This window comes from Pseudomonas fluorescens Q2-87, assembly GCF_000281895.1.
GTDB classification, from domain to species: domain Bacteria; phylum Pseudomonadota; class Gammaproteobacteria; order Pseudomonadales; family Pseudomonadaceae; genus Aquipseudomonas; species Aquipseudomonas fluorescens_S.
In genome coordinates, this window is the sequence record NZ_CM001558.1 from 4,851,849 (window position 1) to 5,079,116 (window position 227,268).

Below are 227,268 nucleotides of genomic sequence, written 5' to 3' on the forward strand. Positions count from 1 at the left end.
ACGCAGCAATTGGTTGTACTTGGAAACGCGGTCGGAACGGCACAGCGAACCGGTCTTGATCTGGCCCGCTGCGGTGCCCACGGCCAGATCGGCAATGGTCGAGTCTTCGGTTTCGCCGGAGCGGTGGGAGATCACGGCGGTGTAACCGGCCGCCTTGGCCATCTGGATGGCTTCCAGGGTTTCGGTCAGGGTGCCGATCTGGTTGAACTTGATCAGGATCGAGTTGGCGATCTTCTTGTCGATGCCTTCTTTCAGGATCTTGGTGTTGGTCACGAACAGGTCGTCGCCCACCAGCTGGGTTTTCTCGCCGATCTTGTCGGTGAGGATTTTCCAGCCAGCCCAGTCGGACTCGTCCAGGCCGTCTTCGATGGAGATGATCGGATAGCGTTCGGTCAGGCCCTTGAGGTAGTCGGCGAAACCTTCGGCGGTGAACACCTGGCCTTCGCCGGACAGGTTGTACTTGCCGTCTTCGTAGAATTCGCTGGCGGCGCAGTCCAGGGCCAGGGTCACGTCGGTGCCCAGCGTGTAGCCAGCGTTGGCCACGGCTTCGGAGATGACTTTCAGCGCGTCTTCGTTGGATGCCAGGTTCGGTGCGAAACCGCCTTCGTCACCAACCGCGGTGCTCAGGCCACGGGCCTTCAACACGGCTTTGAGGTGATGGAAAATCTCGGTGCCCATGCGCAGGCCTTCGGAGAAGCTCTTGGCGCCCACCGGCTGCACCATGAACTCCTGGATATCAACGTTGTTATCAGCGTGCTCGCCACCGTTGATGATGTTCATCATCGGCACCGGCATCGAGTACACGCCCGGCGTACCGTTGAGGTTGGCGATGTGCGCGTACAGCGGCAGGTCCTGGTCCTGGGCAGCGGCCTTGGCAGCGGCCAGGGACACGGCGAGGATGGCGTTGGCGCCCAGGGTGGCTTTGTTCTCGGTACCGTCGAGCTTGATCATTGCGTGATCGAGGGCCTTCTGGTCGGCAGGATCCTTGCCCAGCAACAGGTCGCGGATCGGGCCGTTGATGTTGGCGACGGCCTTGAGCACGCCCTTGCCCAGGTAACGGCTCTTGTCGCCATCACGCAGCTCCAGCGCTTCGCGCGAGCCAGTGGAAGCACCGGACGGCGCGCAGGCGCTGCCGATGATGCCGTTGTCGAGAAGCACGTCCGCTTCAACAGTGGGGTTGCCACGGGAGTCGAGAACTTCACGACCTTTGATGTCGACGATTTTTGCCATTGTTGTAAACACTCCAAAGTTGACGAAAACGACGCAGCGAGAGGAAATCTTTTACCGTCGGCGGGTAGAAAGCGGCGGGCAGGCTTGCCGACGACAACGCCCGGCCCGCAGGCCAGAGCGTTAATCGAGCGGTACTTTACCGGAGAAAACCGCCTTAGGCGGTTTCTATCGTCGGAAAACCCTTGACCAGCTCGTCCAACGCCTTGAGCTGAGACAGGAAAGGTTCCAGCTTGTTCAAGCGCAGGGCGCAAGGACCGTCGCACTTGGCGTTGTCCGGGTCCGGGTGAGCCTCGAGGAACAGGCCGGCCAGGGACTGGCTGATGCCGGCCTTGGCCAGGTCGGTCACCTGGGCGCGACGACCGCCGGCGGAGTCGGAACGACCACCCGGCATTTGCAGCGCATGCGTCACGTCGAAGAACACCGGGTATTGGAACTGCTTCATGATGCCGAAGCCGAGCATGTCCACGACGAGGTTGTTGTAGCCGAAGCTCGAACCACGTTCGCAGAGGATCAACTGGTCATTGCCGGCCTCTTCGCACTTGCTCAGGATGTGTTTCATTTCCTGGGGGGCAAGGAACTGGGCTTTCTTGATGTTGATCACCGCGCCGGTCTTGGCCATCGCCACCACCAGGTCGGTCTGGCGCGACAGGAAGGCCGGCAGCTGGATGATGTCGCAGACCTCGGCGACGACCGCGGCCTGGGCAGGCTCGTGGACGTCGGTGATGATCGGCACGCCAAAGGCTTGCTTGATGTCCTGGAAGATCCGCATGCCTTCTTCCAGGCCCGGGCCACGGTAGGAGGTCACGGACGAGCGGTTGGCCTTGTCGAAGCTGGCCTTGAAGACATAAGGGATACCCAGTTTCTGGGTAACCTTCACGTACTCTTCGCAGACCTGCATCGCCATGTCGCGGCTTTCCAGCACGTTCATGCCGCCGAACAGCACCATGGGCTTGTCGTTGGCAATCTCGATGTCGCCGACGCGAATGATCTTCTGGGCCATCGTCTTATGCCTTTTTCTGGTGTTGAGCCAAAGCGGCCTTCACGAAACCGCTGAACAACGGATGACCGTCCCGTGGCGTCGAGGTGAACTCGGGGTGGAACTGGCAGGCGACGAACCATGGGTGGTCCGGGGACTCGACCACTTCCACCAGCGCGCCGTCACCGGAACGACCGGAGATTTTCAGGCCGGCCTCGATCAGTTGTGGCAGCAGGTTGTTGTTCACTTCGTAGCGATGGCGATGACGCTCGACAATCACATCCTTGGCGTAGCAGTCGTGCACCTTGGAGCCGGCTTCGAGCAGGCATTCCTGGGCACCGAGGCGCATGGTGCCACCCAGGTCGGAGCTTTCGGTCCGCACTTCCACGGCGCCGGTGGCATCTTCCCACTCGGTGATCAGGCCCACGACCGGGTGGCCGCTGGCGCGGTCGAACTCGGTGGAGTTCGCGTCTTTCCAGCCCAGCACGTTACGGGCGAACTCGATGACCGCCACTTGCATGCCCAGGCAGATACCCAGGTAAGGAACCTTGTTTTCGCGAGCGTATTGCACCGCAGTGATCTTGCCTTCTACGCCCCGCAGACCGAAACCACCCGGCACGAGGATCGCATCGGCGCCTTCGAGCAGGCCGGTGCCCTGGTTCTCGATGTCTTCGGAATCGATGTAGCGCAGGTTGACCTTGGTGCGGTTGCTGATGCCGGCGTGACTCATCGCCTCGATCAGCGACTTGTAGGCATCCAGCAGTTCCATGTACTTGCCGACCATGGCGATGGTGACTTCGTGTTCCGGGTTCAGCTTGGCATCGACCACGGCGTCCCATTCGGACAGGTCGGCGCCGGCACACTGCAGGCCGAAGCGCTCGACGACGAAATCGTCCAGGCCTTGGGAATGCAGGATGCCCGGGATCTTGTAGATAGTGTCGGCGTCTTCCAGGCCGATCACCGCGCGCTCTTCAACGTTGGTGAACTGGGCGATCTTGCGGCGCGAAGAGATGTCGATCGGGTGATCGGAGCGGCAGATCAGTACGTCAGGCTGCAGGCCGATGGAACGCAATTCCTTGACCGAGTGCTGGGTAGGCTTGGTCTTGGTTTCGCCGGCGGTGGCGATGTACGGCACCAGGGTCAGGTGCATCAGCATCGCGCGCTTGGCGCCGATCTCGAAACGCAACTGGCGGATGGCTTCGAGGAACGGCTGGGACTCGATATCGCCCACGGTACCGCCGATCTCGACCATCGCCACGTCGGCATCGCCCGCACCCTTGATGATGCGGCGCTTGATCTCGTCGGTGATATGGGGGATGACCTGGATGGTCGCGCCCAGATAATCACCGCGACGTTCCTTGCGCAGCACGTGCTCGTAGACACGGCCGGTGGTGAAGTTGTTGTTCTGGGTCATGGTCGTGCGGATGAACCGCTCGTAGTGGCCCAGGTCCAGGTCAGTCTCGGCGCCGTCGTGGGTGACGAACACTTCACCGTGCTGGAACGGGCTCATGGTGCCCGGGTCAACGTTGATGTACGGGTCCAGCTTGAGCATGGTGACCTTAAGTCCCCGCGCCTCCAGGATGGCCGCCAATGAAGCCGAGGCAATGCCTTTCCCCAATGAAGAAACAACACCGCCCGTGACGAATATGTAGCGCGTCATGAAAAACCCTAGAAGTCTGCGTTAAAGCGGTCCGAGCCGCCGGGGAAAGCGAAGGAAGGCCGAAGCCCCCGATCACCTGCATTAATCACAGTGCACCTTTCAAAAAAACCGCCGCGTTGGGACAGACCGGAAGTGAAGTCACCGGTACGTTGCTCGCTACACATTTTTTGGAATCGCCCAGCAAAGACTGCTTGGTAATCGGCAACTCCTGCAATTCAGGCGAATCCACAGAAGTTGTATCAAGAAGGGAGCGTAGTCTACCGGAAAGCCCCTTTCAGCTCAAACCCCGATCTTGGCTTCCTGGCTGCCAGATCAATTTCCAACTGCCATCAGCCGGTGCATCGAGCCCGCCCACGTTGGCCGCCGCCAGCAAACGTTCACCTTGATACAGCAGCGGCAATCGCCCGCGAACGAACGCCGGCACCCCGCTTTCGTTGAACAAACGCTTGAGATCACGATGTCCGCGCCCCGCCAACGCCATCACTTCACCGCCTTGACGATAGCGCACGCAAAGAGCTCCCGCAGGCGCCTTGCCGCTTAGCATTACCCGACCATTGTCCGGCAAGCGCAACGGTACCGAGGGATCGGCCCACGCGACGGGGCCCGAAACCGAACGCAGCCAGTGGTCGGATAACCACCAAACGCGCCCGCCGGCCCGGTGCAGTTCACCAGCGGCCAGGCGCCAGATCGGGTGGGCTTCACTCGCCGCGTCGCGCAGCGAGTCCCAGCCGGACCAATGGTCGCTGTCGGGCAGTGTTGTCCTCGACGCCAGCCAATGGCTCAAGGCATTGCGCTGGCGAGCCGGCGACAAAGCCTGCAACGGCGCCAGCTCCAGCGAAGGCAAGCCAAGCCAGTCGAACGGGCCCGTGGTAGCGGCGTGAGCCAGGTCTATTACTGCCAGGTCATCGAGCAGGCCTTGGGCTTCAACCATATGGGCGGCGCTGCGTGCCAGGGTTGCCGAGGCCTTGGGCCAGTGCCCGACCACTAAGGGCAAGACCTGCTGGCGCAGGTAGTTGCGTGCGTACCGGTGATCGTCATTGGAAGGGTCCTCGATCCAGCTCAAGCCCTGCTGCGCCGCGTAGGTTTCCAGCTCCGCACGTGACACGTCGAGCAATGGACGAAGCAAATGGCCTTGGCCCAGGGGACGCTGCCTCGGCATCGCCGCCAACCCTCGCACCCCTGCCCCGCGCAGCAAACGAAACAACAGGGTTTCAGCCTGGTCGTCGCGGTGCTGGGCAGTGAGCAGCACTTCATTGCCGTGGATCGCGGCCAGGAAAGCCCCGTAACGCGCCTCCCTGGCAGCCCGCTCGACACTGGCGCCAGACTGGACCTCGACATGAATCACTTGCAACGGCACCCCAAGGGCGTCGCAGACCGAACGGCAATGGGCCGGCCACGTATCGGCCACAGCCTGGAGGCCATGGTGCACATGGATTGCACTGAGTGTTGGCAGGGAATGGTTTTTTGAGAGGGACGCGAGCAGGTGCAGCAGGACGGTGGAATCGAGGCCGCCGGAGAAAGCGATGTGCCAGGTGGCGGCGTTGCGCCAGGGAATGAGTTGGGTAAGCAGGCGGCTTGGCAGATCGTTGCTTGCGTTCATGGGTTTCAGCCTTGGCACAAATCAAATGTGGGAGCGGGCTTGCTCGCGAAGGCAGTGAATCAGTCAACACGGGGGTTGAATGTTAAACCGCTTTCGCGAGCAAGCCCGCTCCCACATTGGCTCCCCACAACTGCTGGAGACTTGGTCAGATCAGAGACCGTAGCTCATCAAACGCTCGTAGCGACGGGTCAGCAGCGCGTCGTTGTCGAACTTCTTCAGCATCGCCAGTTGCGAACCCAGCTCGGCACGAATCAGCGCCGCCGCCGCAGCCGGATCACGGTGAGCGCCGCCCACGGGTTCGTTGATTACTTTGTCGACGATGCCCAGGCCCTTGAGGCGCTCGGCGGTGATGCCCATGGCTTCAGCGGCATCCGGTGCTTTCTCGGCGGTTTTCCACAGGATCGATGCACAGCCTTCCGGCGAGATCACTGCATAAGTGGAATATTGCAGCATGTTCAACTGATCGCAGACACCAATGGCCAGTGCGCCGCCAGAACCGCCTTCACCAATCACGGTAGCGATGATCGGGGTTTTCAGGCGAGCCATGACGCGCAGGTTCCAGGCAATTGCCTCGCTCTGGTTACGCTCTTCGGCATCGATGCCCGGATAGGCACCCGGTGTGTCGATGAAGGTCAGGATCGGCATCTTGAAGCGTTCGGCCATTTCCATCAGGCGGCACGCCTTGCGATAACCTTCGGGACGCGGCATGCCGAAATTGCGGCGCACCTTCTCGCGCACTTCGCGGCCTTTCTGGTGGCCGATCACCATGACTGGCTGGTCGTCCAGACGGGCGACGCCGCCGACGATCGCGGCGTCATCGGAGAAGTGACGGTCGCCGTGCAGCTCATCGAACTCGGTGAAAATGTGTTCGATGTAGTCCAGCGTGTAGGGACGACGTGGGTGACGCGCCAAACGCGCGATCTGCCAGCTGGTCAGCTTGCCGAAGATGTCTTCGGTCAGCGTGCGGCTTTTGTCCTGCAGACGAGAGATTTCATCGCCGATATTCAGCGAATTGTCATTACCGACCAAGCGCAACTCTTCGATCTTGGCTTGCAGGTCGGCGATCGGCTGTTCGAAATCTAGAAAATTCGGGTTCATAGGCGTCCGTCTTGGGTCGACGTCCAAGAGAGCTTGGGCCGGCCGGTTGTCTATTCGCGCCTACCTTAAGGGAGAGGCGCGTTCAGGTCGAGATTAAAAATTCAGGTCGAGATCAGGGGCAATCCGGTTTCAACAGTGGCCCCTGGCCGTCAACGGTATTGGAGGAAGACGTTGTCTTTGCCGAACTGGTCACGCAAGGCTTGAATCAACGCATCCGCCGGATCGATCCGCCAGCCTTCGCCAAACTGCAGCACAGCCTTGGCGTCGGGGCGCAGGTACTCCATGGTGATCGGGCAAGCGCCGCGATGACGCTTGAACAATTCGCCCAACCAGCGTAGCTGATCGCCCTTGAGATCCTGGGTTTGCAGCTTCAGGCGCAGGCTTTCGGCGAGGTTGGTACGGGCATCCTCCATGCTCATCACCCGCTTGACCCGCAGCCGCAGGCCACCGGAAAAATCATCGTTGCTGACCTCGCCTTCCACCACCACCATCGCGTCTGTCTGTAACAGCGACTGTGCCGAATGGAACGCCTCGGCGAACAATGACGCCTCGATGCGCCCGGAGCGGTCGTCGAGGGTGATGAACCCCATCTTGTCGCCCTTTTTGTTCTTCATTACCCGCAAGGCGATGATCATACCGGCGACGGTCTGGGTGTCACGAGCGGGCTTGAGGTCGATGATGCGCTGGCGGGCGAACCGGCGGATTTCGCCTTCGTATTCGTCGATCGGGTGCCCGGTGAGGTACAGCCCCAAGGTGTCCTTCTCGCCCTTGAGGCGTTCCTTGAGGGTCAGTTCCTTGGCCTTGCGATGGTTGGCGTAGACATCGGCATCCTCTTCGACGAACAGCCCGCCGAACAGGTCGGCGTGGCCGCTGTCGTGGGTGCGGGCCGTCTGTTCGGCGGCCTTGATCGCTTCTTCCATCGCCGCCAGCAACACCGCGCGGTTGCGGTCGATATTGGCCTGGTAGGCCTTGGGCTCATCCTGGAAGTAAGGGCCCAGGCGGTCCAGCGCGCCGCTGCGGATCAGACCGTCGAGGGTGCGTTTGTTGATGCGCTTGAGGTCGACCCGCGCGCAAAAATCGAACAGGTCCTTGAATGGCCCGTCCTGGCGCGCTTCGGTGATGGCCTCCACCGGCCCTTCGCCCACGCCCTTGATCGCGCCCAGGCCATAAATGATCCGGCCCTCGTCGTTCACCGTGAACTTGAACTCCGAAGCGTTCACGTCTGGCGCGTCGAGGCGCAGCTTCATGGTCCGCACTTCTTCGATCAAGGTCACGACCTTGTCGGTGTTGTGCATGTCCGCCGAAAGTACGGCGGCCATGAATGGCGCCGGGTAATGCGCCTTCAGCCACGCGGTCTGGTACGAGACCAGGCCATAGGCCGCCGAGTGGGATTTGTTGAAGCCGTAGCCGGCGAACTTTTCCACCAGGTCGAAAATGTTACCGGCCAGGTCAGGGTCAATGCCGTTGGTCGCGCAACCTTCAATGAAACCGCCGCGCTGCTTGGCCATTTCCTCGGGCTTTTTCTTACCCATCGCCCGCCGCAGCATGTCCGCGCCGCCAAGGGTATAACCGGCCATGACCTGGGCAATCTGCATCACCTGTTCCTGATACAGGATGATGCCATAGGTCGGTGCCAGCACCGGTTTCAAGCCTTCGTACTGATAATCCGAGTGCGGGTACGCCAGCTCGGCACGACCGTGCTTACGGTTGATGAAGTCATCCACCATGCCTGACTGCAACGGGCCCGGACGGAACAGGGCCACCAGTGCGATGAGGTCTTCGAGGCAGTCGGGCTTGAGCTTCTTGATCAGCTCCTTCATGCCCCGGGATTCAAGCTGGAACACTGCCGTGGTTTCGGCTTTCTGCAACAGGCTGTAGGTCGGCTTGTCGTCCAGCGGGATGAAGGCGATGTCCAGGGGTTCTTCGCCAACCTTGGCCCGATCGCGGTTGATGGTTTTCAGCGCCCAGTCGATGATCGTCAGGGTCCGCAAGCCGAGGAAGTCGAACTTCACCAGGCCCGCTGCCTCGACGTCATCCTTGTCGAACTGGGTCACCAGACCGTCGCCTGCCTCATCGCAATAGATTGGCGAGAAGTCCGTCAACTTGGTCGGTGCGATCACCACGCCACCGGCGTGCTTGCCGACGTTACGCACCACGCCTTCGAGCTTGCGGGCCATCTCCCAGATCTCGGCGGCTTCTTCATCGACCTTGATGAAGTCTCGCAGGATTTCTTCCTGTTCGTAGGCCTTTTCCAGGGTCATGCCGACTTCGAACGGGATCATCTTCGACAGACGATCCGCCAGGCCGTACGACTTGCCCTGCACCCGGGCCACGTCGCGCACCACAGCCTTGGCGGCCATGGAACCGAAGGTGATGATCTGGCTCACCGCGTTGCGACCGTACTTCTCGGCCACGTAGTCGATCACCCGGTCGCGACCGTCCATGCAGAAGTCGACGTCGAAGTCGGGCATGGATACCCGTTCCGGGTTGAGGAAACGTTCGAACAGCAGGTCATATTCCAACGGGTCGAGGTCGGTGATCTTCTGCACGTAGGCCACCAGCGACCCGGCGCCCGATCCACGCCCCGGGCCCACCGGCACGCCGTTGCTCTTGGCCCACTGGATGAAGTCCATCACGATCAGGAAGTAACCGGGGAAGCCCATCTGGATGATGATATCCAGCTCGAAATTCAGCCGATCGACATAGACCTGGCGCTTGGCTTCGTAATCTTCGGTCGTGTCCTTGGGCAGCAGGACGCTGAGGCGCTCCTCCAGGCCATCGAAGGACACCTTGCGGAAATATTCGTCGATGGTCATGCCATCGGGGATCGGGAAGTTGGGCAGGAAGTGCTTGCCCAGCTTCACTTCGATGTTGCAGCGCTTGGCGATCTCGACGGTGTTTTCCAGCGCCTCGGGCAGGTCGCTGAACAACTCGGCCATTTCCTCAGCGCTCTTGAGGTACTGCTGGTCGCTGTAATTCTTCGAACGACGCGGATCGTCGAGAGCGCGGCCCTCGCCAATGCAGACGCGGGTCTCGTGGGCCTCGAAGTCCTCCTGCTTGATGAAACGCACATCGTTGGTCGCCACCAGCGGCGCGCCGATCTTGTCGGCCAGGGCCACGGCGGCATGCAGGTGTTCTTCGTCGTTGGGGCGATTGGTGCGCTGGACCTCGATATAGAAGCGGTCCGGGAATACCGCCATCCAGTCACGGGCCAGCACCTCGGCTTCCTCGGCATTGTCACTGAGCAAGGCCTGGCCGATTTCGCCCTCCTTGGCCGCCGACAGCATGATCAGGCCTTCGCTGGCCTCGGCCACCCATTCGCGCTCGATGATGATCGAGCCGTTGCGCTGGCCCTCGATAAAACCACGGGAAATCAGCTCGGTGAGGTTGCGGTAACCCACGGCGTTCATCGCCAACAGGCTGATACGACTCAACGGCGCGTCCGGGTCCTTGTTCGACAGCCACAGGTCGGCGCCGCAGATCGGCTTGATCCCCGCGCCCATGGCAGCCTTGTAGAACTTGACCAGCGAACACATGTTGTTCTGGTCGGTGACCGCCACGGCCGGCATGTTCATGCCCACCAGGGTCTTGACCAGGGGCTTGATCCGCACCAGACCGTCGACCAGGGAATATTCAGTGTGCAGGCGTAGATGAACGAATGAAGCCGGCATAGTGATCCTGCGTTAAGTCATGAAAACAACAAGGCCCGGATTGTACCGGGCCTTGGGTAAAACATCAGCCTGCAACCCATGCCGTTCATTTGGATGATTGCATCCGTGGCGAGGGAGCTTGCTCCCGCTTGGGTGCGAAGCGCCCATAAGAAAGGGCTGCTGCGCAGCCCAGCGGGAGCAAGCTCCCTCGCCACGGTGAATCAGGTGAACCTTCAGCTTACGATCAAACCATCACGAGCTTCGTAGGCCAGCCGCACCGGGGCGAACGAGCGGCGGTGGATCGGCGTTGGGCCCAGGCGTGCCAGGGCTTCCAGATGAACGGGGGTCGGGTAGCCTTTGTGGCTGCCGATGCCGTAGCCCGGGTAGATCAACTCAAAGGCCGTCATTTCCCGGTCACGGCTGACCTTGGCCAGGATCGATGCCGCTGCGATGGCCGGCACCTTGCCGTCCCCCTGGATGACCGCCTCGGCACGCATCGACAGCTTCGGACAACGATTGCCATCGATCATCGCCAGTTTCGGCGTGATGTGCAGTCCCTGGACAGCCCGCTGCATGGCGAGCATGGTGGCGTGGAGGATATTCAGCTCGTCGATTTCTTCGACTTCGGCCCGGGCGATGCACCAGCTCAGGGCTTTCTCGCAGATTTCATCGTAGAGTTTTTCACGGCGGGCTTCAGTGAGCTTCTTCGAATCGTTCAGACCCAGGATTGGCCGGTTCGGGTCGAGAATCACCGCTGCCGTCACCACCGCGCCGCACAAAGGGCCGCGCCCCACTTCATCGACACCGGCTACCAGCTCTTGCACTTCGGCGACCAGGTTGAAGTCCAAACCCATCTGCAGCTTTCCGTTACTCATGGTTTTGCGCCAATCAGGGTCAGTACCGCATCCGCAGCCTGGTTTGAGGCATCGCGACGCAAGGTACGGTGGATTTCGTCGAAGCCCCGGGTCTGCTCCTGACCGCCGTCGATCAAGGGTGCAAGCGTGCTGGCCAGCGCCTCGGCCGTCGCATCGTCCTGCAGCAATTCAGGCACCAGCATGCGTTGGGCCAACAGGTTCGGCAAGGACACGTAGGGGCTCTTGACCATGCGCTTGAGAATCCAGAACGTCAGCGGCGCCAGGCGATAGGCAACCACCATCGGGCGTTTATACAGCAGCGCTTCAAGGGTAGCAGTGCCGGAGGCAATCAACACGGCATCACAGGCCGCCAACGCGTCATGGGAACGGCCATCGAGCAACGTGACCGGCAGATCGCGACCAACCAGTAGCGTCTCAAGTTGCGCCCGACGCTGCGGGCTGGCGCACGGCAGGACAAAACGCACGCCGGGACGCATCGTCAGAAGGCGCTGCGCCGCGTCGAAAAACAAGCCGCCCAGGCGACTCACTTCGCCGCCTCGGCTACCGGGCATCAGCGCCACCAGCGGGCCTTCGGGTAGGCCCAGCGCCTGGCGCGCCGCGGCGCGGTCAGCTTCCAGGGGAATGGTATCGGCCAGGGTGTGGCCGACAAACCGCACCGGCACGCCCTTCGCCTCGTAGAAGCGGGCTTCGAACGGCAGCAGCGTCAGCATCAGGTCGCAGCCTTCGCGGATCTTCAGCACCCGCTTCTGCCGCCAGGCCCACACCGACGGGCTGACGTAATGCACGGTCTTGATCCCGCCCTGACGCAACTTGAGTTCGATATTGAGGGTGAAATCCGGCGCGTCGATGCCGATGAACACATCCGGCTTCTCGTGGATCAGCGTCTCGATCAGCTTCTTGCGTCGAGCCAGCAGCTCGCGCAGGCGACCGAGCACTTCCACCAGCCCCATCACCGAAAGGCGCTCCATGGGGAAATAGGAAGTCAGCCCCTCGGCTTGCATCAATGGCCCACCGACTCCGATGAACTCGACCGCAGGATGCCGGGCCTTGAGCGCCCGCATGAGACCTGCGCCCAGAATGTCACCGGAAGCCTCTCCCGCCACCAGTGCAATACGCAAATTAGCCATGGTTAGCGAGTGATGCCGCGAGTCGAAGACTGGATAGAGTCGCGGAAGATGGCGACTTCCGGATGCTGCGCCGACGCCTCGGCCAATTCGGCAAGCGCCTGCTCGACCGTCAGGCCCTGGCGATACACGACCTTGTAGGCGCGACGCAACGCCGTGATGGCCTCTTCGCTGAAACCGCGACGGCGCATGCCTTCGAAGTTCATGCTGCGGGCTTCGGCGGGGTTGCCGAACACCGTGACGTAGGCCGGCACATCCTTGCCAATGGCGGTCCCCATGCCAGAGAAGCTGTGGGCGCCGATATGGCAATACTGGTGCACCAGGGTAAAACCGGACAGGATCGCCCAGTCATCCACATGCACATGGCCGGCCAACGCGGTGTTGTTGACCAGGATGCAGTGGTTACCGATAACACTGTCGTGGCCGATGTGCGCATAAGCCATGATCAGGTTGTGGTCGCCCAGGGTCGTTTCGCTGCGATCCTGAACGGTGCCACGGTGAATCGTCACGCCTTCGCGAATCACGTTGTGATCGCCAATGACCAGGCGGGTTTCTTCACCTTTGTATTTGAGATCGGGCGTGTCCTCGCCTACCGAGGAAAACTGGTAGATGCGATTGTGACGGCCGATCCGGGTCGGTCCCTTGAGCACTACGTGGGGACCGATCACCGTACCCTCGCCGATTTCCACACCTGCGCCGATGATCGACCACGGGCCGACCTCGACATCGGCGGCCAGGACGGCCGTCGGATCGATGATTGCGCGAGGGTCGATCAAACTCATAGTTTGCGTTCCGCACAGATGATTTCAGCGGAGCAGACCGGCTTGCCGTCGACCGAAGCCTGGCATTCGAACTTCCAGATCTGGCGCTTGCAACTGATGAACTTGGCTTCGAGGATCAATTGATCGCCCGGAGTGACCGGCTGGCGGAAGCGCAGCTTGTCGGAGCCAACAAAGTAATAGAGCGTGCCGTCGGCAGGCTTCACGTCCAGCATTTTGAAACCAAGGATCCCGGCAGCCTGAGCCATCGCTTCGATGATCAATACGCCCGGCATGATCGGATGCGCAGGGAAGTGACCATTGAAGAACGGTTCGTTGATGCTGACATTCTTGTAGGCGCGAATGCGCTTGCCTTCAACGTCAAGGTCCACCACCCGGTCCACCAGCAGGAACGGGTAACGGTGAGGCAGGTATTCGCGAATCTCGTTGATGTCCATCATTTCGGGGGGAAGCCTATGTAAAGATTGGGAGCGCACGAGTGACGCGCACTCCGCTAGCAAATCAAGATGCCCTAACGGCTGTGCACACTTGATATGGAAATGGTATCAGCCATCTGATGAAGCATTACCGCCAGGGGTCACGTCCCCTACACGCTTTTCCACCTGCTTGAGGCGCCGCGCAATGTCGTCGAGCTGACGGATACGCGCCGCGCTCTTGCGCCATTCGGCTGCCGGCTGCATCGCCGTACCGGACGAATAAGCACCCGGCTCGGTAATCGAGTGAGTCACCATGGTCATCCCGGTCAGGAATACGTTGTCACAGATATCGATATGCCCCACCAGCCCCACGCCACCGGCGAGCATGCAATGCTTGCCGATCTTGGTGCTGCCGGAAATCCCCACGCAAGCGGCCATGGCGGTGTGGTCACCGACCTGGACGTTGTGGGCGATCTGGATCTGATTGTCGAGCTTGACGCCATTGCCAATGACCGTGTCGGCCAGGGCGCCACGGTCGATGGCAGTATTGACGCCAACCTCCACGTCATCGCCCAAGGTGACGCCGCCGATCTGGGCAATCTTTTGCCAGATGCCTTTCTCGTTGGCAAAACCAAACCCTTCACCGCCCAGTACCGCGCCGGATTGAATCACTACGCGCTTGCCGATGCGTACATCGTGATAGAGCGTGACACGCGGCGCCAACCAGCCACCTTCACCGATCTCGCAACGCGCGCCAATGACGCAATGAGCGCCCAGCGTGACACCGGCACCGATACGGGCCGCGCTTTCGATGACCACGAACGGACCGACGCTCGCCGTGGGGTCGACCACCGCATCCGCCGCAATCACGGCGCTGGGATGAATACCGGCAACCGCCTTGGGCTTGGGGTCGAACAGGTGGGAGATCCGTGCGTACGCCAGGTACGGATCGGGCACGATCAAGGCGTCGCCGACAAACCCTTCGGCATCGGCAGCCTTGAGCAACAGCGCGGCAGCCCGGCTATCGGCCAGGTATTTGCGGTATTGGGGATTTGCCAGAAAGCTCAACTGAGCTGGGCCAGCCTCTTGCAAAGTGGCTAGCCCAGTGATTGCCTTCTCCGGGTCGCCACGCAGGGTGGCGCCGAGGAACTCGGCCAATTGGCCGAGCTTGATGGTCGCTGTCATGGATTACTTCAGCTGATTCATGCGCTCGATCACCTGGCGCGTGATGTCGTACTGCGGCTTGACATCGATGACTGCGCCACGCTCGAACACCAGGTCAAAACCACCTTTCTTGATGACTTCTTCCACGGCGCTGTCGAGTTTCGGCTTGAGCTGCTTGAGCATTTCACGGTCGGCAACGGCTTTGGCTTCGTTCAGCTCCTTGGACTGGAACTGGAAGTCACGGGCCTTTTGCTTGAATTCAAGCTCCAGACGCTCGCGCTCGCCCTGGGCCATCTTGTCCCCACCGGCGACCAGACGGTCCTGGATACCCTTGGCGCTGCTCTCCAGGCCCTTGAGCTTGGTCAGTTGCGGGCCGAATTTTTTCTCGGCATCCACGGCGTACTTCTTCGCCGCGTCGGACTCCAGCAAGGCCATCTGGTAGTTCAGCACGGCGATCTTCATGTCGGCAAAAGCCGGACCTGCGACCAGTACGGTCGCCAGGAGAACCAATTGAGTCAACTTACGCACGATGTACTCCTACAAAATCCATTGTCGTTATCTTGGGGCAGACAGTTAGAACGTCTGGCCGAGGGAGAATTGGAACACTTGGGTTTCAGCGTCATCCGGTTTCTTGATCGGCATCGCCAGCGCGAAGCTCAAAGGGCCCAGCGCGGTGACCCAGGTCACGCCCACACCCACGGAACTGGCCATGTTGCTGAGGCTGATGTCGTTGCATTTGGCGTTGGACTTGGAGCCGTTGACGTTGGTGGTGTCATCGCAACTGGAGTCGAAGACGTTACCCACGTCCCAGAATACCGATGTGCGCAGGGAGCGTTGATCCTTGACGAACGGCATCGGGAACAGAACTTCCAGACCGCCCTGGATCAGGACGTTACCACCAAATGGCAGCGGATCCTGGTCCGGGTCCGCAACTGTACCTGCGTTACCAGTGGCCGCCGCACCGCGGCTCGGCGTACTGCGTGGACCCAAGGTGCTGTCCTTGAAGCCACGCACCGAGTTGAAACCACCCGCGTAATAGTTCTCGTAGAACGGCAGGCCGTCAGTCGAGCCGTAGCCGTCACCATAACCCAGCTCGGTGTGCATGCGCAGGGTATAGGTGTCGGTCAGCGGCTGGAACAACTGGCCGCGATAATCAAGCTTGAAGAACGACAGGTCGCTGCCAGGCGTAGTGGTTTCGAATACCAGGCTCTGGGAATGACCACGCGTTGCCAGGACACCCTTGTTCAGGGTCGACTCGGACCAACCGGCGGATGCCTTGAAGTTCAGGTAGCTGTCGCCTTCCTTGTTTACGAAGTCGAAGATCTCGTCAACGGTGTAGCGACCGGTGTTGATCTTGTCCTGCTGGGCGGTAAGGCCGAAGGTCAGGCGCGAGGTCTCGCTGATCGGATAGCCGACGTTGGCGCCGACACCGTAGCTGTCCACCGCATAGCTGGAAATATCGGAATCGAGCTCGTCATAGTCGGTGGTGCGATAGAAGGCGTTATAGCCCAGGCTCACACCGTCAGCGGTCCAGTAGGGGTCCACGAAGCCGAAGTTATAGCGAGTCTGGTATTCACTGCGGGTCAAGCCGATGCTGACCTTGTTACCGGTACCCAGGAAGTTGTTCTGGGTGATCGAGCCACCGAGGATCAGGCCGGCGCTCTGGGCGAAACCGACGCTGGCGGTGATCGAGCCGGAAGCCTGCTCTTCGACGCTGTAGTTCACATCGACCTGGTCATCGACGCCCGGCACCGCCGGTGTCTCGACGTTGACTTCCTTGAAGAAGCCCAGGCGCTCCAGACGGGTCTTGGATTGGTCGATCAGGTAGGTCGAAGCCCAGCCGCCTTCCATCTGGCGCATTTCACGGCGCAGCACTTCGTCCTCGGACTTGGTGTTGCCACGGAAGTTGATACGGTTGACGTAGGCACGCTTGCCCGGGTCCACGGCGAAGGTGATGTCGACGGTGTGGTCGTCATCGTGCGGCTGTGGCACGCCGTTGACGTTGGCGAAGGTGTAGCCCTCGTTACCCAGGCGACGTGTGATCAGCTCGGAGGTGGTGGTCATCAGCTTGCGCGAGAACACCTGACCCTTCTGCACCAGCAACAGCGACTTGACCTGGTCTTCAGGGACCTTCAGGTCACCGCTGAGCTTCACGTCGCGAACGGTGTACTTCTCGCCTTCGTTGACGTTGACGGTGATGTAGACGTGCTTCTTGTCCGGGGTGATGGACACCTGGGTCGAAGCGATGTCCATGTTGATATAGCCACGGTCCAGGTAGTAGGAACGCAGGCGCTCCAGGTCACCGGACAGCTTTTCACGGGCGTACTTGTCGTCGTTCTTGAAGAATGACAGCCAGTTGGTGGTCTTGAGTTCGAACAGGTCGATCAGGTCTTCGTCGGGGAAAACCGTGTTGCCCACCACGTTGATGTGCTGGATCGCCGCCACGGTGCCTTCGTTGATGTTGACCTTCAGGCCGACACGGTTGCGCGGCTGCGGGACCACCTCGGTGTCCACAGTGGCCGAGTAGCGGCCCTGGGCCACGTACTGGCGTTGCAGTTCGTTACGCACACCTTCGAGGGTTGCACGCTGGAAGATCTCGCCCTCGGCCAGGCCCGATTGCTTGAGGCCTTTCATCAGGTCTTCAGTGGAGATCGCCTTGTTGCCTTCGATTTCGATACTGGCGACCGACGGGCGCTCGACTACCGTGATGACCAGGACATTGCCGTCACGGCCCAGCTGGATATCTTGAAAGAAGCCGGTTTTGAACAGCGCACGAGTGGATTCCACCAGGCGCCGATCATCCGCCTGCTCGCCGACGTTCAGCGGCAAGGCGCCAAAGACGCTACCTGCGGATACCCGCTGGAGGCCATTGACACGAATATCAGAGATAGTGAAGGACTCGGCGTGAACTTCGGCGATCATCAATACGGTGAGAACCGCAGTTAGCAGCAGACGTTTCATGAAGTCCTTTCTTATTCCAACTGGCAATAAACAAACTGCCGCAAAATGCGGCAGATTCGCAATTCAGCGAAGCGTTACAGTCGACCCAGATCGTTGACGAGGGCAAGCAACATGACCCCGACCACCAAGCTGATACCGATCTGTATCCCCCAACCTTGCACCCGATCCGACAAGGGACGACCACGCGCCCACTCGATCAGATAAAACAGCAGATGCCCCCCATCCAGTACAGGAATGGGCAGCAAATTCAGAACTCCCAGGCTAATGCTCAGATAAGCAAGGAAATTCAGGAAATCAGCGACGCCCGACTGGGCAGAAGCGCCCGCCACTTTAGCAATGGTTATCGGTCCACTCAAGTTTTTTACCGAGAGCTCGCCGAACAACATTTTCTTCAGTGAGTCGAGGGTCAGTACACTCATGGTCCAAGTGCGCCGCGCACCCTCGCCAATCGCCGCCACAGGGCCGAAACTGACCTCGCGGATCATTTCCGGCGGCCAGTCGACAGCCTTGACGCCTGCGCCCAGGTAACCTGTCGGCGCCTTGCTCTCGCCACGGGCCGCCAGGGTGACCGGGACCTCGATTGGAGCACTGTCACGCTCGACGCGCAGCACAATTTTGGTATCAGGACGTACACGTACCGAATCGACCACCTGTTGCCAGTCGCCGATCGGCTGGCCGTCGAGTGCGAGCAACCGGTCGCCGGTCTTCAGGCCGGCAGCCTGGGCCGGGCCTTTCGGATCGAGCTCGGCGAGTATCGGCGGCAGTGCCGGGCGCCATGGGCGAATCCCCAGGGAACGGATCGGGTCCGGCTCGTCGGCGCCCTTGAGCCAGTTATCCAGCATCAGTTCCCGCGGCGAATCGATGGTGGAACCTTGCTCGCGGACCATCAGCTGCAACGAACCACTCTCGCCCAGGCGACGCACCAGTTGCAGATTGACTGCCGCCCAACCTGAAGTCGGCTCGCCGTCGATCGCAACGATTTCCTGCCCCGCCCCCAGCCCGGCCCGGGCGGCGACGCTGCCAGCTTCCACGCCGCCGATGACCGGTCGCACCTGCTCGCTGCCCAGCATGGCCAAGGCCCAGAAAAAACCATGGCCAGCAAGAAGTTGGCGATCGGCCCCGCCGCCACGATGGCAATACGCTGACGGACGCTCTTGCGGTTGAAGGATTGATCGAGCTGATCGACCGGCACTTCCCCCTCGCGCTCATCGAGCATCTTCACGTAGCCACCCAACGGGATCGCCGCCACGACGAACTCGGTGCCCTTTTTGTCGTGCCAGCGCAGCAAGGGCATGCCAAAGCCTACGGAGAAACGCAGGACCTTGACGCCACAACGGCGTGCGACCCAGAAATGACCGAATTCGTGAAATGTGACCAGCACCCCCAATGCCACCAGGGTGCCGACAATCATATAGAGAGCGCTCATCAGTTTTCTCCGCAATCCTGTCCAGGGCGACCCTGGCTAACGTATCGCAGCTTCAACGCCCGTGGCGTCGCAGCCATTGACCCGCCAACTCACGGGCCTTGGCGTCCGCCGTAAATACCGCATCGAGGTCATCGACCGAAACCACGGCTTCGAGATTCAAGACTTCCTCGATGATACTCGCGATCTCAAGGTAACGGACACGCCCATCGAGAAACGCTGCAACGGCCACTTCATTGGCCGCGTTGAGCATGGCTGGCGCGCTGTTGCCCGCCTCGGCCGCCTGTCGCGCCAGACGCAGGCACGGGAAGCGCTGTTCATCAGGCGCCTGGAAATCCAGGCGAGCGATGGCGAAGAGGTCCAGCGGCGCAACGCCCGAGTCGATCCGCTCCGGCCAGGCCAGTGCGTTGGCGATCGGGGTGCGCATGTCGGGATTGCCCAACTGAGCCAACACCGAGCCGTCGATATAGTCCACCAGTGAGTGAATCACGCTCTGGGGGTGAATCACCACCTCAACCTGGGAAGGCTTGGCATCGAACAGCCAGCAAGCCTCGATCAACTCCAGGCCCTTGTTCATCATGCTGGCCGAGTCCACGGAAATCTTGCGCCCCATGGACCAGTTGGGGTGCGCGCACGCCTGTTCGGGCGTCACGTGCATCAATTCTTCCAGCGGTGTCTGCCGGAACGGGCCACCAGAAGCGGTCAGCAGGATCCGCCGTACGCCGACGGCGCCCAGACCACGGGCAAAATCCTGCGGCATGCATTGAAAAATCGCGTTGTGCTCGCTGTCGATGGGCAGCAGCACCGAGCCGCTCTTGCGCACCGCCTGCATGAACAGGGCGCCGGACATCACCAGCGCCTCTTTATTGGCCAGCAGGATCTTCTTGCCAGCCTCCACTGCCGCCAGTGTCGGCCGCAAACCCGCTGCCCCTACGATCGCCGCCATGACCGCATCGACTTCAGGAGCCGAGGCCACTTGGCACAGGCCTTCTTCACCCACCAGCACGCGCGTGTCCAGGCCCGCCGCCCGCAGGTCATCCTGCAACGCCCGCGCCACACTGGCTTCGGGCACCACGGCGAACTGCGGCGTATGGCGTATGCACAACGCCAGCAACTCACTCAGGCGTGTGAAGCCACTGAGCGCGAATACTTGATAGCGCTCCGGATGGCGGCCAATGACGTCGAGCGTGCTGAGACCGACCGAACCGGTCGCACCCAGCACGGTAATCTGTTGGGCGCGACTCACGATGCCGCCATCCACAGCAGCACGGCGAAGATCGGGATCGCAGCGGTAAGGCTGTCGATACGGTCCAGCACCCCGCCGTGACCCGGCAACAGGTTACTGCTGTCCTTGATCCCGGATTGACGTTTGAACATGCTTTCGGTCAGATCGCCAACCACGGAGACAAATACGATGAGGGCGGCGCCAATCAGGCCCATCAGCAACTGCGCGACCGTCCAGTCCCGCACGAAGCCGACCACCGTCGTGATCACCAGGCTCAACACCAGGCCACCGTAGACCCCTTCCCAGCTTTTGCCCGGGCTGACTTTCGGCGCCAGCTTGCGCTTGCCAAAGGCGCGTCCGGAAAAATAAGCCCCGACGTCGGCGCCCCAGACCAGCACCATCACGGCCATGATCTGCCAGTTGCCCAGCGGGCCCTGCTTGATCCAGATGAGCCCCTGCCAGGCCGGCAGGAGAATCAACAGGCCAATCACCAGCTTGGTCGCGGTATTGGCCCAATGATGGGCGGTGCGCGGATAGGTCAGCACGAGGAAAGTCGCCGTAGCCCACCAGAGCACCGCGGCACCCAGCACCCAAGGCGCGAGGCCGGGCAGCACGTACATGATGAACAGCATGGCCGCCACGACCGCTGCGTAGGCCACGCGCGCCGACTGCGCAGGAAAACCCGCCAGCCGCGCCCACTCCCACGCCCCCAAGGTCACGACCAGACCGATGAACAGCGCGAAACTGGCGCCCTCGAGCAAGAAGAACCCGCCCAAGGCGATGGGTAACAGGATCAGGGCGGTGATGATTCGTTGTTTGAGCATTAAACCCGGGCTCCAGCTTCGATCTGCTCGCTCGTTTTACCGAAGCGACGCTGACGGGAAGCGAAATCGGCCAGTGCGGTACGCATGGCTTCGTGTTTGAAGTCCGGCCAGAACAGGTCGGAGAAGTACAGCTCGGCGTAAGCCAGCTGCCAGAGCAGGAAATTGCTGATGCGATGATCACCACCGGTGCGGATGCACAGGTCCGGCAACGGCAGGTCGCCGGTGGCCAGGCAGGTCTGCAACAGTTCAGGCGTAATGTCTTCCGGCCGAAGGTGCCCGGCCTGGACTTCCCGCGCCAGCCGCTGGGCAGCCTGGGCGATATCCCACTGGCCACCGTAGTTAGCGGCGATCTGCAGTACAAACCGATCGGCGCCAGCCGTAGCGGTTTCGGCTTCACGCATCGCAGCCTGCAGTTCCGGATGGAAACGCGAGCGATCACCGATGATACGCAGGCTGATCTTGTTTTCATCCAGGCGCTTGGCTTCACGCCGCAGCGCCTTGAGGAACAGGTCCATCAAGGCACTGACCTCATCGGCCGGACGCTGCCAGTTTTCGCTGGAAAAGGCGAACAGGGTCAGCACCTCGACCCCGGCCTCGGCGCATACCTCGATGACAGCACGAACCGCATCGACGCCCGCCTTGTGCCCGGCGACGCCGGGCATAAAGCGTTTCTTGGCCCAGCGGTTATTGCCGTCCATGATGATCGCCACGTGGCGCGGCACCGCGAACGGCACGGCCTGCTTGGTCTTATCCATTAAAACGAGACCCTTATACGGCCATCAGGTCTTTTTCTTTCTGCGCCAGATCCGCGTCGATCTTAGCCACGTACTTCTTGGTCAAATCGTCGATTTCGCCTGTCGCGCGACGCTCTTCGTCTTCACTGATTTCCTTTTCCTTGACCAGGTCCTTGAGCTGGCTGTTGGCGTCACGACGGATGTTGCGCACGGCAACGCGGGCGTCTTCAGCGACATCGCGGGCCTGCTTGGTGAAACCGCGACGGGTTTCTTCAGTCAGGGCCGGCATGGAGATCAGCAGCAATTCACCCAGGTTGGTCGGGTTCAGGTTCAGGCCGGCACTGCCGATCGCCTTGTCCACCGCGCCCAGCATGTTGCGCTCAAAGGCCACGACCTGCAGGGTACGGGCATCCTTGACGGTGATGTTGGCCACCTGCTTGATCGGGGTGTCGGAGCCGTAGTACGGCACCATCACGCCTTCAAGGATGCTTGGGTGAGCCTGGCCGGTACGAATGCGACCGAAGTTGTGCGCCAGGGACTCCAGGGATTTCTGCATGCGCTGTTCAGCGTCTTTCTTGATTTCGTTGATCATTGTTGCGCTTCCTCGATCAGTGTTCCTTCGGCGCCGCCATGGACGATATTCAGCAGGGCACCGGGCTTGTTCATGTTAAAGACGCGCAGCGGCATCTTGTGGTCGCGGCACAGGCAGATAGCCGTCAGGTCCATGACACCCAGCTTGCGATCCAGTACTTCATCGTAGGTCAGATGATCGAACTTCTCGGCATGTGGGTCCTTGAACGGGTCGGCTGTATAGACGCCATCGACCTTGGTTGCCTTGAGCACGACATCGGCATCGATCTCGATCGCTCGCAGGCAGGCGGCAGAATCCGTGGTGAAGAACGGATTACCGGTGCCGGCGGCAAAAATCACCACTTCCTTGGCGTTGAGGTGGCGCATGGCTTTGCGGCGATCGTAGTGATCGGTCACGCCAACCATGGAAATGGCCGACATGACGATGGCCGAGATATTGGCACGCTCCAGCGCATCGCGCATAGCCAGGGCATTCATCACAGTGGCCAGCATGCCCATGTGGTCGCCTGTGACCCGATCCATGCCGGCCGCGCTCAGCGCTGCGCCGCGGAACAGGTTGCCGCCGCCGATGACCAGGCCGACCTGCACGCCGATCCCGACCAGTTGGCCGACTTCCAGCGCCATGCGATCCAGCACTTTCGGATCGATCCCGAACTCTTCCGAGCCCATCAGGGCCTCGCCGCTAAGCTTGAGTAGAATGCGTTTATAGCGAGCCTGATAACCACTGCCCTGCTGAGCCATTGCGAATCTCTCCTGCGGCGTATTTTCGAAAATTCTTCAAGGCTGTTTTACAGCCTGCGTTCACTCTAGCTTGACGCTGACACAGCGCCATCGGAACACGGCTTTGTAAGCCAGTTCCGACAGGAAACCAATATAAATCGGCATCCCCATCCAAAAAGAGGCTGCGCGCGTTAAGCGGGCAGCCTCTTCTGGGCGACAGTTGTGAAAACTGTCTTATTGCTTGCTGGCAGCCAGCTGAGCAGCCACTTCTTCAGCGAAGTTGTCTACTGGCTTCTCGATGCCTTCGCCGACTTTGAAGTAGGTGAAGGAAACGATTTCGGCGCCTGCTTTCTTGGCCAGCTCACCGACCTTGACTTCAGGGTTCTTGACGAACGCCTGCTCTACCAGGCTGGCTTCAGCCAGGAACTTGGTGATGCGACCGGCAACCATTTTTTCAACGATTTCGGCTGGCTTGCCTTTGATCTTGTCTTCGTTGAGTTGCATGAACACGGCTTTCTCGCGTTCGATGGCGTCAGCGGAAACTTCCGACGGCAGCAGGAACTCAGGGTTGCTGGCTGCGACGTGCATGGCGATGTCCTTGGCCAGCTCGACGTTGCCGCCTTTGAGGGCTACGACGACACCGATCTTGTTGCCGTGCAGGTAAGAACCGACAACGTCACCTTCGATGCGAACCAGGCGACGAATGTTGACGTTCTCGCCTACTTTGGCAACCAGGGCTTCACGAGCCGATTCCTGAGCGGCGATCAGCGGAGCTGCATCGGTCAGTTTGTCGGCGAATGCTTTTTCAACGCTGGCAGCAACGAACGCCTTGAAGTCGTCTTGCAGGGCCAGGAAGTCAGTCTGCGAGTTGACTTCAATGATAACGGCAGCCTTGCCGTCTTCCTTGATGCCGATCGCGCCTTCAGCGGCAATGTTGCCAGCTTTCTTGGCAGCCTTGATGGCGCCCGAGGCACGCATGTCATCAATGGCTTTCTCGATGTCGCCGCCAGCCTTGGTCAAGGCTTTCTTGCAATCCATCATGCCTTCGCCGGTACGCTCGCGCAGTTCTTTGACCAACGCTGCAGTAATCTCTGCCATTTCAAAATCCTCTTGGATAGGTTTTCAACCATTCCACCCGATCGAACGGGCGATCAATTCTTCCTGAAAGCCACTGCTTATAGGCCGTTTCACGTTACAACCGGTCGATGAAGAACAGGCAACCGTGTCGGCGGCAAATGGTTTTCGAGGTGGCAAAAAGGGGGCCAAGCCCCCTTTTTGCTTACTGAGTCAACGCCAGGGCGTCAGTTACTCAGCGGCTGCTGCCGGAGCTTCTTCAGCGAAAACTTCGGTGCCGCCATTAACATTGTTGCGACCACGGATCACAGCATCAGCCATCGAACCCATGTACAGCTGGATGGCGCGAATGGCGTCATCGTTGCCTGGGATGATGTAGTCAACGCCTTCAGGGCTGCTGTTGGTGTCGACAACGCCGATGACCGGGATACCCAGCTTGTTGGCTTCGGTGATCGCGATGCGCTCGTGGTCAACGTCGATCACGAACAGTGCGTCAGGCAGACCGCCCATGTCCTTGATACCGCCCAGGGAGCGGTCCAGCTTCTCAAGGTCACGAGTGCGCATCAGCGCTTCTTTCTTGGTCAGCTTGGCGAAAGTACCGTCTTCGGCCTGGACTTCAAGGTCACGCAGACGCTTGATGGAAGCGCGAATGGTCTTGAAGTTGGTCAGCATGCCGCCCAACCAGCGGTGATCGACGTACGGCGAACCGCAACGTGCTGCTTCTTCAGCAACGATCTTACCAGCGGAACGCTTGGTGCCGACGAACAGAATCTTGTTTTTGCCCTGGGCCAGGCGCTCTACGAAGGTCAGTGCTTCGTTGAACATCGGCAGGGTTTTTTCAAGGTTGATGATGTGAATCTTGTTACGCGCGCCGAAAATGTACTTGCCCATTTTCGGGTTCCAGTAACGGGTCTGGTGACCGAAGTGCACACCGGCCTTCAGCATATCGCGCATGTTGACTTGGGACATGATAGTTCCTTGATAAGTCGGGTTTGGCCTCCACGTATCCCAATGACCAACCAGCGGCAAATAAAGCCGAAGGCACCCAGGTCATCGTGTCGACACGTGTGTGGATTTAAGCTTGCGGGGTCATCCCCGGAAAGCGGCGCATTTTATACCACAGCAAGGGCAAAAACGGAACACGGATTCTGAAATCCCGGTGAAGCCCCCCTTCCACAGCCCTTTCATGGGCCATGGACGCACCGCCTTATAGAGAGAAGCGATGCAGACGGGCGCGGATTTGCGCTGATCGTCTGTTAGAATCGCCTCTTTCAGGGCCGCCCGGATCAGTCTCCGCCGCCCATTACGTTTTGAACAGCGCCGTCAGGCGCAGAGAGAGCCTGTATGACCGTTACCCTCAAGACTCCCGAGGACATCGCCAAAATGCGTGTCGCCGGCAAACTCGCCGCCGATGTGCTGGAGATGATCGCCGACTACGTCAAGCCGGGTGTGACCACCGAAGAGCTGGACCGTATCTGCCATGACTACATCGTCAACGAGCAGAAGGCCATCCCGGCTCCGCTCAACTACAAAGGCTTCCCGAAGTCGATCTGCACCTCGATCAACCACGTGGTCTGCCACGGCATCCCCAACGAAAAACCGTTGAAGGATGGCGACACCCTGAACATCGACGTCACCGTCATCAAGGACGGCTACCACGGCGACACCAGCCGCATGTTCCATGTCGGCAACGTGCCGGAGTGGGCCCAGCGCCTGTCGAAAGTCACCCAGGAATGCATGTACATGGCCATCGAACTGGTGAAGCCGGGCTGCCGCCTGGGTGACATCGGCGAAGTGATCCAGAAGCACGCGCAGAAGAACGGCTTCTCGGTGGTGCGCGAGTTCTGCGGCCACGGCATTGGCAAGGTGTTCCACGAAGAACCGCAGATCCTGCACTACGGCCGTGCCGGCACCGGCATGGAGTTGCAGGCGGGCATGACCTTCACCATCGAGCCGATGATCAACCAGGGCCGCGCCGACACCAAGGTGCTGGGCGACGGTTGGACCGCCATCACCAAGGATCGCAAGCTGTCGGCCCAGTGGGAGCACACCTTGCTGGTGACCGAGACGGGGTACGAGATCTTCACCCTGCGCAGCGATGACACCATCGCTCGCGTTTCCGCCTGACCCAATACACAGCCTATAGATAGAAAGGAAAGCCATTCGATGCCGCAGGTGGATCCCGAACTCTTCGACCGCGGCCAGTTCCAGGCTGAACTGGCCCTGAAGGCAAGCCCCATCTCGGCGTTCAAGAAAGCGATCCGCCAGGCCCGCGAAGTGCTCGACCAGCGCTTTCGCGATGGGCGGGATATCCGTCGGCTGATCGAGGACCGTGCCTGGTTCGTCGACAACATCCTGCAAAAGGCCTGGGAGCAGTTCAACTGGAGCGAGGACGCCGACATCGCCCTGGTGGCGGTGGGCGGCTACGGACGCGGTGAATTGCACCCCTATTCCGACATTGATCTGTTGATCCTGCTGGACAGCGCCGACCATGAGGTCTTTCGCGATTCCATCGAGCGGTTCCTGACGCTGCTGTGGGACATCGGCCTGGAAGTCGGCCAGAGCGTACGCTCGGTGCAGGAATGCGCCGACGAGGCCCGCGCCGACCTGACGGTGATCACCAACCTGATGGAGAGCCGCACCATCGCCGGCCCCGAGCGCCTGCGCCAGCGCATGCTCGACGTCACCAGCACGGCGCACATGTGGCCGAGCAAGGATTTTTCCTGGCCAAGCACGCCGAGCAGAAGGCCCGTCACCACAAGTACAACGACACCGAATACAACCTGGAACCCAACGTCAAGGGCTCGCCGGGCGGCTTGCGGGACATCCAGACGATCCTCTGGGTAGCCCGTCGCCAGTACGGCACGCTGAACCTGCGAGCCCTGGCCGGCGAGGGTTTCCTGGTGGAAAGCGAAAACGCCTTGCTGGCTTCGTCCCAGGAATTTTTGTGGAAGGTTCGCTACGCCCTGCACATGCTCGCCGGACGCTCCGAAGACCGCCTGTTGTTCGATCACCAGCGCTCTATCGCCGGCCTGCTGGGCTTCGAGGGCCAGGACGCCAAGCAGTCCATCGAAAACTTCATGCAGCAGTACTATCGGGTGGTGATGAGCATTGCCCAGCTCAGCGAGCTGATCATCCAGCACTTCGAGGAAGTCATCCTCGCCCCAGAAGACGAAGAGCCGCCGCAGCCGATCAATTCACGCTTCCAACTGCATGACGGGTACATCGAGGCGCGCAACGCCAATGTCTTCCGTCGCACACCCTTCGCCATGCTCGAGATTTTCGTGCTCATGGCCCAGCAGCCGGAAATCAAGGGGGTGCGCGCCGACACCATTCGTCTGCTGCGGGAAAACCGGCATCTGATCGATGAAGACTTCCGCCACGACATCCGCAACACCAGCCTGTTCATCGAGCTGTTCAAGTGCAGGATCGGCGTGCACCGCAATCTGCGGCGGATGAACCGCTACGGCATTCTTGGGCGCTATCTGCCGGAGTTCGGGTTCATCGTCGGCCAGATGCAGCACGACCTGTTCCACATCTATACGGTCGATGCCCATACCCTGAACCTGATCAAGCACCTGCGTAAGTTGCAATACACCCAGGTGTCGGAGAAATTCCCGCTGGCCAGCAAGCTCATGGGCAAGCTGCCCAAACCTGAGCTGATCTATATGGCGGGGCTGTACCACGACATTGGCAAGGGCCGTCAGGGCGATCACTCCGAAATCGGTGCAGTGGATGCCGAGGCGTTCTGCCAGCGCCATCAACTGCCGGTATGGGACAGTCGGTTAATCGTGTGGCTGGTGCAGAACCACTTGGTGATGTCCACCACTGCCCAGCGCAAGGACCTGTCCGACCCGCAGGTGATCCACGATTTCGCCCAAACTGTCGGCGATGAAACCCGCCTGGATTATCTCTACGTGCTGACCGTGGCCGACATCAACGCCACCAACCCGAGCCTGTGGAATTCCTGGCGCGCCAGCCTGTTGCGCCAGCTCTACACCGAGACCAAGCGTGCCCTGCGCCGCGGCCTGGAAAACCCAGTGGACCGCGAAGAACAGATCCGTCGTACCCAAAGCGCAGCCCTGGACATCCTGGTACGCGGCGGCACCGACCCGGACGACGTCGAGCAGCTCTGGTCGCAACTGGGCGATGACTATTTCCTGCGCCACACCGCCGGCGACGTGGCCTGGCACAGCGACGCGATCCTGCAGCAACCGGCCGATGGCGGGCCACTGGTGTTGATCAAGGAAACCACCCAGCGCGAGTTCGAAGGTGGCACGCAGATCTTCATCTATGCCCCGGACCAGCACGACTTCTTCGCCGTGACCGTGGCGGCGATGGACCAGCTCAACCTCAACATCCACGACGCCCGGGTCATCACGTCCAGCAGCCAGTTCACCCTCGACACCTACATCGTGCTCGACACCGACGGCGACTCGATTGGCGACAATCCGGCGCGGGTCAAGCAGATCCGCGATGGCCTCACCGAAGCGCTGCGCAACCCGGCGGACTACCCGACCATCATCCAGCGACGGGTGCCGCGCCAACTCAAGCACTTCGCGTTTGCTCCCCTGGTGACGATCCACAACGACGCCCAGCGCCAGGTCACGGTGCTGGAGCTCAGCGCCCCGGATCGCCCGGGCCTGTTGGCGCGGATCGGCCATATATTCCTGGAGTTCGACCTGTCACTGCAAAACGCCAAGATCGCCACCCTTGGCGAGCGAGTGGAGGACGTGTTCTTCATCACCGACGCCCACAACCAGCCGTTGTCCGATCCGCAGCTGTGCAGCCGCCTGCAGGAAGCGATCGTGCGGCATTTGAGCGTCAACCAGGAACCGGATGCTCACATGACACGCATCAGCATCTAAACGAACAACACTCCCTGTGGGATTGCCGCACCGCCGCTCCCACATTGAACGAGGCCCCCGATGAACAACGCTCTGAACCAGTTGCAGCCCTACCCGTTCGAAAAGCTCCGCGCCCTGCTCGGCACCGTCACGCCCAACCCGGACAAACGCGCCATCGCCCTGTCCATCGGCGAGCCCAAGCACCGCTCGCCCAGCTTCGTCGCCGAAGCCCTGGCCAGCAACCTGGAAAAAATGGCCGTGTACCCGACCACCCTCGGTATCCCGGAGTTGCGCGAAGCCATCACCGGCTGGTGCGAGCGTCGCTTCAATGTGCCGAACGGCTGGCTCGACCCGGCGCGCCATGTGCTGCCGGTCAATGGCACCCGTGAAGCCCTCTTCGCCTTCACCCAGACCGTGGTCAACCGTGGCGACGATGCGCTGGTGGTCAGCCCGAACCCGTTCTATCAAATCTACGAAGGCGCGGCGTTCCTGGCCGGGGCCAAGCCGCACTACCTGCCATGCCTGGACGAAAACGGCTTCAATCCGGATTTCGATGCGGTATCGCCAGACATCTGGAAACGCTGCCAGATCCTGTTTCTGTGCTCTCCAGGCAATCCGACCGGCGCCTTGATTCCGGTGGATGTGCTGAAAAAACTCATCGCCCTGGCCGACGAGCATGACTTCGTCATTGCCTCAGACGAGTGCTACAGCGAACTTTACTTCGACGAACAGACTCCGCCGCCAGGCCTGCTCACCGCCTGCGTCGAACTTGGTCGCAAGGATTTCAAGCGCTGCGTGGTGTTCCACAGCCTGTCCAAACGCTCCAACCTGCCAGGCCTGCGCTCCGGTTTCGTGGCCGGCGATGCAGACATCCTCAAGGGCTTTTTGCTGTATCGCACCTACCACGGCTGCGCGATGCCGGTTCAGACCCAACTGGCGAGCATCGCGGCCTGGAACGACGAAGTGCATGTACGGGCCAACCGCGCGCTGTACCGGGAAAAATTCGACGCCGTGCTGGAAATCCTCAGCCCGGTGCTGGACGTGCAAAGGCCCGATGGCAGCTTCTATCTGTGGCCGAATGTGGCGGGCGATGATGCGGCGTTCTGCCGAGACCTGTTCGAACAGGAACACGTGACGGTCGTGCCGGGCTCCTACCTGTCCCGCGATGTGGACGGCGTCAACCCGGGGGCCGGGCGTGTGCGCATGGCGCTGGTTGCACCATTGGCTGAATGCGTGGAAGCAGCGGAACGGATTCGCGCGTTCATCCAGCGTCGGGGTTGATAGCTGTAACGGACTGAAGTGGACCGCTGTTGTGGCGAGGGAGCTTGCTCCCGCTGGGCTGCGCAGCGGCCCCAACAGCAACATCCGTACCGGCCACCACCTCCCCTGTACAAATCCTCAGTAATACCCAGGTTGAGCAGTGCACCTATTTCGGTACACCTCATTCATAATGGATACCGCGCCATTATGATGAGGTACGGCATGAACAAGCACATTGGATCTAATTTTGACGACTTCCTCGCCGAGCAAGGCATCGCCGAAGAAGTTTCCGCCGCTGCGCTCAAACGTGTTATTGCCTGGCAGATTGCCGAAGCCATGAAGCTTCAGAAAGTGACCAAAAAGGCCTTGGCACAACGGATGCACACCAGTCGCACTGCTGTTGATCGTGCGCTCGACCAGAACGATGCGGGAATGACGCTGGCAACGCTTGCCAGCGCAGCCCGTGCGCTGGGTCAGAGAGTGGAAGTGCGGCTGGTTCCTGAGCATGAAGGGGCTCACGCATAAGCTGTCGTGGCGAGGGAGCTTGCTCCCGCTGGGCTGCGCAGCGGCCCCAAAGCAGTCAACTCAATTTGCCTGACACACCGGGCTGTCAGGTTTTAGGGCCGCTTCGCGCCCCAGCGGGAGCAAGCTCCCTCGCCACAGGGGTTTGGCGTCGACCACCCTATGTGTGAGCGACACAGAACCACTGTGGGAGCTTGCTCGCGATGAGGCCGGCACTTATTGCATCAAGTCCGAAGCTCTACCCGATCCAAGGCCTTGGTCGCCAACAACGCCCCCAACTCAATCATCTGCGCCACTCCCAACGCCACATGCCGCCGCGAGCCGTCCAGATCAAACGCCAGGTCACTGAGCATCGCATTGGCCGAAGCGAGGGTTTCGCTGAGGTTGGCCAACAGGGCTTCGGTATCGACGCTGTCCGACACGATGAACAGCTGCGTCGAGGGCTTGGGTTCTGACTCGCTGTCGCCAGGCTTGAGGTAATGATCCAACGCACGATCAGCGGCTTCTTGCAGCTTTTCGGGGGCGTAGTCGCCGTAGGGGAAAGTTGATGCTGGCTTTGGAGGATTCGGAGTTTCTTTGATCATGTGATGCTCCTTGGGTTTGGGAGCTGCCACAAAGTCTTCTCACGGACTGGAGAGTGGCAGCTGTACGCGGGGTGAGAATCCGAGTCAAACCCACAAAACCCGGCCATGTCGAAGCATGCCCGCGCACAGCCGCCATAACACGAAGCATGGACGAAACGCGCCTGCACTTTATATGGCGGGCGCTTATGCGCATAGTGGGTGTTCGGATTCTCACGTCCGGTCGCTGAATTGGCAGCGACATCCAAAGGCTAGAGCCCTCGCTTCCGACGGACAACCTTAAAAACTTGTCGGAAACTTCGGTGCGTCTGACAGACCGCGATCGCCTGCTCAGACAAGAAAAGAAATAAAACGTACTGAGATAAGCGAAGCCATTGATTTCATTGGCTTAGTACACCGACCCATCCCATGCAACGCTGTTTCAAGCGTTCAAGCTGGCTTGAGTTCACTATCGCCGGTAGCCATAGTCGATCCCGTCACCAGCGAGAGCTGGCAGGAGTCTGGGTCCCTCTCGGGGTTGACCCAGCGGCGCAGAAAGGGCGAAGCAAGCTCAACTGCGTGTCGATTGAAGCCGCCTTCGGGCGGCTTTGCTTTTTATGAGGTTAAGGATGTGTAGTGGCCTAATGAAACCGCAAACTCCATCCCTCTAGACTTATCATTGGAGATGAAATCGTTCGAATCCGGGGATCTGCACGCAAAGCGCCTAGACCGCTTCTGCGACAGTCCGAATAGAAAGTCAAAATGACCGACCGAATTGCCCAAGCTGCCCGTACAGCAAATTGGGTCATGGACTGATATTCAATTGCCATGGCGGCCATGGTTTTCTCCAAGAAATAGAAAACCGCCCGGAGGCGGTTGTGGTGATCGAAAAAATCAAAGCGAGCTGGGCCTGATATCCAATCCAGTCTGCGAGTCTCCGCCAATTCGGAATCGCTTCACCTGGCCTTTCAGGCTTGCCGATTGCTCTTTCAACATATCTGTCCAGCTGCACATGCCGCCGCCTTGCCTATCTATGCCGAGCCCGACGGGTGACCGCCGATGGACAGAAAGAATTTCGCCACCTCACCGGTATCGATTCGTGCAGCAAACTTTCCGTCGATATGGATAGCGACATAGCAGCCGCCACCCAGGAACCCCGTGTCTCGGGTCACGACTACGGTTCCGTATGCCTCTTTCGGATTTGCGGAGAAGGCAACGATTCGGTTTTTCGGAACCGGCCTCGCTTCGCCTGGAGAAACTGGCGACGTAGAACACCCCGCCAGCAAAGCAATAGCTACCGCGCCTACGAACAATCTCATGGGGTCACCCCTATGGAAGATGAACCCAAGATATCGGAACAGAGTGCCCGGCAGGACTGCAAGCTGTTGCTTGTGAATGCTTGCAAAAGTCCCACCATGGGACTACATTCTCACCCATGAGAATTATCGCCATCAGTCATCTGAAAGCCTTTTGGGAGAACTACCCAGATTCCGAACAGCAGCTTAAGGCTTGGCTTGACGATGCCAAAAAAGCCACTTGGACCAACCCAAACGACATCAAGGCGCAATACGGTAACGCAAGCATTCTCAAGAGTCGCCGCGTGGTGTTCAACATCAAGGGTAACGACTACCGCCTGGTGGTCGCCATTGCCTACCGCTTCGGCGCTGTGTACATCAAGTTTGTCGGCACTCATCGTCGGTACGATGAGATCGACGCAAACATCGTGGAAATGGAGTAATCATCATGAAAATTCGCCCAATCCGCACCGATGAAGAATACCGGGTAGCTCTCAAAGAGATCTCTCCCCTGTTTGAGAATGAGCCTGAACCTGGCACCCCGGAAGGCGATGCTTTCGAAGTCATGATCACTCTGATCGAGGCCTACGAAACCAAGAACTTCCCGGTTGATTTGCCTGACCCAATTGAAGCCATCAAGTTTCGCATGGATCAATCCGGACTCACCGCGGCCGATCTGGCTCCCGCTATCGGAAAAACGAACCGCGTATACGAGGTGCTCAACCGTAAACGCTCGTTAACTCTGCCCATGATCTGGAAGCTTCACGATATGTTCGGCATCCCCGCAGAAAGCCTGATAAAGCCAGTAAAAGCTGCCTGATGCTAGCCCGGTCCGCCGGGCTTTTTCAAACCAGCAAGGACAAGAAATGACCTCAGTCGAAGAGAAAGACATATCAGAGTGTTCGTAAAGCACATCGGACTTGAGAAATCGGTTCCTGGGCGTTACAGCTTGTTGCTGGCCGCAAATCTTTAGGGAGACGCCCTCTCCGGCACGCAAAACCACGCCAAGATTGTTCGCGAAAATTGAACTCCTTGAGCAGGGAGAGCTAGGGCAGAAGTGACCGACATCCGGAGCGGCAGGACCGCAGAGATCTCTGTCGAGCCCAAGCACCTTGCCTCGGCCCGGAGCATGAAAAGGATTCTTCTAGATCGGTGCATGTTCTATAAGGCACCGCGTGCGGAACACGATCAGATGCTGCTCAAGATTTTAGATCCGTCGGCTGAAGCAATCCAAAAATAGCAGCACAGGATAGCCCACCATTCGTATTTGACTTTACCCATCGCAAGGGATGTTCATAGAGTTTGTGATCGACCCCAGACTCTTCGGGCGATGAGGCCGATATTATTTACCCAACCCCAAATTCGCCTCCGCCAGATCCAACTCCCCCAGCACCTCACGCAACACATCATCCCCAATCTGGTGATGACGGCTAAGACGATACAACTCCAGCCGCTGCGCCCGAAAAGCCTTCAAACGCAGCCGGCGCTCCAGCAGATCCATATCGAATGCCAGCGCCTGGGCTTCGGCGGAGTCGTTGAATATCTCCAACTGATGCCGATACTCGGACATCAGCCGCGCCTTGACCTCGGTCGCCAGCGCGGCCTTGGCCGCATCCGGCGGGCTGACGGCTTCGGCCGGTTCTTCCACTTCCAGCGCGCGGATCGCCGCTTCGGCGGTTTTTCGCCAGGCATCGCGTACTTCGTTGCGACGTTTGTCATCGGGGCTTTTCTCGATTCCGCGCAGCAATATCGGCAAGGCGATACACGCCGCTATCAACGACAGCAAGATGACGCCGGCGGCAATGAAGATAAGCAAGTCTCGCTCGGGAAACGCCTCGCCCGCCCCCAACAGCAACGGAACTGACAGCACACCCGCCAATGTCACCGCACCGCGTACCCCACCGAACGTGAGCAACCAGCAAGAGCGCGCCGTGGGCACCAGCGTCAATTCGCCCTTGCCACGCCAGTGGCGCAACAGCCCCGACAGGCGCCAGATGCTTTGCACCCAGACAAACCGCAGCACCAGTAACACAAGGAAAATCGCCAGTACGTCGAGACAGCGGTAGAACAATGTCGGCCACAGGGTGGCTTCATGGCTGGTCACCGCTTTGATGATGTCGGGCAACTGCAAGCCCAGCAGCAGGAAGATCAAGCCATTGAAGGCAAACTCCAGCAGCGACCAGACGCTGCGATTGAGTAACCGCGTGCCGGTCTGGCGCGGCAGCAGGTCGAGCCAGCTCTGCATCATCCCCGCCGCCACCGCCGAGAGAATGCCCGAGGCGCCCAAGCGTTCAGCCAGCACATAGGCAGCAAACGGCAGCAACAACATGAAAACCACGTGGGTGGCCGGATCGTCCCAGCCCCGGGCAATCATCCAGGCCCGCAAGCGGCCTACCAGCCAACTCAGGGCCACGCCGACCAGCAGGCCGCCGACCGCCACCAGGACGAAAGTCAGGCTCGCGCTGGTTAGGGAAAACACGCCGGTGATAGCCGCCGCCAAGGCAAACTTGAAGGTCACCAGGCCCGACGCATCGTTCATCAGCGCCTCGCCCTGGAGCATGTGCATCAGCGGCCCGGGCAGGCGATCCCGGGCAATCGCCGACACTGCCACAGCGTCGGTGGGTGACAGCACCGCAGCCAGGGCGAAAGCGACCGGCAGCGGGATACTCGGCAGCAGCCAATGAATGAAGTACCCGGCGCCCACCACCGTGAACAACACCAGCCCCACCGCCAACGTCAGGATCGGCCCGCGCAGGCGCCACAACTCGCGTTTGGGCATGCGCCAACCATCGGAGAACAGCAGCGGCGGCAGGAACAGAAACAGGAACAACTCGGGATCAAGCGCTACATGCAGCCCCAGCGAGGGCCAGGCCAGCACGGCGCCGGCGCCGATCTGCACCAGGGGCAACGGCAGCGGGATCAACCGTCCGATCAGGCGCGACACGCCCACCAGCATCAACAGGATCAGGACGGTATAGGCGCTTTGCATAACGGACTTCCAATGACAGCCATACACATCTACGGCAACAGCTGGCCGGTGAAGTGCCATATTAACTGCCGAGGTGAACCGCTGCCTTTGCACGTTGGTCGCACCTCTGCGGCGTCAACGCGAAGTCGCCTCTTGGTCGCTCCCAACCGCCACTCGGCAGGAGCGACCGACGACTATCCGAAGCTAAACAGCTCGCTCAGCGGCATTGAGGGTGGAGCGGCCCGAGACAACATCGACGCCGTCACCGTCATTGTCGTTATCTTCCCCGATCTGTTCGGCCGTCGACACTTCCACCAAGGGCAACATTCCCTGCAACTCATCCGGATGAGCGGGCCCGGCGGATAGCCTGTCCAACGCGGCAGAGGTCTTGTCCGCCAACGGCTGGGTCATCACTGCCGTTGTCACCCAGGCGGCGAGCACGGGGGCCATCGTAGCCGTAACCGTCGCCTTGCCAGCCGCCGCAACCCCCGCCGGCGAAATCCCGGCGTTCCTGGCTGCGTTGACAGCGGCGGTCTGGGCCATGCCGATCGCAGTAATACCGCCGGCCAACGCTCCGAGACCACTGACCAAGCCAGTCGGCGTAACCAAGGCTTGCAGCGATTTGCTGCCATCGCGCATCGCGTCCAGCGGCAGGCTGCCAACCCGCTTCGCAATGCCCATCGCAGCACTCCCTACGCCATAGTTCTTGAGGTCCTTGAAACGCTGATGCCAGTCTTGACGCCCCAACAGGTATTCCGGGCCAATCCGGTGTTTCGACTTATCGATAGAATGTTGCAGGTCATAGGCGGCCATGCCGGAAAGCGGAGAACCGACGGCAGCTATCACAGAGTCCACCTTGCTGCCCGTTTGCGCATCGACGGTCTTTGTCACGACGGGTTGGATGACCGTACGCAACACGTTTCGCGCAGAGAAGGTCTGGAAAGTCAGGCTGCCTTCGATAGCCTGGGTCGTCAGGCTCGGCTTCACCGCCTGGGCGGCTTCTTGCATGACCGGCTCCAGATCGGCATTTTCGGCCACCAGCCACTGGGTGTCGCTGGTGGCGCGCTTGATCAGGCCGTTGCCGACCGTGTCGGCGGCGCTGCTGACCAGGCCGGCAATCGCTGACAACGCCAACGGCGCGGTAATCGAGCCATTGCCGGTCACCGCCGGGGCGAAGTCCAGCGCGATGGACGCCGCGCCGAAGGGAACCGAACGAAGGAATCCAACAGTGTCATGGGACGCGCGATCCAGCCGCGAGCCTTTGGTCAGCACGGCATCGACGCTTTCCGCGGTTTCCCCGTCATTGGCCAAGGTACGCGAACGATCGTCGATCAGTGCTTCGAAGGCCTCGCGATTGGCACCGTTCATATGCGGCTCGAATACCCGGGTGAGCTGGGCCTTGATTGCACCCGTCCGATTTGCCAGGTCCTGTTCAGCCGTGACAGGGCCGATCGGGACGGATGCAGCGGTCCCGGTGGTCGATGTCGTTGAAAGGGGCGGGAGTGTTTCTTCAGTCTGATTCGTCAGTGGATGGGGCGATGTCAGGGAGATGGAATCCATGGGCGGCTCTCTTGTGCGCAAAAGTGCTGGGTTTACCTGTGCTGTGTGGTCACCTCTTGCCTATCGGTTCCGCTTCGTCCTTTGCGTCGCGACAGTCAAGGCACTGAAAGGAACGACGTGGCATAATCGTCCGCTGATTTTCAGGACGATACCGGGAACGTTTTGGGGGAGCATTCATGCCCAAGGAAAACAAGCATCTACAGCTTTTCGGCATCAAAGCCTGCGATACGATGAAAAAAGCGCGTACCTGGCTCGATGAGCACGCGGTGCGCTATGACTTTCACGACTACAAGAGCGCCGGCATCGACCGTGAGCACCTGACCCAATGGTGCAACGAGCATGGCTGGCAAGTGGTGTTGAACCGTGCCGGTACGACCTTTCGCAAGCTCGACGACGAACGCAAAGCCGATCTCGACCAGACGAAAGCCATCGAACTGATGCTCGCCCAACCCTCGATGATCAAGCGCCCGGTGCTCGATCTCGGTGACAGAACCCTGATTGGCTTCAAGCCAGATATTTATGCGGCAGAGATCAAGTAAGCCTGCCCAGTCCATTTTGTAGAGGTAATTTCATGTCCACTACCCTGTTCAGCCTGGCCTTCGGCGTCGGCACTCAAAACCGTCAAGGCGCCTGGCTGGAAGTGTTCTACGCACAGCCGCTGCTCAATCCATCGGCCGATATCGTTGCCGCCATTGCGCCGATCCTTGGCTACAGCGAAGGCAACCAAGCCATCACCTTCACCACCGCCCAGGCCTCGCAACTGGCAGAAGTGCTCAAGGGCGTCGATGCCGCGCAAGCCGCACTGCTGACCCGCCTGGCCGAAAGTCATAAGCCGCTGGTCGCCACGCTGCTGGCCGAAGATGCGCAACTGAGCTCCACCCCTGAGGCTTACCTCAAGCTGCACCTGTTGTCCCATCGCCTGGTCAAGCCCCATGGCCTGAACCTGGCCGGCATTTTCCCTCTGCTGCCGAACGTAGCCTGGACCAGCCAAGGCGCGATCGACCTGGGCGAACTGGCCGAGCACCAGCTCGAAGCCCGTCTGCGCGGCGAGTTGCTGGAGGTGTTCTCGGTGGATAAATTCCCGAAAATGACCGACTACGTGGTCCCGGCTGGCGTGCGGATCGCCGATGCCGCGCGGATCCGCCTGGGCGCCTACGTGGGTGAAGGCACCACGGTCATGCACGAAGGTTTCGTCAACTTCAACGCCGGTACCGAAGGCCCGGGCATGATCGAAGGCCGCGTCTCGGCTGGCGTGTTCGTCGGCAAGGGGTCGGACTTGGGCGGCGGCTGCTCGACCATGGGCACCCTGTCGGGCGGCGGCAACATCGTGATCAAGGTCGGCGAAGGCTGCCTGATCGGCGCCAACGCCGGCATCGGTATTCCGTTGGGCGACCGCAACACCGTGGAGTCGGGCCTGTACGTAACCGCCGGCACCAAGGTCAAGCTGCTGGACGAGAACAACCAACTGGTCAAAGTGGTCAAGGCCCGCGACCTGGCCGGCCAGCCGGACCTGCTGTTCCGCCGCAACTCCGAGACCGGCGCGGTGGAATGCAAGACGCATAAATCGGCCATCGAGCTGAACGAAGCACTGCACGCGCACAACTAAGCCGCTTCACCCAACACCTGTGGGAGCGGGCTTGCTCGCGAAGGCGCCTTCAAGGCCGCCGAAAGGCTTCGCGAGCAAGCCCGCTCCCACAGGGTCCGGCGTCATTCCAGCAGGGCCCGAAAGCATGTTGATCCAATCCCCCTGGCGCGCCGATTTCCCGGCCATCGCCGCCCTGCATCGGCAAGGCCAGACCTACCTGGACAATGCCGCCACGACCCAAAAGCCCCAAGCCCTGCTGGACGCCCTGGCGCATTACTACGCCAATGGCGCGGCCAACGTGCACCGTGCGCAGCATCTACCGGGCGCCCACGCGACCCAGGCATTCGAAGACAGTCGCCTTAAGGTGTCGCAATGGCTCAACGCTGGGGACAGCGGGCAGATCGTCTTCACTCATGGCGCGACGTCTGCGCTGAATCTCCTGGCCTACGGCCTGGAACACCTATTCAACCCGGGCGATGAAATCGTCATCAGCGCCCTGGAACACCACGCCAACCTGCTGCCATGGCAACAATTGGCCGAACGCCGCGCGTTGACGCTGGTGGTGTTGCCGCTGGATGCCGACGGGGTGATCGACCTGGGCGCCGCCGCCGAGCTGATCGGCACGCGCACGCGCTTGCTGGCGGTGAGCCAGTTGTCCAATGTGCTCGGCGCCTGGCAACCATTGCCGGCGTTGCTGGCAATGGCCAAGGCCCAAGGCGCGTTGACAGTCGTCGACGGCGCCCAGGGCGTGGTCCACGGCCGTCACGACGTGCAGGCCCTGGGCTGTGACTTCTATGTATTTTCCAGCCATAAACTCTACGGCCCCGACGGATTGGGCGCTTTGTTTGGTCGCACCGAAGCGCTTCGCCAACTACGGCATTGGCAATTTGGCGGCGAGATGGTGCAACTGGCGGATTATCACAGCGCTACCTTCCGCCCGGCACCGCTCGGTTTCGAAGCAGGCACGCCCCCCATCGCCAGCGTAATCGGCCTGGGCGCCACCTTGGACTACCTGTCCGGCCTCGACCCGCAAGCGATCATCGACCACGAAGCGGCGCTGCACGACTATCTGCTCCACGGCCTGCTGGCGCGCAACGGCGTCCGCCTGGTGGGCAATCCGCGCCTGGCACTGGTCAGCTTCGTGGTCGAAGGCGTGCACAACGCCGACCTGGCCCACTTGCTGACCGAGCAAGGCGTTGCCGTGCGCGCCGGGCATCATTGCGCTATGCCGCTGTTCAAGCATTTGCAACTGTCCGGAGCAATCCGAGTGTCGCTGGCGCTGTACAACGATTCCGCCGACCTCGAACGTTTCTTCGGCGCCCTGGACCAGGCCTTGGAGATGCTCCGATGAACCTGCCGGCCGATGCTGCCACGGCGTTGCAGATTTTCCAAGACGCCTCAGGCTGGGAACAACGCGCACGGCTGCTGATGCAATGGGGCGAACGTTTGCCGCCGTTGAGCGACGCAGACAAATGCGACGCCAACCTCGTCCACGGTTGTGAAAGCCAGGTGTGGTTGGTGGGGCGATTGCACGATGGGCATTGGCAGTTTTGCGCCAGCAGCGATGCGCGGTTGATCCGCGGGTTGGTGGCGTTGCTGCTGGCGCGGGTCAATGGGCTGTCAGTCGAAGAGCTGCAACAGGTGGACTTGCCGGGCTGGTTCAATGCGTTGGGGCTGTCGCGGCAATTGTCGCCTTCGCGCAGCAACGGCTTGAATGCGGTGTTGCAGCGGATGCGTGAGCTGGCGCGATAACGGTGGCGAGGGAGCTTGCTCCCGCTCGGCTGCGAAGCAGCCGCCCTGGGGCCAGCATGATTGACTCCGACAAATGGGGGCCGCTTCGCAGCCCAGCGGGAGCAAGCTCCCTCGCCACCAAAAGCCGTTACTACCCGGGCTTGACCCTGTCCGCCGGCCGCCGCACACCCGCCACGATCTTATCCACAGCCTTGGTCGCCGCGACCATGCCGAATGTCGCCGTGACCATCATCACCGCGCCAAACCCACCCGCGCAGTCGAGCTTCACGCCGTCGCCAACAAAACTCTTCTGCAAGCAGATGCTGCCGTCCGGTTTCGGGTAGCGCAGTTGCTCGGTGGAAAATACACAGGGCACGCTGTAGTGACGGGTCACGGTGCGGGAGAAACCGTAGTCGCGACGCAAGGTGGAGCGCACCTTCGAAGCCAGCGGATCGTTGAAGGTACGGTTCAAGTCGCAGACCTGGATCAACGTCGGATCAATCTGCCCGCCCGCGCCCCCGGTGGTGATGATCTGGATTTTGCGGCGCTTGCACCAGGCAATCAGCGCAGCCTTGGCGTTGACGCTGTCGATGCAGTCAATCACGCAGTCGATGTTCGGCGTGATGTATTCGGCCATGGTGTCGCGCGTGACGAAATCGGCCACCGCGTGAACGGTACAGTCGGGGTTGATCCCGCGCAGCCGCTCGGCCATGACGTCGACCTTGGGCTTGCCAACGGTGCTGTCCAGGGCATGCAACTGACGGTTGGCGTTGCTGACACAGACATCGTCCAGGTCGAACAGCGAAATCTCGCCCACGCCACAACGGGCGATGGCTTCCGCGGCCCAGGAACCGACGCCGCCCACGCCGACAATCGCCACGTGGGCCGCCCGCAGGCGTTCCAGGCCTTCAATGCCATACAAACGGGCGATGCCGGCAAACCGTGGATCTTCTGAACTCATGACCATTACCCCAAAAACCGGCGCACATTATAGGGCTTTGTCGCGGCAAATTAAGCAAAACCTCGGTGGGAGCGAGCTCGCTCCCACAGGTTTTGTGTCACACACTGTCGGCATAGTGGGGCCCATGGTGGTCGTTTTGCTATAAGATAACCGCCATTTTGTGAGCCTTGGCCAAATACAATCGAACGGCCGAACTCAGGACCTGTGGGAGCGGGCTTGCTCGCGAAGCTTTTAGCGTCACTGCTGACGCCTTCGCGGGCAAGCCCGCTCCCACAGAGATCCGTGTCTCCTTTCCATGTTTCCGGAGTTTTCCATGACGGCCCACGCCGACCTCTCGCCGACCCTGCAACTCGCCTGCGACCTGATCCGCCGTCCGTCCGTGACGCCGGTGGATGCCGATTGCCAGAAATTGATGATGCAGCGCCTGGGCAATGCCGGCTTCAAGCTCGAACCGATGCGCATCGAGGATGTGGATAACTTCTGGGCCAGCCATGGCAAGCATGACGGCCCGGTGCTGTGCTTCGCCGGGCACACCGACGTGGTGCCGACCGGTCCGGTGCAGGCCTGGCAGCTCGACCCGTTCGATGCGGTCATCGACGAGCAGGGTATGCTGTGCGGTCGTGGCGCGGCGGACATGAAAGGCAGCCTCGCGGCAATGATCGTGGCGGCCGAACGTTTCGTCGCCGACTACCCGGACCACAAGGGCTCGCTGACCTTCCTGATCACCAGCGACGAAGAAGGCCCGGCCCATCATGGCACCAAGGCCGTGGTCGAACGCCTCAAGGCCCGCCAGGAACGACTGGACTGGTGCATCGTCGGCGAACCGTCGAGCACCACGCTGGTGGGAGACGTGGTCAAGAATGGCCGTCGTGGTTCCCTCGGTGCGAAACTGACGGTGCGCGGCAAGCAAGGCCATGTGGCTTATCCACATCTTGCCAAGAACCCGATCCACCTGGCCGCGCCAGCCTTGGCCGAACTGGCCGCCGAGCATTGGGACCATGGCAACGATTTCTTCCCGCCCACCAGTTTCCAGATTTCCAACCTCAACGCCGGCACCGGCGCGACCAACGTGATCCCCGGTGACCTGGTGGCGGTGTTCAACTTCCGCTTCTCCACCGAGTCCACCGTCGAAGGCCTGCAGCAGCGCGTCGCCGCTATCCTCGACAAGCACCAGTTGGACTGGCACATCGACTGGGCGCTGTCCGGCCTGCCGTTCCTCACCGAGCCGGGCGCGTTGTTGGACGCGGTGTCGTCGAGCATCAAGGACGTCACCGGTCGCGAGACCAAAGCGTCCACCAGCGGTGGCACTTCCGACGGCCGCTTCATCGCCACCATGGGCACCCAAGTGGTGGAGTTGGGGCCGGTCAACGCGACCATCCACCAGGTCGACGAGCGGGTGCTGGCGGCCGATCTCGATGTGCTGACCGAGATCTACTACAAGACGCTGATCAAGTTGCTCGCCTGATGCTCGCCTGCCCGATCTGCAGTGAACCGCTGAACGCCGTGGACAACGGCGTGGTGTGCCCGGCCGGGCACCGCTTCGACCGTGCGCGGCAGGGTTACCTGAACCTGCTGCCGGTGCAGCACAAGAACAGCCGTGACCCCGGCGACAACCAGGCGATGGTCGAAGCTCGTCGCGACTTTCTCAACGCTGGGCATTACGCCCCCGTTGCCCGACGCCTGGCCGAACTGGCCGCCGAACGCGCGCCGGGACGTTGGCTGGACATCGGCTGCGGCGAGGGTTACTACACCGCGCAGATCGCTGAAGCGCTACCCGATGCCGACGGCTATGCCTTGGACATTTCCCGCGAGGCGGTCAAGCGTGCCTGCAAACGTAACCCGCAACTGACCTGGTTGATCGCCAGCATGGCCCGCGTCCCGCTGGCGGACGGTTGCTGCCAGTTCCTGGCGAGTGTATTCAGCCCACTGGACTGGCAAGAGGCCAAGCGCCTGCTCAGCCCCGGCGGCGGTTTGATGAAGGTCGGCCCGACCGCGGGGCACCTGATGGAGCTGCGCGAACGCCTGTACGACGAAGTGCGCGAGTACACCGACGACAAGCACCTGGCCCTGGTACCGTCGGGCATGGTCCTGGATCACAGCGAAACCCTCGAATTCAAGCTGACGCTCGCCAGTGGCCAGGACCGTGCCAACCTCTTGGCCATGACGCCCCACGGCTGGCGCGCCAGTGCCGAACGCCGCGCCAATGTGATCGAGCAGGCCGAGCCGTTCGAAGTCACCGTGTCGATGCGCTACGATTATTTCGTTCTTCAATAACCTTTTGTTTCCGGCCCCCGGCAACCGCTTGGGGGCGCGTTAAATCCGCGAATGGATTTTTCAAGACCGCAGCGAGGACATCCATGCGCCAACCCGATATCGAGATTTACCTCAAGGACGCCGACGTAGACCACAAGGCCATCGCCGCCTGGCTCGGCCAGGCGCTGGGCCCGTGCAGCGAATGGGTACAGAAAGGCCAGACCTACAAGTGCAAGGCCGGCACCGTCCCGGTGACCTGGCTGCCCAAGGCCGTGGGCAAGTGGAACAGCCTGTACCTGGAAAGCGACCAGACCCCATGGGACGACGACATCGCCTGCGCCCGCGCCGCCTTCGCCGCACTGAATGTCGAAGTGCGTTGCGCGCCTGGCTCATGGGTGGAGGAAGAAGGTGAGGAATCGGCGGATCGCTGGATTCGCATCAGTGCCGATGGGGAAGAAGAGATTACCTGGAAGACTGCGTAACGGCTGGATGGGCCTGTTGCGATTGGCAACCTAGAAGCAGATCGCATTGTTAAACAAATCCCAATGTGGGAGCGGGCTTGCTCGCGAATTCTGTGTGTCAGGCAATAGCCTTGAGTCTGATACACCGCATTCGCGAGCAAGCCCGCTCCCACAGGATTTAATGTGACGGCAAGCGCGGGTTACAACCCCACCACATCCTCAGCCTGCAAGCCCTTCTGCCCTTCGACGACCGCGTATTCGACCTGCTGGCCCTCGGTCAGCGAGCGGTGGCCTTCACCACGGATCGCGCGGTAATGCACGAACACGTCCGCCCCGCCTTCGCGCTGAATGAAGCCATAGCCCTTGGCGTCGTTGAACCACTTCACGTTTCCGGTTTCGCGTGCTGCCATGATGTTCACTCCCGTTCTTGTCTTTTTTCTGAGTCGGCTTTTCGATGGAAAGCCGTACGAACTTGCGCCGCCAACTAGCCGTCCATCGGGACGCCCGGGCAGTAACCTGCCGAGTATATGACAGACACAAAAAGTCTCAACTGACTTTACTTCGGCGCTTTTTTGCCGATTTTCGACGAATCCGGCACACTACCGACCGCTCAACCCCATTCACTCATGCAGAAGCCGTATGACCCGCTCCCCGTTCCGCCGTCTAGTGTTTGGCACCCTGCGCCGACTGTTGTACCTCTGGGTTCGCTCCGAGACGATCAACCAGTCGTCCTTTACCCTCAACCTCGACCGCAGCCGTCCGGTGTTCTACGTCCTGCAAGACCCTTCGCTCACTGACCTGGCGGTGCTCGACACCGAATGCACCAAGGCCGGCCTGCCCCGGCCGGTGCTGCCGGTCTCGGTGGGTAACCTGCTGGAACCTGCAGCGTTCTTCTACCTGACGCCAGCGCCGGACTGGCTCGGGCGCCAAGACAAACGTGGCGCGCCGCCTACCCTGACGCGACTGGTCGATGTCCTGAGCCACGACGCGGCCGAAGACGCCCAGATCATCCCTGTCAGCGTGTTCTGGGGGCAATCGCCCGACAGCGAATCGAGCCCGTGGAAACTGTTGTTCGCCGACAGCTGGGCCGTCACCGGACGCCTGCGCCGCCTGTTGAGCATCATGATCCTGGGACGCAAGACCCGCGTGCAGTTCTCCGCGCCCATTCATTTGCGCGAGCTGATCGAACACGACAAGGGCCACGAACGCACCGTGCGCATGGCCCAGCGGATCCTGCGGGTGCATTTCCGCAACTTGAAGGCGGCGGTCATCGGTCCCGACATTTCCCACCGGCGCAACCTGGTCAAGGGCCTGCTGAACCAGCCGCTGGTCAAGCAGGCGATTCTCGACGAGGCCGAGCGGGAAAAAATCTCCCCGGAAAAAGCCAAGGCCCAAGCCCTGCGCTACGGCAACGAAATCGCCTCGGACTACACCTACACCGCGATCCGTTTCCTGGAAGTGGTGCTGAGCTGGTTCTGGAACAAAATCTACGACGGCATCAAGGTCAACCACATCGAAGGCGTGCAGAACGTCGCCCAGGGCCACGAAGTCATCTACGTGCCCTGCCACCGCAGCCACATCGACTACCTGCTGCTGTCGTACCTGCTGTTTCGCAACGGCCTGACCCCACCGCACATCGCCGCCGGCATCAACCTCAACATGCCAGTGATTGGCGGCCTGCTTCGCCGTGGCGGGGCGTTCTTCATGCGCCGCACCTTCAAGGGCAACCCGCTCTATACCGCTGTGTTCAACGAATACCTGCATACCTTGTTCACCAAGGGTTTTCCGGTGGAGTACTTCGTCGAGGGCGGTCGCTCGCGCACCGGGCGGATGCTGCAACCCAAGACCGGCATGCTCGCCATCACCCTGCGCAGCTTCCTGCGCTCCTCGCGCATGCCCATCGTCTTCGTGCCGGTCTACATCGGCTACGAACGGGTATTGGAAGGCCGCACCTACCTCGGCGAGCTACGCGGCGCCAGCAAGAAGAAAGAATCGATTTTCGACATCTTCAAAGTCATCGGTGCCCTCAAGCAGCGCTTCGGCCAAGTGGCGGTGAACTTCGGCGAACCGATCAAACTGGCGGAGTTCCTCGACGGCGAACAGCCCGACTGGCGCCAACAGGAATTGGGCCCGCAGTTCAAGCCGGCCTGGCTCAACGCGACCACTCACCGCCTCGGCGAGCGCGTGGCCCGGCACCTGAACGAAGCCGCAGCCATCAACCCGGTCAACCTCGTGGCCCTGGCGCTGCTGTCCACCAGCCGCCTGGCCCTGGACGACCGTGCCATGGCCCGCGTACTGGACCTGTACCTGGCGCTGCTGCGCAAAGTACCGTACTCGCCCCACACCACCCTGCCCGAAGGCGATGGCCAGGCGTTGATCGAGCACGTCAAGGGCATGGACCTGCTCTCGGAGCAGAGCGATGCCCTGGGCAAGATCCTGTATCTGGACGAACAGAATGCGGTGTTGATGACTTACTACCGCAACAACGTGCTGCACATCTTTGCCCTGCCTGCGTTGCTTGCCAGCTTCTTCCAGAGCAGTTCGCGCATGAGCCGCGAACAGATCCTGCGCTACACCCGCGCCTTGTACCCGTACCTGCAATCGGAGCTGTTCATCCGTTGGTCGCTGGAAGAACTCGACGGCGTGGTCGATCAATGGCTCGAGGCGTTCGTCGAACAAGGCCTGCTGCGCTTCGAGAAAGACCTGTACCTGCGCCCAGCACCGAGCTCGCGGCATTTCGTGCTGCTGACGCTGCTGTCCAAGAGCATCGCCCAGACTTTGCAGCGCTTCTACATGACCGTCTCGCTGCTGCTCAACAGCGGCCAGAACAGCGTCAGCGCCGAAGAGCTGGAAGACCTTTGCACCGTCATGGCCCAGCGCCTGTCGATCCTGCATGGCCTGAATGCCCCGGAATTCTTCGACAAGAGCCTGTTCCGCCATTTCATCCAGACTATGCTGGACCTTGACGTACTGCGCCGCGACGAAGCCGGCAAGCTCGGTTATCACGAGCTGCTGGGCGAACTGGCCGAAGGCGCGGCCAAGCGGGTGCTGCCGGCGGAGATTCGCCTGTCGATCCGCCAAGTGGCGTTGCACCGCAGTGAAGATGCAGCGGATCAGGTAGCTGCGCTGCCGCAGGACTGATTCCCCAGGCGCCAGGTTGTCTCTGGCGCCCTCAATATGGAAATGCCCCCATGAAAAAACTCCTTCTCATTACCGCCGCCACGCTCCTGAGCGCCTGCTCCAGCGCGCCGCTGGCGGGCAAGAACAGCCTCGACGGCGAAGTGTTCTACCTGCAACGCATCGCCTTGCCACCCACCGCCATTTTGAGCGTAAGCCTGCAGGACGTGTCCCTGGCCGACGCCCCCGCCGTGGTCCTCGATGAGCAGAGCGGCCCGGTCAAAGGCCAGGTCCCGCTGCCGTTCCACCTCAGCTATGATCCCGCCCAGGTCAAGCCCGGCCATCGCTATGCGGTGAGCGCCCGCATCGAAGCCGACGGCCAATTGATATTCGTCTCCACCGAACAACATGCCGTGCAACTCGACGGTAAAGATCCACAGCCGCTGAAAATCCGCGTCAACGCCGCGCGTTGACCCCCTGCCTATTTTCCTGAAGGACACCGTCATGCTCCGCTCAACTCTCCGTTTCACCGGCCTGTGCGCGGGCCTGCTGATCTGCGCCAACGCCATGGCCCTGTCCCTGGGGGATCTTTCCCAGGGCGACGCCACGGGCGGCCTCAAGGACGCACTGACCCAAGGCGCCCAGATCGCGGTCAAGCAATTGGGCAAGCCAGGCGGTTTCAACAACAACCCTGAGGTGAAGATCGAACTGCCCGGCAAGCTCGGCAAAGTCGCCAGCAAAATGAAAGCCTTCGGCATGGGGGATCAGGTCGATCAATTGGAAACCAGCATGAACCAGGCTGCTGAAGCCGCCGTGGTGCAAGCCCAGCCGATCCTGGTCAATGCCGTGAAGAACATGAGCGTGGACGATGCCAAGGGCATCTTGAGCGGCGGTAACGACTCAGCCACCCAATACTTGAACAAGAGCAGCCGCGAGCAGATCCGCACCAAGTTCCTGCCCATCGTCAAGCAAGCCACCGACAAGGTCGGCCTGGCCCAGAAATACAACGCTTTCGCCGGCCAGGCCGCAACCTTCGGCGTGCTGGATGCAAAAAGCGCCAACATCGAAAGCTATGTGACCGAACAGGCGCTGGACGGCTTGTTCAAGATGATCGCCGAGCAGGAAGCCACCATCCGCAAGAACCCGGCGGCTGCGGCGACCAGTTTGGCGAAGAAGGTGTTTGGTACTCTTTAAGATTCAGCAAAAATCACTGTGGCGAGGGGATTTATCCCCTCACCACAGGTCCGGTGTACGTCTGTTGATCAGGTCTTCTTGACCCTGAACCACGCCGCATACAACGCCGGTAAAAACAGCAGCGTCAACGCCGTCGCCACGATCAGCCCGCCCATGATCGCCACGGCCATCGGGCCGAAGAACAGGCTGCGCGACAGCGGGATCATCGCCAGCACCGCTGCCAGGGCAGTGAGCACGATCGGCCGGAAGCGGCGCACCGTCGCTTCGATGATCGCCTGCCAGGGCGCGAGCCCCGCCTTGATGTCCTGTTCGATCTGGTCCACCAGGATCACCGAGTTGCGCATGATCATCCCCGACAAGGCGATGGTGCCCAACATGGCGACGAACCCGAACGGCTGGCGGAACACCAGCAGGAACACCGTGACGCCGATCAACCCGAGGGGCGCCGTGAGGAAAACCATGGCCGTGCGCGAGAAGCTGCGCAGCTGCAGCATCAGCAACGTCAGCACCACCACGATGAAAAGCGGTACACCGGCGTTCACCGATTTCTGGCCCCGGGCCGAATCCTCCACCGTGCCGCCCACTTCCAGGAGATAACCGTCCGGCAATTCGGCGCGAATCGACTCCAGCGTCGGGAAAATCTGCTGCACCAAGGTGGCCGGTTGTTCCTTGCCGTAGATGTCCGCGCGCACGGTCACGCTGGGTAAGCGATTGCGGTGCCAGATCACGCCCTCTTCGAAGCCGTACTCCAGCGTCGCGATCTGTGACAGCGCAACACTCGTGCCGCTGTCGGTGGGCACCGCCAGGCTCGGCAGCAGCGACAATTCGGTACGCTCATGCACCGTGCCGCGCAACAGGATCTCGATCAGCTCGTTGTCTTCCCGGTATTGGCTGACACTGGAACCGGTGAGGGAACTGCGCAGGAAGCTCGCCAGATTCGCGGTGCTGACACCCAAGGCCCGGGCGCGCTCCTGATCGACGTTCAGGTACACCACCTTGCTCGGCTCTTCCCAGTCCAGATGCACATTGACCACGTAGGGATTTTCGCGAACTTTCGTCGCCACTTTTCGCGCCAGGTCCCGGACTTTTTCGATGTGTTCACCCGTGACCCGAAATTGCACCGGATAACCCACCGGCGGACCGTTTTCCAGGCGTGTGACCCGCGAGCGCAGGGTCGGGAATTGTTCGTTCAGGGTTGTGATCAGCCAACTGCGCAGGGGCTCGCGGTCTTCGATGGTCTTGGCGAGCACCACGAACTGGGCAAAGCTCGACGCCGGCAGTTGCTGATCCAGCGGCAGGTAGAAGCGCGGCGAACCGGTGCCGACGTAAGCCACATAATTGTCGATACCCAAATGGTCCTTGAGCAGCGCTTCCAGGCGTTTGACCTGCTCGGCGGTGTTGGTCAGGGAGGCGCCTTCCTGCAGCTTCAGGTCGACCATCAACTCCAGCCGTCCCGATGCCGGGAAAAATTGCTGCGGCACAAAACGGAACAGCACAACCGAGCCCACGAACAACAGCACGGTCAAGGTGATGACGGTTTTGCGCCGACGCACGCACCATTCCACCGACCGCCGGACACGCTGATAGAACGGTGTGCCGTAAGGATCGGGCTGACCATCGACAGTGCCATGTTTGGCCGCGTGAATTTTCGCCAGGTCCGGCAGGAATTTTTCCCCAAGGTACGGCACGAACACCACGGCGGCCACCCAGGACGCCAACAGCGCCAGGGTCACGACCTGGAAAATCGAGCGGGTGTACTCGCCAGTGCCTGACTGCGCGGTGGCGATCGGCAGGAACCCCGCTGCGGTGATCAACGTACCGGTGAGCATCGGGAACGCCGTGCTGGTCCAGGCGAAGCTGGCCGCCTTGATCCGGTCAAAGCCCTGCTCCATCTTGATCGCCATCATCTCCACGGCAATGATCGCGTCGTCCACCAACAGCCCCAGCGCCAATACCAGCGCGCCCAGGGAAATCTTGTGCAGGCCGATGCCCAGGTAGTACATCGCGGCGAAAGTCATCGCCAACACCAGCGGGATCGCCAGAGCCACCACCATGCCGGTGCGCAACCCCAGGGAGAAAAAGCTCACCAGCAGTACAATCGTCAGCGCCTCCACCAGCACCTGGACGAATTCACCAACGCCGGTCTTCACCGCTGCCGGCTGGTCCGAAACCTTGCGCAATTGCATGCCGGCCGGCAGGTTGTTCTGGATCCTCGAAAACTCAGCCTCCAGCGCCTTGCCCAGGACCAGAATATCGCCGCCCTCCTTCATCGCCACGGCCAGGCCGATGGCGTCTTCCCCCATGAAGCGCATGCGCGGCGCCGGCGGGTCATTGAAACCGCGACGCACCTGCGCCAGATCGCTGATACGGAACGTACGGTCGGCGACACGGATCGGGAAATTGCGAATTTCTTCAACGGTCTGGAAATTTCCCGACACGCGCAGTTGCAATCGTTCGCTGCCGGTTTCGAAGAATCCTGCGGTCGAGACGGCGTTCTGCTCCTCGAGGGCTTGCTGGACCGCCGCCAGGGGCAACCCCAGTGTTGCCAGCTTCACGTTCGACAGCTCGATCCAGATCTTCTCGTCCTGCAGGCCGATCAGCTCGACCTTGCCCACGTCCTTGACCCGTTGCAGCTGGATCTGGATGCGGTCGGCGTAGTCCTTGAGCACCGCGTAGTCGAAGCCCTCACCGGACAGCGCGTAGATATTGCCGAAGGTGGTGCCGAATTCATCGTTGAAGAACGGGCCCTGGATACCCGGCGGCAGGGTGTGGCGAATGTCGCTGATTTTCTTGCGGATCTGGTACCACAACTCGGGAATCTGCACTGAATGCAATGAATCGCGGGCGACGAAGGTCACCTGGGACTCGCCGGGCCGGGAGAACGAGACGATTCTTTCGTAATCGCCAGTCTCCATCAGTTTCTTTTCAATGCGTTCGGTCACCTGCCGGGAAACTTCCTCGGCCGTGGCCCCCGGCCAATTGGTGCGAATGACCATGGCCTTGAACGTGAACGGTGGGTCTTCGCTCTGGCCAAGCTTGGTGTAGGAAAGCGCACCGACGATGGCCAGCAACAGCATCAGGAACAGTACGATCTGGCGATTGCGCAGCGCCCATTCAGAAAGATTGAAACCCATCGGGGATTACTCCTTGGCCGTCAGGTTGACCACGCGGTTGGAGCGATCCACCGGCCGCACATGCTGGCCGTCGAGCAACACATGGACGCCGGCGGCCACGACCCAGTCTTCAGGGCTGAGGCCTTCGAGCACCGGAACAGTCTTTTCGCCAAAGGCGCCGACCCGGACCGGGACTTTCTTGAGGGTATTGTTGGCGCTGACCACCCAGACGTAAGTGACGCCGTTTTCAGCCGTCAGGGCCGATAACGGCACCGACAGCGGGATCTTGTCGGCGGTCTGGATGAACACCCGGGCGCTCTGGCCCAGCTCTGCCGGCACACTGCCGGCGGTGAACGCCACACGTGCAGCGAAGGTGCGGGACCTGGGGTCGGCGGCCGGCGAGAGTTCACGAATGCGGCCGCTGAAACGCTGGTCAGGCTGGCTCCACAGTTCGACCGAGACTGGCTGGCCGATCTTGAACCGTCCGAAACTCTGTTCCGGCAGGCTGATCAGTACTTCACGCTCGCCGTCGGTGGCCAGGGTGAAGACGGTTTGACCGGCCGACACCACTTGCCCGACTTCAACCGAGCGCCTGGCGACCACGCCATCCTGAGGGGCGCGCAACACCGAATAGCTGGCCTGGTTGCTGGCGACGTCGAACTCGGCCTTGATCTGCTTGAGCCGCGCGGCACCGGAGCGATAGAGATTCTCGGCATTGTCGTACTGGGAGCGGCTGACCATCTGCCGATCCATCAATGTTTTATAGCGGTCACGCTCGGCACGCACCAGGCTCAGGTTGGCCTCGGCGGCGGCCACCTGGGCGCGGGTCGCTTCCAGTTGCAGGCGCACATCCTCGGGATCGAGCTCGGCCAAGGGCTGATTGGCCTTGACCCGCTGGCCCTCCTCCACCAGCCGTCGGCTCACCTTGCCGCCTATGCGAAAGGCCAGGTCGGGTTCGAAACGTGCCCGCACTTCGCCGGGATAACTGTCCATCGCTTGGGCCGAAGGCTCGGGTTTCACCACCAGCGCGGGGCGCACTGCGACGGGCACCGGCTCGTCATGACCACACGCAGACAATAAAAAGCCAGGCTGACTGGCAAGGCGAGGGGCAAGGCATAGCGGAACATGGCGAGTGACCTTTCGCTAATGGTGCTTGGAATAATTATACTGACGGGTATGTTATTAATAGCAAACTCACCAGTCCAGTATTAAAGCGAAGAAATGTCGAACAATCGTTCCCCCCACAGCGGTCCTGGCCGGCCAAAGGACCTGGCCAAACGCCAGGCCATTCTCGACGCAGCAAAACGCCTGTTCGTAAGCATGGGTTACGCCAGCACCAGCATGGATGCCGTCGCCACCGAGGCGGGGGTTTCCAAATTGACGGTGTACAGCCATTTCACCGACAAGGAGACGCTGTTCTCCGCTGCCGTGATCGCCAAATGCGAAGAACAGGTACCGCCGCTTTTTTTCGAATGGCCCGAGGGCGTGCCGATCGAACGCGTGTTGCTGAACATTGCCCGTGGCTTTAATCAATTGGTCAGCAGTGAAGAATCGGTGAACCTGCATCGGGTGATCATTGCCCTGGGCAGCCAGGATCCGAAACTCTCGACGATCTTCTTCGAAGCCGGTCCGCAGCGGATGCTCTCAGGCATGGAGCGGTTGCTGGTCAAGGTCAACCAGAGCGGTGCGCTGAGCATCGACAAGCCCCGCAACGCCGCCGAGCATTTCTTTTGCCTGATCAAGGGGGCGGCGAACTTTCGCCTGCTGTATGGCTGCGGCGCAGCATTGGAGCCCGAAGCGGCGGAGGCTCATGTGCAGGAAGTGGTGGGGTTGTTTGTGCGGGCTTATCGGCCTTAGGCCAGCCGTCATTTATTCGCTGACTGGCAGGGCCCCATCGCGAGCAGGCTCGCTCCCACAGGGGCACCATCGATCCAGTGTGGGAGCGAGCCTGCTCGCGATGAAGGCAACACGGTCTCAGGGCTTGAGCGCTTTCTTGGGATAGATATCGTAGCGACTGGATTTGCCATCGAGCCCATGACTGGGCTTGGGCCCTTCGATGCAAGGAGCCTTGCGCGGGCGCTTGACCACCACCCGGTGAGTCGCCAGGGCCAGGGCGGCGGCGAGTAGCGCCGGGGCGTCCGGGTCATCGCCTACCAGCGGACGGAACAGGCGCATTTCCTTCTTCACCAGAGCGGTTTTCTCACGATGGGGGAACATCGGGTCCAGGTAGATCACTTGGGGCGGCTCACCTTCCCAGTTGCGCATCACGTCGATGGAATTGCCCTTGAGCAAACGCATGCGGGCCACGATCGGTGCGACATCGAAATCCTCCGCCCCGCGGGCCAGGCCATCCTCCAACAGCGCGCCGATCAGCGGCTGGCGTTCGATCAGGCTCATTTCACAACCCAGACTGGCGAGTACGAATGCATCCTTGCCCAACCCGGCCGTGGCGTCCAACACCCGTGGACGCACGCCTTGGGCGACACCCACCGCCTTGGCGATCATTTGGCCACTGCCGCCACCGTACAATCGACGATGGGCCGCACCGCCCTCGACGAAGTCCACCCGCACCGGGCCTGGCGCGTCCGGCCCGAGTTGCTGCAATTGCAGCCCCTGCTCGCCGACCTGCAAGGCAAATTCGCCATCGTCCACTTGCAAGGGCAAGCCAAGGCGCTCGGCCCACTGCTCGGCCTGGGGCTGGAAGGCCGGGGCCAGGGCCTCGACATGGATGCGGCAAGCCGCAGGTTGCTCACTCATGGAAGTTGTTCATTCATGGAAACATGCTCAAAAAATTAAGGATCGGCAAGAACGGCCGATAACAACGGTGAACGGCATTTTGCCAGAGCTGAGCGTCGACCGAGAAAAATGTCAGACATTCAATCCCCATCGATAGGCGTGATCTCCCCTTACGGCGATTACAGCCTGCGCAATACCCAAGCGCTGAGCGGCGTCAGTCACCTGTGGCAGGATTTTTTTGCCCGGGCCCTGGCCGATCAACTGGGTGATGCCGCACCGGTGCCAGGCAGCTACCAGCCAGCCCCCCTCGATGAGAATGTTGAACCGACCCTCGGCGCTGAACTGCTGGATCACATCGTCAGCCAGCGCACCTGTGAAGTGACCGAAACGCCGGTCGCACCGCCTGAGCCGCTGTTCCTGCCCATCGCCGAATTCGAACTGGACCTGCTGGACAAGCCCTTCCCGCCTTTCCCGGCGCAAGAAATCGCTGCCCAGCAAAAGCAGCAGACGTTCGAGAGCAACTGGGTTCGCCCCATCGTCCTCGCCGCCGGCCAACCGCTGCCAGAGCCCGGCCCGGCGCCGCAGCCGCGCCCATTGCACCTGCCGATTGCCGAGTTCGAACTCGATCTGCTGGACAAGCCATTCCCGCCCTTCCCGGAAGAAGAATTGGTGGAACAGCAGAAACAATTGGATTTCGACACCCGCTGGGCACGTCCGATCGTGCTGCAGAACCTGCGCATCGCCGCCTGATTCTCAACGACAGATCCACCAGGGCCCCACATCCAGATGAAAATGGTTGCGGTGCGCCGCGTTGTAATCCGGGCTCAAGACCACACTGAACATGTCACAGGCACCGTCGCGGGCCTGCCGTAGAAAGCGCGCATCGGCATTGTCCTTGGGCCAGTCCCTGAGGACGCTGATCGTGCGGCCGTCAGCCAGGCGAAAGCCGGCGATATCCAGTGCGCTGGCCGTGGCGTGCTGGCTGCGTGCCCCGGTCTCACGACCGTACATGTTGCGACAGGCGAAACTGCCGAGGTGATCGACCCGCGTGACTTTCTGGCCATAGACCGCCGCTGCCGCCGGCTGTAGCGCATGACGCTCGAACAGCGCGAACGCCACGGCCAGTGGGCAACTGGCGAGGAAACTGCTGCTGAGCGCCACTTCACCGCCCTGCACCCTCACTGCATTGTTCAGCGGGCAATCGGCCTCGGGGCTGCTGTCCGCCTGGCGAGCGGTCCGAAGCCCCGAGGTGGCGAGGGCCTGATCGCACAGCTGCGGGTCGTTGCGCAAGGCCATCAGCTTGTAGCGGGTCAGCAGGTTCGGAGGAACGTTAACGTCCAGGGGCGCCCAAGGGTTCCACTGGGGTGGCAGCGACAGCCAGCCGCGCCACACACTAAACACCGCCAGGCCCATGATTGACACCAGGACCGCCAAACCTTTCAAAAACCGCACGGCAGGGCCTCGGGCATCAACCCTTGAACAACTGGTTGGCCTGCTTGAACGGCATCGAGCGGCGCGTAAAAGTGAACGTGCCCTGCTGCTGGATCTCCTCGGCGGCGCGGAAGAACTCGCCATACGCAGCCAGGGCCAGGGCCGACCCGACACTGATGCGCTTGACGCCCAACTCGCTCAACTGCGCGACCGTCAGGTCCAGCGCCCCGGACATCAGCACGTTCACTGGCTTGGGCGCCACGGCTCGCACCACCGCGAGCACTTGCTCGGCCGAGCTCAGGCCAGGGGCATAGAGCACATCGGCGCCGGCATCGGCGAACGCCTTGAGGCGGCGAATCGTGTCATCCAGGTCGGGCTTGCCGTGCAGGAAATTTTCCGCCCGAGCGGTCAGCAAGAAGGGATACGGCAGGCTGCGCACAGCTTCAGCGGCGGCCTTGACCCGCGCCACGGCGTGGTCGAAGCAATAGATCGGGCTGTCTTCACGCCCCGTGGCGTCTTCGATCGAACCGCCCACCGCGCCGGCCTGCGCCGCCCGAAGGAGGTTGCGGGCGCAATCCTCGGGCGCATCGGCGAAACCGTTTTCCAAGTCCACCGCCACCGGCAGGTCAGTGGCCGCCACTATCGCCCGGACATTGGCCAAGGTGTCTTCCAGGCCCAATGCACCATCGGGTCGCGCCAGGGAAAAAGCATGACCGGCGCTGGTGGTTGCCAGGGCTTCGAAGCCGAGGCTGGCGAGCATCTTGGCGGAACCGGCATCCCACGGGTTGGGAATCACAAACGCCCCTTCACGCTCGTGCAGGGCCTTGAACGCCTGGGCTCGACGGGTTTGCGCATCCATGTAGTTCGCTCCTGAACAGAGAAGGTATTGGCCTCAGAGCAAACCCAGTTGCTCGGCGGCGGGCTCTCTGTATAGCTCAGGCAGGGCCGGCAAGCCAGGCAATCGGCTCATCAACAGGCGGTGAAAGTGCTGTGCGAGTTTTGCCGCCAGCAGGTTGTCGGCGGTGTGCAGGAAAATGTATGGCGTGCGCCCTTCTTCAATCCACCCGGCGATTTTTTCCACCCAGGGCTTCAGGAATGGCTCATTGGCCTCCAGCACCGGGTGACCGATGAAGCGTACCTGCGGGCATTGGGTGAAGGCCGTCGGCCGGGGCGGCACCCGCGGCTTTTTCGATTGTGCATGAAGCACAGCAGGGGCAGTCGAGGTGCAGCTGAACAACGCCCGAGGATCGAGGCAAATGCGCTCGACGCCGCGGTCGAGCAACAAGCGATTGAGGCGCCGTTCGGCATCGCCTTTGGCAAAGAATTCATCGTGTCGCACTTCCACGGCCAGCGGCCGCTCAAAGGCGTCGATGAAACCGGCCAGCTCCGCCAGTCGATGAGGCATGAAGGCCTTGGGTAACTGCAGCCAGAATGGCGAAACCCGTTCACCCAAAGGGCGGAGCAATTGCACGAAGGTTTCGGTCGCCGTCAGGTGCTCGCGCAAGTCGCCACTGTGGCTGATGTCGCCGGGCAACTTGGCGGTGAAGCGAAAATGTTCGGGCATGGTTTCGGCCCAGCGCTGCACGACGGCCGCAGAAGGGCTCGCGTAGAAAGTCGTATTGCCTTCCACGGCATTGAATACTTGGGAATATAGATTGAGGAAATCGGTGCTTTTCGCGTCCTGGGGATACAGGTAATCGCGCCAGGCGTTTTCGCTCCAGGACGGGCAACCCAGGTAGTACGGCAATACCACCATCAGATATAGAGGTCGAGACCCAGCACTTCCATATCCCAATCGACGAAGCCAGCGGTGCTCAGGTAGCTGGCCAGGGCCGTGGCCACGCTGCGGCTCATGGAACGGTGATAGAGCATGTCTTGCTGACGGGCGGGAAGATTGCTCAGGCGTTGCGCGGAAGCTTTGGCGGCACGGGCGGCCAGTTGCTCCTCGGACGGGGTTTCCAGTTCGCCATCGATATCATCGAAAGACTCGGGCTCGGCGACTTTGCCTGCACGAGGCTTGCGCTTGATGGGGTAGGACTGGGATGAAACGCCGTCTATACGCATAACAGAATGCTCGGTATCAATGATGGCAATTTAGCGGCACTTTCGCAGCCGCGCAAATGCGCAAGTGATAACTAGAACACAGAAAGTCGAAAAGGTTTAAGAACAGGGGGAAAAAGTGACGACTGGTGATTTTTGACGTGACTTTGGGGTGGGAAAATGACTTTTGAATGGGGTGACTCTAAAGCACCTGAAAGTTGCAGGTAACTCTGTGGCGAGGGAGCTTGCTCCCGCTGGGGTGCGCAGCACCCCTCCCGACGTAGTTCAGTCGGTCACCCAGCGAGCGCTGCGCACTCGAGCGGGAGCAAGCTCCCTCGCCACAACGCTGCCCGCTTGGGAATGCGGTCAACCCTGGGTCTACCGTTCGGATTTCGGGGTCGCGACTTTGTCCCGCAGGTACACCGGTTGTGCATCATCGGCCGGGATGGCTTCGCCGCGTTCCCAGGCGAAGCGTGCCAGGGCCAGTAGGTCTTCGGCGTGGGGCAGCGCAGTGGCGTCCTGCCCGCTGAGGTGGACGGCGATGCGCTCGCCGTAGCCCCAACCGGTACCGGCGCCGAACCAGTCGCCGTCGGCTTCGCCCGGTAACGCCGCGGCTTCGGGTGGCAGCACCGCTTCGGCGCCGACCAGGCGCATCTCGCCATCAGTCTCGCGGTAGCAACCCCAGTACACCTCGTCCATACGCGCATCGATGGCTGCCGCGACTTGGCGGGCGCCGTGTTCGCGCAACGCTCGCTGTGCCAGTACCGCGAGGTTGGACACCGGCAACACTGGGCGTTCCAGCGCGAACGCCAGGCCCTGCACCACACCAATGGCGATACGCACGCCAGTGAATGCTCCCGGACCACGACCGAAGGCAATCGCGTCCACCGCCTGCAAAGTAGTGCCGGCGTCACTGAGCAGTTGTTGGATCATCGGCAAGAGCTTCTGGGCATGCAGCCGCGGGATCACCTCGTAATGGCTCGTGACCTTGCCGTCGTGCAGCAAGGCAACGGAGCAAGCTTCAGTCGCAGTGTCCAGGGCCAGCAAGGTGCTCATCGATGTGTCCGTAAATCAGGTGGGAAAAAAGTGCGCCAGTATAAACAACTACGGCCCGCAAGCGGGCCGTAGTTGACGCAACTGATCAGACTTTTCAGCTCAGCGCTTGAAGCACCTTGCCGGTGATCGCTTCAACCGAACCGACGCCAGCGATGTGGCTGTACTTCGGCTTGCCCTGGGTCTTGGCGGAAAGCTTCTGGTAGAAGTCCACCAGCGGCTTGGTCTGGGAATGGTAGACCGACAGGCGATGGCGCACGGTTTCTTCGGTGTCGTCCTTGCGCTGCACCAGGTCTTCACCGGTGACGTCGTCCTTGCCCGCGGTTTTCGGCGGATTGTAGATAGTGTGGTAGACACGACCGGACGGCTCGTGGACACGACGACCGGCGATACGCTGGACGATCTCTTCGTCGTCGACGGCGATCTCGACCACATGATCGAGCTCCACGCCAGCTTCTACCAAGGCTTCGGCCTGGGGAATGGTGCGTGGGAAACCGTCGAACAGAAAGCCGTTGACGCAATCGGCTTGAGCGATGCGGTCCTTGACCAGGGCGATGATCAGGTCATCCGATACCAGGCCACCGGCATCCATGATGCCCTTGGCCTTGACGCCCAGCTCGGTGCCGGCCTTGACCGCGGCACGCAGCATGTCGCCCGTGGAGATTTGCGGGATGCCGAATTTTTCGGTGATGAACTTTGCCTGAGTACCTTTACCGGCCCCGGGAGCTCCCAGCAGAATGACGCGCATCGATGTGCTCCTCAATTTTTTTATGTAAACGCTCGGATTCGCCTCGTGGGGCCAATCTCGGAAAACAGGATCGTGACCGCCCAAACGGCCAAAGGCTGATCAAGATACACAGCAGGCCCGACCCACACAAGCCGCCGAAAGTCGGAGGAACCCGCGCCCGACGCGACCTTTGGCGTAGGTGGCGAGAGTCGCAACCGGGCAACAAACTGTCGCCTGGCCGACCTGTTCCCGCCCCTTGCCGGGTAACGCCCGGGCTAGGGGGCGAGCCGTTTCGGTGCGCTGCCTGACCTTAGCCGGTGTTGCGCAAACCGGCGGCAATCCCTGCCACAGACACCAGCAGCGCCTGTTCCACGGGGCTGCCCTGGCCCACTTCCTGTTGCCGCGAGCGTGCCAACAGTTCGGCCTGCAACAGGTGGAGCGGGTCAAGGTAGGTGTTGCGCAAGCGGATGAATTCCAGCGTATCCGGGCTATGTGCCAGTAGCTGCGACTGAGCGGTCAAGCCAAGGACGACGGAGCAGGCCTGCGACAATAGGTCGCGTAAATGCGCACCCAAAGGCAGCAACCCGGGTTCCACCAGACGTTCGTCGTAGGAACGCGCAATATCCGCGTCAGCCTTGGCCAGGACCATTTCCAGCATGTCGATGCGGGTGCGGAAGAACGGCCATTGCTCGCGCATCTGCCCCAGCAACTCGCCTTCGCCGCGCTCCAGGGCCTTGCCCAGGGCGGTTTCCCAGCCGAGCCAGGCCGGTAGCATCAGGCGGGTCTGGGTCCAGCCGAAGATCCATGGGATCGCCCGCAAACTTTCGATACCGCCGGCCCGACGCTTGGCCGGACGGCTGCCCAGGGGCAGGCGCCCCAACTCCTGCTCCGGTGTCGACTGGCGAAAATACTCGACGAACTGCGGGTTCTCGCGCACCACCGCCCGGTAGGCCTTGACGCCGTCGGCGGCCAGCTCGTCCATCAGGTGCCGCCATTGGGGCGTGGGAGGTGGCGGTGGCAACAGCGTCGCTTCCAGCACCGCGGCGAGATAGAGATTGAGGTTCTGTTCAGCGATGTCCGGCAAGCCGAATTTGAAACGAATCATTTCCCCCTGTTCCGTGGTGCGGAAACGCCCGGCTACCGAACCGGGTGGCTGGGACAGGATCGCCGCGTGCGCCGGACCGCCGCCACGCCCCACGGTGCCACCGCGACCGTGGAACAACAACAGCTCCACTTGCTGCTCGCGGCAGATGTCCACCAGCCGTTCCTGAGCCCGATATTGCGCCCAGGCCGCCGCTGTGGTCCCGGCGTCCTTGGCCGAATCGGAATAGCCGATCATCACTTCCTGGGGCCCCTGCAGCCGCGAGCGATAGCCCGGCAGCAGCAACAGCCGCTCGATCACCGGCCCGGCGTTGTCCAGGTCCGCCAGGGTTTCGAACAACGGCACCACCCGCATCGGCCGCAGCACGCCGGATTCTTTCAACAGCAGCTGCACCGCCAGGACATCGGAAGCCGCGCCGGCCATGGAAATCACATAGGAGCCAAGGGACGCCGCCGGCGCCGCCGCGACTTCCCGGCACGTCGCAAGCACTTCCGCGGTATCGGCCGAGGGCTTGAAGTGGGCCGGCAACAGCGGACGCCGGTTGTTCAGTTCCTCCAGCAGGAACTTGATGCGCTGCTCCTCGTTCCAGTCCTCGTAGCGGCCCAGGCCCAGGTAGTCGGTGATTTCCGTCATGGCGGCAGTGTGCCGCGTGGAATCCTGGCGCACATCGAGGCGCACCAGGAACAACCCAAAGGTCACCGCCCGGCGCAGGCAGTCAAGCAACGGCCCATCGGCGATCACGCCCATGCCGCATTCGTGCAGGGAGTGGTAGCACAGCTCCAGGGGCGCCAGCAGCTCGCGGTTTTGCTGCAACACCTCGGCCGTGGCAGGCGTAGTGGCCTTCAAGGATTGCTGCGCCCAGTTGCGGGTGGCGCGCAGGCGTTCGCGCAATTGCTTGAGCACCGCGCGATAAGGTTCGGCGCTGTCGCCGGCCTGGGCACGCAAGGCTTCGCTGGCGTTTTGCATGGACAGATCGGCGGCCAGGTGGTCGACGTCGCGCAAATACAGGTCCGCAGCCATCCACCGCGCCAGCAGCAGCACTTCCCGGGTCACCGCCGCCGTGACATTCGGATTGCCGTCGCGGTCGCCGCCCATCCATGAGGCAAAGCGGATCGGCGCGGCCTCCAGCGGCAGGCGCAGCCCGGTGGCGGCGTGCAGGGCCTGGTCGGCCTTGCGCAAGTAATTGGGAATGGCCTGCCATAGCGAATGCTCGATCACGGCGAATCCCCACTTGGCCTCGTCCACGGGGGTCGGCCGGGTGCGGCGGATTTCCTCGGTGTGCCAGGCTTCGGCGATCAGCCGTTGCAGGCGCTGCTGGATCTGAGCGCGCTCGGCACTGGTCAGGTCGCGGTGATCCTGGGCCGCCAATTGCGCGGCGATGGCGTCGTACTTCTGGATCAGCGTGCGGCGCGCCACTTCCGTCGGGTGGGCGGTGAGGACCAGTTCGATTTCCAGCCGCCCCAACTGCCGGGCCAGGGACTCGGCGCCATGGCCCTCGGCTCGCAACCGGGCGAGCAGTTCAGGGAGCACTCGCGCCTCGAAAGGCGCTGGCTGCGACTCTTCGCGGCGGTGAATGAGCTGGTATTGCTCGGCGATGTTGGCCAGGTTCAGGAACTGGTTGAACGCCCGCGCCACCGGCAGTAGCTCGTCTTCGCTGAGCTGGTTGAGGCTGGCACTGAGCTCGGCATCCACGGAACCGCGGCGGTCAGCCTTGGCGCCCTTGCGGATCTGCTCGATCTTGTCGAGGAACGTGTCGCCGTACTGTTCGCGGATGGTATTGCCCAGCAGCTCGCCGAGCAGGTGAACATCCTCGCGCAAGCGCGCATCGATATCGGTCATCAGCAGTTCTCCAGCAAAAGGTCCGGACAGCGATCGGGTGAGACGCAGGAGATAGAGAGTGCCGATGCCGGTCGTTTATGACAAGCGACGAAGGGACTTTAAACCTTGCCGGACGAAGCTAGTCTGATGGGTAAGCCACACAACGGCTTGCCACTCACCGCGCCTGCCACGAGCCGGCTTATTGAGGTCATCATGAAAATCCGTGAGCTCGCCCAGCACTGGGAAGAAAACGCCAAGGGCCGCCTGACCCAGACTGGCTACACGATTCACCTGGACGTGGAAGCCGCCGCACGGCTGGCGGCGATCTGCGACATGTACCCCAAGCGCCAGCCCGAAGAGCTGCTGGGCGAACTGATCGGGGCGGCGCTGGAAGAGCTGGAGGCCAGCTTCCCCTACGTCAAGGGCTCACAGGTCGTTGCCACCGATGAAGAAGGCGACCCGCTGTACGAAGACGTCGGCCCGACCCCGCGTTTCCTCGCCCTCTCCCGCCGCCATCTGCACGAACTTTCCTCGCAGAACGACAAATCGAAACACTGATCCGATCCTTTCCAAAGGGCTGTTCCCGGCGCTGGGCCTGTCATTTCCAGCGCTGGGAATACCGCTGCGCGCCTTGAAAGTTCAGCTTTTCTGCCGCTGACCGATCAGTCAGTAATTCTTTTGGCGATTGGCCACCTCGGCCTGAACTTTTGAAAAAAGCCTCGGGTCACACCGAGTAACCATACTGGAACGGTCGTTTAAATAAACGCGCCCTGGCGCCCGCGCCAAAACAGACGTCACGGCTTCGGTCCCAGCATGGATCAGTATTTTTCAGGAGTTTTCCAATGGAGTTGAAGCCTATGAATACCTGCACTGCCAAACCCTCATCCACTGGCCTGCGCGGCCTGAAGTTGGCTGCCCTGGCTATCGGTAGCAGCTTCATCCTCGCCGGTTGTGCCGGCAACCCACCTTCGGAGCAGTACGCGGTGACGCAATCGGCGGTCAACAGCGCCGTCAGCGCTGGCGGTACTGAATTCGCGGCGGTGGAAATGAAGTCGGCCCAGGACAAGCTCAAGCAAGCCGAGCTGGCCATGCACGACAAGAACTACGCAGAAGCCAAGCGTCTGGCCGAACAGGCCGAATGGGATGCCCGTGTCGCCGAGCGCAAGGCCCAGGCCGCCAAGGCCGAACAAGCACTCAAGGATTCCCAGAAAGGGGTTCAGGAACTGCGTCAGGAAGGCATGAACAAGGTTCAGTAGACCGTTCCCGCCACGACGTACTTCTCATTGATAAAAGGACGACAGACTATGACGCACAAACATTTGATGATGCCCGCCCTGCTCGCTGCCTGCGTAGCCCTGGCCGCTTGCTCCCATGACCCGAACGCGAACCTGGAACAGGCCCGCACCAACTACAACGGCCTGCAGGCTGACCCGGCCGCCACCAAGGTCGCCGCCCTGGAAACCAAGGACGCGGCTGACTTCCTGGCCAAGGCCGACAAGGCCTACCTGGACAGGGAAGACGAAGCCAAGGTCGACCAACTGGCCTACCTGACCAACCAGCGCGTCGAAGTGGCCAAGCAGACCATCGCCCTGCGCAACGCCGAGGCCGAACTGAAAAACGCCGGCGACGAACGCGCCCGTGCGCTGCTCGATGCGCGCAATGCTCAGATCAAGCAGTTGCAGGACAGCCTGAACGCCAAGCAGACCGAACGCGGTACGCTGGTGACCTTCGGCGACGTGCTGTTCGCCACCAATAAGTCCGACCTGCGCTCCAATGGCGTGGCCAACGTCAACAAACTGGCCCAGTTCCTCCAGGAAAACCCGGACCGCAAGGTGATTATCGAAGGCTACACCGACAGCACCGGTTCGGATTCCTACAACCAGTCGCTGTCCGAGCGTCGCGCCAGCTCCGTGCGTACCGCGCTGGTGAAAATGGGCGTCGACCCGGCTCGCATCGTGATCCAGGGCTACGGCAAGGAATTCCCGGTGGCCGACAACACCAGCGTTTCGGGCCGTGCTATGAACCGTCGCGTGGAAGTGACCATCTCCAACGACAACCAGCCAGTAGCACCGCGTTCGAGCATGAGCGCCAACTGATCGGCTGAGTGCAATGCAAAAGCCCCGTCTGACTTCAATCAGGCGGGGCTTTTTATCGGCTAACACATCTCCCCTGTGGGAGCGGGCTTGCTCGCGAAAGCGTCCGGTCAGCTACATATACAGGACTGCCACACCGCCTTCGCGAGCAAGCCCGCTCCCACAGGGGATCTATGGAGTCCTTGGGATTACGGCTGCAACTTCTGCGGCGTCTCCTGCCCCATGCAACGAACGGCACGCTTCTTCTCGTTGATCAGCACGCCGGTCAGGCCTTTCTGCTCGGTGTCGAACAGCACCAGCACGCCGTCGATGCACTGGGCGACTTGGGGAGCCGGCTCCAGGGAAACCTTGTAGTCCTCGCCCGGTACGGTCTTGAGCATGGTGAACTGGTTGAGCAACAAGGCGTCCTCCGGCTTGGCGAAGTGCAGGTAGCCGTAGTACCAAAGCACCGCGACGGTGCCGATGATGCTGCAGATACCGGTAATGATCAGGGGGATGGCGTTGCGTTCTTCGCTCATTGCGGGCTCTCAGGAGATTCAGCGGGTGATTTCGGAAAGTTGGGGACCTCGCCCAGGCGGCGCAGACCGTCGAAGTGCTGCGGGTCGTCGAGGTAACGCAGCATCACGGTTCGCCAGGTCGGGTCGGCGAAGGTTTGCACATGGCCGCCGCGGGTCAGTTGCAGGACCCGCGGCGGCGGCGCAGCTTGATACAGACGGATGCCGTTGGAAAGAGGCACGATGGGGTCATCGAGGCTGTGGTAGATCAGCTTCGGCACGCCGGTCAGTTGCGCCACGGAGCCAATCGCGCTGTCACCGTCCGGCACCAGCCAGGACAACGGCACCTGGAACGGCCAGGTCAGCCATGACGTACTGAGGGCGAAACGCCCTACCTCGCGATAACTGGCGGGCACGCCGTCGAGCACCAGGGCCTTGAGCTGTTGTTGGCGCTGCGGATGTTCCACCAGATAATGCACCGCCAGCGCGCCGCCCAGGCTTTGGCCGAGCAGCACCAATGGCTTGCCCCGGACCTCCGGCGACTGGTCGAGCCATTTGAACGCCGCGTCGATGTCTTGGTAAATCGCCGGCAGGCTCGGCTCGCCTTCGGACAACCCATAGCCGCGGTAGTCGATCATCAGCACTTGGTAACCCTGCTCCGGCAACCACCAGCTCCCGCCCAGGTGCCAGGCCAGGTTGCCGCCGTTGCCGTGCAGGTGCAGCACCGTGCCCTTGACCGCCACGCCTGGCTTGACCGGTAGCCACCAGCCATGAAGCTTCAAACCATCGGCAGTGGTCAGGGTGACGTCGCGATATTCGAGCTTGGCCCGCTCCGGAGTGAACGGCAGGCCGTGCTCGGGGTAGAACAGCAGGGAACTGCAGCCGCTCAGGGCCAGCAGCAGGCAAACGATGCCGAGGATTCGCATCCGGTGAAACCTCGCAAGATACAGAAATTGAAACATAGTCCACTGTGGGAGCGAGCTTGCTCGCGAAAGCGGTGGATCAGTCGACATCATCGTTATCTGATCCACTGCTTTCGCGAGCAAGCCCGCTCCCACAATTGGGCAATGTGATGTTCAAAGGATATTGGAGTAATCCGCTTCGATCCGGTCCAGGCTCAGGTGATTGAGGAAGTTGGAGAAACACATCCAGGCCGACAGTGCATTCATGTCACGGAACTGCTCGGGCAGGTACTTGGGCGGTACGACCAGGCCTTCGTCCACCAATTGCCGCAACGTGCGCATGTCCTCCAGGGTGGTCTTGCCGCAGAACAGCAGCGGCACTTGCTCCAGCTTGCCTTTGCGTACCGCCAGCTGAATGTAGTTGTAGACCATGATGAAGCCCTTGAGATAGGACAAGTCTTTGGTAAATGGCAGACCGGTCGGCACCGAACCACGGAAAACACGGCTGGCGTTGCCATAGCTTTCGGCCATCTCGAAACCCTGCTCGCGGAAGAACTCGAAAACCTGCAGGAAATCGGCCCCCTCCTCCACCATGTGGATGGCCCGGGTGCGGTTGGTGAGTTTGCGCAGGCGACTTGGGTAGGACGCGAAGGTGATAATTTCCATCAGGATCGCCAGGCCTTCCTGGGTCACGGTGGACGAGGGAGGGCCCTTGGACAAGAAGGTGCAGATCGGCTGGTTCAAGCCGTTGAGAGTCGTGCCAACGTGCACCAGCCCTTCGTGGACTTCCAGGGCGCGCACGTCGCGCTCGTTGAACATCGCATCGGTGCGGATCTTGATGTAGTCGGCCCCCGCCGCCGCATCGGCCACGATCCCGTCGGATTCAAACACCCGGATGGTTTCCTCGGCCTCGCCGAAGACCCGGTTGAGACGGTGTTGCAGCAGGCTCACGGCCTCCTTGGCGCTGAGCACTTTCGGCTCATCCTTGAGGTCGCCACGGCCGTCGATGTTGTTCAGGTAATCGGAGAGCATCAGGCCCAGGTCGGCCAGGGTCGGGTCGCCGGCGTGGAAGGCGTCGGAGGCGGCGCCGTAGAGCTCCTGGGAGATCAGTCCGAAATCCTCGGTACCCCGCGCTTCGAGCATGCGCACCACCATGCGATATTCCTTGCACATGCGGCGCATGATCTGACCCACCGGGTTGAACTGCCCCAGTTGGCGGGTGATGTCGCGCTCGATGTTCTGGAACTCCAGCTTTACCTTGCTGGAATCGAAGGACAGCGGACGGTTGAGATAATAGTCGCGGTCCACCGCCGGCATTTCCTTGCCCTTGGCCTTGAGGAACCCCTTGCGGATGTTCTCGTCCCACTTCACGGCATCGAGAATGCGAATCGGCGTTTGCGCCAGCACAATGCGATCGGACAAGGTGCGTATCGTCTGCTGGTAATCGTCCACCCGGAACTCCTGTGAAAAAACATCCGCCTGCTGCGGTTATTGGGATTTGACCAGTCGCTGGTAGCGCACGGCTTCCGAGAACACATCGGAATTGGCCGGGTCGTCGAGGTAACTGAAAACCTTGTTCATGTCGCTGTCCACCAGCACGCCGTCGCCCGCTTCGCTCTGGCTCGGCTGGCCGCTGAGGATCTTCTGCCCGATGGCCTGGTTGATCTGCTCCAGGTCCAGGTTGTAGACCACCAACTCCTGCTTGTCGGTCAATTCGAAACCGGCGATCACGTAATGCCCGCCATAGTGGGCCGGCACCTTCGCCGACAGGTACCAACGGCTGCCGTGGCGGGAGACGGTCAGGGGAATGGCTTCGCGCTCTTGGGGCCTGGCCCTGAAGTAGCTGATGGCCTGGTAGCGGTGCTTGCCGACTTTCGTCAACTCCAGGTTCAACGGTTCGCCCCAGGCATTGGTGCTGGTCCAATGGCCCAGCAGGCCCTTGGGCGCGGCTTCGCTGTCAGGTAACGGTGCCTTGAACGACACCAGGCAACCACTGAGCAGTAGCAGCGAAACGGCCAGTGCAACGGCACGCCAGGCTTTCATTGGAACTCCCTATAGTAGGCAGTGGCGAGGGAGCTTGCTCCCGCTGGGCTGCGCAGCGGCCCTTTTGGTGAGTGCTGCGCACTCAAGCGGGAGCAAGCTCCCTCGCCACATAGACTGCGGTGCTTTCAACTACACCGAAGCCAGTACCAGGTGCATGTAGCGGGTCAGGATACCGAGCATGTCTTCACCGGCTACCGGCTCGGCGCCATTGAGCAAGCCCTGATATTCCATCCGTCCGATAATCGCCGTCAACACTTTGGCATCCTGCTGTGGCTCGCGGGAACCCAATACCTGGAAAAACTGACACGTGCCGTGCAGCAAGATCTGCTGGTGGGAGCGCACCAGCTCCGCCAGGCGCGGGTTGAGCAATGCTTCTTGGCGGAAGGCCTGTTCGGCCATCAGGTATTCGCGGCGGCTGTCCAATTGGTGCTGTACGTATTCAGCGGTCATCCGCGCAATGTCGTCCGCCAGTTGCGAGCGCGATTGGGGGCTGCCGTCACCGTAGGCGACCATCTCCCGCAGCAGGCCTTCGTTGTTGGCCCACAGCTTGCCCATGAACGCCGCGCTGCGCTCCACGTACTGGGCGAAGGTATCGGTGAGCAAGTCATCGATGTCCTTGAAATAGTACGTGGTGGCCGACAGCGGCACGCCCGCTTCAGCGGCTACGGCGCGATGGCGCACGGCCCGCACGCCATCACGGACCACAATGCGCATGGCCGCGTCGAGAATATCCTGGCGACGCTGCTCACTGCCCTGGCGGCTCGCTTTGCGGCCCTGGTACTGAACACTTTCAGCGACAGCCGTGGCGACGCCCGCTGCACCTTCTGAAGCCATTGCACGATTCACGACAGGTCTTTCCTCGCTATTTCGGAAGTAACTATTTGATACGTTTGTACCAGACAGGCAATAAAAAGCCGCCCATCGAGGCGGCTTTTTAATTGAAACACTTACGCTTGGGGCCGCATGTGCGGGAAGAGAATGACATCCCGGATCGACGGCGAGTTGGTCAACAACATCACCAGCCGATCGATGCCGATGCCTTCACCGGCGGTCGGCGGCATGCCGTACTCCAGGGCACGTACGAAGTCAGCGTCGTAATGCATGGCTTCATCGTCGCCGGCGTCCTTGTCGGCCACCTGGGCCATGAAACGCTCGGCCTGGTCTTCCGCGTCGTTGAGCTCGGAGTAGGCGTTGGCGATTTCACGGCCGCCGATGAACAGCTCGAAACGGTCGGTCACGCTTGGGTTCTCGTCGTTACGACGGGCCAGCGGCGACACTTCGAACGGGTACTGGGTGATGAAATGCGGCTGTTCCAGCTTGTGCTCGACCAGCTCCTCGAAAATCATCACTTGCAGCTTGCCCAGGCCTTCGAAGCCGAGCACCTTGGCGCCGGCCTTCTTGGCGATGGCACGGGCTTTCTCGATGTCCTGCAGGTCGGCCGCGGTGATGTCCGGGTTGTACTTGAGGATCGAGTCGAACACCGACAAACGCACGAACGGCTCGCCGAAGTGGAAGACCTTATCGCCATACGGCACGTCGGTAGTCCCGAGTACCAGCTGCGCCAGCTCGCGGAACAGTTCCTCGGTCAGGTCCATGTTGTCTTCGTAGTCGGCGTAGGCCTGGTAGAACTCGAGCATGGTGAACTCGGGGTTGTGCCGGGTCGAAACGCCTTCGTTACGGAAGTTGCGGTTGATCTCGAAGACCTTTTCAAACCCGCCGACAACCAGCCGCTTGAGGTACAGCTCCGGCGCGATACGCAGGAACATTTCCATGTCCAGGGCGTTGTGGTGGGTTTCGAACGGCTTGGCCGCCGCACCGCCGGGGATGGTCTGCAACATCGGTGTCTCGACTTCGAGGAAGTCACGCTTCATCAGGAAGCTGCGGATGTGGGCGATGACCTGCGAGCGCACGCGGAAGGTCTGGCGCACCTCTTCGTTGACGATCAGGTCGACGTAACGCTGGCGATAACGCTGTTCGGTGTCGGTCAGGCCGTGGTGCTTGTCCGGCAGCGGGCGCAGGGACTTGGTCAGCAGGCGCACGCTGGTCATCTCGACGTACAGGTCGCCCTTGCCGGAGCGGGCCAGGGTGCCTTCGGCGGCAATGATGTCACCCAAGTCCCAGGTCTTGACGGCGGCCAGGGTTTCTTCGGGCAATGTCTTGCGGTTGACGTAGACCTGGATGCGACCGGTCATGTCCTGGATCACCATGAACGAACCACGGTTGAGCATGATGCGACCGGCCACCTTGACGGGAATCGCCGCTTCAGCCAGCTCTTCCTTGGTCTTGTCCGCGTACGTCTTCTGCAGCACGTCACAGTAGGCGTCACGGCGGAAGTCGTTGGGGAAGGCCTGGCCCTTGGCGCGCTCGGCAGCAAGCTTTTCCTTGCGCAGGGCGATCAGGGAGTTTTCTTCCTGTTGCAGGGCTTGCGGGTCGAGTTCTAGGTCGCTCATGTCTTTAAGGATTCCATCACAGGTTCGTTGCCCCCGGCCGCCGGGGCCGGAGTTTGCGGGCAAGCCTCGCTCCCGGGGAAGCGTGCCTGCCCACCGCGTGGGTGTCGCGTTACAGCCCTTGCTTGAGGCTGGCGATCAGGTATTCATCGATGTCGCCGTCGAGCACCTTGTCGCAGTCGCTGCGTTCAATGCTGGTGCGCAGGTCCTTGATACGCGAGGCATCGAGTACGTACGAGCGGATCTGGTGACCCCAGCCGATGTCCGACTTGGTGTCTTCCAGGGCCTGGGACGCGGCGTTGCGCTTCTGTACTTCCTGCTCGTAAAGACGGGCCCGCAGCATTTTCATCGCGGTGTCTTTGTTGGCGTGCTGGGAGCGTTCGTTCTGGCAGCTGACCACGGTGTTGGTCGGTACGTGGGTAATCCGTACGGCCGAATCGGTGGTGTTGACGTGCTGACCACCCGCACCGGAGGAGCGGTAGGTGTCGATGCGCAGGTCCGCCGGGTTGATCTCGATTTCGATGTTGTCGTCGATTTCCGGGGAAACGAAGACGGCCGAGAACGACGTATGGCGACGGTTGCCGGAGTCGAACGGGCTCTTGCGCACCAGGCGATGCACGCCGATCTCGGTTCGCAGCCAGCCAAAGGCGTATTCGCCCTTGATGTGCACGGTGGCGCCCTTGATCCCGGCGACTTCACCGGCGGACAGCTCCATGATGGTGGCGTCGAAACCGCGCTTGTCAGCCCAGCGCAGGTACATGCGCAGCAGGATGTTGGCCCAGTCCTGGGCCTCGGTGCCGCCGGAGCCGGCCTGGATGTCCAGGTAGGCGTTGTTCATGTCCATCTCGCCGCTGAACATGCGGCGGAATTCCAGCTTGGCGAGGTTCTCGTCCAGGCGTGTCAGTTCGGCGACGACATCGCCGACCGCGCCTTCATCGTTCTCTTCGACAGCCATGTCCAGCAGGTCGCGGCAATCGGCCAGGCCGCTGGACAACTCGTCCAGGGTCTCGACGATCTGCGCCAGCGCAGCACGCTCGCGCCCCAGTTCCTGGGCGTACGAAGGGTTGTTCCAGACATTCGGATCTTCAAGCTCGCGATTGACTTCGGTCAGGCGCTCATGCTTTTGATCGTAGTCAAAGATACCCCCGAATAGTTTCGGAGCGCTCGGACAGGTCCTTGATGGTGTTAAGGATCGGGTTGATTTCCATGGCGGGCAGCACTCGTTGGCGAACTTTTGAAAGCCGGCGAGTATAACGTAATCAAGCGTCGGCGGCAGCCCGCCTGGCGGCTTTAGGGGCATGAAACTCAGGGACATGGCTCAACACCGGCCCCGTGGCGAGGGCGCTTGCTCCCGCTGGGCTGCGCAGCAGCCCCCCTCAAAGGCCACTCAATCAACCCGATCCACCGAGTTGCCTGGTTTCAGGGCCGCTGCGCGCCCCAGCGGGAGCAAGCTCCCTCGCCACAAAAGCATCATCATCGACCGAAGGTCATTCGAAGCCCACCCGGTTACGTCCATTGTGCTTGGCCAGGTACAGCCCTTTGTCCGCCGCCGAGATCAACTGCCGACTATCGCCGCCCGGCTGCGGCGTGATGGTCGAGACGCCGATGCTGATGGTCAGGCTCTCGCCGCCATCGGGTGTGGTGTGGGGAATCTTCAGAGCGACGACGCTCTGGCGCAGCTTTTCAGCCATCAACCGGGCGCCGCCAGGCGAGGTGCTGGGCAATACCAAGGCAAATTCTTCGCCACCGTAGCGGGCCGGCAAGTCGGAGGGGCGACTGCACGCATCACGGATCGCCCCGGCCACCTTGCGCAGGGCTTCGTCGCCCTCCAAGTGACCGAAGTTGTCGTTATAGGACTTGAAGTAGTCCACGTCGATCATCAACAGCGACAGTTGGCTCTGGTCGCGCATCGCCCTGCGCCACTCCAGCTCCAGGTATTCGTCGAAGTGCCGGCGATTGGACAGCCCGGTCAAGCCATCGGAGTTCATCAGCCGTTGCAGCACTAGGTTGGTGTCGAGCAACTGCTGCTGGCTGACCCGCAGCGCGCGATAGGCCGCGTCGCGCTGCAACAGCATCATGTAGGAGCGCGAGTGATAGCGGATGCGCGCCACCAGTTCGATGTTGTCCGGCAACTTGACCAGGTAATCGTTGGCCCCGGCGGCGAAGGCCGCGCTCTTGATCAGCGGGTCCTCCTTGGTGGACAGGACAATGATCGGGATATCGCGGGTGGCCGGATGGTTACGGTACTCGCGCACCAGGCTCAGGCCGTCGAGGCCGGGCATTACCAGGTCCTGGAGAATCACCGTCGGCTTGATCCGGATCGCGTGGGCGATGGCCTGGTGGGGATCGGAGCAAAAGTGGAAGTCGATGTTTTCTTCATTCGACAGCCCGCGCCGCACCGCCTCGCCGATCATCGCCTGGTCGTCGACGAGCAGGACCATGGCGGCATTCTCATCGTTCTTGAAGCCGTCGAGCTGCAGATCATTCATGGGTGCTTACCTGAGTACGGCCTGGGCCGAGGTCGCCGGGGTTCATCATTTGCTAAATATCTCCAACAACCGTGGCGCGATATCGTCCAGGCCAAGAATATGAACGGCGGCGTCGATGGCGGCGGCTGCCTTGGGCATGCCATACACCGCGCTGCTGCGCTGGTCCTGGGCGATGGTCTCCCAACCCTGTTGGCGCATCAGCTTAAGCCCTTGTGCCCCGTCGCGGCCCATGCCGGTGAGCAATACACCCACCGCGTCACCGCTCCAGAAATGGGCGACGCTTTCGAAAAAAACGTCGATGGAGGGCCGGTAGATTTCATTCACCGGCTCGGCGGTGTAGGCCAAGGTACCGTCCTTCAACAAACGTAGATGGTGATTGGTCCCGGCCAGCAACACCGTGCCGCTCTGCGGCGTCTCGCCGTGCCGGGCCAGGCGGACCCTGTGGCCCGACGCACTGCCCAGCCACTCGGCCATGCCTGCGGCGAACACCTCGTCGACATGCTGGACCAGCACAATGGCCGGGGCAAAATCACGCGGCAGGGCTTTCAACAGCACCTCCAGCGCCGCCGGCCCGCCCGCCGACGATCCGATGGCCACCAGGCTATTTCGCGACACCGCCGCACGCTGCGTCGTCGCAGCGGGTCGTTCCCGCCTGTTGCGCTCGCCGATCAGCCAGCCGATGTTGGTGATCTTGCGCAGCAGGGGCGCCGCTGCGTCCGCTGGATTACCGACGCCCAGGGCCGGCGTATCGACCACGTCCAGGGCGCCATGGCCCATGGCCTCGAACACCCGATGGACGTTCTGTTGGCTGTCACCGGTGACGATGACAATCGCGCAGGGCGTATCGGCCATGATCCGCCGTGTAGCCTCCACGCCATCCATGATCGGCATGAACAGGTCCATCAGGATCAGGTCCGGGGTGTACTCGGCGCAGCGCTGCACCGCCTCGGCCCCGTTGGCGGCCACCCAGACCAGTTGATGCGCCGGCTCGAACGCCAGGGCACGGCGCAGGGCCTCGACCGCCAGGGGCATGTCATTGACGATGGCGATCTTCAAGCGCGGGCTCCCCCGATCAATTCGACTACAGCGTCGAGCAAGGCGTCGTCGTGGAAACTCGCCTTCGCTAGATAATAGTCGGCCCCCGCGTCCAGGCCACGGCGACGGTCTTCTTCGCGGTCCTTATAGGACACCACCATCACCGGCAGCGATTGCAAACGGTTGTCGCGTCGCAACAGCGACACCAGCTCGATGCCATCCATGCGCGGCATGTCGATATCGGTAATCAGCAAATCGAAATCCTCCGAGCGCAATGCGTTCCATCCATCCATGCCATCCACCGCCACGGCCACCTCGTAGCCGCGATTGAGCAGCAGCTTGCGTTGCAGCTCGCGCACGGTCAGCGAGTCATCCACCACCAGGATCCGCTTGCGCGGAGCCTGGGCCTGGTTCTGCCGGGCAATGCGTTCCAGGCGCCCGGTATCGAGCAGCTTGTCCACCGACCGCAGCAGGTCCTCGACGTCGACAATCAACACCACCGAGCCGTCGTCCAGCAAGGCTCCGGCGGAAATATCCTGGACCTTGCCCAGGCGCTCGTCCAAAGGCAGGACCACCAATGTGCGCTCGCCAATGAAGCGTTCCACCGCGACCCCATAGATCGATTCGCGCTCGCGAATGACCACGACCTTGAGGGTGTGGCTGTTGTTCTGCGTCGCCGGGCGATTGAGCAATTGGCTGGCGGCGACCAGCCCGATATGCCGGCCCTCGTGCCAGAAATGCTGGCGGCCTTCGACCTGCACGATGTCGTCGGGCGCCAGGTCGCACATGCGTTCGATGTGGGCCAGGGGAAAGGCATACGCCTCGCCGCCGACTTCCACCACCAGGCTGCGCACCACCGACAGGGTCAGCGGCACTTCGAGATGGAAACGACTGCCCCCGCCCGCCGTCTGCTCCAGCACCACGGCCCCGCGCAACTGCCGGACCATATGCTGGACGGCGTCCAGGCCGACGCCGCGACCGGATACCTCGGTGACTTTGTCTCGCAGGCTGAAACCGGGCAGGAACAGGAATGTCAGCAGTTCCTCTTCGCTCAGGCTGGCAGCGGTTTGCGCTGGGGAAAGGCCGCGCTCGACGATGCTGCGGCGGACCCGTTCCAGATCCACGCCGGCACCGTCGTCCACCAGTTCGAGCACCAGCAGGCCGGCCTGATGGGAAGCCCGCAGGCGGATCAGGCCTTCGGCGGGCTTGCCGGCCAGTTGGCGCTGTTCCGGGGTTTCGATGCCATGGTCCACGGCATTGCGCAGTAAATGGGTCAGCGGCGCCTCGAGCTTTTCCAGCACGTCGCGGTCGACCTGGGTTTTTTCGCCCTCGATCTCCAGGCGGACCTGCTTGCCCAGGCTGCGACCGAGATCACGGACCATGCGGACCTGGCCGCTGAGCACATCGGCAAACGGCCGCATGCGACAGGCCAGCGCCGTGTCATACAGCACCTGCGCCCGCTGGCTGGCCTGCCAGGCGAACTCATCCAGCTCGGCGGTCTTGAGCGCCAGCAGTTGCTGGGTTTCGGCCAGCAAGCGGCGCGCATCGCCAAGGGCTTCCTGGGCCTGCAGGCTCAGAGCGTGATCCTTGAGGTGCACGTTCAGCTCTTCAAGGGCACGCAGGCCGTTGCCTTGCTGACGCTTGAGGCGTTGCATCGCTGCCAGCCAGGGCTTGAGGCGCTGGGTTTCCACCAAGGATTTGCTCGACAGGTCGAGCAGGCTGTTGAGGCGTTCAGCCGTGACCCGCAGGACCCGTTCGCCGCCTTCGGTGACCCGTTTAGCCTTGGCCTTGGGCGTCGGCTCGATGGGCGCGGCAGGTCCCAGTTCGGGCAATTCGACAGGAGCGGTTTCGACGGGCATCTCGATTGCCGGCGGCGCTGCGGCCGAAGCCTGGGCGGCCTCAGGGTCGAGCAGTCGCCCCATCAGCGCCACGTATGCATCGATGTCAGCAGCGCCAATGTCGTTGCCCGGCGTGGCGATGCGCGTCAGCAGGTCCGTGCCTTGCAGCAAGGCATCGATGTGAACGGCACCCAGCACCAGGCGGCCTTCCTGGGCACTGACCAGGCAATCTTCCATGACATGGGCCACGCTGACGCCGGCGTCCACCCCGACGATGCGCGCCGCGCCTTTTAGCGAGTGGGCCGCGCGCATGCATGACTCAAGGTACTCGGCCTGGGTCGGATCACGCTCCAGGGCCAGCAGGCCGGTGCTCAGCACTTGGACCTGGGCTTCGGCTTCCAGGCTGAACAGTTCCAGCAACGAGGCATCGCGCATCTGATCGGGCGTCATGACAGGCTCCGGGACACGGCGGACAGCAGCTGTTCTTCGTCCAGCCAGCGCAAGCTGCGGCCCTTGTAGGGCAACACACCGCGAGTGTACTTGCCCGCTGACGGCGAAGCGCTCGCCAGGATCCGTTCGTCGATGGCATGGATGCCGTCCACCTCGTCCACCGGCACCACCACCGGCCCGCCCTTGGCCGCGACGATCAACATGCGCGGCATGATTCGCCCACCGGGAACCGCCGGCGCGCCGGGCTCCAGGTCCAACAATTCCACCAGCGACAGGCAGGCCACCAACGCCCCGCGCACGTTCGCCACGCCGAGCAAGGCCCGCGAACGTTGGTGAGGTAACGAATGGATCGGCTGCAACGGCGCGACCTCCACCAAGCTGCGGGTGGTCAAGGCCAGCCACTCTTCGCCGAGGCGGAACATCAGCAATGAGCGCGTGGCGATGTCGGTGTCCAGCGGGGCGCCGACCAGGTCCCGGTCATCCTGTTGCAGGGCATACCGGTCGAGCAGGCGGGTGGCGGCCGCCGAATACACCGGGCAATTGCGGCAGTGGATATGCTCGGTCAGTCGTTCACACGATTTGTCGCCATGCACGCCGATGCGGTTCCAGCAATCGTCGATTGCCTCGGCATCGTCATGGGTGACCTTGTAAAAAGCCGAACCGCTCATCGTTTACGCTCACTGTCTGCGGTGCGCTCGCTACGGGCAGCGCGTTCCTGCAATCGACGGGCTCCGGCCGCGTCTCCCTGGGAAGCCAGCAGCGCCGCCAGATGCACCAGGGCCTCGGCGTGTTGCGGTTCAAGATAAAGCGCCTTGCGATAAAACCCTTGGGCCTCGAGCGCGCTGCCGGCCATGTCGCTGAGCAACCCCAGCCAATAAAACACCTGGGCCGCTGGCGCATGGCTACGCAAGTACTGTTCGCAGGCCGTGCGGGCCTCGGCGCTCTTGCCGCTGTTGGCCAGGGCGGCGATCTGCGCCAGCAACCCGGCCGCGTCGCCGCCCTTGGCTTGGGCAACCGCGGGCCGGGCCTGGGAAAACGGCACGGAGCGGATCACCGGGGCGACAGTTCGGGGCGGCACTTGGCGAACCGGCAGCGGGGCCGGCATCAACGTGGGTAGCAAGGTCGGTGGCGAGGTCGGCAACGGTTGTGGTTCGGGGGCGCCCTGGCGACTGAAGGCGAACGACTGGGCAGCCCCGATCGAGCGCATGCCCAGGCGCCCGAGCAAACTGCCCTCGGCGGGGCCGATAAACAGTACGCCATCCTGGTGGGTCAGGCGCTTGAGCACCTCGAACACCTGCTGCTGGGTCGGCTGGTCGAAGTAAATCAGCAGGTTGCGGCAGAACACGAAATCGTAAGGTGCTTCATTCACCAGCAAGGCCGGATCCAGCAGGTTGCCCACTTGCAGGCGCACTTGCTCGCGCACCCGCTCGCTGAGGCGATAGCCCTCGTCTTCGGCCTCGAAATGCCGTTCGCGAAAGGCAAGGTCAGCACCACGGAAAGAATTGCGGCCATAACGCGCAGCCTTGGCCCGTTCAACCGACAGCGGGCTGACGTCCAGCCCCTCGACTTTGAATTGATGGGCGCCCAGCCCTGCGTCGAGCAAGGCCATGGCGATGGAGTACGGTTCCTCACCGGTGGAACACGGCAAGCTGAGGATGCGCAAAGCGCGCAGGTGCTTGATCTCGGCGAGTCGCTTGCCGGCCAGCCGGGCGAGGGTCGCGAAAGATTCAGGGTAACGGAAGAACCAGGTCTCCGGGACGATCACCGCTTCGATCAGCGCTTGCTGTTCCTGCCCCGAATGCTGCAGCGATTGCCAGTAGTCGTCGGCGGTTCGCCCGGGCACAGCGATGATGCGTTGGCGCACGGCCCGCTCGATGATGGCTGAACCGACGGAGGTCACGTCCAGGCCGATGCGTTCTTTGAGGAAATCGAAAAAGCGCTGGTCATTGCTCATGGCCGGGCCCCGAGGTCATCGATGTCCAGCCCGGGTGTGGGAAACAACACGGCGCGGACCGACTCGTCGAGCAGGTCATTGACCCGCACCCATTGCAGCAGCCCCTGCGCATCCTCGCGCACCGGGCCCAGGTACGGCGCCTGCCGATTGTCGAGGCCATACGGCTGGAATTGCGCCGGATCGCAGCGCAGGGTGTCAGTGGCCTGTTCCAGGATCAGTCCCAGCACTTGCCTCGCCTGCTGCGCGTCGGGCTGGTAGTTCACCAGCACCAGCCGCGTACTGGTGCGAGCCTCGGCATTCTGGCCGAAGGTCAGCGCGCACAGGTCGATCACCGGCACCACCACCCCGCGCCAGGCAAAAACGCCGGCCACCCAGGACGGCGCCCGCGCGATCGGCTTGAGGGGCAGGCGCGGCAATACCTCCACCACGTCGGTGGCCTGCAGGGCGTAACGCTCGTTACCGATGCGAAACACCAGGAACAGCGGCTGGCGGGCCGTCGAGGTCATGCCACGCGGGGTCTCTGATTCAGCCATCAGACTTTGAAACGCGAGACGCCACCGCGCAGCCCCACGGCTACCTGGCTCAGTTCGTCAATGGCGGAACTGGCCTGGCGCAGGGATTCCACGGTCTGGCTGCTGGCATCGCCCAGTTGCACCAGGGCGTGGTTGATCTGCTCGGCACCGGTGGCCTGGGCCTGCATGCCCTCGTTGACCATCAACACCCGCGGCGCCAAGGCCTGGACCTGATGGATGATCTGCGACAGCTGCTCGCCGACCTGCTGCACCTCGAACATGCCGCGGCGCACTTCTTCAGAGAACTTGTCCATGCCCATGACCCCCGCCGACACGGCGGACTGGATCTCGCGCACCATTTGCTCGATGTCATACGTGGCCACGGCCGTCTGGTCAGCCAGGCGCCGTACTTCCGTGGCGACTACCGCGAATCCGCGACCATATTCCCCGGCCTTTTCGGCCTCGATGGCAGCGTTGAGCGACAACAGGTTGGTCTGGTCGGCCACCTTGACGATGGTGACCACGACTTGGTTGATGTTACCGGCCTTCTCGTTGAGGATCGCCAGCTTGGCGTTCACCAGGTCGGCGGCGCCCATCACCGAATGCATGGTTTCTTCCATGCGCGCCAGGCCTTGCTGGCCGGAGCCGGCGGCCACCGAGGCTTGGTCGGCGGCGGTGGAAACCTCGGTCATGGTGCGCACCAGGTCCCGGGAAGTCGCGGCGATTTCCCGGGACGTCGCGCCGATCTCGGTGGTGGTGGCAGCGGTTTCGGTGGCCGTGGCCTGTTGCTCGCGGGAGGTGGCGGCGATTTCGGTCACCGAGGTGGTGACTTGCACCGAGGAACGCTGGGCCTGGGACACCAGCGAAGTCAGTTCGGCCATCATGTCGTTGAAGCCTGTCTCCACTGCGCCGAATTCATCTTTGCGTGCCAAGTTCAGGCGCCCGCTCAGGTCGCCGCTGCGCATGACCTCGAGAATCTCCACGATACGGTTCATCGGCGCCATGATCGCGCGCATCAGCAACAGCCCGCAGAGCAGGGCGACAATCAGCGCGACAAGAAACGACAGACCCATGGCGACCTTTGCCGCCGTCACCGCGTCGTCGATGGTCTGGGTGGCGCTTTCGGCCAGTTCGCGATTGCGCTCGATGATGTGGTTCAGATGCTGACGACCGCCGATCCACGCTGGCGTCAGTTCCTTTTCCAAGGCCAGCCGCGCCCCTTCGTAATCCTTGCGCTGATACAAGTCCAGGACCTTCGCCATGGCCAGGTTGAATGCTTGATGATTATTTTCGAACTCGTCGAAAGACGCCTGGTCGGCAGGGTTCTGGATCAGCTGTTGATAATTCTGTATTTCTTCGCGCAGGTGCTGCTCGAAGCCCTGGAAGCGGGTCTTGTCTTCGGCGGTGATTTCATGGTTGCCCGAAAGGCCGACGATCTGTTGGGTCAGCACGTAGCTGTCGACCCAGCCACCGCGAATCATGGAGCTGTAATACACCCCCGGCACCGCATCGGCCCGGACCCTCTCCTCACTGTCCTGGATCTTTAGCAACCGCGAAAACGAGACAACAACCATGAGCAGCATGATGGCGATGATCACCGCAAAACTCGCCAGGATGCGTTGGCGCAATGTCCAGTTCTTCACAGTAAAACCTCGGGCACTTGAAAATGCTGGGGAGTATAGCCGAGGGCGGCGTGGCGTCTGCATGGCGGTGGCGGAGGATTTTGAGCCAGTTGGAGCAATGGAGTACCTGTGAGGATCTGCATCAGCCCCAATTCCAGTAAAGGGCCCAAACCACTAAGGTCGGGGCGGCTCTACGGTGTTGCCTGCCGCACCTGCTTCTCCAACTCGGCCTTCAATCCCGGCTCCAGCTTGAGCTGGCGCGCCAGCTCATCGAGGTAGGATTTTTCCATGAAGTTTTCCTCGTCCACCAGCATCACGCTGGCAACATACATTTCAGCGGCGATTTCCGGGGTACTGGCGGCGCGAGCGACGTCGATGGGGTCAAGGGGTTTGTTGAGCTCGGCGTGCAGCCAGCGCTGCAGTTCCTGGTCGTTATCGAGCTTGGTGAATTCGCCTTCGATCAGCTGCCGCTCACGCTCGTCGACATGGCCATCAGCCTTGGCGGCCGCCACCAATGCCTTGAGGATCGCTTGGCTGTGCTGCTCGACCTGCGCCGCCGGAACGCGGTCCAGGGTCTGCGGTTCGGTTGTTTGGCCACCGCCCTGTTGGGCCTGCCAGTTGCCATAGGCTTTGTAGGCGATCACGCCCAAGGCAGCCAGGCCACCATAAGCCAGCGCCTTGCCGCCGAAATTGCGGGCTTTCTTGTTGCCCAGCAACAGCCCCATGGCGCCAGCGGCCAATGCCCCGCCACCCGCGCCGGACAGCAAGCCGCCCAGGTTGCCCCCCGGATTACCGGAGCCGCCAAGCAACTCGCCCAAACCAGCGGACGGCTTGCCCTGGGAACCGCCAGCCTTGTTCTGCAACATTTCCTGACCGGACTTGAGTAGCTGATCGATTAATCCACGGGTGTTCATGTGCTGCCTCCACGCATTCGGGTTGACCGGATCATTAAGGTCACCAGCCTGGATCGAAAGTGCCCCGTCAGCCATGACGAGATTGCTTCGAGATGTTGCCTCGCGTATCACCAGCCCCACAGAAAAAACGATATACACTCCAGCGCATCGATAAAAACAGCCCACCGGGTATTCGTCCAATGATGACCCTGCGTCAGATCCGTCATTTCATCGCTGTGGCCGAGACCGGCTCGATCTCCTCCGCCGCACAGGCGGTTTTCATTTCCCAGTCCACCTTGACCCTGGCCATCCAGCAGTTGGAGCAGGAAATCGGCGTCTGCCTGTTCAACCGCCACGCCAAGGGCATGACCCTGACTCACCAGGGGCATCAATTCCTGCGCCAGGCTCATTTGATCCTGGCCACCGTCGACAATGCCAAGCGCAGCCTGCAACAGAGCACCGACCAGGTGGCCGGCCACGTCATCATCGGCGTCACCAGCCTGGTTGCCGGTTATTACCTGGCGGACCTGCTGACCCGTTTCCAGCGGGCCTACCCCAATGTGGAAATCCGCGTGATGGAGGATGAGCGGCCGTACATCGAGCACTTGCTGGTCAGCGGCGAAATCGACGTCGGGGTGCTGATCCTCTCCAACCTGGAAGATCGCCACGCCTTGCAGACCGAGGTACTGACTCACTCGCCCCACCGCTTGTGGCTGCCGGCCCAGCATCCGTTGCTGGAACACGACAGCATCAACCTGGCAGATGTGGCCCGCGAGCCGCTGATCCAGCTGAACGTCGATGAAATGGACCGCAACGCCCAGCGTTTGTGGCGCGGCGCCGGGCTGCAACCGAAGATCACGCTGCGTACCGCCTCGACCGAAGCGGTGCGCAGCCTGGTGGCCGCAGGCCTCGGGGTATCGATCCAGCCGGACATGACGTACCGCCCCTGGTCACTGGAGGGCGACATCATCGAGGCGCGCCCGATTGCCGACCTCAGCCAGACCCTTGACGTCGGCCTGGCATGGCGCCGAGGCACGGCGCGGCCAGCCCTGGTCGATCCGTTCCTGACGGTAGCCCGGGAACAACCGCCGGGCGGACGCAAGCCATCGATTTAATCGAATGCAGCCTTGAGTATTTAGAATTTGTCGGCCTTGAGGCTGAGCACTAGTCTCTCAGGCATCCCATGGTTCTGTGCTTCAAACTGAGACTTATAAAAATGGCTGGCACGCAGACCCCGTTGTGCACCGCGTTGCTGATCGACGGCGAACTCGTATCCGGTGAGGGGGTTGTCGAGCCCATTCTCAACCCGGCCACCGGCGAAGTACTCGCTCATATCGCCGAAGCCAGCATCGAACAGGTGGAAGCTGCAATCCTCGCAGCCCACCGCGCATTTGACGAATGGTCGCAGACCACGCCGCAACAACGTTCGAACCTGTTGCTGGAGATTGCCGCCGCCATCGAAAAAAACGCGGACTACTTGGCCCGCCTCGAATCCCTGAACTGCGGCAAACCTTTGCATTTGGCGCGCCAGGATGACCTGAGCGCCACCGTGGACGTGTTCCGTTTCTTCGCCGGTGCCGTGCGCTGCCAGACCGGCCAGCTCAGCGGTGAATACCTGCCTGGCTACACCAGCATGGTGCGCCGCGATCCCATTGGCGTGGTGGCGTCCATCGCGCCGTGGAATTACCCGATCATGATGGCCGCCTGGAAAATCGCCCCGGCCCTGGCCGCCGGCAACACGCTGGTGTTCAAGCCGTCGGAACACACGCCCTTGTCGATCCTGGCGCTGGCGCCGGTCTTGGCCGGGATTCTGCCGCGGGGCGTTATCAATATCATTTGCGGAGGCGGCGAAGGGGTCGGCAGCCATTTGGTCAGCCATCCCAAAGTACGCATGGTCTCGCTGACCGGCGACATCGTCACCGGGCAGAAGATTCTCCAGGCGGCGGCGAAAACCCTCAAGCGAACGCACCTGGAACTGGGCGGCAAGGCGCCGGTAATCGTATGCAACGACGCCGACCTCCAAGCCGTGGTCGAGGGCGTGCGCACCTATGGCTATTACAACGCCGGGCAGGATTGCACCGCGGCTTGCCGGATCTACGCTCAGGGTGGGATTCACGACCGGTTGGTGGCCGAGCTCGGCGCGGCGGTCAGCAGCCTGCGCTTTGCCGGCAAGCGCGATGCCGACAATGAAATCGGCCCGCTGATCAGCGTTCGCCAGCGTGACCGCGTCGCCAGTTTCGTCGAGCGCGCCCTCGGCCAGCCCCACATCGAGCGCATCACCGGCGCGGCGGTGCATTCCGGCGCGGGGTTTTTCTATCAACCCACGCTGCTGGCCGGCTGCAAGCAAAGCGACGAGATCGTCCAGCGCGAGGTGTTCGGCCCCGTCGTCACGGTGACCCGCTTCGATGAACTCAGCCAGGCGGTGGACTGGGCCAACGATTCCGAATACGGCCTGGCGTCCTCGGTGTGGACGCAGAACCTGGACAAGGCGATGCAGGTGGCGGCGCGGCTGCAATACGGCTGCACCTGGATCAACAGCCATTTCATGCTGGTCAGCGAAATGCCCCATGGCGGCCTGAAACGCTCGGGCTACGGCAAGGACCTGTCCAGTGATTCGCTCCAGGATTACAGCGTGGTGCGCCACATCATGGCCCGGCATAGCCGGGAGTTTTGAGCGGCAAGCTGCAAGCTGCAAGCTGCAAGCAACAGCAGTGCATGGCTTGCAGCTTGCAGCTTGCAGCTAAGCTAAAACAACAATCAGCGACACGCCTCTCAACTGCCCTACCACAATTAAAGCAAGAGGGATTTCCATGTACGCGCACAAGACCGCATTGCTCAGCGCTATCACCACGGCGCTGCTGACCAGCGTCAGCCTCCAGGCCGCCGAACCGCCCAAGGCCATTGGCGCCGGCGAAGGCCAATTGGACATCGTTGCCTGGCCGGGCTACATCGAACGAGGCGAAAGCGACAAGGCCTACGATTGGGTAACAGGTTTCGAAAAGGACACCGGTTGCAAGGTCAACGTGAAAACCGCCGCCACCTCCGATGAAATGGTCAGCCTGATGACCAAGGGCGGCTATGACCTGGTCACCGCCTCGGGCGATGCCTCCCTGCGACTGATTGCCGGCAAGCGTGTACAACCGATCAACACCGCGCTGATCCCCAACTGGAAGAACCTCGACACGCGCCTCAAGGATGCACCCTGGTACGTGGTCAACCAGCAGACTTATGGCACCCCGTACCAGTGGGGCCCGAACGTGCTGATGTACAACACCGACGTATTCAAGCAGGCACCGACCAGTTGGAGCGTATTGTTCAGCGCTCAGAACCTGCCTGACGGCAAGCCGAACAAGGGACGCGTGCAAGCCTACGATGGCCCGATCTACATCGCCGACGCGGCGCTGTACCTCAAGACCGCCAAGCCGGAACTGGGCATCAAGGACCCGTACCAACTCGACGAAGCGCAATACAAGGCCGTATTGGAATTGCTGCGGGCCCAGCAGCCGTTGATCCACCGCTACTGGCACGACACCACTGTGCAGATGAGCGATTTCAAGAACGAAGGCGTGGTGGCGTCCGGCGCCTGGCCGTACCAGGTCAACGGCCTGGTCAACGAGAAACAACCGATCGCGTCCACCATTCCAAAAGAAGGCGCCACTGGCTGGGCCGACACCACGATGCTCCACGCCGAGGCCAAGCACCCCAACTGCGCGTACAAATGGATGGACTGGTCGCTGCAACCGAAAGTCCAGGGCGACGTGGCCGCGTGGTTCGGTTCCCTGCCCGCCGTGCCAGCGGCGTGCAAAGGCAGCGAGCTGCTGGGCGCCGAGGGTTGCAAGACCAATGGCTTCGACCAGTTCGACAAGATCGCCTTCTGGAAAACCCCGCAGGCCGAGGGCGGCAAGTTCGTTCCGTATAGCCGCTGGACCCAGGACTACATTGCGATTATGGGTGGGCGCTAAACCCCAGCAACTGCTTGGACCGGGGACATGATTAGCCCTGTGGCGAGGGAGCTTGCTCCCGCTGGGGGGCGCAGCCACCCCAAGACCAGCCGATGCGGTGGGTCAGGCAATACCGCGTCGATCTGTTTTGGGCGTGCTGCGCACGCCAGCGGGAGCAAGCTCCCTCGCCACGGGACCGCGTTCCAAAGTTGATATTTCATAGCCGCCCCGCTTTTTGGAGCACCGCACCATGACACTTGCAGTCCAATTCACTCACGTTTCCCGTCAGTTCGGCGAAGTGAAAGCCGTTGACCGGGTTTCCATCGATATCCAGGACGGCGAGTTCTTTTCCATGCTGGGCCCCTCTGGTTCAGGCAAGACCACCTGCCTGCGCCTGATCGCCGGGTTCGAACAGCCCAGCGCCGGCTCGATCCGCATCCACGGCGAAGAAGCCGCCGGGTTGCCGCCCTATCAGCGCGACGTCAATACAGTGTTCCAGGACTACGCCCTCTTCCCACACATGAATGTGCGCGACAACGTCGCCTACGGTCTGAAAGTCAAAGGCGTCGCCAAGGCCGAGCGTATCCAGCGCGCCAACGAAGCGCTGGAAATGGTCGCCCTGGGCGGCTACGGCGAGCGCAAGCCGGTGCAACTGTCCGGCGGCCAGCGCCAGCGCGTGGCCCTGGCCCGGGCGCTGGTCAATCGTCCACGAGTGCTGTTACTGGATGAGCCCTTGGGCGCCCTTGACCTTAAGCTGCGTGAACAGATGCAGGGCGAGCTGAAGAAGCTGCAACGGCAACTGGGCATCACCTTCATCTTCGTCACCCACGACCAGACCGAAGCGTTATCGATGTCCGACCGCGTGGCAGTGTTCAACAAGGGCCGCATCGAACAGGTCGATACACCGCGCAACTTGTACATGAAGCCGGCGACGACTTTTGTCGCCGAATTCGTCGGCACCTCCAACGTGATTCGTGGCGAACTGGCCCAGCAATTGAGCGGTTATCCACAGCCGTTCTCGATCCGCCCGGAACACGTGCGTTTCGCCGAAGGCCCGTTGGCCGGTCACGAAATCGAGGTCCGCGGCCTGCTTCACGATATCCAGTACCAAGGCAGCGCCACGCGCTACGAGTTGAAACTCGAGAACGGCCAGACCCTGAGCCTCAGCCAGGCCAATACCCAATGGATCGACAACGGCGCCCAGCACCAGACCGGTCAGCAACTGAGCGTGCGCTGGGCCCGTGAAGCCATGATCCCGCTGCACGACACCGTCGCCGGTGAGGTGTGAGATGAGCACCCTGGCCATTAACCCGACACCGGCATCGGGATCGTCGCTGCGCAGGTTTTCCAACCTGCTGTACCGTCGGCCCAACCTGTATCTGTCGATGCTGCTGGTGCCGCCGCTGATCTGGTTCGGCGCGATCTACCTGGGTTCGCTGCTGACCTTGCTGTGGCAAGGTTTCTACACCTTCGACGACTTCACCATGGCGGTCACGCCGGACCTGACCCTGGCGAATTTCGCGGCGCTGTTCCAGCCCTCGAATTTCGACATCATCCTGCGCACGTTGAGCATGGCCATCGTCGTGTCCATCGCCAGCGCCGTGGTCGCGTTCCCGATTGCCTATTACATGGCGTGCTATACCAGCGGCAAGACCAAGGCGTTCTTCTACATCGCAGTCATGCTGCCAATGTGGGCCAGCTACATCGTCAAGGCCTATGCCTGGACACTGCTGTTGGCCAAGGGCGGCGTGGCGCAGTGGTTTGTCCAGCACTTGGGGCTGGGTCCAGTGCTGCAGTTCGTGCTGGAGATTCCCGGCGTCGGCGGCAGCACGCTTTCCACTTCTCACCTGGGACGCTTCCTGGTGTTTGTCTACATCTGGCTGCCGTTCATGATCCTGCCGATCCAGGCCTCCCTGGAGCGCCTGCCGCCGTCGCTGCTGCAAGCCTCGGCCGACCTGGGTGCCAGGCCGCGCCAGACCTTCATGCAAGTGATCCTGCCACTGTCAGTGCCGGGCATCGCCGCCGGTTCGATCTTCACGTTTTCGCTGACCCTGGGGGATTTCATCGTGCCTCAACTGGTGGGCCCGCCGGGCTACTTCGTCGGCAGCATGGTCTACGCCCAGCAAGGCGCCATCGGCAACATGCCCATGGCCGCGGCGTTCACCCTGGTACCCATCGTGCTGATCGCCATCTACCTGTCTATCGTCAAGCGCCTGGGGGCTTTCGATGCACTCTGACTCTTCATCCCAAGGGCGCGCGTCCTGGGGACTGCGCATCGCAGCGTGGGGCGGGCTGGTGTTTTTGCACTTCCCGATCCTGATCATCTTCCTCTATGCCTTCAACACCGAGGACGCGGCGTTCAGCTTTCCGCCCAAGGGCCTGACCTTGAAGTGGTTCAGCGTCGCCTTCTCGCGCCCGGACGTACTGGAGGCGATCAAACTGTCGTTGCAAATCGCAGCCATTGCCACGCTGATCGCCATGGTGCTCGGCACACTGGCTTCGGCGGCGCTGTACCGCCGCGATTTTTTCGGCAAACAAGGCATTTCACTGATGCTGATCCTGCCGATTGCGCTACCAGGCATCATCACCGGCATTGCTCTATTGGCGACGTTCAAGTCCCTGGGGATCGAACCCGGGATGCTGACGATCGTCATCGGACACGCGACCTTTTGCGTGGTGATCGTCTACAACAACGTCATCGCCCGCCTTCGCCGTACGTCCCACAGCCTGATCGAGGCGTCGATGGATTTGGGAGCCGATGGCTGGCAGACCTTCCGCTACATCATCCTGCCCAATCTCGGCTCGGCGTTGTTGGCTGGCGGGATGCTGGCGTTTGCCCTGTCGTTCGACGAGATCATCGTCACCACCTTCACCGCCGGCCACGAACGCACCCTGCCGCTCTGGCTGCTCAACCAGCTCAGCCGCCCTCGCGACGTGCCGGTGACCAATGTCGTGGCGATGCTGGTGATGATCGTGACGATGCTGCCGATATTGGGCGCCTATTACCTGACCCGTGGCGGTGAAAGCGTGGCCGGTAGTGGGGGGAAATAAATACCACGGTGGAACCGGATCCCCTGTGGGAGCGGGCTTGCTCGAAAGCGGCGTGTCAGACGGTGCAGATGTTGGATGACACACCGCATTCGCGAGCAAGCCCGCTCCCACCCAGACCACAAACAAGATTCGAGAGGAAATGGATATGCAAACCAAACTGCTGATCAACGGCCACTTGGTAAACGGCGAAGGCCCTGCCCAGGCCGTGTTCAACCCCGCGCTCGGCAGGGTGCTGGTGGAAATCAACGAAGCCAGCGAAGCCCAGGTCGACGCCGCCGTACGCGCGGCCGACAGCGCTTTCGACAGCTGGTCGCAGGTTGCGCCCAAGGACCGCTCCCTGTTGTTGCTTAAACTGGCCGACGCCATCGAAGCCCATGGTGAAGAACTGGCGAAGCTGGAATCCGATAACTGCGGCAAGCCGCTGAGCGCCGCACTGAACGACGAGATCCCGGCCATCGCCGACGTCTTCCGCTTTTTTGCCGGTGCCAGCCGCTGCATGAACGGCTCGGCCGGCGGCGAATACCTGCCGGGGCACACCTCGATGATCCGCCGTGATCCGGTCGGGGTTATCGCCTCCATCGCGCCATGGAATTACCCGTTGATGATGGTCGCCTGGAAAATCGCCCCGGCCCTGGCCGCCGGGAATACCGTGGTACTCAAGCCGTCGGAACAAACCCCGCTGACGGCATTGCGCCTGGCGGAATTGGCGTCGGAAATTTTCCCGGCCGGCGTGCTAAACGTGGTGTTTGGTCGTGGGCAGACCGTCGGGCAGCCGCTGGTCACGCACCCGAAAGTGCGCATGGTGTCGCTCACTGGCTCCATCGCCACCGGCTCGAACATCATTTCCAGCACCGCCGACAGCGTCAAGCGCACGCACATGGAACTGGGCGGCAAGGCCCCGGTGATTATTTTCGACGACGCCGACATCGACGCGGCGGTTGAGGGCATCCGCACCTTCGGTTTCTACAACGCGGGCCAGGACTGCACCGCCGCCTGCCGCATCTATGCCCAACAAGGCATCTACGACCAGTTCGTCGAAAAACTCGGCGCGGCGGTGGGCAGCATCAAGTACGGCCTGCAAAACGCGCCGGATACCGAAATGGGCCCGCTGATCACGGCGCAACATCGCGACCGCGTGGCAGGCTTCGTCGAACGAGCCATCGCCCAGCCGCATATCCGCCTGATCACCGGCGGCAAGGCGGTGGACGGCAATGGGTTCTTCTTCGAACCGACGGTACTGGCCGACGCTCAACAGGATGATGAAATCGTCCGCCGGGAAGTGTTCGGGCCGGTGGTGTCCGTCACGCCATTTCTCGACGAAGCCCAAGTGCTGGGCTGGGCCAACGATTCGGATTACGGCCTGGCCTCATCGGTGTGGACCGCTGACATCGGCCGCGCCCATCGCTTGTCCGCGCGCCTACAGTACGGCTGTACCTGGGTGAACACGCACTTCATGCTTGTCAGCGAAATGCCCCATGGCGGTCAGAAACGCTCCGGTTATGGCAAGGACATGTCGATGTATGGGTTGGAGGATTACACGGTGGTGCGGCATGTGATGTTCAAGCATTGAGGACAAGACAACACTGGCAACACATGCTCGCGGTAGCCCTGTGTGGGTGCTGCTAAGGTTTTCGTCTATCGGTGCGCGCTCGCCGGTTGACGGAAATCCCGGCAGCACCTAGGGTGTCTACAACGTATACACCCCAGGAGATTGCCATGGCCTCGCCCGTTTTATCCTTTCGCGTGGAAGAAGGTCTGGCCCAGCAGCTGGATTTGTTGGCTGCCGCCACCGACCGCGACCGTCAATACCACCTCAAGCGTGCATTGGTTCGATATGTGGAAGCCGAGTCCTGGCATCTACAAGCCATCAGCGAAGGCATAGTCGATGCCGATGCTGGAAATCTGACCGACCTGGATGCCGTGAAGGCTAAGTGGGCAAAGCGTGCCGAGCATCGTACTGACCGACAAAGCACAGAGTGACCTCGACTCGATTTATGAACACTACCAAACCGCCATCGGTACGGAAGGCGCTGACAATGTCATCACCACCATTCTGGAAACGCTGCGACAACTGCAGCGCTTTCCAGGCTCTGGCCGTCCTTCTGTCGTTCCCGATATTCGGGAGCTGGTGTTGACACGTTATCCGTTCGTTGCGCCTTACCGGCTCATGCATGGGCAATTGCAGGTCTTGCGCATACTGCATCAACGCAGCGAACGCTCCCAGGACTGGTCCACGGAATAATTGCGGCCAGTGACCATCTGCCCGGCCGCCCAAAACGATTATTCAAAACCTCGAAACACTCCTCATTGCATCCACCAGATAACGCATGGCGATCCGGTCGTTTTCCGACAGCTCCCGATAGCGCTCCACCAGCCTCATCTCCTCCAGGCTGAGCCGCTTTGTCCTGCGCGCATTGTCCAGGCCTGGAAAGAGCCCCAGTATTTGGGTAATGCCCTGTATTTTTGTCATGAGCGTTGTCCTTCTTTACGTCTAATCGACCTGATAGCGGCGTCTGAATGCGGGTTGAATTGCCTGTCACGCTTAAGAATAGGGAGGATTCATAGCGTGAAAAGAGAGTTTTAGAGTAATTAGTCAAAAAACGCTGGAATGGGCATAAAAAAAGAAAGAACTGTAAGAAAATTTAACCAAGGCACGCTTTTCATTCTCCCTCCAGCCTGGTTATCCCCTAAGATTTTGCGCTTTGGTGAACCGATCCAGCTCTCAGGCATCTGTTCTAACGTCCGTCGCGTTTGGCCAAAGGCATGTCCGAACTCCTTTACCAGTCTCTGTTGCCAGGATCGGCTTGGGATTGTTTCGAGAAAGGTTGTATTTATGCACCGCAGGAATCTGCTCAAGGCCTCCATGGCCTTCGCCGCCTACACCGGTCTATCGGCCTCCGGGCTCATGGCCGCACGTGCCTGGGCCGCTGACCAGACTGCCGACGGCCAGGCCCGTCCCTTCGATTTCGATGACCTGAAAGACCAGGCCCGGCAACTGGCCGCGAGCCGCTACGTCGACACCAAGCAAGTCTTGCCACCGACCCTCGCCCAGATGTCACCCCTGCAATTCAACGCGATCCGCTACGACGCCAACCACTCCTTGTGGAACAAGCTCGATGGCCAGCTGGACGTGCAGTTTTTCCACGTCGGCATGGGCTTCAAGCAGCCGGTGCGCATGTACAGCGTCGATCCGAAAACCCGTATGGCCCGTGAGGTGCACTTCCGCCCGGAGTTGTTCAACTACGAGAAAACCACCGTCAACACCTCGCAGTTGACCGGTGACCTGGGGTTCTCGGGTTTCCGTGCATTCAAGGCGCCGGAGCTGGATCGGCACGACATCGTTTCGTTCCTGGGGGCCAGTTATTTCCGCGCCGTGGACGCCAGCGGCCAGTACGGTTTGTCCGCTCGCGGATTGGCCATCGACACCTACGCCAAAAAGCGTGAGGAATTCCCGGACTTCACCAAGTTCTGGTTCGAAACCCCGGACAAGAACAGCACCCGCTTCGTGGTCTACGCCCTGCTCGATTCCCCCAGCGCCACGGGTGCCTATCGTTTTGACATCGATTGCCAGCCGACCCGGGTGGTCATGGAGATCGACGCCCACGTCAACGCCCGCACGGCCATCGAGCAGCTCGGGATCGCCCCGATGACCAGCATGTTCAGCTGCGGCACCGTCGAGCGGCGCATGTGCGACACCATTCACCCGCAAATCCACGACTCCGACCGGTTGGCCATGTGGCGCGGCAACGGCGAGTGGGTCTGCCGTCCGCTGAACAACCCCGCCACCTTGCAGTTCAACGCCTTCGCCGACAAGGACCCGAAAGGCTTCGGCCTGGTGCAGACCGACCATGACTTTGCCAGCTACCAGGACACCGTGGACTGGTACAGCAAGCGTCCAAGCCTGTGGGTCGAACCGACGACGGCCTGGGGCGAAGGCTCTGTCGATCTGCTGGAAATCCCTACCACCGGCGAAACCCTGGACAACATCGTTGCGTTCTGGACACCGAAGAAACCGGTTGCCGCCGGTGAGTCGCTGAACTACGGCTACAAGCTCTACTGGAGCGCCCTGCCTCCGGTCAGCACGGACCTGGCGCATGTCGATGCGACCCGTTCGGGCATGGGCGGTTTCATCGAAGGCTGGGCACCCGGCGAGCATTACCCGACCGTCTGGGCGCGGCGTTTCGCCGTGGACTTCAGCGGCGGCGGCCTCGACCAACTGCCGCCCGGCACCGGCATCGAACCGGTGGTGACCTGCTCCCACGGCGAAGTGAAGGACTTCAACGTGCTGGTGCTCGATGAGATCAAGGGCTACCGCATCACGTTCGACTGGTACCCGACGGACGATCGCGTGGACCCGGTGCAGATGCGCCTGTTCATTCGTAGCAAGGAGCGCACCTTGAGCGAGACCTGGTTGTACCAGTACTTCCCGCCGGCGCCGGATAAGCGCAAGTATCCCTAAGTCCCGCGGCGTCAGGAATGACGCCTTCGCGAGCAAGCTCGCTCCCACAGAGGGTTCGTGTTGCTCACAGAATTTGTGTTCGACGCCGTTCCCTGTGGGAGCGAGCTTGCTCGCGATGAGGCCGGTACAAGCGCCGACTCATCCAGCCAGATAAACCAAAAGCCCCGGGCAACACGACCGGGGCTTTTTGTTTCATGCCTTGCTCAATCGCGCAAATCAGACTCATGAATCGGCTGGTCCCGATGCGTCGCCCGTTGGTATTGCGCCGGCCACGTGGCCTTGCGTCCACCCAAATCATCATCGGCGTGCAGGGGCCAGTAGGGATCACGCAGCAACTCCCGCGCCAGGAAAATGATATCGGCCTGGCAAGTTCGCAAGATGTGCTCGGCCTGGGCCGGTTCGGTAATCATGCCGACGGTGCCAGTGGCGATTTCCGACTCCTTGCGCACCCGTTCGGCAAAGCGCGTCTGGTAGCCCGGGCCAGTGGGAATCTCGGCGTTGGCCGCGGTTCCGCCCGACGACACATCGATCAAGTCCACCCCCAAGGCCCGGAATCGCCGTGCCAGCTCTACGGTTTCATCCGGGTTCCAGCCGTCCTCGACCCAGTCGGTGGCAGAGACGCGCACGAACACCGGCAATTCGTCAGGCCATACGGCTCGCACCGCCTCGGTGACTTGCAGGACCAGGCGGATGCGGTTTTCGAACGAGCCTCCATATTGATCGCGCCGCTGGTTGCTCAGGGGAGACAGGAACTGATGCAGCAAGTAACCATGAGCGGCGTGGACCTCGACCACTTTGAAGCCAGCCGTCAGGGCACGCTTGGCCGAATCGACGAAGGCCTGGACCACGTCGGCAATCTGCCCTTCGTCCAATTGGACCGGCTGGGTGTGTTGCGGATCGAAGGCAATGGGTGATGGACCGACCGGAACCCAGCCGCCGTCCGCAGGTTTCACGCTGCCATGCTTGCCCAGCCAGGGTCGCCAGGTACTGGCCTTGCGCCCGGCATGAGCCAGCTGAATACCCGGCACGGCCCCTTGGGCAGTGATGAAGCGGGTGATGCGTTGCAAGGGTTCGATCTGCTCGTCGTTCCACAGCCCAAGGTCCTGGGCGGTGATACGGCCGTCGGCGGTGACGGCGGTGGCTTCGGTGAACACCAGGCCGGCGCCGCCTACGGCGCGGCTGCCAAGGTGCACCAGATGCCAGTCGTTAGCCAGGCCGTCGGCGCTCGAATACTGGCACATCGGCGACACCGCGATGCGATTGGGCAGGGTCAATTGACGAAGCGTATAGGGTTCCAGCAGCAGACTCATGGGGCACCTCTCGAATCAGTGGGCAGGCTCCAGGGTTCTGTTTGAAAAGTCGACGAGTGACAAAAGGTGCAACACCCGCCCCCGCGGGCAATGAAATTCGACAAGACGTCACAAGGGCTATCAACCAGTGCTTAGAGCCTAGTCGACAACCTGGGAGGAGGAAGGGTTCAGAAGTTAAAAACCGACATCGTGACGAGATTCTGCGCTTAACGCGGTTCGATATGGGCAATCATCAACTGCACCGTTTCCTGGCCGCGGAATTCGTTGAGGTCGAGCTTGTAGGCCAATTCGACCCAACGCACGGTTGGGTTTGGCCAGATATCGCGGTCAATGCCGAAGGCAATGCCATCGAGCTTCACCGAGCCGCATTCGCTCTTGAGGACGACCTTCAGGTGCCGTTCGCCGACCACGCGCTGTTCGACCAGCTGGAACACGCCGTGGAACATCGGTTCCGGAAAATGCTGGCCCCAGGGTCCGGCATGGCGCAACGCCCGGGCCAGCTCCAGGTGAAATTCCTCGACCGCCAACGTGCCGTCCGACAACAGCCGCCCGGTCAGGTCCTCTTCGCGCATCTGCCGACGCACTTCCGCGTCGAACGCTTCGGCGAACAAGGGAAAGTTAGCTTCCGGCAACGTCAGCCCCGCCGCCATGGCGTGACCTCCGTATTTGCTGATCAGGGTCGGATGCTGCGCCGCCACTACGCTCAACGCGTCACGAATGTGAAACCCCGCTACCGAGCGACCCGAGCCCTTGAGCAGGCCGTCGCCAGCATCGGCAAAGGCAATGGTCGGCCGGAAATAGCGCTCTTTCATACGCGAGGCGAGGATACCGATCACGCCTTGGTGCCACTGCGGATCGAACAGGCACAAGCCAAATGGCATCGACTCCACCGGCAGGTCCTTGAGCTGGGCCAAGGCCTCGCGCTGCATGCCTTGCTCGATGGATTTGCGGTCCTGGTTCATGCCGTCCAGTTGTGCGGCCATCTCCCGCGCCAGGGCCACGTCATCGGTGAGCAGGCATTCGATGCCCAGGCTCATGTCATCCAGGCGCCCCGCCGCGTTCAGGCGCGGGCCGAGGATGAACCCGAGGTCGGTGGACGTGATACGCGAATGATCGCGCTTGGCCACTTCCAGAATCGCCTTGATACCGGGACGGGCCCGTCCGGCGCGAATCCGTTCCAGCCCCTGGTGCACCAGGATCCGGTTATTGGCGTCCAGCGGGACCACGTCGGCGACGCTGCCCAGGGCCACCAGATCGAGCAGCTCGCCGATGTTCGGCTGGGGTTTGCTGGCGTACCAGCCCAGGCTGCGCAGACGCGCCCGCAGCGCCATCAGCACGTAAAAAATCACCCCGACACCCGCCAGCGCCTTGCTCGGGAAATCACAGCCCGGCTGGTTCGGATTGACGATGGCATCGGCCGCCGGCAATTCGAGACCCGGCAAGTGGTGGTCGGTGACCAGCACCTTGAGCCCCGCCGCTTTCGCCGCCGCCACGCCTTCCACGCTGGAAATGCCGTTATCCACGGTAATCAGCAACTGTGGCTCGCGGGTCAGCGCGACTTCGACGATTTCCGGCGTCAGTCCGTAGCCGTATTCGAAACGGTTAGGCACCAGATAGTCGACATGGGCCGCACCCAGCAAGCGCAGGCCCAGCATGCCCACGGTGCTCGCCGTCGCGCCATCGGCATCGAAGTCACCGACGATCAGGATCCGCTGACGCTGCTCCAGCGCGACCACCAGCAGGTCCACCGCCGCGTCGATGCCCTTGAGCTGCTGATAAGGAATCAAGCGCGCCAGGCTCTTGTCCAGTTCAGCCTCGGACTGCACGCCGCGCGCCGCATACAGGCGGGTCAACAGCGGCGGCAGGTCACCGAGAAATGGCAGGGTGTCGGGCAGTTGGCGGGGTTCTATGCGCATGGGGGGACGGACATTTCTCTGAAAAATTTAATTGTGCAGCTCATTAAGTGCCGGGGCGGCAGCTCAACCACGCTCGCCCAGCAGCCATTGCAACTGGACTTCATGCTGGCCACGATCATCAGTCACGAAAATAGTACCCTCGCTGATCATCACGTCCCACTTGATCACACGCGGCATGTCCTGGGCCAGGATTTCCAGCACGTCCTGGGGCACGGCGGCGATGTTGACGTTTTTCAGATTCTTCACCGCTGGAATTACCTTGCCTTCCCATACCCGCAGGCTGCCATAGGCCAACAGGCTGGTGCGCTCGGTGCGGCGCGAGCACCAGGTCAGGCGATCGGCATCGGGCTGGCCGACTTCGATCCAATGCAGCACACGGTCGTCCAGACTTTTTTCCCACAGAGCAGGTTCATCGACGTCTGACAGACCACGGCCGAATGCCAGCAGCTCGTTGTACCAGAAGGCATAGGCCAACAGGCGCACGGTCATGCGCTCCTCGGTTTCCGACGGATGACGGGCAATGGTCTGCTTCACATTCTCATACACATTGCGGTCGAGGTCGGTGAGGTTCAGTTCAAACTTGTAGGTCGTGGACGGCTGGGCCATGAACGGGCTTCTTGATACGAGGAAAGGCGGCAAGTCTAACCGATGACGCGGGCAATCCACGAATTGCCGACCATCAACCTGCGGCGACTGACAGCGGCCTATGATAAAACGCTCTACTCGTTTCGCTTTTGTCCTACAGGATCCGTCATGTCGCTAACTGCCAAACCCCTTGCGGGCGTCAAAGTCATCGAACTCGGCACCTTGATCGCCGGGCCTTTTGCCTCGCGCATCTGCGGTGAATTCGGTGCCGAGGTGATCAAGGTCGAATCCCCCGACGGCGGCGATCCGCTGCGCAAGTGGCGCAAGTTGTATGAAGGCACTTCCTTGTGGTGGTTCGTCCAGGCCCGCAACAAGAAATCCCTGACCCTGAACCTGAAACACCCGCAAGGCCTGGCGATCCTGAAACAGCTGATTGGCGAAGCCGACATCCTGATCGAGAATTTTCGCCCCGGCGTGCTGGAAAAGCTCGGCCTGGGCTGGGATGTCCTCCACGCGCTGAACCCGAAGCTGGTCATGGTGCGGCTTTCAGGCTTTGGCCAGACCGGGCCGATGAAGGACCAGCCCGGGTTTGGTGCGGTGGGCGAATCCATGGGCGGCCTGCGCTACATCACCGGGTTTGAAGATCGGCCGCCCGTGCGCACTGGCATCTCCATCGGCGACTCCATCGCCGCCCTCTGGGGCGTGATTGGCGCACTCATGGCCTTGCGTCACCGCGAGGTCAACGGCGGAACCGGGCAAGTAGTGGATGTGGCCTTGTACGAAGCGATCTTCGCCATGATGGAAAGCATGGTGCCGGAGTTCGACGTGTTCGGCTTCATCCGCGAGCGCACCGGCAACATCATGCCTGGTATCACTCCGTCGTCGATCCACACCAGCGCCGACGGCAAGCATGTGCAAATTGGCGCCAACGGCGACGCGATCTTCAAGCGCTTCATGCAGATCATCGGCCGTGACGACTTGGCCAGTGACCCGCAGTTGGCAAGCAACGACGGCCGCGACAGCCGGCGCGACGAGCTATATGGCGTCATCGATCGCTGGGTCAACTCGCTGCCACTCGATGCCGTCATAGAGCAGTTGAACCAGGCCGGCGTACCCGCCAGTCGGATCTTCAGCGCCGAAGATATGTTCAGCGACCCACAGTTCCTCGCCCGTGAAATGTTCCTACAGGCCAAGCTGCCGGACGGCAAGGCGTTCAAGATGCCGGGCATCGTCCCGAAACTTTCTGACACACCAGGGACTTCCGAATGGGTCGGGCCGGCGCTGGGGGAACACACCGCACAGGTACTCGGCGAGCTTGGCTACGATCCACAGCAGATCGCCAAGCTGCGCACCGACGGGGCTATTTGATGCCCACCATAAGATCTGCGTCGCATATCCACTGTGGGAGCGAGCCTGCTCGCGATTGCGGTGCGTCAGGCAACATCAACTCGACTGTCCCGACGCTATCGCGAGCAGGCTCGCTCCCACAAAAACTCAACGCCGCTCAGTAGTTTGAGCGCGAGGTAATCCTGAACGCCGGACAAAAAGAAACCCCGAGAAGTGGGGAGACAACTCGGGGTTAAACGTGACCACTTTTCAGGTCAGTACAACAAGCGACAAGCACCGGAGCACAATGCTTGCTCTTGTTGGTAAAAGGTCTGACTCACTAAGGCGTAGGAAGGTTCCCAGCAAACCGCAGTCAATTCGCCGCGGTCATGACCTTGTCGCCCGCCAGGTTGCGCAGCGCCGCAATTACACAGGGTTCCAGACGACCCTCGGCAATCAGCACATCGCGATGCAGGCCATCGACTACGTCCGTCAATTGTCGCTTGTCGCTCAATTGGGCCTGATTGAATACGCGCTCGACCACGATGGCCCCAGCGGCATTCCTGAGCGTCACCAGACATTGGCCCTTAGCAACGGAGGGGGTCAGCGTGACCTGATACGGGCTCAAAGCCTCACCCAGCAATAGGCTGATACTTTCCATTCGCTCACCCTTCAATAGTCTGAAAAAACAACTGCATGTACACAGTAAGTGACCGTGGGCCGCAGCAGAAAGTTCGTCAGCGCACCGAACCGATACACATCGAACCCGTACAACCGAGCATGCGCGTGCAATATGACAGGCAAACAACCGCCTTCGCAGGATGCAGTTTCGTAGCGAATGCCTGCGTCAGGCCAGGAATCGGTCGGAACGACGCCAGCGGCGCCCGACATCGGCCCAGCCTCCCAACAGGCCGCGCAACTGCCCGTCGGCCCCGTAGAAGGGCACCGACCAGTGATAGATTTCCCGTAATCCACTGCTGAACATCAATTGCCGATCGGCGAATCGGGACTGGCCGGTTCGCAGTTGTTCCATCACCTCCCCATGCAACAGCTCGGCGGTGGCCGGGGGAAACCCCGCGCAATCGGTCAGCCGCGTACCGCGCAGTTTTTCAAAGCGGGTCGCAAACTGTTCCTCGTAGCTTTTGTTGCACATGATCAGGCGCCCTTCCAGGTCACGAATGAATATCGGATCGGGAATGGCATCCATCAGCGCCCTCTGAAGCATCAGTTGGTCCTTGAGGACGGTCTCGGCCTTGAGGCGCTGATCGACCTGGGCTTGCAGGCGCCGGTTCCACAAGAGTGACAATAACCCGAACAATACGACCACGGTCACGCACCAGTAGCCCCATTGGGACATCCGCTGCCAAAGCGAAGGCGGCTGGGTCGGGACGATACCCGACATCCACTTGGCGCGCAGCGTACGCATCTCCTCGGCAGGGAATGCCTCGAGTGCTTTATTCAAGATACTGAGCAAGGGTGTCAGGTCTTGGCGCACAGCCAGATAGTCCGGTTCCCACTTGCCCTCAAGGCTCGTTCCTACTTGCAGTTGTCCCGCCGGATGCAGGTGCACGCCCGTCTCATTTTCAATGGTGGCGTGGGCCTCACGGCTTTCTACCAGCGCCCGCGCTTCCCCATAGGTCTTGACCGTGCGCAGTTCGATGGCCGGGTAGTCGCGCCTGATTTCCGCCTCCAGCGCATGCCGCACCGGCAATGCCAGGACCTTGCCTTCCAATTGCTCCAGCGAATGGAGGGCCGACTCCCCATCACGACCGACAAATACCCAGCCGGACCCGCCAAAGGCATGGCTGAAATGGAGAAAGTTCCGGCGTTCATCGTTCATCGCCAGCAGGGTCGTCATATCGGCCTCGCCATTCTCCAGCATCGTCAGCAACTGGTCGGGGGAGAACGACTCCCGATGCACGAACGCAAGACCGGTCATCTGCCCGATGCGCTGAAGAATGTCATGGTTCAGCCCGTCCCACTGCCCGGTTTCATTCTTGAACAGGTACAACGGAAACTGCATCGACGCCACGATCACATGTGGGTTCTCTTTGATCCACTTCACTTCCCCGGCATCCAGCGCCAGCGGTTCGCCAGATTCCAATGGCGGCGATTCCAGGGCCACCAATGGAGCTGCACCTCCTCCCTGCGCCCAGTGCATCAGGACCAGGAACATCACCCAGCCCAGCGCTGGTTTGCATTTGATAAAAAGCAACATCTGCACTTCCTTCGAGATGACTCGCCCGTGCCTCCAAGGGCGAAAACCCGATCAGTTTGGCATGCAGAAACAAGAAAGCCCGTCAGGAGACGGGCTTCAAAATGTGACAGGTTTCAGCGCTCAGAGCGGCTTGCCGCGGTTGCCATGCTGACTGACAAAGGCCTGCACGGCTTTCAGGTCGTTGGGCAACACGGTGCAACGCTCATCTCGCTCAAACAAATCAGAAAGATGTGCTGGTAGTTCAAGCGCTTTTCCTACGCCCGCTTGCTCCACTGCTTCCGGAAACTTGACCGGATGAGCCGTGCCCAGGATCACCATCGGGATGTCCAGGCTGCGACGGCATTCACGAGCGGCCCTGACGCCGATGGCCGTGTGCGGATCGAGCAGTTCACCGCTTTGCTCGAAGACCTCGGCGATGGTTTCGCACGTCTGCGCATCATCCACCGCCAGGGAGTCGAACAGCTTGCGCGCTTCGGTCCAGCGCTCAGGCTCGACGCTGAAACCACCGCCTTGCTTGAAGCTGTCCATCAGGCCGGCAATCGCCGCACCGTTGCGACCGTGCAGGTCGAACAGCAGGCGCTCGAAGTTCGACGACACCATGATGTCCATCGACGGCGACAGCGTGGCGTGCAGCGTTTCCTTGACGTACTGGTTGCCGCTCATGAAGCGGTGCAGGATGTCGTTGCGGTTGGTGGCGACGATCAATTGGTTGATCGGCAGCCCCATGTTGCGCGCCAGGTAACCGGCGAAGATATCGCCGAAGTTGCCGGTAGGCACCGAGAACGACACGGAACGGGCCGGGCCGCCCAGCTGCAGGGCCGCATGGAAGTAATAGACAATCTGGGCCATGATCCGCGCCCAGTTGATCGAGTTCACTGCCACCAGCCGCGTGCCCTTGAGGAAGCCCTGGTCAGCGAAACTGGCCTTGACCATTTCCTGGCAGTCATCGAAGTTGCCTTCGATGGCGATGTTATGGATGTTCTCGCCGAAAATCGTCGTCATCTGCCGACGCTGCACTTCCGAAACGCGGTTGTGCGGGTGCAGGATGAAAATGTCGACGTTCTCGCAGTGCTTGCAGCCTTCGATGGCGGCCGAACCGGTGTCGCCAGATGTTGCACCGACGATCACCACACGCTCGCCGCGCTTTTGCAGCACGTAGTCCAACAAGCGACCCAGCAATTGCAGGGCAAAGTCCTTGAACGCCAGGGTCGGGCCGTGGAACAGCTCCATCACCCATTCGTTACCGTTGAGCTGGCGCAGCGGTGCGATGGCGTCGTGGGAAAAGACACCATAGGTCTCTTCCAGAATCTTTTTGAAATCGGCGTCCGGGATGCTGCCGGTGACGAACGGGCGCATGACCCGGAACGCCAGCTCGTGGTACGGCAGGCCGGCCCAGGAGGCGATTTCTTCCTGAGTGAAGCGCGGCAGGTTTTCCGGCACATAAAGACCGCCGTCCGTGGCCAGGCCGGCCAGGAGGACATCTTCGAAATTCAGGGCCGGTGCCTGGCCGCGGGTGCTGATATAGCGCATAGGGGCAAACCTTCGGTTTGAGCTGCGAGCTGTAAGCTACAAGCTGCAAGTAAAAGCGAGGTGGCTTCTGACTTGTGGCTCGTAGCTTGTAGCTTGTAGCTGCGTTAGTTCAAATGTTCGACGCGGATCCGGACCACTGGGCCAACAACGCCCTGCAGGGCCTCCAGCGCTGTGATCGCGTCATTGATGCGCTGCTCGACCACACGGTGGGTCAGCAGGATCATCGGTACCAGGCCGTCGTGTTCCTCGACTTCCTTTTGCATGATCGACTCGATGTTGATGCCGCGTTCCGAGAGAATACTCGCCACCTGGGCCAGTACGCCGGGATGGTCCTTGGCCTGGATGCGCAGGTAGTAGGAGCTTTCGCACGCTTCGATCGGAAGAATCGGGTGAGCCGACAACGAGTCCGGCTGGAAGGCCAGGTGCGGCACACGATTTTCCGGGTCCGAGGTCATGGCGCGAACCACGTCCACCAGGTCGGCAATCACCGAAGAGGCCGTCGGTTCCATGCCTGCACCGGCGCCGTAGAACAGCGTCGAGCCGGAGGCATCACCGTTGACCATCACCGCGTTCATCACGCCGTTGACGTTGGCGATCAGGCGGTCGGCCGGGATCAATGTCGGGTGCACGCGCAATTCGATGCCACTGGCGGTGCTGCGCGCCACGCCCAGGTGCTTGATGCGGTAGCCCAGGGCTTCGGCGTAGTTCACGTCGGCGGTGGTCAGTTTGGTGATGCCTTCGGTGTAGGCCTTGTCGAACTGCAACGGAATGCCGAACGCAATGGACGCCAGGATCGTCAGCTTGTGTGCCGCGTCGATGCCTTCCACGTCGAACGTCGGATCAGCCTCTGCGTAGCCCAGGGCCTGGGCTTCGGCAAGAACGTCTTCGAAGGTGCGACCCTTCTCGCGCATCTCGGTGAGGATGAAGTTGCCGGTGCCGTTGATGATCCCGGCCACCCAGTTGATGCGGTTGGCCGACAGGCCTTCGCGGATCGCCTTGATCACCGGGATGCCACCGGCCACGGCGGCTTCGAAAGCCACGATCACGCCCTTCTCGCGGGCCTTGGCGAAAATCTCATTACCGTGAACAGCGATAAGCGCCTTGTTCGCGGTGACCACATGCTTGCCATTCTCGATGGCCTTGAGTACCAGCTCGCGGGCGACGGTGTAGCCGCCGACCAGCTCTATGACGATGTCGATCTCAGGGTTCGTGGCCACTTCGAATACATCGTTGGTAATCGCAATACCGGTCGTTTGGAACTGAGGCTTTGGCGTGCGCATGGCAATTTGTGCCACTTCGATCCCACGCCCGGCACGACGAGCAATTTCCTCGCCGTTACGCTGAAGTACGTTGAAGGTGCCGCCACCGACGGTACCTAACCCACAGATGCCTACTTTGACCGGATTCACTCTTGACTCCCCATGAAACGGCCGACGCAAGGTCGGCCGTGAAATACAGCCGCGCAGCTACGCGACTTTGTGTTTAACGGCCCGACGAAGGTTTCGCCGAGCCGTGATCTTCAAAAGCGGATCGCCCATGATCATTTCGCGCCAAGGGCCAGTTTGGCGACTTGTGGCGCCGGCTGATAGCCCGGTATCACCTGACCGTCAGCCAATACGATGGCCGGCGTACCGTTCACACCAATCGACTGGCCGAGGGCGAACTGCTTGGAAACCGGGTTCTCGCATTTGGCGGCCTTGATTTCCTTGCCGTCAACCATCTTGTCCATGGCCGCTTTCTTGTCCTTGGAGCACCAGACCGCCTGCAATTGCTCGTCACCCGGCGAGCCAAGGCCCTGGCGCGGGAACGCAACATAACGCACTTCGATGCCGCGCTTGTTCAGCTCCGGCACTTCGGCGTGCAGCTTGTGGCAATACGGGCAGGTGGTGTCGGTGAACACGGTGATGTGGGACTTGGTTTCGCCCACTGCCGGATAGACCACGGTTTCAGCGACTGGAATGCCGTTGATCAACTTGGAAATGCCCTGGCGCTCGGTCATTTCGGTGAGGTTGACCGGCTTGCCGTCCTTGAGCTCGAACAGGTTGCCCTGGACGATGTACTGGCCGTCGGCGCTGGCGTAAAGCACGCGGCTGCCCTTGAGCTTGACCTCATACAGGCCGGCCATGGGGCTGGCCGAGATGGTTTCGATGGGCACTTCGAGCTGAAGGTTTTCCAGGCTCTTGCGGATAGCCTTGTCCGCCGCGTCGTCGGCGATGGCAAAAGTACTGGCCAACGCGATGGCGGCGGCGGTGAACATCTGGATCAAACGCATGGGAACTCCTGAGGCGAACAAATGGGACGGGGAAACGCCGACCCGCAGAATCGGGTTCCAGCCGCCCACTGTGCAAACCGGCAAAGCCTACCACATAAGGTCCGCGTGGCCGAATGTCGCTGACGCAAGACAGCACCCAATGCACGAGGCCCAGGAACTTGGTGGCGAGGGAGCTTGCTCCCGCTGGGGCGCGTAGCGGCCCTGGAGCCTGACACCACGAACCTCCAGAAAAACGGGGGTGTTCCATGAGCGACTGCTGCGCAGTCGAGCGGGAGCAAGCTCCCTCGCCACAAAAAGCGATGCACCGCCTAGCCACGCGGATGATGCTTGGCGTGCAAGTCCTGCAACCGCGCCCGGGCGACATGGGTGTAGATCTGGGTGGTGGACAGGTCGCTGTGGCCGAGCAACATCTGCACCACCCGCAGGTCGGCGCCGTGGTTGAGCAGGTGTGTGGCGAAGGCATGGCGCAGGGTGTGGGGCGAAAGGGACTTGTTGATGCCGGCGACCTTGGCCTGGTGCTTGATGCGATGCCAGAAGGTCTGGCGGGTCATCTGCTCGCCGCGCAGGCTGGGGAACAATACATCGCTGGGGCGCCCACCCAGCAGTTCGTGGCGGGCGTCGCGCATATAACGTTCGACCCAGACGATCGCCTCTTCCCCCATCGGCACCAGGCGCTCCTTGCTGCCCTTGCCCATCACCCGCAGCACGCCCTGGCGCAGGTTGACCTGCTCCAGCGTCAGGCTGATCAACTCGGTGACACGCAGGCCGCAGGCATACAAAACCTCCAACATGGCCCGGTCGCGCTGGCCGATGGCTTCGCTGAGGTCCGGCGCCGCCAGCAACGCCTCGACATCGGCTTCCGACAGGGATTTGGGCAGCGGGCGCCCCAGTTGCGGCATTTCCACCCGCAGGGTCGGATCCACGGCGATGAGTTTTTCCCGCAGCAAATAACGGTAAAACCCACGCAAGCCGGAGAGAAATCGCGCAGTCGAGCGAGGCTTGTAGTTCTGCTCCAGGCGCCACGCCAGGTGATCGAGAATCAACTCACGCCCGGCATTGACCAGTTCCAGGTTTTTTTCCTGCAACCAGCCATTGAACAGCGCCAGATCGCTGCGATAGGCACCGCGGGTGTTATCGGACAGGCCTTTTTCCAACCACAGGGCGTCGAGGAACTGGTCTATCAGGGGATGATCGATGGCTGGCATAAAAACTCACGAAGGATGCCGGTGCACACGGCATCGAAAACGGACAGCGAAAGCAGGCAGGGTGCGCAAAGACCAAATCGCAGGCAACAAAAAAGCAGCCCGCAGGCTGCTTTTTTTTGCATCGGAAGCTGGACTTAAGCCAGTTTTTCCTTGATGCGAGCTGCTTTACCGGACAGGTCACGCAGGTAGTACAGCTTGGCTTTACGCACGTCACCGCGACGTTTCACTGCCATGCTGTCGATTTGCGGGCTGTAGGTCTGGAAAGTACGCTCTACGCCAACACCGTTGGAGATTTTACGAACAGTGAATGCACTGTTTACGCCGCGGTTACGCTTGGCGATAACAACGCCTTCGAACGCTTGCAGACGCGAACGGTCGCCTTCCTTCACTTTCACCTGAACGACAATGGTGTCGCCCGGGGCAAAGGTAGGGATTTCTTTGGTCATCTGCTCTGCTTCGAGTGCAAGGATGATTTTGTTAGTCATGCTGTGCTCCTAAGGCAAGTCGTCGGACTTACCATCGATACGTTGTTAACTATCGTCCCGCTCGCGGATGTATTCCTCGAGCAGCTTCTTCTCTTCTCCAGAAAGCGAGCGGCTTTCCAGAAGATCGGCGCGTCGTTCATAGGTCCGACCAAGGGACTGCTGTAAACGCCAACGCCGGATGTGCGCGTGATTGCCACTTAGCAACACGTCGGGAACACGCTGATCCGCATACACCTCCGGTCGGGTGTAGTGCGGGCAATCCAGCAGACCATCCGTAAAGGAATCTTCCTCGGCGGAATCTGCATGCCCTAAAGCTCCAGGCAGCAGTCGTGTAACCGCATCGATCAGGACCATCGCCGGCAGCTCGCCGCCAGACAGTACATAGTCGCCAATCGACCACTCTTCATCGACATGAGCTTCAATGAAACGCTCGTCAATGCCTTCATAACGGCCGGCAATCAGGATCAATGCATCCGAATTCGCCAGCTCGCGTACCGCCGACTGAGTCAGTTGGCGGCCTTGGGGCGACAGGTAGATCACCTTCGCACCCTCCCCGGCTGCAGTCCTGGCCTGAACCAGCGCATCTTCCAGGGGCTTGATCTTCATCACCATGCCCGGACCACCGCCAAACGGGCGATCGTCCACAGTGTGATGTCGATCCGTGGTGTAGTCCCGCGGATTCCAACAGGTGAGCTGCAACAGCTCCTGTTTCACCGCGCGGCTGGTTATGCCGTACTCGCTGATGGCGGAAAACATCTCAGGAAACAATGTGATGACTTCAACGCGCAAATTAGCCACGTTTAGAAATCCGCATCCCATTCCACCTTCATCTCGCCAGCCTCGAGGTCGACGGCCAACACGCATTGCTCGGTATAGGGCAACAGGCGTTCGCGATCATCCAGGCTGCCGATGCAAGGCTTGACCACCATGACATCGTTCGAACCGGTCTCGAGCAGGTGATCGATTTTCCCGAGCAATTGCCCGAGGTGGTCGATGACCTTCAGACCTACAAGCTCGTACCAGTAGTACTCGCCGTCGGTCAGTTCAGGGAACAGGTTGCGTGGCACGCAGATCTCGTAACCGGCCAGAAGACGCGCTTCTTCACGATCATCGAGGTCCTTGAGCTTTGCGACCAGGAACTTGTCGTTCCCACGTCCGCTGACCAGCTCAACCTGTTTCACGCTGCCTTCGCGCTTGAGCGTCCAGGTTTTGTAGTCCAACAGGTTTTTGATCGGATCAGTAAAGGAATACACCTTCACTTCGCCGCGAACGCCATGAACAGAATAAATCTTGCCAACAACGATCAAATCATCAGCATCTTTTGGCGTCGCGTTCATATTGCTCAGGCCGCAGCCTTAGCCGATTCCTTCAACAACTGAGCAACGCGCTCAGAAGGTTGTGCACCAACGCTCAGCCAGTAGGCTACGCGCTCTTGGTTCACGGACAGACGGATTTCCTGACCACGGGCAACAGGGTTGAAGAAACCAACCTGTTCCTTGTGGGAACCGTCACGCGGATTGCGGCTGTCGGTTACGGTCAGGTGGTAAAACGGGCGCTTTTTGGAGCCGCCAAGGGCAAGACGGATTGTTAGCATGTGAACATCGTTCCTGTAGTCGGTGCTGCAAATCTAAATGCACAGCGGGCATAGGTGCCCGAAAGGCCGCATATTCTAAGGAATATCCGGACTTTTGCAAATGTCTTTTTCCGGCGCCTGGCGCCATGCAATCAAGATTTGCCATAGAGCCGTCATGAAAACGGCAGGTCAGCTCCCGTGCAGCACGGGTTTGCTGGAGATCCCCGCATCCGTGCGGGGCAACGCCGGCATGACAGCCGGCGCAGATTCTTTACATTTTCGGCATGCCGCCGCCGGGCAACATGCCGCCCATGCCGCGCATCATCTTGGCCATCCCGCCCTTGGCGGAGAATTTCTTCATCATCTTCTGCATCTGCTTGTGCTGCTTGATCAAGCGACCGATGTCCTGCACCTGGGTGCCCGACCCCATGGCGATACGGCGCTTGCGCGAACCACTGATCAAATCAGGGTCGCGGCGCTCGGCCGGGGTCATGGAGTTGATGATGGCTTCCATCTGCTTGAACTGCTTTTCAGCCGCGCCCTGGGCGTTGCCCATCTGCGCCAGGTTCACGCCGCCGATGTTCGGCAGTTTGTCCATGAGGCCGCCGAGGCCGCCCATGTTCTTCATTTGTTGCAGCTGGTCGCGGAAGTCCTCGAGGTCGAAGCCCTTGCCCTTCTTCAGCTTCTTGGCCAGTTTGTCGGCCTTGTCCTTGTCGAGGGTCTGTTCGGCCTGCTCGATTAGGCTGAGCACGTCGCCCATGCCCAGGATACGCGAGGCGATACGCTCGGGGTGGAACGGCTCGAGCGCTTCGCTCTTCTCGCCCATACCGATGAACTTGATCGGCTTGCCGGTGATGGCGCGGACCGACAGTGCGGCACCGCCACGGGCATCGCCGTCGACCTTGGTCAGGATCACGCCGGTCAGCGGCAGGGCATCACCGAAGGCCTTGGCGGTGTTGGCCGCGTCCTGGCCGGTCATGGCGTCGACCACGAACAGGGTTTCCACCGGATTGATCGCGGCATGCAGCGCCTTGATCTCGCCCATCATCTCTTCATCGATGTGCAGGCGACCGGCGGTATCGACAATGACCACGTCGATGAACTTGAGCTTCGCTTCCTTAATAGCCGCCTGGGCGATGTCCACCGGCTTCTGGCTCAGGTCGGACGGGAAGAACGTCACGCCGATGTCGTTGGCCAGGGTTTCCAGCTGCTTGATCGCCGCCGGGCGGTAGATGTCCGCAGACACCACCATCACCGACTTCTTCTTGCGCTCCTTGAGCAAGCGCGCCAGCTTACCGACGGTGGTGGTCTTGCCCGCACCTTGCAGGCCGGCCATCAACACCACGGCAGGTGGCACGGCGCTCAGGTTGAGGTCTTCGTTGGCGGCGCCCATCAGGCTTTCGAGCTCGGCCTGGACGATTTTCACGAACGCCTGGCCCGGCGTCAGGCTGCGCGACACTTCAGTGCCGACGGCGCGTTCCTTGACCGAATTGACGAAGTCCTTGACCACCGGCAGGGCGACGTCGGCTTCGAGCAACGCCATGCGCACTTCGCGCAGGGTGTCTTTGATGTTGTCCTCGGTCAGTTTCGCCTTGCCGGTAACATGGCGCAGCGTCTGCGAGAGACGGTCGGTTAGGTTTTCAAACATGCGCGATCCTTTCAGGCCCAGATAAGACCGGGATAATGGCGGCCCAGACCGTGAAAAATGTGCTCGGCGAGCCTGCGGCGTGGGCAGGTCGCGGATTATAGCGAAGAAGCGTGCTACGTACACCTTGCAGTGGTCTTTCGTGCTGAGGCGGTTCTATGCCAAACTCAGCGCCTTTCGGGCCTGCCTAACAGGATTTATGCTCCCCTTGTCACCCAGCTTGCTTGCCACCATCGCCGCCGCTTGTCTCTACGCCGCTGCGACCCTCTATCAGGGCACCCGCCTGGCCACCGGCGCCAAGGCGAACAAACGCCTGCTGGTCACGCTTGGCGTGCTGGCCGTGCTTGGCCACGCGGCCAGCCTTTATACACACTTGATGACACCGATCGGCCTGGGCCTGGATTTTTTCAACGCCGCCAGCCTGATCGCGGTGGCCGTGATCGCCCTGACGCTGCTGGCCTGCTCGCGCATTCCGGTGGAAAACCTGCTGGTACTGCTCTTCCCGCTCGGGCTGGCGACGGTGCTGCTCGCGCAGTTCGCGCCCTCGGGCACGGTGCAGATCATCGACGAGGAGCCGGGCATCCTCGCCCATATCCTGCTGTCGATCCTGGCCTACGGCCTGTTCACCATCGCGGTATTCCAGGCGTTGCTGCTGCTGGTGCAGGACCACCAACTCAAGAACAAGCACCCGTCGGGGCTGATTCGCAATTTCCCGCCGTTGCAAACCATGGAAAGCCTGCTGTTCGGCTTCCTCTGGGCCGGCTGGACCCTGTTGTCGCTGTCGTTGATCTCTGGCTGGCTGTTCGTCGAAAACCTGTTCGCCCAGCACCTTGTGCATAAAACCCTGCTGGCCTGCCTGGCATGGGTGGTGTTCAGCGTGCTGCTGTGGGGCCGCAACCGTCTCGGCTGGCGTGGCCACAAGGCAATTCGCTGGACCCTGGCCGGCTTCTGCCTGCTGATGCTTGCGTATTTCGGCAGCAAGCTCGTCCGCGAATACATTCTGCATGTGTGACGGACGGCTTTGATGGCTACGTTGCCCGTGGCACCGCTGTTCGCCGTGTTGGTGGTCCTGGTCCTCTGGTCAGCCCTGTTCACTGCCATCGAAGCCGCCCGGCAACACCTGCTGGCCCATCGAACGGCCTCACGCGCCAGTGACAAGCCGCTGGCAACACTGAGCTTTCCGCCGGCCAGCCTGATCCTGTGCAATACCCTGTGTCGCGCCCTGGCCGTGGTGATCGGCACATTATTGGCGATTTTTACCTGGCTGGAGAACGGCCCGTGGATCGCCTGGCTCGGCACCAGCGCAGCCCTGCTGGTGTTCGCCGACTACCTGCCGCGCACCCTCGCTACCCGCCAGCCCGACGCGGTGCTGGCACTGGGCAATACCTTGCTTGGGATACCGCTGAAAATTCTTTACCCGCTTGCCTGGCTACTCAATGGCATCAGCCAGCTATTGCTGCGTCCATTTGCCCGCAAGGCCAGCGTGGTGCAACAGAGCGATGACGAAATGCCCGCACCGCCGCGCGGCGAGCATGAATACGAGCACAACAGCAGTCGCCTGCATCCGATTTCCGGCATTCACGCCCTGGACAACATCACCGTCAATGACATCCTCGTGCCCCGCAGCGAGGTGGACGGGATCAACCTCGACGACCCCATTGGCGACATCATCGAACAGCTGCGCCTGAACCGCCGCACCCGCCTGCCGGTGTTCCACAGCGACATCAACCAGGTCGAAGCGGTACTCAACACCCGCCAGATCCGTCATTTGCTCGCCGACGCGAGCCTGACCAAGGAAGCCTTGCTGGCCGCCTCCCACGAACCTTATTTCGTGCCCGAAAGCACACCACTGCAGCTGCAATTACTGAACTTCCACAAACAGCAGCGGCGCCTGGGCATGGTGGTGGACGAATACGGCGAAGTGCTGGGTATCGTCACCCTGGAAGACATTCTCGAAGAAATCGTCGGCGAGTTCGAAAGCGAGCACAGCCTGGACAACCCCCACGTCCATCCCCAGCCTGACGGCCGCCTGATGATCGATGGCGCGGCGTCGATCCGCGAACTGAACCGGACCCTGGGCTGGCACCTGCCCTGCGACGGACCCAAGACCCTCAACGGGCTGGTGACCGAAGCGCTGGAAACCATCCCGGAAAGCCCGGTATGCCTGAAAATCGGTCGCTATCGCCTGGAAATCATCGAGACCGTGGACAACCGTGTCAGCCAAGTGCTGGCGTGGCATAACAGTTCGGTGCCCACCGTTCTCTAAGCTCCCTCTCCACCGGGTTTTGTGCAAGCGTCGATATTGTGCAACAGCTCACTTGTCGAATCGTTAGCCCCCTTCCTATACTCAAGCCGCTTATCCAGCCCCGCCCGAACCCTGTGCTTACCCCGCACTCAGCCGGTTCCGGCCAGACCACCGGCAAAATCCGCCTCAGGCCTGCGACTGTTCCTACCTGAAACAGCGACAGGACACCGACCCACATCCCTGGGTGTTCGACCATAATAATTCGCTCCAACGGAGCACATTGACTGTCAGGGATAACCGCATGACAACCACCACCTACAACGACGCTGTGCCTGCCCAGCCGACCAACTCCGCCACCCGCGTGGCGACCGCGAGTTTCATCGGCACCGCCATCGAGTTCTACGACTTCTACGTCTATGCCACGGCTGCCGCCCTGGTGATCGGGCCGGTGTTCTTTCCCCAAACCTCGGGAACGGCGCAGATGCTGTCGTCCTTTCTGACGTTCGGCATCGCTTTTCTCGCTCGCCCGCTGGGTTCTGCGTTGTTCGGTCATTTCGGTGACCGGATCGGGCGCAAATCCACGTTGGTAGCATCCCTGTTACTGATGGGCGTGTGCACCACCCTCATCGGCGTGCTGCCGGGCTACGCCAGTATTGGCGCCTGGGCGCCGATCCTCTTGTGCCTGCTGCGTTTCGGCCAAGGCCTGGGGCTCGGTGGAGAATGGGGCGGAGCGGCGCTGCTCGCCACCGAGAACGCGCCCAAAGGCAAGCGCGCCTGGTTCGGCATGTTCCCGCAACTGGGTCCTTCCATCGGTTTCTTGGCGGCCAACGGGCTGTTCCTGACCCTGGCCATGACCCTGGACGACGAGCAATTTCGCTCATGGGGCTGGCGGATTCCGTTCCTGCTGAGCGCCGTGCTGGTGATTGTCGGCCTTTATGTAAGGCTCAAGCTCCACGAAACGCCGGTGTTCGCCAACGCCATGGCCCGTCAGGAGCGGGTGAAGGTGCCGTTGGTCGAGCTGTTCAGCCAGTACTGGGCACCGACCTTGCTGGGCGCAGCGGCGATGGTGGTGTGTTACGCGCTGTTCTACATTTCGACAGTGTTTTCCCTGAGCTACGGGGTGTCCACCCTCGGCTACAGCCGCGAGACGTTTTTGGCCCTGCTGTGCTTTGCCGTGTTGTTCATGGCCGCCGCCACACCCCTGTCAGCCTGGGCGAGCGACCGCTTCGGACGTAAACCGGTGCTGATCACCGGAGGCGTGCTGGCGATTGCCTCCGGTTTCGCCATGGAGCCTCTACTGACACAGGGTTCGACCACCAGTGTGGCGCTGTTCCTGTGCATCGAGCTGTTCCTGATGGGCGTGACCTTCGCCCCCATGGGCGCCTTGCTACCAGAGCTGTTTCCAACCCATGTACGTTATACCGGTGCTTCGGCAGCCTATAACCTGGGCGGTATCGTCGGTGCCTCGGCCGCGCCGTTCTTCGCCCAGAAGCTGGTGGCCATGGGCGGCTTGGGCTACGTCGGCGGCTACGTATCGGCAGCCGCGCTGCTCAGCGTCATTGCGGTACTCTGCCTGAAAGAAACACGCCACAACGACCTGAACAGGGTCGCCTGAACATTGATCGGGCCTGGCGACAGGCCCGATCAAACCTGTCGGGCGCCTGAACGCCGATCCATGAAACACCAGCTAACAACGCCCCCCATTGAAACCACCCCCCACCTGCCCCATCTAAGACCCATACTCCATTGCGCAGGTGCCCCATGAGCGACCAGCACTCTACTGAAGCCACGAACGATTACGCTGACTCCGAACACATCGAACACACCTCCTCCGGCACCGGCCTGGCCCTGCCCGGCCAGAACCTGCCGGACAAGGTCTACATCATCCCCATCCACAACCGCCCGTTCTTCCCGGCCCAAGTGCTGCCGGTTATCGTCAATGAAGAACCGTGGGCCGAAACCCTGGAACTGGTGGCCAAGTCCGAACACCATTCCCTGGCGCTGTTTTTCATGGACACGCCCCAGGAAGACCCGCGTCATTTCGATACCTCGGCGCTGCCGCTGTACGGCACGCTGGTCAAGGTCCATCACGCCAGCCGCGAAGGCGGCAAGCTGCAATTCGTCGCCCAGGGCCTGACCCGCGTGCGGATCCGCACCTGGCTCAAGCACCATCGCCCTCCGTACCTGGTGGAAGTCGAATACCCGCACCAGCCGAGCGAACCGACCGATGAGGTCAAGGCCTACGGCATGGCGTTGATCAATGCGATCAAGGAACTGCTGCCACTCAATCCGCTGTACAGCGAAGAGCTGAAGAACTACCTCAACCGCTTCAGCCCCAACGATCCATCGCCGCTGACCGATTTTGCCGCTGCACTCACTTCTGCCACCGGCAGCGAGTTGCAGGAAGTGCTCGACTGCGTCCCGATGCTCAAGCGCATGGAAAAAGTCCTGCCGATGCTGCGTAAGGAAGTCGAAGTCGCGCGCCTGCAAAAAGAGATTTCTGCCGAGGTCAACAACAAGATTGGCGAACATCAGCGCCAATTCTTCCTCAAGGAGCAACTCAAGGTCATCCAGCAGGAACTGGGGCTGACCAAGGACGACCGCAGCGCCGATCTCGAACAGTTCGAGCAGCGCCTGGAAGGCAAGGTGCTGTCGTCCCAGGCGCAGAAACGCATCGAAGAGGAAATGAACAAGCTGTCGATCCTGGAAACCGGCTCGCCGGAATACGCCGTCACCCGCAATTATCTGGATTGGGCGACCTCGGTGCCGTGGGGCGTGTATGGCCAGGACAAACTTGACCTCAAGCATGCGCGCAAGGTGCTCGATCAACACCACGCCGGGTTGGACGACATCAAGGACCGTATCCTCGAATTCCTTGCCGTCGGCGCCTATAAAGGCGAGATCAGCGGCTCCATCGTGCTGCTGGTGGGGCCGTCGGGCGTGGGCAAGACCAGCGTCGGCAAGTCCATCGCCGAATCCCTGGGGCGGCCGTTCTACCGATTCAGCGTCGGCGGCATGCGCGACGAAGCCGAGATCAAGGGCCACCGGCGCACCTACATCGGCGCGCAGCCGGGCAAGTTGGTGCAGGCGCTCAAGGATGTCGAGGTCATGAACCCGGTGATCATGCTCGACGAGATCGACAAGATGGGCCAGAGCTACCAGGGCGACCCGGCTTCGGCACTGCTGGAGACCCTCGACCCGGAACAGAACGTCGAGTTTCTCGATCATTACCTGGACCTGCGCCTGGATCTGTCGAAAGTGCTCTTCGTCTGCACCGCCAACACCCTGGACTCTATTCCCGGCCCATTGCTGGACCGGATGGAAGTGATTCGCCTGTCGGGCTATATCACCGAAGAAAAAGTCGCCATCGCCAAGCGTCACTTATGGCCCAAGCAACTGGCCAAGGCCGGCGTGTCCAAAGGCAGCCTGACCATCAACGACAGCGCCCTCAAGGCACTGATCGACGGTTACGCCCGTGAGGCCGGCGTGCGACAACTGGAGAAACAGCTCGGCAAACTGGTGCGCAAGGCGGTGATGAAGCTGATCGACGAGCCGAAAGCGGTGATCAAGCTTGGCCCCAAGGACCTCGAGGCTTCCCTGGGCAAACCGGTGTTCCGCAACGAGCAAGTGCTGTCCGGCGTCGGGGTGATTACCGGCCTGGCCTGGACCAGCATGGGTGGCGCGACCTTGCCGATCGAAGCGACACGCATCCACACCCTCAACCGCGGCTTCAAGCTGACCGGCCAACTGGGCGAAGTGATGAAGGAGTCGGCGGAGATCGCCCACAGCTACGTCAGCTCGCACCTGAAGCAGTTTGGCGGCGACCCGAAGTTCTTTGACGAGGCGTTCGTTCACCTTCACGTACCGGAAGGCGCCACGCCCAAGGACGGCCCGAGCGCCGGGGTCACCATGGCCAGCGCCTTGCTGTCCCTTGCGCGCAACCAGCCGCCGAAAAAAGGCGTGGCCATGACCGGCGAACTGACCCTTACCGGGCATGTCCTGCCAATTGGTGGGGTGCGGGAGAAAGTCATCGCGGCGCGGCGGCAGAAAATCAACGAACTGATCCTGCCGGAAGCCAACCGGGGCAACTTCGAAGAACTGCCGGACTACCTCAAGGAAGGCGTGACGGTGCATTTTGCCAAGCGCTTTGCGGATGTGGCCAAGGTGTTGTTCTGATCATCCCGTAGCGTCTGGACGGGCCTCATCGCGAGCAGGCTCGCTCCCACAGTGGATTTGTGTCGTTCCACAGAATGTGTGATCCACACCAACCCCGTGGGAGCGAGCCTGCTCGCGATGGCGTTCTTAGCGTCAACGCCTGCCCATCTGACACACCCAGTAGCATCTTCGGTTATGCTCGCCGTTCGTCGTGAATGCCGGAGCCCGTATGTCCCTCACCCGCCTGCTCGTCCCCTTCAGCCTCGCGCTGCTGAGCGCTTGCGCCACGCAACCGAAACACAACGTGACCGTGGAAAAACTCAGCCAGTGCCCGGTACGGCTCAATAATGGGCAAAATCTGATCCTGAGCTTACCCAGCAACCCCACCACCGGTTATCGCTGGGCGATCCAGGATTCAGCGGGAGGCGTGTTGAAAGGCTTGGGACCAGAGGTATACCGCAACCCGGAAGACGCCGGTATCGTCGGTGCCGCCGGGGTCTCGACCTGGCGCTTCCAGGCGTTTGCCGCCGGCACCGGCCGCCTGCGCCTCACCTATCAACAGCCCTGGGCACCGGAAGTGCCACCAGTGGAAACCTTCGATTGCGCCATTTCGGTGGATTAAATGTCGGATTGACTGTCCTCGAATTTCCCGCTGGCGCACCATTACGTCGGGCTGAACCATCGCAATCGCGAGCAGGCTCGCTCCCACAGGTTTTTTGGTTAAAATGCCGGCCTTTTCACCACCCATGCCGCTGGAACCGCCGTGAGCAAAGAGCCCGATCGCCTATTCGCCCAACCCCTGGCCCAAGTGCCTGACTTTGCCTTCAATGAGGACGTGGTGCGGGTGTTTCCGGACATGATCAAGCGTTCGGTGCCGGGCTACCCGACCATTGTCGAGAACCTCGGAGTGCTCGCTGCGCAATTCGCCCAGCCCAACAGCGTGCTCTACGACCTGGGGTCGTCCCTGGGCGCTGTGACCCAGGCGCTGCGTCGCCATGTGCGCAGCGACGGCTGCCGCGTAATCGCTGTGGATAACTCGGCGGCCATGGTCGAGCGCTGCCGGGAATACCTCAACGGCCAGGACTCGATGTTCCAGGAATTGCTCCCCGTGGAAGTCATCGAAGGCGACATCCTCGCCCTGACTTTCCAGCCGGCCTCGGTGGTGGCGCTGAATTTCACCTTGCAATTCATCGCACCGGACCAGCGCACCGCACTGTTGAGCCGTATCCGTCAGGCCCTGTTGCCGGGCGGCGCGCTGATTCTTTCGGAGAAGCTGCGCTTCAACGATGCCCAGGAGCACGCGTTGCTCACCGAACTGCACGTGGCATTCAAGCGCGCCAACGGCTACAGCGAACTGGAAATTGCCCAGAAACGCAGCGCCATCGAAAACGTCATGAAGCCTGACAGTCTCGAAGAACATCGCGAACGCCTGCTGGCCGCCGGGTTCTCGAAAGTCGTGCCGTGGTTCCAGTGTCTTAACTTCGCCTCGTTGATTGCCCTGCCATGATCGATCTGTCTCCCCTCGCCCGCCATTTGGCCGGCACACCGTTGGCCGATTGGGCCACGACGCTACAGGCGCAACTCGACAGCAAAATGGAAAAGGGTCATGGCGACCTGGAGCGCTGGCAAAGCGCGCTCGATGCGCTGCCGGTGCTGCAACCGAGCGAAGTCGATCTGCTGGACGGCCTGACGCTCGACACCGATTGTTCCGACGAAAACCGGGCGCAAATGCGCGCCGCGTTGATGGGCCTGTCGCCATGGCGCAAAGGGCCGTTCGACCTGTTTGGCGTGCATGTGGACACTGAGTGGCGCTCGGATTGGAAATGGTCGCGCGTGGCGCCCCATCTGGATCTCAAGGGCAAGCGCATTCTCGATGTGGGCTGTGGCAATGGCTATTACATGTGGCGGATGCTCGGCGCCGGGGCCGACACCGTGATTGGCGTCGATCCGAACTGGCTGTTCTTCTGCCAGTTCCAGGCGGTACAACGCTACCTCGCGCAGCCCAACGCCTGGCACTTGCCGTTTCCGTTCGAGGCCTTGCCAGCAGAGCTGGAAGGGTTCGACACGGTGTTCTCCATGGGCGTGTTTTACCACCGCCGTTCACCGATCGAGCATTTGCTGGCGCTCAAGGATTGCCTGGTCAAGGGCGGCGAACTGGTGCTGGAAACCCTGGTGATCGAAGGTGACGAAAATCAGGTACTGGTACCAGAGGATCGTTATGCGCAGATGCGCAACGTCTGGTTCCTGCCCTCGGTCCCAGCCCTGGAACGCTGGCTGCGCCGCGCCGGGTTCAGCGATGTGCGTTGCGTGGACGTAAGCCTCACCACCGTGGAAGAACAGCGCAGCACCGAGTGGATGAAATATCAGTCGCTCAGCGACTTCCTCGACCCCGACGACCACAGCAAAACCATCGAAGGACTGCCCGCGCCGATGCGGGCGGTGATTGTGGCGCGCAAATAAATAGCCCAAGCGCTCCCACAAGGCCTCAATGTTTAGTCTGCGGATTTGGCTCTTCGGGCCTTGAAGAACTCACTCAGCATCGCGCTGCACTCCTCGGCCAACACCCCACCCTCGAATATCACTCGATGATTCAGGAACCCCTGGCTGAAAAAATCGCCCTGGCTCTGCACAATGCCGGCCTTTGGCTCCAGGGCACCGTAAACCACACGGGCGATGCGCGAATGGACGATGAGGCCGGCGCACATGCTGCAGGGTTCCAGCGTCACATAAAGAGTGCTGCCGGGCAGGCGATAGTTGCTCACGGCCTGGGCGGCGGCGCGGATAGCGACCATTTCCGCATGGGCGCTGGGGTCGTGGCCGCTGATCGGGCAGTTGAAGCCGCGTCCGATGATCTCGCCGTCCTGCACCAGCACCGCGCCCACCGGTACTTCGCCCAAGGCGGCGCCTTGTGCGGCAAGGGCCAATGCCTCGCGCATGAAATCCTGGTCACGGCTGCGGTCGATGATCCGCGCGGGACGAATCTGGCGCATCACGCCACCTCGATGGCGGCCATCAGGCCGGTTTCCATGTGGTCGATCACATGGCAATGGAACATCCATACCCCAGGATTATCTGCCACCAATGCCACCTGCGCGCGCTCATTCTTGCCCAGCAGGTAGGTGTCGGTGAAATACGGCACGACTTTATGCCGGTTCGACGCGATCACCTTGAAGCTCATGCCGTGCAAGTGGATCGGATGCTGGTACTGGGTCATGTTCTTCAATTCAAAAATGTAGCTCTGGCCTTTCTTCAGCGTAGCGATTGGCCGGTCGGCGCAGGTCTTGTCGGTGATGTCCCAGGCTTTGCCATTGATCTGCCACAGGCTCGGCGGCTTGCCGTTATCGACATTGACCGACACCGAACCGACCCATTCGAAATTGAAGTTGAGCTTCTCGGCATTGGCCAGGTCCGGCTCGGACACCGGATTGGGCGGCAGCGCCGGCGGCCATGGGCTCGGTGCATCACTGTTAGGCACCGAACGCAGGGTCCCCAGGCGCACCGGACCGTTGCGCAGCGACAGCTCCTCGCCGGCGGGTGGGGCCTTGATCGCCAGGCAAATGCGCATCCCCGGGCCCAACCAGTATTCCTTGCCCAGCGGACGCGGCTCGATGGGGTTGCCGTCCAGCGCATAGATCTGCGCTTCGACGCCTGGAATGTTGAGACGATAGGTCAACGTGTTGTCCAGGTTGAGCAGGCGCACCCGGGTGATCTGCCCGGCCGGCAAGTCGATCACCGCCTCCGGTACACCGTTGATGGTCGCCAGCCGCCCGGCCGTACCGCCACGGGCCGCTTCACGGGGGATACTGAACTCCACGAACTGGCCTTGCTCGTCCACATGCCAGCTCTTGAGGCTCAGGGTCTGCTCGTATTTGAAGCCGGTGGGCTCGCGCTCCTCGACGATCAGCGGCCCCACGAGGCCACGCCCGAGTTCTTCACTGCTGTTGACGTGAGGGTGGTACCAATAGCTGCCGGCGTCCGGCACGCGGAATTTGTAATCGAAATACTCGCCTGGCAACACTGGCAATTGCGAGACATACGGCACGCCGTCCATTTCCAGCGGCAAACGGATCCCGTGCCAGTGAATGGTGGTGGCAACCGGCAGATGATTGATGAAGCGTACCCGCAACCACTCACCCTGGCGCACCCGCAGCTCGGTCCCAGGCGCCGACGGGCCGAATGCCCAGGCCTGGGTCTTGTGCCCGGCCACCAACTCGACGTCCAGCGGCGCGGCGATCAATTGGTAGTCATGACCGGCGTTGGAGTCGGCCATTTTCCCCAACCAATACCGCGACGCGCCCCCCGCCCCGACACCCACGACAACAAGACCAGCCAGGCCACCGAGTATTTGGCGACGGGTAAAAGACATGACGCAACCACCTATTGAATCCGCGGCGAACCGTTGGGCCCGCAAAAGGCGAATACGATACACCCGCAGATGAGAAACAGTAAGGCCAGCGAAAATGAAAAAAACAAAATGAAAAAGCCCTGGGGAAGTTATCCACAGGGCCTTTTTGTGCACATCCAAGCGTCTCGGCGGAATCAGTTCCATCCGCGGGTTACGCCTGACTGCGCCGCGGCGTGAAGAACGCCAACGCTGCCGCCACGACAAACAACGCAGGCACATCGCCCACCAGATGGCCAACATGACTCGTCCCGTCCATCTCGACGCCAAAGGACTGCACAGCCATGATCACACCGTGCACGATGCTCGACCACACGGTGAACCAGATCAGGCTCAAATGTTTCATCGGATCGCGCGACGCCATCAGCAGGAACACGCCGAGTGTCGCGTAGATGCCGACGATCATCAGCGGATACTGGGAATGACCGCTGTGCCAAGCCCAGCCGGACGGCCACAGAATCATCAGCGGCCAGATTGCAAGCACGGCGATCAGGCCTACGACGATCAAAACAATACGCAAGGCGGCGAGTCGTTGGGTGTCGTTCATGGCAGGCTCCTATTTGCGGCGTGATGATCGCCGTAGCCGGGCGCCAGTGAGTATAGGAGGCTTTCCAGAGATATACGCTATCAACCGGAACCGCCAGTCGACTTGACGGTATTGGCTAAAGCCCTTACTACCCCCTCCGAACGAAACCAGGTTTTCCTCGCCCAGGCTCGCCCATAGCTTGGCACGTCCATATTGTCGGAATTCCACTCAGTGAATGTTACCCAACCAAAGCGTCCAGCTCTTTGAGGGCCATGTCAGGGAAGCGTCGGCCTTCTTTCGCAATGTTGACCTGCAAGGCCACCCGGGCCACATCCAACACGCTTTTGGTGAGCGAATAGCTACCCCTGGCCTGCAGCCAAGTCAAAACGTCTGCCAAGTGCCAAATCGATGCACTCCCCTCATGCACGGGCGTCGGAAAGCTGCCTGGATGTGCCAACATCAACTTGCGCATGTTCTGCCGAGATACGCCTACGATCTCCGCTACGTCGGTCAGCCCAACCAGATCAGGAGCGACCTCGATCAATCTGGCCGACGGCACCGCGCGCCGGACATCGGCCAAAGCGCTAAGCACGGCCTTAACCGCATCGGGAGCATCCCGAGTGAACTCAAGCGCCAGTCGTCCCGGCTGCCCGGTGCCTACCAAGGCATCGTCGCAGCCCGCTTCGCCCAGCCGTTCGACCAGTTCAGCCATGGCATCGCCATCGTCAGCGAGCTGATATTTCAACGTAAAGGTAAATTCCATTGTTCTATTCCTTAGCATCGTAATCCGCATCGCGCCGATTGCGATGCGTCGAGCAGTTGTCTACAACGCGTCGCAACGCTCGCGCGTGGTTGCCAGGGCTTTTCGGGGTGCTCCATATCGATGTGATGCAGAACTCACCACAACGGCACTCCACATCTTTGTACGGGCAATAAACCCGTCCCCATGCGTGGCCGCCACCTACCACAATGCGCCATCCGTGCCCTTCGGCATGCCTGAGCACTTCTTCGATTTCTTTCTTCGGGTGCGTTGGACGAATCATCCGTGAACTCCAGTATTCGCATGACCCGCAGAGTTGTCAAATGACAACCAACCCTCCTTTCGAGCAGCCGAACCCGGCAGCGTCTCAAAAAGGCGAAATTGATTGGCACGTGACAAATCTCCGTTAACCATGCCGGTGAAATGCCCATAGGGTTGCGCCGATGATAAGCCCGTCCTGGTGCGCCTCAAGGCGGGTAATCGTAGCGAAAGGTGACGGCACCACTCTTCCCATCACTGTCACGGTATGCCATTGCGGTTGGAGGTCTGATGGAGCTTGGAATTGGCCAGCAAAAATGAAAAAAGCCCTGTGGGGGTTATCCACAGGGCTTTTGATCAAGGCAGGCGCCGGAGCCAATAACGACCGTCAGCGGTCCCGATTTTCAGGCCTGGATCATTCCCACTCAATCGTCGCCGGCGGCTTGCTCGACACGTCATACGTGACGCGGGAGATGCCTTCGATTTCGTTGATGATGCGCCCGGATACGGTCTCCAGCAGCTCGTACGGCAGGTGCGCCCAGCGAGCGGTCATGAAGTCGATGGTTTCCACGGCGCGCAGGGCCACGACCCAGGCGTAGCGACGGCCATCGCCGACCACGCCGACGGATTTCACCGGTTGGAAGACGACGAACGCCTGGCTGACCTTGTGGTACCAGTCGGCCTTGCGCAGTTCTTCGATGAAGATGTGGTCGGCGCGACGCAGCAGGTCGGCGTATTCCTTTTTCACTTCACCGAGGATCCGCACGCCCAGGCCCGGGCCTGGGAATGGGTGACGGTAGACCATGTCATACGGCAGGCCCAGCTCAAGGCCGAGGCGGCGAACCTCGTCCTTGAACAGTTCGCGCAGCGGCTCGACCAGCTTGAGGTTCATTTCTTCCGGCAGGCCACCCACGTTGTGGTGGGACTTGATCACGTGGGCCTTGCCGCTCTTGGCACCGGCCGACTCGATCACGTCTGGGTAGATCGTGCCCTGGGCCAGGTATTTGATGTTGTCCAGCTTGCAGGATTCGGCATCGAACACGTCGATGAAGGTACGGCCGATGATCTTGCGTTTCTTCTCTGGGTCGGACTCGCCGGCCAGGTTGTTCAGGAACTGCTCTTCGGCGTTGGCCCGGATCACTTTGACGCCCATGTTCTCGGCGAACATGGCCATTACTTGCTCGCCTTCGTGCAAGCGCAGCAGGCCGTTGTCGACGAAGACGCAGGTCAGCTGATCGCCGATGGCCTTGTGCAGCAGCGCAGCGACCACCGAGGAGTCCACGCCACCGGACAGGCCCAGCAGCACGTTGTCGGTGCCAACCTGGGCGCGTACCTGGGCGATGGCGTCTTCAGCGATTTTCGACGGGGTCCACAGGGCTTCGCACTGGCAGATGTCGAGGATGAAGCGCGACAGGATGCGGCCGCCCTGCTTGGTGTGGGTCACTTCAGGGTGGAACTGCACGCCGTAGTAGCGACGTTCATCACTGAACATCCCGGCAATCGGGCAGCTTGGGGTGCTGGCCAGGATGTGGAAGTCTTCCGGCATCTTGGTGACCTTGTCACCGTGGCTCATCCACACGTCGAGGCCGAACAGGCCGTCAGCGTCGATGTGGTCTTCGATACCGTCCAGCAGACGGCTCTTGCCGACGACATCAACGCGGGCATAACCGAACTCACGCAGTTCGGAGCCTTCGACCTTGCCGCCCAGCTGTTCAGCCATGGTCTGCATGCCGTAGCAGATACCGAAGACCGGCACGCCCAGGTCGAACACGGCTTGTGGGCAACGCGGGCTGTTGGCTTCGTGCACGGACTCAGGGCCGCCGGCGAGGATGACGCCTTTAGGCGCGAATTCGCGAATCGCTTCGTCATCCATGTCGAACGGATGCAATTCGCAATACACGCCGATTTCACGCACGCGGCGGGCGATCAGTTGGGTGTACTGGGAACCAAAGTCGAGGATCAGGATGCGGTGAGCGTGAATGTCGAGGGCCATGACTCATTCTCATGTAGTGAATCAGAAACAACTCGGGGCTGAATGAACAGCCCCGGTGATTAACGTTTTGCTGGAAGCCTTAACCTACACGGTAGTTCGGCGCTTCCTTGGTGATCTGCACGTCGTGGACATGGGACTCGGCCATGCCGGCACCGGTGATACGCACGAATTCCGGCTTGGTGCGCATTTCTTCGATGTCGGCGCTGCCGGTGTAGCCCATGGAAGAACGCAGGCCGCCCATCAGCTGATGGATGATGGCGCTCAGGGTGCCTTTGTACGGCACGCGACCTTCGATGCCTTCCGGCACCAGCTTCTCGGCACCCGCAGAGGAGTCCTGGAAGTAACGGTCGGAAGAGCCCTGTGCCTGGGACATGGCGCCCAGCGAACCCATGCCGCGATAAGCCTTGTAGCTGCGGCCCTGGAACAGTTCGATCTCGCCCGGGGCCTCTTCGGTACCGGCGAACATCGAGCCCATCATCACGCAGTAGGCACCGGCAACGATGGCCTTGGACAGGTCACCGGAGAAGCGGATACCGCCGTCGGCGATCAACGGCACGCCAGTGCCTTCAAGGGCGGCGGCGACGTTGGCGATGGCGCTGATCTGCGGTACGCCGACACCGGCGACAATACGAGTGGTGCAGATCGAGCCAGGACCGATACCGACCTTGACCGCATCGGCGCCGGCGTCGGCCAGGGCCTTGGCGGCCGCGCCGGTGGCGATGTTGCCGCCGATCACCTGCACGTCAGGGAAGTTCTGCTTGACCCAGCGAACGCGGTCGATCACGCCTTTGGAGTGACCGTGGGCGGTGTCGACCACCACCACGTCAACGCCGGCATTGACCAGGGCCGCGACGCGGTCACCGGTGTCCTTGCCAGTACCGACCGCAGCGCCGACGCGCAGGCGACCCTGGTCGTCCTTGCTGGCCAGCGGGTAGGCCTTGGCTTTTTCGATGTCGTTGACGGTCATCATGCCCTTGAGGGCGAATTTGTCGTCGACGATCAGCACGCGCTCGATGCGGTGCTTGTGCAGCAATTCGCGAACGTCGTCCTTGCTGGTGCCTTCCTTGACCGTGACCAGGCGCTCTTTAGGCGTCATCACTTGGCGGACGGTGGCATCCAGGCGATTCTCGAAACGCACGTCGCGGGAGGTGACGATGCCGACCAGGTCGCCATCGTGCAGCACCGGAACACCGGAAATGTTGTGCATGCGGGTCAGTTCGAACAGATCGCGAACCGTGGCGTCAGCCTCGATGGTGATCGGGTCCTTGACCACGCCAGCCTCGAACCGCTTGACCTTGCGCACTTCGGCGGCCTGCTGTTCGATGGTCATGTTCTTGTGGATGATCCCGATGCCGCCTTCCTGGGCCATGGCAATGGCCAGACGGGCTTCGGTCACGGTATCCATGGCTGCGGAAACCAGCGGGATATTCAGTTCGATGCCACGGGTGAGACGGGTTTTAAGACTGACTTCGTTAGGCAGTACCTCGGAATAACCGGGCACTAGGAGAATGTCGTCGAAGGTCAGAGCTTCTTGGCTGATACGCAGCATCGCGGGGGCTCCCGAGCGGGAAAATGGAAGCGCGCCATTATACTCATGCACCCCGTCTGGCTCAATGTAAAACTCTGTCTATTATTGGCGGGCTGATTGACGGGGCTAATCACCTTACTTCTCATACAACACAGAACCCCTGTGGCGAGGGAGCTTGCTCCCGCTGGGCTGCGAAGCGGCCCCGGTTTTTGGCAGTTGCTGCGCAACCGAGCGGGAGCAAGCTCCCTCGCCACGGGACCGCATGCCTCCTCACCTACAACTCCACCTTCACCCAACTCACCGGCTGATCCAGCCAATCGGCGAATTCTTCGACAAAGTCCTGCTTGAACCCCGCCTCCAACCAGTTGTTGAAGATGAACCCCAGGTTGGAAAACCCGCAAGGTTGAAGAAACAGGAAGCCATTGATGTCGTCTTCGTGCCCGCACTCGGGGCACGTGAAGTTGTCGGTGCGGGCCGGCATCCAGTCTTCCAGACTTTCGAACAGCGCCTCGCCGACTTCCTTGCGGCACTCGGCACAGCCGGCTTCTTCGAGAAAGCCCTTGGCCGGCGTATAGATGCAGCGCTTGGTGATGATCTCCAGGCCATTGATCGCCTCGCCGAACGGCAAGGCTTCGGGATGCAGGACCACCGCCTTCGCGCCGGGCGCAATGGCGTGAGCCATGCGATTGCCGGTGCGCCCACAAGTGGTCAGTTGTTCCTCGACAATGTTCTTGCGCACCAGCCAACGCACGATCGCCCGGGCCCGAGGCTCGTGGACAGGCAAGGTGGAAATTTTCGGAACGATGATGCTTTGCGAATTCATGGCGAACCTGGATGTTCCCGTGCAGGGCTATTAATGGCCGGCAGCTTAATCCCTGGTCAAGCCAGGTCAAGCGCTCAGATAGCGCCCGATCAGGGCAATGCCGCTGGCGAGCACCAGCCAGGTCACCAATCGCACGAATGCCTCCCGCGACATCCGCATGGTCAGGCGACGGCCCACCCACAGTCCCAGCGCCATGGCCGGCAACAAACACAGCGCCAGTACCAACAAGGGTAGCTCGGCGTACACGCCCGCGATGATGAACAGGCTCAAGCGCACCACGGTGCTGCAACTGATTAGGGCACTTTGCGTGGCCCGCGCCGGTTCCTTGGGCAGGCGGCTGTTCAAGTAGATGGCATATAAAAAGCCGCCACTGCCGAACAGCGCCCCGAACATGCCGCCCACCGTGCCCATCGGCAACGCCCAGAGGGATGACAGCTGTGCCGGTCGTTTTTTTATCAACAGGCTATAGATTGCATAACTGCTGATGAACACGCCCATCAATAGCAACAACAGGTCGGACTTGAGGTTGAGCAGGAAAATCACCCCCAGTGTGCAACCCACCGCCATGCACGGCAGCAACCGCAGCAGCTCGGGCCGGGATACGTCCCGACGCGACGGCAACAAATTGCCGAAGGCCGCGACGAAATCCAGCAGCACCAGCAGCGGGACGATTTTCGACAATGGCATGAACAGCAGCAGAACCGGCGCGGCCACCAGCGCCGTGCCGAACCCGGCAATGCCAAACACAATGTAGGCCAGGGTAATGGCCAAGCCGATCACCAGCCACTCCGTGGGCGCGAATGCCCACTGGCCCAACCACGACAGAAGATTCATCCGGCACTTCCTTGATGAGGAGAGCGGGGACTTTAGCCAGATGCAGGGGGTTACTTCCAGCACTTGTGGTCATAGACGTATCGCCTTCGCGAGCAAGCCCGCTCCCACAAGGGATATCAGCGATCTCAAGATTGATGCTGTACCTGTGGGAGCGGGCTTGCTCGCGAAAGGGGAGACTCGGTCTGATAGGAAATGCACAGGGGGATTTGTCTGTACACATAGAGATTCAGCCACAAATGCCCTTATCATGCCGCCCATGATTAAAGATCCCTTTGCCCGACTGGGCCTGGACCGCGAGGTCCTGACTGTCAGCCAGCTCAACGGCCGCGCGCGGGTGTTGCTCGAGGACGTGTTCAGCAACATCTGGGTCGAGGGCGAGATCTCCAACCTTGCCCGCCCGGCCTCCGGCCACGTCTATTTCACCCTCAAGGACAGCGGCGCCCAGGTGCGTTGCGCGTTGTTCCGCCAGAACGCCGCACGGGTGCGCCAGGCCTTGAAAGACGGGTTGGCGGTGAAGGTACGCGGCAAGGTCTCGCTGTTCGAAGGCCGCGGCGACTATCAACTGATTCTCGACACCGTGGAGCCGGCAGGCGACGGCGCCCTGCGCCTGGCCTTCGATGCGTTGAAGGAAAAGCTCAGCGCAGAGGGCCTGTTCAGTGCCGAGCGCAAAGTGCCGCTGCCGGCCCATCCACAACGCATCGGCATCATCAGCTCGCCCACCGGCGCGGTGATCCGCGACATCATCAGCGTGTTCCGCCGCCGCGCGCCGCAGATTTCCCTGACATTGATTCCTACCGCCGTGCAAGGCCGCGAAGCCACCGCGCAGATCGTCCGCGCCCTGAAGCTGGCGGACGCCCGGGGTTTCGATGCGCTGATCCTGGCCCGGGGCGGCGGTTCGCTGGAAGACTTGTGGTGCTTCAACGAAGAAGCCGTGGCCCGGGCGGTGGATGCCTGCGTCACGCCAATCGTCAGCGCTGTGGGCCATGAAACCGACGTATCCATCAGCGACTTTGTCGCCGACGTGCGCGCCCCCACCCCGTCCGCCGCCGCTGAACTGCTGGCACCGGACGCCGGCGATCTGGTGCGCCGGGTCGAGAGCCTGCATCGCCGACTGGTGATGCGCATGCGCGACCGCCTCATGCGCGATCAACTGCGCCTCGAAGGCCTGACTCGGCGCCTGCGTCATCCCGGCGAGCGCCTGCGCCAGCAAGCCCAGCGCCTCGACGACCTGGACATGCGCCTGCGTCGGGCCTTCGAGCGCAACCTCAATACCCGCCGCGAACGCCTGATCCGCCTGGAAACCCACCTGGCCGGGCAACATCCAGGCCGGCAACTGGCCCTGCTACGCCATCGCCTGGACAGCCTCGCCGAACGGCTGCCCCGGGCCATGCGCGAAGGCCTGAAAGCGCGGCGCGTGCAATTGCATAACCAAATGCAGACCCTGCACATCGTCAGCCCCCTGGCGACCCTTGGCCGGGGCTACAGCATTTTGCTCGACGAGCGTGGGCATGCGATCCGCAACGCGGGGCAAACCCAGACCGGCCAGCGCCTGACCGCCAAGCTCGGCGAAGGTGAGCTGCTGGTACGGGTCGAAGATAACCACCTGACGCCGGTCACCCTTTCTCTACTGGATTGATTCATGCCGCGATTTCTCGCTCCGTTGCTCCTGCTGTGCCTGACCTTCAACGCCCACGCCGACAGTTACATCAGCCGCCTGTTGAACAAACCGGTGCCCGGCGGCGTGGCCGTGGTGGACCTGGGCCGTGCGGCCCAGCCGCCAAAAGCCACCTACCAAGGCAAACCGGTGCTGGTGGTCAAGGAACAGGACAACTGGCTGGCAATCGTCGGCATTCCCCTGACGGTCCAGCCTGGCACCCAGCAAATCAGCAGCGGCGCAACGACCCAGCCATTCGTGGTCGGCTATAAAAAATACCCCGAGCAGCACATCACGCTGAAGGACAAACGCCAGGTCAACCCGAACCCGGCGGACCTCAAGCGCATCGACGCCGAACTGGCCGTGCAACTGAAGGCCTACCGCAGCTTCAGCCCAAACATTCCCAGCAACCTGCTGCTCGACAAACCGGTCAACGGCCCGCTGTCGAGCAAGTTCGGCGTGCGCCGGTTCTTCAACGGCGAAGAGCGCAACCCCCACGCCGGACTGGACTTCGCCGTGCCCGCGGGCACACCGATCAAGACCCCGGCAGCGGGCAAGGTGATCCTGATCGGTAATTATTTTTTCAACGGCAACACCGTGTTCGTCGACCATGGACAAGGCTTTATCAGCATGTTCTGCCACATGTCGAAGATTGACGTGAAGGTCGGCCAGCAACTGGCCCGAGGTACCGTGGTGGGCAAGGTCGGTTCCACGGGCCGGGCGACCGGGCCGCACATGCATTGGAACATCAGCCTGAACGATGCGCGGGTGGATCCGGCGATTTTTATCGGGGCGTTTCAACCCTGAGCTTTTGCGGTGAGGCTACCGGCCTCTTCGCGAGCAAGCCCGCTCCCACAGGTACAGCGTTGATTTTGAAATCGTCCACATTCCCCTGTGGGAGCGGGCTTGCTCGCGAAAGGGCCAGCGGCATCGGAACTCTTCGTCATGGATTGCCGAGTGACAAGCATCGACGCAATAAAACTACAAATACCGCATAGTCACGCGATTAAATCTCGCAAGCTCGCCTAAAAGCAGAACTTCTCTCAATTTTTTCCGACTGCTTGCGATCCTCTTCCCGCGCGGTTAGGGTTGAAGCATGAAAACCTCTCATACCCTCATTCAGCTTCGCCAGCACCGCAGTCTGTGCCTCGTCAGCGCACGACTGCCAGGCTGAATCGCGGCACCTCGTCCAGGCTGTAAGCCACCCCATTCGAACCACCGGCAGGCCGCCTTTTTCCGGCCACGACAATAAGGATTCCCCCGATGAGCATGCTCAAAGACCCGTCTTCGAAATATCGCGCCTTCCCAACCATCAACCTGCCGGATCGCACCTGGCCGTCGAAGACCATCACCGCCGCGCCGATCTGGTGCAGTTCCGACCTGCGTGACGGCAACCAATCGCTGATCGAGCCGATGGACGCGGTGAAGAAGCTCCGTTTCTGGAAAACCCTCGTCGCGGTGGGCGTGAAAGAAATCGAAGCGTCGTTCCCAGCCGCTTCGCAGACTGACTTCGATTTCGTGCGCACCCTCATCGAAGAAGGCCACATCCCGGACGACACCACTATCCAAGTGCTGACCCAGGCCCGTGAAGACCTGATCGCCCGTACGTTCGAATCGCTGCGCGGTGCGAAAAAAGCCATCGTCCACCTTTATAACGCCACCTGCCCTTCGTTCCGCCGCATCGTGTTCAACCAGGACAAGGAAGGCGTGAAGGAAATCGCGGTGAACGCGGCCAAGCTGTTCGTCAAATACGCGGCGCAGCAGCCCGAAACCCAGTGGCAGTTCGAGTACTCGCCGGAAACCTTCAGCGCCACCGAACTGGAATTCGCCAAGGAAGTCTGCGACGCGGTGATTGAAGTCTGGAACCCGACGCCCGAGCGCAAGGTGATCCTCAACCTGCCGGCCACCGTGGAAGTCGCTACCCCGAACATCTATGCCGATCAGATCGAGTGGTTCCACCGCAACATCACCCGTCGTGACAGCGTGCTCATCAGCCTGCACACCCACAACGACCGTGGCACCGGTGTCGCTGCTACCGAACTGGGCCTGATGGCCGGCGCCGACCGCGTCGAAGGCTGCCTGTTCGGCAACGGCGAGCGCACCGGTAACGTCGACTTGGTGACCGTGGCGCTGAACCTCTACACCCAGGGCATCAATCCCGGGCTGGACTTTTCCGACATCGACGGCGTGCGTAAAGTCGTCGAGGAATGCAACCAGATCCCGGTGCACCCGCGGCATCCGTACGTTGGTGACCTGGTCCACACCGCATTCTCCGGTTCGCACCAGGACGCGATTCGCAAGGGCTTCTCCCAGCAGAAATCGGAAGGCCTGTGGGAAGTGCCGTACCTGCCAATCGACCCGGCCGACATCGGTCGCAGCTACGAGGCAGTGATTCGCGTCAACAGCCAGTCCGGCAAGGGTGGCATTGCCTACCTGCTGGAACAGGAATACGGCATCAGCCTGCCGCGTCGCATGCAAATCGAATTCAGCCAGGTGGTGCAGCGCGAAACCGACCGCCTCGGCCTGGAAATGACTGCCCAGCAGATCCATGCCTTGCTGCAGCGCGAGTATCTGCAAGCCAATACCCCGTACGCGCTGGTCAGCCATCGCCTGCAGGAAGAAAACGGCAACAGCGCCGTGGAAGTGGAAGTCGCCAGCAAGGGCCAGGGCGAGACCAACCTGCACTGGCGCGGCAAGGGCAACGGCGCGCTGGAGGCGCTGGTGGCCGGCCTGCCAATTCCGGTGGAGATCATGGATTATAACGAACACGCCATCGGCGCAGGTACCAACGCCAAGGCGGCGGCGTACATCGAACTGCGAGTCAACGGCGAGCGTGCGGTGCACGGCGTGGGCATCGATGAAAACATCACCACGGCGAGCTTCAAGGCGCTGTTCAGCGCGCTGAACCGCTCGCTGAGCCAGCCGGAAGCCAAAGCGGCTTGATCCACGGCTAAAATGCAAAAGGCCTTGGGGTGTGAACCCTGGGGCCTTTTTGTTTGGCTGAATATTTATGCTGCCTGGTCCGGCCTCTTCGCGAGCAAGCTCGCTCCCACAGGGGATTTCTGGTGGACACAGACCCATTGTGGGAGCGAGCTCGCTCGCGATAGCGATCTATCAGGCAGCGCAAACTTCAGGCATGGGTATCGATCGAAACGGTCATGGCCTGCAACAGTGCCCCTCGCAGGGTCATCAACGTCGCCTGGGTACCCATGATCTGATTTTGCAGAGCCATGGCCTGCTGGCTCTTTTGCTCCTCCGCCATCCGGCTGTTTTGAATCCGGGCCAACTGGGCCTGCTGCTGAGCCAATAACTTTTCGGTCTGCTCGATCTGTTTTTTCAGCTCATCGATGGTTTCTTTGTTGCTGCCGCCCGAACTGACACCCGTCGCTTCAGGAAGCTTGTCATCGTCTTTTTCTTCGGTGATACCCAACGATACCGTTGGGCTGGTAGCCGACGCGGGTGTCTCGGCGGCTCCCTTGAGCGAGATATTAGGGGACGATGGCAGGTAAGGGTTTAGGGTGGTTGCACTGATTGTGGTCATATGGACTCCTCCTTGGCTGACTGTTTATCGGCACACCCTAGCCCTTCTTGAGGGCTGAATCGTTTCAATCAGATGAATTCGAAGCTGTCGGCATCCAGGTTCGCCGGAAACCGCGTGCGATACGCCGCCAGGTCCGCCGCACTCAAACACACCGTGAACACACCGTCTGCCTCCCCGGCGCTGAGCAATGTCTCGCCCTGAAAATCCAGTACCTGGCTGTCACCGGTGTAGGCGAAGCCCTTGCCGTCGGTGCCGACGCGGTTCACCGCCGCCACGTAGCACAGGTTTTCGATGGCTCGGGCCGGCAGTAGCCGGTTCCAGTGCAGACGTCGCGCCCCGGGCCAGTTGGCGGTATAGAGCAACAGATCGGTGTCCTCCGCATCGCGGCTCCAGACCGGGAAGCGCAGGTCGTAGCAAATCAGCGGGCGGATTCGCCAGCCCTTGAGCTCGAACAACACCTGGCGCTCGCCTGGTGTGTAATGGTTATGCTCCCCCGCCATGCGAAACAGATGACGCTTGTCGTAATGCAGCACTTCACCGTCTGGCCGCGCCCAAAGCAGGCGATTGCGATGGCTGCCGTCAGCCGCCTGGATGATTACGCTGCCGGTGATTACCGCGTCCAGCTTCGCGGCCTGGGCCTTGAGCCATTGGCGTGTCGGGCCGTTTTCCGGCTCCGCCAGGGTCTGCGATTCCATGGAGAAACCGGTGGTGAACATTTCCGGCAGAACGATCAGGTCGGCCCCGCGTGCCTGCTCCAGCAGCGCTTCGAAATGTTCCAGGTTGGCCCGGCGGTCATGCCAGGCCAGGGTAGTCTGGATCAGGGCGACGTTAAGGTTGGGCAGCATACTCAGATCACGCATAGTTTCTCCGCCGCTTCGCGCAGCGTCTCCTCACGCTTGGCAAAGCACAGGCGCACCAGGCACTGGCCCTGCGGTGGGTTCTGGTAGAAGACCGAGACCGGGATCGTCGCCACACCGTGCTCGCGGGTCATCCAGACCGCCATATCGACATCATTCAAGTCCGGACGGATTTGCGAGTAATCCACCAGTTGGAAATAGGTACCGGCCACCCGTGTGAAGCTGAACCGCGACGGGGCCAGCAGATCACAGAACAGGTCGCGCTTGGCCTGGTAGAAATCCGGCAGCGCCTCGACGTGCTCCGGATGCTCGGCCATGTAGTCGGCCAGGGCGTACTGCAACGGTGTCACACCGCAGAAGCTGACGTACTGGTGCACCTTGCGCAGTTCAGTCGTCAGGGCCGGCGGCGCCACCACGTAGCCGGTTTTCCAGCCGGTGACGTGATAGGTCTTGCCGAACGAACTGACCACGAAAGCCCGTCGATACAGCTCCTCGTGGGCCAGCACGCTGGCATGGGACACGCCGTCAAACACCAAGTGTTCATAGACTTCGTCGCTGATCAGGTAGATGTCCCGGTCGCGAATCAGCGCCGCCAGTTGATCCAGTTCGGCATGGCTGATCAAGGCGCCGCTGGGGTTGTGCGGCGTGTTGAGGATGATCATGCGCGTGCGCGAGCTCAGGGCCTCACCGAGCTTTTGGAAATCGATGGCGAAATCACCCAGGCCCAGTTGCACATGCACGCAGCGCCCGCCGGCCAATTGCACCGCCGGCTCGTAGCTGTCATAGCAAGGGTCAAATACGATCACTTCGTCGCCGCTGTGCACCACCGCCGCGATGGCACAGAAAATCGCCTGGGTCGCGCCGGGCGTCACGGTGACTTCCTGATCGGCATCAACCGTGGCGCCATAGCTACGGCTGATTTTCGCCGCGATCTGCTGACGCAGGGCCGGCAAACCGGTCATCGGCGAATACTGGTTATGGCCCTGGGCGATGTGCCGGCCAACCGCATCGCGCAGAGCCTGCGGGCCATCAAAATCGGGAAATCCCTGGGACAGGTTCAGCGCGCCGGTCTGCGCAGCGAGCTGGGACATCTGGGTGAAGATAGTAATGCCAACATTCGGCAACTTGCTGGTGATCATGCGGGGTTCCCTGCGCTGCACCCGGCTCTGGTGCGGCGCGGGAGAGATCGAGGATAGCCCAATCACCGGGCATGAAAAAGGGTGCCACCAAGGGCACCCTTTTCATGTCGCCGAACGACCGTGGCGAGGGAGCTTGCTCCCGCTGGGCTGCGCAGCAGCCCCTGGGTTGTGCCTGATGCACTGCGGGGGCAGAGACATCTGGGGGGCGCTTCGCACCCCAGCGGGAGCAAGCTCCCTCGCCACACAAGCTTGCGGGCAACAGGTATTGAATCAGCGCTTGTCGCGGCGCTTCTTGTCGGCCTTCTTGTGGTGCGACATCAAGCGGCGCTTCTTGTTGACCTGGCGGTCGGTGAGCGTGTTCTTGTTGCCTTCGTACGGGTTCTCGCCGCCCTTGAATTCAATGCGGATCGGCGTGCCGACCAGCTTCAGGACGCGGCGATAAGTGTTTTCCAAGTAACGAACATACGACTTGGGCACCTTCTCGATCTGGTTACCGTGGATCACGATAATCGGCGGGTTGGCACCGCCCAAGTGGGCATAGCGCAGCTTGATCCGACGGTTGTTGACCATTGGTGGCGCGTGCTCGCCAACGGCGTCTTCCAGGATCTGGGTCAGGCGGTTGGTCGGCCAGCGGGTGACCGCCGACTTGAACGAGTTCTGCACCGACGCGTAGAGGTTGCCCACGCCCGTGCCGTGCAGGGCCGAGATGAAGTGGATGTCGGCGAAGTCGACGAAGAACAGCCGGCGCTGCAATTCGACCTTCACGAAATCCCGCTCGCTCGGCGTCATGCCGTCCCACTTGTTGATCGCGATGACCAATGCACGACCGGCCTCCAGAGCGAAGCCCAGCAGGTTCAGGTCGTGGTCGACCACGCCCTCGCGGGCGTCCATCACGAAGATCACCACGTTGGCGTCTTTGATCGCCTGCAGGGTCTTGACCACGGAGAACTTTTCAACTTCTTCGTGGATCTTTCCGCGCTTACGCACACCGGCGGTGTCGATCAGCGTGTACTTCTCTTCGTTACGCTCGAAAGGAATGTAGATGCTGTCACGGGTGGTGCCGGGCTGGTCGTACACGATGACCCGGTCTTCGCCGAGCATGCGGTTGACCAACGTCGACTTGCCCACGTTCGGGCGGCCGATGATCGCGATCTTGATCCCGTCCTTTTCGCTTGGGCCCGGAATGCGCTTGGCTTCCTCGCCTTCGGCAACGATCTCTTCTTCGCCGTCTTCCGGCTCTTCCGCGTCGTCTTTGGGGAAGCTCTCCAGAGCGATTTCCAGCATCTGGGTGATGCCACGCCCGTGGGCACCGGCGATCGGGATCGCCTGGCCCATGCCCAACGGTGCGAATTCGGCGCGAGCCATGTCCGGGTCGATGTTGTCGACCTTGTTGGCGACCACGTAGGAACGCTTGTTACGCTTGCGCAAATGCTCGGCGATCATCTGGTCGGCGGCGGTAAAACCGGCCTTGGCGTCTACCAGGAACAGCACCACATCGGCTTCTTCGATGGCAAGCAGCGACTGCTCGGCCATTTTTTCGTCCATGCCGTGTTCATCACCGGAGATGCCGCCGGTGTCGACCAGAATATAGGTACGCCCTTGCCACTTGGCCTCACCGTATTGGCGATCACGGGTCAGACCGGACAAGTCGCCGACAATGGCGTCGCGAGTCCTGGTCAGGCGGTTGAACAAGGTGGACTTGCCGACGTTCGGTCGGCCCACCAGGGCGATTACGGGAACCATGCGGCTCTCCACTTCGTTATTTCAGAAAATACAAAAGCCGCTGCGAGGCAGCGGCTGGTGCTCGGGGCAGTCTGTGCAAGCCCTGCAAACCTTGTGAACAAGGCCGCTTGGGGGATTAGCCCCAAGCATAGTCTTACTTGATGGTCAGGGCTTCCAGTTTGCCGCTGTTGCCATATACATAAATCATGTTGCCCGCCACCAGCGGACGAGCCCGCAGGCCGTCGCTGTCGATGCGCTCGCGGCCGACGAAACGGCCGTCCACCTGACTGAGCAGGTGCAGGTAACCTTCCAGGTCACCCACTGCCACGTAGCTGGAAAACACTTCCGGGGCCGACAGTTGACGACGGGCCAGGGAGTCGTTGCTCCACAAAGCAGTAGTGGAGCGCTCGTCGACGCCTTCAACCGTGCCCGAGGACAGGCTCACGTAGACGCTGCCAAAACCCTGGGCGACACCGGCGTAGCTGGACGCATCGCGCTGCCACAGCGGACGACCGCTTTCCAGGTCCAGCGCCGCGACGCGACCCTGGTAGCTGGCGACATACAGTGTACCGCCGGACAGCAACAGGCCGCCGTCGATGTCGACCACACGTTCCAGTTCCGAACGACCTTGTGGGACCGCTACCCGTTGCTCCCAGACCGGTACGCCGTTAGAAATATCCAGGGCGACCACTTTACCGGTCGACAGGCCAGCCACCGCGAGGCGGTTGGTGACGATCGGCGCACTGGTGCCACGCAGGGTCAGTACCGCCGGGGTGCTGTCGTACAACCAGCGCTGATTGCCGGTGGCGGCATCCAGGCCGATCAGGCGGTCGTCCTGGGTCTGGACCACGACCACATCGCCATTGGTGGCTGGCGGTGCGAGGACTTCACTGGTCACGCGGGCGCGCCATTTCTCTTCACCGCTGCTTGCGTCCAGGGCGACGATCTCACCCTTGAGCGTGCCGATCATGACCAGCCCGTAACCCACGCCAACGGCGCCGGAAACAGGCAGTTCGAGATCTTTCTTCCACTTCACGTCGCCATTGCTGCGATCCATCGCCATGACCACGCCCGTGACGTCGCCTGCATAGATGGTGTCGCCATCAATAGCCGGCACCAGCATGTTGTAGGTTTCACCCTGGCCATCGCCAATGGAACGGCTCCACTGCTTCTGCAGCACGACTTCTTCTTTGAAGTCGGTCAGTTCGGCCGGAGGCAGTTCTTTTTTGCTGTTGCTGCTGCAACCCGCGGCCAGAATGGCCAGGGCCAGCAATGCTGCATGTTTCCAACGGATCACGTCACGCATCCCCTTTGGCCAGGTCGTCGAGCTTGATTTGCAGGCCACCGACCGCGGCTTCATCCGACAGCGCAGCCTTCGCTTTCTGGTAGGCCGCATGGGCCTCATCGGCGCGGCCCAGCTGTACCAGCAGGTCGCCCTTGAGTTCTTCGCGGGTCGCCAGGAACGCCTTGTCGGCATCACCGTCGAGCAGCTTCAACGCGTCTTCGGTCTTGTTCTGAGCCGCCAACACCTGTGCCAGGCGCTGACGCGCCACTTCGCCCAAGGTTGGGTTGGCCGGCTTGTCGACGATGCCTTTGAGTTCGGTGGCCGCGTCATCCAGCTTGCCGCTATCCACCGCAACCTTGGCCACGAACAGGCGACCGTATTGCGCATAGGCGGTGCCGCCGAATTCCTTGTCGAGCTTGCCGGCCAGGTCCGCCACACGGGCAGCGTCAGGCTTGCCGTCGGGAGTCAGCGTGGTTTCCAGCAATTGCTGGTAAAGCGCCGAGGCGCCTTGCGACTGGCTGCTCTGGTATTTCTGGTAGGCCTGCCAGCCGAACACGATGACCAGCGCCAACAGGCCGCCAGTGACCAGCGGCTTGCCGTTGCGCGTCCACCAGTCCTTCAAATCCGCCAGCTGTTCATCTTCGGTACTCGACACCCCAATACTCCTTAATCGCTAAATCGGCTGTTCGACAGCTTCAACCCTGCACGACGCAGGTGGCCAGGTGTGCAGCAAGCACATCCCAGGCAATACTTTGTTGTTCGCCCTGGCCACGCAGGGGTTTGAAACCTACCACTTGTTGGGCCAGTTCGTCGTCACCCAGGATCAGTGCGTACAGCGCACCGCTCTTGTCGGCTTTCTTGAACTGGCTCTTGAAGCTTCCACCGCCGGCATTGATTTGCAGGCGCAGGTTGGGCAACTGGTCGCGGATCCGCTCGCTCAATGACAAGGCTGCCAGTTCGGCGGCCTCACCAAAAGCGCACAGGTAGACGTCGACTTGACGGGACAGCTCTTGCGGAACCTTGTCCAAGGCTTCGAGCATCAACACCAGGCGCTCGATGCCCATGGCAAAGCCCACGCCTGGAGTCGGCTTGCCGCCCATCTGCTCCACCAGCCCGTCGTAACGGCCGCCGGCGCACACAGTGCCCTGGGCACCGAGCTTGTCGGTGACCCATTCGAAAACAGTCTTGCTGTAGTAATCCAGGCCACGAACCAACTTGGGGTTGATCACGTAGGGAATGCCGACGGCATCCAGGCGCGCCTTCAACCCTTCGAAATGCGCGCGGGATTCGTCGTCGAGGTAGTCGGCCATTTTCGGGGCGTCGACCAGCACCGCTTGGGTGTCGGCATTCTTGGTGTCGAGCACGCGCAGTGGGTTGGTCTTCAGACGGCGCTGGCTGTCTTCGTCCAGCTTGTCCAGGTGCGCGGAGAGAAACTCCACCAACGCTTCACGGTAGCGCCCACGGGATTCGCTGGTGCCCAGGCTGTTGAGCTCGAGCTTGACCGCATCGCGAAGACCCAGCTCGCCCCACAGGCGCCAGGTCATGACGATCAGCTCGGCATCGATGTCCGGGCCGTCGAGGTTGAACACTTCGAGACCGATCTGGTGGAACTGGCGATAACGGCCTTTCTGCGGGCGTTCGTGACGGAACATCGGGCCGACGTACCAGAGTTTCTGCACCTGGCCGCCGCCTGTGATGCCATGCTCGAGCACTGCACGCACGCAGGCCGCCGTGCCTTCAGGGCGCAGGGTCAGGGAGTCACCGTTGCGGTCGTCGAAGGTGTACATCTCCTTTTCGACGATGTCGGTCACTTCACCAATGGAGCGCTTGAACAGTTCGGTGAATTCGACGATGGGCATGCGGATCTGCCGGTAACCGTAGTTATCCAGCAAACGCGCCACGGTGCCTTCGAAATAGCGCCACAGGGGCGTCTGCTCGGGCAGGATGTCGTTCATGCCACGAATGGCTTGCAGAGACTTGCTCACAAAATTTCCTTAATTCGTTCGATCAGCCGCGCGCGATGACCGCTGCGTCGGCTTCGACCTTTTCGGCCGCTTTCTGGCGGATCAGCCGTTCCAGCTCATCCACCAGATTGTCATTCGTCAGTTTCTGCGACGGCTTGCCGTCGATGTAAATCAGGTTCGGCGTACCGCCAGTCAGGCCAATATGGGCCTCCTTGGCTTCGCCCGGCCCGTTGACCACGCAACCGATCACCGCGACATCCAGCGGCACCAGCAGGTCCTCAAGGCGCCCTTCCAGCTCGTTCATGGTCTTGACCACATCGAAGTTCTGCCGCGAGCAGCTCGGGCAGGCGATGAAGTTGATCCCACGGGAACGCAGGTGCAGGGACTTGAGGATGTCGTAGCCGACTTTCACTTCCTCGACCGGATCAGCCGCCAACGAGATGCGGATGGTATCGCCAATCCCTTCGGCGAGCAGCATACCGAGGCCGACGGCAGATTTCACCGTACCCGAGCGCAACCCACCGGCTTCAGTGATGCCCAAGTGCAACGGCTGAACGATTTCCTTGGCCAACAGACGGTAGGCTTCCACCGCCATGAACACGTCGGAAGCCTTCACGCTGACCTTGAAGTCCTGGAAATTCAGGCGTTCGAGGTGCTCGACGTGGCGCAGGGCCGACTCTACCAGCGCCGCGGGGGTCGGTTCGCCGTATTTCTTTTGCAGGTCTTTTTCCAGGGAACCGGCGTTCACGCCGATACGGATCGGAATGCCCCGGTCACGGGCGGCATCCACCACGGCGCGTACGCGGTCTTCGCGGCCGATGTTGCCCGGGTTGATACGCAGGCAATCTACACCCAGCTCGGCCACGCGCAAGGCAATGCGATAGTCGAAGTGGATGTCGGCCACCAAGGGGACCTTGACCAATTGCTTGATCTTGCCGAACGCCTCGGCAGCGTCCATGTCCGGCACGGAAACCCGCACGATGTCGACACCGGCGGCTTCCAGGCGGTTGATCTGAGCGACCGTGGCGGCCACGTCGTTGGTGTCGCTGTTGGTCATGCTCTGCACAGCGATAGGCGCATCGCCGCCGACAGGCACGTTACCGACCCAGATCTTTCGGGATTCGCGACGCTTGATTGGAGATTCGCCGTGCATGACTTATTGACCCAACTTCAGGCGAGCGGTCTCGCCACTGGTGAACGGAGCGATGTCGACCGGCTGGCCGTTGTAGCTGACCTGCGCGCCCCGGGCGTAACCCAGGCGTACGGCAAATGGCGGCTTGCCATTGATGGTGGTGCTGTCGCCCTTGCGCTTGAGGCCACTGAACAGCACTTTGCCGTTGCCATCGGTGACCTGTGTCCAGCAGTCGGCAACAAACTGAATCTGTACCTGGCCTTCACCCGCGACTGGCGCCGGAGCCGGAGCTGCAGGAGCGGCGGAGGCTGTCGGCGCGACTGGAGCGGCGTGGGTAGCAGGCGCAGCCGGCGCTGGTGTGCTCGGCGCGGCAGGTGCAGCGGCAATCGGTGCTCCGCCTGTGGCCGGGGCAGCTGGCGCGGTCGGCGCGGAAGCAGGAACAGCCGGCTCAGCGCCCCCTTCGGCGTCCGCATCGTCCTGGCCTTGAGGCAGCGCCAGCGCGGTTTCGCCTTCGGCCTGGCCTTCGACTACGGCCTGGTCTTCCGGCTCGTCCAGCGGATGAATCTGGGTAGTGCCGTCCGCGCCTTCGACTTCGACATGCTCAGGGTTCATGGCGACCGGCTCCTTGTTGCGCAAGGAAGCCTGGTCCTGCCACCAGACAAAACCGCCGCCAATCACACCGATCAGCAACAACAGGCTGACGATCCGCAAAATGGTGTGGGAAACCCGCACCGGCTCTTCGATGCGACCCAGGCTGTGCACGCTGCTGCCTTGGGCGTCGGAACCGGTGTACTGGTCGAATTGCTGGACCAGGACGGTCTGGTCCATGCCAAGCAATTTGGCATAGGCGCGGATGTAGCCCCGGGCGAAGGTATGCCCCGGCAGTTTATCGAACGCGCCCGCTTCCAGATTGCTCAGGGAAGTCACGGTGAGATTGAGCTTGAGGGCCACTTCGGCCAGCGACCAACCATTGCTTTCGCGGGCTTGACGCAGGGTCTCACCGGGGTTTACGCGAGTCGCTGCTACAACTTCGGGATGCGCCGCTTTCATCATTGCTCCGACAGGTATTGCTGATATTCCGGCGTACCGGGATAGAGTCTTTTGAGTTGCAGGCCATAACTTGCAGCCTTGTCGCGATCTTCAAACACGTGTGCCAACCGAACACCGAGCAATAGACTACGTGCATTTTGCTCACTCAGCAGGCTAAAACGCTCGTAGTAGTCGCGCGCGGGCACATAATGCCTGTCTTCGTAAGACAACTCAGCCATTTCCAGCAAGGCTCGCGGTTGCTGACGGTTGAGCCGTAGTGCCTTTTCCAACTGCTGGCGCGCCAGGTCACGCTGGCCGAGCTGCGCAGCCGTCATGCCAAGGTTCTCGAAAACCCGCGAACGCTCAGGATAAAGGGTATCGGCGGCAGCCTGCTCGAAACGCTCGTAGGCGTCCTTGTAGCGTTTCTGCTCGAAAAGAAAACTGCCGTAGTTGTTCAGGATCCGTGCATCTTGCGGCCGACCGGACAGCGCCTTGCGAAAGTGCTCGTCGGCCAGCTCGGGTTCCATCTCCGCCTGGAACACCAACGCCAGGGCCGCGTTGGCATCCGGGTCGGAACTGTCCAGCTCCAGGGCTTTCTTGAGCGGGACCTTGGCCCGCTCGGTCATGCCCTGTTGCAGGTAGCCAATGCCCAATTGCACATAGGCCACACGTGCCTCGTCGCGCCCCTTGCTGGTCTTCATCGGGTTGTAGTCACCCGACAGGACACAACCGGAACAAAGGCCGGCCAACAGCAAAACGAGCGCGAAGCGCAGGGACATAGAGTTCCTCTCTTAGTGACTGTTCGCAGCGTTTTGCACCGCATCGTCGGAGGCGTTCAATTCACGCACGGCAATGTAGCGTTCGCTGCGACGGGTGCGATCCAGCACCTGTCCTACCAATTGGCCACATGCGGCATCGATGTCTTCGCCGCGAGTGGTACGCACGGTGACGTTGAAGCCAGCGTGGTGAAGCTGATCCTGGAAGCGACGAATCGCGTTGTTGCTCGGACGCTCGTAGCCGGAATGCGGGAACGGGTTGAACGGGATCAGGTTGATCTTGCATGGGATATTCTTGAGCAGCTCAATCATCTCGACTGCATGCTCGACCTTGTCGTTCACATCCTTGAGCAAGGTGTACTCGATTGTCAGCACACGTTTTTCGCCCAGGGACGACATGTAGCGCTGGCACGACTCGAGCAGCATCTTAAGCGGATACTTCTTGTTGATCGGCACCAATTGGTTACGCAATGCGTCATTGGGTGCGTGCAGCGACAACGCCAGGGAGACGTCGATGTGCTTGGCCAGCTCATCGATCATCGGCACCACGCCCGAGGTGGACAAGGTCACCCGGCGCTTGGAGATGCCGTAGCCCAGGTCATCCATCATCAGGTGCATGGCCGCGATGACGTTGTCAAAGTTCAGCAGCGGCTCACCCATGCCCATCATCACCACGTTGGTGATGGCACGGTCGACGGTCGCCGGGACGCTGCCAAAGGATTTGTTGGCAATCCACACTTGGCCGATCACTTCGGCGGCGGTGAGGTTGCTATTGAAGCCTTGCTTGCCGGTGGAGCAGAAACTGCAATCCAGGGCACAGCCTGCCTGGGACGAAACGCACAAGGTGCCGCGTTTGCCCTGGGGAATGTAGACGGTCTCGACGCAGCTGCCGGACGCCACGCGCACCACCCACTTACGGGTGCCGTCGCTGGAAATGTCCTGGCTGACCACTTCGGGGCCGCGAATCTCGGCAACAGCCTTGAGCTTTTCGCGCAGGGCCTTGCCGACATTCGTCATGGCGTCGAAGTCGTCGACGCCAAAGTGGTGAATCCATTTCATCACCTGACCGGCACGGAAACGCTTCTCCCCGATCGAGTCGAAGAATTTCTCCATTTCCGGCTGGGTCAGCCCCAGCAGATTGGTTTTAACAGTCGATGTAGTCATGGATTCACCTTCGCTCTTAAGCCAATGCTTAGCGAGCGGTTACTTCAGTAGCAGCGAAAAAGTAAGCGATTTCGCGAGCAGCAGCGGCTTCGGAGTCCGAACCGTGAACGGCGTTGGCGTCGATGGACTCGGCGAAGTCAGCACGGATGGTGCCGGCAGCAGCTTCTTTAGGGTTGGTAGCGCCCATCAGCTCACGGTTGCGAGCAATGGCGTTTTCGCCTTCCAGCACCTGAACGACAACCGGACCGGAAGTCATGAAAGCAACCAGTTCACCGAAGAAACCGCGCTCGCTGTGCTCAGCGTAGAAGCCTTCGGCTTCGGCCTTGGACAGTTGCTTCATTTTCGAAGCTACAACGCGCAGGCCAGCGTCTTCGAAGCGGGTAACGATCTTGCCGATCACGTTTTTAGCAACGGCGTCAGGCTTGATGATGGAGAAAGTACGTTGAACAGCCATGGTGTAACTCCAGAAACGGTAATTTGCGAAAAATTAAACCCGCGAATTATACGCGGGTTCAGGGGTATTGCCTAACCTGCCAGGTCGATCAGTCGATTTCGGCGATCCAGAGCGTCTGGACCGCTTCCAAGACCTTCTCGCCACAACGGCCGGAGGCATTGTCGAAATCGGGTAGCTCCATGATCCAGCGCTGCAAATCGACAAAATTCACAGTCAGCGGATTCACGTCCGGCTTCGCTTCGGCCAATTCTTCAGCGATGCGCTGTACATCATTCCAACCATAGCTCATGACAGTGTCACCATCAGTGCGGCGCTTCGGCCGCATGGTTAAGCGAATATTTCGGGATTTCGACGACGAGGTCTTCGGTGCCGACCTTGGCCTGGCAGGTCAGGCGCGATGTCGGCTCCAGGCCCCACGCCTTATCAAGATAGTCTTCTTCCAGCTCGTCGGCTTCGTTCAAAGAGTCGAAACCTTCGCGGATAACGCAGTGGCACGTGGTGCAGGCACAGACGCCGCCACAGGCGCTCTCGATCTCGATGTGATTATCGTGGGCCACTTCGAGAATGGACTTGCCGGTTTCGGCCTCTACCACCATACCGTCCGGGCAGTGCTCGGCGTGTGGCAGAAAAATGATCTGCGGCATCAGTTATTCCTCGATTTCATTCAGGTTGCGCCCCGCCAGGGCGGATTTAACCGTCGAGTCCAGGCGGCGGGCAGCAAAGGCATCGGTGACCTGCGACAGACGCTTGGTCTGCTGCTCGATGGCATAACCATCGGTGCCTTTGATCAATTCGGACAATTCCTGCATCTGCAGCTCGATGACCATGCGCTCTTCGGCGTCCAGCAATCGCTCGCCGTCGACTTCAAGGGCGCCTTGCACGGCTTCGATCAGGCGCTGGGCATCGACTTGCTGCTCACGCAGCACACGGGCCACCTTGTCGTCGCTGGCGTGCTGGAACGAATCCTTGAGCATCTTGGCGATTTCACCGTCGGTCAGGCCGTAGGACGGCTTGACCTGGATGCTTGCCTCGACGCCCGAACCGAGCTCGCGGGCGGAGACATTGAGCAAGCCGTCGGCGTCGACCTGGAAGGTCACGCGGATCTTCGCCGCACCGGCGACCATGGCCGGGATGCCGCGCAATTCGAAGCGCGCCAGGGAACGACAGTCACTGATCAGCTCACGCTCGCCTTGCAGCACGTGAATCATCATGGCCGACTGGCCGTCTTTATAGGTGGTGAAGTCTTGGGCGCGGGCAACGGGGATGGTGGTGTTGCGCGGGATCACCTTCTCCATCAGGCCGCCCATGGTTTCCAGACCCAAGGACAACGGAATCACGTCGAGCAGCAGCAGTTCGCCGCCCTCGCGCTTGTTGCCGGCCAGGGTATCGGCCTGGATCGCCGCGCCAATGGCGACCACCTGGTCCGGGTCGATTTCGGTCAGCGGCTGGCGACCAAAGGCTTCGGCAACAGCTTCACGAACGCGCGGCACACGGGTCGAACCGCCAACCATGACCACCGCTTTAACATCTTCGAGCTCAACGCCTGAATCACGTACCGCACGGCGGCAAGCCTTGAGGCTGCGGGCGACCATCGGCTCGATCAGCGCATCGAACGCTTCGCGCGTCAGTGAGGCTTTCCAATCACCGTAGGCCACTTCGACGGTCGCGGCATCGGTCAGCGCTTCCTTGGCGGCACAGGCGGTTTGCAGCAAGTGACGCTGGGCACCCGGATCGAGATCGGCGGACAGGCCCGCTTGTTCGATGATCCAGCCGGCAATGGCATGGTCGAAGTCATCGCCGCCCAGGGCGCTGTCGCCGCCGGTGGCCAGGACTTCGAAGACGCCGCCAGTCAGGCGCAGGATGGAAATATCGAAAGTACCGCCGCCCAGGTCGTAGATGGCAACCAGGCCTTCGGCGTGCTGGTCCAGGCCATACGCCACGGCAGCAGCGGTCGGCTCGTTGAGCAGGCGCAGTACATTGAGGCCGGCCAGCTTCGCCGCGTCCTTGGTGGCTTGACGCTGGGCATCGTCGAAATAGGCCGGGACGGTGATGACCGCGCCGACCAGTTCGCCACCCAATGCCGCTTCGGCGCGCTGACGCAAGACTTTGAGGATGTCTGCCGACACTTCCACCGGGCTTTTCGGGCCCTGGACGGTTTCGATGAACGGCATGTGGGATTCGCCGCCGACGAAGCGGTACGGCAGTTGCTCGCCCAATTGCTTGACGTCGGACAGACCACGACCCATCAAGCGCTTGACCGAGACAATGGTGTTCAACGGGTCGGTGGCGGCGGCCAGCTTGGCCGACTCGCCCACTTCGACGCGATCGGCGTGATAGCGCACGGCGGACGGCAGGATCACCTGCCCGCGCTCATCGGCCAGCGGTTCGGAAAGACCGCTGCGCAAGGCAGCGACCAGGGAATTGGTAGTACCCAAGTCGATCCCGACAGCCAGGCGACGCTGGTGCGGTTGTGGACTTTGGCCGGGTTCGGCGATCTGCAGTAGGGCCATCGTAATCAGGACTTATCTGTAATCAGGCGTGCGACCGGAGCGGCACTGGGTTAATCGTCGAGGCGCTCTTCGAGCTGGCGCACTTCGTAGGTGAGCTTGTCGAGGAACTGCATGCGCCGCATCAGGCGTTCGGCCTGTTCGCGTTGCGCGGCATCGTTCCAGCAGGCTGCGAAGCTTTCGTTCAGTTCTTGCTGGGCGTCTTTCAAGCGCCGCTTGAATACCGCGACACCGGCCAGGTCGGCGCTGTCCTGCAGGTCCTCGAGTTCTTCGCGCCATTGCATCTGCTGCAAAAGAAACTCGGGATCGTGGACCGTGACCTCCAGAGGCAACTCATGACCGCTGATGGCGAGCAGGTAGCGCGCGCGCTTGGCCGGGTGCTTGAGTGTCTGGTAGGCCTCGTTGAGGTTCGCCGACTGCTCAAGCGCCCGCCGCTGCTCAGCTTCGGAGGCATCGGCAAAACGGTCCGGGTGGACACCACGGGCCAATTCCAGGTAACGCGCCGACAACTGGTCGAGGTCCAGCTGGAAAGCAGGCTGCAACTGGAACAACGCAAAATGACAAGGAGTACCCACAAGCTGCCTCAGATGTTGAAGCTTTCGCCGCAGCCACATTCACCGCGCACGTTGGGGTTGTTGAACTTGAAGCCTTCGTTCAACCCTTCCTTGACGAAATCCAGTTCAGTGCCGTCCAGGTACGTCAGGCTTTTCGGGTCGATGATCACTTTCTGACCATGACTTTCGAATACCTGATCGTCTTCGCCCACTTCGTCGACGAATTCCAGCACATAGGCAAGGCCAGAGCAGCCCGTGGTGCGAACACCCAGGCGGATACCCTCGCCCTTGCCGCGCCCTGCAAGGGAGCGCTGGATATGGTTAGCTGCCGCTTCTGTCATCTGGATAGCCATGGAAACTCCTTACCGTTACGCGGATCAGATCAAGCCTTTCTTCTGCTTGTAATCGCGAACGGCAGCCTTGATGGCGTCTTCAGCGAGTACCGAGCAGTGGATCTTCACTGGCGGCAGGGCCAGTTCTTCGGCCAGCTGGGTGTTCTTGATGGTTTCGGCTTCATCAAGGGTCTTGCCCTTCATCCACTCGGTGGCCAGGGAGCTGGACGCAATGGCGGAACCGCAGCCGTAGGTCTTGAACTTGGCGTCTTCGATGATGCCTTGCTCGTTGACCTTGATCTGCAGGCGCATCACGTCGCCGCACGCCGGGGCGCCGACCATGCCGGTGCCGACATCAGGATCCTGCGCGTCCATCTTGCCGACGTTGCGCGGGTTCTCGTAGTGGTCGATGACCTTTTCGCTATATGCCATTTGCTTCAATCCTCATCAGTGGAGTCGCTCTGGTGGCGACTTCTCAGTGCGCCGCCCATTCGATTTTCGAAATGTCGACGCCGTCTTTGTACATGTCCCACAGCGGCGACAGAGCGCGCAGCTTGGTAACGGCCTCGCAGACTTTCTGCGCGGCGTAATCGATTTCTTCTTCGGTGGTGAAGCGGCCGAAGGTGAAGCGGATCGAACTGTGCGCCAATTCGTCGTTGCGGCCCAGGGCGCGCAATACGTAGGAAGGCTCCAGCGATGCCGAGGTGCAGGCCGAACCGGACGACACGGCCAGATCCTTGAGCGCCATGATCAGCGACTCGCCTTCAACGTAGTTGAAGCTCAGGTTCAGGTTGTGCGGTACGCGGGCGATCATGCTGCCGTTGACGTAGAGCTCTTCGAGGTGCTCGACCTGCTTGAAGAAACGGTCGCTCAAGGCCTTGATGCGCACGTTTTCGGCAGCCATGTCTTCCTTGGCTACGCGGAAGGCTTCGCCCATGCCGACGATCTGGTGGGTCGCCAGGGTGCCGGAGCGCATGCCACGTTCGTGACCGCCACCGTGCATGGTCGCTTCGATGCGAACACGCGGCTTGCGGCTCACGTACAGCGCGCCGATGCCTTTAGGGCCGTAGGTCTTGTGTGCCGAGAACGACATCAGGTCGACTTTGAGCTTGGACAGGTCGATGTCGACCTTGCCAGTGGACTGGGCCGCATCGACGTGGAACAGGACGCCTTTGGAGCGGGTCAGCTCGCCAATGGCTTCGATGTCGTTGATGGTGCCGATTTCGTTGTTCACGTGCATGATCGAAACCAGGATCGTATCGTCGCGCAGCGCGGCTTCGATCATGGCTGGGGTGATCAGGCCGTCTTCGCCCGGCTCGATGTAGGTGACTTCGAAGCCTTCACGCTCCAGTTGGCGCATGGTGTCCAGGACAGCCTTGTGCTCGACCTTGGAGGTGATCAGGTGCTTGCCCTTGGTGTGGTAGAAGTGCGCGACACCCTTGATGGCCAGGTTGTCGGACTCGGTGGCACCAGAGGTCCAGACGATTTCACGCGGGTCGGCGTTGACCAGGTCAGCGACTTGGCGACGCGCGTTTTCGACCGACTCTTCAGCCTTCCAGCCAAATACGTGGGAGCGGGACGCCGGGTTACCGAAGTTCCCGTCGACCAGCAGGCATTCGCTCATTTTTTGCGCGACACGCGGATCAACCGGGGTGGTCGCAGAGTAATCAAGGTAAATCGGCAATTTCATGGACTCTCTCCTAAATCAGGCTGGCTGGCGTTCCGCTTGCTCTGCGGCAGTCATTCGACGGCGGACGCTTCAATCTTGTCCAGGTGCGGCGCCTTGCTGTTGCAACGGCGCTGGTCCTGACGCTGGGCTACTTCTTGCACCTCACGGCGAGTTACAAGGTCAGCCAAGCTGATACCGCTCAGAAATTCGTGGATCTGCAGGCTGAGGTCGCACCACAAGTGGTGGGTCAGGCAAGTATCGCCGCCATGGCAGTCGCCAAGGCCCTGGCATTTGGTCGCATCGACCGATTCGTTTACGGCATCGATCACCTGGGCGACCTGGATGCCCTGCATGTCACGCGACAGCTGGTAGCCGCCACCGGGACCGCGAACGCTGGAGACCAGGTTGCTGCGGCGCAGCTTGGCGAACAGCTGTTCAAGGTAAGACAGGGAAATGCCCTGGCGCTCGGAGATATCGGCCAGGGACACCGGCCCGTGCTGCGCATGCAATGCAAGATCCAGCATCGCGGTCACGGCGTATCGGCCTTTTGTAGTCAGTCGCATGGACAATTACCACGGAGTTTCGGAATGGAGGCGAGTATGCAATTCCCGAGTATTTAAGTCAAGTATAAGACCTAGCGCATTACTCGGGTTTACCCGCGAAAGAGCGCGCGCATGATATCAAAGGTAGGCGACTAACGACCAGCTATACCGCGTTATCGTTCTTCGCGGGCAAGCCCGCTCCCACAGGGATCTCTGGCGAGAACACAACTCATGTACCACGCAGATCCAATGTGGGAGCGAGCTTGCTCGCGATGAGGCCAGCAGGGTTTCAGCTGGCCTGGCTTTCATCCTTGTCCTTCACACACGCAAAATCTTCCTCGCGCAGTTCAGGCAGGTCTTTGGCGCAGTAATTACTGCCCAAGTCCTTGAGGGCGCCGCACATCCCTTCCAGGCGCCCATCGACGGCCTGCAGGTGATCGAGCAATTGATTGATGGCGCGAGCGACCGGGTCGGGCATGTCTTCGCCAACACCGTAGGCATCGAAGCCGATTTTCTCGGCCATGGCCTTGCGCCGGGCGTCTTGCTCATCATCGGACTTGACAATGATTCGCCCCGGAATGCCCACCACGGTCGCGCCGGGCGGCACAGCCTTGGTGACCACAGCATTGGAACCGACTTTCGCCCCAGCGCCGACGGTGAACGGACCGAGCACCTTGGCGCCCGCGCCCACCACCACACCGTCTTCCAGGGTCGGGTGGCGCTTGCCTTTGTTCCAACTGGTGCCGCCGAGGGTCACGCCCTGGTACAGGGTCACGTCATCGCCAATTTCGGCGGTTTCTCCAATGACGATGCCCATGCCGTGGTCGATGAAGAACCGACGACCGACCTTGGCGCCTGGATGAATCTCGATGCCGGTCAGCCAGCGACCGAAGTTCGAGACCAGCCGCGCCAGCCACTTCCAGCCCATATTCCACAAGGCGCCAGACAGGCGATGGATCCAGATCGCGTGCATACCCGGATAGCAGGTCAGCACCTCAAAGGCATTGCGCGCCGCCGGGTCACGATGGAAAACGCTTTGGATATCTTCACGCAAACGTTCGAACATTTTATTTCTTCCGCTTAATCAGCTCGCCACGGGCCGCCTTCTGGGTTTCCGTGAGGATGCCGCGCAATATATTCATCTCCGCCCGGCTGACCGAGCTTCGTCCGTACAACCGACGCAGGCGCGCCATCAAATGTCGCGGCTTTTCCGGGTCGAGGAACTCGATGTCCACCAGGGTCTGCTCCAGGTGCTCAAAGAATCGCTCCAGTTCGTCCATGGTCGCCAGTGTCTCACTGCGCGGCGACGTGACCTCGGTTTTTTCGACCTTGCTGGGCTTGCCTTCGGCTGCCAGCCAGGCCATGCGCACTTCATAGCTCAACACCTGCACCGCCGCCCCGAGGTTCAAGGAACTGAACTCAGGGTCGGAAGGGATATGCACGTGAAAGTGACATCGCTGCAGCTCGTCGTTGGTCAGGCCGGAGTCTTCACGGCCGAACACCAGGGCAATCTCGAAGCCCTGCGCGGCCTCCTCGACCACTTTCGTGCCGCATTCGCGGGGGTCGAGCAGCGGCCAGGGGATGCGGCGGTCGCGGGCGCTGGTGCCAAGCACCAGGTTGCAACCCACCAGGGCGTCTTCCAAGGTGGCGACGACCTGAGCGTTGGCCAGGATGTCACCGGCGCCGGAGGCACGGGCGTCGGCTTCGTGATGGGGAAACAGGCGCGGTTCGACCAGCACCAGCCGCGACAAGCCCATGTTCTTCATGGCCCGCGCCGCTCCGCCGATGTTACCCGGATGGCTGGTATTGACCAGGACGACACGAATGTTCTGCAACAAGGGAGGCGCTCTCGAACACGATAAAGGGAGCAAATCTTACATAAGCACCTACCGTTAAGCTATGAAAGCGAACACCAACCTTCTCCTCGGAAAACTTTCTGATAGAATGCGCGGCTTTCTTTAACAACCTTAGGTGACACATCCATGCAGCCCATGCTGAATATCGCGCTGCGCGCCGCCCGCAGCGCCAGTGAACTGATCTTCCGCTCCATCGAGCGCCTGGATACCATCAAGGTCGATGAAAAAGACGCCAAGGACTACGTGTCCGAGGTTGATCGCGCCGCCGAGCAAAAAATCGTCGACGCCCTGCGCAAGGCTTACCCGAACCACTCCATCCTCGGTGAAGAGACTGGCATGCACGCCGGTACCGGCATCGAAGGCGAAGAATACCTGTGGATCATCGATCCGCTGGACGGCACCACCAACTTCCTGCGCGGCATCCCTCACTTCGCTGTCAGCATCGCCTGCAAATACCGTGGTCGCCTGGAACACGCCGTTGTGCTGGACCCGGTTCGCCAGGAAGAATTCACCGCCAGTCGTGGCCGTGGCGCCCAGTTGAACGGTCGTCGCCTGCGCGTCAGCGGCCGTACCAGCCTGGACGGTGCCCTGCTGGGCACTGGCTTCCCGTTCCGTGATGACCAGATGGATAACCTGGACAACTACCTGGGCATGTTCCGCGCGCTGGTCGGCCAGACTGCCGGTATCCGCCGCGCCGGTGCCGCCAGCCTGGACTTGGCTTATGTGGCTGCGGGTCGTTTCGATGCGTTTTGGGAATCGGGCCTGTCCGAATGGGACATGGCTGCAGGCGCCCTGCTGATCCAGGAAGCCGGCGGTTTGGTGAGCGACTTCACCGGCGGTCACGACTTCCTTGAAAAGGGCCACATCGTTGCCGGCAACACCAAATGCTTCAAGGCTGTACTTACCGCCATCCAGCCCCATTTGCCGGCTTCGCTGAAGCGCTAAGCAACTCGGCTACAGAAAAAGCACCTTTCGGGGTGCTTTTTTTATGTCTGCGATTACACCATTGAACACCCGGTGGCGAGGGAGCTTGCTCCCGCTGGACTGCGCAGCGGCCCCAAGATTTTACGGTCGCTGCGCAACCGAGCGGGAGTAAGCTCCCTCGCCACAATGGATTACATCCAAGAACATCGAGGCAAGCTGAACCCCCGCTTTCGCGGGCAAGCCCGCTCCCACAAGGATGGGGGGGGATGTCCGAAATCCGGGCACAAAAAAAGCACCCCGAAGGGTGCTTCTTCATACCAGCTGGATCACTGAGCCGGTTCGTTCTGGCCCAGGATCAGTTGGCCTTCCTTGTTCACCGGGATTTGGTTGCCCGGGTCGCGGTCCATGCGGACCTTGCCTTCTTTGCCGTCGAGCATGTAGCGAACGTCGTAGCCTACAACCTTGTCGCTGATGTCATTGACGGTGTTGCAGCGCGTTTGGGTCGTGGTGTAAGTGTCGCGCTCCTGCATCCCTTCCTGAATCTTGTTACCGGCATAACCGCCGCCGGCCGCACCCGCCACGGTGGCGATTTTCTTGCCGGTGCCGCCACCGACCTGGTTGCCCAACAGGCCACCGGCCAGGGCGCCGATCACGGTGCCGGCGATCTGGTGCTGGTCCTGGACTGGCTTCTGCCGGGTCACGGTAACGTCCTTGCACACTTCACGCGGGGTCTTGATTTGGGTCTTGACCGGCTCCACGGCCAGTACTTGCGCAGACTCAGGGCCACTTTTTACCAAGCTGTAGGTGGCGACCGCACCACCGGCTGTTACACCGACAGCACCCAATACCGCACCAACCAGCATCGATTTGTTCACTTGAACCTCCAGGGCATCACAAGCGGATTAATCCGCGCTTCTCCCAGCCTTGGAGCATAAAAAAAGGCGCGAGTTCAACTCGCGCCTTTTCAGCAGTGACGGAAGGAGCAACAGGCCTTACGGACGGTCGTCCACCTCTGTCTCCACGGCTGCAGGAGGAATCAGATCCTCAGTGCTCAGGTTCAGCCAGATCAACACAACGTTGGCGATATAGATCGACGAGTAGGTACCCGCCAATACACCGATGAACAGCGCGACGGAGAAGCCGAACAGGTTGTCGCCGCCAAAGAACAGCAGCGCCGCAATCGCCAGCAACGTGGAGATCGACGTCGCCATGGTCCGCAGCAGGGTCTGGGTGGTCGAGATGTTGATGTTCTCGATCAAGGACGCCTTGCGCAGCACACGGAAGTTCTCGCGCACCCGGTCGAACACCACGATGGTGTCGTTGAGCGAATAACCGATGATCGCCAGCACCGCCGCCAGCACCGTCAAATCGAAGGTGATCTGGAAGAACGACAGGATGCCCACGGTCACGATCACGTCGTGGATCAGCGAAACGATAGCGCCCACCGCGAACTTCCACTGAAAGCGGAAGGCCAGGTAGATCAGGATGCCACCCAGCGCCATCAGCATGCCGAGGCCGCCCTGGTCGCGCAGTTCTTCACCCACTTGCGGGCCGACGAACTCGACGCGCTTGACCTTCGCCGGGTTGTCGCCGCCAGCCTTCTGCAAGGCCTCGGCTACCTGGTGACCCAGCTGCGGGTCTTCACCCGGCATGCGCACCAGCAGGTCGGTGGTCGCACCGAAGCTCTGCACGATGGCATCGCTATAGCCCGAGGTCGCCAGCTGCTCACGCACCTTGGTGACATCGGCCGGACGCTCGTAGGTCAGCTCGATGAGCGTACCGCCGGTGAAGTCCAGGCCGTAGTTCAGGCCCTTGTGGAACCAGCTGAACAACGCCAGCACGGTAAGGAACAATGTGACGCCGAACGCAACGTTGCGAACGCCCATGAAGTTGATTGTACGTAACATGGCAGCCCCTTAAATCCACAACTTCTTGAAGTCACGACCGCCAAAGATCAGGTTGACCATTGCGCGGGTCACCATGATGGCTGTGAACATCGAGGTAAAGATCCCGAGGGACATGGTCACTGCGAAGCCCTTGACCGGGCCGGTGCCCATGGCGAAGAGAATCCCGCCGACCAGCAACGTGGTCAGGTTGGCGTCGAGAATCGCGGTGAATGCCCGGCCGAAGCCTTCGTTGATCGCACGTTGAATCGTCATGCCCGCGGCGATCTCTTCACGTATCCGCGAGAAGATCAGCACGTTGGCGTCCACCGCCATACCCATGGTCAACACGATACCGGCAATACCTGGCAGGGTCAGCGTAGCGCCCAGCAGCGACATCAGGGCCAGCAGCATCACCATGTTCACCGCCAGCGCGACGGTGGCGATGATGCCGAAGAAACGGTAGATGGCGATGATGAACAGCGAGACGAACAGCATGCCCCACAGCGATGCATCGATACCCTTGGTGATGTTGTCGGCACCCAGGCTCGGGCCGATGGTGCGCTCTTCAGCGAAGTACATCGGTGCAGCCAGGCCACCGGCACGCAGCAGCAGGGCCAGTTCCGAGGATTCACCCTGGCCGTTCAGGCCGGTGATGCGGAACTGACTGCCCAACGGCGACTGGATGGTCGCCAGGCTGATGATCTTCTTTTCTTCCTTGAAGGTCTGCACCGCGACGTCTTTCTCGACACCGTCGACCACTTGCTTGGTGTAGGTGGTAGTCGGCTTCTGCTCGATGAAGATCACCGCCATGCTGCGACCGACGTTGCTGCGCGTGGCGCGGCTCATCAGCTCGCCGCCGTGGCCGTCCAGGCGAATGTTCACCTGCGGACGACCCTGCTCATCGAAGCCGGCCTTGGCGTCGGTCACCTGGTCACCGGTGATGATCAGGCCGCGCTCGATCTGCGCCGCCGGGCGATTGCCCTCGCGGAACTCGAAGCTTTCGGTCGTGGCCTTGGAAGCACCCGGCTCAGCGCCGAGGCGGAATTCCAGGTTGGCAGTCTTGCCGAGGATACGCTTGGCTTCGGCGGTGTCTTGCACGCCTGGCAGCTCAACCACGATGCGGTTGGCGCCCTGGCGCTGCACGATTGGCTCGGCCACACCCAGCTCGTTGACGCGGTTACGCACCGTGGTCAAGTTCTGCTTGATGGAGTATTCACGGATTTCCGCCAGCTTGGCCGGGGTCATCGCCAGACGCAGCACCGCCTGACCATTGAGGTCGGCCGGCACAACATCGAAATCGTTGAAGTTCTTGCGGATCAGGCTGCGGGCCTGCTCGCGGGTATCGGTATCGCTGAAGCCCAGCTGGATGGCACCGTCGAGTTGCGGCAGGCTGCGATAACGCACGCGCTCTTTGCGCAACAGGCTCTTGACGTCGCCTTCGTAGACTTTCATCCGCGCGTCGAGGGCTTTTTCCATGTCCACTTCCAGCAGGAAGTGCACACCGCCGGACAAGTCCAGGCCCAGCTTCATCGGGTGCGCGCCGAGCTTGCGCAGCCATTGCGGAGTGGTCTGGGCCAGGTTCAAGGCTACGACGTAATCGTCGCCCATGGTTTTGCGCACCACGTCCTTGGCCGGCAGCTGGTCTTCAGCCTTGGTCAGACGCAACAGGCCACCCTTGCCGTTTTCGGCGATGGTTGCAGCCTTGACGTCGATCCCGGCAGCCTTGAGCGCAGCGCTCGCACGATCCAGATCGGCCTGGGTGACCGCCAGCGCAGTGCTTGCACCGCTGACCTGAATGGCCGGGTCATCCGGGTATAGATTGGGAGCGGAATAAATCAGACCGACCGCCAGCACCGCCAGGATCAGTACATATTTCCACAGAGGGTATTTGTTCAGCATCACGCCGCCCGCTTATGACGCGGGGCGCCTTGCGCGCCCCGTCGATTGAATAGAAGTTTGAAACCTTAGATCGCTTTCAGCGTGCCTTTTGGCAGCGTGGCCGCGATGGCGCCCTTCTGGAACTTCATTTCAACAGTGTCGGACACTTCCAGAACCACGAAGTCATCGGCCACTTTGGTGATCTTGCCCGCGATGCCGCCGGTGGTGACCACTTCGTCGCCCTTCTGCAGGCTGCCCAGCAGGTTTTTCTGCTCTTTGGCGCGCTTGGCCTGTGGACGCCAGATCATCAGGTAGAAGATGACCAGGAAGCCGACCAGGAAAATCCACTCGAAACCGCCGCCCATTGGGCCGGCAGCAGCAGGTGCAGCCGCGTCAGCCATGGCATTAGAGATAAAAAAGCTCATTTAGCACTCCAGTTGCAAGTATTGAATCTTAGGATCGGGAAAACTCAGTCCAAGGGCGGTACAGGCAACCCGCGCTTGGCATAGAAGGCCTCGACAAAGGCGGCCAATGTACCCTGTTGGATAGCCTCGCGCAAACCAGCCATAAGCACCTGATAATGGCGCAAATTGTGGATGGTATTGAGCATACTGCCGAGCATTTCGCCGCACTTGTCCAAATGATGCAGATAAGCGCGGGAGAAGTTCTGGCAGGTGTAGCAATCGCACGTCGGATCGAGCGGCGAATCATCATGGCGATGGAACGCGTTACGGATCTTCAGCACGCCCGTGTCGATGAACAGATGCCCATTGCGGGCATTACGGGTTGGCATCACGCAATCGAACATGTCCACCCCGCGGCGCACACCCTCAACCAGATCTTCCGGTTTGCCAACGCCCATAAGGTAACGAGGTTTGTCAGCGGGCATCTGGCCCGGCAGGTAATCGAGCACCTTGATCATTTCATGCTTGGGCTCGCCCACCGACAGGCCGCCGATGGCCAGGCCGTCGAAGCCGATCTTGTCGAGGCCTTCGAGGGAGCGCATGCGCAGGTCCTGGTGCATGCCGCCCTGGACGATCCCGAACAGCGCCGCCGTGTTGTCGCCATGGGCGTTCTTGGAGCGCTGGGCCCAGCGCAACGACAGCTCCATGGACACCCGCGCCACGTCTTCATCGGCCGGGTACGGCGTGCATTCGTCGAAGATCATCACAATGTCCGAGCCCAGGTCGCGCTGCACCTGCATCGACTCTTCCGGCCCCATGAACACCTTGGCGCCATCCACCGGCGAGGCGAAGGTCACGCCCTCCTCCTTGATCTTGCGCATCGCACCGAGGCTGAACACCTGGAAACCGCCGGAGTCGGTCAGGATCGGGCCTTTCCACTGCATGAAATCGTGCAAGTCACCGTGGGCCTTGATCACCTCGGTGCCCGGGCGCAACCACAGGTGGAAGGTGTTGCCGAGGATGATCTCCGCGCCGGTCGCGACGATGTCCCGTGGCAGCATACCCTTGACCGTGCCGTAGGTGCCCACCGGCATGAACGCGGGGGTTTCCACCGTACCGCGGGGGAAGGTCAGACGACCGCGACGAGCCTTGCCATCGGTGGCGAGCAACTCGAAGGACATGCGACAGGTGCGACTCATACTGTTTCCTCGGGTCCGCGTGGCGCGGGGTTACGGGTGATGAACATCGCATCACCGTAGCTGAAAAAGCGGTATCCATGCTCGACGGCGGCCTTGTAGGCGGCCATGGCTTCGGGATAACCGGCGAACGCCGAAACCAGCATCAACAGCGTGGATTCGGGCAAATGAAAATTGGTGACCAGGGCATCGACCACATGAAACGGCCGGCCCGGGTAGATAAAGATATCGGTGTCGCCACTGAACGGCTTGAGCACGCCATCGCGGGCGGCGCTTTCCAAGGAACGCACGCTGGTGGTCCCCACCGCCACCACCCGACCGCCACGCGCGCGACAAGCCGCCACTGCATCGACCACTTCCTGGCTGACTTCGAGCCATTCGTTGTGCATGTGGTGGTCTTCGATGCGCTCGACCCGCACCGGCTGGAACGTGCCAGCGCCGACGTGCAGCGTCACGAACGCGGTCTCCACGCCCTTGGCGGCAATCGCATCCAGCAACGGCTGATCAAAATGCAGCCCCGCCGTCGGCGCCGCCACCGCCCCCAGGCGTTCGGCGTACACGGTCTGATAACGCTCGCGGTCCGAACCTTCGTCCGGACGATCTATATAAGGAGGCAACGGCATATGCCCGACACGGTCGAGCAGCGGCAACACCTCTTCGGCAAACTCCAGCTCGAACAACGCATCATGCCGCGCCACCATCACCGCCTCGCCGCCGCCGTCGATGAGGATCGACGAACCCGGCTTGGGCGACTTGCTGGAGCGCACATGGGCCAGCACACGATGACTGTCCAGCACCCGCTCCACCAGAATCTCCAGCTTGCCGCCGGAGGCCTTCTGGCCAAACAACCGCGCCGGAATCACCCGGGTATTGTTGAACACCATCAAATCGCCCGGGCGCAAATGCTCAAGCAAATCAGTGAATTGACGGTGAGCCATGGCACCGCTGACCCCGTCCAGGGTCAACAGTCGACTGGCGCGACGCTCGGCCAGAGGGTGGCGAGCGATCAGCGAATCCGGGAGTTCGAAGGTAAAGTCAGCAACACGCATGATGGGGTTCGTCTAGCAGGGCCGGAAAGTCTAGCGGAATTATCAAAAATTCACCATGAAACGTGATTGACCAACGGTAGGCACCTCTCTATACTTCGCCGCCATTGAGCCCTGATGGCGGAATTGGTAGACGCGGCGGATTCAAAATCCGTTTTCGAAAGGAGTGGGAGTTCGAGTCTCCCTCGGGGCACCATCTTAAAGAAAGACCTTGAAATTCAAGGTCTTTTTTTTCGCCTGCAGGAAAGTAGTTTTTCGCGGCTAACGCAGATCCCAACCAATCCCCCACCCGCTTTTGTGGTGGGGGGGATAAATCACCGCTCCCCTTTGTGGCGAGGGGATTTATCCCCGCTGGGCCGCGAAGCGGCCCCAGAATACCCAACCTCATGGTGAGGAAGAGCGAGTGGTAAGGAAGAACCTGGGAGCAAGGAAGAACCCGGGGCGAGGGAGCTTGCTCCCGCTTGAGCGCAAAGCGCTCACAAAAATGTCACAGCCCCCACCGATGCTCCGCCTTGCAACGCCCAGTTGACCCACCGCCCCTCCTCACCCGCTGACAAAGGACTTCACCCCATGGAATTGCTACTGGAAACGGTCGCTCTTTACTCGCTGAAGCTGGCTTATGAGACGGAGGGGCATAGTCCGATTCTGCGGGATGATCCGTTGATGGGCGGGTGTGATCGGGAGGTTTTTGGGTTGTTGGTGCGCAGAGAAGACATCCAAGCTATCCAGGCGAAAGTGCAGCACTGCTTGGACTTGGCGCTGGAGGCGATTGGGGGAAGCAATACGATCTTGGGGCGGGAACTGAGTCGCTTGGCGGCGGATTTCGGCGCTGCTCGGGCAATGAAGCAGCTTGACGCTCCCCTCATAGCACTTAGGGATTATCTAAAAGATATCCAATGAGGAGAGGCCCATGGAGCTTCATGGGAGGCCGTCGCTTTCAATAACCTCCCAGGCCTCGCCAAACACAGGATTTCTGATCGTTCGGGCACGTAAAGAGTCGATCCCCAGTTACAAACCACTTACCGTAATGCAGAAAAGCAACTGAACATCGGCCATCGCGGACGTGGACTCGTATTCCTTTTGCGAAATACAAATAGTGTCCCTAGCCAAACGATACGCTTCCGACGGATTGAGCTTTGAAGTATCGACACCTTGATGCAGGGACGAATGCCCTAACCTGCGGTCCGGGTAGCGCAGCCAACCTTCCCACCCCAACAGCGATGCTCCCGCTGACTCCAGAAGCTCCAATGCTTTCATCGCTTGCACGTAAGGAAGAACCAGTTCGTTCTGAGATGCGGATAGCTGTTGCAAATCTGTCAGTGTCATCTGAAATCCTAGAGGTAAAGAGACGGGGAGCGAAAAGGTTCCCAACCGCGCACCGCAAAGCAACGAGGACCTGTAACAATCTTCCACGGCGAAGACGAACTCGTCGTCTGTCTGCGCGCCTAAACCGGATGCAAGCCATTTCATCCACAGCTCTTCTACGTAACCACGGAATGACTAAAAAATTGAAGGACTCAAATAGATGTCAATTTCAATAGGGGATTTTTCTACCCTTACGTAAAATTTCTCCACGGCGCTGCCTACAACCTGCACCAGATCCTGGAAGGTCTTGGCGTCGTATCATCGACCTTCACCGGGCGTAACGACGCCGGGCAAATCACCGGAACTTACTGGTCGCCCGATGAAGCCATGGTGATCACACTTGGCTATCTGATGATGCTGTCACTGCTGCTGATTCCCTTGCTGGCAGCAGCGGCCTTTACCGTGAGCAAAAAGCGAGGCGTGTTCATCTTCTTCGCGCTCTTGTTCCTACCCGGTGTGTTGAACTGCCTGGGCCTTTTCCCAATCATCAATTACCTGCCCATCCGTTACACCATCAACGGCGTTGGGAAGCTGGGCAGCGAAGTCGGGCTGATTCCCCTGTTGATGCTTTGCGCCCTCACCGGATGGGGTGTCATGGTTCTTGTTTATGACAACCTCAACCTCACCGAACGCTTCCGACAGCTCTAAGATCACTTCTGGTTTCCGCTGGCATTGGTCGCAGCGGTGTTCTTTGTGGCGGACAATGGCGCCAATGAAGACACCGCACTGCTGAAGGAGGCGACAGCGAGCATCCAGGACGCCAGCGCGTTCCTGTTGAGCCAAATCAGGCGCTACGATGATTACTGTAAGGCCAATGGCTTGGGTAGCCTGAAGTCGTGCCAGTGGAGCAGCGATTCACAGTGGACCTTTACTCACATCAAAGAAGGTGAAGCCAGCTACTTCATGGATTACGCACCGGACGACTCCAAAGGGTTCTACGCCGCGAATAGAAGAACCCTAAGCGATGAGGACGTGATCGCCATTCGCACAGAGATCAACGAGTACAACCAACGGCTGTGCCCCGTGAAGTACCTTTCTAATGCCATCTCGCGCTCATCGCCCCTCTCCAGCACCTGCGAGTACGTCCCCCGCGGCTATTGCTCGGTCAATCCTGATGGTCCGCCGGGACTTGTGGACAAAAATATCAGCAGCCACACCGTAGCCTTGGCCAGCGAATGCATCATTCCCTGGCTCGCCGGTGCCAAGCCTTCCTTGAAGCAGTTGTCGGCGCTAGTCAGCCAACATGACAAAGCCAAGAATCAGCGTTGGCTGTATTTCCTTGCTGTCGCTGTGGCGGTCGGAGCAAAAGTGGCCTTGGCGACTACCAAGCTGTGCTTGATTGATGCACGGTCTGCGGCTGATAGGCGTCGCGTTCTTAGGGCTGCACGGTATCGGCTGGGACAGTGTTTCCGGGTACTGAGGCGCTTGCTGGTCGGTTTCGGCCAATTTGCATGGTTCGCTGCGACACGCGTATCCAAGCTTCTCAAACGGGGGTAATACGGCGGGATCAACCTTCTACCGGTGACCGTTTCACCTAGCCATTGAGGAAAGGAGCAGCTCGTGAAGATTGCCCTGAATGCTCAAGTACACAGGTATGACGTCACCGCCTGCTCAAGCATGTCCACTAGCTCAGGATCCATGAAGCGATAGTCATCAGGAATATCCAGAACATGCAGCCGCTTGTGCTCAAGCAGCCGAGCGTACTCTGCCCGTAGACGATGCTCGTGCTTGCGCTCCATCACAAATATGACATCGGCCCACCGGATATCCGCTGGGCCGATAGGCTTGCGTGCATTGGGGCTGGTGCCCGCCGAACGAGCACCGAAACCAGGGCGCCGACGCCAGATCGCCTCCCCGGTAGGGCTACGCCATTGGTTACGACTGCAAACGAACAGGAGATTAGTCACTCTTGATCCAACAGATGGCGGGTGGTGCGGATGGGATAGCTCATACCGAGCTGACGCGCTCGGTGCAGCTTGTCCGCACGGGTGTAGATCAGCTTCCAGTTCTTTTCTGGTTTGAAGTCCTGCGGGCTAATCGCTTCGCGCCCATTGTGCTTGCGCGATTGCGCGCGTCTCCAGCTACGGGTTCTTTCCATGGTTGTTTCCTCGTGAGTACCGGGTTCAGCAGCCGCGGTAATACGAGGTGGTGGGATGGTAAGCGTGAATTGGGGTTGTGGCTAGTGTGGGCGGGTTTGGATAGAGGATCCTAACGGCTGTCGTTTCAGGATAAAGGTAAAGGAAACGGTGCCGATCTATTGCAAAATAAATAAATGCGCCCCCTCTTCTCTGCTCAGGGAGCCGTTTTATTCAGCTTTTCTCGCTCTGAAGTGAAGAGCAAGGGTCAACCAGCAATTTTCAAGCGCTTCTCCTCCCACCCAAAAGCCAATGAAAGGGGGTTGGAGACTAGCCTAAATTTGTATAGGATCGAAATATAATTGCAAAGGAGTGAATTATGTTCGAGCTTCCTGAAGGACCAACCCGCCAGCAGTTACTGGCCCACATTTCAGAATCAAGCATATATGGAAATTTATGCCTGTTCATAGGCGCGGGATTTTCTAAAGAACTAGTTGGTGAAGAGGCTCTTTCATGGGGGCAATTATTGCAGAAGGCTACAACAGAGCTTGAAATAGAATTTGATTTTGACAATCCCAATTTAATTGGCACGGGCTATCCGGAGATAGCCTCTTCTATTTGCCGAAAACATTCAGAAGCAAAAGGACTATCGATTACAAGCAGCATGTCTTCCTTGAAAGAAAAGGTTGCCGAGCTGACTTGCTGGTACCCAACGGATCAGAAAAAAACCGTATACGCTGACCATATTAGCAAATTGTCTCCCGCCTGGGTGATAACTACTAACTACGATTTAGTCATAGAGAGTTTGCTGCCGGGCGAGTCCATTACAATCGGGCCGGATCAGCCACTGGTTTTCCCCAAGGGACGCACACCCGTCTATCATCTTCATGGCGTACGTACGTACCCGGATAAGATTGTACTTTGCCGTGAAGACTATACCGCACTGTTCAGGCCTAATGAATATCGCCAGATAAAGCTAGCTCTGACACTAAAGGAATCTACAACAGTACTTTTAGGTTATGGACTAGGTGATGACAATGTTTTAACTGCTTTTGATTGGTCAAAAAATGTATTTGACGAAGTTATCAAGAGCTACCCCAATGAGACTATTCAGATAGTTCGGGTTAACACTCCAAAAAGTGATCCTTACCGAGGATATAACGGAGCTACAATTTTAGAGGTTTCCGGCTTGGCAGGATTCTTCGAAGAGCTAATGCCAATTGTCGTCCAACGGAGACAATTTCAAGATGAATTAATTAGGAAGCTACATAGCATTCGCGATCTGATGGTTAAATCTCCGCAAGACGCCGTAATTAATTTTATTGATGAGAAAAATTTCAGAGAAACAACGCTTTCATTTGTCAACAACAGCAATTATTCACCAATAATCGATGGCTTTATACCTTTTTTTGAGAAGTGCATTGATAAAACTTTCGAAAGATCAGCTGGGTACGGCGCTTTTCAAGGCTACGCGCAGGGCTTGACTATAGTACTTGATATTTTGGAAACCTATGGCGACGCCCATATGCCTCCGGCGCTATTTCATAAACTAGCACACGCGTTGAACAGACAAGCTCCATTCATTGGAAAAAAGAGCGGTCAGTCCCATGCAGCAGGTAAGACCTGGGATTACAGAAAAAACAATCTATCGAAACGGCAGTTACGAGAGCTAAAAATTTATGCACAAAGCAAAGGCTGGCATCATGTTGTTTTATTACTGAATCCCCTACTTACATCAGTAGAGGTGCTCGTCGCTCCCCCACTACCACCTCTATTATCGGGGGAAAGCGGCTCGATTACTGCACTTCCTAGTATAGCCTCACTCCAGGAGCCTCTTATTCCATTCACTCCGCCGCCTGCGAAATCAACATCCTCGTAATCTCAGGCGCCTGTAGCACTAACTATCAAGGCGATATAAACCTAGACCTATCGAAATAACCATAAAAACATAGCAACTATATCTAAAGGATGCGACATGGAAATCCCGGGTGAAAAATTAATCATTCGAATATGGGAAACACTTTCAGAAAAAGGCATCGGTGCAATCTTTAGGCCGAGCCTAGTACGTCGCGAAGGGGTAGCGAACATCGAGGTTCGACGAGCTGAGATGTTGGTTTTGGCTCAAGCTGAACGCGAAGTGAAAGAAATCCAAAGTGGACATAAGGATCTATCTGATTTCTCTTTAAAAATAAGCTTCATGGAAAAGAAGGAAAATAATGATCTTCTAGTTCGTACGGAACCCACTCTAAATCTTGAAACGCTGGCGCACGCATCCGAAAAACAACAAATCATAAATGCCCTGAGAAAAGAGATTAATGTTACCAAAGCAGTTTTGCATGCTGAACAAGCCGTAATCGATGATGGACAAGAACCGCCCCTGAGCAAAGTTGACACGGATTGGTTATTTAGGTGGCGCGACTACGTGGGAGATGTTTCCTTAAATGACATGCAAGAGCTTTGGGGCAGACTGTTAGTCAGCGAGATTAAATCACCTGGGAGATACTCACTTCGGAGCCTCGACTTCTTAAGAAACTTATCTCCAACCGAGGCAAAACTAATTGAGCGGCTATCAAGCCTAGTGGTGGAGGGTTTAATCTGGGAAGGAGGAACGGTAGAGCTTATTACTTTTGATGAGCTGCTTGAGCTAGAGAACCTTGGAGTTCTGTCCGGTGTGAGCGCAGGCGGGCTAGTAAATAATACATCTACGCAAAAATCAAATGATGGATGGGTGCGCATTTTAAGAGCATCCAAGAAGTGTTTAGTCGCCAGGCATACTGAAAATAAAATCATCAAACTACGCGGATACCGAGCAACAGCCCTTGGAGAGCAAATAATATCTGTAGGCCGATTGGACGACAACATCGAATATCTTCATAAAATTGGTACGCACTTGGTTACGGAAGGGTTCAATGTAATGATTGCCGATTACACTGAGGATGGCACATCGACCTTTTATACAAATGGCGTAAAAATCGGGTAGACACCATATAAAATTATAATAGAATCATCACCTCGCAAAAAAGACAAACTTACTGTCCAATAATAGACCCACCCGCCTCCCACTTAATTTAAACATCTTAATGAAGAGCAAATCATGCGCCCAACAATCGGAATATCTCATATTAGCCAGATAGAGACCGCAATATTTGACGATTTCGCTTCAGAAATATCCCATCCGGCGTTAGTTTTTGATATTGAGACCAGACCAGCTCCGGCCCCCTATGCTGCAATAGAGTGGCTAGTCCCAACAACTATAATACTATTTATTGGAAAAGCATACTTCGAGGAATTTTTAAAGGAAATGGGAAAAGACCATTACCACATACTAAAAAATCCATACAACGATTAACCAAGAGAACATTAAACCAACCGAGGATCGAACCAACGATCCTGAGTACACAGGGCAAATCCGATAAGAAAAATCCATACTCCATGGCTTTTTCTGTTGTAGCAGAAGGAAAAGACAACCACACCCTGAAGCTTTTATTAGAAAAAAGTAATGGGAACTCTAATTACGACAAAACCATAGAAAAATTTATTGACTTTATCCGCGACTATCATTTAACTGAAAACTCGGCAGCTGAAAGCGAGATTACAAAAAGCGAATCGTCGAATGGAATAATTCTAGTTCATTTAAATTCAGAGACAAATAAAATTGAATGGCTCGATCCTCTACCAGCCGATGTCCGAGCCAGGTTAAACAAAAAAGAATGACTTTTTTAATGAGCACATAAACCCTCAATAAATATGCTTTTTATTTTCGCTACTCCCTTACAACATTGAGCAGTGCAATTATGCATTAATTAAAAGTAGAAGGGGATTTAAAACTTCCTTTCTTAATCATTAAAACCTTTGGTGTAGGCCTGCTCAGCGGGATGCTTTACGCCGAGCCATAAAATCGATCAACTCTCTTACGACTGAGTCCGCCTGAGCATCCGAGCCTAGCTCTACTGCCCTAATCTCCTTACTTCTACCCCCTCATATGTCAATGGGACTAAACGCTTGTCCGCCTCTGCAGGCAACTCAGCGTGGTAAGTATCTCCGTCAACTTCAACAACAAAAGTTAGCCCTTTATAAATCACTACAAAATCAGGCTCGAGTCGATTATAAGTATTTCCTATCCGAACAAATACTGGAAGAGGTGCTACTGGAAGCCGAGCTTTAGTTAGTGCCTTGAAAAGCGTGACTTCTGCTTGTGACCGAAAGAGTAGCCCCTGATGTTGCTGTGAGGCAATATTATCGCTACGCACTCTACCTTGGTTTGTTACCCCATCCCCCTTCACGTAACGCATAGCCTCTTCACGCCACCCATATACCGCCTCCCCTACCCTAGGGGCAATAATTACTCCTTCTGAAGAGTCATTCGGAGTTGTGGAATAGAAAGGAATAATCACCTCAGCTATAGAGGCTTCTGTTGCCTTACGCTCGTCGTCTGACATTGCATAGAAAAGTTGTACGGGTAGCGAAATTAAAAACTGCCAATAATTAATCCCAAAATCCGAGCCTGATAGATCAACTTTGCAATCACCCGCGACGACCACGGCGATTGCGCGTGCGTCGCCCCGCATTTTCAGAGCATCGACCGCCGCAGCTGCTAGGTCTTCTGCGTTGAACGGGCTAAATACCATACCTTCCACCTTATAGGAGCACGGCTGGACCCTGCCGAGCTCCAGCTATTGTTGAGCTTGTATGATTGCTTATATCGGTCAAAAAGCACAAGTACTCGATAGCGGAACCAGTCCAGAATTAGTTTTCGGGCGGCTGCAACTCGTCATGCCACAGCAATCAACTAAGGATCTTGATCATTAACGGTTGAACTTAACAGCCAAGTTTGATAGTGGCACGACAGCCACTGCATATCGTGGAGCTTAACATCTGGAGCAATTCTTCATACATTAGGCAAAACAATAAGCTAGCAACGAGCCCCCCACACACTCAAATTTAACCACAACAACAAAACTAACAACCTTAGCAAACAAAAACTAGAACAGATTATTTTCAACCAAAGAAACAAATTCGATGCTTTTTAGGTTTCACATCCGAACCCTCGCGATCCGACTTAAACAGTTTTGAACGATTTGAATAGCCTTTCAGGTACTAAGTACAGCTTCCCACGCGTCCGTGAAATTGCAACATAAAGTTTGTTTTTGGTCTGTGGAGGGAGTTCACCAAGCGAAAGTTTTTCGTAGTTCTTCCAATGAGTAGCACCCAGCACAACGCACACATCGTTATAGTGATCTAGCCCCTTACTTGCGCCCCAGTTGTTAGACACGCATCCGTATTTGTAATGCTCTTGATAGAACAGCTTTACGACGCTGGCGTCCGCGTGCACGGCATTAGCATCCGCTTGATTGGCCAGAGATATGATGTCCGTTTCATAGGTATACTGTGACCGCATATCAATCCCCAGATTCGCACGGATAAAATCGCACACGGTCACGCCGCATCTCCAACTTCGACTCAATGTTTCTTTGTCGATGATGATACCCGCCTTTTGAAAATGTCTTTCGTACTTTCCGATTTCAGCGTGTAGAGAGCTGTTCACATTTCCATCACGGCTAGTGTCGAAGGTATGCTGATAAAAATCTCCCACAAACAGCATTTCAATCTTGGCTTTCGCCAACGCCATCAGCAGATTGAAGTCATGGCCTGCTAGGTCTTGAATCTCGTCGACATAAAATTCATCGTAAAAGCGCTCCATTCGCGCTATCACGTCAGGAATTGCCCCTGCGGACTCAACAAGCTTTGCTAAGCGGCCGTGATATAAGCTTCCGCTTTTACTAGCGTAGTAAGCCATATCATCGCGCTTGAGTTTCAATGTACGGGGGGGTGGTGTTCGAAAACTGATCCCTCGAGTTTCCAAGTGCACCTGCAGCAACGGGCGATAGCAGAAGCTATGGAGGAATGTGAAATAACTTAGGAGATTTATGTTTTTGGGGACATGACCGAACCGTTTGATGATGCTATTACGCAAGTGCCGATAGTTGTTGTCCGTGTAGGTGACAATTAGTGCTCGTTTCTCTAAGCTCAGGCGGTGCACCAGCAAGGTTGTCTTACCTGATCCTGCTACAGCGAACATCACTCGTTTATCCATTTGATTGCCTCCACAATATAGGCTGGAACGGTGAGCTCACCGGGCTTGCCCTTGAGCAGCTCAAATGCAGCTTCTGCCTTGTTGGCTAGCATGTATTCCAAGGGCGAAAGGGTTTTTCGTCCAGGCCCGAAAACAGTCTTGCAGGTTTCCACGTTATCGTTGTGCAATCCTATTTCGAAGGTTGAACGTTCATCGTCTCTATCGGCAAAGACTTTGGCATTGTCCGAAGCGAAGTCGACGTAGTTTTCTACACAGTTTTTCTGATAGCTCTTGTCGTTGTCTCGTATGGCTGCGACTCGAACTCCAAGCAGGTTAGCGAGCTCCATGTACCTTTTGAAACTGGTGCCGCCAATAGAAATTATGTGGACATCATCGACATGCGGTAGACGCCCTTTTGTACATTGCTTATAGAACTCCTCCACAAGGATGAATTCGGCATCACCTTCAACCAAGATCACCTTCTTCGAAAGCGCGAACTCTAGAACATTATTGTCCGGAGCCTTCATGAAAAATTCTGCGGTCTCGGTTGATAGAGCTTTAAGTGAGCCAGCAACTGCGTTCGGGCCGATCAAAAGGGCATGCCGAAGATCAAGTCTTGAGCAAATATGGCTGCTGTGGGTTGCTATGAAAAGCTGTGTGCTTTCGTTCTCCGCTAGCTTGGCGACGAGTGCTTTCATGGATGAATGGCTGAGATGGTTCTCAGGCTCCTCTAATAGCATTACATCTAAGCCTCCTTGTTTGTGCTTGCTCAGCGCAAACTCGGTCTTGATGAAACACTGCCGTCCCTTCCCGTGGTTCTCAAGCGGAATATTGTCTTCAGTAATAATTAGGTCGCTTTCCAAATTCGACCGGACGCTAGTACGTACGTCAAACTGATACGCAGGAAGGTCAGCGTTAAGCGCTGCCAGATGCTGTCCTGTAAACGCATGCTTACCTTGGCGATACAGATTTTCAAGCTTATAGCGGTCTTCCACGGGGGCGTTGAAAGCGTACACAGCTCGGGTGTATTCACGAGATGCGTAGTCGCCATCGATACGTGAACCATCTAGCATCATGTGTTTAATGGGTCGGTTGAATGCTGCGTAGGGCCTGCCGGCGAACGTTTCAAACCGCACCGCGTAATATTCGAAAGGGAAGTTTGGTTGAGCGTCAGCCAAGATCACTTGTACAGCCTCGCCATACTCGACCATAACCGCAAGGATCATGCGCAGACCGTCAGTCTGGCGCTGCTGGGCATTATTGGTTCCATAGAGGCCTTCGTCATCACCTTCCTCTAGGAAAACGTCGACTATCAACTCAGGTAGGTTCTCCAGGCTCTTCTCCCCAGCAAGGAAGGTGTTCACCGAGTCCTTATTGAGCAGTGTTTCTGCCCCCAGAGCTTCAATGCGGTTGCGGCTCCCGCCTAGCGCGAGATCTAGAGCGAGCAAAATGCTGCTTTTTCCTGCCTCATTGTTGCCAATCAGAACATTCTTCCCAGGCTCGAAATCGAGTGTGAGTGTTTTGAATTTTTTAAAGTTCTGAATTACCACTTTCCTTATGGTGTGCATGCCGCTGAACTCCTATTACCAACGCGCCGAATGATCGACTGAGGTATAGCAGCAAAACGCCACTGCTGCGTTATAGAAATTGTCATACCCCTGCTAGCAGATGAAAGCTCAGATGTATGAAACAGCATAGCTATTCGAGACCTAGGATTTATGGGAGCGTTAAGCGCCCTTCAAGCACAAAAAAAAGGCCTTGCCGGGCAAGACCTTTTTTAATCCGGGCGGCACGTAGCTGCAGCCCTACCTCACCTCAACAATATCCAAAGCCCGATTCGCCAACAGCTCACTCACCTCAATCACCTGCAAAATCCCCAACGCAACATGCCGCCGCGACCCATCCAGATCAAACGCCAAATCACTGATCATGGCATTCGCCGAAGCCAGGTTCTCACTGAGATTCGCAAGCAAACACTCAGAATCAACCTCTGGATCAATCCGAAAAATAGAGTCGGACTTGTCAGACGTTTCGCCCTTAGGCTTGGGTTTCAGGTAGTAATCCAACGCGCGGGTGGCAGCGTCGTCGAGCTTTTTGTTGCGGGCAGACTGGGCACGGGATGTGGGTTCGTCTGTAACTGGAGGATTCGGTGTAATTTTGACCATGGTCTTAACTCTCTGGTTGAGGCCACGACCCGTTCGCTGCTAAACGAATTGGGAGGCAGCTGTACGCAGGTTAGCAGACCGACGAGTTAAGAAATCGGCGCGTCCGAGGACGCCCTGCGCACAGCCACCATCAAGTGCAGGAATGGGGATTCCTGTCTGATGGACGCGTTGTGCGACTTAACTCGGCGAGCTGCTAAACCCGATCACTGACCATCAGTGACAGGTCCAAAACTACCGACGCAACCCAAGGCGCACAAGCCGGCGGATTCTGGCGTAGTTGTAGGCAAAGGCGCAAGGCGCTGTGGCTTGGCGAGCCTTCGTCGCCGGTGTCTGTCGGTCTTTACTGACAGATGCCATTCGACTGGGCCGAGCAGATGCTTGATGCCGTTCAGTTGAGGCTGTCGGAAGATCTGTGGCGAGGCGGTCATTGGAGGGGACTGCTTCGCAGTCCAGCGGGAGCAAGCTCCCTCGCCACGTTGGTTTCCTGGATGGCATTGCGATTGGAGCCGCTAGGCACCCTCGCCCCTCTCCGACGACTCATCGCTGTGGACCACCACCAGCAACTGCGCTTGGACGTCGCCCACCGAACGCAGGCGATGGGGTTTCTGCGCATTGAAATGCAAGGCATCGCCACGGTTCAGCAGCACGCGTTCGTTCATGAAGTCCACTTCCACCTGGCCCTCGTGCACGAACAGGAACTCCTCTCCGGTGTGTTCCTTGAACGCGTGATGCGCGGTGAATTCGGCCGCTGGATAAAGGATGAAGGGCAGCAGGCTGCGCTCGGACACTTGGTGGGCCAATACCGCGTATTCGGAGCTGCCGCTGCTCGCCGCGAGGGATTGGCGGTCTTCGCTGCGCACCAGGCTGTAGCTGTCGAGGGAGACGCTTTCTTCGGAGAACAGCTCCTCGACTTTCACGCTCAGGGCCTTGGCGAGCTTGAGCGCCGTGGCGATGGAGGGGGTGCTCAAGCCCCGCTCCACCTTGGACAGGTAGCTCTTGGTCATCCCGGTTTTTTCGGCCAGGACGTCCAGTGTCATGCCGAGTTTTTTCCTGAGCAATTTCAAGCGAATGGACATAGGTAACCAACATTTCCAGAGAAACGGACAATCTGCGATTGCAAATGACACTTTGTGTCATATAGTCTATTTAGTGTCATTAGCACCTTCCTTTCATAGCTTCCATGACGCGGATCAAGAACGGTCAAAGAGCGAATCAGGAGAACGGGTATGAGCAAGACACTGGCGACGCCCAAGGACCAGTTGGTCCAGCATGCTGTTAATCAGATGCAGAAAACACTGCCGGATAATACGTGGACTGTACGACAAAAGCTGGCCCTGACCTGCCGCATCCTGTTCGAGAACGGTCACGACTCAGGGCTGGCGGGGCAGATTACCGCGCGTGGGCCGCAACCTGGCACTTATTACACCCAGCAATTGGGCCTGGGCTTCGATGAAATCACCGCCGGCAACCTGTTGCTGGTCAATGAAGACCTTGAGGTGCTGGAGGGCCACGGCATGCCCAACCCGGCCAACCGCTTTCACACCTGGGTCTACCGCGCCCGGGCGGATGTGAATTGCATCATTCACACCCACCCGACCCACATCGCCGCGCTGTCGATGTTGGAAGTGCCACTGCAGATTTCCCACATGGACCTCTGCCCGCTGTACGAAGACTGCGCCTTTCTGGAGGGCTGGCCGGGCGTGCCCGTTGGCAACGAGGAAGGCGAATTGATCGCCGGGGCCCTGGGTGACAAGCGCGCCATCCTGCTTTCTCACCACGGCCAGTTGTCCACCGGTGCCACCGTGGAAGAAGCCTGCAACATCGCTCAACTGATCGAACGCGCCGCGAAGCTGCAATTGCTGGCCATGGCCGCCGGCGAGGTGAAGCCGATCCTGCCTCACCTGGGTCGCGAAGCCCACGACTGGATCGCCCGCCCCAAGCGTCACGCGGCCGCTTTCAACTACTACGCCCGGCAGAACCTGCGTCAACACGCCGATTGCCTGAACTGAACCCATTAGGAGCGACGCCATGTCTACCCCCAACATCCACGGCATCATCGGCTACACCGTCACGCCCTTCTCCACCGACGGCCAGGGCTTGGACCTGGACGCACTGGGCCGGTCCATCGACTGTCTGATCGACAGCGGCGTGCATGCCATCGCGCCCCTGGGCAGCACCGGCGAAGGCGCCTACCTGAGCGACGCCGAGTGGGACCAGGTCAGCGAGTTCAGTATTGCCCGCGTCGCCGGCCGGGTGCCGACCGTGGTCAGCGTGTCGGACCTGACCACCGCCAAGGCGGTGCGCCGTGCGCGTTTTGCCCAGGCGAAGGGCGCCGATGTCGTGATGGTGTTGCCGGCCTCGTACTGGAAACTGAGCGAGGCGGAAATCCTGGCGCACTACCAAGCCATCGGTGCGAGCATCGACCTGCCCATCATGCTGTACAACAACCCCGCCACCAGCGGCATCGACATGCCGGTGGAGCTGATCCTGCGGATTTTCAACGCGGTGGATAACGTCACCATGGTCAAGGAAAGCACCGGCGACATTCAGCGCATGCACAAGCTGCAATTGCTGGGCGAGGGCCAGGTGCCGTTCTACAACGGTTGCAACCCACTGGCGCTGGAAGCCTTCGCGGCCGGCGCCAAGGGTTGGTGCACCGCCGCGTCGAACCTGATCCCGCAGCTCAACCTCGACCTTTACGCAGCCGTGCTGGCAAACGATCTGAGCCTGGCCCGGGCGTTGTTCTATCGTCAATTGCCGCTGCTGGATTTCATCCTCAAGGGCGGTTTGCCCGCCACCACCAAGGCCGGCTTGCGCATTCTTGGCCTGGAAGTCGGCGATCCGCGCCTGCCGGTGTTCCCGCTGGATGACGCCCGTAACAAGCAACTGCAGACGATGTTGAAACAACTGCTCTGATTTGCGAAGGGCGCTGTGTTCTAACTTTGCGACGGACAGGTGGTGCCCTAACCTGTCCGGTCGCGCCATTGGGGCCACTTGAGATGAAGACCTATCAACCGTTGAACTGCGACCTGCATGATTACCTTGAGATTGCCTGCCTGTACGGCTACACGCTGGACATCGAACTGACTGACGGCCAACGCCTGACAGCCCGCGCGATCACCACGCGCACCGCCTCCACCCGGGAGGAGTTTTTTGACGTGGAAACTGCGGACGGTCGCCTGGAGATTCGCCTCGATCAGTTATTGGCGATTAGGCCGCAGGATCATAACGCCCGGTTTGGCCGGGTTGTGCTGGCGAGTGGGTAATCCGTTCAGACGCGCCCCTCAACGCTCTGTCCCAAACAACTTGTCGGCAAGCTGCCGACCTCGCTCCAACCCTTCAGTCGTCAACCAGATCGATTTGTTCCTGTTTACCGGATTGCTGATGAGGCCTTGTTCATGCAATCGGTTCATGACCTCGAAGTCGAAACCTTTCCAGGCGTTGCCGTCGTCGGAGCTGAAGGCTGCCAACAAGGCAAGCACAGCTTCCTCTATCAACTTGTCGTCGTAATCCATGGTCGCTACTCCACTCGTGCTTAGCTGGTAACGCCGAATCAACATCAACGTCCCTTGACTCCTATCTGATCAAAGATAAGCAGAGAGTTCAGCTATCTGGCGCAAGGGGATTGTTCCATGACGGCACGGGTTCATGAGATCCAACTGAGAGTGCCTAGGTCGGCACCGCCTCACCCACTTGGTCCAGCGCCAATGGTTCACGCCCCATACCGGCCCCGGCTAAAAAACAGTGCCGCTCCAATGCCAATTGCACTGGTCGAGACGATACCCAGGTCAAAACCGGCGATGAAAGACGGCAGCGCAAAAATACTCGCGAACCCCAGGGCGACCAGGGCAATGCCTAGCCATTTCCTGAGGCTGTAGGATTTCATATAGAAAAACAACAGCAGGAACACTGCGTACGCCAATGCGTATAGGCCATATTCGTTCATCGTCCTAGCCGCCCTGAGTCTTGATGATCATGGAGGATCCGGAGTGTTGCGGACCGATGCCACCGCTGACCTGCGCATCCAGACTGACGATGACATCACCGGCGTGGTAGGTCGGCAACTTGCCTAGCGTGAACTCGCGGACGGCCCATCCCACAGGGATGACTGCGGCGGGCATGAACTTACCTGCCGCTGCGGCGAAAACACCGCTGGTGAGGTTGGCGATACTCATTCGTTGGGCGTTGAGTAAATCCCCCTGCTGCCGGGTCAAGGGTTTGGAGATCCCGACCATCATTTGGCAGGGTAAATCCTTGGCAAGCATCTTGTCGTAGAGCTCTACCACCCGGTTGCTCACTTCATAGTGGGCGGCTTTAGCTTCACCAAAATGCAGCTCCCTGAGGCTACCCCGTTCATCGGCTGACAAGGTGAAGCGCGATACGCTGAAGATAATTCCATGGCTGCTGGAAAACTGTCCGTTTTCAAATTTCAATGCTCGCATCCTTATCGAGTCTGGAAAGACGGGGAGTTTGTCTTAGCTGATGGGCTTTTCGCAATGGACGTCGGCACCGCCTCACAGGCCTGCTCCTATGCCATCCGGCGCAAGATGACAGCCGCCCGCCCAGATCGCCGCCCCAGGTCTCATTGAACCCCTCAAAAATGGGCTGCTGAGCTCCCCTTTACGGCTGAATGACATTTTCCCCAGCGTGGCCTACCTCACCTCAACAATTTGCGTAAACAAACACCTTCAACTAGGTTGAGATCAAGAGAAATCGTTCGCTTCGAACACTAGGTGACACACATACCTGAAAACCGCCTTGATCGGTTGTTATGAATCAGTAGTTCCGTGGCACTGCCCATCAGGATTAATAAAGCCTTATTTACAAAGGCAGGGCCATGTAACTTGATTTTATGGAATTTTTCACAACAAGGAGTAGTTAAGTATGACCTGGGGAAGAATGAAAGTACGTAATGCCTGTCCGTTTCCGGTAACCTTCTACGCACTTGCAGGCCCTACGCTTGAACTGGCTGCCAACGATACACAAACGGCTCATGCTTGTTTAATTTGGTTTTCTACAAGGGTTAAAGGCCCCGGAGATGCTATCAATCTTAGCCAGTGGGAACAGTTCTCTGGTGATTATGTACAACAACTCGATGATTTGGGATTCGACTCCGCGGACTGGGAGGAAGGAGGAAGCGGAGCGGCTGCCGGTTCAATTTTGGGCTGGGCCGTATCACAGCTATCGGGAATATTTAAGGTAAAGAACACCAACCCCGACGCCGACGCTTATTTTGGTGCAAAAAAAGAAGGGGTCTACGGCAGCTCGGACTTGGTTGTTTACGCGACGCTCGACCCAATATACAAGTTGGATCATAGCCATAAAATCTGGTATCTACATCTTGAGCATGACAAGGGTCAGATCACGCCTCCTTACAACTCTGAGCCGCTGTATGTCAAGCCGAATCTGTCTGCCTATGCGGACACTATGTTTGTCCGCGCCTGCAATTCATCTGGGTACTTGTCCGCGACTCCAGACAAAGAAGGCGTTGAGATTTTGGATCACTCCGAGCCCTACAACCCATTGGAATATCCTTCCTATTGGTCTATTCAGCCAGAACACGGCAACGATACTAGAGAAATAAAGATACTGAATGTCTATGCGCAAAAATGGCTGACAGATTACTCCTCAAGCAACAACAAAGTCGGTTTGTATCCGTTAGGGTATGCGGACTATGAGGACCAACATTGGGACATTACGGAAATAAGTAAGAATCCGGAGGTGGTCACGATAAAAAACAGTGCCACCGGCCTGAACCTTTTTGCCAACAACAATGCTGGCATTGGCGTCTATAATCCAGACTATCCCGACCAACATTTCACTATACAGACGTTCACTGTCAACGCAGAAAACATTCCTGAGGGGGTGACCTTTAGGATTATGAATGCGCAAACAGGAAAATATATTACCATCAGCGACGCAGGAAAAGCCTATATCGCGGACACCGACCAAAACAACCAACTATTTTATATAAAAAACCTTGATGGGGATCTGAAAATATGCAGCGTCGCGTATAACTCATACCTCACTTTTTATTGGAACGACAACGACAGTGAATTGGCCACCTGTTCAATGGAATACAATGCTTACGAGCATAGCCCCGACCAGGTATGGGAATTCAGCACCGACCCTGAACTCGCCGGCGTGTATATAAAGAACAAACTGGGCATCCAAAAAGGCATGCCTAACCTTTATTACAATACCAATGGCGTGTTCGGCTTATACTCTGGTAGCTTTCCAGATCAGCTTTGGGTCTTTCAGCTAGAAACAACCGATCCCTCTTAAAGAAGCAAAACAGAGGGATTTATTTGAAAAAAGGTCTTGTTAAGCAAGACCTTTTTATTTTACAACGGCAGCTGAGCGCTACCTCACCACAACAATATCCAGCGTCCGATTCGCCAACAGCTCACTCAACTCAATCACCTGCAAAATCCTCAACGCCACATGCCGCCGCGGTCCTTCAAGATCAAACGCCAAATCACTGATCATCGCGTTTGCCGAAGCCAAGCTCTCACTGAGATTCGCAAGCAAACATTCAGAATCAACATCAGCAGCAATGCGGAAAATGGTGTTGGGATTGTCAGACGTTTCGCTTTTAGGCTTCAACTTCAAATAGAAATCCAAAGCTCGCGTGGCAGCGTCGTCGATTTTTTTTGTTGCGGGCGGACTGGGAGCGGAAGACGTGTTCGTCTGTATCAGGAGGATTCGGAGTAACTTTCGCCATCTACTTAGGTTCCTGTAAGTGATGCTGAAGCCATCTCGCGACTAAACCCAATCACTGATGAGCAGTGACAGGTCCCAAACTACCGATGCAGCCCGAGGCGAACAAGCCGGCGGATTCTGGCGTAGTTGTAGGCAAAGGCGCAAGGCGACGTCGGCTGGCGAATTGCGGTTGCCCAATGACTGACAGCCCCATCTGACGTTTTAATTGCTCCGCCCCTCAACATCCAGCCCTACCTATATTCAGGAAACCGGAACGACCACTCCAAGAAACCTCCTACATCGCGCCCCTCTCTTCCCGCGTTAGCGTCTGTACCGCACTCACTGGACGAGACTCACGACGTGGCGACACGCAAAAAAGACATCCCTCAGGTCCGAAACCCATCCGGTGGTGACGGGCACTACGTCACTTATCGGGACATGAACGCCAGCGAACTGGCCGAGCGCGACGCCCGGCAGCGGGCTTATGAAGCCATGCTTGCCCGGCAGGCAGCCTACGAACAAGCGCGCTGGGCCACAGTGGATAGCAAGCCGTTATCCAGCGTGACCGGAAGCGTGTTTGCCAAAAGCTGCAAGCTCCCCAACGGCATCATCGATTACAGCAACCCCAACGGCTACGTCCCGGCAGATCTGGTCAAGCAGTACGGCGACCTCATGTGGCTCGGCGGCCGGAGCGCCGACTCATCCGGCACGATTCCCCTCAAGCAGATCGGCGCTGCCACGGTACCCGTTACCTTGGGCAGGCTCGCGCTGGGCGGTTCGGCAACATCTACGGCTGCCGCTGCGGGCGGCACCGTAGGCGCGGCCATGCTGACAGGTATTGTCGCCCTGCTCTGGCCGTCCAGCCTCGGCGACAGCGCGCTTTACAGCGAAGACCAGCTACGCGACATCAAGCAAGCCCGCAGCCGCATGCGCTTGAGCATCGAGCAGCAGGCCGACGGCAGCCTCAAGGGCTACGGTTTCTACACTGGCCAGCATCCCGATTGGGAAATGGTCGATGTTGTCCAATTCACCCCCCGCGCCGATCACTTCATCGCCGACCTGGGTGATGGCATCGAACTGATCTGGACCCCGGCCACCAACCCGTCCGACACCCTCGGTATTCCCGCCCTGGAAGCGGCGCCCCAGGCACCGCCAATTTGGATCTATCCGCCGACGCCGATGGCCGACAGCATCATCGTCGACCCGATCTATCCGCCGGAGTACAGGGATTTCATTCTGGTGTTTCCGGCGGATTCGGGGGTTCGGCCGGTTTATGTGGTTTTGAGTGTTCCGGGGGATCACAAGTACTACACCCCCCCGTCACTGCTTCCTGCGTTTCCAGACGCTAAAATTGCCCCATCCAAAACGTTTGTACGTGGCGGCGGCGTTAAACGTCGAAGATGGAAGGACCGTAAAGGCAAGATTTATGAATGGGACTCACAGCACGGCGCTGTAGAGCTATACACAAAACAAGGTCAACATCTGGGTGAGTATGACCCGATAACTGGCGAACAAACCAAACCCGCCAACCCGATAAGGAAAGTAGAAAAATGAAGCCGATTGTTGAAGTTTTTGATATGACAACGGAAGAATTAATACAGACAGTAGAAGTCCCAGACGCCTATATGGACCAGTTGGCTGCGCTTATGGGTTGGACAGAGCCTGAGGATTTTTGCTTTGTCTATGATTTGTTGCCACCGCAGATAAAGACGATAGAAGAGTGGACACAAACACGCTTTGGCGGTGATAACCGAATCATTCAGATCGTTTGTATTGAATAGGCATAAGTATTAAACACGATCGCGCAAGCAAACTTTCTTCGAATAAGAGATGACGCTTTGTGCGACTTAACTCGGCGAGCGACTAAACCCGATCACTGATGAGCAGTGACCGAACCCAAACTACCGACGCAACCCAAGGCGCACAAGCCGGCGGATTCTGGCGTAGTTGTAGGTAATGGCGCAAGGCAACGTCGGCTCTTGAGTCTGGTCGTCCAATGTCTGACGGACCCGGCATAAAAATCTTTCAGTTCTATCCCTTCCCGCAAAGCTCCCATCCGCTCCAGCAAAGTCCCCGGCCAATCCGCACCCCGATAATGCCCACTTCGCTAGCCCGCCCCTTACCCGCCAGCTCCATCCAGAACCCCATGAACCTAAGCACCTTCATCCGTAGCTACTGCCTGAACTCTCGGCTCGCCACGAATGCCCTACTCCGCCTGCACAAGTCGCTCTCGGCCGTGGTCGCCTATCTGGCCCGGCAAGGGTTCGATTCCCGAACATGGCCGGCCACCCGCGACGAAGGCTCGCTGGACAGGTCCGCAAATGCCGTATGCCCAGAACTAGCCACAACCGTATTCAGCCACGCCCGCGAAGGCATCATCATGGTCGACCCATTCGGCCGGGTCATCGCCGTGAACGAGGCTTTCACCCGCCTCACCGGTTACGGGCAAGAAGAAATAAAAGGCCGAGAACTGAATGCCCATCGCATGGTGCGTCGGCTCGCGGCGTTTTATGGGCCGATGAAAATTGCGCTGGATTTCCACGGGCATTGGTCCGGTGAGATTCAAAGCAACCATAAGGATGGCCGGGAGATGACGTCGCGGATCAGCATCAGTGCGGTGCACGACCGTCACGGCAATGTTCAGCATTATGTGGCGCTGCTCAGCGACATGACGCAGATGAAGCAGCGCCTGCAGTTGTTGGAGCGGGATGCCCGGTATGACGCGCTCACGCAATTGCCCAATCGCTTGCTGTTGGCCGAGCGCATGCGTCAGGCGTTGGGCAAGGCGCGGATTCATCAGCATAAGGTGGCCATCGCGTTTATTGACCTGGATGGGTTCAAGGCGTTGAACGACAGTTATGGGCATGACTGGGGGGATCGGGTGTTGCAGATCGTCGCAGCGCGGATCAATGCGACGCTACGGGAGAGCGATACGCTGGCGCGGCTGGGCGGGGATGAGTTTGTCGCGGCGTTGGTGGGTTTGCAGGAGGCGGAGGACAGCGAGCCTTTGCTCAAGCGGATGCTGGCAGCGGCGAATGCGCCGATTTTGATTGGTGCGCAAACGGTGGAGATTGCCGCGAGTATCGGCGTGGCGTTTTTTCCGGAGCATGGGCTGGAGGTCGATGGACTGATCAGCAAGGCGGATCAGGCGATGTACCTGTCGAAAAAGGCCGGTGGTAATCGCTTGGCGTTTTGTCCGACCCGCTGTCTTTCGGTCAATAACGAAGCCTGACGGTGGTGCCGACGGTTCGTTCGTTGCCGGTCATGACACCGTAGTCGCCGGCGCCGAGCAGTGAATAGACGGCAGTGATGTACTGACGGTCGAAGACGTTGCGCACCCAGCCTTCGACTTCCCACGCACGGTCCTGGCTGCGCAGGCCCAGGCGCAGATTGGTGAGGCCGTAGCTGGGTTGATAACTGCCTTCGCCGCCTTCGAGGGTGCCGTAGTAACCGCTCCGGAAGCTGTAGTCGACGCCGCTGTAGGCCTCCAAGCCGTAGGGCAACGGGTGGGTGTGGTCGAGGCCGCTGCTGAGGTTCCATTCTGGCGCGTTGTAGACCCGGTCGCCGCTGAGGTCGCAGGTCCATTGGCCCGAGGCCGGTGGGCATGGGGCGTTGGGGAAGCTCCGGTAGCGGGCATCGCTCCAGGCCAGGCCGAGGCGCCCGGTGAGTTGCGAGGTGAGTTGCCAGGCCGAATCCAGTTCGATGCCGCGCAGGCGGACTTTGCCGACGTTGATCAGGTTGTCCCGCAGCGGTGGCGCGAACACCGACGTTGGCGGGCTGTAGGTCAGCGCTTGGTAGTTGTCGACGTCGGTCTGGTAGACGGCGAGGTCGAGCAGCGCACGGTCATTCCAGAAGCGCGTCTTCATGCCCAGTTCCAGCGACGTAGCGCGCTCCGGCTCGAAGGTCGGCGCGGTGAACGGGCCGACCACGTCGAAGTTGATGCCGCCGGCCTTGTAGCCCCGCGACCAACTGACGTAACCCATCACGGCATCGCTGAAGCGGTAGCCGGCGCTGAGCAGGCCGGAGACGTTGTCTTCTGCAATCGAGTCGTCGCGGTAATAGCTTGCGCCGAGGGCGATGTCGCGTAGCAGTTGGCCGCCCGCCTGGAAAACCGGCGGCAGTCCGGTCAAAGGTGCGAGGTTGCTGACGTCGCGGGAGACCCAGCCGTCCTTGCGCTCTTGGCTGTAGCGCAGGCCGCCAGTGAGTTCGAGGGGGTCGATGGGGCGCCAGGAGATCTGGCCGAAGACTGCCCGGCTGTCGCCCTTCTGCTCGCCGCCGTAATGTTGCCGGGCGCCGTCCAGCAGCATGGCCGGCACCTGGCTCGGATCGGTGATGTTGATGCCCAGTTTCTTCAGTTGCTCCAGTTGATCACCGACAAACCAGGGCGCGGCGTCCTTGCCGAATTCGGCGTCGATGTCGCGGTCGAGCTGTTGGCGCAGGTAATAGAGCCCGGCGACATAATCGATGGACGAACCGGCGGTGCCGGACAGGCGCCATTCCTGGCTGAATTGCCGGTGCGCCAGTTCCGTCTCGGACTGCGCCACGGAAAGCGCGGTGCTGTCGCCGTCGCGAGTAGCGCGGTAGTCCCAGTCGCGGTAGGCGGTGATGCTGGTGAAGCGCATCGCCTCGTCCAGGTCCCAGTTCAACTCCAGCGAGACACCGTTCTGCAGGGTTTGCGGGCGCCCCGGCGCGTCGATGCGCGTCTCCCGTTTGTAAGGGTCGGGCTCCGCCAGCGGATAGCCAAGGAATTTGGCGCGCTGGCGGGTTTGCTGGCTGTAGTGATTGACCAGCAGCACGTTGCCGGCCTCGTTTTGCTCGGCATAGTCGGCGATCAGGCGCGCGCTGAAATCCGGGTTCGGCGTCCACAGCAGCTGCCCGCGCAAACCTTGGCTGTCGGCGTCGCCGAGGCGGGCGCCGTCTTGCAGGTTTTCCACCGAGCCATCGGAGGCGCGGTTGAAAACGTTGAGTCGCCCGGCGAGCACATCGTCCCGCAGCGCCCCGGAAATCGTGCCGCGATATTCGCGCAAACCGCGCTCACCGTAACTGGCTTCGAGGTTGGCCTCGGGTTGAAACGTCGGTGGGCGGGTGATGATGTTCAGCGCGCCCGCCGTGGTGTTCTTGCCGAACAAGGTGCCTTGCGGCCCGCGCAGCACTTCGATGCGCTCGATGTCCATCAACTCGGTGAAGGCCATGCCCTGGCGCGCCTGGTAAACGCCGTCGACGTAAGTGCCGACGCTGCCTTCCAGACCTTCGTTGTAGGCGGTCGCGCCGAACCCGCGCAGGCCGAAGCCGGCATAACGGGCGTCATGGCCGGACACGACCAAGCCGGGCACCCGTTGCTGGATGTCTTGAAGCGTGTGCAGGCCGGCCTCGTCCAACTGCTCGCCGTAGAGGACGTTGATCGGGATCGGCACGTGCTGCGGGTCTTCCTCGCGGCGGCGAGCGGTGACGGTGGTTGCGTCGAGGGCGATGACGTTTGGCGCGGACGGCGGTTGCTCTAGCGCGGCAACAGACATCCAAGGCAACGCCGAAAGGCTGCCGAGCCAGAGCAGCCGGTAACCCATCCCCGACATGCTATTGCTCCCGAGCCATCGCGCGGTGCAACGTATCCGAGCAAGCCAGTGTCTTGACCCTGGCCAGCAGTTCGCGGCTATCGGCGGGCTTGAGCAGTACCGCATCGAATGCCAGGTCTTTTGGGTAGCCTTCCGGCCTGCGTGCCGGGACGGCGGAATACAGCATCACCGGAAGATGGCGCCAGCGCTCGCGCACATTGCGCAGCAGTTCCCAGCCATCCATGCCGGGCATCATCTGGTCGCTGATCAGCAGGTCGACCGGCTGCTGCGCCAGGCAAGCCAAGGCGTCTTCACCGTTCGCCACCATGCTCACGTCAAACCCATAACCGGCCAGCAGGTCGTAGAGCCATTCGCTGTTCTGCTCGATGTCGTCCACCAGAAGGACATGCTTGCCTTGGCCGTCAAACGGCGCGGCATGATTATCGACGATACCGATTTCAAGGTCGTGTTCCTGGGCGCGGATCAATTGCAGGCTGAAACGGAAATGGCTGCCGCCCTCCTCGGCGGTTTGCGGTTCCAGCCGACTGCCCATGCGCTCCAGCAGTTGGGTGACGATGGACAAGCCCAGCCCGCTGCCTTCGTAGCGCTGCGCATTGCGGCCGCGGCGGAACGGTTGCAGCAGTTGTTCGAATTCTTGCGGATCGATGCCGATGCCGGTGTCGATCACGCTGAAACACAGCTCGGCGGTTTCAGGCGTCGCCCCCGGAGTCGCGCTCACTTCGAAACCAATCTGGCCGTTGCGAGTGAATTTCGCCGCATTGGCCAAGAGGTTCATGAGGACCTGTCGGAGGCGTTTGAAATCGGCCTCCACGAGCGGCGGCAGATCATCCGCCAGCACCGCCTCGAAGGTGTTGCCCTGGCGCGCAGCGAGAAAACTTGCCTCATCGGCGATCTCTTGGAGAAAGCCGTAGAGGTAACCCGGCGCGAGGGTCAGTTGCATCTGTTCCAGCTCGCCACGGGAGAATTCGAGCATCTCATCGATCAGCTCCAGTTGCTGGCGGGCATTGCGCTCGATGGTGGCCTGGTAGTCGCGGTTGGGCCCGGCGTGCAGCAGGCGCGCGTAGTCGATGATGCGCACGAGCGGCGAGCGCAGGTCATGGCTGATCCGCGCCATCAATGCACTGCGCGCCGCAAGCGATTCTCGCAACTGGGTGGTGCGCAGGGCCACGGTGCTTTCCAGGCGTTCCTGCTCGGCTTGGCGCTGTTGTTCGAGGCTGGACAGGGCATGCTTTTCGCGATGGCGGCTGCGGCTGACTTCCATGATCAGCGTGCACACCAGAAACGCCACGCCCGGCAGGGTCGAGGACAAGCTGTATTTGCTTTGCGGCGACTGCCAGGGCAATTGCTCCTGGGGGAAAAACAGCCGCATCAGCAATTGCGCGAACAACAACCCCGGCACCAGCCAGGCCATCCAGTGATAAGCGAGCCGTCTGCGCCAGGCCATGAACAGCGTGGCGAGGAGCACGCCGTAGAAACTCATCAGGGACAGCTGGACCCACTGCGCGCCCTGGATAGGATCGACCTTCAACCACCAGAGTCGGCCAAGGACACAGCCCAACAGCGGCAGCCAGTAGCTCCAGCCAACGATTCTGGGCAGCCGGGAAACCTGCAGCAGCACGCGCATGTAGGCCAGGAACAACACGAACGAGACCGCGCTGGCGCACGTCAGCAGCTCGCGGGTCCAGCCCAGCACGCTGGGCCAGTAGATCAGGTAGCCGTTGAGGATGCAGGTCAGCAGGATATAACTCAGCACCGCGCCGGCATTCACGCTCAGCAACCGGGAGCGCAAGATCCAGCCCACAATGAAGCCGAACGGGACCACCAGCAGGACAATGCCCAGGGTGAGCCCATCGCTCAGGTAAGTCCGTTGCTGACTGCGCAGCAGCGCCGGTTCGGACCACAGTTCCGGCTCCAGCAGCATCTGGAAATGGCTCGTCACCCGGACGTACACCGTGGCGCTCTGTCCTGCCGCCAGCGAGACCGGGAACGCCGGTTGCCGCGCCGCCGGCTGCGGCCAGTCGGCCAGGGGATGGGCGCCGCCGGCATGGGCATCACGCCAGCGCCCGTCGGCAAACTGATAGACGCGGACGTCTTCGAGGCGCGGCGCCCCGACTACCAGCAAACGCGAACAGGTCGCAGCGCTGGAATTAGTGAATTGCAGTTTCAACCAGAAGGCCGAGCGGCTATAGCCTTGTGACGGCCAACTCGGCGTTGCGGCGTGGAATCGCGTTTCGGGCAGCTGCGCGATTTCTGCCAGGCTCGACTTTGCCTCGACGTCCTCGAAAATCCGTATCGCCGGCATCACGTCGAGGTATTCAGACTGGCAGATATCCACAGGCGCCGCCCGCAGCAGGCCTGTGGATAACAACGCCATCGCCAGTAATAGAACCTGTAGAAGCCGCATCAGACGCGCCCGGCCGACTCTGCATCAGCGATGCCAAGGGTCTGCTGGCGAAACTGGCTGGGCGTCATGCCGATTCGCTGGCGAAAGGCCGTGGTGAAGTTGCAGGCACTGCGAAAACCGATCAGTTCGGCGACGTCCTGCACGCTCATGGCGCTTTCGCAGAGCAATTCCTGACCGCGACGCAGCCGCGCATCGCGGATATAGGCGAACACGGTCAGGCCCAGGAATTCGCGGAAGATCCGTGAGAGACGTTTCTCATGGGTTCCGACTTTTTGCGCAAGCTCGACCAGGGACGGCATGTCATCGAGGTGCTGTTCAATGAGCCGCATCGCGGCGCGCAGCACGATCTCGTCGCCTTCCGGTTCAGGACCTGCCGGGCTGTGTACACCGGCCGGCGGCGCGCGCCAGGTCAATTGCAGGTGGATCTTGATACGCGCCAGCACTTCTTCGGGCGCGCAGGATTTGGGGATGTAATCGACCCCGCCGACGGTCAGCCCTTCCAGGCGCTCAAGGGTGCTGTTAGCCGAAGACAAGAACAGAATCGGCGTGTGCCGCGTCGACGGCGCCTCGCGCAGCAGCCGGCACAGGCTGAAACCGTCCATGTGGGGCATGTGCACGTCCAGCACGATCAGGTCTGGCCGCAACGCCAGAGCACGCTGATAACCCTGATGGGCATCGCTGGCCAGGGAAATACGCCAGGGTTGCGTCTTCAGCAGGACGAGCGTTGCGCGGATATCCTCCGGAACATCGTCGATAAGCAGAATATGCGGCAGCGGCTCGGACGACGCCGTCGCGCCTACAGCCACAGCCGCCCGCCCTTCGTATCGTCCGTCGTCCATTCGCCATGTTCCTTATCGTGCTTTTGCCAATTAATTGCCGGAAAGCCAAGGTTTTGCAAAGCCAATCGATGGATCGGTAAAAATCGTTATACCGATAGCGGCAGGTCCAGCGAAGACTTGAAGACGGTGAACCCATGGCCGCACCAGCGCTGGCGACCTATGCTGATGCGGTCTCACTTCGACAGGCAGGGCTTTGATGATCCAATGCAAACGCGCCTATGAAGCAGCGAGCGCCGAGGACGGCGTGCGGGTTCTGGTAGATCGCTTGTGGCCGCGCAATTGTCGCAAGGACGCGTTGGTGATCGATGAGTGGTTGCCGCAGGTCGGGCCTTCTCATGAGTTGCGCAAGGCGTTCAAGGCGGGGGCGATTTCGTTTGCCGAGTTCAGCGTGGCGTATCGGCGGGAGCTGGCGGGACGGCCGGAGCATTGGTGGAAATTGGTGGATGTTGCGCGGGGTGGGACGTTGACGTTGGTTTATGCGGCCAAGTCTACGGTCGAGAACAACGCGGTGGTGTTGGCCGAATGGCTGGAGGACGAGGTGGAAAAACGCGCGGAAGCCAGTTCGCCGGTTTGTTATCTCTCAGATTTTCAGGACCGGTAACATGAAATCCCGTGGCGAGGGAGCTTGCTTCCTCACCACGGGGATTGGTGGTTGCCTTGGGTGTGCGGCTAAGATGGCGCGTAGAGAAATCACAAGGAAGGCAGGCGTGATGCAATCGCAATTTGATCCCTTGGTTCATATCGATTGGAAGGCACCCGGCAACGACTTGCTCGGGTTGTTGCAGCATTACTATCCCGACATCGGTGTGTTTGCCGGCCCGGTATTCGAGGCGCTGTTGGATGAGTTGTCCAACGAGATGCCCGAGGTGTGCTTCGAGGCGTTGGCGCCGGTGTTGGCGAGCCAGGGCTATGACCTGTGGAATCTCGATGCCGGTGGCGATGATTATCGGCCGGTGGTTGTCCCGGTCGCTCAGCGCGAGGCGTTTGCCAAGCATTGGCAGGGCCAGCGTGGCGAGCTGCGATTCACCGCGAACTTGATCGAGCCACCCAAGCCTGCCTCCGCCGAACGCAAACCGGCCAAACCCAAGGGCCGTAAGGTGAAGTGGCTGCAGGAAGTCCATGACTATCCCGGCGCCACCTATGTGCATGAGTACAACTACCGCAACGGTTGGGCCGCGATCACCGAACAGGATGAAGATCAGTGGCTGTGCTTTCTGATTGATTACAACCAGTGGCCGCCCGCTGAGCAGGACATGCTTGAACACCGGAGCGATGGGATCGATGGCGCGGATCTGGCGCTCATTGATGCAGATGCCCAGCATACGTTGTGGCGCCGTCGGGTTAAGCGCGGTGATTACAGCGCAGACGACCGGTACACATACGAAACTCGTCAGGGTCATGCCATTGAGCATTTCGGACCTGCCTACGTGGAATGGCCAGGGTTTGAAGAGCCCTGCGTGGTGCTGGGGTCGCTGATATTTGAACGTCAGCGCCTTTACGAACCCGAGCATTTGACGCGGATCTGGCGGATCACGGCGGACAGCAGCGAGGTGATTTTCGAGGACGCGGATGAACTGACGATCCTGCCCCTCGGCCCTGGCCGCTTGCTGTTCATGCAACACAATGGGCCGAAGTGCTGGATCTGGAATCAGGACACGCCCCAGCAAACCATCGCCGCCAAACCGATGCCCGCCGAGGCTTATAAGCTCAGGGCGGCAAGCGCGTATCTGGGGGGCGATGAGATTTTGCTGTTCAGCGAAGGCGCACGGCAGAACGTCGAGCATTCGGGTTATCAGGAAACGGTGCTGTTGGCGTGGCGCTTCAACTTTGTCACCGGGGCCAAGAGTAAGGCAACGCTGGACGGTTTCGGCAGCGAACTGCGCCAGGACACGCGCTTGCTCGTCACCCAGCCGAAGCAGGTCATCACGTTGCGCACGTTTCATGGGCAGCTTCATGTTTCGCGAGGGCACGGTGATTGGTGGGTGTGGAACTACCAGACCAATACGTTTGGCTCGCACACCCTGGTCTGGTTCTGGAATCAGGGCAGTGATGAGGTGGTGAAGCTGTCTACCAAGGACATTGTGCGGATCAAGCCGAGTATTCGTTATGTGCCGGCACAGGATCGGTACCTGGCGTTCGAGACGGCGTTTGTGGCGCGGTTGCCCGCGTTCAGTGAGATGGTCGAGGCCAAGGGGAGTGAGGTTCTGTTTTTTGAGTGACGGGCCTCTGCCGCATCCTCTTCGACCGTACGCTATCACCGTGGTGAGGGAGCTTGCTCCCTCACCACGGTGATAGCAGTGTTCTCACACGAGCAGCAACCCGCGAAACCCTCGCGCCGCGTAATACGACTGCACGCCGTTGTGGTAGACGAACACCCGGCCATAACGGTAGTCGCCGAAGATCGCTCCATCGAGCGAGCGAAGTTCAGGGGGCGTTGCCAACCAACTGGAGGTTTTGGCATCGAACTCGCCGAGCGTTTGCAGGGCCCGGTATTGGTCTTCCGTCAGCAGGGCGATACCCATCGCTTCGGCCATTTCCATGGCGCTGCCTTTGGGCTTGTTCTCCTTGCGTGCGTCCAGGGCTGCGCGGTCGTAGCAGAGGCTCCGGCGGCCGGTCGGGCTCTCTTTGGCGCAATCGCAGAAGGTGACAAGACCGGTTTCTTTATCGTGGCCGATCACGTCTGGCTCGCCGCCCGTGGCTTCCATGGCTTGAAGGGATTTCAGGGTGTTGGGGTTGTTTTCCAATCTGGATTGGACGTCGGCCCAGGCGATGTCTGGATGACGCTGGGGGTTTTGTTCGAAGCGGGTTTTCAGGGTTTGGATGAGGTTGTCTTGTTCTTGTTTTTTCATGGCTTGGGCGTCCGCTGGTGATCGGTCGACCAATGATAGTGACTCCAACGCTGGAAGTTTGAGATCCGAGCGACACAAACTCGAATACCTACGCGAAGATGTCCGTATCCCTTCCTGATCGAAGCACAGAGTCATGCCCAAATGGCTACCGACAACACGCCGAATGCTTTGCTGAACTTTCAACCGATCAACCTCGGCCAAGACAGCGACATTTGCGTTCGCTTCTTCAAGGACATGCTGCCGTTTTCTTGCAGGGCTGGGCTGCGAGCGGATGAGATTATCTGTGAGCGAGACGAACCAAAGGGCGGCGCAGTTTTACCGCCATCATGGTTGGACGGATATCGGGCCCAGGCAAGACAAACCAGAGCTGCGTTTGCGCTTGATGGAAAGGTCCATCGGCTAGTACCAGAGGCGCGAGATCGGACTCATTCAAGGAATTTGGAGCCTCGTTTGAATCAGGTTTTTTGCGCGCTATCAGACGTGCTGATAGCGTGCAAAAAACCTGGTCGAAGCGACTAAACACCCAGCTACCGCTGCGCCTCCCCCTGTGGATAAACATCACTCACATTCAACGACAGCTGCGCAGCCACCTCATAACCATCGGCCTTGCTGAAGCTCAACTGAAACTCCTGATAGGCCGGCCCGGCCAGCCAGCGGTTGACTTGCAGGTCCTGATACTTGGAGCTCTCCCCCGGCGTGAGCTGCCCAAACAGCGGAAAGCCTGCATCGGAAAAAACCCGGTCGGCCTCGAACCAGTCCATCTCGTTACCAACTTTCACGCTTGAGCCCACCGCCGCCCAGGCCTCTGGCGTGACTTTCTGGCCGACGTCCAGGAAGACCACCTTGCTTTCTTTCGCGGCGATCAGGAAGGGCAAGGTTATCGGTGTGCCCGTCGAATCGAGGAGTTTGGATTTCATGCCGGCGTACTCCCCGCCGCCATTTTCCCTGCGCTCCCATATCCGCCAATCGATGACACTTTCCGGATTGAAACTATTGTTGGTGAGGATGATTTTGTAGCGTTGCTTGAAGAGTACCGACGGGAAATCTGCGAAGGGTTTGTAGAACGACACCTTGGTGTGTTCGGCGCCGACCCGGATGATGATCGGAGTTCTGCGGCTGGCGACGCTGTCCTGATATTGCTGGTAGCTGAAGTAAGCGGAGGCGATGGAGACGACCAGGGCCAGAGTTGCAATGGCATCTGTCCGGGTGAGAGTTTTGAACCATTTCATCATGAGGTGGCGAGTCCGGGTATTTGTGGTGGTCAAGATGACGTCATCGCGAGCAAGCTCGCTTCCACAGAGCTTTGTGTCGCTATGCCATTCCAGCATGGTTAGCTAAGGTGAAGTAACCCGTAGCGTCCATCACTCAATACATGAGGCCTGTATGCGGCACTTCACGATTCAACGTATCGACCACATCGTCCTGCGTGTAAAAGACCTCGAGCGTAGCCTGGCTTTCTACACAGCGGTGCTCGGTTGCGAGCTCAAGAAGCGCCGGGACGATCTTGGCATGCTTCATCTGGGCACCGGTGTTTCGATGATTGACCTGGTGGCTGTCGACGGGCCTCTCGGTCGCCAGGGTGGGCCGGCGGCCGGTAAAAAGGGACACAATGTTGACCACCTCTGCCTGCGTATCGAGCCGTTCGATGAGCCTGCCCTTCTTGCTCATTTGACTTCAGCCGGCCTGAGCGTTGAGAAAGCCCAGATGCGCTATGGCGCGGAGGGAAAAGGTTGGTCGATCTACTGCTTCGATCCGGACGGCAACCAGATCGAGTTGAAGGGGCCGGCGCTGGAGCCCTGAGCTGCAACTGCGGGCAATCCCCCTGTGCAGGCTTGCTCGCGAAAGCGGTCTGTCTGGATCGGTGATGTTGACTGTGCCGGCGTCATCGCGAGCAAGCTCGCTCCCACAAGCGGCCGGTGATGGACGCAATGGTGGCACTTCAGTAGCATTCGTCAACTTTATAGATCCTTCAAGGCCGCCCCATGTTCACCCTGCCCCGCCGCTCTTCCTCGTTGTCAGTGTTATCGGCGTTGTTTGTAATGCTCGGCGGTTGCAGCGTCAACGGCAGTTACCCCGACGCGATTGAACCGGACGCTGCCAAGTTGCGGTTCGTCGCCAATACCAGCAACGCCACACTGGATTATTTCGACGCAGCTCATTGCGACGGGCAAGCCACGGGCATTCTCAACAATCTGCTGCTGAGCGATACCGCGCGGCGGGTGGGGATGAGCGTTCCGGCGCCCAAGGACGCCAAGGGTTATCTGGAGGTCAAGCTCAAGCCCGGCGAGCAGATTTACTTGCGCACCAACATGAACACGGGTTATGCCGTGTGCGGCAAGGGCTTCAACTTTACCCCCGAAGCCAATGCGGAATACGAGGTGACCTTCAAGTCCGAGAAGAACTTTTGCCAGACTCAGTTGCAACGCTTGCAACGGGTCGATGGCAAGGACGTGCGCACGCCGATTCCGCTCTTGAAGAAAGACTTCCCGGCCTGCGCCGGTCGCAATGCGCTGTTTCCCAAAACCTACCCGGACACGCCCCATCGCCTGGAGCTGATGAACCGGGTCATCGACAAAAGCCTGGTCGTCACCGTAAAGGCCGACCCGGCCAAAGAAAAAATCGAGCCTTATTCGCCCGAGAAGCTGGACACCTTGATCAGCGAACGCAAGGCCAAGCTCGGCTTCGAGCTGCCGGCTGACTACTGGACGCTGTACCGGGAAAACCTGAAGACGTTTGGCGATGACATGGCGCAGAACAAAGCGCGCTCGATGGAACGCTTCAAGGACGAATACCAGGTGCGCCTGCGGCAGTTGAAGGATGAGCAGTTGGAACAATGGGCGTTGCCCAAAACCGCCAATGCCAAGCCGGAGAAAGCCGAGATCGACCTGGACGTCGCGATGATGGTGGAGTACTTCCGGATCGGGAATGGGGTGACGGTCGAAGCGGTAGGTCATCACTTGGAGAGGATGGCGCAAATGGATGAGCGTTACGGGGTATGTGCGCGGTTTGCGGAGTGCTGGAAACGCAACTAGTAGGAACACTTTCCAGGCTGAACACCGAAAAGTGCAAGAGGCAGGTGATGCTTTTGCACTGCTGATTGATCACCCCCATGCTCCAGCCATCCGGCGCGGTGTGGGCAGGTATGCGGCACTTCAAAGTGCTGGTCGTCGATGACAACAGCAAACGTACCTGGGCGAACCACCAGAGCTGGCCCAGCATCGGGTCGCCCTTCAGACAGATTGAGCCTCACCACGTCGTAATCGATGCTTGCCTCTTTCAAGAAAATACTGATTTTCTGCCCGTTGGGCGTATCTGCCGTATAGAGCGTAATGGCGGAAGCCGTGGTCATGAGGAACTCCATTTCAGGTGGATTTCATTGCATTTGCAATCATATTGAGCCGTGCCGTATGGTGCAAGCACGACGGAACGCACGGAGATTGTGGAATGATCGGCTTTGCCAGCTTCAGCAAAACACCAGAGACCCGCCTGGCCGCCCAGGCCTGTATCAACAAGATCCGAACGCTTTCAGAGCTGCACGCCAGCGGTTTTTCCTCGCCGCTCTACACCATGATCGATATCGCCAATCGCCTCGAGAGGGACCCGGGAACCGCCCGGCATGTCTGGGTGATCCGCGCCAACAAGCAACCTGAAGTCGAGAACTGTCACACCCGCATCAGTGCCTGGCCCCTGCGTTTGAGTCCTGCCGCACGCGCCAGCGAAAAGCCGCTGCTGTATCTGACCAGCTCGGCGACATCGGCGGAACTTTGCGCGCTGTCGAACGAGTCCGCCAACCGGGGCATTTTGTGCAACGACATCGAAACCTTGCCTTCGCGATGGCCTAAAGGCGTTCACCCTTGGATGCCACTTTGGCTAGTGGCCAACCCACAATGCCTGCCCTTCGATCCGGCCAGCGGTGCCGAAGCGCACGCCATTGCCCTGGCCGCTTTGCAGAGCCTGTACGTGGAGGGTAACGACGGTTTTTATTACATGGCGCTTCACGATGAGCCCAACGATTTCCTCGGTCCCGTCGGCAACATCAGTGCGAGCCAGGCACTCAAGGGAATGTACAAGCTCACCGAGATCGAAACTGATGTAGGAGCGCCCCAGGTTCGCTTGCTGGGCGCCGGGTTGGCGTTGCAGTCGGTGATGAGCGCAGCACGGATGCTGGGTGAACACTGGGGCATCGCGAGTGAACTGTGGAGCTGCCCCAGCTACACCCGCCTGGCCCGTGACGCGGACAAAGCCCAACGCTGGAACCGCCTGCACCCTGAAAAGCCGAAGCGGTCCGCGCATCTGCTCGATTGCCTGGGCGCGGGGAGGAGCCCGGTCGTCGCCGTGACGGGCTACGCGCAGCACGTCGCCGCTCAGATCGGCGCACATGTCACGTCAAGGTTCGTAGCGCTCGGCGCCGATTCGACCGGAACCTCTTCGCAAGCCGTGGATAAACACTGGATCGTGGTGCTGGCGCTGCAAGCGCTGGCTCAGGAAGGTGTCATCGAACAGACGTGCGTCAAGCAGGCGATGAGTCGGTATCTGTTGCAATGAAGCGTAGCGTTCACTTTGCTCGACCGCTGCCGCGCGCGGCATTGGCCGCGCGCTCCAGCGCTTGGCTGAAGACCCGCTGCTGGTCGTCGTCGAATTGTGACAGGAACAATTCGTCCACCGCGCCTTCGTAGATTTTCCACATCTTCTTGCGCAGCGCTTTTCCGCTCTCGGTGATGGCGGCATACGCACCTCGACCGTCATCGCTGGCGCGGCTGCGGGTGACCAGGCCTTCCGCCTCCAGGCGGTCCACCAGGCGGGTGAGGTTGTAGCGCTCGATGGCCATGACGTCGGCCAGCTCGCTCATGCGACGTGCGCCGTCCGGGCCGCTTTCCAGGCCCCATAACGCGTCGTACCAGGCGTAGGCAGGCAGCCCGGCGGCCGCCAGCCGGCGCTCGATTTCGCGGATCAGGCAACGGTGGGCCCTGACGAATCTGAACCAGGTATCCGGCTCGTTGGAAGACATGCAGCACCTTTCTTAGAAATCGATTTAGTTGCAATTGTAGCGCGCGGCAGGCTAAGTTCTCGCACGTAGTTGCATCTGCAACTACAAAATTCTCGAAGGTTGGCGTCGACCCACGCCCCTTAGTCAGGCACCAAACGACTCGGTGCTGCAGCACTGTCCAGGAGACGACAACGATGGCACAACAATCCATGTTTCTCGACGAGGATCCACAAGAGACTCGCGAATGGCTCGAATCCATTGAATCGGTGGCGAGTGTCGAAGGGCGTCCTCGCGCCCACTACCTGATCGACCAGATGCTTGATTTCGACGCCAACCGCCACGGCGATTTCTACGGTCGCGTGACGACGCCCTACGTCAATACGATACCGGTCGACCGCCAGCAGCCCTACCCCGGCGACCTGGCCGTGGAGCGCCGGATCAACGCCTATATTCGCTGGAACGCGCTGGCCATGGTGCTGCGCGCCGGCAAACATTCGAACGTGGGTGGGCACATCGCGTCCTACGCGTCGGCGGCGATTTTGTATGACGTCGGCTTCGAGCATTTTTTCCGTGGCCGCACCGAGCAGTTCGCCGGTGACATGCTGTACATCCAGGGCCACTCCTCACCTGGCATCTACGCACGCGCCTATCTGGAAGGACGCCTGAGCGAGGATCAGCTGGATAACTTTCGTCGCGAGACCGATCGCGATGGCGTCTCGTCCTATCCGCATCCACGACTGATGCCGGACTTCTGGCAGTTCCCGACGGTGTCCATGGGGCTCGGCCCTATCACGGCCGCGTACCAGGCGCGATTCATGCGCTACCTGGAAGATCGCGGCCTGAAGGAACACCAGGGCCGCAAAGTCTGGGCGTTCCTCGGTGACGGTGAAATGGACCAGCCGGAATCGCTGGCGGCGATTTCCCTGGCGGGTCGGGAGAAGCTCGACAACATCATCTTTGTCGTCAACTGCAACCTGCAACGCCTGGACGGCCCGGTGCGTGGCAACAGCAAGGTGATTCAGGAATTCGAAAGCCTGTACCGGGCGGCCGGCTGGAATGTGATCAAGGTGATCTGGGGCAGCGGCTGGGATGCCCTGCTGGAAAAGGACAAGAGCGGCCTGCTGCGCCAGCGGATGATGGAGTGCGTGGACGGCGACTACCAGAACTACAAATCCCAGAATGGCGCCTATGTGCGCGAGCACTTCTTTGGAAAGTATCCTGAGCTGTTGGAGCTGGTCAGCGACCTGAGCGATGACGAGATCTGGAAGCTGTCTCGCGGCGGCCACGACCCTGAGAAGGTCCACAACGCCTATGCCGCCGCCATGCGCCATACCGGCGGGCCGACCGTCATCCTGGCCAAGACCGTTAAAGGTTTCGGCATGGGCGAAGCCGGTGAAGGCCAGAATATCAACCACCAACTCAAGAAAATGGGTGACGACGCGGTCAAGGCGTTCCGTGATCGGTTCGGACTGGAACTCAGCGATGACCAGTTGGGCGACATGCCTTACCTCAAGCCGGCTGCGGACAGCGTCGAGGCCCTTTACCTGCAAGCCAGGCGCAACCAATTGGGTGGCTACATCCCGGCCCGTTTCAATGCCGTGGCGCCCTTGCAGGTTCCACCCCTGTCGGCCTTGGACACACAGCTCAAAGGCACCGGCGAACGGGCCATCTCCACGACCATGGCGTTCGTACGCATTCTCGGCACGCTGCTCAAGGACCCGAACATCGGCAAGCTGATCGTGCCCATTGTCCCGGACGAATCACGTACCTTCGGCATGGAAAGCCTGTTCCGCCAGATCGGTATCCATTCCCACGTCGGCCAGCTGTATACGCCCCAAGACGCCGGCCAGCTGAGCTACTACAAAGAAGCCCGGGACGGCCAGATCATGCAGGAGGGGCTGAACGAATCCGGCGGGATTTCTTCGTGGATCGCTGCCAGTACGTCCTACAGCACCCACGGCGTGATGACGGTGCCCTTCTACATCTTTTATTCGATGTTTGGCTTCCAGCGCGTCGGCGACCTCGCCTGGGCGGCAGGTGACGCACGCGCCCGCGGCTTCCTGCTCGGCGCCACCTCCGGCAGGACCACGCTGATGGGCGAAGGCCTGCAACATGACGACGGTCACAGCCATGTGCTGTCGTCGACTATCCCATGCTGCGTGTCCTATGACCCGACCTACGCATATGAACTGGCTGTAATCATCCAGGATGGCATGCGGCGGATGTATGCCGAAAACGAAGACATCTTTTATTACATCACCGTGCTGAACGAAAACTACGCCCATCCAGCGATGCCCGAAGGCGTCGAGCACGGCATCCTCAAGGGCATGTACCGGCTCTCGGCGCCTGAAAAAACTGTCGAAGGCAAGCATGTCCAGCTGATGGGCTGTGGTTCGATTCTTCAGGAAGTGGTCGCGGCAGCTCAGTTGCTGGAACAGGACTTCGGCGTCAGCAGCGAAGTCTGGAGCGTTACCAGCCTGACCGAACTGCGTCGCGATGGGCAGGAAGCCGAACGCTGGAACCTGCTGCATCCCGAGCATGCGCCGCGTATCGGTTATGTGGAAAGTTGCCTGCAGGACAAACAGGGGCCGATGGTGGTCGCGACTGACTACATGAAGATATTCGCCGATCAGATTCGCCCGTTCGTAGCCAATCGCCGCTTCGTGGCCCTCGGCACCGACGGTTTCGGCCAATCGGATACCCGCGAGTCGCTGCGCAGGTTCTTCGAAGTGGATCGGCACTTCATCGCCCTCGCGGCGTTGAAGGCTCTGGCCGACGACGGAAAAATGCCTCGGGAAAAAGTAGCCGAGGCGATCAGGCTCTACGGCATTGATCCGCAAAAGCAGAACCCTGCAAAGGTTTGAGCCTGAGCCTTGCAGCGGCGCCCCCTCAGGGCGCCGCTGCAACCGTTGGACGTGTTATTGCGCCGCTGGCTCAACCACACCCCTAACCCGCTGCAGCATATTGATCAAATGCAGGCGCATCGAAGCCCGCGCCGCTTCCGCATCCCGCCGCGCCAACGCCGCGTAGATCTGCTCCCGCTCACGCACCACCAATGCCCGATTTTCGCCCGTCTCCGCTGGTCCGGCCTGTTGCACGACGGCGATCAACGTGTTGCCCACATGGGCCATGGCATCGATAAAGAAGCTGTTGCCGGTGCACTGGGCGATCTGCAAATGGAATTCGAAATCCACCTGGGCGCTTTCGTCATTTTCAGCTTCAAGCGCATTCGCCGCATCGAGCGCTGCACGCATGGCCTGCAACTGCTCCGGCGTGGCCCGTTGTGCGGCGATGCCGGCGGCTTCCACTTCCAGGCTCAGGCGCAGTTCGATGACGGCGAGCGCATCGTAGGCGCCGCCCTTGACGTGTTTGCTGCCCTGGAAATCACCCGGGCGGGCGGTGTCGACAACGAAGGTGCCGATGCCATGACGGGTTTCGACCAAGCCTTCGGCCTGAAGCCGCGACATGGCTTCGCGAACCACCGTCCGGCTGACGCCGCGCTCCTTGATGATGACTTGTTCGGTGGGTAACTTGCTGCCCGCAGGCAAGTCGCCGGCCAGTATCTGCTGCGTCAGGTCGACCACCAGTTGCTGGGTCATGCTCAGGCGTCGATCGGGTGTGACACGGTCCATTGCAGCTATCCATTAAAGCCAGACGATCGCGCATTATAGCCGCGACCTAACGGCGAAACGCACTATAATGCCCGCTGATCAAACAAGAGCAAGCCGATGACGGATCAAGCGTTATCTCCATTGAACAAGCCACGCCGCCTCGCCGAAACCCTGGTCGACCGCTTTGCCCAGCGCATGCGTGAAGGCATTCTCAAGCGCGGCGAAAAGCTCCCCACCGAAGTGCACATCATGGAAGCCGAAGGCGTCAGTCGTTCGGTGGTGCGTGAGGCGCTTTCGCGCTTGCAGGCAGCGGGGCTGGTGGAGACGCGGCATGGCGTCGGGACCTTTGTCCTGGATATGCCGGCACCGGAGGGCTTTACCCTCGGTCCCGCGACAATCGCGACGTTGTCGGACGTGCTCAATCTATTGGAGTTTCGCCTGAGCCTGGAAGTCCAGGCCGCTGGCATGGCCGCCGAGCGCGCAACGCCCGAAGCCTTGGCCGAGCTGGCCCAGGCCTTGGAGGCGTTGCTGCAAGGGCCGGAAAAGTCCGGCACCACCATCAACGCCGATTTCCAGTTCCATTTGAAAATCGCCAAGGCGGCCGGCAATTACTACCTGATCGACATCATGAAGCACCTGGGCACGAAGCTGATCCCGCGTACCCGGATGAACTCCGCTTATTCCGGGCAGAGCGATCGCAGCGCGTACCTGCAAGGGATCAACGCCGAACACCAGCAGATCTTCGACGCCATCGCCAGCGGCAATGTCGATGCGGCGCGGGCGGCCATGTACTTGCATTTGAGCAATAGCCGCATGCGCCTGTGTGAAACGCAACAGCGCCAGGCGTTCTACAACGAGTAAGCCCGTCCCCTCTGGCAATGCTGTTCACTTAAGGTTTGCTTGACTCACTGTGGCGAGGGAGCTTGCTCCCGCTTGAGTGCGAAGCGCTCACAAGAATGGGCCTGCTGCGCAGTCCAGCGGGAGCAAGCTCCCTCGCCACGGATTCATCGCCCCCTTGAACGAGCAGCGCTGTCTGTGGGCGCTTGCTCTCACAACCTGGATCAGAAAAAGTTGTACTGAATACCGACCCGCAGGCGCAGTTGCCGATCACTGTCGACGGAGTTGACTTTGATATCACCCACTTCAAAGAACGGCGCCCAGCGTTTGTCCCACTTGTACTTGACTACAGCATTCTGTTCATAGTCGTCGGTGCCGCCGTTATAACGAATGTAGTTGGCGTCAAAGTAAGTGAGTTGATATTCATAGGCCCACGGCCCTTGGTTCGCGTAATTGACGTAGACGTCATAGCGATTGATCTTCTGATCGTCCTGACCGTTGTCCGGCACGTCACGGTCGATCTGGTCGCGGTCGAGCTTGGATGAATCGTAACGGTAGCGACCGGCAATGCTCAGTTCCTTGGTGATTTTGTAGCCCAGGCGCATGCCGAATTTGTAGGTGGTGGACTCCTCGTCGCTTTCCATGGCGAACGAAGGTGTCAGCGTCCAGCGGTCATCGATCTTGTGCTGGTAGTTGACGGTAAATTCATGACCGCTGCCGACGGTGTTGTCGAAGGCCACGTCTTCACGATCACCGGCGGTCTTGTATTTGAGTTCACCTTCCAGGCCCACGCCATTGTCCAGGCGCATGCCGAACTTGGCACGGTCGGCGTGCATGCGCGATTGTTCCGCATATTGATGGCGAACGTTGATATAACCGGTATCGGCGTGGGCCACAACCGAGGCGAACAGTGAAGTAACGGTCAGTACGGCGAGTGTCTTTTTCATGTTTTTTATTCTTGTGAGTTAAAAGAGCAAGTTGGGTTAAACGTCAAATCGCAGGCGAGCGCGTGCGCAGCATTGATGCCTGGGCTTCAACGTTTTCTACGGGTTAAAACAAGTACAACTGATTAATAGAAACTCAAACAGCGATGGGCACGCGCTGTAGGTCGCGGCTGGCCTGCACCAACAAACGGGTATACGCATGCGTCGCGCCGTCGTTCGCCAGAAGCTGACTGTCGAGCGTCTCCACCACCCTGCCCTGTTGCATCACCGCCAGCCGATCACACAAATGCGCCACCACCGCCAGATCGTGGGTGACCATCAGGTAAGTCAGCCCTTCCTGACGACGGAGGTCGGCCAGCAGGTTGAGGATTTCCGCCTGCACCGAGACATCCAGTGCCGAGGTCGGCTCGTCCAGCAACAGCACCCGGGGGCGCAGGATCAGCGCACGGGCAATCGCCACCCGTTGGCGCTGGCCACCGGACAACTGATGCGGATAGCGGAAACGAAAACTGTCGTTCAAACCGACCTTGCGCAGGATCTCGCTGACCTTCTGCGCGCGCCCGTCGATGCCGTGAATGCGCAGCGGTTCTTGCAGCGCGGCATCGATGGTGTAGCGCGGGTGCAACGAGGCATACGGGTCCTGGAACACCATCTGCACGGTGCGGTAGTGGTTCAGCGGCAGGTTGCGGGTCACGGCCTGGCCGGCGATGTGCAGTTGCCCGGTCCAATGCTGGTACTGCCCGGCCAGGCAACGCAGCACGGTGGTCTTGCCGGAACCGGACTCCCCCACCAAGCCGAATGCCTCGCCTTCGGCCACGCTCAAATCGACGTCGTGCAGTACCGCGTTCAGTGCCGCGCCCGTGCCGAAACTGAGGTTCAGACCGACGATTTCAATCATGCTCATGACAGGCTCCTCAAGCGTTCAACCAGAGTGGGTCGCGCTGCAACACCGGCAGCGTGGCGCGTGGATGATCCAGGCTGGGCAGTGCGGCCAGCAGCCCACGGGTGTAGGGATGGCTGGCTTGGTCCAGGTCGGCGGCGGCAATCGACTCGACCACCCGGCCGGCGTACATCACCAGCACGCGGTCGCAGAAATGTCGCACCAGATTCAAGTCGTGGCTGATGAAAATGAGCCCCAGGTCGCGCTCGCTGACCAATTCTTCCAGCACGTTGAGCACTTGCCGGCGCACCGACACGTCCAGTGCCGAAGTGGGTTCGTCGGCGATGATCACCTGGGGATCGGTGATGACCATCATGGCGATCATGATCCGCTGGCCCATGCCGCCCGAGACCTCGTGGGGATACAAATCGTAGACCCGCTGGGGGTCGCGGATGTGCACCTTGGCGAGCATGTCCAAGGCCCGTTCGCGGGCCTCGCGATGGGGCACTTTGTTGTGGGCCAGGTACGCCTCGGCGATTTGTTCGCCGACTCGCACCACCGGGTTCAACGAGTACTTGGGGTCTTGCATGATCATCGACATGCGCGCACCGCGAATCGCCTGGATCTGTTTTTCGCTGGCGGCCAACAGGTCGATATCGGCGAAGCGCAACGTCTTGGCGGTGACCCGTGCCGTCGGCGGATGCAGGCGCAGAAGACTGCGGCCAACGGTGGATTTGCCCGAGCCGGACTCACCGACGATGGCGAGTTTTTCCCGGCCCAGAGTGAATGACACGTCACGCACCGCCAACGAGGTTTTGCCGGCGTTGCGGAACTCCACACACAAGTCCTGCACGGCAAGTTTTATCTCAGTCATGGGCTGTTCCTCAGGATTGGCTGCGTGGGTCGAGGACGTCGCGCAAGCCGTCGCCCAACAGGTTGAAAGCGAGGCTGACCAGCATGATCGCCGCACCCGGCGCCGCCACCAGCCACCAGCTTTCGAGCATGTAGCGCCTCCCGGTGGAGATCATCGCGCCCCACTCCGGCAGCGGTGCCTGGGCGCCCAAGCCGAGAAAGCCCAGGGCGGCGGCGGTGAGGATGATGCTCGCCATGTTCATGGTCAGGCGGATGATCACCGACGACAGGCACATCGGGATGATGTGGCGCAGGATCAAGCGGGTACTCGACGCGCCCTGCAGCTGCACCGCGACGATGAAGTCGGCGTTGCGCAGCGGCAGTGTTTCGGCGCGAGCGAGACGGGCAATCGGTGGCCAGGCCGTCAGTGCGATGGCGATCACCGCATGCTCCAATCCCGGGCCGAGGGCGGCGATGAACGCCAGCGCCAACACCAGGCTGGGGAACGAGATGAAGATGTCGGTGATGCGCATGAACAGGCTGTCCACCCAACCGCCGAAGTAACCGGAAACCGTTCCGACCAACAGGCCGATGGGGCCGACAATGACCGTCACCAGCAAGACGATGTACAGCGTGATGCGCGAGCCGTACACCAGCCGAGCGAAGACATCGCGACCGTATTCGTCGGTGCCGAACCAGTGCACGCTGCTTGGCGCCTGCAAGGCCCCGGCAAGGTTCTGCAGCAATGGGTCGTGACCGGCAATCCACGGTGCGAAAACGGCGACCAGGATCAGCGTCGAGACCACAATCAGGCCGGCGAAGGTCATCGGGTTGCGCAGCAGGAAACGCAGCAGGCGCAAGGCGCTGGCCGCCAGCGCTGCCGTACTCGAAGCGGGCAGCGCGGCACTGCCGGCGGCGCTGGAAGCAAGGGGCAGGTTCATTAGCGAGTCCTCGGGTCGAAGATCTTGTACAGCGCATCGCTGATCAGGTTCAGCGTCACGAAGATGAGGCCGATCAGCAGCACGCACGCCATCACCGCGTTCATGTCGCCGAGTAGAAGGCTGCTGGTCAGGTACTGGCCGAAGCCCGGCCAGGCGAACACGGTTTCGATCAACACCGCGCCTTCCAACAGGCCGCCGTAGGCCAGCGCGACGATGGTCAACAACTGCACGCGGATGTTGCCGAAGGCATGGCCCCAGACGATCCGCCGCTGGGACAAACCCTTGACCCGGGCGGTGATGATGTACTCCTGGGACAGTTGCTCGAGCATGAAGCTGCGGGTCATGCGGCTGATGTAGGCGACCGAGTTGAAGCTGAGGATCACCGCCGGCAACAGAATGTGGCGCAACGCACTGCGGAAAGCCTCCCACTCGCCAGACCAGGCGGTATCGATCAGCAGCAGCCCGGTGTGTCTGGGGATCAGCCCGTCATAGGCCAAGCCGATGCGCCCGACGCCACCGGCCCAACCCAGCCAGGCGTAGAACACCAGGAAGGCCATCATGCCGATCCAGAAAATCGGCGTGGAGTAACCGAACAGCGTGATCAACCGTGCGACATGGTCACCGGCACGGCCCTGGTGGGTTGCCGCGTAGACACCCAGCGGCAAGCCCGCCAGCACGCCGAACAGAATGGCCAGGGTCGCCAGTTCCAACGTCGCCGGGAAGACCCGGGCGATGTCGCTGATGACCGGGTTGCCGGTCAGCAAGGCCATGCCGAAGTCACCGTGCAGCAGATCGCCGAGGTAGATCGCGAACTGGGTCCACAACGGTTTATCCAGGCCCAGCTCTTTGTACACCTGGGCGTAGGCCGAGGCGTCGGCGTCCGGGCCGACGATGGCGAGCACCGGGTCCAGAGGCATGACGCGACCGATGAAAAAGGTCAGCAGCAGCAACCCCAGTAGCGTCACCGCCACCGAACCGCCGCGCCGGGTCGCCGAAGCGGCCCGGGTTGTCCAGATTGAAAATGATGCAGTCGACATGTTCATTCCTGCCTTGGCCATATGGCCGTCGATTTCAGCGCTGCTTGTAGACGTCCCGAAGACGGGTGGTAGCGGCGGTGTGGCCGATGTAGTTGCGCACATCCGCGTGGATCACCACCTCATCGACCATCTGCGAGACCGGCATGATCGCCCCGGCCTGCTGGTCATAGAGGGTCTGGATCTGTGCGTAGATTTCACGCTGGCGTTCTGGGTCGCGCTCGCGCTCGGCCTGCTCGATCATCTGGTTGAGCTGCGGGTTGAAGAACGAGGTGCGCCAGCCTTGGAAGTTGCTCAACTTGGCTTCGGTGCGGTTGTCCGGGTTGTACACCAGGGCACGCAGGCTCGAATGTGGATGCCGCTCCGCCCCGCCACCACCGCGACCGACGAGAATGTCGAACTGGCGGTCGCGCATCGCCCCGTAGATCTGGTTGCCGGTGCCGGTGATGATCGTCGCCTGGATACCGGCCTGGGCCAGCGTCGCTTGCAGACTGGTGGCGATGTTGATGAAGGGTGGATCGGTCAGCGAACGGATGGTGATTTTGAAGCCATCGGCGTGACCCGCCGCTGCCAGCAGACGCTTGGCTTCGTCCACGTCCAGGCGATAACCCGGGTCGTCCAGGCGTGCCGGCAGCCCCAGCTGCAACGGTCGCTGATTGATCACGCCGTAGTGCGGCATGACCACGTCATTGATGCCTTGGTAATCGATGAGCAGGCGGATCGCCTGGCGCACACGGATGTCCTGGAACAACGGCTGCTGCATGCTCATCGCCACGTAGTACAGCGTGCCCCGGGCGATGCTTTGGATACGGACCTCATCGACCTTGCCCAGCGCCTTGATGTCCGTGGCGGCCATGCCGCGGGCGACGTCCAGGTCACCGCGTTCGACCATCAGGCGCAACGCCTGGGATTCGGTCATGTTGCGCATGATCACCCGGCGCAGCTTCGGAGCGCCGCGCCAATAGTCGTCGTTGCGACTCATCAGGATCACGTCGTTGGCCCGCCAGATGTCGAGCTTGAACGCGCCGGAACCGGCCGTGTGAGTCGCCAGCCACGCAGCGCCCTGGTCGTCGCCGACCTGATGCTGCAAGGCGACCGAACGATCGATGATGAAAGCGCTGGGCGAGGTGGCCAGGGTGTTGAGCACTAGCATCGGATCGGTGCTGCGCGGCAGTTCCATGACAAAGGTGTGCGGCCCTTCGGCGCGCATCAGCGTGGTGACGTTTTCAGCGGTGAAGCCGTAGGCTTTCCAAGTGGAGGCCAGGGCGCGGTTGAGGGTGACGACGCGTTGCAATGACCAGGCAACGTCTTGCGCCGTGAGCGGAGTGCCGGAGTGAAAGCGCACGTCATTGCGCAACTGGAAGGTCAGGCGCATGCGGTCGGGGCTGATCTCCCAGGCTTTCGCCAGGGCCGGAATCAGCGTGTCCGGCTGCGCCGCGTCCTGCTCCAGGAGCATGTCATAGACATTGGCGTTGACCTCGGCGACCTCCAGGCCCGTCGCGGCGGCGGGGTCCAGGGACAACAGGTTGATCATGCTCATGCCCACCACCAATTGGTCGGCGGGCGTTTCGCCTTGGGCCAGGCTTGCGGGCACCTGCACTGCCCACAGGGCCACGGTGACACACAGCAGCCTGGTCAGGCGCTTGGGCCAGAGATTCATGGTTCAGTCCTTTCTTATATTTATAAAGACTTGTCGCCCGGGCAGCTATTGGCCTCGGACGTACCGCACGGTCAATGTCGAGACAAGGTATTGGCCTCGATGTACGCGAAGTTGATGTCCTCACCCAATCCAGGCCGATCCGACAGGTGCACATAACCGTCGGCATCCATGGGATCGACGATGCTGTTGAGGTGCGCCGGGACGTCTTCATAGTCGAGGAACGGATGCAGCAGGCCGCGCTCGTACCAGCGGCAGTTGCTGATGGCCCCGACCACCGCCAGGTTCGCCGCGCCATTGCCGTGCACTTCGCAGTCCATGCCGAATGATTCGGCCAGGTGCGCCACCTTCAGGCACGGCCCGATGCCACCGACCCCGGCCACGCCGGCGCGCAGGATGTCACAGGACTTCTGCGTCACCCAACTGGCGCGGCTGTGAAACTTGCCGGCGATGCTTTCCGGGCCTAGCACCGGGATGTCCAGGTTGGCGGCCAGCCAGGCATAGGACTCGGCGGAATCTTCCATCATCGGCTCTTCGAACCAGGCGAAATTCAGCTTCTCCAGCGCCTTGCCGATGGTCAACGCATCCATGCGGCTGTACCAGTGATAACCGTCGAGCATCAGCGCGATGTCCGGCCCCACCGCTTCACGCACCGCGGCGCAGGCCTGGATGTCCATTTGCGGATTCGGTGCGAAGGAAATCGGCGGCATCCAGGTGTGCAACTTGATGGCTTTGTAGCCGCGCTGGACCAGCTTCTCGGCGAACTGGCCGTATTCGTCCGGCGTGGACAGGCCTCCGGGCAAATCGTCGCCGCACATCGTCGAACCGTACGCCGGGACCTTGTCGCGATAACCACCAATCAACTTGTGCACCGGCAACTTCAGCTTGCGCCCGGCCAGATCCCACAGCGCTTGCTCCACCAGCGCCAACGCCCGATCGGTGAACTGCCCGGCACTGCCGCGCTGCCAGTGCGCCAGGTCTTGCCAGATGCTCTCGCGATCCATCGGGTCGCGACCGATCAGCACTTTGCGCACGAAGGATTCGATGATGTGCGGGCGAATCAATTCAGGCGGACCAAAGGCATATCCCTCACTGCCGTCATCACAGCCGATTCGCAGCAGGGCCATTTTGATCATGACCTCATCGCCGGGGTGGGCGTGGCCGGCGCTGTCTTGAGCGCGGCGCGAAGGGGTGGAAAAAACTTCGACGTGTACGCCTGTGATTCGCATAGAGAAGTAAACCCTGAGTTGTTTTTATTTGTATGTCGTCATACAACTTTTCGGATTATTCTGATGTTTCGAGTGAGCTGTCAACCCTGAAATTCAACAAAACATGCGATTAAATGGGCTTCACTTGAAAGGAAAGGTCATTTCTGCGTGTGAAATCCACAAATGTCGTCATACCACAAACGCAAAAAGGGTTACCACTTGGCGCAGGAAGGAACGGTGACCAGGAGGCAAACAAATGGAGCTGGGGGCTAGAAAACCCTGTGGGAGCGAGCTTGCTCGCGATAGCGGTATGCCTGGGCCGATGATGTTGAAGGTGCTGCCGTCATCGCGAGCAAGCTCGCTACCACAGGGGCCTATGGCTGGCACAGCGTCTGTGCCAGCCATAGGCACGCAGGGTCAGGTCAGAAGGGGGCAGGAAATCATCCTGGCGATTTAGACGGGGCTCGCCTCGGTAAATTCGAATCTCACCTTGCCCAGGGAGGAGTAGCCCAGGATCGCCCCAGGACTGCCTCACATGTTGATGCAAGGCGTCGACCGCTGTCAGATTCGGGGGTTGCGTCGGCGATTCCAGAGCACGCCCACCACCGCTGCGATAATCAGCACCCCGGCATTACCGAACAACCAGATTGCAAAGTTACGGCTCTGATCCGCATCGCTCTCGTAAAACGGTCCAAAGTAGTTGCCAACCGCTATGAAGACCAGATTGAACGCCCCAACGGCCAGGGCAATGATCAGGAGGACAAACAACGCTCCCTTGATGAAGTTCATATGACCCTCCAAAACCATATGTCTTTGGAGTCATGGAAATCCGAGAACGTACCTTCGATTGAAAAACCCATTTGTATGCGCACGTAGCTCATCCAATCGGTCAGACGCCGACCATTCCATAGGTCGATGTGATCACCACTGCGACCAGCGCTGGTTTCATTGGCACGACGCCAGAAATCCTTGAAAAAAATAACCCCCTGCTGACCTTTCAGGTCTTCTTCGAAGGCTTCGCTTTTGACTTTCTTCATCGGCTGCAAGCCAGGAATCCTGGCGCGGATCAAGGCGCTGGCAAGCTCTTCAGCGGCCAGGATGTGCCCTTCGCTTTTGGCGTGCTGCCAACAATGGCGCACGCTTTTGAGCTGGCTCATGTCGGCACCGGCGCGGCGCAGGGCTACGCCGAGGTTGATCGCACATTGGTCACTGAAGTTTTTGATGCCTTTATCTCTACAGGGTGCGGCGTCACCGTATATCTGCGGATGGCTATTCCATAATTTATCGAATGTAAACATCCTGCTCCCTTCCCTAGGTTCTCGGCTCTGAGGGCGTAGCCTAGCAGATGCCGATCAGCACTCCTGCATCGAACCCCTGCAGTCGACAGTTTTTCCCCTAGACTTGCAGCTGTCCGCTGTACGCCGGGTTTTGAATGGGCCCGTACGATAAAGACGAATAAAAAGGGAAACCCGCAATGCTCAAACCTATATGGAAAACGCTCCTCTGCGCGCTCGCTCTCGTTGCATGCGGCACAGCCATGGCGGCCGAGCCGATCGTCATCAAGTTTTCCCACGTGGTGGGCGAGCAGACGCCCAAGGGCCAGGGCGCGCTGATGTTCAAGAAGCTGGCGGAAGAACGGCTGCCGGGTAGAGTGAAGGTCGAGGTATACCCCAATTCCACGCTGTACGGCGATGACAAGGAGATGGAAGCGTTACTCCTGGGGGATGTGCAGATCATTGCGCGGTCGCTGGCCAAGTTCGATCAGTACACCAAGGCAGTTCAGTTGTTCGATTTGCCGTTTTTGTTTGACGACATCGCCGCGGTGGATCGCTTCCAGCAGAGCCCCGAGGGTCAGAAGCTGCTCAAGTCCATGGAAAGCAAGAACATCACCGGCCTGGCCTATTGGCACAACGGCATGAAGCAGTTGTCGGCCAACAGACCATTGCGCAAGCCCGACGATGCCCGTGGCCTGACCTTTCGCATACAGACTTCCACTGTGCTGCAAGAGCAATTCAAGGCGGTGGACGCCAAGGCGCAGCCGATGATTTTCTCGGTGGTGTTCCAGGGCTTGCGGACTGGCCTGATGAACGGGACGGAAAACCCCTATTCGAATTTTTATGACCAGAAGCTCAACGAAGTGCAGAAGTACGTCACCGAGACCAACCACGGCATACTCGACTACATGCTGATCACCACGTCAGACTTCTGGAACGGCCTGCCGCAGGACATCCGTACCGAGCTGGAAAAGATCGTGGTGGAATCCACCGCCTACGCCAATAACGAAGCACAGCGACTGAATCAACAGGACAAGCAGTTCGTCCTGGATGCCAAGACCACCGAGATCATTGCCCTCACGCCGGAGGAACGCAGCGCGTGGCGCGACAAGATGAAGCCGGTCTGGGCGAAGTTCGAAAAGGACATCGGGCCGGATTTGATCAAGGCGGCCGAGGCTTCCAACACAGCCCAGTGACGTCGCCAGGCTAACACTTTCCTGTGGCAAGGGCGCTTGCTCCCTTGCCACAAAGTGCCCGCCCCCCCATCCCCAGCTGCACAGCACATTGCGCTATGATCCCCGCCTTCCCCTGAACAGAGCTTTTACCCCTGATGCTGTCGCCTGCCCCTGACATCTTCACTGCCCTGCCCCCTGTTCTCGTCGGCCCGCTGTTGCGGCGGCTGGAACCCTCGCGGCTGGTGATGTGGCTAGTAGGTACGCGACCCTTGGCGCTGACGCTGCGGGTGGACGGCGTCGGCGATCTTGAGCTGGATGCGCCGCGTTGCACAGTGGTGCCGGTGGGGCAGCAGGCGTTCGTGCATCTGGTCGATGTGCGCCTCGACACCCCGCTCCCCCGGGACGTGGTGATTGATTATGACCTGCTGGTGGATGGCGAGCCCATTGCCGCATGGGCGCCCCACTTGCTATATGGCGAGGCGCAGCGCCCGAATTTCATACTGCATTCGCGCATCGACCAATTGGTCCACGGTTCCTGCCGCAAGCCCCATCATCCAGCCAACGATGGCCTGCTCTGCGTCGATCGTCTGTTGGCTGGGAACCCGGCGCATCGACCGGCACTGTTGATGATGAGCGGCGACCAGGTCTATGCCGATGATGTCGCCGGGCCGATGTTGCGAGCGATTCACGCGCTGATCGGGCGGCTCGGGTTGTTCGAGGAATGCCTCGACGGTGCCGTGGTGGAAGACAGCGCCAAGCTTTATCAGCACCCGGCCAGTTATTACCATCGCGCCGATTTGTTACCCGCGCTTGAGAGCAACGAAACCCTGCGCGAGCGATTTTTCGGCGGTGCGCGTAAGCCGATTTTCACCAGCAGCAGCGCCGATAATCACTTGGTGACCTTCGCCGAAGTCATGGCGATGTATCTGCTGGTATGGTCGCCGATACCGTGGATGCTGATCGATCCGCAGCCGCCCGAACTCACCGCTGAACGGCGCCAGCGCTACGACTTGGAACAGCAACGCATCGAGGGCTTCAAGGCCGGACTGGGCGGCGTGGCGCGGGTGTTTGCGCACCTGTCGTGCCTGATGATTTTCGACGATCACGACATTACCGATGACTGGAACCTGTCCGCGCAATGGGAGGAAACGGCCTACAGCCATCCATTCTCCAAGCGCATCATCGGCAATGCGTTGATCGCTTATTTGCTCTGCCAGGGCTGGGGCAACAACCCGGATGCCTTTGCCGACGTGATCGAGCAAACCGTGGCGTTGAGTGACACCGCCCGGGATCGCTACCTCGACAGCAGCTCCCAGGACAAACTCATCGGCACCCTGCTGGCTTTCCAGCAATGGCATTACCTGTTGCCGAGCACGCCGGCGCTGGTGGTGCTCGACACCCGCACCCGGCGCTGGCGCAGCGAGAACAATCTCAAGCAACCTTCCGGCCTGTTGGATTGGGAAGCCCTGAGCGAATTGCAGCAAGAACTGCTGGATCATCCTTCGGCAATCATCGTCTCACCGGCGCCGATCTTCGGTGTAAAGCTGATCGAGACCGTGCAGCGGGTGTTCAGCTGGTGCGGTTATCCGCTGCTGGTAGACGCGGAAAACTGGATGGCCCATCGCGGCGCGGCCCAGGTGATCCTGAATATTTTCCGGCACTCGCGCACACCCGGTAACTACGTGGTGCTGTCGGGTGATGTGCATTATTCCTTCGTCTATGAGGTGTTGATCCCACACCGCAAGGGCGGCCCGCGTATCTGGCAGATCACCAGCAGCGGTATCAAGAATGAATTTCCCCCCGCGTTGCTGGAATGGTTCGACCGCCTGAACCGCTGGCTCTATTCCCCGCGCTCGCCCCTGAACTGGTTCACCCAGCGCCGGAGCATGCGCATCGTCCCCCATACCCCAGAACACGCCGAGGCAGGCGAGCGGTTATGGAACAGCGCGGGGATCGGCCAGGTGTTTTTCAATGAACAGGGCCAACCCACGCAGATCTACCAGCACAACGCCAACGGCCAACCGCCGACACGCATGCGGCCACCCAAATCGCCTCCGACCTGAAGCTGTCGATGCTTGCCCATTCCCGAGGGATTGGGACGGGCTTGGCGGATCAGAACGCCAATTGCAGGGTTTGCTGGCCTTCGAGACTGAGCAGGAACTGTTTGGCGGCCAGGCCACCCGCAAAGCCAGTGAGGCTGCCGGAGGTGCCGATGAGGCGATGGCAGGGGGCAATGATCGAGATGGGGTTCCGGCCATTGGCCGCGCCGACCGCCCGAACCGCTGTCGGCTGGCCGATCTGGATGGCGATGTCGCGGTAGCTGCGGGTCTGGCCGAAGGGGATGGTCAGCAGCGCCTGCCAGACCCGGACCTGGAAATCAGTGCCGACAAAGTCCAGCGCCAGTTCGAAACGAGTGCGCTGGCCGGCAAAATATTCCATGAGTTGGCGCTCGGTTTCCTTGAGGGTCGGGTGCTCAATATCTTCTTCCAAAGGCCCCAGGCGCACGCGGTTGAGCCGCTCGTTTTCCCACAGGATCGCGGCCAGCTTTGTCTCTCGGGCGACGAGGATCAGTTGGCCTACGGGGGATTGGATGGTTTTGTAGAGGGGTAGCATCGAGTGTTCCTTATCGCGAGCCAACCGCTTTGTGGCGAGGGAGCTTGCTCCCGCTGGGGTGCGAAGCGCCCCCAAAACCGGGCGACGCGGTGTATCAGGCAAACATGTTCGCTGCCTTGGGGTTGCTGCGCAACCCAGCGGGAGCAAGCTCCCTCGCCACGGGCTTGTCTTTGCTTGAACAAACGTCGCTTACCCCAACAACCCCAGCTCCTTCGCCCGTGCAACGGCCTGGGTGCGACGTTCCACACCAAGTTTGCTGTTGATGTGGCTGGCGTGGGTCTTGACGGTGTGCAGCGAGATGAACAACTGCTCGCTGATTTCCTGGTTCGAACAGCCTTGGGCAATCAATTGCAGCACCGCCCGTTCGCGGCTGCTGAGGGTTTCGATGGGGGCCGACGGGTCAGCGGACGGACCCGCCACCGACGGCAAGCGTTCGAGCAGATGCTCACGCAAGGTGCTGGGTGGGGCGGCGAGCAATTGCTCGCGCAGCCATTCACGATGCTCCCCCAACAACCATTCGAAAGGTTGCAGCACGCCACCGGCGGCCGCTTCGAAGGCCTGGGCCAGGGTGCGGCGGGCTTCGGGCTCACGACCAACGCTCAACAGCAGGGCGATTTTCTGGTTGAGCGCCATTACGCAAAGCATCTGCCGGCCGGTTTGCTGCCCATGCTCAAGCAATGCATTGAGCCGTCCCTCGGCGAGCATCGGCTGGCCGCGAATGGTCTCCAGCACCGCCTGCTGCAGTTCGACATGCAGCGGCAACTGAGGATGGAATTCCGGCGGTGCCGCAGCCTGCTCGCCGGTGTAGGTCTGGCCCAACCGCGCCAGCCAGGCCTCAGCCAAGTCAGTTCTGCCCTGGGCAAGCCACAGCTCGCACTTGACCAGGGTAATCATCGCCAGATAGTAGATCGGCGGCACATCCCAGATGTGCATCAGGCGCTCGGCTTCGGCCAGTTCGGCAAAGGCCCGGGCGAATTCGCCACGGTAACCTTCGATACGGGCGATTACGCAGTGGCCGATCAGTACGCTGATGTCACGGCAGGCGCGAGCTTCGGTTAGGCCGGCCTGCAACCGCGCCAAGCCAGCCTGGGGCTGCATACGCAAGGTCAGCAGGAACCCTTCGTACAAAATCAAACGCGCCCGCACCGCATAAAGCCGCTGGGGCGATAATTTGTGCAAACGTTGCAGCCCCTGGTGCACTTCCTCCAGCGCTCGCAGGATTTCGCCCCGCGCCTGCAACACCCGGGCGCGATCGTAATGGGCCAGGGCCTCGAACAGCGGATTACCGACTCGCTGCGCCAGCTCCAGGGAATCACGATTCAGGTTTCTGGCGCGCCACAGATCACCGTCGGCAATTGCCAGGTTCGATAGCGTGGACAGGCACATCAGGCGTTGGCCGTAGCGTTTTTGCGGCAGGCTTTGCAGGGCTTCGCTGCAGTAGCGCACGGTGGCTTCACGGTCCCCGCGGCCACGGGCGACGATCCCGCTCAGGGCCAGCCATTGGGCGAGCATGGATTTCTGCGCCGTGGCCGACGGGGCCGGCAAAAAACGACTCAAATGCGCAGCCAGTTCTTCGGCGGCGTCCAATTGGCAGGCCAACCCCAGTGCCCAACTGTAGAGCACGATCAGCCGCGGTGTGCTGATAAGCAGGCTGTCTGGCAAATCCATCTTCCAGCGCAGCAACATGCCGACGTTCTGCTCGGCCAGCAGTTGCTCCTCCGACAGGTTCTGCACCAGGTTCGCCGCCACATCCAGGTGCCCGGCCCGCAGCGCCTGCTCCACGGCTTCGTCGATCAGGCCCTGGGCGTTGAACCAGCGACACGCCCGCAGGTGCAGGGTCGCGGCCGGCACCATGGCCGGCGCAGTGGGACGACTGCGCAGCAAGTCGGAAAACAGGTGGTGATACCGATACCAGTGGCCGTGCTCGTCCAGCGGCACCAGGAACACCTGGTGGGCGGCCAGGTAATGCAGGATTTCAGCGCTGTCATGGGCTTCGCGCACGGCGTCGCATAATTCGCTGCAAAAGCGATCCTGGGGCGCGGTGTCGTAGAGAAAGGCCTGCACTTCGGCGGGCAGGCAGTCGATGACTTCCTCGAGCAGGTAGTCGCGAATCAGCCCTTCCCCACCATGCAGGGCCTGGGGCAGCAAGCCTTCAGGGCCTGCTTCGGACGCCGCCAGCAACCAGAAGCGCAGCCCCGCCACCCAGCCTTCGCTGCGCTGGATGAGGCTTTCCAGAGCTTCTCCACGCAAGGAGCTGCTGTGATGCTGCAGCAACGTCAAGGCCTCGTCGTGGGTCAGGCGCAGGTCCTGTTCGTTGAGTTCGAGCAATTGGCGCGACAGGCGCAGGCGCGCCAGGTGCCAGTCCGGGCGCTGGCGGCTAGTCACCAGCACCAACAAACCATCTGGCAAGTGAGTAAGGAAAAATTGCAGGCAGCGATCCAGCACCGCGCTCTGGGCCAGATGGTAATCGTCGAGCACCAGCAGCAAGGGATCGCGGGGCGATAAATGGGTAGACAGTTCATCCAGCAGGCCGTCGAGCCATTCTTCGAAGGCAAAGGGTTGATGGCGTTGACGCATCTTCAGCAACCCCAACGCCCGGCCGCCCAACTGTGGAAAAAACGCCTGGAGCCCTTCGAGCAGCCGCTCCAGGAAACGCCCCGGATCGTTGTCCCGGGCGCTGAGCCCCAGCCAGAGACTGCGCCAATGGGCCGGCAGGCCTTGGCAAAACTCCACCGCCAAGGAGCTTTTACCGAACCCCGCCGGGGCACTCACCAACAGCAATCGCCCCCCGAGCCCGGCGCTCAGACGCTCGCACAACCGCGGCCGCACCACATGGCCGTCGGGCAAGGGCGGGCGGTAGAAACGCCCGTCCTGGACCGCGATGGCCGCGCGGGCGGAATCCGGAAGTGAAGACAAATTAGTCATGGCCGGCTCTTGTTGAGATGCGAATGGCGGCGTTGCAGATGTCCGCAGACTAGCGGTAAACGAGGAGGTATTGAAGGGAGTGCTACAAATGGCTACAAAAAGACTACATGGCGATTGCCCTTGAAGGTGCCGGGTTTGTATTTAAATCTTTCTCCAAAAAAAAGCCCCGAACCAGGTCGGGGCGTTTCTTCGAGGATGCGGCCTCGGGTAAACGGTTTAGCGGATGCCGTCCTGGCGCAGTGCGTTGGGTGTGAAGTCGGCGGTGGTGGCGGTGAAGCCGAAGTCGTAGGCCGATTTCTCTTCGTTCTTCATGCCCAGTGCCAGGTAGCGGCCGGACTGCAGGTCGTAGAGGGTTTCCAGGGCGTACCACGGCACTTGCTTGTCGTAGTAGTTCTCGGCATGGGCCTCGGCCACGCGCCACAGTTGGCCACGACCGTCGTAATGGTCGATGACCGCCGCTTGCCAGGTGTCTTCGTCGATGAAGAAGTCACGCTTGGCGTAGATGTGGCGCTGGCCTTCCTTCAGGGTCGCGGTCACGTGCCAGACCCGGCGCAACTCGTAGCGCGTCAGGTCCTGGTTGATATGACCGGCCTTGAGGATGTCGGCGTACTTGAGTTGCGGCGAATCGATCTTGTAGCTGTTGGCGGCGATGTACAGTTCTTTCTTGCCTTCCAGCTTCCAGTCGTAGCGGTCCGGCGCACCGTTGTACATGTCCAGGTTGTCGGAAGTCCGCAGGCCGTCGGCGGCAGTGCCCGGGCCGTCGTAGGACACCTGCGGTGCACGGCGCACGCGGCGCTGACCGGCGTTGTAGACCCAGGCCGAACGGGGCTCCTTCACTTGGTCGAGGGTTTCGTGCACCAGCAGCACGCCACCGGCCAGGCGTGCCGGCGCGGTCACTTGCTGCTTGAAGTAGAACAGGATGTTGCCAGGGTTGGCTGGATCGAAATCTTTCATCTTGTCGCGGAACACGAACTGGTCGCGGAAATACACCAGGCTGTAGGAGCCGTTGGGTTGCGGCGTGGCCTGGGTGACCAGGCGCGTCACGCTGCCACCGCGATAACGGGTGATGTGGTTCCAGATCACTTCCACACCACTTTGGGGAATCGGGAACGGCACGGCCGTCTCGAAGTTCTCCAGGCCGTTACCGCCAGACACCAGCTTGGTGTTGACCGCATTCTTTTTGATGGAGGCGTACACCTCATCCGGCACCGTGGCGCCGCGATGGGTCGGGTAGACCGGCATCTTGAAGGTTTCTGGATAACGCTTGAACATCGCGTACTGGCCCGGTGCGAGCTTGTTCTTGTACTGCTCGACGTTCTGCGCGGTGATGATGAACAGCGGCTTTTCGCTGGCGTACGGGTCGGAGAGGAAACCCTTGCTGTCCACTGAACCGGCGTTCTTGGCCATGGGTTTCCAGGCCGAGATCGAACCATCGGCGTTACCGGCCATCTCGGCGCCCATTGGCGTCAGGCTCTTGCCCAGTTTGTCGGCCTCGGCGGCAGGCACTGCCGCCATGACGCTGGCGGCCAGCAGGGACAGCCCGAGAACACCGACCTGCAATAGACTTTTTGTTATTTTCATAGTGTGTCGTCCTGAAATACGGTGCTTAGAAGGTCACGCCGACGCTAAGCGCCAGGAAGTCGCGATCGTCCACGGTGCTGAAGTCGCCACCAAAGAAGTTGGTGTAGGCCAGGCTGGCGTTGTAGGTGTTCTGGTACTCGGCATCCAGCCCGAGGCTGACGGCTTTGCGGCCTTCCTCGAAGTTGCCGCCAGGGCCTGGCGAGTAGCCTTTGACGTCATGGGACCAAGCCACGTTGGGCTTGAGGTTCACCCCGGCGAAGACGTCCGGGTATTCCCAAATGGCGCGTGCGCGGTAGCCCCATGAGGTGGCGGTGGTGAAGCCGTCGTTGTTGCAGTTGCTGTTCACGTCGTTGATGGTCTGGCCGCCCCCCGCCGCAGTGGAGGTGTTGAGCGAGTTGCAGAAACCGTTAGGCAATTCGCCCGGCCCGAATACCGGATCACGGCCGTAGCGAGCGTCGGATTTGCTTTCCAGGCCACCAACATGGGTGACCCCGATTTCACCGACCAGGGTCAGGCGGCTGGCGCCCATGACTTGATCAAGAAAATGCGTGAAGGTGGTCTGGAATTGGGTGATCTCTTTACGGCGATAACCGTGCAGATCCTGGCCTGGTGTGCCCTGGAGCACCGATGCATTGCCAAACCCGGGAAGCGGCGTCACACCGGCGAAAAGAATGTCGGTGGTGCTCAGTTGCACCGGCGCATTCGGACGATAGCTGAGCTCGCCGCTCCAGGCCGTACCGGTAGGCAGGGTCGTGGAGAAGCTGAGGCCATACAGGCGGATATCTTCTGGGTACTCGACGAAGTAATTGGAATTACCCGCCACGATCAGAGGGCGCAGCGCCGCAATGGGCCCGGCGGTGTAGAACTGCTGGGCAGCACCCTGGGCGCTGAAGATCGGCGCACGGCTGTGGTAATTCATGAAGTAGGCACCGAACTCGGTGTCCAGTGGCTCGAACATGTACTTCAACGAGGCGCCCCATTGGCCGCTGTCGCGGGCATCGCGGTCCGGACCACGACGCACCAGCACGCCTTCTTCGTTGATGTTGACGCCTTGGCCCTCCAATATCGGGAGGACAACACCCGGAAGCGGAACGCTTGAGCGTTTGTTCAGCACCCGCAGGTTGTCGTTACAGCCATCGGCGATCACGTCCGGCTGGGAGAAGAACGTGCCGCAGTTATCGACGACGGTCTGGTCCCATTCCAACTGATAGAACGCCTCGGCCGACAGGTTGTCGGTCAGGCTCTGGGACACATAGAACATGTTGACCGGGATCAGGCCTTCCTTGATCTCGGCACCGGGACGACGGAACGCCGATACGTCGACCGGGTTGATGGAGTTGATGCCGCCCTGGATGAAGGTACTTTCACCCCAGCTGACTACCTGCTTGCCCAGGCGGACCGAGCCCGGCTGATCGGCAATGGCGTAGTTGTGGTAGACGAACGCATCGAGAATCTGCCCGCCGGAGGACTTGGCGCCTTCCTTGCGGTTGTTGTCGCTGATGTCCTTGTACAGGCGGTTCTCGTCCTTGAGTTCAAAGTCGTACCAGTACTTGCCGCGCACGAACACACCGGTATCGCCGTACTTCAGCTCCAGATCGTGGATGCCCTTGAAGATCTTCGAGAAGGTTTCCCCGCGCTTGAAGTTCAGGTGGCCGTCATCGGACGTCTGCGACAGGCCCTTGCCGCCGTTGTTGACACCGATCAGGTCCCGGTTGGCCTTGGCCGTGGACCAGCTCGCGCCCACCGACAGGGACGAGTCGAACTGGCCCTCGATTTCACCGATGTTGAAACTGACACCGAATGCTGGCCCGGCGAGCGAAGAGGCGAGACTGACCGCCAGAGGCAGTTTTGCCCGGCGCCAGAACGTGGTTGCTGAGGTCATCGACGCTACTCCATGTGCTTTATTGTTATGGCAGTGGACATTCCAGGAACACTTCGACGGCAGGGAACGGCAGCGTCCCGACATCCATCGAAGTCGCAACGCCCTTTCGTGCGTGCGCCCCGTTCTTGAAAATCCGTGAGCGGACTATAGCCAGCAGGTAGTACGGCTTGATCCCTCTAAAGTGTGATTTGCAGCCCTCAACCACTCTGGGACAGTCCTTTCGCCAGGCCGACTGGTGTCGGCACGGCAAGGATGGCTGAAATTTTCGGTTTGACAAGGCAAGCGCTTGCTTGGTGGGGGTGCCGTGCCCTTTCGGGCACGGAAAAGCGCCTTAAAGCGTAGAGAGGAAGGTGCTGTTGTTGCTCTGCCATTCGGTGATGTCGACGCGGATGCGCTTCTTGTCGAGCTTGCCGACGCTGGTCTTGGGAATTTCCGTAACAAGGGCGATCTGGCTCGGGATCGCCCACTTGCTCAAGTGCCCCAGCTCGACGAACGGCTTGAGGTGTTCCTTGAGTTCTCGAGCCCCGATTTGATGCCCTTCGCGAATCACCAGCAAGGCAAACGGCCGCTCGCCCCACTGTGGATCGGGGATGCCGACCACTGCTACTTCGCGTACCGCCACGTGACGACTGATGAGGTCTTCCAGGTCCAGGGACGAGATCCATTCGCCGCCAGTCTTGATCACATCCTTGATACGGTCGCGGATGTCGATAACGCCCATGCTATCGAGGGTGGCAACGTCGCCGGTGTGCAGCCAGCCGCCGGCCCAGAGTTCGGCGCCCTTCTGCGGTTCGTTGAAATAACCTTCGGTGAGCCATGGCGCGCGCAGCACCAGTTCGCCCTGGGTCTCACCGTCGGCGGGCAGGAACCGCCCCTCGGTGTCGACGATTGCCGCTTCCACCAATGGCCCCGGCACTCCGGCCTTGATCCGGTAAGTGGTGCGCTCGTCTTCGCTGCCGGCCATCAATTCTTCGTTGAGGTGGGCACAGGACACCAACGGACCGGTTTCCGACATGCCGTAGGCGGCGGTGAGCTGGATGCCCTTGGCCTTGGCTGTTTCATACAGGCTGCGGTTCAGTGCACTGCCGCCGATGACGATTTTCCAGCCACCGAAATCGGTGCCCTGGGCGCCCTTGGCATTGAGGAGCATTTGCAGGATGGTCGGCACGCAATGGGAGAAGGTCACCTTTTCCTCGCGCCACAGCTGGACCAGAAACTCCGGATCGTAGCGCCCGGGGTAGACCTGCTTGAGCCCGAGCATGGTCGCCACGTACGGCAAGCCCCAGGCGTGGACATGGAACATCGGTGTGATGGGCATGTACACGTCGTTGGTACCCAGCAGCCGCACGCTGTCGATGGACCCCATGATGGTCGCCACGCCCATGGTGTGCAGGACCAACTGACGATGGGTGAAATACACGCCCTTGGGATTGCCCGTGGTACCGGTGGTGTAGAACGTGGTGGCGACTGAGTTTTCGTCGAAATCCTCGAAGTCGTAGGTGGGGCTCGCGGCGGCCAGCAATTGCTCGTATTCGCCGACGAGGTTGGGCAGGTCGGCGGTTTTTTCTGGCAGGTCGGTCAGCAGCAGGGTTTTCTCCACCGTGGTCAGGTGCCCGGCAATCGCCTGGTAAAGACCGACAAACTCGCTGTTGACCAGCACGAAGCGGTCCTCGGCGTGGTTCATGGTGTAGAGGATCTGCTCCGGTGACAGGCGCACGTTGATGGTGTGGATCACCGCGCCGATCATCGGGATCGCGAACATGCATTCCAGGTAACGATGGCTGTCCCAGTCCATCACCGCCACGGTATCGCCAGCCTTGACCCCGGCCTCGGTCAACACATTGGCCAGGCGCGCCACCCGTTCGATCAACGTTGGATAGGTGTAGCGCAACTGGTCACGGTAGATGATCTCGCGGGTTTTCTCGTAACGTGTGCCGGACATCAGCAGGCGCTTGATCAGCAGCGGGTATTGATAAGCGCCTTCGGCTGGAGGAATAACGCGAGTCTGCAACATAAGTGTCCCTTTTCTGACTGCACGGTCTTGGCTGGAAGATAAGCACTCTAGAGCGCTTATACACGGATCAAATCAGCCAAAGGAATGATTTGATTCACCACGCAAATACTAGCCTTGAGCCATCCAGGCAGCAGATTCGGCAAACATGCCATCACCAGACTTGTCAGATCGAGATCCAACGGCGAGCATAGGTACCACTCTTGTTACAAGGCCTGTAGGGACGTGCCCTGACAGGTTTCCACAATGCCGCCGCCCTTGGCAGAGAATTAATGAGCGCCGAATTGACCTTTTCCCAGGCCACAGCACCCCAGGTTGCGCCGCTGGTGTCGATCGTGGCCCCTTGCTACAACGCCGAGAGATACCTGGAAGAAGCGATCCACAGCCTCTTCGCCCAGGACTACCCGAACGTTGAAGTAATCGTGGTCGACGATGGCTCCACCGACAACAGCCTCGCCCTGCTCCGACAGTTGCAGCAGACCTACGATTTCCAGCTCTATTGCCAGGAGAACCAGGGTGTCAGTGCAGCACTCAACCACGGGTTGACGTATGCCAAGGGCACTTACGTATCGACGCCGGACCTCGACGACGTGATGTTGCCCCATTCGATCCGGGTGCGAGCCCAATACCTGGACGAGCATCCGCAAGTCGGCTGTGTCGGCGCGCTGGTCATTTACATGGACAGTGAAGGCCGCACCATCAAGGAACAACAGCGCGATCACATCCGGGTCCATACCTTCGATGAGCTGTTGCGCGATGCTACGGTAATCGGCGCGCCCGCCGCGCTGTACCGCATGAGCGCACTGCAGGACGCCAACTTTTACGATCCGCTGCTGCGGGTCCAGGACTTCCAGATCACCCTGCGGATCGCTCACCGTGGTTATGAGATTCATGAATTGCCGATCCGCGTCACGCGGTATCGACGCCACCCCAACAACTTGTCGCGAAAGTACCGCTTGATGCTCGAGGCGGACCTGCAGGCCATCGAGCCCTATCAGGACCACCCGGCCTACGAGTCGGCGCGCACGGTGCTGGTGCATAAAGCGCTGAAATACGCCGTGGTCGAAGACCGGAAGGAAGCCTGGCAGTTATTGCGCAGCATTCCATGGCGCTACTTGAACAAAACCAGTTTCAAGCGTTTCAGGCGGCTGGTCTTGCGACGTCCGAAGGCGAGACCTCGGCCATGAAGTTCTTGCAAAAACTCAAGGAACGCAACGTACGCAAGCACCTCAAGCGCCTGGAAAAACTGGAGAGAGCACCGGAAAAAATCCGCCTGCGATATCCGAAATACCAGGTCGGCGTAGGCACTTATGGCGTGCCCGAGGTGATGGAGTTCGGCGACGACACGATCCTCAAGGTCGGGTCTTATACGTCGATTGCCCAAGGGGTGAAGATCCTTCTGGGCGGCGGACATCGCACCGACTGGGTCAGCACGTTCCCGTTCCCGCTGATGATCGATGAAGCCCGCGCCATTCCCGGCTGCAGCCCAACCAAGGGCGACGTGGTGATTGGCAGCGATTGCTGGATCTGCGCTGAAGCGATGATCCTGTCCGGCGTGACCATCGGCCATGGGGCCGTGATCGCGGCGGGGGCGGTGGTGACACAGGACGTCGAGCCTTACGCCATTGTGGGCGGCAACCCGTGCCGGTTCATCCGCTGGCGCTTCGAGGAACCGGTACGTCAGGCCCTGCTTCAGTCGGCCTGGTGGGAGTGGCCGATGGAAGAAATCAAGGCGGTGTCACCGCTGCTGTGCAGCGACAACATCGACGCCTTCCTGGATTACGTCCATCGACGTCCTTGATCCTTCGATGTTCCGTGAAAACGATCGATACGATCAGTGCATTTCGGTAAAGGCCAGCTTCACGCCAATGGCGACGAGCACCGCGCCCATGGTCCGGTCGAACCAGTGGCCCATCCGGGCGAAACCGGCGCGCACCCGCTGCTGGCTGAACAGCATCGCCACCAGGCAGAACCAGACCGCCGTCGCGACTGCCAGGTACACGCCGTAGCCGGCCTGGACCGCCAGGGGCGTATGCGGATTGATCACCACGGTGAACAGCGACAGGAAAAACAGCGTCGCCTTGGGGTTCAGGCCATTGGTGACGAAGCCCGAGGTGAACGCGCCGCGGGCGGTACGTTCACCCACTTCCTTGTGCAGGTTTTCGTCGGTCGGCTTGGCCGGCTGCGCCCGCAGCGCCTTGAAGCCGATGTACAGCAGGTACGCCGCGGCGGCCCATTTGAGCGCGTTGAACAGCACGATCGATTGCGACACGATCAGGCCTATACCCAGCAGCGAGTACCCCACGTGAAGGAAAATCGCCGTGCCAACGCCCAATGCCGTCCAGGTCCCGGCGCGGCGGCCATGGGTCACGCTTTCACGCACCACCACGGCAAAATCCGGCCCGGGGCTGGCAACGGCCAACAAGTGGATCAGGGCGACGGTGAGAAATTCGGCGAGGTACATGGGAGCTCCTTGAGGTTAGGCCTTGTTAAGTGACGACCGTGGCAAGGGGGCTTGCTCCCGCTCGATTGCGCAGCGATCGCCTGCCGTTGATTGGACCTGCCGCGCAGGCCAATGGGAGCAAGCTCCCTCGCCACGGATGTCGGCGCCACGGCCATGGTTCATCTGATAGGCTCGCCACATTACGCCTTCGGTTCTTCACATAAAAGGTACAGCTGATGACGAACAACGCCCGCGCAGTTTTCCTCGACCACCCTTCCCTGGACCTCGGCGACCTGGACCTGGGCCCGCTGCGCGATTGCTTCGAAGAACTGCAGCTGTTCGCCCGGACCACGCCGGAGCAAGTGACCGAGCGGCTCAAGGGCGCTACCGTCGCGATCACCAACAAAATCGTGATCGATGCCGCCGCCATGGCCGCCAACCCGGAGCTCAAGCTGATCCTGATCAGCGCCACCGGCACCAACAATGTCGATCTGGCGGCCGCCCGCAGCCACGGCATCACAGTGTGCAATTGCCAGGGCTACGGCACGCCATCGGTGGCCCAGCATACGATCATGCTCTTGCTGAACCTGGCGACGCGCCTGGCCGATTACCAAAAAGCGGTGGGTGAAGGTCGCTGGCAGCAAGCTACACAGTTCTGCCTGCTGGATTACCCGATTATCGAGCTGCAAGGCAAGACCCTGGGATTGCTGGGCCATGGTGAGCTGGGCAGCGCCGTCGCACGGCTGGCCGAAGCCTTTGGCATGCGCGTGCTGCTGGGGCAAATCCCGGGGCGCCCTGCCCGGCCCGATCGTTTGCCGCTGGAGCAACTGCTGGGGCAGGTCGATGCGCTGACGCTGCACTGCCCGCTCAACGAACACACCCGAGGGTTCATCGGCGCTCGGGAACTGGCGCTGCTCAAACCTGGCGTTTTGGTAGTCAACACCGCACGCGGAGGGCTGATCGACGAACAGGCATTGGCCGAGTCGTTGCGCAGTGGCCACCTGGGCGGCGCCGCCACCGACGTGCTCAGCGTGGAACCGCCGACCCAGGGCAACCCGCTGCTGGCCGGCGACATCCCTCGGCTGATCGTCACGCCACACAACGCTTGGGGCAGCCGTGAGGCGCGGCAGCGAATCGTCGGCCAGATGTCCGAAAATGCCCGGGGCTTTTTCAGCGGAACACCACAGCGGGTCGTCAGTTGATAAACTGCCGCACTTTTTTTCAAGGAGCAGACCATGGATCCGCGCAGTGAAGTACTGCTTCGTCAGGCCGATTTATTCCAGGGCTCGGTGTTGCTGGCCGGCCTGCCCGCCGATGATCTGCTTGGCCGCTTGCCCGATGCCCATGGCTGGTGCTGGCACGCCGGCGATCAGGCCGCGCTGGAGGCCCGCTTTCCCGAACGCAGCCACTTTGGCGTGAACGTACCCGAGCGGGGGTTCGACACCGCCGTGGTGTTCCTGCCCAAGGCCAAGGACCTCACCGACTACATCCTCAATGCCGTGGCGGCGCGCCTGGGCGGGCGCGAGGTGTATCTGGTGGGGGAAAAACGCAGCGGTATCGAGGGCGCGTCGAAACAGCTCAACCCGTTCGGCAAACCGCGCAAGCTCGACAGCGCGCGGCATTGTCAGCTCTGGCAAGTCACCGTCGCCAATGCCCCCGAGGCCAAGCCCCTGGAAAGCCTGGCCCAGACCTACGAGCTGCCCCTGGCCGAAGGCGCGCTGAAAGTCATCAGCCTGCCAGGTGTGTTCAGCCATGGGCGCCTGGATCGTGGCAGCGCGCTGTTGCTCGACCATTTGGACAAGCTGCCCAGCGGCCATTTGCTCGATTTCGGTTGCGGTGCCGGTGTGCTGGGGGCGGCGGTCAAGCGTCGCTATCCGCACAACACCGTCACGCTGCTGGACGTGGACGCGTTTGCCGCCGCCAGCAGTCGCCTGACCCTGGCTGCCAACGGGCTGGAAGCCGAGGTGCTGACCGGTGACGGAATCGATGCTGCACCGATGGGCTTGAGTGCGATTTTGAGCAATCCGCCTTTCCATGTCGGCGTGCATACCGACTACCACGCCACGGAAAATCTGCTGCGAAAAGCAGCGAAACATCTGAAAAACGGTGGCGAACTGCGGCTGGTCGCAAACAGTTTCCTCAAGTACCAGCCGCTGATCGAAGAGCACCTGGGCGTGTGCGCCATCAAGGCCGAAGGCCAGGGTTTCCGCATCTACCGGGCCAAGCGTGGCTGAAACCTTTTTTAAGAAACAGCACTTGCCCAATCGGATTTGCCTAGGCAGAATCCGCTCCGTCCTAGGGGAGTAGTCTCCCGCGAGCGCCAGGCTCGCCCGGCATACGTCAACATACTTGGTCAGCAGACCATGGCGTATGCGGCCCAAGCGTCCACGCAGATGGTCGCTGGGTTTGACAAGACCTATGACACGCACACCTTACCCGGGGCGGGAAGGCTGTACGTGTCATAGCCGTGTCGACCCGCCCCTTTAGGAATCACCTGATGCTGGACTCTCTCCTCGTACCTACCGCTATCGTTGCGCTGGCCGAAATCGGCGACAAGACGCAATTACTCGCGCTCATTCTTGCGGCTCGCTTCCGCAAGCCCTGGCCGATCATCGCCGGCATCGTTGCCGCGACACTGGCCAACCATGCGGCAGCCGGGGCAGTCGGAGCCTGGGTCGGCAGTATTTTCTCGGATGCGGTCCTGCACTGGATCCTGGCAGCGAGCTTCGCGGCCACGGCGCTGTGGACCCTGGTCCCGGACAAGCTGGACGACGAAGAAGCCAACACCGCCCGCAAGTTCGGGCCATTCCTGACCACCCTGATTGCCTTTTTCCTGGCGGAAATCGGCGACAAGACGCAGATCGCCACGGTGATGCTCGCGGCGCAATACCCTGAGCTGTGGCTGGTGATCATCGGCACCACCGTGGGCATGCTGATTGCCAACGTGCCGGTGGTGTTGGCGGGCAACTTCGCCGCCGAGAAACTACCCCTGACCTTGATCCGCCGCCTGGCCGCCTCGGCGTTTTTCGTCTTGGCGATTGTTGCGGTGTACAAGGCGATGCAGAGCAGTGGGTGGGTTTGATCAGATTGATGCAGGCTCTTGTGGCGCGGGAGCTTGCTCCCGCTGGTTGCGAAGCAGCCCTAAGCTTTTGCGGCCGCTGCGCGACCGAGCGGGAGCAAGCTCCCTCGCCACAGAGAAACAGCCTTGACGCTTACTTTTTGGCCTGCTGATAAAGCGGCATCACCTTCGGAATCGCCGCCTGTAACGAGGCGATCCGGCTGCTGGACGAAGGGTGGGTGCTCATGAATTCCGGCGGCGCCCCTTCGGAGGCCTTGGCCATCTTGTTCCACAAGGTGATCGCGGCGTTCGGGTCGTAGCCGGCGCGGGCAGCCAGTTCGAGGCCGATCAGGTCGGCTTCGTTCTCGTTTTCGCGGCTGTTGGGCAGGGTCATGCCGTAGTTGGCGACGGTGTCGGCCAACGCCAGGCTGTCCTGGCCCAGCCCGAACAAGGCGCCGGCGCCCTGCTTGGCCATCTCGATACCATAAGCCTTGGACATTGCTTCACGCCCATGCTCGCGCAGGGCGTGGGCGATTTCATGGCCCAGGATCGCGGCGATTTCGGCATCGGTGAGCTTGAGCTTGTCCATCAGCCCGGTATAGAAAATGATCTTGCCGCCAGGACCACAGTTGGCGTTGAGCTCGTCACTCTTGATCAGGTTCACTTCCCACTGCCACTGCGCCGAATCCGGACGGAATATCGGGGCCTGGGCAATCAGCCGGTCGGAAATGGTCTGGATGCGCTTGGCGTCGCTGCTGGTCTTGTCCAACACGCCCTGGCTGCCCGCCTCGCCCACGGTCTTCTGATAAGACTGGGCATACATCTGGTTGACCTCGGCAGTCGACAGCATGCTGAACATGTACTGCTTACGCTCCACGCCCACGGCTCCGCCGCTGGTGGTGTTGACCGACTGGCAACCGGTAAGCAATAACGCCGCGCTCAGAGCGCTCACCATCAATGTCTTGTTCATGTAGAAGCTCCCTGGAAACGTGGGCGTATCCTAGGCGTTGATTTGTATCGGCGCCAGATACAACAACGAGGGGCCAAGCGTTTTTTTCAGACCAGGCCCACCCAGTCCATTTGCGACACCCACGAAGCCAAAACAGTCAGCCGACGAACAGTGCCTCATGCCGGGGTGTGAAAACGCCGATACACGCTCAAGACGTCATCTTCGCGTCCGGAGCCTTTATGAAATTCAAATCGATCCAGTCTTCCGTAGCCGCCCTGGCCGGTGCCATCGTGCTCAGCGTGGTCGGCGCCCTTGTGCTGTATGCGCTGTTCGCCGGGGCCCGCACCCAGGACATGGTGCAACAGCGGACCACGGCGCAGTTCGAGCAACTCATCGAACAGCGTCTCAGTGCCTTGGCCCGCACCCAGGCCAGCCTGATCCAACGGGAACTGGAAGCCCCGTTGCTGCTCGCCCGTGGCCTGGCTACCAGCAATGCCATGATGGGCATGAACGGCGCGGATGGCAGCCCACAATTGAAGATCCCCCGGGAACAGCTGATCAGCCTGCTGCGCGAGAACGTGGTGCGCAATCCGAAAATCCTCGGTGCCTACATCGCCTGGGAACCCAACGCCATCGATCACGACGACGCCAATTATGTGAACAGCCAGGTGTTGGGCATGGAGACCAACGGGCGTTTCCTGCCATGGTGGTTCCGCAATCAGGACGGTACGCTGGGCCTGGAAAAACTCGCCGACGTGACCGACCAGAAACTGCTCTCCACCGGCATCCGCGCCAGCGAGTACTACCTGTGCTCCCAAGACAGCAAGAAAGCCTGCGTGATCGACCCGGCGCCCTACCGCGTCGGCGACACCATGACCATGCTCGCCTCGTTCATCGAACCCATCCTGATCGACGGCAAGTTCCAAGGCATTGTCGGGGCCGACCTGTCGGTGAACTTCATCCAGGACATGCTCGTTGCCGCGGACGGCAAGCTGTACAACGGCGCCGGCGAGATGGCGTTGCTTTCCAGCAACAATCGACTCGTAGCCTTTACCAAGGACCCGAGCAAACTCGGCGAGAAAGCCAGTGACCTGCTTGATGCCAGTGAACTGGATAACCTGGCCAAGCTTGCCGTCGGCGACATTCGCTACGACATCGACGAGGAGCATGGCCACATCGAGGTGTACATGCCGTTCGGCATCGGCGAAACCAACGCCCGCTGGACCTTGATGCTGCAGTTGCCGCTGAACGCGGTCATGGCCGATTTGCAGACCTTGCAAAAAGACCTGGATGAGCAGCGCGAGACCGACATTTTCGGCATGGCCATGGTCGGCCTGGCGATAGCCGGTATCGGTCTGCTGGTGATCTGGCTGGTGGGCCACGGCATTGCCCGGCCACTCAAGCAAATGGTGGCGATGCTCGACGATATCGCCCAGGGCGAAGGCGATCTGACCCGTCGCCTGGTTAGCGACCGCGCCGATGAACTGGGCGCGATTGCCCGGGGCTTCAATACCTTCCTGAGCAAGTTGCAGGGGATGATTACCCAGGTCGTGACCTCGGTGCAGAGCGTCAGCGATTCGTCGGAGCACACCGCCGACATCGCGATCCGCACCAACCAGGGCGTGCATAAACAAATGTCGGAAATCGATCAGGTCGCCACCGCCGTGCACGAAATGACGGCCACCGCCCAGGACGTGGCGCGCAACGCGACCCAGGCCGCCCAAGCCGCCAGCCATGCAGACCAGGCTGCCAGCCAGGGCATGCAGATTGTGCGAGACACTTCCACGTCCATTGGTGCCCTGGCCGTGGAAATCGGCAAGGCCGTGGGCGTGGTACAGACCCTGGCCAAGGACAGCGAGAACATCAACGCGATTCTCACCGCCATTCGCGGAATCGCCGAACAGACCAATTTGCTGGCCCTCAACGCGGCCATCGAAGCGGCCCGGGCCGGCGAGCAAGGCCGTGGTTTCGCGGTGGTCGCCGATGAAGTGCGCAACCTGGCGCAGAAGACGCAACAGGCCACGGAAGAAATCCAGTCGATGATCCAGCAATTGCAACAGGGCACCCGGGATGTGGTGCGGGTCATGGAAGACAGCCAACATCGCACAGATGAAAGCGTGCAGCACGCGGCGAAAGCGGCCCAGGCCCTGGAAACCATCACCCAGGCGGTGTCGGTGATCAACGACATGAACACCCAGATCGCCAGCGCCGCCGAGGAGCAAAGCGCCGTGGCCGATGACATCAACCGTAACGTGATCAACATCGGGCAAGTGGCAAACGAAGTGGCCAGCGGAGCCGATGAATCCAGCGCAGCCAGCGCCGGCCTGACAAAACTGGCAGAGCAGCAGCGGCGGTTGATCAATCAGTTCAGGGTCTGATCCAAAGGCCTCATCGCGAGCAAGCTCCCTCCCATAAGGGACTTATGGTGGACACAATATCTGTGAAACGCCCGCAGCCCCTGTGGGAGCGGGCTTGCTCGGGAAGGGGCCGGCACTGGCGCCACAACACTCAAGCAGGGGTCAGGCACTCCGGCCCATTGAGTTTCGGATCGTTGACCATGTTGGCCAGCACCCGCTCACG

General features: G+C 60.3%; 210 protein-coding genes, 1 tRNA gene, 4 pseudogenes and 1 riboswitch (2 of these 216 running past the window's edge). Of the genes and pseudogenes, 74 read left to right on the forward strand and 141 right to left on the reverse strand.

Annotation, left to right across the window (positions count from 1 at the left end; all coding sequences use genetic code 11):
- The 21 genes and pseudogenes from eno to rpsB form a co-directional block, all read right to left on the reverse strand.
- On the reverse strand, window positions 1-1,230 hold the 5' portion of the coding sequence (gene eno / locus PFLQ2_RS06475; protein WP_003184875.1) for a phosphopyruvate hydratase. Its footprint begins 60 nt before the window's first position; only the first 1,230 of its 1,290 coding nucleotides appear in the window; its start codon is at window positions 1,228-1,230; its stop codon lies beyond the left edge, outside the window.
- 154 nt (window positions 1,231-1,384) lie between these two features.
- A complete protein-coding gene (gene kdsA, locus PFLQ2_RS06470; RefSeq protein ID WP_003184878.1) occupies window positions 1,385-2,230 on the reverse strand; it encodes a 3-deoxy-8-phosphooctulonate synthase in 846 nt (281 codons plus the stop codon).
- Between the two features lie 4 nt (window positions 2,231-2,234).
- A complete protein-coding gene (locus tag PFLQ2_RS06465; protein WP_003184880.1) occupies window positions 2,235-3,866 on the reverse strand; it encodes a CTP synthase in 1,632 nt (543 codons plus the stop codon).
- Window positions 3,867-4,140: 274 nt separating this feature from the next.
- The gene (tilS, locus tag PFLQ2_RS06460) at window positions 4,141-5,466 is read right to left on the reverse strand and encodes a tRNA lysidine(34) synthetase TilS (protein ID WP_003184885.1); all 1,326 of its coding nucleotides are present in this window, start codon (window positions 5,464-5,466) and stop codon (window positions 4,141-4,143) included.
- A gap of 150 nt (window positions 5,467-5,616) precedes the next feature.
- Entirely contained in the window at window positions 5,617-6,564 is a 948-nt protein-coding gene (locus tag PFLQ2_RS06455; RefSeq protein WP_003184887.1) for an acetyl-CoA carboxylase carboxyltransferase subunit alpha, read from the reverse strand.
- A gap of 149 nt (window positions 6,565-6,713) precedes the next feature.
- Window positions 6,714-10,235: a DNA polymerase III subunit alpha gene (dnaE, locus tag PFLQ2_RS06450; RefSeq protein WP_003184889.1), complete on the reverse strand. Its 3,522-nt coding sequence runs from the start codon at window positions 10,233-10,235 to the stop codon at window positions 6,714-6,716.
- A gap of 212 nt (window positions 10,236-10,447) precedes the next feature.
- Window positions 10,448-11,074 (reverse strand): ribonuclease HII, encoded by a 627-nt coding sequence (rnhB, locus tag PFLQ2_RS06445; protein WP_172680627.1) that lies wholly within the window; start codon window positions 11,072-11,074, stop codon window positions 10,448-10,450.
- A gap of 11 nt (window positions 11,075-11,085) precedes the next feature.
- A complete protein-coding gene (gene lpxB, locus PFLQ2_RS06440; protein ID WP_003184893.1) occupies window positions 11,086-12,216 on the reverse strand; it encodes a lipid-A-disaccharide synthase in 1,131 nt (376 codons plus the stop codon).
- A 2-nt stretch (window positions 12,217-12,218) separates the two neighbouring features.
- Window positions 12,219-12,995: an acyl-ACP--UDP-N-acetylglucosamine O-acyltransferase gene (lpxA, locus tag PFLQ2_RS06435; RefSeq protein WP_003184895.1), complete on the reverse strand. Its 777-nt coding sequence runs from the start codon at window positions 12,993-12,995 to the stop codon at window positions 12,219-12,221.
- Entirely contained in the window at window positions 12,992-13,432 is a 441-nt protein-coding gene (gene fabZ / locus PFLQ2_RS06430) for a 3-hydroxyacyl-ACP dehydratase FabZ (RefSeq protein WP_003184897.1), read from the reverse strand. The genes lpxA and fabZ overlap by 4 nt, the downstream gene beginning before the upstream one ends.
- A gap of 105 nt (window positions 13,433-13,537) precedes the next feature.
- Window positions 13,538-14,593 (reverse strand): UDP-3-O-(3-hydroxymyristoyl)glucosamine N-acyltransferase, encoded by a 1,056-nt coding sequence (gene lpxD, locus PFLQ2_RS06425; protein WP_003184899.1) that lies wholly within the window; start codon window positions 14,591-14,593, stop codon window positions 13,538-13,540.
- Window positions 14,594-14,596: 3 nt separating this feature from the next.
- Window positions 14,597-15,100: an OmpH family outer membrane protein gene (locus tag PFLQ2_RS06420; protein ID WP_003184901.1), complete on the reverse strand. Its 504-nt coding sequence runs from the start codon at window positions 15,098-15,100 to the stop codon at window positions 14,597-14,599.
- 45 nt (window positions 15,101-15,145) lie between these two features.
- Entirely contained in the window at window positions 15,146-17,533 is a 2,388-nt protein-coding gene (bamA, locus tag PFLQ2_RS06415) for an outer membrane protein assembly factor BamA (RefSeq protein ID WP_003184903.1), read from the reverse strand.
- Between the two features lie 74 nt (window positions 17,534-17,607).
- Window positions 17,608-18,959 (reverse strand): annotated as a pseudogene (gene rseP / locus PFLQ2_RS28130) (RIP metalloprotease RseP).
- A 52-nt stretch (window positions 18,960-19,011) separates the two neighbouring features.
- The gene (gene ispC, locus PFLQ2_RS06410) at window positions 19,012-20,202 is read right to left on the reverse strand and encodes a 1-deoxy-D-xylulose-5-phosphate reductoisomerase (protein ID WP_003184906.1); all 1,191 of its coding nucleotides are present in this window, start codon (window positions 20,200-20,202) and stop codon (window positions 19,012-19,014) included.
- Window positions 20,199-21,005: a phosphatidate cytidylyltransferase gene (locus PFLQ2_RS06405; protein WP_003184909.1), complete on the reverse strand. Its 807-nt coding sequence runs from the start codon at window positions 21,003-21,005 to the stop codon at window positions 20,199-20,201. The genes ispC and PFLQ2_RS06405 overlap by 4 nt, the downstream gene beginning before the upstream one ends.
- Window positions 21,005-21,760, reverse strand: a complete 756-nt coding sequence (gene uppS, locus PFLQ2_RS06400) for a polyprenyl diphosphate synthase (RefSeq protein ID WP_003184911.1) — start codon at window positions 21,758-21,760, stop codon at window positions 21,005-21,007. Before uppS ends, PFLQ2_RS06405 begins: the two co-directional genes overlap by 1 nt.
- A 13-nt stretch (window positions 21,761-21,773) precedes the next feature.
- On the reverse strand, window positions 21,774-22,331 hold the full coding sequence (gene frr / locus PFLQ2_RS06395; protein WP_003184913.1) for a ribosome recycling factor: 558 nt from the start codon (window positions 22,329-22,331) through the stop codon (window positions 21,774-21,776).
- On the reverse strand, window positions 22,328-23,071 hold the full coding sequence (gene pyrH, locus PFLQ2_RS06390; protein ID WP_003184915.1) for a UMP kinase: 744 nt from the start codon (window positions 23,069-23,071) through the stop codon (window positions 22,328-22,330). The genes frr and pyrH overlap by 4 nt, the downstream gene beginning before the upstream one ends.
- Window positions 23,072-23,284: 213 nt before the next feature.
- A complete protein-coding gene (gene tsf, locus PFLQ2_RS06385; RefSeq protein ID WP_003184917.1) occupies window positions 23,285-24,148 on the reverse strand; it encodes a translation elongation factor Ts in 864 nt (287 codons plus the stop codon).
- A 207-nt stretch (window positions 24,149-24,355) separates the two neighbouring features.
- Window positions 24,356-25,093: a 30S ribosomal protein S2 gene (gene rpsB / locus PFLQ2_RS06380; RefSeq protein WP_003184919.1), complete on the reverse strand. Its 738-nt coding sequence runs from the start codon at window positions 25,091-25,093 to the stop codon at window positions 24,356-24,358.
- Window positions 25,094-25,468: 375 nt separating this feature from the next.
- On the opposite strand from rpsB, the gene map reads away from it, so the two are divergent.
- The 4 genes and pseudogenes from map (at window position 25,469) to PFLQ2_RS06360 (ending at window position 30,756) form a co-directional block, all read left to right on the forward strand.
- On the forward strand, window positions 25,469-26,251 hold the full coding sequence (gene map / locus PFLQ2_RS06375; RefSeq protein ID WP_003184921.1) for a type I methionyl aminopeptidase: 783 nt from the start codon (window positions 25,469-25,471) through the stop codon (window positions 26,249-26,251).
- Between the two features lie 39 nt (window positions 26,252-26,290).
- Window positions 26,291-28,992 (forward strand): annotated as a pseudogene (locus tag PFLQ2_RS06370) ([protein-PII] uridylyltransferase).
- Between the two features lie 60 nt (window positions 28,993-29,052).
- Window positions 29,053-30,252: a succinyldiaminopimelate transaminase gene (gene dapC, locus PFLQ2_RS06365; RefSeq protein WP_003184924.1), complete on the forward strand. Its 1,200-nt coding sequence runs from the start codon at window positions 29,053-29,055 to the stop codon at window positions 30,250-30,252.
- 201 nt (window positions 30,253-30,453) lie between these two features.
- Window positions 30,454-30,756, forward strand: a complete 303-nt coding sequence (locus PFLQ2_RS06360) for an XRE family transcriptional regulator (protein WP_003184926.1) — start codon at window positions 30,454-30,456, stop codon at window positions 30,754-30,756.
- Window positions 30,757-30,977: 221 nt separating this feature from the next.
- Here the strand turns inward: PFLQ2_RS06360 and PFLQ2_RS06355 are convergent, their stop codons facing one another.
- Both PFLQ2_RS06355 and PFLQ2_RS30405 read right to left on the reverse strand, forming a co-directional pair.
- On the reverse strand, window positions 30,978-31,337 hold the full coding sequence (locus PFLQ2_RS06355) for a DUF6124 family protein (RefSeq protein ID WP_003184929.1): 360 nt from the start codon (window positions 31,335-31,337) through the stop codon (window positions 30,978-30,980).
- A 1,007-nt stretch (window positions 31,338-32,344) separates the two neighbouring features.
- Complete coding sequence (locus PFLQ2_RS30405; RefSeq protein ID WP_157062733.1) at window positions 32,345-32,485, reverse strand: hypothetical protein; 141 nt, start codon at window positions 32,483-32,485, stop codon at window positions 32,345-32,347.
- 263 nt (window positions 32,486-32,748) lie between these two features.
- On the opposite strand from PFLQ2_RS30405, the gene PFLQ2_RS06350 reads away from it, so the two are divergent.
- Entirely contained in the window at window positions 32,749-33,051 is a 303-nt protein-coding gene (locus PFLQ2_RS06350) for a type II toxin-antitoxin system HigB family toxin (RefSeq protein ID WP_003184935.1), read from the forward strand.
- Window positions 33,052-33,056: 5 nt separating this feature from the next.
- Window positions 33,057-33,428, forward strand: coding sequence for a helix-turn-helix domain-containing protein (locus PFLQ2_RS06345; RefSeq protein WP_003184937.1), 372 nt, complete (start codon window positions 33,057-33,059; stop codon window positions 33,426-33,428).
- Between the two features lie 522 nt (window positions 33,429-33,950).
- On the opposite strand, the gene PFLQ2_RS06340 is transcribed toward PFLQ2_RS06345, so the two are convergent.
- Window positions 33,951-35,597, reverse strand: a complete 1,647-nt coding sequence (locus tag PFLQ2_RS06340; protein ID WP_003184939.1) for a Na+/H+ antiporter — start codon at window positions 35,595-35,597, stop codon at window positions 33,951-33,953.
- A 183-nt stretch (window positions 35,598-35,780) separates the two neighbouring features.
- A complete protein-coding gene (locus PFLQ2_RS06335) occupies window positions 35,781-37,136 on the reverse strand; it encodes a hypothetical protein (RefSeq protein WP_003184942.1) in 1,356 nt (451 codons plus the stop codon).
- A gap of 176 nt (window positions 37,137-37,312) precedes the next feature.
- On the opposite strand from PFLQ2_RS06335, the gene PFLQ2_RS06330 reads away from it, so the two are divergent.
- The 4 genes from PFLQ2_RS06330 to PFLQ2_RS06315 all read left to right on the forward strand — a co-directional run bounded on the left by PFLQ2_RS06330 (window position 37,313) and on the right by PFLQ2_RS06315 (window position 40,473).
- On the forward strand, window positions 37,313-37,675 hold the full coding sequence (locus PFLQ2_RS06330) for an ArsC family reductase (RefSeq protein WP_003184944.1): 363 nt from the start codon (window positions 37,313-37,315) through the stop codon (window positions 37,673-37,675).
- Between the two features lie 32 nt (window positions 37,676-37,707).
- On the forward strand, window positions 37,708-38,742 hold the full coding sequence (gene dapD, locus PFLQ2_RS06325) for a 2,3,4,5-tetrahydropyridine-2,6-dicarboxylate N-succinyltransferase (RefSeq protein ID WP_003184946.1): 1,035 nt from the start codon (window positions 37,708-37,710) through the stop codon (window positions 38,740-38,742).
- Window positions 38,743-38,866: 124 nt separating this feature from the next.
- A complete protein-coding gene (locus PFLQ2_RS06320; RefSeq protein WP_003184948.1) occupies window positions 38,867-40,072 on the forward strand; it encodes an aminotransferase class V-fold PLP-dependent enzyme in 1,206 nt (401 codons plus the stop codon).
- Complete coding sequence (locus tag PFLQ2_RS06315) at window positions 40,069-40,473, forward strand: SufE family protein (protein ID WP_003184950.1); 405 nt, start codon at window positions 40,069-40,071, stop codon at window positions 40,471-40,473. Before PFLQ2_RS06320 ends, PFLQ2_RS06315 begins: the two co-directional genes overlap by 4 nt.
- A 130-nt stretch (window positions 40,474-40,603) precedes the next feature.
- Here the strand turns inward: PFLQ2_RS06315 and tcdA are convergent, their stop codons facing one another.
- Entirely contained in the window at window positions 40,604-41,419 is an 816-nt protein-coding gene (tcdA, locus tag PFLQ2_RS06310) for a tRNA cyclic N6-threonylcarbamoyladenosine(37) synthase TcdA (RefSeq protein ID WP_033046249.1), read from the reverse strand.
- Between the two features lie 307 nt (window positions 41,420-41,726).
- Between tcdA and dapE the strand changes: the two genes are divergently transcribed.
- The 3 genes from dapE to PFLQ2_RS06295 all read left to right on the forward strand — a co-directional run bounded on the left by dapE (window position 41,727) and on the right by PFLQ2_RS06295 (window position 44,148).
- Window positions 41,727-42,878 (forward strand): succinyl-diaminopimelate desuccinylase, encoded by a 1,152-nt coding sequence (gene dapE / locus PFLQ2_RS06305; RefSeq protein ID WP_003184954.1) that lies wholly within the window; start codon window positions 41,727-41,729, stop codon window positions 42,876-42,878.
- Window positions 42,878-43,687 (forward strand): putative RNA methyltransferase, encoded by an 810-nt coding sequence (locus tag PFLQ2_RS06300; protein ID WP_003184956.1) that lies wholly within the window; start codon window positions 42,878-42,880, stop codon window positions 43,685-43,687. Before dapE ends, PFLQ2_RS06300 begins: the two co-directional genes overlap by 1 nt.
- 83 nt (window positions 43,688-43,770) lie before the next feature.
- The gene (locus PFLQ2_RS06295; protein WP_003184958.1) at window positions 43,771-44,148 is read left to right on the forward strand and encodes a hypothetical protein; all 378 of its coding nucleotides are present in this window, start codon (window positions 43,771-43,773) and stop codon (window positions 44,146-44,148) included.
- Between the two features lie 179 nt (window positions 44,149-44,327).
- Here PFLQ2_RS06295 and PFLQ2_RS06290 read toward each other — a convergent pair whose 3' ends face one another.
- On the reverse strand, window positions 44,328-44,537 hold the full coding sequence (locus PFLQ2_RS06290; protein WP_003184959.1) for a cold-shock protein: 210 nt from the start codon (window positions 44,535-44,537) through the stop codon (window positions 44,328-44,330).
- 229 nt (window positions 44,538-44,766) lie between these two features.
- Between PFLQ2_RS06290 and plsB the strand changes: the two genes are divergently transcribed.
- The 3 genes from plsB to PFLQ2_RS06275 are packed head-to-tail and all read left to right on the forward strand — an operon-like array spanning window position 44,767 to window position 48,438.
- On the forward strand, window positions 44,767-47,268 hold the full coding sequence (plsB, locus tag PFLQ2_RS06285; RefSeq protein ID WP_003184961.1) for a glycerol-3-phosphate 1-O-acyltransferase PlsB: 2,502 nt from the start codon (window positions 44,767-44,769) through the stop codon (window positions 47,266-47,268).
- Between the two features lie 50 nt (window positions 47,269-47,318).
- The gene (locus tag PFLQ2_RS06280; protein WP_003184963.1) at window positions 47,319-47,717 is read left to right on the forward strand and encodes a YbaY family lipoprotein; all 399 of its coding nucleotides are present in this window, start codon (window positions 47,319-47,321) and stop codon (window positions 47,715-47,717) included.
- 31 nt (window positions 47,718-47,748) lie between these two features.
- Window positions 47,749-48,438: a DUF4197 domain-containing protein gene (locus tag PFLQ2_RS06275; protein WP_003184965.1), complete on the forward strand. Its 690-nt coding sequence runs from the start codon at window positions 47,749-47,751 to the stop codon at window positions 48,436-48,438.
- 68 nt (window positions 48,439-48,506) lie between these two features.
- On the opposite strand, the gene PFLQ2_RS06270 is transcribed toward PFLQ2_RS06275, so the two are convergent.
- Window positions 48,507-51,572: an efflux RND transporter permease subunit gene (locus PFLQ2_RS06270; RefSeq protein WP_003184967.1), complete on the reverse strand. Its 3,066-nt coding sequence runs from the start codon at window positions 51,570-51,572 to the stop codon at window positions 48,507-48,509.
- Window positions 51,573-51,578: 6 nt separating this feature from the next.
- Window positions 51,579-52,678: pseudogene (locus tag PFLQ2_RS06265) on the reverse strand (efflux RND transporter periplasmic adaptor subunit).
- 94 nt (window positions 52,679-52,772) lie between these two features.
- Here PFLQ2_RS06265 and PFLQ2_RS06260 point away from each other — a divergent pair.
- Entirely contained in the window at window positions 52,773-53,408 is a 636-nt protein-coding gene (locus PFLQ2_RS06260; protein WP_003184972.1) for a TetR/AcrR family transcriptional regulator, read from the forward strand.
- A 117-nt stretch (window positions 53,409-53,525) separates the two neighbouring features.
- On the opposite strand, the gene PFLQ2_RS06255 is transcribed toward PFLQ2_RS06260, so the two are convergent.
- A complete protein-coding gene (locus tag PFLQ2_RS06255; RefSeq protein WP_003184974.1) occupies window positions 53,526-54,308 on the reverse strand; it encodes a class I SAM-dependent methyltransferase in 783 nt (260 codons plus the stop codon).
- Window positions 54,309-54,416: 108 nt separating this feature from the next.
- Here PFLQ2_RS06255 and PFLQ2_RS06250 point away from each other — a divergent pair, with 108 nt between their 5' ends.
- Complete coding sequence (locus tag PFLQ2_RS06250) at window positions 54,417-55,037, forward strand: hypothetical protein (protein WP_003184976.1); 621 nt, start codon at window positions 54,417-54,419, stop codon at window positions 55,035-55,037.
- A 3-nt stretch (window positions 55,038-55,040) separates the two neighbouring features.
- Here PFLQ2_RS06250 and PFLQ2_RS06245 read toward each other — a convergent pair whose 3' ends face one another.
- From PFLQ2_RS06245 to ppc, 7 genes are all read right to left on the reverse strand, one after another.
- Window positions 55,041-55,739, reverse strand: a complete 699-nt coding sequence (locus PFLQ2_RS06245) for an extensin family protein (RefSeq protein WP_003184978.1) — start codon at window positions 55,737-55,739, stop codon at window positions 55,041-55,043.
- A 16-nt stretch (window positions 55,740-55,755) separates the two neighbouring features.
- Entirely contained in the window at window positions 55,756-56,577 is an 822-nt protein-coding gene (locus PFLQ2_RS06240) for an isocitrate lyase/PEP mutase family protein (protein WP_003184980.1), read from the reverse strand.
- A 33-nt stretch (window positions 56,578-56,610) separates the two neighbouring features.
- Entirely contained in the window at window positions 56,611-57,471 is an 861-nt protein-coding gene (locus PFLQ2_RS06235; protein ID WP_088021820.1) for a DUF72 domain-containing protein, read from the reverse strand.
- Window positions 57,472-57,473: 2 nt separating this feature from the next.
- On the reverse strand, window positions 57,474-57,782 hold the full coding sequence (locus PFLQ2_RS06230) for a hypothetical protein (RefSeq protein ID WP_003184984.1): 309 nt from the start codon (window positions 57,780-57,782) through the stop codon (window positions 57,474-57,476).
- A gap of 354 nt (window positions 57,783-58,136) precedes the next feature.
- Window positions 58,137-58,814 (reverse strand): tRNA (adenosine(37)-N6)-threonylcarbamoyltransferase complex dimerization subunit type 1 TsaB, encoded by a 678-nt coding sequence (gene tsaB / locus PFLQ2_RS06225; RefSeq protein ID WP_003184986.1) that lies wholly within the window; start codon window positions 58,812-58,814, stop codon window positions 58,137-58,139.
- A 94-nt stretch (window positions 58,815-58,908) separates the two neighbouring features.
- Entirely contained in the window at window positions 58,909-59,559 is a 651-nt protein-coding gene (gene adk / locus PFLQ2_RS06220; RefSeq protein WP_003184987.1) for an adenylate kinase, read from the reverse strand.
- A 289-nt stretch (window positions 59,560-59,848) separates the two neighbouring features.
- Window positions 59,849-62,479 carry a phosphoenolpyruvate carboxylase gene (ppc, locus tag PFLQ2_RS06215; protein WP_003184990.1) on the reverse strand — a complete coding sequence of 877 codons (2,631 nt, stop codon included), beginning with the start codon at window positions 62,477-62,479 and terminating at the stop codon, window positions 59,849-59,851.
- Between the two features lie 192 nt (window positions 62,480-62,671).
- On the opposite strand from ppc, the gene PFLQ2_RS06210 reads away from it, so the two are divergent.
- The 3 genes from PFLQ2_RS06210 (at window position 62,672) to PFLQ2_RS06200 (ending at window position 64,554) form a co-directional block, all read left to right on the forward strand.
- The gene (locus PFLQ2_RS06210; protein ID WP_003184992.1) at window positions 62,672-63,016 is read left to right on the forward strand and encodes a hypothetical protein; all 345 of its coding nucleotides are present in this window, start codon (window positions 62,672-62,674) and stop codon (window positions 63,014-63,016) included.
- Window positions 63,017-63,300: 284 nt separating this feature from the next.
- On the forward strand, window positions 63,301-63,714 hold the full coding sequence (locus tag PFLQ2_RS06205) for a DUF4398 domain-containing protein (protein WP_003184994.1): 414 nt from the start codon (window positions 63,301-63,303) through the stop codon (window positions 63,712-63,714).
- Window positions 63,715-63,762: 48 nt separating this feature from the next.
- Window positions 63,763-64,554: an OmpA family protein gene (locus PFLQ2_RS06200; protein ID WP_003184995.1), complete on the forward strand. Its 792-nt coding sequence runs from the start codon at window positions 63,763-63,765 to the stop codon at window positions 64,552-64,554.
- Between the two features lie 185 nt (window positions 64,555-64,739).
- On the opposite strand, the gene PFLQ2_RS06195 is transcribed toward PFLQ2_RS06200, so the two are convergent.
- The 15 genes from PFLQ2_RS06195 to PFLQ2_RS06130 all read right to left on the reverse strand — a co-directional run bounded on the left by PFLQ2_RS06195 (window position 64,740) and on the right by PFLQ2_RS06130 (window position 81,251).
- The gene (locus tag PFLQ2_RS06195) at window positions 64,740-65,069 is read right to left on the reverse strand and encodes a hypothetical protein (protein ID WP_003184997.1); all 330 of its coding nucleotides are present in this window, start codon (window positions 65,067-65,069) and stop codon (window positions 64,740-64,742) included.
- Entirely contained in the window at window positions 65,066-65,971 is a 906-nt protein-coding gene (locus tag PFLQ2_RS06190; RefSeq protein WP_003184998.1) for an alpha/beta hydrolase, read from the reverse strand. The genes PFLQ2_RS06195 and PFLQ2_RS06190 overlap by 4 nt, the downstream gene beginning before the upstream one ends.
- Before the next feature lie 150 nt (window positions 65,972-66,121).
- A complete protein-coding gene (locus PFLQ2_RS06185; protein WP_003185001.1) occupies window positions 66,122-67,399 on the reverse strand; it encodes a flavohemoglobin expression-modulating QEGLA motif protein in 1,278 nt (425 codons plus the stop codon).
- 36 nt (window positions 67,400-67,435) lie between these two features.
- Window positions 67,436-67,990, reverse strand: coding sequence for a hypothetical protein (locus tag PFLQ2_RS06180; protein WP_003185003.1), 555 nt, complete (start codon window positions 67,988-67,990; stop codon window positions 67,436-67,438).
- Window positions 67,991-68,119: 129 nt separating this feature from the next.
- Entirely contained in the window at window positions 68,120-68,836 is a 717-nt protein-coding gene (locus PFLQ2_RS06175) for a TetR/AcrR family transcriptional regulator (RefSeq protein WP_003185005.1), read from the reverse strand.
- 101 nt (window positions 68,837-68,937) lie between these two features.
- Window positions 68,938-70,440 (reverse strand): lysine--tRNA ligase, encoded by a 1,503-nt coding sequence (gene lysS, locus PFLQ2_RS06170; RefSeq protein ID WP_003185007.1) that lies wholly within the window; start codon window positions 70,438-70,440, stop codon window positions 68,938-68,940.
- Window positions 70,441-70,549: 109 nt separating this feature from the next.
- Window positions 70,550-71,645, reverse strand: a protein-coding gene (prfB, locus tag PFLQ2_RS28140) for a peptide chain release factor 2 (RefSeq protein WP_152632816.1) whose coding sequence is annotated in 2 segments (ribosomal slippage) — window positions 70,550-71,572 and window positions 71,574-71,645 — 1,095 coding nt in all. Because the reading frame shifts where the segments join, the coding sequence is not laid out codon by codon here.
- 279 nt (window positions 71,646-71,924) lie between these two features.
- Complete coding sequence (locus PFLQ2_RS06165) at window positions 71,925-72,926, reverse strand: response regulator (RefSeq protein ID WP_003185009.1); 1,002 nt, start codon at window positions 72,924-72,926, stop codon at window positions 71,925-71,927.
- A gap of 45 nt (window positions 72,927-72,971) precedes the next feature.
- Window positions 72,972-73,982 carry a chemotaxis response regulator protein-glutamate methylesterase gene (locus PFLQ2_RS06160; protein WP_003185010.1) on the reverse strand — a complete coding sequence of 337 codons (1,011 nt, stop codon included), beginning with the start codon at window positions 73,980-73,982 and terminating at the stop codon, window positions 72,972-72,974.
- Window positions 73,979-76,249, reverse strand: a complete 2,271-nt coding sequence (locus PFLQ2_RS06155; RefSeq protein ID WP_003185011.1) for a hybrid sensor histidine kinase/response regulator — start codon at window positions 76,247-76,249, stop codon at window positions 73,979-73,981. The genes PFLQ2_RS06160 and PFLQ2_RS06155 overlap by 4 nt, the downstream gene beginning before the upstream one ends.
- On the reverse strand, window positions 76,246-76,917 hold the full coding sequence (locus PFLQ2_RS06150) for a chemotaxis protein CheW (protein WP_003185014.1): 672 nt from the start codon (window positions 76,915-76,917) through the stop codon (window positions 76,246-76,248). The genes PFLQ2_RS06155 and PFLQ2_RS06150 overlap by 4 nt, the downstream gene beginning before the upstream one ends.
- Complete coding sequence (locus PFLQ2_RS06145) at window positions 76,914-78,203, reverse strand: CheR family methyltransferase (RefSeq protein ID WP_003185016.1); 1,290 nt, start codon at window positions 78,201-78,203, stop codon at window positions 76,914-76,916. The genes PFLQ2_RS06150 and PFLQ2_RS06145 overlap by 4 nt, the downstream gene beginning before the upstream one ends.
- Window positions 78,200-78,736 (reverse strand): chemotaxis protein CheW, encoded by a 537-nt coding sequence (locus PFLQ2_RS06140; protein ID WP_003185018.1) that lies wholly within the window; start codon window positions 78,734-78,736, stop codon window positions 78,200-78,202. Before PFLQ2_RS06140 ends, PFLQ2_RS06145 begins: the two co-directional genes overlap by 4 nt.
- A complete protein-coding gene (locus tag PFLQ2_RS06135; protein ID WP_003185021.1) occupies window positions 78,736-80,358 on the reverse strand; it encodes a methyl-accepting chemotaxis protein in 1,623 nt (540 codons plus the stop codon). The genes PFLQ2_RS06140 and PFLQ2_RS06135 overlap by 1 nt, the downstream gene beginning before the upstream one ends.
- Before the next feature lie 170 nt (window positions 80,359-80,528).
- The gene (locus tag PFLQ2_RS06130) at window positions 80,529-81,251 is read right to left on the reverse strand and encodes a tellurite resistance TerB family protein (RefSeq protein ID WP_003185023.1); all 723 of its coding nucleotides are present in this window, start codon (window positions 81,249-81,251) and stop codon (window positions 80,529-80,531) included.
- Window positions 81,252-81,430: 179 nt separating this feature from the next.
- Between PFLQ2_RS06130 and PFLQ2_RS06125 the strand changes: the two genes are divergently transcribed.
- The 9 genes from PFLQ2_RS06125 to PFLQ2_RS06085 all read left to right on the forward strand — a co-directional run bounded on the left by PFLQ2_RS06125 (window position 81,431) and on the right by PFLQ2_RS06085 (window position 90,464).
- A complete protein-coding gene (locus tag PFLQ2_RS06125) occupies window positions 81,431-82,345 on the forward strand; it encodes a LysR family transcriptional regulator (protein ID WP_003185024.1) in 915 nt (304 codons plus the stop codon).
- Between the two features lie 101 nt (window positions 82,346-82,446).
- Window positions 82,447-83,904 carry a gamma-aminobutyraldehyde dehydrogenase gene (locus PFLQ2_RS06120; RefSeq protein ID WP_003185026.1) on the forward strand — a complete coding sequence of 486 codons (1,458 nt, stop codon included), beginning with the start codon at window positions 82,447-82,449 and terminating at the stop codon, window positions 83,902-83,904.
- A 136-nt stretch (window positions 83,905-84,040) separates the two neighbouring features.
- A complete protein-coding gene (ydcS, locus tag PFLQ2_RS06115) occupies window positions 84,041-85,192 on the forward strand; it encodes a putative ABC transporter substrate-binding protein YdcS (RefSeq protein ID WP_003185029.1) in 1,152 nt (383 codons plus the stop codon).
- A 229-nt stretch (window positions 85,193-85,421) separates the two neighbouring features.
- Complete coding sequence (locus PFLQ2_RS06110) at window positions 85,422-86,459, forward strand: ABC transporter ATP-binding protein (RefSeq protein ID WP_003185030.1); 1,038 nt, start codon at window positions 85,422-85,424, stop codon at window positions 86,457-86,459.
- Between the two features lies 1 nt (window position 86,460).
- Window positions 86,461-87,408: an ABC transporter permease gene (locus tag PFLQ2_RS06105; RefSeq protein ID WP_003185032.1), complete on the forward strand. Its 948-nt coding sequence runs from the start codon at window positions 86,461-86,463 to the stop codon at window positions 87,406-87,408.
- Window positions 87,398-88,222, forward strand: coding sequence for an ABC transporter permease (locus PFLQ2_RS06100; RefSeq protein WP_003185034.1), 825 nt, complete (start codon window positions 87,398-87,400; stop codon window positions 88,220-88,222). The genes PFLQ2_RS06105 and PFLQ2_RS06100 overlap by 11 nt, the downstream gene beginning before the upstream one ends.
- 145 nt (window positions 88,223-88,367) lie before the next feature.
- Complete coding sequence (locus PFLQ2_RS06095; protein WP_003185036.1) at window positions 88,368-89,792, forward strand: gamma-aminobutyraldehyde dehydrogenase; 1,425 nt, start codon at window positions 88,368-88,370, stop codon at window positions 89,790-89,792.
- A 146-nt stretch (window positions 89,793-89,938) separates the two neighbouring features.
- Complete coding sequence (locus PFLQ2_RS06090) at window positions 89,939-90,202, forward strand: CopG family ribbon-helix-helix protein (protein WP_003185038.1); 264 nt, start codon at window positions 89,939-89,941, stop codon at window positions 90,200-90,202.
- Complete coding sequence (locus tag PFLQ2_RS06085) at window positions 90,165-90,464, forward strand: type II toxin-antitoxin system RelE/ParE family toxin (protein WP_003185040.1); 300 nt, start codon at window positions 90,165-90,167, stop codon at window positions 90,462-90,464. Before PFLQ2_RS06090 ends, PFLQ2_RS06085 begins: the two co-directional genes overlap by 38 nt.
- Window positions 90,465-90,506: 42 nt before the next feature.
- On the opposite strand, the gene PFLQ2_RS06080 is transcribed toward PFLQ2_RS06085, so the two are convergent.
- Entirely contained in the window at window positions 90,507-90,692 is a 186-nt protein-coding gene (locus PFLQ2_RS06080) for a hypothetical protein (protein ID WP_003185042.1), read from the reverse strand.
- 363 nt (window positions 90,693-91,055) lie between these two features.
- Between PFLQ2_RS06080 and PFLQ2_RS06075 the strand changes: the two genes are divergently transcribed.
- Window positions 91,056-92,681 (forward strand): glucan biosynthesis protein D, encoded by a 1,626-nt coding sequence (locus tag PFLQ2_RS06075; protein ID WP_003185045.1) that lies wholly within the window; start codon window positions 91,056-91,058, stop codon window positions 92,679-92,681.
- A 203-nt stretch (window positions 92,682-92,884) separates the two neighbouring features.
- Here the strand turns inward: PFLQ2_RS06075 and PFLQ2_RS06070 are convergent, their stop codons facing one another.
- The 3 genes from PFLQ2_RS06070 to PFLQ2_RS06060 all read right to left on the reverse strand — a co-directional run bounded on the left by PFLQ2_RS06070 (window position 92,885) and on the right by PFLQ2_RS06060 (window position 96,513).
- Complete coding sequence (locus PFLQ2_RS06070; protein WP_003185048.1) at window positions 92,885-93,991, reverse strand: NADH:flavin oxidoreductase/NADH oxidase; 1,107 nt, start codon at window positions 93,989-93,991, stop codon at window positions 92,885-92,887.
- Between the two features lie 206 nt (window positions 93,992-94,197).
- The gene (gene recJ, locus PFLQ2_RS06065) at window positions 94,198-95,907 is read right to left on the reverse strand and encodes a single-stranded-DNA-specific exonuclease RecJ (protein WP_003185050.1); all 1,710 of its coding nucleotides are present in this window, start codon (window positions 95,905-95,907) and stop codon (window positions 94,198-94,200) included.
- A 63-nt stretch (window positions 95,908-95,970) separates the two neighbouring features.
- Window positions 95,971-96,513, reverse strand: a complete 543-nt coding sequence (locus PFLQ2_RS06060; RefSeq protein WP_003185052.1) for a YaeQ family protein — start codon at window positions 96,511-96,513, stop codon at window positions 95,971-95,973.
- Window positions 96,514-96,660: 147 nt separating this feature from the next.
- Here PFLQ2_RS06060 and PFLQ2_RS06055 point away from each other — a divergent pair, with 147 nt between their 5' ends.
- A complete protein-coding gene (locus PFLQ2_RS06055; protein WP_003185054.1) occupies window positions 96,661-97,860 on the forward strand; it encodes a CaiB/BaiF CoA transferase family protein in 1,200 nt (399 codons plus the stop codon).
- A gap of 331 nt (window positions 97,861-98,191) precedes the next feature.
- Here PFLQ2_RS06055 and PFLQ2_RS28145 read toward each other — a convergent pair whose 3' ends face one another.
- The 11 genes from PFLQ2_RS28145 to ffh all read right to left on the reverse strand — a co-directional run bounded on the left by PFLQ2_RS28145 (window position 98,192) and on the right by ffh (window position 108,749).
- Window positions 98,192-98,479 carry a DUF3509 domain-containing protein gene (locus PFLQ2_RS28145; protein WP_033046253.1) on the reverse strand — a complete coding sequence of 96 codons (288 nt, stop codon included), beginning with the start codon at window positions 98,477-98,479 and terminating at the stop codon, window positions 98,192-98,194.
- Window positions 98,480-98,665: 186 nt separating this feature from the next.
- Entirely contained in the window at window positions 98,666-100,036 is a 1,371-nt protein-coding gene (locus PFLQ2_RS06050; protein ID WP_003185058.1) for a transporter substrate-binding domain-containing protein, read from the reverse strand.
- A gap of 120 nt (window positions 100,037-100,156) precedes the next feature.
- Window positions 100,157-101,566: a threonine synthase gene (gene thrC / locus PFLQ2_RS06045; RefSeq protein WP_003185059.1), complete on the reverse strand. Its 1,410-nt coding sequence runs from the start codon at window positions 101,564-101,566 to the stop codon at window positions 100,157-100,159.
- Between the two features lie 104 nt (window positions 101,567-101,670).
- The gene (locus PFLQ2_RS06040; protein WP_003185061.1) at window positions 101,671-102,975 is read right to left on the reverse strand and encodes a homoserine dehydrogenase; all 1,305 of its coding nucleotides are present in this window, start codon (window positions 102,973-102,975) and stop codon (window positions 101,671-101,673) included.
- A gap of 131 nt (window positions 102,976-103,106) precedes the next feature.
- Window positions 103,107-103,838 carry a bifunctional protein-disulfide isomerase/oxidoreductase DsbC gene (dsbC, locus tag PFLQ2_RS06035; protein WP_003185063.1) on the reverse strand — a complete coding sequence of 244 codons (732 nt, stop codon included), beginning with the start codon at window positions 103,836-103,838 and terminating at the stop codon, window positions 103,107-103,109.
- A gap of 308 nt (window positions 103,839-104,146) precedes the next feature.
- A complete protein-coding gene (gene xerD, locus PFLQ2_RS06030; RefSeq protein ID WP_003185064.1) occupies window positions 104,147-105,043 on the reverse strand; it encodes a site-specific tyrosine recombinase XerD in 897 nt (298 codons plus the stop codon).
- Between the two features lie 134 nt (window positions 105,044-105,177).
- Window positions 105,178-105,528: a 50S ribosomal protein L19 gene (gene rplS, locus PFLQ2_RS06025; protein ID WP_003175895.1), complete on the reverse strand. Its 351-nt coding sequence runs from the start codon at window positions 105,526-105,528 to the stop codon at window positions 105,178-105,180.
- Between the two features lie 45 nt (window positions 105,529-105,573).
- Window positions 105,574-106,347, reverse strand: coding sequence for a tRNA (guanosine(37)-N1)-methyltransferase TrmD (trmD, locus tag PFLQ2_RS06020; RefSeq protein ID WP_170845966.1), 774 nt, complete (start codon window positions 106,345-106,347; stop codon window positions 105,574-105,576).
- Window positions 106,329-106,865 carry a ribosome maturation factor RimM gene (gene rimM / locus PFLQ2_RS06015; RefSeq protein WP_003185069.1) on the reverse strand — a complete coding sequence of 179 codons (537 nt, stop codon included), beginning with the start codon at window positions 106,863-106,865 and terminating at the stop codon, window positions 106,329-106,331. The genes trmD and rimM overlap by 19 nt, the downstream gene beginning before the upstream one ends.
- 5 nt (window positions 106,866-106,870) lie before the next feature.
- Complete coding sequence (gene rpsP / locus PFLQ2_RS06010; protein WP_003185073.1) at window positions 106,871-107,122, reverse strand: 30S ribosomal protein S16; 252 nt, start codon at window positions 107,120-107,122, stop codon at window positions 106,871-106,873.
- Window positions 107,123-107,372: 250 nt separating this feature from the next.
- A complete protein-coding gene (ffh, locus tag PFLQ2_RS06005) occupies window positions 107,373-108,749 on the reverse strand; it encodes a signal recognition particle protein (protein ID WP_003185075.1) in 1,377 nt (458 codons plus the stop codon).
- A gap of 196 nt (window positions 108,750-108,945) precedes the next feature.
- On the opposite strand from ffh, the gene PFLQ2_RS06000 reads away from it, so the two are divergent.
- From PFLQ2_RS06000 to cmoB, 7 genes are all read left to right on the forward strand, one after another.
- Window positions 108,946-109,758 (forward strand): cytochrome C assembly family protein, encoded by an 813-nt coding sequence (locus PFLQ2_RS06000; protein ID WP_003185078.1) that lies wholly within the window; start codon window positions 108,946-108,948, stop codon window positions 109,756-109,758.
- A gap of 12 nt (window positions 109,759-109,770) precedes the next feature.
- Window positions 109,771-111,012, forward strand: coding sequence for a transporter associated domain-containing protein (locus PFLQ2_RS05995; RefSeq protein ID WP_003185079.1), 1,242 nt, complete (start codon window positions 109,771-109,773; stop codon window positions 111,010-111,012).
- A 280-nt stretch (window positions 111,013-111,292) separates the two neighbouring features.
- Window positions 111,293-112,606 (forward strand): MFS transporter, encoded by a 1,314-nt coding sequence (locus tag PFLQ2_RS05990; protein ID WP_003185081.1) that lies wholly within the window; start codon window positions 111,293-111,295, stop codon window positions 112,604-112,606.
- Between the two features lie 146 nt (window positions 112,607-112,752).
- Window positions 112,753-115,167 (forward strand): endopeptidase La, encoded by a 2,415-nt coding sequence (gene lon / locus PFLQ2_RS05985; protein WP_003185083.1) that lies wholly within the window; start codon window positions 112,753-112,755, stop codon window positions 115,165-115,167.
- Between the two features lie 208 nt (window positions 115,168-115,375).
- Complete coding sequence (locus tag PFLQ2_RS05980; RefSeq protein ID WP_003185085.1) at window positions 115,376-115,768, forward strand: protease inhibitor I42 family protein; 393 nt, start codon at window positions 115,376-115,378, stop codon at window positions 115,766-115,768.
- 141 nt (window positions 115,769-115,909) lie between these two features.
- Window positions 115,910-116,653, forward strand: a complete 744-nt coding sequence (cmoA, locus tag PFLQ2_RS05975; RefSeq protein ID WP_003185087.1) for a carboxy-S-adenosyl-L-methionine synthase CmoA — start codon at window positions 115,910-115,912, stop codon at window positions 116,651-116,653.
- Window positions 116,650-117,606: a tRNA 5-methoxyuridine(34)/uridine 5-oxyacetic acid(34) synthase CmoB gene (cmoB, locus tag PFLQ2_RS05970; protein WP_003185091.1), complete on the forward strand. Its 957-nt coding sequence runs from the start codon at window positions 116,650-116,652 to the stop codon at window positions 117,604-117,606. The genes cmoA and cmoB overlap by 4 nt, the downstream gene beginning before the upstream one ends.
- 32 nt (window positions 117,607-117,638) lie before the next feature.
- On the opposite strand, the gene tadA is transcribed toward cmoB, so the two are convergent.
- The 9 genes from tadA to PFLQ2_RS05930 all read right to left on the reverse strand — a co-directional run bounded on the left by tadA (window position 117,639) and on the right by PFLQ2_RS05930 (window position 126,270).
- On the reverse strand, window positions 117,639-118,136 hold the full coding sequence (gene tadA / locus PFLQ2_RS05965; protein WP_003185093.1) for a tRNA adenosine(34) deaminase TadA: 498 nt from the start codon (window positions 118,134-118,136) through the stop codon (window positions 117,639-117,641).
- Window positions 118,136-119,512 (reverse strand): multicopper oxidase family protein, encoded by a 1,377-nt coding sequence (locus PFLQ2_RS05960; RefSeq protein WP_003185095.1) that lies wholly within the window; start codon window positions 119,510-119,512, stop codon window positions 118,136-118,138. The genes tadA and PFLQ2_RS05960 overlap by 1 nt, the downstream gene beginning before the upstream one ends.
- Window positions 119,513-119,702: 190 nt before the next feature.
- On the reverse strand, window positions 119,703-120,095 hold the full coding sequence (locus PFLQ2_RS05955; protein WP_003185096.1) for a DUF6632 domain-containing protein: 393 nt from the start codon (window positions 120,093-120,095) through the stop codon (window positions 119,703-119,705).
- A 217-nt stretch (window positions 120,096-120,312) separates the two neighbouring features.
- Entirely contained in the window at window positions 120,313-120,837 is a 525-nt protein-coding gene (locus tag PFLQ2_RS05950) for a helix-turn-helix transcriptional regulator (RefSeq protein WP_003185097.1), read from the reverse strand.
- Between the two features lie 4 nt (window positions 120,838-120,841).
- A complete protein-coding gene (locus PFLQ2_RS30715) occupies window positions 120,842-121,117 on the reverse strand; it encodes a hypothetical protein (RefSeq protein WP_083455192.1) in 276 nt (91 codons plus the stop codon).
- A 390-nt stretch (window positions 121,118-121,507) separates the two neighbouring features.
- On the reverse strand, window positions 121,508-123,085 hold the full coding sequence (guaA, locus tag PFLQ2_RS05945; RefSeq protein WP_003185099.1) for a glutamine-hydrolyzing GMP synthase: 1,578 nt from the start codon (window positions 123,083-123,085) through the stop codon (window positions 121,508-121,510).
- A 79-nt stretch (window positions 123,086-123,164) separates the two neighbouring features.
- Window positions 123,165-124,634: an IMP dehydrogenase gene (gene guaB, locus PFLQ2_RS05940; protein ID WP_003185102.1), complete on the reverse strand. Its 1,470-nt coding sequence runs from the start codon at window positions 124,632-124,634 to the stop codon at window positions 123,165-123,167.
- Window positions 124,635-124,887: 253 nt separating this feature from the next.
- Window positions 124,888-125,436, reverse strand: coding sequence for a hypothetical protein (locus tag PFLQ2_RS05935; protein WP_003185105.1), 549 nt, complete (start codon window positions 125,434-125,436; stop codon window positions 124,888-124,890).
- A gap of 66 nt (window positions 125,437-125,502) precedes the next feature.
- Entirely contained in the window at window positions 125,503-126,270 is a 768-nt protein-coding gene (locus tag PFLQ2_RS05930; protein WP_003185107.1) for a sulfite exporter TauE/SafE family protein, read from the reverse strand.
- 256 nt (window positions 126,271-126,526) lie between these two features.
- On the opposite strand from PFLQ2_RS05930, the gene xseA reads away from it, so the two are divergent.
- The 3 genes from xseA to leuA all read left to right on the forward strand — a co-directional run bounded on the left by xseA (window position 126,527) and on the right by leuA (window position 130,867).
- Entirely contained in the window at window positions 126,527-127,906 is a 1,380-nt protein-coding gene (xseA, locus tag PFLQ2_RS05925; RefSeq protein WP_003185109.1) for an exodeoxyribonuclease VII large subunit, read from the forward strand.
- A 3-nt stretch (window positions 127,907-127,909) separates the two neighbouring features.
- A complete protein-coding gene (locus tag PFLQ2_RS05920; RefSeq protein ID WP_003185112.1) occupies window positions 127,910-128,731 on the forward strand; it encodes a peptidoglycan DD-metalloendopeptidase family protein in 822 nt (273 codons plus the stop codon).
- A gap of 456 nt (window positions 128,732-129,187) precedes the next feature.
- A complete protein-coding gene (leuA, locus tag PFLQ2_RS05915) occupies window positions 129,188-130,867 on the forward strand; it encodes a 2-isopropylmalate synthase (protein ID WP_003185113.1) in 1,680 nt (559 codons plus the stop codon).
- Window positions 130,868-131,054: 187 nt separating this feature from the next.
- On the opposite strand, the gene PFLQ2_RS05910 is transcribed toward leuA, so the two are convergent.
- The 22 genes from PFLQ2_RS05910 to trmJ all read right to left on the reverse strand — a co-directional run bounded on the left by PFLQ2_RS05910 (window position 131,055) and on the right by trmJ (window position 150,429).
- Window positions 131,055-131,465: a hypothetical protein gene (locus tag PFLQ2_RS05910; RefSeq protein ID WP_003185115.1), complete on the reverse strand. Its 411-nt coding sequence runs from the start codon at window positions 131,463-131,465 to the stop codon at window positions 131,055-131,057.
- Between the two features lie 68 nt (window positions 131,466-131,533).
- Window positions 131,534-132,325, reverse strand: coding sequence for an amidohydrolase (locus PFLQ2_RS05905; protein ID WP_003185117.1), 792 nt, complete (start codon window positions 132,323-132,325; stop codon window positions 131,534-131,536).
- The gene (locus PFLQ2_RS05900) at window positions 132,313-133,461 is read right to left on the reverse strand and encodes a pyridoxal phosphate-dependent aminotransferase (protein ID WP_003185119.1); all 1,149 of its coding nucleotides are present in this window, start codon (window positions 133,459-133,461) and stop codon (window positions 132,313-132,315) included. Before PFLQ2_RS05900 ends, PFLQ2_RS05905 begins: the two co-directional genes overlap by 13 nt.
- A gap of 270 nt (window positions 133,462-133,731) precedes the next feature.
- Window positions 133,732-135,204 (reverse strand): ribosome biogenesis GTPase Der, encoded by a 1,473-nt coding sequence (der, locus tag PFLQ2_RS05895; protein ID WP_003185121.1) that lies wholly within the window; start codon window positions 135,202-135,204, stop codon window positions 133,732-133,734.
- 133 nt (window positions 135,205-135,337) lie between these two features.
- A complete protein-coding gene (gene bamB / locus PFLQ2_RS05890; protein ID WP_003185123.1) occupies window positions 135,338-136,489 on the reverse strand; it encodes an outer membrane protein assembly factor BamB in 1,152 nt (383 codons plus the stop codon).
- The gene (locus PFLQ2_RS05885; RefSeq protein ID WP_003185125.1) at window positions 136,482-137,123 is read right to left on the reverse strand and encodes a YfgM family protein; all 642 of its coding nucleotides are present in this window, start codon (window positions 137,121-137,123) and stop codon (window positions 136,482-136,484) included. Before PFLQ2_RS05885 ends, bamB begins: the two co-directional genes overlap by 8 nt.
- Before the next feature lie 40 nt (window positions 137,124-137,163).
- Complete coding sequence (gene hisS, locus PFLQ2_RS05880) at window positions 137,164-138,453, reverse strand: histidine--tRNA ligase (RefSeq protein ID WP_003185126.1); 1,290 nt, start codon at window positions 138,451-138,453, stop codon at window positions 137,164-137,166.
- 22 nt (window positions 138,454-138,475) lie between these two features.
- Window positions 138,476-139,585, reverse strand: a complete 1,110-nt coding sequence (ispG, locus tag PFLQ2_RS05875) for a flavodoxin-dependent (E)-4-hydroxy-3-methylbut-2-enyl-diphosphate synthase (protein ID WP_003185136.1) — start codon at window positions 139,583-139,585, stop codon at window positions 138,476-138,478.
- 3 nt (window positions 139,586-139,588) lie between these two features.
- The gene (locus PFLQ2_RS05870) at window positions 139,589-140,614 is read right to left on the reverse strand and encodes a RodZ domain-containing protein (RefSeq protein WP_003185137.1); all 1,026 of its coding nucleotides are present in this window, start codon (window positions 140,612-140,614) and stop codon (window positions 139,589-139,591) included.
- Window positions 140,614-141,372, reverse strand: coding sequence for a type IV pilus biogenesis/stability protein PilW (gene pilW, locus PFLQ2_RS05865; RefSeq protein ID WP_003185139.1), 759 nt, complete (start codon window positions 141,370-141,372; stop codon window positions 140,614-140,616). The genes PFLQ2_RS05870 and pilW overlap by 1 nt, the downstream gene beginning before the upstream one ends.
- Window positions 141,373-141,384: 12 nt before the next feature.
- On the reverse strand, window positions 141,385-142,533 hold the full coding sequence (gene rlmN / locus PFLQ2_RS05860) for a 23S rRNA (adenine(2503)-C(2))-methyltransferase RlmN (RefSeq protein ID WP_003185142.1): 1,149 nt from the start codon (window positions 142,531-142,533) through the stop codon (window positions 141,385-141,387).
- A gap of 28 nt (window positions 142,534-142,561) precedes the next feature.
- Entirely contained in the window at window positions 142,562-142,987 is a 426-nt protein-coding gene (gene ndk / locus PFLQ2_RS05855; protein ID WP_003185145.1) for a nucleoside-diphosphate kinase, read from the reverse strand.
- Between the two features lie 88 nt (window positions 142,988-143,075).
- Window positions 143,076-143,276 carry a Fe-S cluster assembly protein IscX gene (gene iscX / locus PFLQ2_RS05850; RefSeq protein ID WP_003185147.1) on the reverse strand — a complete coding sequence of 67 codons (201 nt, stop codon included), beginning with the start codon at window positions 143,274-143,276 and terminating at the stop codon, window positions 143,076-143,078.
- Window positions 143,277-143,289: 13 nt separating this feature from the next.
- The gene (fdx, locus tag PFLQ2_RS05845) at window positions 143,290-143,631 is read right to left on the reverse strand and encodes an ISC system 2Fe-2S type ferredoxin (RefSeq protein WP_003185149.1); all 342 of its coding nucleotides are present in this window, start codon (window positions 143,629-143,631) and stop codon (window positions 143,290-143,292) included.
- A gap of 3 nt (window positions 143,632-143,634) precedes the next feature.
- Window positions 143,635-145,497, reverse strand: coding sequence for a Fe-S protein assembly chaperone HscA (hscA, locus tag PFLQ2_RS05840; protein ID WP_003185151.1), 1,863 nt, complete (start codon window positions 145,495-145,497; stop codon window positions 143,635-143,637).
- Between the two features lie 50 nt (window positions 145,498-145,547).
- Complete coding sequence (gene hscB, locus PFLQ2_RS05835) at window positions 145,548-146,069, reverse strand: co-chaperone HscB (protein ID WP_003185153.1); 522 nt, start codon at window positions 146,067-146,069, stop codon at window positions 145,548-145,550.
- Between the two features lie 8 nt (window positions 146,070-146,077).
- Entirely contained in the window at window positions 146,078-146,401 is a 324-nt protein-coding gene (gene iscA / locus PFLQ2_RS05830) for an iron-sulfur cluster assembly protein IscA (RefSeq protein WP_003185155.1), read from the reverse strand.
- 24 nt (window positions 146,402-146,425) lie between these two features.
- Window positions 146,426-146,812 carry a Fe-S cluster assembly scaffold IscU gene (gene iscU, locus PFLQ2_RS05825; protein WP_003185157.1) on the reverse strand — a complete coding sequence of 129 codons (387 nt, stop codon included), beginning with the start codon at window positions 146,810-146,812 and terminating at the stop codon, window positions 146,426-146,428.
- A 43-nt stretch (window positions 146,813-146,855) separates the two neighbouring features.
- Window positions 146,856-148,070, reverse strand: coding sequence for an IscS subfamily cysteine desulfurase (locus tag PFLQ2_RS05820; protein WP_003185159.1), 1,215 nt, complete (start codon window positions 148,068-148,070; stop codon window positions 146,856-146,858).
- A 50-nt stretch (window positions 148,071-148,120) separates the two neighbouring features.
- A complete protein-coding gene (iscR, locus tag PFLQ2_RS05815; RefSeq protein WP_003185160.1) occupies window positions 148,121-148,612 on the reverse strand; it encodes a Fe-S cluster assembly transcriptional regulator IscR in 492 nt (163 codons plus the stop codon).
- Window positions 148,613-148,880: 268 nt separating this feature from the next.
- The gene (cysE, locus tag PFLQ2_RS05810) at window positions 148,881-149,657 is read right to left on the reverse strand and encodes a serine O-acetyltransferase (RefSeq protein WP_003185162.1); all 777 of its coding nucleotides are present in this window, start codon (window positions 149,655-149,657) and stop codon (window positions 148,881-148,883) included.
- A gap of 1 nt (window position 149,658) precedes the next feature.
- The gene (gene trmJ, locus PFLQ2_RS05805) at window positions 149,659-150,429 is read right to left on the reverse strand and encodes a tRNA (cytosine(32)/uridine(32)-2'-O)-methyltransferase TrmJ (protein WP_003185164.1); all 771 of its coding nucleotides are present in this window, start codon (window positions 150,427-150,429) and stop codon (window positions 149,659-149,661) included.
- 144 nt (window positions 150,430-150,573) lie between these two features.
- Between trmJ and suhB the strand changes: the two genes are divergently transcribed.
- A complete protein-coding gene (suhB, locus tag PFLQ2_RS05800; protein WP_003185165.1) occupies window positions 150,574-151,392 on the forward strand; it encodes a type III secretion system regulator SuhB in 819 nt (272 codons plus the stop codon).
- A gap of 305 nt (window positions 151,393-151,697) precedes the next feature.
- Here suhB and PFLQ2_RS05795 read toward each other — a convergent pair whose 3' ends face one another.
- The 6 genes from PFLQ2_RS05795 to queA all read right to left on the reverse strand — a co-directional run bounded on the left by PFLQ2_RS05795 (window position 151,698) and on the right by queA (window position 157,784).
- Complete coding sequence (locus tag PFLQ2_RS05795; protein ID WP_003185167.1) at window positions 151,698-152,246, reverse strand: glycine zipper 2TM domain-containing protein; 549 nt, start codon at window positions 152,244-152,246, stop codon at window positions 151,698-151,700.
- A gap of 117 nt (window positions 152,247-152,363) precedes the next feature.
- The gene (gene secF, locus PFLQ2_RS05790; RefSeq protein WP_003185169.1) at window positions 152,364-153,278 is read right to left on the reverse strand and encodes a protein translocase subunit SecF; all 915 of its coding nucleotides are present in this window, start codon (window positions 153,276-153,278) and stop codon (window positions 152,364-152,366) included.
- 9 nt (window positions 153,279-153,287) lie between these two features.
- The gene (gene secD, locus PFLQ2_RS05785) at window positions 153,288-155,156 is read right to left on the reverse strand and encodes a protein translocase subunit SecD (RefSeq protein WP_003185171.1); all 1,869 of its coding nucleotides are present in this window, start codon (window positions 155,154-155,156) and stop codon (window positions 153,288-153,290) included.
- A gap of 65 nt (window positions 155,157-155,221) precedes the next feature.
- Window positions 155,222-155,560 carry a preprotein translocase subunit YajC gene (yajC, locus tag PFLQ2_RS05780; RefSeq protein WP_003185175.1) on the reverse strand — a complete coding sequence of 113 codons (339 nt, stop codon included), beginning with the start codon at window positions 155,558-155,560 and terminating at the stop codon, window positions 155,222-155,224.
- Between the two features lie 44 nt (window positions 155,561-155,604).
- Window positions 155,605-156,720 carry a tRNA guanosine(34) transglycosylase Tgt gene (gene tgt / locus PFLQ2_RS05775; RefSeq protein ID WP_192814269.1) on the reverse strand — a complete coding sequence of 372 codons (1,116 nt, stop codon included), beginning with the start codon at window positions 156,718-156,720 and terminating at the stop codon, window positions 155,605-155,607.
- Window positions 156,721-156,734: 14 nt separating this feature from the next.
- The gene (gene queA / locus PFLQ2_RS05770; RefSeq protein WP_003185179.1) at window positions 156,735-157,784 is read right to left on the reverse strand and encodes a tRNA preQ1(34) S-adenosylmethionine ribosyltransferase-isomerase QueA; all 1,050 of its coding nucleotides are present in this window, start codon (window positions 157,782-157,784) and stop codon (window positions 156,735-156,737) included.
- Between the two features lie 108 nt (window positions 157,785-157,892).
- Between queA and PFLQ2_RS05765 the strand changes: the two genes are divergently transcribed.
- Both PFLQ2_RS05765 and PFLQ2_RS05760 read left to right on the forward strand, forming a co-directional pair.
- Window positions 157,893-157,977, forward strand: a tRNA-Leu gene (locus PFLQ2_RS05765).
- Window positions 157,978-158,351: 374 nt separating this feature from the next.
- Window positions 158,352-158,681: a hypothetical protein gene (locus PFLQ2_RS05760; RefSeq protein WP_003185181.1), complete on the forward strand. Its 330-nt coding sequence runs from the start codon at window positions 158,352-158,354 to the stop codon at window positions 158,679-158,681.
- Window positions 158,682-158,789: 108 nt separating this feature from the next.
- Here PFLQ2_RS05760 and PFLQ2_RS28155 read toward each other — a convergent pair whose 3' ends face one another.
- On the reverse strand, window positions 158,790-159,251 hold the full coding sequence (locus PFLQ2_RS28155) for a hypothetical protein (protein WP_003185184.1): 462 nt from the start codon (window positions 159,249-159,251) through the stop codon (window positions 158,790-158,792).
- Window positions 159,252-159,473: 222 nt separating this feature from the next.
- On the opposite strand from PFLQ2_RS28155, the gene PFLQ2_RS05755 reads away from it, so the two are divergent.
- Both PFLQ2_RS05755 and PFLQ2_RS28385 read left to right on the forward strand, forming a co-directional pair.
- Window positions 159,474-159,794: a hypothetical protein gene (locus PFLQ2_RS05755; RefSeq protein ID WP_003185185.1), complete on the forward strand. Its 321-nt coding sequence runs from the start codon at window positions 159,474-159,476 to the stop codon at window positions 159,792-159,794.
- Window positions 159,795-159,839: 45 nt separating this feature from the next.
- Window positions 159,840-160,643 (forward strand): hypothetical protein, encoded by an 804-nt coding sequence (locus PFLQ2_RS28385; protein WP_152632820.1) that lies wholly within the window; start codon window positions 159,840-159,842, stop codon window positions 160,641-160,643.
- An 83-nt stretch (window positions 160,644-160,726) separates the two neighbouring features.
- Here the strand turns inward: PFLQ2_RS28385 and PFLQ2_RS30915 are convergent, their stop codons facing one another.
- Together PFLQ2_RS30915 and PFLQ2_RS05745 are read right to left on the reverse strand one after the other, a co-directional pair.
- A complete protein-coding gene (locus PFLQ2_RS30915) occupies window positions 160,727-161,053 on the reverse strand; it encodes a low molecular weight protein tyrosine phosphatase family protein (RefSeq protein WP_003185190.1) in 327 nt (108 codons plus the stop codon).
- Complete coding sequence (locus PFLQ2_RS05745) at window positions 161,050-161,244, reverse strand: hypothetical protein (RefSeq protein WP_003185191.1); 195 nt, start codon at window positions 161,242-161,244, stop codon at window positions 161,050-161,052. Before PFLQ2_RS05745 ends, PFLQ2_RS30915 begins: the two co-directional genes overlap by 4 nt.
- 356 nt (window positions 161,245-161,600) lie before the next feature.
- On the opposite strand from PFLQ2_RS05745, the gene PFLQ2_RS29080 reads away from it, so the two are divergent.
- From PFLQ2_RS29080 to PFLQ2_RS30120, 4 genes are all read left to right on the forward strand, one after another.
- Window positions 161,601-163,100 (forward strand): SIR2 family NAD-dependent protein deacylase, encoded by a 1,500-nt coding sequence (locus tag PFLQ2_RS29080; RefSeq protein ID WP_003185192.1) that lies wholly within the window; start codon window positions 161,601-161,603, stop codon window positions 163,098-163,100.
- A gap of 96 nt (window positions 163,101-163,196) precedes the next feature.
- Entirely contained in the window at window positions 163,197-164,201 is a 1,005-nt protein-coding gene (locus PFLQ2_RS05740) for a DUF2806 domain-containing protein (RefSeq protein WP_003185193.1), read from the forward strand.
- Between the two features lie 114 nt (window positions 164,202-164,315).
- Window positions 164,316-164,570 carry a hypothetical protein gene (locus PFLQ2_RS30115; RefSeq protein WP_152632822.1) on the forward strand — a complete coding sequence of 85 codons (255 nt, stop codon included), beginning with the start codon at window positions 164,316-164,318 and terminating at the stop codon, window positions 164,568-164,570.
- An 83-nt stretch (window positions 164,571-164,653) separates the two neighbouring features.
- On the forward strand, window positions 164,654-164,935 hold the full coding sequence (locus PFLQ2_RS30120; protein WP_003185194.1) for a hypothetical protein: 282 nt from the start codon (window positions 164,654-164,656) through the stop codon (window positions 164,933-164,935).
- A gap of 233 nt (window positions 164,936-165,168) precedes the next feature.
- Here PFLQ2_RS30120 and PFLQ2_RS05735 read toward each other — a convergent pair whose 3' ends face one another.
- The 5 genes from PFLQ2_RS05735 to PFLQ2_RS05720 all read right to left on the reverse strand — a co-directional run bounded on the left by PFLQ2_RS05735 (window position 165,169) and on the right by PFLQ2_RS05720 (window position 170,535).
- Window positions 165,169-165,849 carry a hypothetical protein gene (locus tag PFLQ2_RS05735; RefSeq protein ID WP_003185196.1) on the reverse strand — a complete coding sequence of 227 codons (681 nt, stop codon included), beginning with the start codon at window positions 165,847-165,849 and terminating at the stop codon, window positions 165,169-165,171.
- A 431-nt stretch (window positions 165,850-166,280) separates the two neighbouring features.
- Window positions 166,281-167,315, reverse strand: a complete 1,035-nt coding sequence (locus PFLQ2_RS05730; RefSeq protein ID WP_003185199.1) for an AAA family ATPase — start codon at window positions 167,313-167,315, stop codon at window positions 166,281-166,283.
- A complete protein-coding gene (locus PFLQ2_RS05725; protein WP_003185201.1) occupies window positions 167,300-168,862 on the reverse strand; it encodes an ATP-dependent nuclease in 1,563 nt (520 codons plus the stop codon). The genes PFLQ2_RS05730 and PFLQ2_RS05725 overlap by 16 nt, the downstream gene beginning before the upstream one ends.
- 237 nt (window positions 168,863-169,099) lie before the next feature.
- Window positions 169,100-169,459: a DUF6124 family protein gene (locus PFLQ2_RS28165; protein ID WP_033046259.1), complete on the reverse strand. Its 360-nt coding sequence runs from the start codon at window positions 169,457-169,459 to the stop codon at window positions 169,100-169,102.
- Window positions 169,460-169,968: 509 nt separating this feature from the next.
- Entirely contained in the window at window positions 169,969-170,535 is a 567-nt protein-coding gene (locus PFLQ2_RS05720) for a helix-turn-helix domain-containing protein (protein ID WP_003185202.1), read from the reverse strand.
- A 150-nt stretch (window positions 170,536-170,685) separates the two neighbouring features.
- Here PFLQ2_RS05720 and PFLQ2_RS05715 point away from each other — a divergent pair, with 150 nt between their 5' ends.
- The 3 genes from PFLQ2_RS05715 to PFLQ2_RS05705 all read left to right on the forward strand — a co-directional run bounded on the left by PFLQ2_RS05715 (window position 170,686) and on the right by PFLQ2_RS05705 (window position 172,725).
- Window positions 170,686-171,468, forward strand: a complete 783-nt coding sequence (locus PFLQ2_RS05715; RefSeq protein WP_003185204.1) for an aldolase — start codon at window positions 170,686-170,688, stop codon at window positions 171,466-171,468.
- Window positions 171,469-171,487: 19 nt separating this feature from the next.
- Window positions 171,488-172,375, forward strand: a complete 888-nt coding sequence (locus PFLQ2_RS05710; protein ID WP_003185206.1) for a dihydrodipicolinate synthase family protein — start codon at window positions 171,488-171,490, stop codon at window positions 172,373-172,375.
- An 83-nt stretch (window positions 172,376-172,458) separates the two neighbouring features.
- Window positions 172,459-172,725: a Rho-binding antiterminator gene (locus PFLQ2_RS05705; protein ID WP_003185208.1), complete on the forward strand. Its 267-nt coding sequence runs from the start codon at window positions 172,459-172,461 to the stop codon at window positions 172,723-172,725.
- A gap of 18 nt (window positions 172,726-172,743) precedes the next feature.
- Here PFLQ2_RS05705 and PFLQ2_RS28170 read toward each other — a convergent pair whose 3' ends face one another.
- The 3 genes from PFLQ2_RS28170 to PFLQ2_RS05695 form a co-directional block, all read right to left on the reverse strand.
- Window positions 172,744-172,974: a DUF6429 family protein gene (locus PFLQ2_RS28170; RefSeq protein ID WP_033046261.1), complete on the reverse strand. Its 231-nt coding sequence runs from the start codon at window positions 172,972-172,974 to the stop codon at window positions 172,744-172,746.
- Window positions 172,975-173,171: 197 nt separating this feature from the next.
- Window positions 173,172-173,405, reverse strand: coding sequence for a hypothetical protein (locus PFLQ2_RS05700; protein WP_003185210.1), 234 nt, complete (start codon window positions 173,403-173,405; stop codon window positions 173,172-173,174).
- A gap of 4 nt (window positions 173,406-173,409) precedes the next feature.
- Window positions 173,410-173,892, reverse strand: a complete 483-nt coding sequence (locus PFLQ2_RS05695) for a hypothetical protein (protein WP_003185212.1) — start codon at window positions 173,890-173,892, stop codon at window positions 173,410-173,412.
- Window positions 173,893-174,343: 451 nt separating this feature from the next.
- Between PFLQ2_RS05695 and PFLQ2_RS05690 the strand changes: the two genes are divergently transcribed.
- The gene (locus PFLQ2_RS05690; RefSeq protein WP_003185214.1) at window positions 174,344-175,744 is read left to right on the forward strand and encodes an RICIN domain-containing protein; all 1,401 of its coding nucleotides are present in this window, start codon (window positions 174,344-174,346) and stop codon (window positions 175,742-175,744) included.
- A 78-nt stretch (window positions 175,745-175,822) separates the two neighbouring features.
- On the opposite strand, the gene PFLQ2_RS05685 is transcribed toward PFLQ2_RS05690, so the two are convergent.
- Entirely contained in the window at window positions 175,823-176,071 is a 249-nt protein-coding gene (locus PFLQ2_RS05685; protein ID WP_430451957.1) for a DUF6124 family protein, read from the reverse strand.
- Between the two features lie 450 nt (window positions 176,072-176,521).
- Here PFLQ2_RS05685 and PFLQ2_RS05680 point away from each other — a divergent pair, with 450 nt between their 5' ends.
- The 3 genes from PFLQ2_RS05680 (at window position 176,522) to PFLQ2_RS05670 (ending at window position 179,393) form a co-directional block, all read left to right on the forward strand.
- Window positions 176,522-177,715: a colicin E3/pyocin S6 family cytotoxin gene (locus PFLQ2_RS05680; protein WP_003185220.1), complete on the forward strand. Its 1,194-nt coding sequence runs from the start codon at window positions 176,522-176,524 to the stop codon at window positions 177,713-177,715.
- Window positions 177,712-177,942 carry a DUF7683 domain-containing protein gene (locus PFLQ2_RS05675; protein ID WP_003185221.1) on the forward strand — a complete coding sequence of 77 codons (231 nt, stop codon included), beginning with the start codon at window positions 177,712-177,714 and terminating at the stop codon, window positions 177,940-177,942. Before PFLQ2_RS05680 ends, PFLQ2_RS05675 begins: the two co-directional genes overlap by 4 nt.
- 365 nt (window positions 177,943-178,307) lie before the next feature.
- The gene (locus tag PFLQ2_RS05670) at window positions 178,308-179,393 is read left to right on the forward strand and encodes a sensor domain-containing diguanylate cyclase (RefSeq protein ID WP_003185223.1); all 1,086 of its coding nucleotides are present in this window, start codon (window positions 178,308-178,310) and stop codon (window positions 179,391-179,393) included.
- On the opposite strand, the gene PFLQ2_RS05665 is transcribed toward PFLQ2_RS05670, so the two are convergent.
- From PFLQ2_RS05665 to PFLQ2_RS05655, 3 genes are read right to left on the reverse strand one after another with little or no spacing between them, the layout of a single operon-like run.
- The gene (locus PFLQ2_RS05665; RefSeq protein WP_003185225.1) at window positions 179,377-181,734 is read right to left on the reverse strand and encodes a TonB-dependent receptor; all 2,358 of its coding nucleotides are present in this window, start codon (window positions 181,732-181,734) and stop codon (window positions 179,377-179,379) included. The genes PFLQ2_RS05670 and PFLQ2_RS05665 overlap by 17 nt on opposite strands.
- A 1-nt stretch (window position 181,735) precedes the next feature.
- On the reverse strand, window positions 181,736-184,138 hold the full coding sequence (locus PFLQ2_RS05660) for a hybrid sensor histidine kinase/response regulator (RefSeq protein WP_003185229.1): 2,403 nt from the start codon (window positions 184,136-184,138) through the stop codon (window positions 181,736-181,738).
- Entirely contained in the window at window positions 184,138-184,977 is an 840-nt protein-coding gene (locus tag PFLQ2_RS05655; protein WP_003185230.1) for a response regulator transcription factor, read from the reverse strand. The genes PFLQ2_RS05660 and PFLQ2_RS05655 overlap by 1 nt, the downstream gene beginning before the upstream one ends.
- A gap of 196 nt (window positions 184,978-185,173) precedes the next feature.
- On the opposite strand from PFLQ2_RS05655, the gene PFLQ2_RS05650 reads away from it, so the two are divergent.
- The gene (locus tag PFLQ2_RS05650; RefSeq protein WP_003185232.1) at window positions 185,174-185,578 is read left to right on the forward strand and encodes a DUF488 domain-containing protein; all 405 of its coding nucleotides are present in this window, start codon (window positions 185,174-185,176) and stop codon (window positions 185,576-185,578) included.
- Between the two features lie 109 nt (window positions 185,579-185,687).
- Window positions 185,688-187,196: a hypothetical protein gene (locus tag PFLQ2_RS05645; RefSeq protein ID WP_003185234.1), complete on the forward strand. Its 1,509-nt coding sequence runs from the start codon at window positions 185,688-185,690 to the stop codon at window positions 187,194-187,196.
- Window positions 187,197-187,280: 84 nt separating this feature from the next.
- On the opposite strand, the gene PFLQ2_RS05640 is transcribed toward PFLQ2_RS05645, so the two are convergent.
- Together PFLQ2_RS05640 and PFLQ2_RS05635 are read right to left on the reverse strand one after the other, a co-directional pair.
- Window positions 187,281-187,826, reverse strand: coding sequence for a DUF4256 domain-containing protein (locus PFLQ2_RS05640; RefSeq protein WP_003185236.1), 546 nt, complete (start codon window positions 187,824-187,826; stop codon window positions 187,281-187,283).
- Between the two features lie 527 nt (window positions 187,827-188,353).
- Window positions 188,354-189,058, reverse strand: coding sequence for a hypothetical protein (locus tag PFLQ2_RS05635; RefSeq protein WP_003185238.1), 705 nt, complete (start codon window positions 189,056-189,058; stop codon window positions 188,354-188,356).
- Window positions 189,059-189,209: 151 nt separating this feature from the next.
- On the opposite strand from PFLQ2_RS05635, the gene PFLQ2_RS05630 reads away from it, so the two are divergent.
- Together PFLQ2_RS05630 and PFLQ2_RS05625 are read left to right on the forward strand one after the other, a co-directional pair.
- The gene (locus PFLQ2_RS05630; RefSeq protein WP_003185240.1) at window positions 189,210-189,626 is read left to right on the forward strand and encodes a VOC family protein; all 417 of its coding nucleotides are present in this window, start codon (window positions 189,210-189,212) and stop codon (window positions 189,624-189,626) included.
- Between the two features lie 182 nt (window positions 189,627-189,808).
- A complete protein-coding gene (locus PFLQ2_RS05625) occupies window positions 189,809-190,858 on the forward strand; it encodes a hypothetical protein (protein ID WP_003185241.1) in 1,050 nt (349 codons plus the stop codon).
- Here PFLQ2_RS05625 and PFLQ2_RS30725 read toward each other — a convergent pair.
- The gene (locus PFLQ2_RS30725; protein ID WP_225970847.1) at window positions 190,855-191,175 is read right to left on the reverse strand and encodes a hypothetical protein; all 321 of its coding nucleotides are present in this window, start codon (window positions 191,173-191,175) and stop codon (window positions 190,855-190,857) included. The genes PFLQ2_RS05625 and PFLQ2_RS30725 overlap by 4 nt on opposite strands.
- Before the next feature lie 95 nt (window positions 191,176-191,270).
- Between PFLQ2_RS30725 and PFLQ2_RS05620 the strand changes: the two genes are divergently transcribed.
- Entirely contained in the window at window positions 191,271-192,371 is a 1,101-nt protein-coding gene (locus PFLQ2_RS05620; protein ID WP_003185243.1) for a transketolase-like TK C-terminal-containing protein, read from the forward strand.
- A gap of 10 nt (window positions 192,372-192,381) precedes the next feature.
- Here PFLQ2_RS05620 and PFLQ2_RS05615 read toward each other — a convergent pair whose 3' ends face one another.
- The gene (locus PFLQ2_RS05615; RefSeq protein WP_003185245.1) at window positions 192,382-192,834 is read right to left on the reverse strand and encodes a MarR family winged helix-turn-helix transcriptional regulator; all 453 of its coding nucleotides are present in this window, start codon (window positions 192,832-192,834) and stop codon (window positions 192,382-192,384) included.
- A gap of 173 nt (window positions 192,835-193,007) precedes the next feature.
- On the opposite strand from PFLQ2_RS05615, the gene aceE reads away from it, so the two are divergent.
- Window positions 193,008-195,677, forward strand: coding sequence for a pyruvate dehydrogenase (acetyl-transferring), homodimeric type (aceE, locus tag PFLQ2_RS05610; RefSeq protein ID WP_003185247.1), 2,670 nt, complete (start codon window positions 193,008-193,010; stop codon window positions 195,675-195,677).
- 54 nt (window positions 195,678-195,731) lie between these two features.
- Here aceE and PFLQ2_RS05605 read toward each other — a convergent pair whose 3' ends face one another.
- The gene (locus PFLQ2_RS05605; protein ID WP_003185249.1) at window positions 195,732-196,445 is read right to left on the reverse strand and encodes a FadR/GntR family transcriptional regulator; all 714 of its coding nucleotides are present in this window, start codon (window positions 196,443-196,445) and stop codon (window positions 195,732-195,734) included.
- 96 nt (window positions 196,446-196,541) lie between these two features.
- Here PFLQ2_RS05605 and PFLQ2_RS05600 point away from each other — a divergent pair, with 96 nt between their 5' ends.
- The gene (locus tag PFLQ2_RS05600) at window positions 196,542-197,285 is read left to right on the forward strand and encodes a FadR/GntR family transcriptional regulator (RefSeq protein ID WP_003185251.1); all 744 of its coding nucleotides are present in this window, start codon (window positions 196,542-196,544) and stop codon (window positions 197,283-197,285) included.
- 200 nt (window positions 197,286-197,485) lie between these two features.
- Here PFLQ2_RS05600 and PFLQ2_RS05595 read toward each other — a convergent pair whose 3' ends face one another.
- From PFLQ2_RS05595 to PFLQ2_RS05555, 9 genes are all read right to left on the reverse strand, one after another.
- The gene (locus tag PFLQ2_RS05595) at window positions 197,486-198,208 is read right to left on the reverse strand and encodes an oligogalacturonate-specific porin KdgM family protein (protein WP_003185253.1); all 723 of its coding nucleotides are present in this window, start codon (window positions 198,206-198,208) and stop codon (window positions 197,486-197,488) included.
- A gap of 133 nt (window positions 198,209-198,341) precedes the next feature.
- A complete protein-coding gene (locus PFLQ2_RS05590) occupies window positions 198,342-199,109 on the reverse strand; it encodes an ABC transporter ATP-binding protein (RefSeq protein WP_003185254.1) in 768 nt (255 codons plus the stop codon).
- Between the two features lie 10 nt (window positions 199,110-199,119).
- Window positions 199,120-199,959 (reverse strand): ABC transporter ATP-binding protein, encoded by an 840-nt coding sequence (locus PFLQ2_RS05585; protein WP_003185256.1) that lies wholly within the window; start codon window positions 199,957-199,959, stop codon window positions 199,120-199,122.
- Window positions 199,960-199,969: 10 nt separating this feature from the next.
- On the reverse strand, window positions 199,970-200,878 hold the full coding sequence (locus PFLQ2_RS05580) for an ABC transporter permease (protein WP_003185258.1): 909 nt from the start codon (window positions 200,876-200,878) through the stop codon (window positions 199,970-199,972).
- Window positions 200,878-201,915: an ABC transporter permease gene (locus tag PFLQ2_RS05575; RefSeq protein ID WP_003185260.1), complete on the reverse strand. Its 1,038-nt coding sequence runs from the start codon at window positions 201,913-201,915 to the stop codon at window positions 200,878-200,880. The genes PFLQ2_RS05580 and PFLQ2_RS05575 overlap by 1 nt, the downstream gene beginning before the upstream one ends.
- A gap of 34 nt (window positions 201,916-201,949) precedes the next feature.
- Window positions 201,950-203,572 carry an ABC transporter substrate-binding protein gene (locus PFLQ2_RS05570; protein ID WP_003185263.1) on the reverse strand — a complete coding sequence of 541 codons (1,623 nt, stop codon included), beginning with the start codon at window positions 203,570-203,572 and terminating at the stop codon, window positions 201,950-201,952.
- Window positions 203,573-203,643: 71 nt separating this feature from the next.
- Entirely contained in the window at window positions 203,644-204,798 is a 1,155-nt protein-coding gene (locus tag PFLQ2_RS05565) for a mandelate racemase family protein (RefSeq protein ID WP_003185265.1), read from the reverse strand.
- A gap of 540 nt (window positions 204,799-205,338) precedes the next feature.
- Window positions 205,339-205,566 carry a membrane protein gene (locus PFLQ2_RS05560; RefSeq protein ID WP_003185268.1) on the reverse strand — a complete coding sequence of 76 codons (228 nt, stop codon included), beginning with the start codon at window positions 205,564-205,566 and terminating at the stop codon, window positions 205,339-205,341.
- On the reverse strand, window positions 205,563-206,075 hold the full coding sequence (locus PFLQ2_RS05555) for a type VI secretion system amidase effector protein Tae4 (RefSeq protein ID WP_003185270.1): 513 nt from the start codon (window positions 206,073-206,075) through the stop codon (window positions 205,563-205,565). Before PFLQ2_RS05555 ends, PFLQ2_RS05560 begins: the two co-directional genes overlap by 4 nt.
- Before the next feature lie 176 nt (window positions 206,076-206,251).
- Here PFLQ2_RS05555 and PFLQ2_RS05550 point away from each other — a divergent pair, with 176 nt between their 5' ends.
- A complete protein-coding gene (locus tag PFLQ2_RS05550; RefSeq protein ID WP_003185272.1) occupies window positions 206,252-207,247 on the forward strand; it encodes a TRAP transporter substrate-binding protein in 996 nt (331 codons plus the stop codon).
- 134 nt (window positions 207,248-207,381) lie between these two features.
- Window positions 207,382-209,289 (forward strand): alkaline phosphatase D family protein, encoded by a 1,908-nt coding sequence (locus tag PFLQ2_RS05545; protein ID WP_003185274.1) that lies wholly within the window; start codon window positions 207,382-207,384, stop codon window positions 209,287-209,289.
- A gap of 49 nt (window positions 209,290-209,338) precedes the next feature.
- Here PFLQ2_RS05545 and PFLQ2_RS05540 read toward each other — a convergent pair whose 3' ends face one another.
- The 5 genes from PFLQ2_RS05540 to PFLQ2_RS05520 form a co-directional block, all read right to left on the reverse strand.
- The gene (locus PFLQ2_RS05540) at window positions 209,339-209,839 is read right to left on the reverse strand and encodes a methylated-DNA--[protein]-cysteine S-methyltransferase (protein WP_003185276.1); all 501 of its coding nucleotides are present in this window, start codon (window positions 209,837-209,839) and stop codon (window positions 209,339-209,341) included.
- Window positions 209,840-210,028: 189 nt separating this feature from the next.
- Window positions 210,029-212,764, reverse strand: a complete 2,736-nt coding sequence (locus tag PFLQ2_RS05535; RefSeq protein ID WP_003185278.1) for a LuxR C-terminal-related transcriptional regulator — start codon at window positions 212,762-212,764, stop codon at window positions 210,029-210,031.
- Between the two features lie 216 nt (window positions 212,765-212,980).
- Window positions 212,981-214,345 (reverse strand): DUF1329 domain-containing protein, encoded by a 1,365-nt coding sequence (locus PFLQ2_RS05530; protein ID WP_003185280.1) that lies wholly within the window; start codon window positions 214,343-214,345, stop codon window positions 212,981-212,983.
- A gap of 25 nt (window positions 214,346-214,370) precedes the next feature.
- Entirely contained in the window at window positions 214,371-216,227 is a 1,857-nt protein-coding gene (locus PFLQ2_RS05525) for a DUF1302 domain-containing protein (protein ID WP_003185282.1), read from the reverse strand.
- A gap of 331 nt (window positions 216,228-216,558) precedes the next feature.
- The gene (locus tag PFLQ2_RS05520) at window positions 216,559-218,241 is read right to left on the reverse strand and encodes a fatty acid--CoA ligase (protein WP_003185284.1); all 1,683 of its coding nucleotides are present in this window, start codon (window positions 218,239-218,241) and stop codon (window positions 216,559-216,561) included.
- 269 nt (window positions 218,242-218,510) lie between these two features.
- Between PFLQ2_RS05520 and PFLQ2_RS05515 the strand changes: the two genes are divergently transcribed.
- On the forward strand, window positions 218,511-219,425 hold the full coding sequence (locus PFLQ2_RS05515; RefSeq protein WP_003185285.1) for a glycosyltransferase family 2 protein: 915 nt from the start codon (window positions 218,511-218,513) through the stop codon (window positions 219,423-219,425).
- Window positions 219,422-220,039 (forward strand): CatB-related O-acetyltransferase, encoded by a 618-nt coding sequence (locus PFLQ2_RS05510; RefSeq protein WP_003185287.1) that lies wholly within the window; start codon window positions 219,422-219,424, stop codon window positions 220,037-220,039. The genes PFLQ2_RS05515 and PFLQ2_RS05510 overlap by 4 nt, the downstream gene beginning before the upstream one ends.
- 33 nt (window positions 220,040-220,072) lie before the next feature.
- Here PFLQ2_RS05510 and PFLQ2_RS05505 read toward each other — a convergent pair whose 3' ends face one another.
- The gene (locus PFLQ2_RS05505; RefSeq protein WP_003185289.1) at window positions 220,073-220,702 is read right to left on the reverse strand and encodes a LysE family translocator; all 630 of its coding nucleotides are present in this window, start codon (window positions 220,700-220,702) and stop codon (window positions 220,073-220,075) included.
- A gap of 215 nt (window positions 220,703-220,917) precedes the next feature.
- Between PFLQ2_RS05505 and PFLQ2_RS05500 the strand changes: the two genes are divergently transcribed.
- The 3 genes from PFLQ2_RS05500 (at window position 220,918) to PFLQ2_RS05490 (ending at window position 223,763) form a co-directional block, all read left to right on the forward strand.
- Window positions 220,918-221,883, forward strand: a complete 966-nt coding sequence (locus tag PFLQ2_RS05500; RefSeq protein ID WP_003185291.1) for a 2-hydroxyacid dehydrogenase — start codon at window positions 220,918-220,920, stop codon at window positions 221,881-221,883.
- Between the two features lie 33 nt (window positions 221,884-221,916).
- Window positions 221,917-222,915 (forward strand): class I SAM-dependent methyltransferase, encoded by a 999-nt coding sequence (locus tag PFLQ2_RS05495; RefSeq protein ID WP_003185293.1) that lies wholly within the window; start codon window positions 221,917-221,919, stop codon window positions 222,913-222,915.
- A 51-nt stretch (window positions 222,916-222,966) separates the two neighbouring features.
- A riboswitch (yybP-ykoY riboswitch) is annotated at window positions 222,967-223,089 on the forward strand.
- An 89-nt stretch (window positions 223,090-223,178) separates the two neighbouring features.
- Complete coding sequence (locus PFLQ2_RS05490) at window positions 223,179-223,763, forward strand: TMEM165/GDT1 family protein (protein ID WP_003185295.1); 585 nt, start codon at window positions 223,179-223,181, stop codon at window positions 223,761-223,763.
- Window positions 223,764-223,893: 130 nt separating this feature from the next.
- Here PFLQ2_RS05490 and PFLQ2_RS05485 read toward each other — a convergent pair whose 3' ends face one another.
- Window positions 223,894-224,709, reverse strand: coding sequence for a M48 family metallopeptidase (locus PFLQ2_RS05485; protein WP_003185297.1), 816 nt, complete (start codon window positions 224,707-224,709; stop codon window positions 223,894-223,896).
- Window positions 224,710-226,013: 1,304 nt separating this feature from the next.
- On the opposite strand from PFLQ2_RS05485, the pseudogene PFLQ2_RS31060 reads away from it, so the two are divergent.
- Window positions 226,014-226,208 (forward strand): annotated as a pseudogene (locus PFLQ2_RS31060) (HAMP domain-containing protein); the annotation flags it as partial.
- A gap of 114 nt (window positions 226,209-226,322) precedes the next feature.
- Window positions 226,323-227,066 carry a methyl-accepting chemotaxis protein gene (locus tag PFLQ2_RS31065; protein WP_371261230.1) on the forward strand — a complete coding sequence of 248 codons (744 nt, stop codon included), beginning with the start codon at window positions 226,323-226,325 and terminating at the stop codon, window positions 227,064-227,066.
- 130 nt (window positions 227,067-227,196) lie between these two features.
- On the opposite strand, the gene PFLQ2_RS05475 is transcribed toward PFLQ2_RS31065, so the two are convergent.
- Window positions 227,197-227,268 carry the final stretch of an SOS response-associated peptidase gene (locus PFLQ2_RS05475; protein WP_003185301.1) on the reverse strand. 552 nt of this gene lie beyond the right edge of the window, so only the last 72 of its 624 coding nucleotides appear in the window; its start codon lies off the right edge, out of view; it ends in the stop codon at window positions 227,197-227,199.

What these genes read in the sequence shown, in the direction of transcription:
- kdsA (WP_003184878.1), bottom strand. Translation starts at nt 2,230, where the DNA reads ATGGCCCAGAAGATCATTCGCGTCGGCGACATCGAGATTGCCAACGAC.
- PFLQ2_RS06465 (WP_003184880.1), bottom strand. Translation starts at nt 3,866, where the DNA reads ATGACGCGCTACATATTCGTCACGGGCGGTGTTGTTTCTTCATTGGGG.
- tilS (WP_003184885.1), bottom strand. Translation starts at nt 5,466, where the DNA reads ATGAACGCAAGCAACGATCTGCCAAGCCGCCTGCTTACCCAACTCATT.
- PFLQ2_RS06455 (WP_003184887.1), bottom strand. Translation starts at nt 6,564, where the DNA reads ATGAACCCGAATTTTCTAGATTTCGAACAGCCGATCGCCGACCTGCAA.
- dnaE (WP_003184889.1), bottom strand. Translation starts at nt 10,235, where the DNA reads ATGCCGGCTTCATTCGTTCATCTACGCCTGCACACTGAATATTCCCTG.
- lpxB (WP_003184893.1), bottom strand. Translation starts at nt 12,216, where the DNA reads ATGGCTAATTTGCGTATTGCACTGGTGGCGGGAGAGGCTTCCGGTGAC.
- lpxA (WP_003184895.1), bottom strand. Translation starts at nt 12,995, where the DNA reads ATGAGTTTGATCGACCCTCGCGCAATCATCGATCCGACGGCCGTCCTG.
- fabZ (WP_003184897.1), bottom strand. Translation starts at nt 13,432, where the DNA reads ATGATGGACATCAACGAGATTCGCGAATACCTGCCTCACCGTTACCCG.
- lpxD (WP_003184899.1), bottom strand. Translation starts at nt 14,593, where the DNA reads ATGACAGCGACCATCAAGCTCGGCCAATTGGCCGAGTTCCTCGGCGCC.
- bamA (WP_003184903.1), bottom strand. Translation starts at nt 17,533, where the DNA reads ATGAAACGTCTGCTGCTAACTGCGGTTCTCACCGTATTGATGATCGCC.
- PFLQ2_RS06405 (WP_003184909.1), bottom strand. Translation starts at nt 21,005, where the DNA reads ATGCTCAAACAACGAATCATCACCGCCCTGATCCTGTTACCCATCGCC.
- uppS (WP_003184911.1), bottom strand. Translation starts at nt 21,760, where the DNA reads ATGGATAAGACCAAGCAGGCCGTGCCGTTCGCGGTGCCGCGCCACGTG.
- frr (WP_003184913.1), bottom strand. Translation starts at nt 22,331, where the DNA reads ATGATCAACGAAATCAAGAAAGACGCTGAACAGCGCATGCAGAAATCC.
- pyrH (WP_003184915.1), bottom strand. Translation starts at nt 23,071, where the DNA reads ATGGCTCAGCAGGGCAGTGGTTATCAGGCTCGCTATAAACGCATTCTA.
- tsf (WP_003184917.1), bottom strand. Translation starts at nt 24,148, where the DNA reads ATGGCAGAGATTACTGCAGCGTTGGTCAAAGAACTGCGCGAGCGTACC.
- rpsB (WP_003184919.1), bottom strand. Translation starts at nt 25,093, where the DNA reads ATGTCCCAAGTCAACATGCGCGATATGCTGAAGGCCGGTGTGCACTTC.
- map (WP_003184921.1), top strand. Translation starts at nt 25,469, where the DNA reads ATGACCGTTACCCTCAAGACTCCCGAGGACATCGCCAAAATGCGTGTC.
- dapC (WP_003184924.1), top strand. Translation starts at nt 29,053, where the DNA reads ATGAACAACGCTCTGAACCAGTTGCAGCCCTACCCGTTCGAAAAGCTC.
- PFLQ2_RS06360 (WP_003184926.1), top strand. Translation starts at nt 30,454, where the DNA reads ATGAACAAGCACATTGGATCTAATTTTGACGACTTCCTCGCCGAGCAA.
- PFLQ2_RS06355 (WP_003184929.1), bottom strand. Translation starts at nt 31,337, where the DNA reads ATGATCAAAGAAACTCCGAATCCTCCAAAGCCAGCATCAACTTTCCCC.
- PFLQ2_RS06350 (WP_003184935.1), top strand. Translation starts at nt 32,749, where the DNA reads ATGAGAATTATCGCCATCAGTCATCTGAAAGCCTTTTGGGAGAACTAC.
- PFLQ2_RS06345 (WP_003184937.1), top strand. Translation starts at nt 33,057, where the DNA reads ATGAAAATTCGCCCAATCCGCACCGATGAAGAATACCGGGTAGCTCTC.
- PFLQ2_RS06340 (WP_003184939.1), bottom strand. Translation starts at nt 35,597, where the DNA reads ATGCAAAGCGCCTATACCGTCCTGATCCTGTTGATGCTGGTGGGCGTG.
- PFLQ2_RS06335 (WP_003184942.1), bottom strand. Translation starts at nt 37,136, where the DNA reads ATGGATTCCATCTCCCTGACATCGCCCCATCCACTGACGAATCAGACT.
- PFLQ2_RS06330 (WP_003184944.1), top strand. Translation starts at nt 37,313, where the DNA reads ATGCCCAAGGAAAACAAGCATCTACAGCTTTTCGGCATCAAAGCCTGC.
- dapD (WP_003184946.1), top strand. Translation starts at nt 37,708, where the DNA reads ATGTCCACTACCCTGTTCAGCCTGGCCTTCGGCGTCGGCACTCAAAAC.
- PFLQ2_RS06320 (WP_003184948.1), top strand. Translation starts at nt 38,867, where the DNA reads ATGTTGATCCAATCCCCCTGGCGCGCCGATTTCCCGGCCATCGCCGCC.
- PFLQ2_RS06315 (WP_003184950.1), top strand. Translation starts at nt 40,069, where the DNA reads ATGAACCTGCCGGCCGATGCTGCCACGGCGTTGCAGATTTTCCAAGAC.
- tcdA (WP_033046249.1), bottom strand. Translation starts at nt 41,419, where the DNA reads ATGGTCATGAGTTCAGAAGATCCACGGTTTGCCGGCATCGCCCGTTTG.
- dapE (WP_003184954.1), top strand. Translation starts at nt 41,727, where the DNA reads ATGACGGCCCACGCCGACCTCTCGCCGACCCTGCAACTCGCCTGCGAC.
- PFLQ2_RS06300 (WP_003184956.1), top strand. Translation starts at nt 42,878, where the DNA reads ATGCTCGCCTGCCCGATCTGCAGTGAACCGCTGAACGCCGTGGACAAC.
- PFLQ2_RS06295 (WP_003184958.1), top strand. Translation starts at nt 43,771, where the DNA reads ATGCGCCAACCCGATATCGAGATTTACCTCAAGGACGCCGACGTAGAC.
- PFLQ2_RS06290 (WP_003184959.1), bottom strand. Translation starts at nt 44,537, where the DNA reads ATGGCAGCACGCGAAACCGGAAACGTGAAGTGGTTCAACGACGCCAAG.
- plsB (WP_003184961.1), top strand. Translation starts at nt 44,767, where the DNA reads ATGACCCGCTCCCCGTTCCGCCGTCTAGTGTTTGGCACCCTGCGCCGA.
- PFLQ2_RS06280 (WP_003184963.1), top strand. Translation starts at nt 47,319, where the DNA reads ATGAAAAAACTCCTTCTCATTACCGCCGCCACGCTCCTGAGCGCCTGC.
- PFLQ2_RS06275 (WP_003184965.1), top strand. Translation starts at nt 47,749, where the DNA reads ATGCTCCGCTCAACTCTCCGTTTCACCGGCCTGTGCGCGGGCCTGCTG.
- PFLQ2_RS06270 (WP_003184967.1), bottom strand. Translation starts at nt 51,572, where the DNA reads ATGGGTTTCAATCTTTCTGAATGGGCGCTGCGCAATCGCCAGATCGTA.
- PFLQ2_RS06260 (WP_003184972.1), top strand. Translation starts at nt 52,773, where the DNA reads ATGTCGAACAATCGTTCCCCCCACAGCGGTCCTGGCCGGCCAAAGGAC.
- PFLQ2_RS06255 (WP_003184974.1), bottom strand. Translation starts at nt 54,308, where the DNA reads ATGAGTGAGCAACCTGCGGCTTGCCGCATCCATGTCGAGGCCCTGGCC.
- PFLQ2_RS06250 (WP_003184976.1), top strand. Translation starts at nt 54,417, where the DNA reads ATGTCAGACATTCAATCCCCATCGATAGGCGTGATCTCCCCTTACGGC.
- PFLQ2_RS06240 (WP_003184980.1), bottom strand. Translation starts at nt 56,577, where the DNA reads ATGGATGCGCAAACCCGTCGAGCCCAGGCGTTCAAGGCCCTGCACGAG.
- PFLQ2_RS06230 (WP_003184984.1), bottom strand. Translation starts at nt 57,782, where the DNA reads ATGCGTATAGACGGCGTTTCATCCCAGTCCTACCCCATCAAGCGCAAG.
- tsaB (WP_003184986.1), bottom strand. Translation starts at nt 58,814, where the DNA reads ATGAGCACCTTGCTGGCCCTGGACACTGCGACTGAAGCTTGCTCCGTT.
- adk (WP_003184987.1), bottom strand. Translation starts at nt 59,559, where the DNA reads ATGCGCGTCATTCTGCTGGGAGCTCCCGGGGCCGGTAAAGGTACTCAG.
- ppc (WP_003184990.1), bottom strand. Translation starts at nt 62,479, where the DNA reads ATGACCGATATCGATGCGCGCTTGCGCGAGGATGTTCACCTGCTCGGC.
- PFLQ2_RS06210 (WP_003184992.1), top strand. Translation starts at nt 62,672, where the DNA reads ATGAAAATCCGTGAGCTCGCCCAGCACTGGGAAGAAAACGCCAAGGGC.
- PFLQ2_RS06205 (WP_003184994.1), top strand. Translation starts at nt 63,301, where the DNA reads ATGGAGTTGAAGCCTATGAATACCTGCACTGCCAAACCCTCATCCACT.
- PFLQ2_RS06200 (WP_003184995.1), top strand. Translation starts at nt 63,763, where the DNA reads ATGACGCACAAACATTTGATGATGCCCGCCCTGCTCGCTGCCTGCGTA.
- PFLQ2_RS06195 (WP_003184997.1), bottom strand. Translation starts at nt 65,069, where the DNA reads ATGAGCGAAGAACGCAACGCCATCCCCCTGATCATTACCGGTATCTGC.
- PFLQ2_RS06190 (WP_003184998.1), bottom strand. Translation starts at nt 65,971, where the DNA reads ATGCGAATCCTCGGCATCGTTTGCCTGCTGCTGGCCCTGAGCGGCTGC.
- PFLQ2_RS06180 (WP_003185003.1), bottom strand. Translation starts at nt 67,990, where the DNA reads ATGAAAGCCTGGCGTGCCGTTGCACTGGCCGTTTCGCTGCTACTGCTC.
- lysS (WP_003185007.1), bottom strand. Translation starts at nt 70,440, where the DNA reads ATGAGCGACCTAGAACTCGACCCGCAAGCCCTGCAACAGGAAGAAAAC.
- PFLQ2_RS06165 (WP_003185009.1), bottom strand. Translation starts at nt 72,926, where the DNA reads ATGAATGATCTGCAGCTCGACGGCTTCAAGAACGATGAGAATGCCGCC.
- PFLQ2_RS06155 (WP_003185011.1), bottom strand. Translation starts at nt 76,249, where the DNA reads ATGACGCCCGATCAGATGCGCGATGCCTCGTTGCTGGAACTGTTCAGC.
- PFLQ2_RS06150 (WP_003185014.1), bottom strand. Translation starts at nt 76,917, where the DNA reads ATGAGCGGTTCGGCTTTTTACAAGGTCACCCATGACGATGCCGAGGCA.
- PFLQ2_RS06145 (WP_003185016.1), bottom strand. Translation starts at nt 78,203, where the DNA reads ATGAGCAATGACCAGCGCTTTTTCGATTTCCTCAAAGAACGCATCGGC.
- PFLQ2_RS06140 (WP_003185018.1), bottom strand. Translation starts at nt 78,736, where the DNA reads ATGGCTGAATCAGAGACCCCGCGTGGCATGACCTCGACGGCCCGCCAG.
- PFLQ2_RS06130 (WP_003185023.1), bottom strand. Translation starts at nt 81,251, where the DNA reads ATGAACACCCGTGGATTAATCGATCAGCTACTCAAGTCCGGTCAGGAA.
- PFLQ2_RS06125 (WP_003185024.1), top strand. Translation starts at nt 81,431, where the DNA reads ATGATGACCCTGCGTCAGATCCGTCATTTCATCGCTGTGGCCGAGACC.
- PFLQ2_RS06120 (WP_003185026.1), top strand. Translation starts at nt 82,447, where the DNA reads ATGGCTGGCACGCAGACCCCGTTGTGCACCGCGTTGCTGATCGACGGC.
- ydcS (WP_003185029.1), top strand. Translation starts at nt 84,041, where the DNA reads ATGTACGCGCACAAGACCGCATTGCTCAGCGCTATCACCACGGCGCTG.
- PFLQ2_RS06110 (WP_003185030.1), top strand. Translation starts at nt 85,422, where the DNA reads ATGACACTTGCAGTCCAATTCACTCACGTTTCCCGTCAGTTCGGCGAA.
- PFLQ2_RS06105 (WP_003185032.1), top strand. Translation starts at nt 86,461, where the DNA reads ATGAGCACCCTGGCCATTAACCCGACACCGGCATCGGGATCGTCGCTG.
- PFLQ2_RS06100 (WP_003185034.1), top strand. Translation starts at nt 87,398, where the DNA reads ATGCACTCTGACTCTTCATCCCAAGGGCGCGCGTCCTGGGGACTGCGC.
- PFLQ2_RS06095 (WP_003185036.1), top strand. Translation starts at nt 88,368, where the DNA reads ATGCAAACCAAACTGCTGATCAACGGCCACTTGGTAAACGGCGAAGGC.
- PFLQ2_RS06090 (WP_003185038.1), top strand. Translation starts at nt 89,939, where the DNA reads ATGGCCTCGCCCGTTTTATCCTTTCGCGTGGAAGAAGGTCTGGCCCAG.
- PFLQ2_RS06080 (WP_003185042.1), bottom strand. Translation starts at nt 90,692, where the DNA reads ATGACAAAAATACAGGGCATTACCCAAATACTGGGGCTCTTTCCAGGC.
- PFLQ2_RS06075 (WP_003185045.1), top strand. Translation starts at nt 91,056, where the DNA reads ATGCACCGCAGGAATCTGCTCAAGGCCTCCATGGCCTTCGCCGCCTAC.
- PFLQ2_RS06070 (WP_003185048.1), bottom strand. Translation starts at nt 93,991, where the DNA reads ATGAGTCTGCTGCTGGAACCCTATACGCTTCGTCAATTGACCCTGCCC.
- recJ (WP_003185050.1), bottom strand. Translation starts at nt 95,907, where the DNA reads ATGCGCATAGAACCCCGCCAACTGCCCGACACCCTGCCATTTCTCGGT.
- PFLQ2_RS06060 (WP_003185052.1), bottom strand. Translation starts at nt 96,513, where the DNA reads ATGGCCCAGCCGTCCACGACCTACAAGTTTGAACTGAACCTCACCGAC.
- PFLQ2_RS06055 (WP_003185054.1), top strand. Translation starts at nt 96,661, where the DNA reads ATGTCGCTAACTGCCAAACCCCTTGCGGGCGTCAAAGTCATCGAACTC.
- PFLQ2_RS28145 (WP_033046253.1), bottom strand. Translation starts at nt 98,479, where the DNA reads ATGGAAAGTATCAGCCTATTGCTGGGTGAGGCTTTGAGCCCGTATCAG.
- PFLQ2_RS06050 (WP_003185058.1), bottom strand. Translation starts at nt 100,036, where the DNA reads ATGTTGCTTTTTATCAAATGCAAACCAGCGCTGGGCTGGGTGATGTTC.
- thrC (WP_003185059.1), bottom strand. Translation starts at nt 101,566, where the DNA reads ATGCGCTATATCAGCACCCGCGGCCAGGCACCGGCCCTGAATTTCGAA.
- dsbC (WP_003185063.1), bottom strand. Translation starts at nt 103,838, where the DNA reads ATGCGTTTGATCCAGATGTTCACCGCCGCCGCCATCGCGTTGGCCAGT.
- xerD (WP_003185064.1), bottom strand. Translation starts at nt 105,043, where the DNA reads ATGCCAGCCATCGATCATCCCCTGATAGACCAGTTCCTCGACGCCCTG.
- rplS (WP_003175895.1), bottom strand. Translation starts at nt 105,528, where the DNA reads ATGACTAACAAAATCATCCTTGCACTCGAAGCAGAGCAGATGACCAAA.
- trmD (WP_170845966.1), bottom strand. Translation starts at nt 106,347, where the DNA reads ATGGGATGCGGATTTCTAAACGTGGCTAATTTGCGCGTTGAAGTCATC.
- rimM (WP_003185069.1), bottom strand. Translation starts at nt 106,865, where the DNA reads ATGAACGCGACGCCAAAAGATGCTGATGATTTGATCGTTGTTGGCAAG.
- rpsP (WP_003185073.1), bottom strand. Translation starts at nt 107,122, where the DNA reads ATGCTAACAATCCGTCTTGCCCTTGGCGGCTCCAAAAAGCGCCCGTTT.
- ffh (WP_003185075.1), bottom strand. Translation starts at nt 108,749, where the DNA reads ATGTTTGAAAACCTAACCGACCGTCTCTCGCAGACGCTGCGCCATGTT.
- PFLQ2_RS06000 (WP_003185078.1), top strand. Translation starts at nt 108,946, where the DNA reads ATGCTCCCCTTGTCACCCAGCTTGCTTGCCACCATCGCCGCCGCTTGT.
- PFLQ2_RS05995 (WP_003185079.1), top strand. Translation starts at nt 109,771, where the DNA reads ATGGCTACGTTGCCCGTGGCACCGCTGTTCGCCGTGTTGGTGGTCCTG.
- PFLQ2_RS05990 (WP_003185081.1), top strand. Translation starts at nt 111,293, where the DNA reads ATGACAACCACCACCTACAACGACGCTGTGCCTGCCCAGCCGACCAAC.
- lon (WP_003185083.1), top strand. Translation starts at nt 112,753, where the DNA reads ATGAGCGACCAGCACTCTACTGAAGCCACGAACGATTACGCTGACTCC.
- PFLQ2_RS05980 (WP_003185085.1), top strand. Translation starts at nt 115,376, where the DNA reads ATGTCCCTCACCCGCCTGCTCGTCCCCTTCAGCCTCGCGCTGCTGAGC.
- cmoB (WP_003185091.1), top strand. Translation starts at nt 116,650, where the DNA reads ATGATCGATCTGTCTCCCCTCGCCCGCCATTTGGCCGGCACACCGTTG.
- tadA (WP_003185093.1), bottom strand. Translation starts at nt 118,136, where the DNA reads ATGCGCCAGATTCGTCCCGCGCGGATCATCGACCGCAGCCGTGACCAG.
- PFLQ2_RS05960 (WP_003185095.1), bottom strand. Translation starts at nt 119,512, where the DNA reads ATGTCTTTTACCCGTCGCCAAATACTCGGTGGCCTGGCTGGTCTTGTT.
- PFLQ2_RS05955 (WP_003185096.1), bottom strand. Translation starts at nt 120,095, where the DNA reads ATGAACGACACCCAACGACTCGCCGCCTTGCGTATTGTTTTGATCGTC.
- PFLQ2_RS05950 (WP_003185097.1), bottom strand. Translation starts at nt 120,837, where the DNA reads ATGGAATTTACCTTTACGTTGAAATATCAGCTCGCTGACGATGGCGAT.
- PFLQ2_RS30715 (WP_083455192.1), bottom strand. Translation starts at nt 121,117, where the DNA reads ATGATTCGTCCAACGCACCCGAAGAAAGAAATCGAAGAAGTGCTCAGG.
- guaA (WP_003185099.1), bottom strand. Translation starts at nt 123,085, where the DNA reads ATGGCCCTCGACATTCACGCTCACCGCATCCTGATCCTCGACTTTGGT.
- guaB (WP_003185102.1), bottom strand. Translation starts at nt 124,634, where the DNA reads ATGCTGCGTATCAGCCAAGAAGCTCTGACCTTCGACGACATTCTCCTA.
- PFLQ2_RS05935 (WP_003185105.1), bottom strand. Translation starts at nt 125,436, where the DNA reads ATGAATTCGCAAAGCATCATCGTTCCGAAAATTTCCACCTTGCCTGTC.
- PFLQ2_RS05930 (WP_003185107.1), bottom strand. Translation starts at nt 126,270, where the DNA reads ATGAATCTTCTGTCGTGGTTGGGCCAGTGGGCATTCGCGCCCACGGAG.
- xseA (WP_003185109.1), top strand. Translation starts at nt 126,527, where the DNA reads ATGATTAAAGATCCCTTTGCCCGACTGGGCCTGGACCGCGAGGTCCTG.
- PFLQ2_RS05920 (WP_003185112.1), top strand. Translation starts at nt 127,910, where the DNA reads ATGCCGCGATTTCTCGCTCCGTTGCTCCTGCTGTGCCTGACCTTCAAC.
- leuA (WP_003185113.1), top strand. Translation starts at nt 129,188, where the DNA reads ATGAGCATGCTCAAAGACCCGTCTTCGAAATATCGCGCCTTCCCAACC.
- PFLQ2_RS05910 (WP_003185115.1), bottom strand. Translation starts at nt 131,465, where the DNA reads ATGACCACAATCAGTGCAACCACCCTAAACCCTTACCTGCCATCGTCC.
- PFLQ2_RS05905 (WP_003185117.1), bottom strand. Translation starts at nt 132,325, where the DNA reads ATGCGTGATCTGAGTATGCTGCCCAACCTTAACGTCGCCCTGATCCAG.
- PFLQ2_RS05900 (WP_003185119.1), bottom strand. Translation starts at nt 133,461, where the DNA reads ATGATCACCAGCAAGTTGCCGAATGTTGGCATTACTATCTTCACCCAG.
- der (WP_003185121.1), bottom strand. Translation starts at nt 135,204, where the DNA reads ATGGTTCCCGTAATCGCCCTGGTGGGCCGACCGAACGTCGGCAAGTCC.
- bamB (WP_003185123.1), bottom strand. Translation starts at nt 136,489, where the DNA reads ATGCGTGACGTGATCCGTTGGAAACATGCAGCATTGCTGGCCCTGGCC.
- ispG (WP_003185136.1), bottom strand. Translation starts at nt 139,585, where the DNA reads ATGCACGGCGAATCTCCAATCAAGCGTCGCGAATCCCGAAAGATCTGG.
- PFLQ2_RS05870 (WP_003185137.1), bottom strand. Translation starts at nt 140,614, where the DNA reads ATGAAAGCGGCGCATCCCGAAGTTGTAGCAGCGACTCGCGTAAACCCC.
- pilW (WP_003185139.1), bottom strand. Translation starts at nt 141,372, where the DNA reads ATGTCCCTGCGCTTCGCGCTCGTTTTGCTGTTGGCCGGCCTTTGTTCC.
- rlmN (WP_003185142.1), bottom strand. Translation starts at nt 142,533, where the DNA reads ATGACTACATCGACTGTTAAAACCAATCTGCTGGGGCTGACCCAGCCG.
- ndk (WP_003185145.1), bottom strand. Translation starts at nt 142,987, where the DNA reads ATGGCTGTTCAACGTACTTTCTCCATCATCAAGCCTGACGCCGTTGCT.
- iscX (WP_003185147.1), bottom strand. Translation starts at nt 143,276, where the DNA reads ATGAGCTATGGTTGGAATGATGTACAGCGCATCGCTGAAGAATTGGCC.
- fdx (WP_003185149.1), bottom strand. Translation starts at nt 143,631, where the DNA reads ATGCCGCAGATCATTTTTCTGCCACACGCCGAGCACTGCCCGGACGGT.
- hscA (WP_003185151.1), bottom strand. Translation starts at nt 145,497, where the DNA reads ATGGCCCTACTGCAGATCGCCGAACCCGGCCAAAGTCCACAACCGCAC.
- iscA (WP_003185155.1), bottom strand. Translation starts at nt 146,401, where the DNA reads ATGGCTATCCAGATGACAGAAGCGGCAGCTAACCATATCCAGCGCTCC.
- iscU (WP_003185157.1), bottom strand. Translation starts at nt 146,812, where the DNA reads ATGGCATATAGCGAAAAGGTCATCGACCACTACGAGAACCCGCGCAAC.
- PFLQ2_RS05820 (WP_003185159.1), bottom strand. Translation starts at nt 148,070, where the DNA reads ATGAAATTGCCGATTTACCTTGATTACTCTGCGACCACCCCGGTTGAT.
- iscR (WP_003185160.1), bottom strand. Translation starts at nt 148,612, where the DNA reads ATGCGACTGACTACAAAAGGCCGATACGCCGTGACCGCGATGCTGGAT.
- cysE (WP_003185162.1), bottom strand. Translation starts at nt 149,657, where the DNA reads ATGTTCGAACGTTTGCGTGAAGATATCCAAAGCGTTTTCCATCGTGAC.
- suhB (WP_003185165.1), top strand. Translation starts at nt 150,574, where the DNA reads ATGCAGCCCATGCTGAATATCGCGCTGCGCGCCGCCCGCAGCGCCAGT.
- secF (WP_003185169.1), bottom strand. Translation starts at nt 153,278, where the DNA reads ATGTTACGTACAATCAACTTCATGGGCGTTCGCAACGTTGCGTTCGGC.
- secD (WP_003185171.1), bottom strand. Translation starts at nt 155,156, where the DNA reads ATGCTGAACAAATACCCTCTGTGGAAATATGTACTGATCCTGGCGGTG.
- yajC (WP_003185175.1), bottom strand. Translation starts at nt 155,560, where the DNA reads ATGAGCTTTTTTATCTCTAATGCCATGGCTGACGCGGCTGCACCTGCT.
- tgt (WP_192814269.1), bottom strand. Translation starts at nt 156,720, where the DNA reads ATGTCCTTCGAGTTGCTCGCCACCGATGGCAAGGCTCGTCGCGGTCGT.
- queA (WP_003185179.1), bottom strand. Translation starts at nt 157,784, where the DNA reads ATGCGTGTTGCTGACTTTACCTTCGAACTCCCGGATTCGCTGATCGCT.
- PFLQ2_RS05760 (WP_003185181.1), top strand. Translation starts at nt 158,352, where the DNA reads ATGGAATTGCTACTGGAAACGGTCGCTCTTTACTCGCTGAAGCTGGCT.
- PFLQ2_RS28155 (WP_003185184.1), bottom strand. Translation starts at nt 159,251, where the DNA reads ATGAAATGGCTTGCATCCGGTTTAGGCGCGCAGACAGACGACGAGTTC.
- PFLQ2_RS05755 (WP_003185185.1), top strand. Translation starts at nt 159,474, where the DNA reads ATGGTGATCACACTTGGCTATCTGATGATGCTGTCACTGCTGCTGATT.
- PFLQ2_RS05745 (WP_003185191.1), bottom strand. Translation starts at nt 161,244, where the DNA reads ATGGAAAGAACCCGTAGCTGGAGACGCGCGCAATCGCGCAAGCACAAT.
- PFLQ2_RS29080 (WP_003185192.1), top strand. Translation starts at nt 161,601, where the DNA reads ATGTTCGAGCTTCCTGAAGGACCAACCCGCCAGCAGTTACTGGCCCAC.
- PFLQ2_RS05740 (WP_003185193.1), top strand. Translation starts at nt 163,197, where the DNA reads ATGGAAATCCCGGGTGAAAAATTAATCATTCGAATATGGGAAACACTT.
- PFLQ2_RS30115 (WP_152632822.1), top strand. Translation starts at nt 164,316, where the DNA reads ATGCGCCCAACAATCGGAATATCTCATATTAGCCAGATAGAGACCGCA.
- PFLQ2_RS30120 (WP_003185194.1), top strand. Translation starts at nt 164,654, where the DNA reads ATGGCTTTTTCTGTTGTAGCAGAAGGAAAAGACAACCACACCCTGAAG.
- PFLQ2_RS05735 (WP_003185196.1), bottom strand. Translation starts at nt 165,849, where the DNA reads ATGGTATTTAGCCCGTTCAACGCAGAAGACCTAGCAGCTGCGGCGGTC.
- PFLQ2_RS05730 (WP_003185199.1), bottom strand. Translation starts at nt 167,315, where the DNA reads ATGGATAAACGAGTGATGTTCGCTGTAGCAGGATCAGGTAAGACAACC.
- PFLQ2_RS05725 (WP_003185201.1), bottom strand. Translation starts at nt 168,862, where the DNA reads ATGCACACCATAAGGAAAGTGGTAATTCAGAACTTTAAAAAATTCAAA.
- PFLQ2_RS28165 (WP_033046259.1), bottom strand. Translation starts at nt 169,459, where the DNA reads ATGGTCAAAATTACACCGAATCCTCCAGTTACAGACGAACCCACATCC.
- PFLQ2_RS05720 (WP_003185202.1), bottom strand. Translation starts at nt 170,535, where the DNA reads ATGTCCATTCGCTTGAAATTGCTCAGGAAAAAACTCGGCATGACACTG.
- PFLQ2_RS05715 (WP_003185204.1), top strand. Translation starts at nt 170,686, where the DNA reads ATGAGCAAGACACTGGCGACGCCCAAGGACCAGTTGGTCCAGCATGCT.
- PFLQ2_RS05710 (WP_003185206.1), top strand. Translation starts at nt 171,488, where the DNA reads ATGTCTACCCCCAACATCCACGGCATCATCGGCTACACCGTCACGCCC.
- PFLQ2_RS05705 (WP_003185208.1), top strand. Translation starts at nt 172,459, where the DNA reads ATGAAGACCTATCAACCGTTGAACTGCGACCTGCATGATTACCTTGAG.
- PFLQ2_RS28170 (WP_033046261.1), bottom strand. Translation starts at nt 172,974, where the DNA reads ATGGATTACGACGACAAGTTGATAGAGGAAGCTGTGCTTGCCTTGTTG.
- PFLQ2_RS05700 (WP_003185210.1), bottom strand. Translation starts at nt 173,405, where the DNA reads ATGAACGAATATGGCCTATACGCATTGGCGTACGCAGTGTTCCTGCTG.
- PFLQ2_RS05690 (WP_003185214.1), top strand. Translation starts at nt 174,344, where the DNA reads ATGACCTGGGGAAGAATGAAAGTACGTAATGCCTGTCCGTTTCCGGTA.
- PFLQ2_RS05675 (WP_003185221.1), top strand. Translation starts at nt 177,712, where the DNA reads ATGAAGCCGATTGTTGAAGTTTTTGATATGACAACGGAAGAATTAATA.
- PFLQ2_RS05670 (WP_003185223.1), top strand. Translation starts at nt 178,308, where the DNA reads ATGAACCTAAGCACCTTCATCCGTAGCTACTGCCTGAACTCTCGGCTC.
- PFLQ2_RS05665 (WP_003185225.1), bottom strand. Translation starts at nt 181,734, where the DNA reads ATGTCGGGGATGGGTTACCGGCTGCTCTGGCTCGGCAGCCTTTCGGCG.
- PFLQ2_RS05660 (WP_003185229.1), bottom strand. Translation starts at nt 184,138, where the DNA reads ATGCGGCTTCTACAGGTTCTATTACTGGCGATGGCGTTGTTATCCACA.
- PFLQ2_RS05655 (WP_003185230.1), bottom strand. Translation starts at nt 184,977, where the DNA reads ATGGACGACGGACGATACGAAGGGCGGGCGGCTGTGGCTGTAGGCGCG.
- PFLQ2_RS05650 (WP_003185232.1), top strand. Translation starts at nt 185,174, where the DNA reads ATGATCCAATGCAAACGCGCCTATGAAGCAGCGAGCGCCGAGGACGGC.
- PFLQ2_RS05645 (WP_003185234.1), top strand. Translation starts at nt 185,688, where the DNA reads ATGCAATCGCAATTTGATCCCTTGGTTCATATCGATTGGAAGGCACCC.
- PFLQ2_RS05640 (WP_003185236.1), bottom strand. Translation starts at nt 187,826, where the DNA reads ATGAAAAAACAAGAACAAGACAACCTCATCCAAACCCTGAAAACCCGC.
- PFLQ2_RS05635 (WP_003185238.1), bottom strand. Translation starts at nt 189,058, where the DNA reads ATGATGAAATGGTTCAAAACTCTCACCCGGACAGATGCCATTGCAACT.
- PFLQ2_RS05630 (WP_003185240.1), top strand. Translation starts at nt 189,210, where the DNA reads ATGCGGCACTTCACGATTCAACGTATCGACCACATCGTCCTGCGTGTA.
- PFLQ2_RS05625 (WP_003185241.1), top strand. Translation starts at nt 189,809, where the DNA reads ATGTTCACCCTGCCCCGCCGCTCTTCCTCGTTGTCAGTGTTATCGGCG.
- PFLQ2_RS30725 (WP_225970847.1), bottom strand. Translation starts at nt 191,175, where the DNA reads ATGACCACGGCTTCCGCCATTACGCTCTATACGGCAGATACGCCCAAC.
- PFLQ2_RS05620 (WP_003185243.1), top strand. Translation starts at nt 191,271, where the DNA reads ATGATCGGCTTTGCCAGCTTCAGCAAAACACCAGAGACCCGCCTGGCC.
- PFLQ2_RS05615 (WP_003185245.1), bottom strand. Translation starts at nt 192,834, where the DNA reads ATGTCTTCCAACGAGCCGGATACCTGGTTCAGATTCGTCAGGGCCCAC.
- aceE (WP_003185247.1), top strand. Translation starts at nt 193,008, where the DNA reads ATGGCACAACAATCCATGTTTCTCGACGAGGATCCACAAGAGACTCGC.
- PFLQ2_RS05605 (WP_003185249.1), bottom strand. Translation starts at nt 196,445, where the DNA reads ATGGACCGTGTCACACCCGATCGACGCCTGAGCATGACCCAGCAACTG.
- PFLQ2_RS05600 (WP_003185251.1), top strand. Translation starts at nt 196,542, where the DNA reads ATGACGGATCAAGCGTTATCTCCATTGAACAAGCCACGCCGCCTCGCC.
- PFLQ2_RS05595 (WP_003185253.1), bottom strand. Translation starts at nt 198,208, where the DNA reads ATGAAAAAGACACTCGCCGTACTGACCGTTACTTCACTGTTCGCCTCG.
- PFLQ2_RS05590 (WP_003185254.1), bottom strand. Translation starts at nt 199,109, where the DNA reads ATGAGCATGATTGAAATCGTCGGTCTGAACCTCAGTTTCGGCACGGGC.
- PFLQ2_RS05585 (WP_003185256.1), bottom strand. Translation starts at nt 199,959, where the DNA reads ATGACTGAGATAAAACTTGCCGTGCAGGACTTGTGTGTGGAGTTCCGC.
- PFLQ2_RS05580 (WP_003185258.1), bottom strand. Translation starts at nt 200,878, where the DNA reads ATGAACCTGCCCCTTGCTTCCAGCGCCGCCGGCAGTGCCGCGCTGCCC.
- PFLQ2_RS05575 (WP_003185260.1), bottom strand. Translation starts at nt 201,915, where the DNA reads ATGTCGACTGCATCATTTTCAATCTGGACAACCCGGGCCGCTTCGGCG.
- PFLQ2_RS05570 (WP_003185263.1), bottom strand. Translation starts at nt 203,572, where the DNA reads ATGAATCTCTGGCCCAAGCGCCTGACCAGGCTGCTGTGTGTCACCGTG.
- PFLQ2_RS05565 (WP_003185265.1), bottom strand. Translation starts at nt 204,798, where the DNA reads ATGCGAATCACAGGCGTACACGTCGAAGTTTTTTCCACCCCTTCGCGC.
- PFLQ2_RS05560 (WP_003185268.1), bottom strand. Translation starts at nt 205,566, where the DNA reads ATGAACTTCATCAAGGGAGCGTTGTTTGTCCTCCTGATCATTGCCCTG.
- PFLQ2_RS05555 (WP_003185270.1), bottom strand. Translation starts at nt 206,075, where the DNA reads ATGTTTACATTCGATAAATTATGGAATAGCCATCCGCAGATATACGGT.
- PFLQ2_RS05550 (WP_003185272.1), top strand. Translation starts at nt 206,252, where the DNA reads ATGCTCAAACCTATATGGAAAACGCTCCTCTGCGCGCTCGCTCTCGTT.
- PFLQ2_RS05545 (WP_003185274.1), top strand. Translation starts at nt 207,382, where the DNA reads ATGCTGTCGCCTGCCCCTGACATCTTCACTGCCCTGCCCCCTGTTCTC.
- PFLQ2_RS05540 (WP_003185276.1), bottom strand. Translation starts at nt 209,839, where the DNA reads ATGCTACCCCTCTACAAAACCATCCAATCCCCCGTAGGCCAACTGATC.
- PFLQ2_RS05535 (WP_003185278.1), bottom strand. Translation starts at nt 212,764, where the DNA reads ATGACTAATTTGTCTTCACTTCCGGATTCCGCCCGCGCGGCCATCGCG.
- PFLQ2_RS05530 (WP_003185280.1), bottom strand. Translation starts at nt 214,345, where the DNA reads ATGAAAATAACAAAAAGTCTATTGCAGGTCGGTGTTCTCGGGCTGTCC.
- PFLQ2_RS05525 (WP_003185282.1), bottom strand. Translation starts at nt 216,227, where the DNA reads ATGACCTCAGCAACCACGTTCTGGCGCCGGGCAAAACTGCCTCTGGCG.
- PFLQ2_RS05520 (WP_003185284.1), bottom strand. Translation starts at nt 218,241, where the DNA reads ATGTTGCAGACTCGCGTTATTCCTCCAGCCGAAGGCGCTTATCAATAC.
- PFLQ2_RS05515 (WP_003185285.1), top strand. Translation starts at nt 218,511, where the DNA reads ATGAGCGCCGAATTGACCTTTTCCCAGGCCACAGCACCCCAGGTTGCG.
- PFLQ2_RS05510 (WP_003185287.1), top strand. Translation starts at nt 219,422, where the DNA reads ATGAAGTTCTTGCAAAAACTCAAGGAACGCAACGTACGCAAGCACCTC.
- PFLQ2_RS05505 (WP_003185289.1), bottom strand. Translation starts at nt 220,702, where the DNA reads ATGTACCTCGCCGAATTTCTCACCGTCGCCCTGATCCACTTGTTGGCC.
- PFLQ2_RS05500 (WP_003185291.1), top strand. Translation starts at nt 220,918, where the DNA reads ATGACGAACAACGCCCGCGCAGTTTTCCTCGACCACCCTTCCCTGGAC.
- PFLQ2_RS05495 (WP_003185293.1), top strand. Translation starts at nt 221,917, where the DNA reads ATGGATCCGCGCAGTGAAGTACTGCTTCGTCAGGCCGATTTATTCCAG.
- PFLQ2_RS05490 (WP_003185295.1), top strand. Translation starts at nt 223,179, where the DNA reads ATGCTGGACTCTCTCCTCGTACCTACCGCTATCGTTGCGCTGGCCGAA.
- PFLQ2_RS05485 (WP_003185297.1), bottom strand. Translation starts at nt 224,709, where the DNA reads ATGAACAAGACATTGATGGTGAGCGCTCTGAGCGCGGCGTTATTGCTT.
- PFLQ2_RS31065 (WP_371261230.1), top strand. Translation starts at nt 226,323, where the DNA reads ATGTCGGAAATCGATCAGGTCGCCACCGCCGTGCACGAAATGACGGCC.